The 224305-nt window shown below is 69.2% G+C and carries 220 protein-coding genes, 4 tRNA genes and 1 pseudogene (1 of these 225 cut by a window edge); 131 read left to right on the top strand and 94 right to left on the bottom strand.

Translation table 11 applies throughout. From position 1 onward, the window contains the following. The 6 genes in view from ACFOY2_RS14530 to ACFOY2_RS14505 are tightly spaced (at most 30 nt apart) and all read left to right on the top strand, a layout consistent with a single transcriptional unit that may run on beyond the window. Positions 1-459, top strand: the 3' portion of a protein-coding gene (locus ACFOY2_RS14530; protein WP_379528508.1) for a hypothetical protein. The gene continues 486 nt to the left of window position 1, outside the view; 459 of the gene's 945 nt are visible here — the last part of the coding sequence; its start codon lies off the left edge, out of view; its stop codon occupies positions 457-459. A gap of 30 nt (positions 460-489) precedes the next feature. Next, the gene (locus tag ACFOY2_RS14525) at positions 490-897 is read left to right on the top strand and encodes an RDD family protein (protein ID WP_379528507.1); all 408 of its coding nucleotides are present in this window, start codon (positions 490-492) and stop codon (positions 895-897) included. 13 nt (positions 898-910) lie between these two features. Next, positions 911-1735 (top strand): hypothetical protein, encoded by an 825-nt coding sequence (locus tag ACFOY2_RS14520; protein WP_379528506.1) that lies wholly within the window; start codon positions 911-913, stop codon positions 1733-1735. Next, complete coding sequence (locus ACFOY2_RS14515; RefSeq protein ID WP_379528505.1) at positions 1728-2000, top strand: hypothetical protein; 273 nt, start codon at positions 1728-1730, stop codon at positions 1998-2000. The genes ACFOY2_RS14520 and ACFOY2_RS14515 overlap by 8 nt, the downstream gene beginning before the upstream one ends. Positions 2001-2002: 2 nt before the next feature. Beyond that, the gene (locus ACFOY2_RS14510) at positions 2003-2218 is read left to right on the top strand and encodes a hypothetical protein (protein ID WP_379528504.1); all 216 of its coding nucleotides are present in this window, start codon (positions 2003-2005) and stop codon (positions 2216-2218) included. Continuing rightward, on the top strand, positions 2215-2682 hold the full coding sequence (locus tag ACFOY2_RS14505) for a tyrosine-type recombinase/integrase (RefSeq protein ID WP_379528503.1): 468 nt from the start codon (positions 2215-2217) through the stop codon (positions 2680-2682). The genes ACFOY2_RS14510 and ACFOY2_RS14505 overlap by 4 nt, the downstream gene beginning before the upstream one ends. A gap of 176 nt (positions 2683-2858) precedes the next feature. Here the strand turns inward: ACFOY2_RS14505 and ACFOY2_RS14500 are convergent, their stop codons facing one another. Continuing rightward, positions 2859-6374 carry an NACHT domain-containing protein gene (locus ACFOY2_RS14500; protein ID WP_379528502.1) on the bottom strand — a complete coding sequence of 1172 codons (3516 nt, stop codon included), beginning with the start codon at positions 6372-6374 and terminating at the stop codon, positions 2859-2861. Positions 6375-7002: 628 nt separating this feature from the next. Next, a tRNA-Arg gene (locus ACFOY2_RS14495) sits at positions 7003-7078 on the bottom strand. 800 nt (positions 7079-7878) lie between these two features. Here ACFOY2_RS14495 and ACFOY2_RS14490 point away from each other — a divergent pair. Then, on the top strand, positions 7879-8964 hold the full coding sequence (locus ACFOY2_RS14490) for a D-alanyl-D-alanine carboxypeptidase family protein (RefSeq protein ID WP_379528501.1): 1086 nt from the start codon (positions 7879-7881) through the stop codon (positions 8962-8964). On the opposite strand, the gene mscL is transcribed toward ACFOY2_RS14490, so the two are convergent. The 6 genes from mscL to ACFOY2_RS14460 all read right to left on the bottom strand — a co-directional run bounded on the left by mscL (position 8961) and on the right by ACFOY2_RS14460 (position 13499). Then, entirely contained in the window at positions 8961-9362 is a 402-nt protein-coding gene (gene mscL, locus ACFOY2_RS14485) for a large conductance mechanosensitive channel protein MscL (RefSeq protein WP_379528500.1), read from the bottom strand. The two genes, ACFOY2_RS14490 and mscL, sit on opposite strands and share 4 nt — an antisense overlap. Positions 9363-9385: 23 nt before the next feature. Continuing rightward, on the bottom strand, positions 9386-9988 hold the full coding sequence (locus ACFOY2_RS14480) for an RcpC/CpaB family pilus assembly protein (RefSeq protein ID WP_379528499.1): 603 nt from the start codon (positions 9986-9988) through the stop codon (positions 9386-9388). Further along, positions 9985-10785, bottom strand: coding sequence for an S-methyl-5'-thioadenosine phosphorylase (locus ACFOY2_RS14475; RefSeq protein ID WP_379528498.1), 801 nt, complete (start codon positions 10783-10785; stop codon positions 9985-9987). The genes ACFOY2_RS14480 and ACFOY2_RS14475 overlap by 4 nt, the downstream gene beginning before the upstream one ends. A gap of 241 nt (positions 10786-11026) precedes the next feature. Continuing rightward, positions 11027-11332 (bottom strand): FmdB family zinc ribbon protein, encoded by a 306-nt coding sequence (locus ACFOY2_RS14470; RefSeq protein WP_379528497.1) that lies wholly within the window; start codon positions 11330-11332, stop codon positions 11027-11029. 68 nt (positions 11333-11400) lie between these two features. Further along, positions 11401-12906: a potassium/proton antiporter gene (locus tag ACFOY2_RS14465; RefSeq protein ID WP_379528496.1), complete on the bottom strand. Its 1506-nt coding sequence runs from the start codon at positions 12904-12906 to the stop codon at positions 11401-11403. A gap of 23 nt (positions 12907-12929) precedes the next feature. Then, positions 12930-13499 carry a 5-formyltetrahydrofolate cyclo-ligase gene (locus ACFOY2_RS14460; RefSeq protein ID WP_357825620.1) on the bottom strand — a complete coding sequence of 190 codons (570 nt, stop codon included), beginning with the start codon at positions 13497-13499 and terminating at the stop codon, positions 12930-12932. Between the two features lie 24 nt (positions 13500-13523). Here ACFOY2_RS14460 and galU point away from each other — a divergent pair, with 24 nt between their 5' ends. The 7 genes from galU to ACFOY2_RS14425 all read left to right on the top strand — a co-directional run bounded on the left by galU (position 13524) and on the right by ACFOY2_RS14425 (position 18084). Then, positions 13524-14426: a UTP--glucose-1-phosphate uridylyltransferase GalU gene (gene galU / locus ACFOY2_RS14455; RefSeq protein WP_379528495.1), complete on the top strand. Its 903-nt coding sequence runs from the start codon at positions 13524-13526 to the stop codon at positions 14424-14426. Then, positions 14413-15600, top strand: a complete 1188-nt coding sequence (gene glp / locus ACFOY2_RS14450; RefSeq protein WP_379528494.1) for a molybdotransferase-like divisome protein Glp — start codon at positions 14413-14415, stop codon at positions 15598-15600. The genes galU and glp overlap by 14 nt, the downstream gene beginning before the upstream one ends. Continuing rightward, positions 15597-16073: a cyclic pyranopterin monophosphate synthase MoaC gene (gene moaC, locus ACFOY2_RS14445; RefSeq protein WP_379528493.1), complete on the top strand. Its 477-nt coding sequence runs from the start codon at positions 15597-15599 to the stop codon at positions 16071-16073. The genes glp and moaC overlap by 4 nt, the downstream gene beginning before the upstream one ends. After that, on the top strand, positions 16070-16552 hold the full coding sequence (locus tag ACFOY2_RS14440; RefSeq protein ID WP_379528492.1) for a MogA/MoaB family molybdenum cofactor biosynthesis protein: 483 nt from the start codon (positions 16070-16072) through the stop codon (positions 16550-16552). The genes moaC and ACFOY2_RS14440 overlap by 4 nt, the downstream gene beginning before the upstream one ends. Before the next feature lie 46 nt (positions 16553-16598). After that, positions 16599-17252, top strand: a complete 654-nt coding sequence (locus ACFOY2_RS14435; protein ID WP_379528686.1) for a GNAT family N-acetyltransferase — start codon at positions 16599-16601, stop codon at positions 17250-17252. A 124-nt stretch (positions 17253-17376) separates the two neighbouring features. Further along, on the top strand, positions 17377-17961 hold the full coding sequence (gene sepX, locus ACFOY2_RS14430) for a divisome protein SepX/GlpR (RefSeq protein ID WP_379528491.1): 585 nt from the start codon (positions 17377-17379) through the stop codon (positions 17959-17961). 49 nt (positions 17962-18010) lie between these two features. Then, positions 18011-18084, top strand: a tRNA-Ala gene (locus tag ACFOY2_RS14425). 898 nt (positions 18085-18982) lie between these two features. Here ACFOY2_RS14425 and ACFOY2_RS14420 read toward each other — a convergent pair. After that, positions 18983-19564 carry a MarR family winged helix-turn-helix transcriptional regulator gene (locus ACFOY2_RS14420; RefSeq protein WP_379528490.1) on the bottom strand — a complete coding sequence of 194 codons (582 nt, stop codon included), beginning with the start codon at positions 19562-19564 and terminating at the stop codon, positions 18983-18985. Here ACFOY2_RS14420 and ACFOY2_RS14415 point away from each other — a divergent pair. From ACFOY2_RS14415 to ACFOY2_RS14380, 8 genes are all read left to right on the top strand, one after another. Next, positions 19536-20408 carry an NmrA/HSCARG family protein gene (locus ACFOY2_RS14415; protein WP_379528489.1) on the top strand — a complete coding sequence of 291 codons (873 nt, stop codon included), beginning with the start codon at positions 19536-19538 and terminating at the stop codon, positions 20406-20408. The genes ACFOY2_RS14420 and ACFOY2_RS14415 overlap by 29 nt on opposite strands. Further along, positions 20384-21388 (top strand): aldo/keto reductase, encoded by a 1005-nt coding sequence (locus ACFOY2_RS14410; protein ID WP_379528488.1) that lies wholly within the window; start codon positions 20384-20386, stop codon positions 21386-21388. The genes ACFOY2_RS14415 and ACFOY2_RS14410 overlap by 25 nt, the downstream gene beginning before the upstream one ends. 321 nt (positions 21389-21709) lie before the next feature. Then, positions 21710-22753: a WD40 repeat domain-containing protein gene (locus ACFOY2_RS14405; protein ID WP_379528487.1), complete on the top strand. Its 1044-nt coding sequence runs from the start codon at positions 21710-21712 to the stop codon at positions 22751-22753. A gap of 593 nt (positions 22754-23346) precedes the next feature. Next, a complete protein-coding gene (locus tag ACFOY2_RS14400) occupies positions 23347-24123 on the top strand; it encodes a hypothetical protein (protein WP_379528486.1) in 777 nt (258 codons plus the stop codon). Between the two features lie 303 nt (positions 24124-24426). After that, positions 24427-24948, top strand: coding sequence for a hypothetical protein (locus ACFOY2_RS14395; protein WP_379528485.1), 522 nt, complete (start codon positions 24427-24429; stop codon positions 24946-24948). Between the two features lie 301 nt (positions 24949-25249). Further along, on the top strand, positions 25250-26197 hold the full coding sequence (locus tag ACFOY2_RS14390) for an oxidoreductase (RefSeq protein WP_379528484.1): 948 nt from the start codon (positions 25250-25252) through the stop codon (positions 26195-26197). Positions 26198-26328: 131 nt separating this feature from the next. Further along, a complete protein-coding gene (locus tag ACFOY2_RS14385) occupies positions 26329-26580 on the top strand; it encodes a hypothetical protein (RefSeq protein WP_379528483.1) in 252 nt (83 codons plus the stop codon). A gap of 100 nt (positions 26581-26680) precedes the next feature. After that, positions 26681-27607, top strand: coding sequence for a hypothetical protein (locus tag ACFOY2_RS14380; RefSeq protein WP_379528482.1), 927 nt, complete (start codon positions 26681-26683; stop codon positions 27605-27607). A 226-nt stretch (positions 27608-27833) separates the two neighbouring features. Here the strand turns inward: ACFOY2_RS14380 and ACFOY2_RS14375 are convergent, their stop codons facing one another. Beyond that, positions 27834-28361 carry an ROK family protein gene (locus tag ACFOY2_RS14375; RefSeq protein ID WP_379528481.1) on the bottom strand — a complete coding sequence of 176 codons (528 nt, stop codon included), beginning with the start codon at positions 28359-28361 and terminating at the stop codon, positions 27834-27836. 122 nt (positions 28362-28483) lie between these two features. Here ACFOY2_RS14375 and ACFOY2_RS14370 point away from each other — a divergent pair, with 122 nt between their 5' ends. The 3 genes from ACFOY2_RS14370 to ACFOY2_RS14360 all read left to right on the top strand — a co-directional run bounded on the left by ACFOY2_RS14370 (position 28484) and on the right by ACFOY2_RS14360 (position 31004). Beyond that, positions 28484-29161, top strand: a complete 678-nt coding sequence (locus tag ACFOY2_RS14370) for a DUF6461 domain-containing protein (RefSeq protein ID WP_379528480.1) — start codon at positions 28484-28486, stop codon at positions 29159-29161. A 188-nt stretch (positions 29162-29349) separates the two neighbouring features. Then, a complete protein-coding gene (locus tag ACFOY2_RS14365; RefSeq protein WP_379528479.1) occupies positions 29350-30444 on the top strand; it encodes a hypothetical protein in 1095 nt (364 codons plus the stop codon). A gap of 11 nt (positions 30445-30455) precedes the next feature. Continuing rightward, entirely contained in the window at positions 30456-31004 is a 549-nt protein-coding gene (locus ACFOY2_RS14360; protein WP_379528478.1) for a hypothetical protein, read from the top strand. Positions 31005-31077: 73 nt separating this feature from the next. Here ACFOY2_RS14360 and ACFOY2_RS14355 read toward each other — a convergent pair whose 3' ends face one another. Continuing rightward, positions 31078-31725 (bottom strand): TetR/AcrR family transcriptional regulator, encoded by a 648-nt coding sequence (locus tag ACFOY2_RS14355; RefSeq protein WP_379528477.1) that lies wholly within the window; start codon positions 31723-31725, stop codon positions 31078-31080. A gap of 117 nt (positions 31726-31842) precedes the next feature. Here ACFOY2_RS14355 and ACFOY2_RS14350 point away from each other — a divergent pair, with 117 nt between their 5' ends. Both ACFOY2_RS14350 and ACFOY2_RS14345 read left to right on the top strand, forming a co-directional pair. Then, positions 31843-32232, top strand: a complete 390-nt coding sequence (locus ACFOY2_RS14350; RefSeq protein ID WP_379528476.1) for a VOC family protein — start codon at positions 31843-31845, stop codon at positions 32230-32232. A 92-nt stretch (positions 32233-32324) separates the two neighbouring features. Beyond that, complete coding sequence (locus ACFOY2_RS14345) at positions 32325-33062, top strand: phosphotransferase family protein (protein WP_379528475.1); 738 nt, start codon at positions 32325-32327, stop codon at positions 33060-33062. Positions 33063-33184: 122 nt separating this feature from the next. On the opposite strand, the gene ACFOY2_RS14340 is transcribed toward ACFOY2_RS14345, so the two are convergent. From ACFOY2_RS14340 to ACFOY2_RS14320, 5 genes are all read right to left on the bottom strand, one after another. Next, the gene (locus tag ACFOY2_RS14340; protein WP_379528474.1) at positions 33185-33883 is read right to left on the bottom strand and encodes a hypothetical protein; all 699 of its coding nucleotides are present in this window, start codon (positions 33881-33883) and stop codon (positions 33185-33187) included. A 37-nt stretch (positions 33884-33920) separates the two neighbouring features. Beyond that, positions 33921-34346, bottom strand: coding sequence for a DUF6294 family protein (locus ACFOY2_RS14335; protein WP_379528473.1), 426 nt, complete (start codon positions 34344-34346; stop codon positions 33921-33923). Between the two features lie 61 nt (positions 34347-34407). Further along, positions 34408-34941: a hypothetical protein gene (locus tag ACFOY2_RS14330; protein ID WP_379528472.1), complete on the bottom strand. Its 534-nt coding sequence runs from the start codon at positions 34939-34941 to the stop codon at positions 34408-34410. 278 nt (positions 34942-35219) lie between these two features. Next, positions 35220-35669, bottom strand: coding sequence for a cupin domain-containing protein (locus ACFOY2_RS14325; RefSeq protein WP_379528471.1), 450 nt, complete (start codon positions 35667-35669; stop codon positions 35220-35222). Beyond that, positions 35666-36058, bottom strand: a complete 393-nt coding sequence (locus tag ACFOY2_RS14320; protein WP_379528470.1) for a VOC family protein — start codon at positions 36056-36058, stop codon at positions 35666-35668. The genes ACFOY2_RS14325 and ACFOY2_RS14320 overlap by 4 nt, the downstream gene beginning before the upstream one ends. A 163-nt stretch (positions 36059-36221) precedes the next feature. Between ACFOY2_RS14320 and ACFOY2_RS14315 the strand changes: the two genes are divergently transcribed. After that, positions 36222-36884 (top strand): hypothetical protein, encoded by a 663-nt coding sequence (locus ACFOY2_RS14315; RefSeq protein ID WP_379528469.1) that lies wholly within the window; start codon positions 36222-36224, stop codon positions 36882-36884. Positions 36885-36898: 14 nt separating this feature from the next. On the opposite strand, the gene ACFOY2_RS14310 is transcribed toward ACFOY2_RS14315, so the two are convergent. The 3 genes from ACFOY2_RS14310 to ACFOY2_RS14300 form a co-directional block, all read right to left on the bottom strand. Continuing rightward, positions 36899-38011 carry a hypothetical protein gene (locus ACFOY2_RS14310; RefSeq protein WP_379528468.1) on the bottom strand — a complete coding sequence of 371 codons (1113 nt, stop codon included), beginning with the start codon at positions 38009-38011 and terminating at the stop codon, positions 36899-36901. Next, positions 38008-38505: a SigE family RNA polymerase sigma factor gene (locus tag ACFOY2_RS14305; protein WP_379528467.1), complete on the bottom strand. Its 498-nt coding sequence runs from the start codon at positions 38503-38505 to the stop codon at positions 38008-38010. The genes ACFOY2_RS14310 and ACFOY2_RS14305 overlap by 4 nt, the downstream gene beginning before the upstream one ends. A 116-nt stretch (positions 38506-38621) precedes the next feature. Beyond that, on the bottom strand, positions 38622-39287 hold the full coding sequence (locus ACFOY2_RS14300) for a DsbA family oxidoreductase (RefSeq protein WP_379528466.1): 666 nt from the start codon (positions 39285-39287) through the stop codon (positions 38622-38624). 62 nt (positions 39288-39349) lie between these two features. Between ACFOY2_RS14300 and ACFOY2_RS14295 the strand changes: the two genes are divergently transcribed. Continuing rightward, the gene (locus tag ACFOY2_RS14295; RefSeq protein WP_379528465.1) at positions 39350-39736 is read left to right on the top strand and encodes a winged helix-turn-helix transcriptional regulator; all 387 of its coding nucleotides are present in this window, start codon (positions 39350-39352) and stop codon (positions 39734-39736) included. A gap of 20 nt (positions 39737-39756) precedes the next feature. On the opposite strand, the gene ACFOY2_RS14290 is transcribed toward ACFOY2_RS14295, so the two are convergent. Further along, complete coding sequence (locus ACFOY2_RS14290) at positions 39757-40449, bottom strand: helix-turn-helix transcriptional regulator (protein ID WP_379528464.1); 693 nt, start codon at positions 40447-40449, stop codon at positions 39757-39759. A gap of 97 nt (positions 40450-40546) precedes the next feature. Between ACFOY2_RS14290 and ACFOY2_RS14285 the strand changes: the two genes are divergently transcribed. The 4 genes from ACFOY2_RS14285 (at position 40547) to ACFOY2_RS14270 (ending at position 42785) form a co-directional block, all read left to right on the top strand. Then, positions 40547-41050 carry a DUF2231 domain-containing protein gene (locus tag ACFOY2_RS14285; protein ID WP_379528463.1) on the top strand — a complete coding sequence of 168 codons (504 nt, stop codon included), beginning with the start codon at positions 40547-40549 and terminating at the stop codon, positions 41048-41050. A 19-nt stretch (positions 41051-41069) separates the two neighbouring features. Then, the gene (locus ACFOY2_RS14280; RefSeq protein ID WP_379528462.1) at positions 41070-41468 is read left to right on the top strand and encodes a hypothetical protein; all 399 of its coding nucleotides are present in this window, start codon (positions 41070-41072) and stop codon (positions 41466-41468) included. Position 41469: 1 nt separating this feature from the next. After that, on the top strand, positions 41470-42048 hold the full coding sequence (gene folE / locus ACFOY2_RS14275; protein ID WP_379528461.1) for a GTP cyclohydrolase I FolE: 579 nt from the start codon (positions 41470-41472) through the stop codon (positions 42046-42048). A 272-nt stretch (positions 42049-42320) separates the two neighbouring features. Then, entirely contained in the window at positions 42321-42785 is a 465-nt protein-coding gene (locus tag ACFOY2_RS14270) for an NUDIX domain-containing protein (protein WP_379528460.1), read from the top strand. A gap of 5 nt (positions 42786-42790) precedes the next feature. Here the strand turns inward: ACFOY2_RS14270 and ACFOY2_RS14265 are convergent, their stop codons facing one another. Further along, on the bottom strand, positions 42791-43642 hold the full coding sequence (locus tag ACFOY2_RS14265; RefSeq protein WP_379528459.1) for a helix-turn-helix transcriptional regulator: 852 nt from the start codon (positions 43640-43642) through the stop codon (positions 42791-42793). Positions 43643-43767: 125 nt separating this feature from the next. Between ACFOY2_RS14265 and ACFOY2_RS14260 the strand changes: the two genes are divergently transcribed. Beyond that, on the top strand, positions 43768-44766 hold the full coding sequence (locus ACFOY2_RS14260; RefSeq protein ID WP_379528458.1) for an aldo/keto reductase: 999 nt from the start codon (positions 43768-43770) through the stop codon (positions 44764-44766). Positions 44767-44854: 88 nt separating this feature from the next. After that, positions 44855-45928, top strand: coding sequence for a hypothetical protein (locus ACFOY2_RS14255; protein WP_379528457.1), 1074 nt, complete (start codon positions 44855-44857; stop codon positions 45926-45928). A gap of 6 nt (positions 45929-45934) precedes the next feature. Here ACFOY2_RS14255 and ACFOY2_RS14250 read toward each other — a convergent pair whose 3' ends face one another. The 6 genes from ACFOY2_RS14250 to ACFOY2_RS14225 all read right to left on the bottom strand — a co-directional run bounded on the left by ACFOY2_RS14250 (position 45935) and on the right by ACFOY2_RS14225 (position 53548). Then, positions 45935-47296, bottom strand: coding sequence for a lanthionine synthetase C family protein (locus tag ACFOY2_RS14250; protein WP_379528456.1), 1362 nt, complete (start codon positions 47294-47296; stop codon positions 45935-45937). Continuing rightward, entirely contained in the window at positions 47268-48479 is a 1212-nt protein-coding gene (locus tag ACFOY2_RS14245; RefSeq protein ID WP_379528455.1) for a JmjC domain-containing protein, read from the bottom strand. Before ACFOY2_RS14245 ends, ACFOY2_RS14250 begins: the two co-directional genes overlap by 29 nt. After that, positions 48476-49732, bottom strand: a complete 1257-nt coding sequence (locus ACFOY2_RS14240) for a hypothetical protein (protein WP_379528454.1) — start codon at positions 49730-49732, stop codon at positions 48476-48478. The genes ACFOY2_RS14245 and ACFOY2_RS14240 overlap by 4 nt, the downstream gene beginning before the upstream one ends. Then, positions 49729-52170 carry a DUF4135 domain-containing protein gene (locus ACFOY2_RS14235; protein WP_379528453.1) on the bottom strand — a complete coding sequence of 814 codons (2442 nt, stop codon included), beginning with the start codon at positions 52168-52170 and terminating at the stop codon, positions 49729-49731. Before ACFOY2_RS14235 ends, ACFOY2_RS14240 begins: the two co-directional genes overlap by 4 nt. 69 nt (positions 52171-52239) lie before the next feature. Further along, positions 52240-52395: a hypothetical protein gene (locus ACFOY2_RS14230; protein WP_379528452.1), complete on the bottom strand. Its 156-nt coding sequence runs from the start codon at positions 52393-52395 to the stop codon at positions 52240-52242. A 211-nt stretch (positions 52396-52606) separates the two neighbouring features. After that, entirely contained in the window at positions 52607-53548 is a 942-nt protein-coding gene (locus ACFOY2_RS14225) for a ParB/RepB/Spo0J family partition protein (RefSeq protein ID WP_379528451.1), read from the bottom strand. Between the two features lie 180 nt (positions 53549-53728). Here ACFOY2_RS14225 and ACFOY2_RS14220 point away from each other — a divergent pair, with 180 nt between their 5' ends. From ACFOY2_RS14220 to ACFOY2_RS14205, 4 genes are all read left to right on the top strand, one after another. Continuing rightward, a complete protein-coding gene (locus tag ACFOY2_RS14220) occupies positions 53729-54277 on the top strand; it encodes an RNA polymerase sigma factor (RefSeq protein WP_379528450.1) in 549 nt (182 codons plus the stop codon). Continuing rightward, positions 54277-54870: a hypothetical protein gene (locus ACFOY2_RS14215; RefSeq protein ID WP_379528449.1), complete on the top strand. Its 594-nt coding sequence runs from the start codon at positions 54277-54279 to the stop codon at positions 54868-54870. Before ACFOY2_RS14220 ends, ACFOY2_RS14215 begins: the two co-directional genes overlap by 1 nt. Positions 54871-55037: 167 nt before the next feature. Then, the gene (locus ACFOY2_RS14210; RefSeq protein ID WP_379528448.1) at positions 55038-55562 is read left to right on the top strand and encodes a hypothetical protein; all 525 of its coding nucleotides are present in this window, start codon (positions 55038-55040) and stop codon (positions 55560-55562) included. A 131-nt stretch (positions 55563-55693) separates the two neighbouring features. Further along, positions 55694-56197, top strand: a complete 504-nt coding sequence (locus ACFOY2_RS14205) for an NUDIX hydrolase (RefSeq protein ID WP_379528447.1) — start codon at positions 55694-55696, stop codon at positions 56195-56197. A gap of 16 nt (positions 56198-56213) precedes the next feature. Here the strand turns inward: ACFOY2_RS14205 and ACFOY2_RS14200 are convergent, their stop codons facing one another. The 4 genes from ACFOY2_RS14200 to ACFOY2_RS14185 are packed head-to-tail and all read right to left on the bottom strand — an operon-like array spanning position 56214 to position 60983. Then, positions 56214-56954 (bottom strand): hypothetical protein, encoded by a 741-nt coding sequence (locus ACFOY2_RS14200; protein WP_379528446.1) that lies wholly within the window; start codon positions 56952-56954, stop codon positions 56214-56216. Next, positions 56951-58129: a vWA domain-containing protein gene (locus tag ACFOY2_RS14195; protein ID WP_379528445.1), complete on the bottom strand. Its 1179-nt coding sequence runs from the start codon at positions 58127-58129 to the stop codon at positions 56951-56953. Before ACFOY2_RS14195 ends, ACFOY2_RS14200 begins: the two co-directional genes overlap by 4 nt. An 8-nt stretch (positions 58130-58137) precedes the next feature. Further along, positions 58138-59334, bottom strand: coding sequence for an AAA family ATPase (locus ACFOY2_RS14190; protein WP_379528444.1), 1197 nt, complete (start codon positions 59332-59334; stop codon positions 58138-58140). Next, positions 59331-60983 carry a serine hydrolase domain-containing protein gene (locus ACFOY2_RS14185; RefSeq protein ID WP_379528443.1) on the bottom strand — a complete coding sequence of 551 codons (1653 nt, stop codon included), beginning with the start codon at positions 60981-60983 and terminating at the stop codon, positions 59331-59333. The genes ACFOY2_RS14190 and ACFOY2_RS14185 overlap by 4 nt, the downstream gene beginning before the upstream one ends. Positions 60984-61047: 64 nt before the next feature. Here ACFOY2_RS14185 and ACFOY2_RS14180 point away from each other — a divergent pair, with 64 nt between their 5' ends. Further along, positions 61048-61779: a Clp protease N-terminal domain-containing protein gene (locus ACFOY2_RS14180; RefSeq protein WP_379528442.1), complete on the top strand. Its 732-nt coding sequence runs from the start codon at positions 61048-61050 to the stop codon at positions 61777-61779. Between the two features lie 16 nt (positions 61780-61795). Here ACFOY2_RS14180 and ACFOY2_RS14175 read toward each other — a convergent pair whose 3' ends face one another. Continuing rightward, a complete protein-coding gene (locus ACFOY2_RS14175) occupies positions 61796-62095 on the bottom strand; it encodes a hypothetical protein (RefSeq protein WP_379528441.1) in 300 nt (99 codons plus the stop codon). 206 nt (positions 62096-62301) lie between these two features. Between ACFOY2_RS14175 and ACFOY2_RS14170 the strand changes: the two genes are divergently transcribed. The 6 genes from ACFOY2_RS14170 (at position 62302) to ACFOY2_RS14145 (ending at position 70167) form a co-directional block, all read left to right on the top strand. Beyond that, a complete protein-coding gene (locus tag ACFOY2_RS14170) occupies positions 62302-63648 on the top strand; it encodes an ABC transporter substrate-binding protein (RefSeq protein WP_379528440.1) in 1347 nt (448 codons plus the stop codon). Next, the gene (locus ACFOY2_RS14165; protein WP_379528439.1) at positions 63645-64562 is read left to right on the top strand and encodes a carbohydrate ABC transporter permease; all 918 of its coding nucleotides are present in this window, start codon (positions 63645-63647) and stop codon (positions 64560-64562) included. Before ACFOY2_RS14170 ends, ACFOY2_RS14165 begins: the two co-directional genes overlap by 4 nt. Positions 64563-64620: 58 nt before the next feature. After that, on the top strand, positions 64621-65433 hold the full coding sequence (locus tag ACFOY2_RS14160; protein ID WP_379528438.1) for a carbohydrate ABC transporter permease: 813 nt from the start codon (positions 64621-64623) through the stop codon (positions 65431-65433). Then, on the top strand, positions 65430-67169 hold the full coding sequence (locus ACFOY2_RS14155) for a glycoside hydrolase family 36 protein (protein WP_379528437.1): 1740 nt from the start codon (positions 65430-65432) through the stop codon (positions 67167-67169). Before ACFOY2_RS14160 ends, ACFOY2_RS14155 begins: the two co-directional genes overlap by 4 nt. After that, positions 67166-68155, top strand: coding sequence for a LacI family DNA-binding transcriptional regulator (locus ACFOY2_RS14150; RefSeq protein WP_379528436.1), 990 nt, complete (start codon positions 67166-67168; stop codon positions 68153-68155). The genes ACFOY2_RS14155 and ACFOY2_RS14150 overlap by 4 nt, the downstream gene beginning before the upstream one ends. Positions 68156-68223: 68 nt before the next feature. After that, positions 68224-70167: a hypothetical protein gene (locus ACFOY2_RS14145; protein WP_379528435.1), complete on the top strand. Its 1944-nt coding sequence runs from the start codon at positions 68224-68226 to the stop codon at positions 70165-70167. Positions 70168-70238: 71 nt separating this feature from the next. Here ACFOY2_RS14145 and ACFOY2_RS14140 read toward each other — a convergent pair whose 3' ends face one another. After that, positions 70239-70643, bottom strand: coding sequence for a hypothetical protein (locus ACFOY2_RS14140; protein WP_379528434.1), 405 nt, complete (start codon positions 70641-70643; stop codon positions 70239-70241). On the opposite strand from ACFOY2_RS14140, the gene ACFOY2_RS14135 reads away from it, so the two are divergent. The 4 genes from ACFOY2_RS14135 to ACFOY2_RS14120 all read left to right on the top strand — a co-directional run bounded on the left by ACFOY2_RS14135 (position 70635) and on the right by ACFOY2_RS14120 (position 74962). Beyond that, positions 70635-71099, top strand: a complete 465-nt coding sequence (locus tag ACFOY2_RS14135; RefSeq protein WP_379528433.1) for a hypothetical protein — start codon at positions 70635-70637, stop codon at positions 71097-71099. The genes ACFOY2_RS14140 and ACFOY2_RS14135 overlap by 9 nt on opposite strands. A 52-nt stretch (positions 71100-71151) precedes the next feature. Next, entirely contained in the window at positions 71152-72363 is a 1212-nt protein-coding gene (locus tag ACFOY2_RS14130; RefSeq protein ID WP_379528432.1) for an aminoglycoside phosphotransferase family protein, read from the top strand. A gap of 102 nt (positions 72364-72465) precedes the next feature. Further along, positions 72466-73584: a hypothetical protein gene (locus tag ACFOY2_RS14125; protein ID WP_379528431.1), complete on the top strand. Its 1119-nt coding sequence runs from the start codon at positions 72466-72468 to the stop codon at positions 73582-73584. A 148-nt stretch (positions 73585-73732) separates the two neighbouring features. Continuing rightward, positions 73733-74962, top strand: a complete 1230-nt coding sequence (locus ACFOY2_RS14120; protein ID WP_379528430.1) for a cytochrome P450 family protein — start codon at positions 73733-73735, stop codon at positions 74960-74962. Here ACFOY2_RS14120 and ACFOY2_RS14115 read toward each other — a convergent pair. Next, positions 74946-75620 carry a hypothetical protein gene (locus ACFOY2_RS14115; protein ID WP_379528429.1) on the bottom strand — a complete coding sequence of 225 codons (675 nt, stop codon included), beginning with the start codon at positions 75618-75620 and terminating at the stop codon, positions 74946-74948. The two genes, ACFOY2_RS14120 and ACFOY2_RS14115, sit on opposite strands and share 17 nt — an antisense overlap. A 134-nt stretch (positions 75621-75754) precedes the next feature. Between ACFOY2_RS14115 and ACFOY2_RS14110 the strand changes: the two genes are divergently transcribed. Both ACFOY2_RS14110 and pip read left to right on the top strand, forming a co-directional pair. After that, complete coding sequence (locus tag ACFOY2_RS14110; protein ID WP_379528428.1) at positions 75755-76543, top strand: neutral zinc metallopeptidase; 789 nt, start codon at positions 75755-75757, stop codon at positions 76541-76543. Between the two features lie 40 nt (positions 76544-76583). Next, a complete protein-coding gene (gene pip / locus ACFOY2_RS14105) occupies positions 76584-77534 on the top strand; it encodes a prolyl aminopeptidase (protein WP_379528427.1) in 951 nt (316 codons plus the stop codon). A gap of 173 nt (positions 77535-77707) precedes the next feature. On the opposite strand, the gene ACFOY2_RS14100 is transcribed toward pip, so the two are convergent. Then, positions 77708-78865, bottom strand: coding sequence for a Cmx/CmrA family chloramphenicol efflux MFS transporter (locus ACFOY2_RS14100; protein WP_379528426.1), 1158 nt, complete (start codon positions 78863-78865; stop codon positions 77708-77710). A gap of 425 nt (positions 78866-79290) precedes the next feature. On the opposite strand from ACFOY2_RS14100, the gene ACFOY2_RS14095 reads away from it, so the two are divergent. After that, positions 79291-80643, top strand: coding sequence for an MFS transporter (locus ACFOY2_RS14095; protein WP_379528685.1), 1353 nt, complete (start codon positions 79291-79293; stop codon positions 80641-80643). Between the two features lie 283 nt (positions 80644-80926). On the opposite strand, the gene ACFOY2_RS14090 is transcribed toward ACFOY2_RS14095, so the two are convergent. From ACFOY2_RS14090 to ACFOY2_RS14080, 3 genes are all read right to left on the bottom strand, one after another. Continuing rightward, entirely contained in the window at positions 80927-81859 is a 933-nt protein-coding gene (locus tag ACFOY2_RS14090; protein ID WP_379528425.1) for a DUF5996 family protein, read from the bottom strand. A gap of 80 nt (positions 81860-81939) precedes the next feature. Continuing rightward, positions 81940-83121 (bottom strand): hypothetical protein, encoded by a 1182-nt coding sequence (locus ACFOY2_RS14085; RefSeq protein ID WP_379528424.1) that lies wholly within the window; start codon positions 83119-83121, stop codon positions 81940-81942. Between the two features lie 113 nt (positions 83122-83234). Beyond that, a complete protein-coding gene (locus ACFOY2_RS14080; RefSeq protein ID WP_379528423.1) occupies positions 83235-84866 on the bottom strand; it encodes a dolichyl-phosphate-mannose--protein mannosyltransferase in 1632 nt (543 codons plus the stop codon). Between the two features lie 78 nt (positions 84867-84944). Between ACFOY2_RS14080 and rsmI the strand changes: the two genes are divergently transcribed. Together rsmI and ACFOY2_RS14070 are read left to right on the top strand one after the other, a co-directional pair. After that, positions 84945-85793: a 16S rRNA (cytidine(1402)-2'-O)-methyltransferase gene (rsmI, locus tag ACFOY2_RS14075; RefSeq protein WP_379528422.1), complete on the top strand. Its 849-nt coding sequence runs from the start codon at positions 84945-84947 to the stop codon at positions 85791-85793. A gap of 7 nt (positions 85794-85800) precedes the next feature. Then, complete coding sequence (locus tag ACFOY2_RS14070; protein ID WP_379528421.1) at positions 85801-87390, top strand: dolichyl-phosphate-mannose--protein mannosyltransferase; 1590 nt, start codon at positions 85801-85803, stop codon at positions 87388-87390. Here the strand turns inward: ACFOY2_RS14070 and ACFOY2_RS14065 are convergent. Beyond that, complete coding sequence (locus tag ACFOY2_RS14065) at positions 87284-88873, bottom strand: hypothetical protein (RefSeq protein WP_379528420.1); 1590 nt, start codon at positions 88871-88873, stop codon at positions 87284-87286. The genes ACFOY2_RS14070 and ACFOY2_RS14065 overlap by 107 nt on opposite strands. Positions 88874-88972: 99 nt before the next feature. On the opposite strand from ACFOY2_RS14065, the gene ACFOY2_RS14060 reads away from it, so the two are divergent. The 4 genes from ACFOY2_RS14060 (at position 88973) to ACFOY2_RS14045 (ending at position 94345) form a co-directional block, all read left to right on the top strand. Next, a complete protein-coding gene (locus tag ACFOY2_RS14060) occupies positions 88973-90193 on the top strand; it encodes a glycosyltransferase family 2 protein (protein WP_379528419.1) in 1221 nt (406 codons plus the stop codon). 438 nt (positions 90194-90631) lie between these two features. Next, positions 90632-92416 (top strand): methionine--tRNA ligase, encoded by a 1785-nt coding sequence (gene metG, locus ACFOY2_RS14055; protein ID WP_379528418.1) that lies wholly within the window; start codon positions 90632-90634, stop codon positions 92414-92416. 77 nt (positions 92417-92493) lie between these two features. Then, positions 92494-93348 carry a TatD family hydrolase gene (locus ACFOY2_RS14050; RefSeq protein WP_379528417.1) on the top strand — a complete coding sequence of 285 codons (855 nt, stop codon included), beginning with the start codon at positions 92494-92496 and terminating at the stop codon, positions 93346-93348. 82 nt (positions 93349-93430) lie between these two features. Further along, entirely contained in the window at positions 93431-94345 is a 915-nt protein-coding gene (locus ACFOY2_RS14045; RefSeq protein WP_379528416.1) for a ubiquitin-like domain-containing protein, read from the top strand. A 53-nt stretch (positions 94346-94398) separates the two neighbouring features. Here ACFOY2_RS14045 and ACFOY2_RS14040 read toward each other — a convergent pair whose 3' ends face one another. Both ACFOY2_RS14040 and ACFOY2_RS14035 read right to left on the bottom strand, forming a co-directional pair. Then, complete coding sequence (locus tag ACFOY2_RS14040) at positions 94399-95586, bottom strand: hypothetical protein (protein ID WP_379528684.1); 1188 nt, start codon at positions 95584-95586, stop codon at positions 94399-94401. Next, a complete protein-coding gene (locus tag ACFOY2_RS14035) occupies positions 95586-97514 on the bottom strand; it encodes a serine/threonine protein kinase (protein ID WP_379528415.1) in 1929 nt (642 codons plus the stop codon). Before ACFOY2_RS14035 ends, ACFOY2_RS14040 begins: the two co-directional genes overlap by 1 nt. Before the next feature lie 67 nt (positions 97515-97581). Between ACFOY2_RS14035 and rsmA the strand changes: the two genes are divergently transcribed. The 4 genes from rsmA to ACFOY2_RS14015 all read left to right on the top strand — a co-directional run bounded on the left by rsmA (position 97582) and on the right by ACFOY2_RS14015 (position 102636). Further along, positions 97582-98430: a 16S rRNA (adenine(1518)-N(6)/adenine(1519)-N(6))-dimethyltransferase RsmA gene (gene rsmA, locus ACFOY2_RS14030; RefSeq protein WP_379528683.1), complete on the top strand. Its 849-nt coding sequence runs from the start codon at positions 97582-97584 to the stop codon at positions 98428-98430. Positions 98431-98678: 248 nt separating this feature from the next. After that, complete coding sequence (locus ACFOY2_RS14025) at positions 98679-99437, top strand: NlpC/P60 family protein (RefSeq protein ID WP_379528414.1); 759 nt, start codon at positions 98679-98681, stop codon at positions 99435-99437. 253 nt (positions 99438-99690) lie between these two features. Beyond that, entirely contained in the window at positions 99691-100593 is a 903-nt protein-coding gene (locus ACFOY2_RS14020) for a 4-(cytidine 5'-diphospho)-2-C-methyl-D-erythritol kinase (protein WP_379528413.1), read from the top strand. A 168-nt stretch (positions 100594-100761) separates the two neighbouring features. After that, positions 100762-102636, top strand: a complete 1875-nt coding sequence (locus ACFOY2_RS14015; protein ID WP_379528412.1) for an ABC-F family ATP-binding cassette domain-containing protein — start codon at positions 100762-100764, stop codon at positions 102634-102636. 216 nt (positions 102637-102852) lie between these two features. On the opposite strand, the gene ACFOY2_RS14010 is transcribed toward ACFOY2_RS14015, so the two are convergent. Next, positions 102853-103359, bottom strand: a complete 507-nt coding sequence (locus tag ACFOY2_RS14010; RefSeq protein WP_379528411.1) for a MarR family winged helix-turn-helix transcriptional regulator — start codon at positions 103357-103359, stop codon at positions 102853-102855. Between the two features lie 57 nt (positions 103360-103416). Between ACFOY2_RS14010 and ACFOY2_RS14005 the strand changes: the two genes are divergently transcribed. From ACFOY2_RS14005 to ACFOY2_RS13990, 4 genes are all read left to right on the top strand, one after another. After that, the gene (locus tag ACFOY2_RS14005) at positions 103417-104187 is read left to right on the top strand and encodes a trans-aconitate 2-methyltransferase (RefSeq protein ID WP_379528410.1); all 771 of its coding nucleotides are present in this window, start codon (positions 103417-103419) and stop codon (positions 104185-104187) included. 143 nt (positions 104188-104330) lie between these two features. Next, positions 104331-104654, top strand: a complete 324-nt coding sequence (locus ACFOY2_RS14000; RefSeq protein ID WP_379528409.1) for a glyoxalase — start codon at positions 104331-104333, stop codon at positions 104652-104654. 51 nt (positions 104655-104705) lie between these two features. Continuing rightward, the gene (locus ACFOY2_RS13995; RefSeq protein ID WP_379528408.1) at positions 104706-106187 is read left to right on the top strand and encodes a CYTH and CHAD domain-containing protein; all 1482 of its coding nucleotides are present in this window, start codon (positions 104706-104708) and stop codon (positions 106185-106187) included. Continuing rightward, on the top strand, positions 106184-107359 hold the full coding sequence (locus ACFOY2_RS13990; RefSeq protein WP_379528407.1) for a cytochrome P450: 1176 nt from the start codon (positions 106184-106186) through the stop codon (positions 107357-107359). The genes ACFOY2_RS13995 and ACFOY2_RS13990 overlap by 4 nt, the downstream gene beginning before the upstream one ends. 15 nt (positions 107360-107374) lie before the next feature. On the opposite strand, the gene ACFOY2_RS13985 is transcribed toward ACFOY2_RS13990, so the two are convergent. The 4 genes from ACFOY2_RS13985 to ACFOY2_RS13970 all read right to left on the bottom strand — a co-directional run bounded on the left by ACFOY2_RS13985 (position 107375) and on the right by ACFOY2_RS13970 (position 112256). Then, a complete protein-coding gene (locus tag ACFOY2_RS13985; RefSeq protein WP_379528406.1) occupies positions 107375-108205 on the bottom strand; it encodes an NUDIX hydrolase in 831 nt (276 codons plus the stop codon). Next, positions 108198-110258, bottom strand: coding sequence for an RNA degradosome polyphosphate kinase (locus ACFOY2_RS13980; RefSeq protein ID WP_379528405.1), 2061 nt, complete (start codon positions 110256-110258; stop codon positions 108198-108200). Before ACFOY2_RS13980 ends, ACFOY2_RS13985 begins: the two co-directional genes overlap by 8 nt. Positions 110259-110377: 119 nt before the next feature. Next, positions 110378-111274, bottom strand: coding sequence for a TetR/AcrR family transcriptional regulator (locus ACFOY2_RS13975; protein ID WP_379528682.1), 897 nt, complete (start codon positions 111272-111274; stop codon positions 110378-110380). Between the two features lie 43 nt (positions 111275-111317). Then, positions 111318-112256 carry an acyl-CoA desaturase gene (locus ACFOY2_RS13970; protein WP_379528404.1) on the bottom strand — a complete coding sequence of 313 codons (939 nt, stop codon included), beginning with the start codon at positions 112254-112256 and terminating at the stop codon, positions 111318-111320. Between the two features lie 298 nt (positions 112257-112554). Here ACFOY2_RS13970 and ACFOY2_RS13965 point away from each other — a divergent pair. The 12 genes from ACFOY2_RS13965 (at position 112555) to ACFOY2_RS13910 (ending at position 124011) form a co-directional block, all read left to right on the top strand. Further along, positions 112555-112626, top strand: a tRNA-Gln gene (locus tag ACFOY2_RS13965). A 127-nt stretch (positions 112627-112753) separates the two neighbouring features. Then, a complete protein-coding gene (gene glmU, locus ACFOY2_RS13960) occupies positions 112754-114205 on the top strand; it encodes a bifunctional UDP-N-acetylglucosamine diphosphorylase/glucosamine-1-phosphate N-acetyltransferase GlmU (RefSeq protein WP_379528403.1) in 1452 nt (483 codons plus the stop codon). Then, complete coding sequence (locus ACFOY2_RS13955; RefSeq protein ID WP_379528402.1) at positions 114202-115179, top strand: ribose-phosphate diphosphokinase; 978 nt, start codon at positions 114202-114204, stop codon at positions 115177-115179. The genes glmU and ACFOY2_RS13955 overlap by 4 nt, the downstream gene beginning before the upstream one ends. 102 nt (positions 115180-115281) lie before the next feature. Further along, a complete protein-coding gene (locus ACFOY2_RS13950) occupies positions 115282-115893 on the top strand; it encodes a 50S ribosomal protein L25/general stress protein Ctc (RefSeq protein WP_379528401.1) in 612 nt (203 codons plus the stop codon). A 57-nt stretch (positions 115894-115950) separates the two neighbouring features. After that, positions 115951-116535: an aminoacyl-tRNA hydrolase gene (pth, locus tag ACFOY2_RS13945; protein WP_379528400.1), complete on the top strand. Its 585-nt coding sequence runs from the start codon at positions 115951-115953 to the stop codon at positions 116533-116535. Positions 116536-116656: 121 nt separating this feature from the next. Beyond that, positions 116657-118096, top strand: a complete 1440-nt coding sequence (locus ACFOY2_RS13940; protein ID WP_379528399.1) for a sugar transferase — start codon at positions 116657-116659, stop codon at positions 118094-118096. After that, positions 118096-118860, top strand: coding sequence for a 3'(2'),5'-bisphosphate nucleotidase CysQ (locus ACFOY2_RS13935; RefSeq protein ID WP_379528398.1), 765 nt, complete (start codon positions 118096-118098; stop codon positions 118858-118860). The genes ACFOY2_RS13940 and ACFOY2_RS13935 overlap by 1 nt, the downstream gene beginning before the upstream one ends. Positions 118861-118878: 18 nt before the next feature. Further along, the gene (gene cysD / locus ACFOY2_RS13930) at positions 118879-119793 is read left to right on the top strand and encodes a sulfate adenylyltransferase subunit CysD (protein ID WP_379528397.1); all 915 of its coding nucleotides are present in this window, start codon (positions 118879-118881) and stop codon (positions 119791-119793) included. A gap of 1 nt (position 119794) precedes the next feature. After that, positions 119795-121057, top strand: a complete 1263-nt coding sequence (gene cysN, locus ACFOY2_RS13925) for a sulfate adenylyltransferase subunit CysN (protein WP_379528396.1) — start codon at positions 119795-119797, stop codon at positions 121055-121057. Between the two features lie 229 nt (positions 121058-121286). After that, positions 121287-122048: a sulfotransferase gene (locus ACFOY2_RS13920; protein WP_379528395.1), complete on the top strand. Its 762-nt coding sequence runs from the start codon at positions 121287-121289 to the stop codon at positions 122046-122048. Continuing rightward, complete coding sequence (locus tag ACFOY2_RS13915; protein ID WP_379528394.1) at positions 122045-122932, top strand: glycosyltransferase family 2 protein; 888 nt, start codon at positions 122045-122047, stop codon at positions 122930-122932. The genes ACFOY2_RS13920 and ACFOY2_RS13915 overlap by 4 nt, the downstream gene beginning before the upstream one ends. 305 nt (positions 122933-123237) lie before the next feature. After that, positions 123238-124011, top strand: coding sequence for a WecB/TagA/CpsF family glycosyltransferase (locus ACFOY2_RS13910; protein WP_379528393.1), 774 nt, complete (start codon positions 123238-123240; stop codon positions 124009-124011). Here the strand turns inward: ACFOY2_RS13910 and ACFOY2_RS13905 are convergent. Genes ACFOY2_RS13905 through ACFOY2_RS13880 form a run of 6 tightly spaced genes read right to left on the bottom strand, consistent with a single transcriptional unit; the run spans position 123962 to position 130496 of the window. After that, positions 123962-124855 (bottom strand): sulfotransferase, encoded by an 894-nt coding sequence (locus tag ACFOY2_RS13905; RefSeq protein ID WP_379528392.1) that lies wholly within the window; start codon positions 124853-124855, stop codon positions 123962-123964. The genes ACFOY2_RS13910 and ACFOY2_RS13905 overlap by 50 nt on opposite strands. Then, the gene (locus ACFOY2_RS13900; protein ID WP_379528391.1) at positions 124852-126222 is read right to left on the bottom strand and encodes a lipopolysaccharide biosynthesis protein; all 1371 of its coding nucleotides are present in this window, start codon (positions 126220-126222) and stop codon (positions 124852-124854) included. The genes ACFOY2_RS13905 and ACFOY2_RS13900 overlap by 4 nt, the downstream gene beginning before the upstream one ends. Then, the gene (locus tag ACFOY2_RS13895; RefSeq protein ID WP_379528681.1) at positions 126210-127055 is read right to left on the bottom strand and encodes a sulfotransferase domain-containing protein; all 846 of its coding nucleotides are present in this window, start codon (positions 127053-127055) and stop codon (positions 126210-126212) included. The genes ACFOY2_RS13900 and ACFOY2_RS13895 overlap by 13 nt, the downstream gene beginning before the upstream one ends. 5 nt (positions 127056-127060) lie before the next feature. Further along, on the bottom strand, positions 127061-127957 hold the full coding sequence (locus ACFOY2_RS13890) for a hypothetical protein (RefSeq protein WP_379528390.1): 897 nt from the start codon (positions 127955-127957) through the stop codon (positions 127061-127063). After that, entirely contained in the window at positions 127954-129219 is a 1266-nt protein-coding gene (locus tag ACFOY2_RS13885) for a hypothetical protein (protein ID WP_379528389.1), read from the bottom strand. Before ACFOY2_RS13885 ends, ACFOY2_RS13890 begins: the two co-directional genes overlap by 4 nt. Next, positions 129216-130496, bottom strand: a complete 1281-nt coding sequence (locus tag ACFOY2_RS13880) for a Wzz/FepE/Etk N-terminal domain-containing protein (RefSeq protein WP_379528388.1) — start codon at positions 130494-130496, stop codon at positions 129216-129218. The genes ACFOY2_RS13885 and ACFOY2_RS13880 overlap by 4 nt, the downstream gene beginning before the upstream one ends. A 268-nt stretch (positions 130497-130764) precedes the next feature. Between ACFOY2_RS13880 and ACFOY2_RS13875 the strand changes: the two genes are divergently transcribed. Next, on the top strand, positions 130765-131802 hold the full coding sequence (locus ACFOY2_RS13875; protein WP_357824605.1) for a glycoside hydrolase family 26 protein: 1038 nt from the start codon (positions 130765-130767) through the stop codon (positions 131800-131802). Positions 131803-132014: 212 nt separating this feature from the next. Here the strand turns inward: ACFOY2_RS13875 and ACFOY2_RS13870 are convergent, their stop codons facing one another. The 3 genes from ACFOY2_RS13870 to ACFOY2_RS13860 all read right to left on the bottom strand — a co-directional run bounded on the left by ACFOY2_RS13870 (position 132015) and on the right by ACFOY2_RS13860 (position 134864). Next, positions 132015-132863 (bottom strand): sulfite exporter TauE/SafE family protein, encoded by an 849-nt coding sequence (locus tag ACFOY2_RS13870; RefSeq protein WP_379528387.1) that lies wholly within the window; start codon positions 132861-132863, stop codon positions 132015-132017. After that, entirely contained in the window at positions 132860-134074 is a 1215-nt protein-coding gene (cysC, locus tag ACFOY2_RS13865) for an adenylyl-sulfate kinase (protein ID WP_379528386.1), read from the bottom strand. Before cysC ends, ACFOY2_RS13870 begins: the two co-directional genes overlap by 4 nt. Positions 134075-134144: 70 nt before the next feature. Then, positions 134145-134864 (bottom strand): methyltransferase domain-containing protein, encoded by a 720-nt coding sequence (locus ACFOY2_RS13860; protein WP_379528385.1) that lies wholly within the window; start codon positions 134862-134864, stop codon positions 134145-134147. 62 nt (positions 134865-134926) lie between these two features. Between ACFOY2_RS13860 and ACFOY2_RS13855 the strand changes: the two genes are divergently transcribed. From ACFOY2_RS13855 to ACFOY2_RS13765, 19 genes are all read left to right on the top strand, one after another. Next, on the top strand, positions 134927-135289 hold the full coding sequence (locus ACFOY2_RS13855; protein WP_357824593.1) for a signal peptidase I: 363 nt from the start codon (positions 134927-134929) through the stop codon (positions 135287-135289). 93 nt (positions 135290-135382) lie between these two features. Then, on the top strand, positions 135383-138871 hold the full coding sequence (gene mfd / locus ACFOY2_RS13850) for a transcription-repair coupling factor (RefSeq protein WP_379528384.1): 3489 nt from the start codon (positions 135383-135385) through the stop codon (positions 138869-138871). Between the two features lie 29 nt (positions 138872-138900). Beyond that, a complete protein-coding gene (locus ACFOY2_RS13845; RefSeq protein ID WP_379528383.1) occupies positions 138901-139503 on the top strand; it encodes a hypothetical protein in 603 nt (200 codons plus the stop codon). A gap of 3 nt (positions 139504-139506) precedes the next feature. Then, entirely contained in the window at positions 139507-140445 is a 939-nt protein-coding gene (locus ACFOY2_RS13840; RefSeq protein WP_379528382.1) for a MazG family protein, read from the top strand. 125 nt (positions 140446-140570) lie between these two features. Then, the gene (gene eno, locus ACFOY2_RS13835) at positions 140571-141848 is read left to right on the top strand and encodes a phosphopyruvate hydratase (RefSeq protein ID WP_379528381.1); all 1278 of its coding nucleotides are present in this window, start codon (positions 140571-140573) and stop codon (positions 141846-141848) included. Between the two features lie 199 nt (positions 141849-142047). Next, positions 142048-142464 (top strand): FtsB family cell division protein, encoded by a 417-nt coding sequence (locus ACFOY2_RS13830; RefSeq protein WP_379528380.1) that lies wholly within the window; start codon positions 142048-142050, stop codon positions 142462-142464. Beyond that, positions 142454-142942 (top strand): DUF501 domain-containing protein, encoded by a 489-nt coding sequence (locus tag ACFOY2_RS13825; RefSeq protein WP_379528379.1) that lies wholly within the window; start codon positions 142454-142456, stop codon positions 142940-142942. Before ACFOY2_RS13830 ends, ACFOY2_RS13825 begins: the two co-directional genes overlap by 11 nt. Next, entirely contained in the window at positions 142933-143880 is a 948-nt protein-coding gene (locus tag ACFOY2_RS13820; RefSeq protein ID WP_379528378.1) for a Ppx/GppA phosphatase family protein, read from the top strand. The genes ACFOY2_RS13825 and ACFOY2_RS13820 overlap by 10 nt, the downstream gene beginning before the upstream one ends. A 171-nt stretch (positions 143881-144051) precedes the next feature. Continuing rightward, the gene (locus ACFOY2_RS13815; protein ID WP_379528377.1) at positions 144052-145206 is read left to right on the top strand and encodes a hypothetical protein; all 1155 of its coding nucleotides are present in this window, start codon (positions 144052-144054) and stop codon (positions 145204-145206) included. Between the two features lie 89 nt (positions 145207-145295). Then, on the top strand, positions 145296-145622 hold the full coding sequence (locus tag ACFOY2_RS13810; protein ID WP_379528376.1) for a PadR family transcriptional regulator: 327 nt from the start codon (positions 145296-145298) through the stop codon (positions 145620-145622). Positions 145623-145686: 64 nt separating this feature from the next. After that, positions 145687-146565 carry a hypothetical protein gene (locus ACFOY2_RS13805; protein ID WP_379528375.1) on the top strand — a complete coding sequence of 293 codons (879 nt, stop codon included), beginning with the start codon at positions 145687-145689 and terminating at the stop codon, positions 146563-146565. A 19-nt stretch (positions 146566-146584) separates the two neighbouring features. Then, a complete protein-coding gene (locus ACFOY2_RS13800; RefSeq protein ID WP_379528374.1) occupies positions 146585-147379 on the top strand; it encodes a uracil-DNA glycosylase in 795 nt (264 codons plus the stop codon). A gap of 95 nt (positions 147380-147474) precedes the next feature. After that, entirely contained in the window at positions 147475-148791 is a 1317-nt protein-coding gene (locus ACFOY2_RS13795; RefSeq protein WP_379528373.1) for an NAD(P)/FAD-dependent oxidoreductase, read from the top strand. Between the two features lie 78 nt (positions 148792-148869). Next, positions 148870-149382 carry a glycine cleavage system protein R gene (locus tag ACFOY2_RS13790; protein ID WP_379528372.1) on the top strand — a complete coding sequence of 171 codons (513 nt, stop codon included), beginning with the start codon at positions 148870-148872 and terminating at the stop codon, positions 149380-149382. Beyond that, complete coding sequence (locus tag ACFOY2_RS13785; protein ID WP_379528371.1) at positions 149379-149894, top strand: peptide deformylase; 516 nt, start codon at positions 149379-149381, stop codon at positions 149892-149894. Before ACFOY2_RS13790 ends, ACFOY2_RS13785 begins: the two co-directional genes overlap by 4 nt. A 49-nt stretch (positions 149895-149943) precedes the next feature. Beyond that, positions 149944-150016: transfer RNA gene (locus ACFOY2_RS13780), tRNA-Leu, on the top strand. A gap of 529 nt (positions 150017-150545) precedes the next feature. Further along, complete coding sequence (locus tag ACFOY2_RS13775) at positions 150546-151337, top strand: Bax inhibitor-1/YccA family protein (RefSeq protein WP_379528370.1); 792 nt, start codon at positions 150546-150548, stop codon at positions 151335-151337. Between the two features lie 169 nt (positions 151338-151506). Beyond that, positions 151507-151740, top strand: coding sequence for a DUF4287 domain-containing protein (locus tag ACFOY2_RS13770; RefSeq protein WP_043628756.1), 234 nt, complete (start codon positions 151507-151509; stop codon positions 151738-151740). Positions 151741-151797: 57 nt separating this feature from the next. Beyond that, a complete protein-coding gene (locus ACFOY2_RS13765) occupies positions 151798-152205 on the top strand; it encodes a PPOX class F420-dependent oxidoreductase (protein WP_379528369.1) in 408 nt (135 codons plus the stop codon). Between the two features lie 348 nt (positions 152206-152553). On the opposite strand, the gene ACFOY2_RS13760 is transcribed toward ACFOY2_RS13765, so the two are convergent. From ACFOY2_RS13760 to ACFOY2_RS13750, 3 genes are all read right to left on the bottom strand, one after another. Then, complete coding sequence (locus ACFOY2_RS13760) at positions 152554-153771, bottom strand: acetyl-CoA C-acetyltransferase (RefSeq protein WP_379528368.1); 1218 nt, start codon at positions 153769-153771, stop codon at positions 152554-152556. A gap of 72 nt (positions 153772-153843) precedes the next feature. Then, positions 153844-155187, bottom strand: a complete 1344-nt coding sequence (locus tag ACFOY2_RS13755; protein ID WP_379528367.1) for a hypothetical protein — start codon at positions 155185-155187, stop codon at positions 153844-153846. An 88-nt stretch (positions 155188-155275) separates the two neighbouring features. Further along, the gene (locus ACFOY2_RS13750; protein WP_379528366.1) at positions 155276-156259 is read right to left on the bottom strand and encodes an SGNH/GDSL hydrolase family protein; all 984 of its coding nucleotides are present in this window, start codon (positions 156257-156259) and stop codon (positions 155276-155278) included. A gap of 127 nt (positions 156260-156386) precedes the next feature. Here ACFOY2_RS13750 and ACFOY2_RS13745 point away from each other — a divergent pair, with 127 nt between their 5' ends. After that, positions 156387-157757 carry a cystathionine beta-synthase gene (locus tag ACFOY2_RS13745; protein ID WP_379528365.1) on the top strand — a complete coding sequence of 457 codons (1371 nt, stop codon included), beginning with the start codon at positions 156387-156389 and terminating at the stop codon, positions 157755-157757. Here ACFOY2_RS13745 and ACFOY2_RS13740 read toward each other — a convergent pair. Then, positions 157717-158922, bottom strand: coding sequence for a sensor histidine kinase (locus tag ACFOY2_RS13740; protein WP_379528364.1), 1206 nt, complete (start codon positions 158920-158922; stop codon positions 157717-157719). The genes ACFOY2_RS13745 and ACFOY2_RS13740 overlap by 41 nt on opposite strands. 136 nt (positions 158923-159058) lie before the next feature. Here ACFOY2_RS13740 and ACFOY2_RS13735 point away from each other — a divergent pair, with 136 nt between their 5' ends. Next, positions 159059-159253 (top strand): hypothetical protein, encoded by a 195-nt coding sequence (locus ACFOY2_RS13735; protein ID WP_379528363.1) that lies wholly within the window; start codon positions 159059-159061, stop codon positions 159251-159253. 136 nt (positions 159254-159389) lie between these two features. Continuing rightward, positions 159390-160529, top strand: a complete 1140-nt coding sequence (locus tag ACFOY2_RS13730; protein ID WP_379528362.1) for a cystathionine gamma-synthase — start codon at positions 159390-159392, stop codon at positions 160527-160529. Between the two features lie 224 nt (positions 160530-160753). Here ACFOY2_RS13730 and ACFOY2_RS13725 read toward each other — a convergent pair whose 3' ends face one another. Further along, positions 160754-161185: a hypothetical protein gene (locus ACFOY2_RS13725; RefSeq protein WP_379528361.1), complete on the bottom strand. Its 432-nt coding sequence runs from the start codon at positions 161183-161185 to the stop codon at positions 160754-160756. A 10-nt stretch (positions 161186-161195) separates the two neighbouring features. After that, positions 161196-161321 (bottom strand): hypothetical protein, encoded by a 126-nt coding sequence (locus ACFOY2_RS13720; protein WP_379528360.1) that lies wholly within the window; start codon positions 161319-161321, stop codon positions 161196-161198. A gap of 139 nt (positions 161322-161460) precedes the next feature. Between ACFOY2_RS13720 and ACFOY2_RS13715 the strand changes: the two genes are divergently transcribed. Further along, positions 161461-161883, top strand: a complete 423-nt coding sequence (locus ACFOY2_RS13715) for a DUF6292 family protein (RefSeq protein WP_379528359.1) — start codon at positions 161461-161463, stop codon at positions 161881-161883. A 102-nt stretch (positions 161884-161985) separates the two neighbouring features. Here the strand turns inward: ACFOY2_RS13715 and ACFOY2_RS13710 are convergent, their stop codons facing one another. From ACFOY2_RS13710 to ACFOY2_RS13695, 4 genes are all read right to left on the bottom strand, one after another. After that, entirely contained in the window at positions 161986-162447 is a 462-nt protein-coding gene (locus ACFOY2_RS13710) for a GNAT family N-acetyltransferase (protein ID WP_379528358.1), read from the bottom strand. Positions 162448-162483: 36 nt separating this feature from the next. Then, positions 162484-164451, bottom strand: a complete 1968-nt coding sequence (locus tag ACFOY2_RS13705; RefSeq protein ID WP_379528357.1) for a vWA domain-containing protein — start codon at positions 164449-164451, stop codon at positions 162484-162486. Positions 164452-164492: 41 nt separating this feature from the next. After that, positions 164493-165236: a hypothetical protein gene (locus tag ACFOY2_RS13700; RefSeq protein ID WP_379528356.1), complete on the bottom strand. Its 744-nt coding sequence runs from the start codon at positions 165234-165236 to the stop codon at positions 164493-164495. Positions 165237-165298: 62 nt separating this feature from the next. Beyond that, positions 165299-166690, bottom strand: a complete 1392-nt coding sequence (locus ACFOY2_RS13695) for a sigma 54-interacting transcriptional regulator (protein WP_379528355.1) — start codon at positions 166688-166690, stop codon at positions 165299-165301. A 172-nt stretch (positions 166691-166862) separates the two neighbouring features. On the opposite strand from ACFOY2_RS13695, the gene ACFOY2_RS13690 reads away from it, so the two are divergent. Next, positions 166863-168032 carry an FIST signal transduction protein gene (locus tag ACFOY2_RS13690; RefSeq protein ID WP_379528680.1) on the top strand — a complete coding sequence of 390 codons (1170 nt, stop codon included), beginning with the start codon at positions 166863-166865 and terminating at the stop codon, positions 168030-168032. A 154-nt stretch (positions 168033-168186) separates the two neighbouring features. Here the strand turns inward: ACFOY2_RS13690 and ACFOY2_RS13685 are convergent, their stop codons facing one another. The 5 genes from ACFOY2_RS13685 to hppD all read right to left on the bottom strand — a co-directional run bounded on the left by ACFOY2_RS13685 (position 168187) and on the right by hppD (position 172561). Continuing rightward, entirely contained in the window at positions 168187-168897 is a 711-nt protein-coding gene (locus tag ACFOY2_RS13685; RefSeq protein WP_379528354.1) for a hypothetical protein, read from the bottom strand. Continuing rightward, the gene (locus ACFOY2_RS13680; protein ID WP_379528353.1) at positions 168894-169439 is read right to left on the bottom strand and encodes an RNA polymerase sigma factor; all 546 of its coding nucleotides are present in this window, start codon (positions 169437-169439) and stop codon (positions 168894-168896) included. Before ACFOY2_RS13680 ends, ACFOY2_RS13685 begins: the two co-directional genes overlap by 4 nt. A gap of 71 nt (positions 169440-169510) precedes the next feature. After that, entirely contained in the window at positions 169511-170884 is a 1374-nt protein-coding gene (locus tag ACFOY2_RS13675) for a M1 family metallopeptidase (protein WP_379528352.1), read from the bottom strand. A 67-nt stretch (positions 170885-170951) separates the two neighbouring features. Beyond that, on the bottom strand, positions 170952-171395 hold the full coding sequence (locus ACFOY2_RS13670; RefSeq protein ID WP_379528351.1) for an RDD family protein: 444 nt from the start codon (positions 171393-171395) through the stop codon (positions 170952-170954). 56 nt (positions 171396-171451) lie between these two features. Then, complete coding sequence (hppD, locus tag ACFOY2_RS13665; RefSeq protein WP_379528350.1) at positions 171452-172561, bottom strand: 4-hydroxyphenylpyruvate dioxygenase; 1110 nt, start codon at positions 172559-172561, stop codon at positions 171452-171454. A 103-nt stretch (positions 172562-172664) separates the two neighbouring features. On the opposite strand from hppD, the gene ACFOY2_RS13660 reads away from it, so the two are divergent. Further along, entirely contained in the window at positions 172665-173150 is a 486-nt protein-coding gene (locus tag ACFOY2_RS13660; protein ID WP_357824501.1) for an Lrp/AsnC family transcriptional regulator, read from the top strand. Between the two features lie 176 nt (positions 173151-173326). Next, positions 173327-175402 carry a transglycosylase domain-containing protein gene (locus ACFOY2_RS13655; RefSeq protein WP_379528349.1) on the top strand — a complete coding sequence of 692 codons (2076 nt, stop codon included), beginning with the start codon at positions 173327-173329 and terminating at the stop codon, positions 175400-175402. A gap of 37 nt (positions 175403-175439) precedes the next feature. Here the strand turns inward: ACFOY2_RS13655 and ACFOY2_RS13650 are convergent, their stop codons facing one another. Beyond that, positions 175440-177395, bottom strand: coding sequence for a thioredoxin domain-containing protein (locus ACFOY2_RS13650; protein WP_379528348.1), 1956 nt, complete (start codon positions 177393-177395; stop codon positions 175440-175442). A 102-nt stretch (positions 177396-177497) separates the two neighbouring features. Here ACFOY2_RS13650 and ACFOY2_RS13645 point away from each other — a divergent pair, with 102 nt between their 5' ends. Then, a complete protein-coding gene (locus tag ACFOY2_RS13645) occupies positions 177498-178646 on the top strand; it encodes a hypothetical protein (protein WP_379528679.1) in 1149 nt (382 codons plus the stop codon). Positions 178647-178667: 21 nt separating this feature from the next. Here ACFOY2_RS13645 and ACFOY2_RS13640 read toward each other — a convergent pair whose 3' ends face one another. The 3 genes from ACFOY2_RS13640 to mca all read right to left on the bottom strand — a co-directional run bounded on the left by ACFOY2_RS13640 (position 178668) and on the right by mca (position 180101). Continuing rightward, on the bottom strand, positions 178668-178958 hold the full coding sequence (locus ACFOY2_RS13640; protein WP_357824490.1) for a GNAT family N-acetyltransferase: 291 nt from the start codon (positions 178956-178958) through the stop codon (positions 178668-178670). Continuing rightward, positions 178959-179126: a hypothetical protein gene (locus tag ACFOY2_RS13635; protein WP_379528347.1), complete on the bottom strand. Its 168-nt coding sequence runs from the start codon at positions 179124-179126 to the stop codon at positions 178959-178961. Positions 179127-179216: 90 nt separating this feature from the next. Beyond that, the gene (gene mca / locus ACFOY2_RS13630; protein ID WP_379528346.1) at positions 179217-180101 is read right to left on the bottom strand and encodes a mycothiol conjugate amidase Mca; all 885 of its coding nucleotides are present in this window, start codon (positions 180099-180101) and stop codon (positions 179217-179219) included. A gap of 149 nt (positions 180102-180250) precedes the next feature. On the opposite strand from mca, the gene ACFOY2_RS13625 reads away from it, so the two are divergent. The 11 genes from ACFOY2_RS13625 (at position 180251) to ACFOY2_RS13575 (ending at position 190668) form a co-directional block, all read left to right on the top strand. Further along, on the top strand, positions 180251-180670 hold the full coding sequence (locus ACFOY2_RS13625) for a DUF4307 domain-containing protein (RefSeq protein ID WP_357824482.1): 420 nt from the start codon (positions 180251-180253) through the stop codon (positions 180668-180670). Between the two features lie 108 nt (positions 180671-180778). Then, on the top strand, positions 180779-181279 hold the full coding sequence (gene greA / locus ACFOY2_RS13620; RefSeq protein WP_148437100.1) for a transcription elongation factor GreA: 501 nt from the start codon (positions 180779-180781) through the stop codon (positions 181277-181279). Between the two features lie 122 nt (positions 181280-181401). Further along, positions 181402-182574 carry a C40 family peptidase gene (locus ACFOY2_RS13615; protein WP_379528345.1) on the top strand — a complete coding sequence of 391 codons (1173 nt, stop codon included), beginning with the start codon at positions 181402-181404 and terminating at the stop codon, positions 182572-182574. A 70-nt stretch (positions 182575-182644) separates the two neighbouring features. Further along, positions 182645-183166 (top strand): hypothetical protein, encoded by a 522-nt coding sequence (locus ACFOY2_RS13610; protein WP_379528344.1) that lies wholly within the window; start codon positions 182645-182647, stop codon positions 183164-183166. Positions 183167-183415: 249 nt separating this feature from the next. After that, a complete protein-coding gene (locus tag ACFOY2_RS13605; RefSeq protein ID WP_379528343.1) occupies positions 183416-185353 on the top strand; it encodes a phosphoenolpyruvate carboxykinase (GTP) in 1938 nt (645 codons plus the stop codon). Between the two features lie 244 nt (positions 185354-185597). After that, positions 185598-186521 carry a TIGR04222 domain-containing membrane protein gene (locus ACFOY2_RS13600; RefSeq protein WP_379528342.1) on the top strand — a complete coding sequence of 308 codons (924 nt, stop codon included), beginning with the start codon at positions 185598-185600 and terminating at the stop codon, positions 186519-186521. A 1-nt stretch (position 186522) separates the two neighbouring features. After that, a complete protein-coding gene (locus tag ACFOY2_RS13595; protein WP_379528341.1) occupies positions 186523-187338 on the top strand; it encodes a DUF692 domain-containing protein in 816 nt (271 codons plus the stop codon). Beyond that, positions 187335-187745, top strand: a complete 411-nt coding sequence (locus ACFOY2_RS13590; protein ID WP_379528340.1) for a hypothetical protein — start codon at positions 187335-187337, stop codon at positions 187743-187745. The genes ACFOY2_RS13595 and ACFOY2_RS13590 overlap by 4 nt, the downstream gene beginning before the upstream one ends. Before the next feature lie 28 nt (positions 187746-187773). Further along, positions 187774-188322 carry a hypothetical protein gene (locus tag ACFOY2_RS13585; RefSeq protein WP_379528339.1) on the top strand — a complete coding sequence of 183 codons (549 nt, stop codon included), beginning with the start codon at positions 187774-187776 and terminating at the stop codon, positions 188320-188322. Positions 188323-188379: 57 nt separating this feature from the next. Then, positions 188380-189141, top strand: coding sequence for an isoprenyl transferase (locus ACFOY2_RS13580; RefSeq protein WP_379528338.1), 762 nt, complete (start codon positions 188380-188382; stop codon positions 189139-189141). Positions 189142-189399: 258 nt separating this feature from the next. After that, the gene (locus tag ACFOY2_RS13575) at positions 189400-190668 is read left to right on the top strand and encodes a PhoH family protein (RefSeq protein ID WP_379528678.1); all 1269 of its coding nucleotides are present in this window, start codon (positions 189400-189402) and stop codon (positions 190666-190668) included. On the opposite strand, the gene ACFOY2_RS13570 is transcribed toward ACFOY2_RS13575, so the two are convergent. From ACFOY2_RS13570 to ACFOY2_RS13560, 3 genes are read right to left on the bottom strand one after another with little or no spacing between them, the layout of a single operon-like run. Beyond that, on the bottom strand, positions 190669-191166 hold the full coding sequence (locus ACFOY2_RS13570) for a hypothetical protein (RefSeq protein WP_379528337.1): 498 nt from the start codon (positions 191164-191166) through the stop codon (positions 190669-190671). Continuing rightward, on the bottom strand, positions 191163-192575 hold the full coding sequence (locus ACFOY2_RS13565) for an ATP-binding protein (protein ID WP_379528336.1): 1413 nt from the start codon (positions 192573-192575) through the stop codon (positions 191163-191165). The genes ACFOY2_RS13570 and ACFOY2_RS13565 overlap by 4 nt, the downstream gene beginning before the upstream one ends. Continuing rightward, positions 192572-193246, bottom strand: a complete 675-nt coding sequence (locus ACFOY2_RS13560) for a response regulator transcription factor (protein ID WP_357824450.1) — start codon at positions 193244-193246, stop codon at positions 192572-192574. Before ACFOY2_RS13560 ends, ACFOY2_RS13565 begins: the two co-directional genes overlap by 4 nt. Before the next feature lie 282 nt (positions 193247-193528). On the opposite strand from ACFOY2_RS13560, the gene ACFOY2_RS13555 reads away from it, so the two are divergent. Continuing rightward, entirely contained in the window at positions 193529-194233 is a 705-nt protein-coding gene (locus tag ACFOY2_RS13555) for an aggregation-promoting factor C-terminal-like domain-containing protein (protein WP_379528335.1), read from the top strand. A 72-nt stretch (positions 194234-194305) separates the two neighbouring features. Beyond that, positions 194306-196303, top strand: coding sequence for a glycosyltransferase family 2 protein (locus tag ACFOY2_RS13550; RefSeq protein WP_379528334.1), 1998 nt, complete (start codon positions 194306-194308; stop codon positions 196301-196303). Here the strand turns inward: ACFOY2_RS13550 and ACFOY2_RS13545 are convergent. The 5 genes from ACFOY2_RS13545 to ACFOY2_RS13525 are packed head-to-tail and all read right to left on the bottom strand — an operon-like array spanning position 196293 to position 202354. Continuing rightward, positions 196293-197438 carry an alpha/beta hydrolase family protein gene (locus ACFOY2_RS13545; protein WP_379528333.1) on the bottom strand — a complete coding sequence of 382 codons (1146 nt, stop codon included), beginning with the start codon at positions 197436-197438 and terminating at the stop codon, positions 196293-196295. The two genes, ACFOY2_RS13550 and ACFOY2_RS13545, sit on opposite strands and share 11 nt — an antisense overlap. Then, the gene (locus tag ACFOY2_RS13540) at positions 197439-198434 is read right to left on the bottom strand and encodes an alpha/beta fold hydrolase (RefSeq protein WP_379528332.1); all 996 of its coding nucleotides are present in this window, start codon (positions 198432-198434) and stop codon (positions 197439-197441) included. Further along, on the bottom strand, positions 198431-199705 hold the full coding sequence (locus tag ACFOY2_RS13535) for an MFS transporter (protein ID WP_379528331.1): 1275 nt from the start codon (positions 199703-199705) through the stop codon (positions 198431-198433). Before ACFOY2_RS13535 ends, ACFOY2_RS13540 begins: the two co-directional genes overlap by 4 nt. A 31-nt stretch (positions 199706-199736) precedes the next feature. Then, positions 199737-201602: a helix-turn-helix domain-containing protein gene (locus ACFOY2_RS13530; RefSeq protein ID WP_379528330.1), complete on the bottom strand. Its 1866-nt coding sequence runs from the start codon at positions 201600-201602 to the stop codon at positions 199737-199739. Further along, entirely contained in the window at positions 201602-202354 is a 753-nt protein-coding gene (locus tag ACFOY2_RS13525; protein ID WP_379528329.1) for a 3-hydroxybutyrate dehydrogenase, read from the bottom strand. Before ACFOY2_RS13525 ends, ACFOY2_RS13530 begins: the two co-directional genes overlap by 1 nt. Positions 202355-202596: 242 nt before the next feature. On the opposite strand from ACFOY2_RS13525, the gene trpD reads away from it, so the two are divergent. After that, positions 202597-203643, top strand: a complete 1047-nt coding sequence (gene trpD, locus ACFOY2_RS13520; RefSeq protein WP_379528328.1) for an anthranilate phosphoribosyltransferase — start codon at positions 202597-202599, stop codon at positions 203641-203643. A gap of 3 nt (positions 203644-203646) precedes the next feature. On the opposite strand, the gene ACFOY2_RS13515 is transcribed toward trpD, so the two are convergent. The 4 genes from ACFOY2_RS13515 to ACFOY2_RS13500 all read right to left on the bottom strand — a co-directional run bounded on the left by ACFOY2_RS13515 (position 203647) and on the right by ACFOY2_RS13500 (position 208414). Beyond that, on the bottom strand, positions 203647-205032 hold the full coding sequence (locus ACFOY2_RS13515) for a class II fumarate hydratase (RefSeq protein ID WP_379528327.1): 1386 nt from the start codon (positions 205030-205032) through the stop codon (positions 203647-203649). Between the two features lie 43 nt (positions 205033-205075). Beyond that, entirely contained in the window at positions 205076-207106 is a 2031-nt protein-coding gene (locus ACFOY2_RS13510) for a serine/threonine-protein kinase (RefSeq protein ID WP_379528326.1), read from the bottom strand. Positions 207107-207141: 35 nt separating this feature from the next. Then, positions 207142-208251, bottom strand: coding sequence for a serine/threonine-protein kinase (locus ACFOY2_RS13505; RefSeq protein ID WP_379528325.1), 1110 nt, complete (start codon positions 208249-208251; stop codon positions 207142-207144). Between the two features lie 70 nt (positions 208252-208321). Further along, positions 208322-208414, bottom strand: a complete 93-nt coding sequence (locus ACFOY2_RS13500) for a hypothetical protein (protein WP_379528324.1) — start codon at positions 208412-208414, stop codon at positions 208322-208324. Between the two features lie 751 nt (positions 208415-209165). Here ACFOY2_RS13500 and ACFOY2_RS13495 point away from each other — a divergent pair. Together ACFOY2_RS13495 and ACFOY2_RS13490 are read left to right on the top strand one after the other, a co-directional pair. Beyond that, a complete protein-coding gene (locus ACFOY2_RS13495) occupies positions 209166-209354 on the top strand; it encodes a DUF5999 family protein (protein WP_357824418.1) in 189 nt (62 codons plus the stop codon). Beyond that, complete coding sequence (locus ACFOY2_RS13490; RefSeq protein WP_379528323.1) at positions 209351-209857, top strand: GNAT family N-acetyltransferase; 507 nt, start codon at positions 209351-209353, stop codon at positions 209855-209857. Before ACFOY2_RS13495 ends, ACFOY2_RS13490 begins: the two co-directional genes overlap by 4 nt. 13 nt (positions 209858-209870) lie before the next feature. On the opposite strand, the gene ACFOY2_RS13485 is transcribed toward ACFOY2_RS13490, so the two are convergent. Continuing rightward, complete coding sequence (locus ACFOY2_RS13485; RefSeq protein ID WP_379528322.1) at positions 209871-211523, bottom strand: fumarate hydratase; 1653 nt, start codon at positions 211521-211523, stop codon at positions 209871-209873. A 179-nt stretch (positions 211524-211702) separates the two neighbouring features. Beyond that, positions 211703-212575: a DMT family transporter gene (locus ACFOY2_RS13480; RefSeq protein WP_379528321.1), complete on the bottom strand. Its 873-nt coding sequence runs from the start codon at positions 212573-212575 to the stop codon at positions 211703-211705. A gap of 68 nt (positions 212576-212643) precedes the next feature. On the opposite strand from ACFOY2_RS13480, the gene pdxR reads away from it, so the two are divergent. Genes pdxR through ACFOY2_RS13465 form a run of 3 tightly spaced genes read left to right on the top strand, consistent with a single transcriptional unit; the run spans position 212644 to position 215832 of the window. Then, a complete protein-coding gene (pdxR, locus tag ACFOY2_RS13475; RefSeq protein ID WP_379528320.1) occupies positions 212644-214044 on the top strand; it encodes a MocR-like pyridoxine biosynthesis transcription factor PdxR in 1401 nt (466 codons plus the stop codon). A 52-nt stretch (positions 214045-214096) separates the two neighbouring features. Then, entirely contained in the window at positions 214097-215029 is a 933-nt protein-coding gene (locus tag ACFOY2_RS13470) for a Gfo/Idh/MocA family protein (RefSeq protein ID WP_379528319.1), read from the top strand. Then, complete coding sequence (locus ACFOY2_RS13465) at positions 215026-215832, top strand: TIM barrel protein (RefSeq protein WP_379528318.1); 807 nt, start codon at positions 215026-215028, stop codon at positions 215830-215832. The genes ACFOY2_RS13470 and ACFOY2_RS13465 overlap by 4 nt, the downstream gene beginning before the upstream one ends. Positions 215833-215839: 7 nt before the next feature. Here ACFOY2_RS13465 and ACFOY2_RS13460 read toward each other — a convergent pair whose 3' ends face one another. Beyond that, entirely contained in the window at positions 215840-217003 is a 1164-nt protein-coding gene (locus ACFOY2_RS13460) for an MFS transporter (RefSeq protein WP_379528317.1), read from the bottom strand. 40 nt (positions 217004-217043) lie between these two features. Continuing rightward, positions 217044-217715: a DUF998 domain-containing protein gene (locus ACFOY2_RS13455; RefSeq protein WP_379528316.1), complete on the bottom strand. Its 672-nt coding sequence runs from the start codon at positions 217713-217715 to the stop codon at positions 217044-217046. 213 nt (positions 217716-217928) lie between these two features. On the opposite strand from ACFOY2_RS13455, the gene ACFOY2_RS13450 reads away from it, so the two are divergent. After that, positions 217929-218579, top strand: a complete 651-nt coding sequence (locus tag ACFOY2_RS13450) for a DUF1707 SHOCT-like domain-containing protein (protein WP_379528315.1) — start codon at positions 217929-217931, stop codon at positions 218577-218579. A 22-nt stretch (positions 218580-218601) separates the two neighbouring features. Here the strand turns inward: ACFOY2_RS13450 and glpX are convergent, their stop codons facing one another. Beyond that, positions 218602-219633: a class II fructose-bisphosphatase gene (gene glpX / locus ACFOY2_RS13445; protein ID WP_357824392.1), complete on the bottom strand. Its 1032-nt coding sequence runs from the start codon at positions 219631-219633 to the stop codon at positions 218602-218604. A 231-nt stretch (positions 219634-219864) separates the two neighbouring features. Between glpX and ACFOY2_RS13440 the strand changes: the two genes are divergently transcribed. The 3 genes from ACFOY2_RS13440 to ACFOY2_RS13430 are packed head-to-tail and all read left to right on the top strand — an operon-like array spanning position 219865 to position 221301. Further along, the gene (locus ACFOY2_RS13440; RefSeq protein ID WP_379528314.1) at positions 219865-220473 is read left to right on the top strand and encodes a TetR/AcrR family transcriptional regulator; all 609 of its coding nucleotides are present in this window, start codon (positions 219865-219867) and stop codon (positions 220471-220473) included. Positions 220474-220484: 11 nt separating this feature from the next. Next, entirely contained in the window at positions 220485-221015 is a 531-nt protein-coding gene (locus tag ACFOY2_RS13435; RefSeq protein WP_379528313.1) for a DUF4245 domain-containing protein, read from the top strand. 16 nt (positions 221016-221031) lie between these two features. Beyond that, positions 221032-221301, top strand: coding sequence for an exodeoxyribonuclease VII small subunit (locus ACFOY2_RS13430; protein WP_379528312.1), 270 nt, complete (start codon positions 221032-221034; stop codon positions 221299-221301). A gap of 158 nt (positions 221302-221459) precedes the next feature. Here ACFOY2_RS13430 and ACFOY2_RS13425 read toward each other — a convergent pair whose 3' ends face one another. Further along, the gene (locus tag ACFOY2_RS13425) at positions 221460-221885 is read right to left on the bottom strand and encodes a nitroreductase family deazaflavin-dependent oxidoreductase (protein WP_379528311.1); all 426 of its coding nucleotides are present in this window, start codon (positions 221883-221885) and stop codon (positions 221460-221462) included. A gap of 80 nt (positions 221886-221965) precedes the next feature. On the opposite strand from ACFOY2_RS13425, the gene ACFOY2_RS13420 reads away from it, so the two are divergent. After that, complete coding sequence (locus tag ACFOY2_RS13420) at positions 221966-222568, top strand: TetR/AcrR family transcriptional regulator (RefSeq protein WP_379528310.1); 603 nt, start codon at positions 221966-221968, stop codon at positions 222566-222568. Positions 222569-222653: 85 nt separating this feature from the next. Here the strand turns inward: ACFOY2_RS13420 and xseA are convergent, their stop codons facing one another. Then, positions 222654-223865, bottom strand: coding sequence for an exodeoxyribonuclease VII large subunit (gene xseA / locus ACFOY2_RS13415; protein ID WP_379528309.1), 1212 nt, complete (start codon positions 223863-223865; stop codon positions 222654-222656). Between the two features lie 87 nt (positions 223866-223952). Next, positions 223953-224305: pseudogene (locus tag ACFOY2_RS13410) on the bottom strand (RNA-guided endonuclease IscB); the annotation flags it as partial.

Here is a 224305-nt window from a genome sequence, read left to right as displayed (position 1 = left end):
AAGATTCAGGACCTCTACAAGCAGCCCTGGAAGTGGCAGCAGACCCTTGCCGCAGCGATGAGGAACTGGCGTATCCCCGGAGCGGACCTCCTGAAGAATCCGCCAGGTGTCGGCTTCTTTGCTCGTGTCACACTCCCGTTGGCTGTCGTCGGTGGAGTTAAAGAAGCTGTTGTGCCTACGCATGAGGGCGCTCAGGGCTGGGTCGACCGCGGCGTGGGCGTGGTTCAAGCAGGCGGTGCCGTCGCTGTCATGGGCGGTGCGGGTATCGCCACGGCACTGGGCGCGTCGGCCGCGGTGGCTGCTGCGGTACCGGTGGCCGGATGGGTCGCACTCGGTGTTGCCGGCGCCTATTTCCTGGGAAGTTGGGCGTGGGACAACTGGGGGGATGAGATCAAGACTGGGGTGGGGAAGGCTTGGGAGAACACGAAAAGCTTCGTCGAGAAGTTCAAGTTCTGGTGAGGTGCCAGACTCGGCCGATTTGGAGGCGTCGTGGTGGTGTCTAAAGCTCCGTCTCTGGCGAGCAGTAACCGGCGCATCATACCCATCTATGCGGATGGCTTTCTTGCCATCTGTGCCGGAGCCGTTGGCGGCGAACCCTTCGGTCAGGAGCCCTTTTATTGGGTGGCTTTCGCGGGCGCCCTACTACTGATGTCTTTCTGTAACCACGTACTTCTCACGATCTCGACAGGTGCGAGTATCGGAAAGCTGATAGGTGGACTCCGAGTAATCCGTGTAGCCGACCTGGGGCGGCCTCGGCTCGGGCCGGCAGTTCGCCGTTGGCTGTGGGGTTTCTACTACATTCTGCTGGGCCCTGTGATGTTCCTGACCGGCACCGATATGGATCATATGGATGTCGCAGGCTTGCGAATAGTGCGCAGAGCTGACCTGCGCCGTTAGGAGGTGATCGGGTGTGGACGCGCGTCTGGACATGGAACTAGGCGAATTTCGTGCCCAGGTGAGCAGGGCGGTGGTGGAGGGCGGCCCACAATCTCTGGTGCGATTATCGGATGAGGAGTTGGCGGTCCTCGATCCAGACGAGACCTTCTTTCCCAAGCCGCATCTGTCCAGCATCGAGGCTCAACAGCGAGAATGGGTACTTGCTACGACCTTGCGTTGCTTGGTCGCGCGCGAAGCGGTAGAGATCCGCAATATCGAGCAAATGAACGCTGTTCTGCACGGAGCGCAGCAGGCACAGGTTGACATGCACATCAGAGTGGAGATAGATCTCGCTCTCACCCTTCGCCGTACCGCTGATCGTGTGCTCGCCGTCAAACAGCAGAGTGCCGCAGGCACGGCCTTCGGCTACGTGCACATCCATACCACGAACCTTCTGCTCGTGGAGCGCATCACCGCTGGTGGCATGCACTTGTTCACGCTGGCCGGCAAGGTGCGTGACGTGGTGGATCTCGTTCAACCTCTCCTGGATCCCTTCGGTGTGGCCGATCGGGACGGTGAAATTCGTTCGCTGGACCCATTGACTCTGGATCGGGAACACGTGGGTCCGCTCTCGGCCGTGATCGACAACACGCGCTATATCGGTGAACTTGTGCTGCTCAGTGATCCGCCTGGCCCCATGATGACGACGTACGCCACGGACCGGGCCGTCTGGGCGGTATTCGTGGACCGCCCTCAGGCACAGAGCGGGATGACCACCCGGCCCGTGAGCGCTGCGACGTTGTCGCGGCACATCATCGAGATGTTGTCCGCCGGCGCCTTAGAGGAACGCCATGGCTGACCGATTGAGTGAGTGCCAAGCGGACATGCGCGTCATCGCCCAGGCCGCCGACGACATTGAGCGCACGCTGCAAGCGGTGGACGCCACCTGCAACAGCAGCATTTGGGCGGGGCCTGCCGGAGACCGCTTCCGTGACGAGTGGGCCATGCACCGCTCCGCTATCCGAGCCGCTCTCGACGACGTCAGAGCCCAGATGCAGACCATCACAGCGGAGGTGAAACGCGAGGAGGAACTTAGACCGTCGGGAACGACGACCAGGAGGTGAGCATGCAGACGCGGTGGATGGGAGCGGTGCTGATCGTCGTTGCCGTAGGCGTCTCCATAGTGACTCTGAGCACGATGAGGGCTTCCTGGAGCGGTGCAGGGACCTTCCTGATCACCGCTGCCGCCTTACTGATCGGATTCGGCCTGGCGATGCTGGTAGCGCCCAAGCCGAGCCCAGCGAAACAACGGTACGACGAGTTCATGCGCAGCGCCGAGTGAAGGCCGCCCCATACTCCGGCCGAGACTGGACCGACACAGGGCAGGCGCGAGAGGAACGCGCCCTCAAACACCGAGCCGCCGGCCACACCCGAACCGTGCCCATACCGCCGCCCCTGGTGCGCATCCTGCGAGCCCACCTCGCTGATTTCAACAAAGGGCCTCAGGGCCGCCTCTTCTACGGCGTCAAGGCCGACGACCTCCCGTTCATCACCTACCGCCGCGCCTGGAAGGCAGCCCGCAAGAAGGCCCTTACGGAGAAGGAGTTCGCCTCGCCACTGGCGGCCCGGCCGTACGACCTCCGCCACGCCTGCGTCTCCACCTGGCTCAACGCTGGAGTTCCAGCGCCCCAGGTTGCTGAGTGGGCTGGACACAGCGTCGATGTGCTCCTGCGCATCTACGCGAGATGCATCATTGGCCAAGACGCGGACGCCAAGCGAAGGATCGTCGACGCGCTCGCCGAGTAGTGGTGTCGTCTTGGGGTGGGGAACTCGACAAGCGGATAGAACTCCTCAGAGAGAAGCTCAGGCAGGACAGGACACGTTGCTCGGCCGACCCACCCTGTTCCGGTTCAGGTCTTACGCTGCTCCATTGCATGCCCTGGAGAATCGATCACCTCTAGCCTTCATACCGCCCCGTAGTACTAAGCGCGTACGGGAGAGGTGGCGAGCCAGGCCAGCATGCGTTCCAGCCGCCGCCGCTGGTGAGGGGTCGGTTCGCCCGCCAACTGCTCCTCGACCAGTTGTTTCGCGACCGTGAACGTCAGAGCTTGGCCGATGTCTTCGAGTAGTTCGATGCCGAATCCGTCGGAGCCGCGGCCACGGACGCTGAGTACGTAGCGCCAAATGGTAGTGGCCATCTCCGCCTCTCCGATCGCCGCCAGCGCCTTGGCCAGCTCGCAAAGTTGCTCGCCGGTCAGTATGGGATAGTGGCAGACGTGTTCGACGACTGCGTCAAACCGGTCGCGCCCGCGGAGGATGAGAATCTCGATGAGCGCCCGCTGTACGTGCGAGCCCTCGGCGTCAGTGAGCCCTAGCACGTGGTCGGCGATACGGAGACGCAATTCGTCGAGGTCCGGCTGGCCGTCGGTGCGGAGGGCGTCAAGCACCCCCGCACCCCATGAACTCATGCCGGTCTTTGCGAACTGCGCCGTCAGTAGGCCGATGGTGCGCTTCCGGTCGATTTTGATCAAGACGTTCGCTGCAATCCGGTAGTCCTCGCTCCGCGCCGACGGCGATCGCAGCGCCAGCTCCGCCACTTGGAGCGCCTTGTCGGGGAACCCCGCCTGCAGCAGAATCTCGGCAGCGTCCGCACGCCCATAGCGATGGAGCCGAATGCCGTCGCCTATGAGCGACATGACTTCGTCCAGATCGACCGGTGCGTGGTTCTCGATCCATAGTTGGATTACCTCTTCGGCGATAAGTGGCAGCTCCTGTTCCCCGGACAGTTGCCTTCGAGCCCACTCCACCGTCGGGTACTCTGCTCCGGCTTCGATCATGACCTGTATCAGACGGCTGCGGCGCCACACCTCGACCCCAATGGACTCATACCAGTCGAGCAGCTGCCGCACCGGCTCGACCGCATGGGAACCATGGGTCCTCAACCACATCTCCGCGGCCAGCACTTGATCGTGCATCGTGTTATCGCGGGCGTCCAGAATTGTCCTTACCAGGGCCGAAGCCTCTCTTGTCGCGCCGACGTGCTCTAACGCCTGGGCGATGGTTAGGCGTCCTGCATGATCCGTGGGCGGTCGGGCCATGCCGAGCTCGGCCACGGCTATGCTTGCGGGGGAGGAGGCGAGCCAGGCGTCGGCCGCGCGGCGCAGGTTGTGCGGGCCAGACCAAGGACTTGCCAACACATCGCGAGCCCAACGTTCGACCTCGTCTGTCGCTTCTAGCGCGAGGTAAGCCTCGGCGGCTATGGCGCTTTCCCACGCGTCGGCGTCCGGTTCACAGACGAGGTCCTTGAGTCGTTGCCGCACTGCCCGCCTCGACTCGTCGTCCAGTTGTTGTGCGAGCAGCGCGGCCTTCGGCAACAGTGAGTACAGCGATTCCAGCAGCCCCGTCAGCAGTTGCCCGGCGACGGTGGGCGGGACAAACCGGCTGTACGCCCGCAGCACGTGAAACCGCGTGTCTGCGGGTAGTTCGCAAGCTTCGACGAGCTGCCTCAGAACCGGCGTGGTGTCGAATCCCACGTCTAGCGCGGACAACGCGTCAGCAGCCTTGGTAGACAGGTTGTTGTCGTCACCGCGGACGAGGGCCACGAGTCGCTGGATGACCTCGTTTGCCTGCTCGGTCCGAACCTCTAGCCCTTCTGTCAGCAGCGATCCGGCGAGCAGCGTCCGCGTGGGTGACGGATAGGCGAAAAGCCGGTCGATCAGCAAGTCCGATGCGGATTCTTCTCTCGCGGCCCATTGGCACAGCACGAAGAGCGCCAAGGTCCTCTGTGTGCCCTCGCACGCACGCCTGATCCAGAGCTCCAAGCCCGAGTCATCTACCGGAAGTTCTCTGGCGTATTCAGCCGCCGCGAGAAACTCGGCGAAGCTTTGGTGCAGGAAGCGGACTTGATCGCCGGCCACTACTAGCAGGCCCGTGCCGCCCAGCGCGGTGGGCAACTCCGCTTCCCACCCGGCCGGAAGCTGGTCCTGCGAGTGCTGCCGCAGCCAGGTCCGGCCCGACGCCACCAAGTCCTCCTCGCCCTCGGTGCGTTGCCGGGCCAGATGGCGGACCAGTCTGTCCACAACACTAGAGAGCCACGAGGGAAACAAGTCTGCGCTGCTGTGCGTCGCGCGGTTGCGCAATCGCTGCAAGAAGCTGTCATACAAGGCTAGCCGACTTGACGAAGGCGGCAACGACGGCTCCAGCGTGGCATTCGTCAAGGCCATGGTGGCCATGAGCGGGTTGTGTACCAGCTCTTGCAGGTCTCCCTCATCCACAACTTCGCGCAGGAAGCGATCCGCCGCCGCCGACGGGTTATGCACTCGCGTATGTTGCTGGTCGAACCACTTGCGCGTGTAGTCCTCCAACTCTGGCCGTTTGAAGGGGCGGATCTCGAACTCACCGACCCGGGCATCGAGAAGTGGTGCGAATTCCGCGCCCGGCAATGAGCGGCTCATGACCACGAGCCGGAAGTCGGACTCCCGGCGGCTGTGCCACGACAGCGTGCGGATGAGTTCGGCGCGTTGCCGCCGATCGGCTATCTCATCGATGCCATCCACGAAGATGAGCCAGCGGGCTCCCTGCGTCCGCCCGGCGAACAACGTACTTGGCGGATCGGCGACGAGCCCGCCGCCGAGGGCACTCAGGGTTGCGCGGCGCAACCTTTCACTCCACGATCCCTGCTCGACAACTAGTAGGGACGCGGAAAGGCGCAGGGGCAACACCGGTTCGGCGACCGGTGCGTCAAGGAACGAGGTCCGGCGGAGCCAGACGCCACACAACGATCGGACCATGTGGTTCGCCAAGGTCGACTTTCCAGCACCCGCCTCGCCGATGATCAACAGGTGGTCGAACCGTGCCAGGGCGTCCGACAACGAGAGGATCGTGTCCGCCGCAGGCAAGTCTAGAGCGGCGTTCTTGAGGGTGCGCGCCGGAACGTCAGCGACGTCCTCATGATGCGCGGCCGCGGGCCGAAGCCCACCTTCTTCCCGGGCTGCCGCCTCATCGCCAGCGGTGTCAGGACCGGCGGAAAGGTGGCGCCGAATGTGCTGCTGCACGTAAATGGCCGACAATGGCGGCTCCACCAGCCCGAGGAGTGAGTAGGGCAGGCAGTCGAACATGCCGTTCTGCGCCTCCAAGAGGTCGCGCAGCGCTGGCGTCGGCAGCGGAATGTCCTCCCAACTGGTCAGGCTCGGGTGGGTGCGCCGGCGCTCCGCCTCCTCGGCTCTGTCACGTTCCTGTTTGGCCTCGCCCCACAGCCGGGTGATCTCTTCCGGATCACGGCCAAGCCCTTCAGCCAGAGCTCGAACGAGGCGCAGGGGCAGCATTCGTTCGGCGTTGACCGCGTCGTACAAGGACCGCTGCGACAGACCGGTCATCTCGGCCGTGCGTCGGATAGACCCGTGCCCGAACTCGTCGATCGCCTGCACGAACCAGTCGGCGATCGGCTCGAGTTCGGGATACCGCTTGCGCTCGGCCGATGGAGGCCTTCCTGTTCGCATCCAGCATCCTTATAAACGGCGGTGACTTAAGACGGCAGTGAATTTATAGGCGTTTTCCCACGCTAGCGGGAAACCCTGCTGCGAGCACAGGCTGAGAACTGTTCGGTGAGGCTTCCGAGGTCCGTCAGGAGAGTGTCGTGGAGACGTTGTTCGCCGCTTATCCGGCGTTGTGGGTCGCGGGTTTGATCGTCGCTCCGGTCGCTGGGGTGGCCCGCTGCTGGTTCGCGTACCGGACGGCTGTGCGCCGGGAGGAAGAGCACACACGGAGGGTGGAGTTGGCGGTGGGGTGCACCGACGGGGCCCACAGGGCCGCAGTGGTGCGGGCCGCTCACCGGCTCGCGCCTGTGACCACCGGCCGCCGACGCGCTCCGTGAGCTGGCTCAGCGACGGGTGCGTAAGAGTGTGGGTCGCCCCCTGGGGGGAACCGATCACCCGCACGACCTCCAGTTTGATCTCCGACAGCAGCACGCACCCTAGGGGCCAGCGCTTCGACGATGCACGCCTGCACGGGAAGGCATTGGGAAGGATCAGCCGGAGATGATCAGAGACGGCCAGACACCACCGGACACATAGAAAGCCCTTAGCTCGCGTTTCCGCTGGTCAAGGGCGCTTTGCTGCTGGTCGGACCTGGTGCCCCCGGCAGGATTCGAACCTGCGGCACCCGCTTTAGGAGAGCGGTGCTCTATCCCCTGAGCTACGGAGGCGGACTCCTGTAAGCCTAGCGAAAGTCTGGCACTGCGTGGGACATGGGGCCGGGGTGAGTTTGGTGGGGTGGGTTATGGCTGCTCTGAGCTGCGGTAAAGCCATGACAAGTGATCAGATTTTTGCGCGTCGTACGTCGGTAGCGTCTGCGTGTGACCAGGAGGCGATGCAGGCAGGTGCGGCGGCGGCCCGTTGTGTTGTTCGGGGCGTTGTTGGCCCCGGCGATTCTTGCCGGGGGGTTGTTGGCCGGGGAGATGGGAGGGATTGGGGCGTTTGGGGGTGTTGCTCGGGTGACAGGTGGGGGTGTTGCTCGGGCGGCTTGGGGGTTTGAGCCGGTGTTGGTGCCGGCGCCGGCGCGGCCGGATCGGGTTTATGAGGGGAGTGTTCCTGCTCCGGTTCGGGAGGTGTCTCAGGCTCCTGTGGTGGATCTGAAGGAGGAGGGCACCGGGGGTGTTTCGGAGGTTGAGAAGCCCTTTACGCCGGCTCCTGTGCCCACTCGGGAGGCGTGTGCGGGGGAGTGGGAGGGGACCTGGTTGGGGGAGTTGTGCCGGGACCGGGAAGAGGCCACAGGGGAGGAGGGGCAGGGTGCTGGGGAGGGGTTGTTGCTTGGACTTTGAGCCGGGCTGATCTGGAGCTCCAGGTGGCGATGGGTGGGTGGGATTTGGCTGGTCGCGGGGGTGGTCGCGCAAAGTGGGTTTTATGTCTCATAACGGCTCTCTCGAGTTCGGTCCGGACACTCCGGAGGCTGTAGTAACGTGCGTGCCTGACCTGGGTAACGAGTTTGCATACGGAGGAGTCGAACGTGCCTGCCCCTCGATCAGCGGGTCTGATCGCGGTTGTTTTGGCGGTGGCTTCTTTTTTTGTGCCCCTCGCGCCGGTACAGGCCAAGGTGGCCACGCGGCTGCAGGTGCAGGAGCAGCGGGATCCGTCCAGTCTGAGTGAACTGCGGAAGGAAGCTGAGCGGTCGGCCAAGGAGCTGGAGGCGGCCTCCAACGCCCTTAAGAAGCGGCAGGAGACCATGGAGGCCTCCGAGAAAGAGCTCAAGACGAAGCTGGCGGCGCTGCAGGAGATGGAGCAGCGCCTCGCGGTCATTCGGCAGCCGGTGTCGCAGATGGTGGAGTTGTTGTACGCACAACCGCTCGGGTCGTCCGACAACATCATGCTGTTCCTGACTGAGGACGCGGACCAGGGGACGCTGCGGGCCATGTCTGATGCGACCCAGATGGTGGTCGTACGGCAGCAGGCTGTAGAGCAGACCTCCAAGCTCTACAAGGAGACCCAGCGGCTGGCCGCCGAGGCGCAGGAGCTTCGGGCTGGGAATCTGCTGGCCGAGGCGCAGCTCGCCGCCGAGGTCGATACGTTGCGGCAGCGGTCTGACAAGATCGTGAAGTCGTTGACGGCGGCGCTGGTGAAGCTGGGCATCAAGATTGACAAGGTCGGGCGGGCTGCGCTGGGGTGCAACCCGCTACGGGCGGCGACGGCCGACGACTATCCCAACGGGCTCATTCCGAAGAGCATGCTCTGTCCGTTGCAGCAGAAGGGCTTCAGCCTGAGGGCCGACGCCACGATCGCGTTCGTGAGTCTGAACGAGGCCTATCGCAAGCGGTTCGGGAAGTCGATGTGCGTTACCGATGCTTATCGCAATCTCGCCGCGCAGCAGTCGGTTTACTACCGGCGGCCGGGATTCGCGGCTGTGCCGGGGCGGAGCAATCACGGGCTCGGGCTGGCTGTGGACCTGTGTGGTGGGGTTGAGCGTTCGGGGTCGGCGGAGTTCGTGTGGATGGAGAAGAACTCCAAGAGGTATGGATGGTTCCATCCGTCCTGGGCCTACAGCAGCCCGTTCGAGCCGTGGCATTGGGAGTACGACCCCAAGATCGAAGTGCTCTAGGCTGCCACTCCCACCTCGGCGCTGCAGAAGGCGCAGCGGGAGGCGGCCTTGGGGATTTCCGACAGGCATTCAGGGCAGTCGCGGGTGGTCGACTCGACCTTGGCGGCGTTGCGTTCCCTGAAGTGTGTGTACGGCTTGACCACCAGGAAGTAGACCACCGCGGCGACCATCAGGAACGAGACGACCGCGTTGATGAAGTTGCCGTACATGAAGTTGGACTGGCCGATGGTGACCTTGAGCGAGGAGAAGTCGGGCAGGCCGCCGAACGCCGAGATGAGTGGAGTGAGCAGGTCGGCCACGAACGACTGCACGATCGCGTTGAAGGCCGCGCCGATGACGACCGCCACGGCCAGATCGATGACGTTTCCCTGCATGAGGAACTTCTTGAATCCGTTCATGGAGAGGCATCGTAGCTGAGCCTTTACTGTTGGTTAGTTTCTATGGTGATCGCCAGGTGGCCGTGGGCTTGGGCGGCAGCCAGGGCCGCGGCTTGGGCCGGGGTCGTTCCCAGGACGACCAGGGCACCGCGTTCGTTGCCGGTCGTGGACTGCCTGGTGGATGCGGGGATGGTGATGACCGTCACGCCCTCTGCGACGGGGTGGGCCGCCATGGGGTTGCCCTCGCTCATCGTGGCCAGGACGCTGATCGTGGAGCCGGGGGAGAGCAGAGCGGCGGCCGCCGGGTCGGATATGCGCACGGGTGTGGCGACCAGGCCCGGTGACAAGGGGAACGTGCGGAGCAGGCGGACGTCTGTCAACGGCTCTCCCTTGCGCATGGGGGTGGCCAGGATCTGGCCGGACGCGGTGGTGCGTACCGCTCCTGCCGGTGGGTGGTTGAGCGGGACGGCGCGCAGGTCTCCCGGGCGGAGAGGGCCGGGGGACAGGTCGCGGGTCGCCACCAGGGCCGTGGTGACGGGGGTGGCTGGGCGGATGGCGAAAAAGGTGGATATGACGGCCAGGGCGGCCAGGGCCGCCGCCAGGAGGCGGCGGCGACGGGCGTAGCGGCTCAACCAGGACTTGATCACGGTAGCTCTAGGGAGAATCCGTCGAGGGCCGAGACACAGGGGCAGGTGCGCTTGTCCGGAAGCGCCTGGACGGTGTCGGACACCAGAGTGCGCATGCGGGTGACGTTCTGGGCGAAGAACTCCAGGACCTCGTCGTGCGTGACGCCCTGGCCGGCCTCCACTCCGGCGTCGTGGTCGGTCACGAGGGAGAGCGAGGTGTAGCAGAGGGCCAGCTCTCTGGCCAGGATCGCCTCGGGGAAGCCGGTCATGCCGACGATCGACCAGCCGTTGCCCGCATACCACTGTGACTCCGCCCGCGTGGAGAAGCGCGGGCCCTCGATGACCACCAGGGTGCCGCCGTCGACGGTCTCCCAGCCGCCCTTTCTGGCGGTCTCCACGGCCGCGGATCGGCCTGACGGGCAGTAGGGGTCGGCGAAGGAGACGTGGATCGCGCGGTCGGCGTCATAGTAGGTCTGCACGCGGCCTGAGGTGCGGTCTACCAGTTGGTCGGGGATGACCATGGCGCCGGGGCCGTACTCGGCTCTGAGGGACCCTACGGCGCTCGGCGCGAGCACCTGGCGGACGCCGAGCTTGCGCAGCGCCCAGAGGTTGGCGCGGTAGGGGATGCGGTGGGGCGGGAAACGGTGGTCTCGCCCGTGTCTGGGGATGAATGCGACGGAACGCGAGCCGATGTGCCCGACCGTGACGACGTCGCTCGGGGGGCCGTAAGGGGTGTCGAGTTCGATCTCTTCCGCGTCGTCGAGCAGGGAGTAGAAGCCCGAGCCGCCGAGGACGCCGATGTCTGCGCGAGTGACCATGGCCGAGAGGGTAGCCGGATCGGCGGGGCGGCCAAGGGGGCAGAACGCGGTTCTGTGGATAAGTGTGGTGGGCCGAACGCGGTTCTGTGGATGACCAGGCGACTGGGTTCAGGGCGCGAACGGGGTGCTGAAGCGCCGCCCACGGCAGGCGCTCCGGGCAAGGAAGCGGCCGTGGCGCCGACGGGAGGCGGCACCGCGATCAGCGGTGCACGCCGCCGCCACGGTTCGAACGTGCGGAAAGTCAGTTGGGGGCGGCCGCGGGAGCTGGGGCCGCGGCCGGGGTGGTCGAACTGCCGGAGTCGGACGACTTGCCCTCGGCGGGCTTCGACGAAGCCGAAGCCGAAGGGGACGCGGCGGGAGCCGTCGAGGAGGACCGGTTGTCGGTCTTGTAGAACCCCGAGCCCTTGAACACGATGCCGACGGCGGAGAACACCTTGCGCAGGTTGCCCTGGCAGCCCGGGCAGACCGTCAGCGCATCGTCGGTGAACTTCTGGACGACTTCGAGCTGCTCACCGCAGTCGTTGCAGGCGTACTGGTAGGTCGGCACGCGCTCCTCCTTCTTGCTCTGGCACTCGAGCGATGCGACTGCTAATGGTAACCGATTAGGTCAAACGGCTATTCCAGTCCCCGCTCGCCGTACCATCCGGCCAGCTTGCCGCTGCGGCTCACGGCGCGGAGGCGGCGTTCGACCTGGTCGCGGCAGGCTGCGGTGGTGACCAGCAGGAGCTGGTCGTTCACCCTGATCCTGGTGGTGCTGCCGGGGACGAAGGATTTGCCGTCGCGTACGACGAGGGTCACCGCGGCCCCGGAGGGCAATCGGAGCTCGAAGACCTCCACGCCGTGCAGGAGCGAGCCGGGCGGGACCTTGACCTGAAGGAGGTCGGCTTTCAGCTCTTCGAGAGGCGCCGACTCCACGGAGAGGTCGTGGGCCTCGGCGGGCGCGCCCACACCGAGGACACGGGCCGCGAAGGGCAGCGTCGGCCCCTGGAGCAGGGTGAACACGACGACGATCACGAAGACCTGGTTGAAGATGTTCTCGGAGCCCTCGACCCCGGCCGCCCAGGGAATGGTCGCGAGCACGATGGGGATCGCTCCGCGCAGCCCGGCCCATGACAGGAACGCCTGCTCCCGCCAGCTCACCATGCCCAGCCGCATGGCCCAGGAGATCAGCGAACTGGCCAGCACCGACAGCGGCCGTGCCAGGAGCACCAGGACAGTTCCGGTGATCAGGCCGGGGACGATCGCCGACGGCATCGCCTCCTGGCTGGCCAGCATGCCCAGCATGACGAACAGTCCGATCTGCGCCAGCCACGCTGCGCCCTCCGCGAACCCCCTGGTCGCGGCCCGGTGCGGAAGGCGTGAATTGCCCAGGATCAACGCCGTGAGGTAGACGGCCAGGAAGCCGGATCCGTGCAGCAGCACGGCGCCGCCGTACGAGACGAAGGTGAGGGCCAGGACGGCGAGGGGGTAGAGGCCGGAGGCGGGCAGGGCGACGCGGCGCAGCGCGTACGCGCCGGCGGGGCCGACGGCGAGGCCCACGGCGGCGCCGATGATCAGTTCGACCGAGGTCTCCAGCAGGAACGTTCCCACGGTCGCCGGCGCCTGCGACGCGCCGCTGAGCAGCATCACGGCGATCACCGTGGGCGCGTCGTTGAAGCCCGACTCCGCCTCCAGAACGCCCGCCAGCCGCGGCGGCAGCGGCAACCGGCGCAGTACGGAGAACACGGCGGCGGCGTCGGTCGAGGCGAGCACCGCGCCGAGGATCAGCGCCGTGGACCAGCCGATTCCCAGGATCGCCTGGACGGCCAGGGCCAGCACGACGATGCTGATCGTCACGCCCACGGTTGCAAGGATCAGGGCGAGGGGGACGGAACGCCGCACATGCGACCAGTTCGTGGTGAGACCGCCCTCGGCCAGGATCATCGCCAGCGCCGTCAGTCCGATCTGCTGGGCCAGGTGAGGGTTCTCGAAGGGGATGCCGAACCCGAAATCCCCCAGAATCAGGCCGAAGCCCAGGAACAGGAGGAGGCTGGGCAGACCGCTGCGATGCGCGATGCGTACGGACACGATGGCCGCGATGACGATCACGGCACCAAGAAGGAGCCAGACATCAAGCGTCATCTGGCCCCCTCTTGTACGTGCGTTCACATAAGCCTAGTGAGTCCCTGAGGTGTCATCGCATAACGCACCTGACGGTCGTGCGGCTCCGTGGGGATGCCGTCGATCAACTCGCCGTCGTGCAGCAGGGCCACCGTGGGGACGTTCGGGCCGACTCTGGCCAAGGCACGATCGTACGAGCCGCCGCCGCGGCCGAGGCGCATACCGGTCCGCCTGTCCACCGCCAGCGCGGGCACGATCACCAGGGCGGCGGTGCGGACCGCGTCGACGCCTCGGCGGGTGTCGACGGGTTCCATGATGCCGAAACGGCCGGGGGCGAGCGTTCCTGGCCCGTCGTACACTGCCCAATCCAGGTCATTGTTCTCAAGCAGCACGGGCAAGATAACGGTGGCTCCATGTTTCCAGAGAGCGAACACGAGCCCGTGCGTGTCCGGCTCTGACCCCGTTGACCAGTAGCAGGCCACCAAACCGGCCATCTGAACCCACGGCTGGTCGAGCAGAGTTTCGCGGACCTTGATGGCGTTTGACCGGAGTTGTTCGGGGGAGAGGGAGGCGCGCGCCGCGCTCACCTCGCGACGCAGGTTCAGCTTGTCCACAGGTCCCTCCACTAGGGTCTACTCATGGCTGACTTCGACCCTGTGACGAAAGCCGTCGTGCCCGCCGCGGGTCTGGGCACCCGGTTTCTCCCGGCGACCAAGGCGACACCGAAGGAGATGTTGCCCATCGTCGACAAGCCCGCGATCCAGTATGTCGTCGAGGAGGCAGCCTTCGCTGGGCTCCTCGACGTGCTGATGGTCACCGGCAAGAACAAGCGGTCCATTGAAGACCATTTTGACCGCGCGTTCGAGCTGGAGGAGGCCCTTGAGGCCAAGGGCGACGAGCAGCGGTTGTCCCAGGTTCGCGAGCCGGCGTCGCTGGCGACGCTTCATTACGTACGGCAGGGCGAGCCCAAGGGGCTCGGCCACGCGGTGCTGTGCGCCAAGCATCATGTCGGCGACCACCCGTTCGCCTGCCTGCTCGGCGACGACCTGATCGACCACCGCGACCAACTGCTCAAACGCATGATCGAGGTGCGTGCGACGTTCGGCGGAAGCGTGATCGCGCTGATGGAGGTGCCCAGGGAGCAGGTCTCGCTGTACGGTGTGGCGACCATCGAGGCGACCTCCGAGGACGACGTCGTGCGGGTGACGGACCTGGTGGAGAAGCCGCCGGTCGACGAGGCGCCGTCCAATTGGGCGATCATCGGGCGTTATGTGATCGATCCCGCGGTGTTCGAGGTGCTGGAGAACACGCCGCCGGGGCGCGGCGGCGAGATCCAGCTCACCGACGCGCTGCGCACGCTCGCCGGGCGCGGCTCGGAGGAGGGCGGGCCGGTGCACGGGGTGCTGTTCAGGGGGCGGCGTTACGACACCGGTGACAAGCTTGACTATTTGCGGACGGTGGTGAAATTCGCCGCTGATCGGGAAGATCTGGCGCCGGATTTCGTGCCATGGCTGCGGGAGTTCCTCGATGAAATCGGTTGACGCGCACCTGGCCGACATCCTGGCCACTGTGCGTCCGCTGGCGCCGCTGGAGCTGGAGCTGGAGCAGGCGTTGGGGACGACGCTGGCCGAGGAGATCACCTCGCCGGTGCCGTTGCCACCGTTCGACAACTCGGCTATGGACGGCTACGCCGTTCGTTCTGCCGATATTTCGGATATTCCGGTTACGTTGCCGGTGATCGACGACATCGCGGCCGGGTCCGTGGAGCCGCTGGCCGTGGGGCCAGGGCATACCGTGCGGATCATGACCGGGGCGCCGATGCCCACGGGCGCCGACGCCGTGGTGCCGGTGGAGTGGACCGACGGTGGGACGGTCTCCGTGCGGATCGATCGTCCCGTCACGGCCGGGAACGCGATCCGCCGGGCCGGCGAGGACGTGCAGGCCGGCGATGTCGTGCTCGAAGCGGGCACGGTGATCGGGCCCGCGCAGCTCGGGATCATCGCCGGGGTGGGACGGCGGCGCGTGCTGGCCCGGCCCCGGCCCAGGGTCGTCGTCATCTCCACGGGCGCGGAACTGGTCGAACCGGGCCTGACGCTGGTTCCAGGGCAGATCTGGGATTCCAACAGCTTCACCCTGACGGCCGCCGTCCGCGAGGCGGGTGGCGACGGGTTCCGCGCGGGGTCGGTCGGGGATGATCCGAGCGTACTGCTCGATCGGCTCGACACCCATCTGGTACGTGCCGACGCGATCATCACCAGCGGCGGCGTGTCCATGGGGGCTTATGAGCCGGTCAAGGAGGCTCTGTCGCCGCTTGGCACGGTTCGTTTTGAGAAGGTGGCGATGCAGCCGGGGATGCCGCAGGGGTTCGGCGTCCTGGGGGACGATCGGGTGCCGATCTTCGCGCTTCCCGGGAATCCGGTGTCGTCCTTCGTGTCGTTCATGCTGTTCGTACGTCCGGCGCTCGACAAGATGCGCGGACTGCCCGAGAGCACGCAGGAAACGGTCACCGCACGCGTCACCAGGCATCTGCGCTCGCCCGAGGGGCGGCGGTCGTACCTGCGCGGGGTGCTGGCCCCCGACGGCACGATCGAGCCGGTGCACGGGCAGGGCTCTCATCAGCTCGCCGCTCTGGCCATGGCGAACGCGCTGATCGTGGTGCCGGAGGACGTCATCGAGGTGGCCGAGGGGGCTTCCGTGGAGGTGATCCGGCTTTGAGTGAGTTGACCCATATCGACGAGACCGGTGCTGCTCGCATGGTGGACGTCTCCGCCAAGGACGTCTCGGCCCGCTCCGCGACCGCCACCGGGCGGGTGCTGCTGTCGGCGGAGACGGTGGCGCTGCTGCGGTCCGGCGAGGTGCCCAAGGGCGACGCGCTGGGGGTGGCGCGGATCGCCGGGATCATGGGGGCGAAACGTACGCCCGATCTCATTCCGCTCTGCCATCCGATCGCGTTGCACGGGGTGAAGGTCACGCTGGACGTCGAGGACTGGGGCGTGGCGATCACGTGCCGGGTGAAGACGGCCGACCGTACGGGCGTGGAGATGGAGGCGCTCACGGCGGTCTCGGTGGCGGCGCTGGCCCTGATCGACATGGTCAAGGCGGTCGATCCCGGTGCGGTGATCACCGATGTGCGGGTGGAGGAGAAGCTGGGCGGGAAGACCGGGCGGTGGACGCGGGATTCAGCATGATCCGGGCACTGGTGATCACGGCCTCCAATCGCGCGGCAGCTGGGATATATGCGGATAAATCCGGGCCATTGCTGGCCGAGTTGCTGCGTGACGAGGCGGGTTGCGACGTCGTCGACGGACCCGTTGTGGTGCCCGACGGCGAGGCCGTCGAGGTGGCGCTGCGTGATGGGCTGGCGGGCGGTTACGACGTCATCGTGACGACCGGGGGGACCGGGTTGACGCCCACGGATCTGACGCCGGAGATGACATCGCGGGTAATTTCCCGGGAAATTCCGGGTATCGCCGAGGCTATTCGGCTGGCGAATCGGGAAAAGGTCCCCGCTTCCGTCCTGTCCCGTGGGCTTGCGGGACAAGCGGGCAAGACCTTGATCATTAATTTGCCTGGATCATCTGGCGGCGTACGAGATGGGGTCGCCGTACTCGCTCCGATTCTGCGGCACGCGGTCGACCAGATCCGAGGGGGAGATCACCCGCGCTGACCTCGATTCAATGACCCGTGGCGACATCGCGCCCGATAGGGGGATGATGAGAGGTGTGGATCGACTTCGCGGCTGGCCGGCGACCCTCAACGAAGGCCCGGTCGGCCTCCGGCCGCTGCGGCTGAGTGACGTACGTGTGTGGCGTGAGACCCGTTTGCGCAATGCCAACTGGCTGCGTCCCTGGGAGCCGAGCAATCCTGAAACGCCGCTGTTCAGGACCGGGCTCGGACCCTACATCTCCATGGTGGGCACGCTGCGGCGCGAGGCTCGGCAGGGGCTGGCGTTGCCGTGGGTGGTGACGTACGAGGGGCGGTTCGCGGGGCAGCTGACGATTGGGGCAATCGTGTGGGGATCTGCCCGTTCCGCGCAGGTCGGCTACTGGGTCGACGGGGCGCTCGCCGGGCGGGGCATCACCCCCACGGCTCTGGCCATGGCCGTCGACCACTGCTTTTTCACCACCGGATTGCATCGGCTGGAGGCGAACATCCGCCCCGAGAACCAAGCCAGCCGTAGAGTGGTTGAGAAGCTCGGATTCAGGGAAGAAGGCATTCGGCGTCGGCAACTCCACATCGACGGAGCCTGGCGCGACCACATTTGCTACGCGCTGACCGTTGAGGACGTTCCTGGCGGGCTGCTCGTGCAATGGCGTCGTGCACGTGAGTCAGCCGCTCACGGCGGGTCTCCTGTCGAAGAGGTTTGACGATCTCGCGACACACCGCACCGAATGCTCGTCAATTAGTGACACGCGGTCTTACGGTGCGTGACGTGAGCACATTGAAGACGCAACGAAGACACCTGCGTCTTCATGCTGCCCGGAGGTGGTCGTGAGCAGCGTCCTCCTCTATCTGGCCATCGTGGTGATGTGGCTGTGTGTCCTTATCCCGATGTGGCTGCGCAAGGACAAGACCAACCTCGCCGAGCTGGCCGAACTCGAAGAGTATTACACCGGCGAGCACCAACTGCCCGATCTCGACAATCTCGGCCCCTCCGACTCCGACGAGGACGACGGGGCGCCGCAGGCTGAGGCCGAGAAGGTCGACGTCCGCCAGTTCCGGCTCCGGCGCCGCGCCATCATCGTGGCCCGCCGACGCCGCCTGCTCTTCTTCACCGCCCTGCTGGTGATCGCCTCCGTGATCACGGCCGCGGTGAAGATGATCCCCTGGTGGGGGGTGGCGCCCTCTGTCGTCGTCACGCTGTCGTACATGGCGTTTCTCCGCATCGCCGTACAGGTGGACGGAGAACGCCGCGAACGGGTCCGTCAGGCGCGCGCTGAGCGACAGCGGCGGACACGCGAACAGCGCCGGGCCGCCGAGGCGGCGGAGGCCGAGATCATCGATTTCGCGCCGCTCCACGCGGACGTGCTCTTCGACCAGTACGCGGAGCCGCCCAGGCGGGCAGTGGGTGACTGAAACGGTGGCGCGAGGACCCTCAGGAGTTTGCTAATCTAGTCAAGTCCATGGGGATGTAGCGCAGTCCGGTAGCGCACTTCGTTCGCATCGAAGGGGTCAGGGGTTCGAATCCCCTCATCTCCACCCAGGGCCGTTCTTGAAACGGCTGGACTGAAGTTGACGGGATCCCGTCTGATCGTCACGATCAGGCGGGATCTTGTTGTTTCAGAGGTCTCCGAATCAGGTTCGTCCTGGTTTGGGAGCCGCGGAACAGGTGTCCGGGAAGGCCCGGGTGGTGTCAGGGCGCTGGTGGAGGTCGGAGTTCGCGTCGCTGGGCATGCCGACGCCGGCTCCGGGCTGGGTGGTGCGACACGGTGATCTTGATTGCGGGTTATGGGGCGGGTGGTGGCCTGCTTTGGACGTGAGCGGCGAGCGGTCGAGGCGCTCTGCTGGGATCTCGAAGATGTCGGCGGATGTGGCGGGCTCGTCTGGGGGCCGGCCGACGACGCCACCGCCGCTCAACTACGAGGGGTGATCGAGCGGCTGATCGCCGAGGGACAGCGGCTTCTTTTCAACTGTTGCACGGGGGTGGGCCCACGCCTCTCGTGCGGCACGCCTATGGACAGGCTCGACTCGCAAGGACCCGCGCCCTTGACGGACCGACCCGAACGTCGGGGGCGAGTCCCGCATGGGTTCAAAGATGGGGGAGAGCGGCCGTGGACCCGGCCGGAGGGCTCTCCGCACCCAGAACGCACATGGTCGCCCACGAACACGAGGCCGCTATCCGAACGCCCTGCCCCTTCACGGCGATCCGATATGCAGGTCAGCCAGGTGCGGAAGGAGAACCCTCAGATCATGATCTCTGCACTCGAAGCATGATCATCGGCGGGGCTCATCAGTGCCGACTTGTGATCGGCACGGACTTCGTGCCAGAACCAGCTTGTCATGGCCGCCGTCAGCCAATCGCCGTGATGATGGCGGCGGCGTCATCTGGAAACCAGCTCCAACCTCGCGGCCACCTTGAAGCGATGGCACGGTTGGGTCAGCGTTCGACTTCGTCATTGTCTGCTGCCATCAGTACGCGTCGCAGCAGGGAGGTGAGGGTCTGCTGCTCTGGGGCCGAAAGAGGCCGGAGAAACCGCCGTTGTGATTCCTCGGCGGCAGGCCGTAGCCGCTCTAGGAGCGTGCGCCCGGAGTCGGTGAGCTCAACTCTGTGTCGGCGCCGGTCACAGGGATCCTGGGCACGGGTGAGGTAGCCGCGCTTTTCCATGTGGTCGATGCGGCTCACCAGGTGGCTCTTGTCGAGATCAAGCGAGTCCGCCAATTGCTGCTGGGACAGCGTGCCGAAGTCGTCCAGCGCCGTGAGGACAGCGTGATCGAGAGAGGCAAGGCCTTGTTCCTTCAGCACATCCTCGAGGTGGCGGCGACCGATTTTGGATGCCTGCGCCGCCAAGTACGAGGGCAGGGCCAGCAGCGTTGGTGGTCTGGCATTGGAAGCCTTCATGACCACCATGGTAGCTAGGGATAACTGTTGCAATCTGCTACAGTTGCCAACACCATCAAATAATGCACCGTCCGCTGAAAGGAACAGATTCATGACGGCAGAAGGAACGATCTTCGTCATCGGCGCGACCGGCCGACAGGGCGGAGCCGTCGCGCGGGAACTACTGCGGCGAGGCAGGCCGGTCCGGGCACTCACACGCACGCCCGACTCGCCCGCTGCCAAGGACCTCGCCGCCCAGGGGGCAGCCGTCGTCCACGGAGACCTCGAGGACCCGGCCTCACTACGGGATGCCATGGCCGGTGCGCACGGCGTATTCAGTGTGCAGACCTTTCTGACCGACGCCGGCCTCGACGGTGAAGTTCGGCAGGGCAGGGTCGTCGCCGAGGCAGCCAAAGAGCTGAACGTGGCGCATGTGGTCTACACATCGGTGGACGGCGCGGAGCGAGACAGCGGCGTGCCGCACTTCGAGAGCAAGTGGACAATCGAGCGTCACCTCCAGGCGCTGAAGGTGCCTACAACGGTGTTGCGCCCTGTCTTCTTTATGGAGAACTTCGTATATCAACCTCCGCAGTCGATCGACGGGGTTCTGACGGTGCGCCTGGCACTGCCAGCGCGTCGACCGCTGCAAATGATCGCTACGGCCGACATCGGGGCGGTGGCAGCGGACGCGTTCGATCGACCCGAGGAGTACATCGGGCAGGCGGTGGCACTCGCCGGTGATGAGCTCACCGGGCCCGAGATCGCCGCGGCCTTCGAAGAGGCGACAACGATCCCGGCAAGCTACGAGGAACAGCCCTTGGCCGAGATCCGGGGGTTCAGCGAAGACCTGACGCTCATGTTTGAATGGTTCGACAGCTCCGGCTACCAGGCCGATATCGCTGAACTGCGCGAGCGGCATCCTGGGTTGAGGACGCTGCGGGACTGGCTTCGGGAGACCGCATGGCAACCGGCCACCGGCAACTGACGCAGGGGTTTCTCATGAAGCAGCGCAGACTCGGAACCCTCAGCGTGCCGGCCATCGGCCTCGGTTGCATGGGCATGTCGGCCTTCTACGGGGCTACAGACGAACGTGAGGCGGTCGCCACCATCCATCGAGCCCTTGACCTCGGCTGCACCTTTCTCGACACCGCCGAGATGTACGGGCCGTTCACCAACGAAGAGCTGATCGGCAAGGCGATCGAGGGCCGGCGCGATGACGTTCTCCTCGCTACGAAGTTCGGTGTCGGTACGCCGGACAACCCCGGGCTTGACGGCTCCCCGAAGAACGTACGGCGGGCGATCGAAGGATCGCTGCGGCGCCTCAGGACCGATCACGTCGATCTCTATTACCTGCACCGCGTGGACCCCCACACGCCGATCGAGGAGACCGTCGGCGCCATGGCCGAACTCATTCGAGAAGGCAAGGTCGAGGGTATCGGGCTTAGCGAAGCCTCGGCCCAGACTCTGCGCCGGGCACATTCGATACACCCGATCACGGCACTCCAAACCGAGTATTCGCTATGGACCCGCCACGTCGAGGACGAGATCCTGCCGACCTGCCGCAGCCTCGGCATCGGGTTCGTCGCCTACTCCCCGCTCGGACGCGGTTTCCTGGCTGATCGCTTCGCCTCAGCGGACGAGATCGCACCGGACGACGTACGAGCCCACAACCCACGCTTCCAGGGCGAGAACTTCGAGCTCAACAAGAGGCTCACTGCCAAGGTTCGCCTAATCGCGGAGCAGAAGGGTTGTTCACCGGCACAACTCGCTCTCGCATGGCTGCTCGCTCAAGGAAAGGACATCGTCCCGATCCCCGGTACCAAACGCCGGACCTACCTCCAGGAGAATCTCGCAGCGGCCGACGTCGAGTTGACCGTCGAAGACCTCACGAGTATCGATGCGCAGCTACCAGCGGCGGCCGGTGACCGTTACCCAGCGGCCGCGTTGGGCACGATCGATCACTGAATGCTTTCGTGCGCCCAGTAGAGCAGGAGGTGAAGCCGTGACGTAGCGGTCAGCTCGTCGTCGCTTGCCGGTGGAAGTCCGGTCCGGGTAGCTGCCAGGAGGCCCGGTAGCAGGCTGGCGGTTTCGTCTGGAAACGGGCGGGGGTCTAAGCACAGCGTCAAAACCCCTGCAATATAGGGGGAGCGACGGTGCGGTCCGTAGCATGAAGCGAAGCCTGCGGCGTCGTTACTCAGCCCGCCCTTTTGGGTGGGACAGGGGAGTGCCGAGCCTCTCGAAACCGGGGCGAAGGCCATGGACGCGGTTTCTACTACAGTCTTGATCATGGCTTCCTTCTCCGTCAGCCGGTCCAGCACGAATCCCTGGGAAAGGTCGATCTGGGACTTCGACATCGTCCAGGTGGGCGGGCGGCCGCTGATCGTCTGCGTCGACTCCAGCGACTCGGTGTACACGTGGGACCCGCTGGAGGACCGCTGGGACAGCTACCAGATGGACATGCCGTTCCGGCCAGAAGACAGATATGACTTCATCGATGTGTACGCGGTCGGGGCCGCCGTCCTGGACGGCCGGATCGTGGTCGGCGGGGGCTCGGACCACCAGCCGTTCGCACAGTGGGACCTGGAGACCGGCGCGGTGGAGATTTCCGCGGACACCACGCATGCCGCTCTCAACATGGTAATCGGGATTGAGATGGACGGACGGCCGATGCTCGTCGGCGCTGACCAGAGCACCAATCCCCGCGTACGTGTGTATGACGTCGAGCGGCGCGAGATGTACGCCGAACTGCTCGGCGCGCATTCCGACGGCATCGGCGGTCTGGCGTCGGGAACGCTTGGGGAGCGGCCGGTGCTCCTCTCCAGCAGCTGGGACGGAAGCCTCGAGGTATGGGACCTCCGGGAGAAACGCAGCCTCGTCCAGTCCGCAAAAACGGGTCCCAGCTTGATGGGAGCCACCCTGGTGCCGGTGAACGGACGACCGCGCATTGTCGGAGCGGAGGGTCACGCGGTCTGGCTCGTCGATCCCGAGACGGGCGAAGAGGATGAAGCGCTCGCCTGGCCAGCGGAGATCACCGAGCGGATCGAGGAGGGTGAGTTCGAAGACGACTTCACGTGCATAGATGCCGGGCTCGTCGGCGGGCGTCCATTGGCGGTGACGGGCTCGGAGGAGGGCCGGGTCTGCGCCTGGGATCTGGAGGAAGGCCGCATCATCGGCGAGCCGCTCATCGAGCACGAGGGCGAGGTCTCCGCCGTCCGCCTCACCGATCTGGATGGCCGGACTGTTGCGATCACGGCAGGACGAGACGGCCAGCTGAGCCTGTGGGACCTCCAAGTCCCACAGATCGCGGCAGCGCCAAGCCACAGCCGCTGACGCACAAGCTTGGCCTGCCGAGCATCTCCCGGGAAACGATCGCATCGAAGACGGGAAGCGATCTTTAATAGCGTCCCTTCCCTGCTGGCCAACGCCACTCGTGAACACCCCACGAGGAAGATGCAGGTGAGAAAGGTCTTCGGAGTGATCCGGGGGCCCTTTTCCCATGTCCGGAAGTCGATGGGAGCCAATCGGGGAGCCATCTCAGTCGGACTCTCTACCCGTGTCGGCTGTCGCCGAAGATGGTGTTCATCGTGTGGGCGCCCTTGGTGATTACCGGCCGGAGTTGGTGCCGGTAGGCCGCTTCTGTGATGCTGGTGCCCGCGTGCGCGACGAGATCGGTTCGGACACCCCAGGGCGGCTCATCGGGGAGAGGCCAGTGATCCTCCTTTCAGCGGCGGTGTAGATGAACCTGGCGCGTGGTTGAAGCCGCACTCAGCCGTTGGCCATCAGTGCATGACTCCTTGATCGGTTGCTGCTGTGATCGCAGCGAGACCGACACATGCGAAGATCGCCGCTTCGGCCTGTGTCGACGGAATTACCGGGCCCATCGCGAGGAGAAGCATCACTTTATGAGGCGATGGACGACGGTCGTGACGCTCACCGTGACCGGGTTAGCACTCTACGGTGCCCCCGCCGTCGGCGCGGCCAAGGCCGGCGACCCGGTCGCGGCGATCCAGCGACAACTGGTCAAAGGACATGGCGTGCGGATCACCGAATACAGCACGTTCAACTCGGGCCCGACCTCAGGCTGGGAGCGCTTCAAGCCGACGAAGGGTGTCGTCGGATTCGGTGACGGCGAAGTGGCGGCGACCGACCTGTGGGACCTTCAACTGGGAGTGGCAGGCGTTCGGGATATCTGTATCGGCGAACGCATTTGGGAGTACGACCCGAAAGCCAAGCGGCCGAACGGCAAGAAGTGGGTCACCTTCAAGCACCCCTGCGTACTGCGCCTGGAGACGGGATACCTGCGTTTGGACAAGCCGGACGTGCTCGCGGCCGTCCTGGCGACCACGACGACCACCAAGGCCTCGGATACCTACGACGGATCGCCCACGACCCTCCACGAAGGATCGATCTCGTTCCGTCAGCTGTGGAATGTCAGGCCGGATCTGCGCGGCGGCTCTTTGAAGGATGAACACGCCGACTGGGAAATCGATTGGCGGCTGTGGATCGGCAAGGACGGCCTCGTACGCCGTGCCTGGTCCAGGTGGCGGGAGCCGGCAGGAGATAAGTGGAAGGGCGTCACCGATGGCCAGGGCTGGTTCGGCTTCGCCAACGACGTCCGCTACTCGGACTGGGGAATGGAGCTCACCATCAAGCCTCCGCCCGCCGCTCAGACCATCGCCTTCAACAAGCTGAAGCACTGAGTGACGAACTAACACGGGCGCTGCATCCAGTGCGGGAAGCGATCTTCTGGGTACCTACCCCACCCCAGGCCGACCCTATTCGTGAACGCCCCCACCCAGGGCCGTTCTTGAAACGGCTGGACTGAAGTTGACGGGATCCCGCCTGATCATCGAGATCGGGCGGGATCTTGTCGTTTCAGGGGTTTCCGAATCGGGTTCGTCCTTTTGGGGTTCGAGAGTCGGCGAGACGAGTGGCTCGGGTGCTGTCACGCGGTCGTGTGCTTCGTTTGACGTGCTGACCGGGGAGCACGAAGATCGCCTGGCATGGGATGGAACACTTCCGCGCTGTTCGTACATGGGCGGTCGATTGACGAGGTCGTTGGCGCTCTGCCGGACGATGCCGATTTCGCGCCGAGCGGTGAGCGGTTGAGCGCCGATTACGCATGGAGTCACAGTCCTGGTCAACGCCTGTATCTGGCCGCAACGAATGGCTGGTGCCAGGTGTGGGACACGGACCAGCGAATCGCGCCCGACGTTGACCGGCGGCTCGAGTCCGGCGCGCTCGGGACGCTCAAGGGCACTCGAGCCTTGGCGGTCCTGTTCTCCAGCGTGTCGAGCATTTACGGGCTGTGGCTCTATGACGACGGCACGCTGGTCCGGGGCATCGTCTTTCACAATGGCGAGCCAGTGGTGGATGTGGGCGCGCCGCTGCCGGTGGAATCCCAGGTCGAAATCCCGTCGTGGGGTCCCGATGAGGACTTCCTGTGGGCAGCGATCAACGACGTGACCGGACTGACGGCCGATATCGATCAGCTCTTCGAGGTGTACGAGCTCGTGAGGCGTTGACGTTCGCCGGCCCGTCAATCGCCGGAGGCGTCCAAGCCTGCGACCCCTATATGTATGCCAGGGTTTCCCGACCTGATCAACGGCAGGCAGAACCATCCGTCGCGGTATCCGGTCCCCTCGCGCAGGCACGACACCGGCGACACCTTGTGGCGATATGCCCTCTCGAACGCCTTGCGGCGAAAATGCCCAAGCCTTCGACGACCGCGCCGATGACCGCTTCACGCCGGACATGGACGATGCCACCCCGAAAAGGGGGCATGCTCAATGGCACGTATCGACATCCCCCCGTGAGGTGGCAACCATGGGCACCCCTCTCCCTTGGACCTTGAGCGACATTCCCGACCAGTCCGGCCGAATCGCGATCGTGACCGGGGCCAACAGCGGCATCGGTTACGTCACGGCCGGTGAACTGGCCCGCCGCGGCGCCCACGTCGTACTGGCCTGCCGAGATCTGGAACGTGGCCGGGCCGCCCTCGCCCGCATGCGGGACGAAATGCCGCAGGCAAGCCTGGACCTGCGCCAGGTGGACCTGTCCCGCCTGGCCTCCATCCGCGAGTTCGCGGCGGCGTGGGACCACGACCGGCTGGACCTGCTGGTCAACAACGCCGGTATCGCGATGGTGCCGTACGCGCGGACCGCTGACGGGTTCGAGTCCCAGTTCGGCGTCAACCACCTGGGCCCCTTCGCCCTGACCGGCCTGCTCCTGCCGCACCTGCTCGCCGCACCGGACCCGCGCGTGATCGCCGTCAGCAGCATGGCGCACCGTTTCGCCCGCTTCGACCTGGACAATCTCAACGCCGAACGCTCCTATCGCCCGGCCTTCCACTACGGCCGCACCAAGCGGGCCACCCTCTACTTCGCCATGGAACTGCAGCGCAAGGCAGAGGCCGCCGGGCTGACGCTCCGCAGCATGGCCGTCGAGCCCGGGTTCACCCGTTCCAACGTGCTGACCGGCGGCCCCAACAGCGACCGCGGGCGGCTGTACCTGGCCGCCACCCGTTTGATCCTGCGCGTGGCCTTCCGCCCGACACCGGAGGGTGCGAAGACCTCCCTGTACGCGGCGACCGTCCCCGACCTGCCCGGAGGCGCCTACATCGTGCCTGACGGGCCGCTGCAGATCCACGGCGAGCCGACACGCCGCACCGGCGAGCCCGCCCTCCACGACACCGAAACGGCGCAACGCCTCTGGCAACTGTCGGAACGCCTGACCGGCGTCACGTACGATCTCCCGGCCATACGGAGCCATTGACCTTCCGAGCAGGGCTCGGGCACCGGACGAGACCTTCGCCCGAGCCCTGCTCGAAGCCGGCCGAGGACCGATGGCGCCCGGGTGCTTCGTGGTTTCCCGACGGTCGGCCGACAACCAGCCAGGAACCCATCATGACCACGCTCGAACGCACCCTCGCCAAAGCCCTCACCGAGATCGCTATCGGGCTTGATCTCAGTGAAGACGATGCCATCGCACCGGAGGCCACGATGAAGGTGCTCCAGCCGGTGATCACTCTCCGGCAGGACCTCCCCGAGCAGGACCGGCAAGCCCTCGCCGAACTGATCAACCAGTACGCGCAGGAGGAAACCGACCCCGAGTTGACGGTCTGGGAAGCGCCCGAAACCCTGGGTCTCCTGGTCTGAAAGTCTTGAGTGTCTGTTTTCAGTAGGTGGCCCGATGACCAGGACATCGAGTCGTAGCGTTCACCGGGAATCGCAACGACTCGATGGCAGAATTCGACCCATGCCCGCACAAGATCCGCACATTCACCTGCTGCAGGCTGCCCGGTCGCTCGCCGAATGCGAGTTCCTGCTTCGGCGGTTCAGCCAGGCGGCCCCTGACCTGATCGCCCAGGCTCGCCACCACTGCGACCAGGCCGAGCAGGGACCGCACGAAGACGCCGAGACTGCCGCCACTCTTGCGATCCTGCGTGCAGTGGCCTCGACCTTCGCCCTTCGGCATGTGGTGCTGGAGGACGTGTGCTGCGATTTCGACGATGACGACGGAACGCTGCTCAACGGGTTGGGAATGCATGACAGCAAAGGCGTGAGCCGTCCGCTCGCCGAGGAAGCCGTCCTCACCGCAGAGGCGGCCCTTGCCGCGGACCCCCACGACGCCCTCATGCCGCTCTACCTGGGCCATGCCCTCACCTGGACGGGCGACCAGAACGCCGCAATCGCCGCCTACCAGGAAGCCCTACACCGCGCACCCGACGACCATTGCGCCCGTTCCGCCCTCTCCTACCTTCATGCTCCGCCCGCTAAAGGGCCTCAGAGCGAGACGAGTCACCCCCGCCACGCCTTCGCGCTACTGCGCAGCGCCTACTGGATCAACAACAACGAATGGGAGGACGCCCTCGTCCTGTTCACCTCCGTCGCCGACGTTCGCAAGCACCTGGCCGCCGCCCTCGGCCCCGGCCCCAACGCCGGCTCCCGATCCCACTGCCTGACCGGTGAAGTCCTGGACGATGAGGGTGCGGAGCTGACCCTGCACATCCACCGCCCCGGCCACCCCACTGCCAAGTACGACCTGAACGCTCGTCTCCACGAGAACACCGAGACCACGTCCATCGACTGGACCGGCGTCCCAGTGGACGAGTTGCTGGAACCGCCTCTCCCACCCGGCCGCCCCCTTCGTCTCCACTCCAGAGTCTGCTTCCCCCACGACTGAACCGGGGAAGAAAACGGGCGGGCCGTCTTCCTGACCTCTCTTCACCAACCCGCCCCCGAACGGGCGCCCGCCGGCCGCTTTGGCCGCGGAGGGTCGCTGGCCGGCTCCTTCGAAGGGTTCGCCCAGCAGCTCGCCTCGGCCACCGACCTGGGGCTCATCCCCCGACCCGGACGCCGTCCGCACCGCCTGGGAAGACGCCGCCGCGCCCGACTGGGCGGGCCCGGCACTATGGCTTGCTCGGCATGCTGGCGTCGCGGTCGAGCCTCCGGGTGCTGCTACTTCTCACCGACATTACAAACCCGATCAGCCCCCGAGTGCTGCCCAAACTGACCGAAACGCTGCTGCTACTTACCAGCAAAATCATGTCGGCGACAGTCCGCTGAACACGACCGGCCAGTTCGTCACCTCTGGCAGAACCAACATGATTGTCCAGCACAACAAGCTCAGGATCGAGAACGGTGCAGATAGAAGCGACCCCCAAAGCGATCCGCCGCGCCAACTCATCAAGAAAGGCCGCCCCCTCCGTGCTCCCCGCAGCGGCCGCTACGCTCTGCGCGGCATCCTCGGCAGCGATCCGGTGCCTCTTGGCCAGCTCCTGCACCCCCCGCCAGCCCACCAGGGCCTGGAAGGCAGCACCCACCTCATGACGGCTGCGATCAAAGCCACCGTCGCTCGCGGCCGCGCCGGGGACAGGCATCCAACCGAGCTCACCAGCCGCTCCCGCAGTCCCCCGCAACAGTTGGTCGCCCACCATGACGTCCCGTCTGATCATTGAGGTCAGGCGGGAGCTTGTCGTTTCAGGGGATGGTCTGTCCGGTTCCGCCGCGCCTCTGGGATGATCTCGACGATCCGTTCCCGCCGAGTAAGGGGCCCTGCTTGAACACCGGACAGCCGCCGACCGCCGATCTGCGCGAGCACTACCGGCGACTGATGAGCAGCACGCGGTGGCTCCGCGTAGGCATGTGCTGGACGGCGGTGGTCCCCGACGACGGGCGAGCGTTCACTTTGGAGCAAGTCGCCGCCCGGCTTGCCGGGAACACGCGCTACGGGCTGCACGAGCCGGTGCCGCTCGACGCCGTCGGGCCGCCCGAACACGACGCCTACCCCGTGCTCGTCGACGGGTTCGGCTCGACCACCATTCTCTTCGAGTGGGACTACCTCGGGGCAAGCCCTGCTGTGCTCCGGCGGCTCAGTGAGGGAGCGCGCGTCTACAGCGCCTGGTGGAACGTCAACGCCGGCAATCTGTTGAGCTTCGCGGCCGGAGGCGACCTCATCTTGACGATCGACGCGCGCTTCCCCGGGCGGCAGGAACACCATGCCGGCCTGGCTCGATGGCCCGAGTTGCAGGCGATGACGGACTTCTTCGCCGAGCCCGCGTCCGAGGGCCTCGATGAGGATGAGGATGAGGACGACCTCGATGACCGCGCCGACTACGACTGGAGGGCCGCCTGTCTCGCAGTCATCGACCGCACCACCGGAGCGCGGCTGAGCGGCGAGTGGTTGGAGCAGCCGCATCCCTACGTGACGGTCCGCATGCCCGACGCGACCCGCTGACCCCTGAACGGTCAGGGCGACGGCCTCGCCCGGGGGCGTCGAAATTCCGGTCTGGGCGAGGGCGGAGCTCGTGTGGCGTTCGTGGCAAAGGGCGCTGGTGGCGGTGGGTCCATCACGGATGTGTGCGCTGGGCGACCAGGGCAGGGCATCCTGTGAACCTTGCGAAGGCCCGGTGCGTCGGAGATCACATGGAGGCCATCCCAGACAGGATCAGGAAAGCGACCGCCTTGATGCTTTCCCCGGCCCCGGCCGGAATCGCGCTGGTGCTGATCACGTTGCTCGCCCAGGCGCAGAGCTCACTGAGTTTGCCGGACCACGAGAATCCGCAGGAGATCTCGGCGGCGACGTGGCGTTCCGCGGCGAGCCAATCCGATACGGAGTTCAGCTACCAATTGATCAGCCTCGGCATATTCGCCGCGGTGGCCACCGTCGTGTTCGGGGTGCTGGTATGGGACGTACGGCGTGGCCCGCGCCGGCCGACATTGCTGTTCGCGGTCGCCACCGGGTCGACCGCTGTCTATGTGGCCATGCTCTGGCAGGCATTCGTCATGGAGCCGCCGGGAACCCTGCTGGTGTCCGACGGCGGAGAAATGGATCACAGCATTTATCTGGAGCTGCCCGGTTGGTATGCCCCACTCCGCGGGGTCCCGGTCCTGGCCGGTGTGGTCGCACAGATATGGGGTCTCATTCTGCTGACCGGTAGGCACGGAGTGGAATGGTGGACCGCCCACCAGAAGCCGCCCGCCGAGGCGGACTCCCTGCCCCTGTGGATGAACCCGCCCCGCCAGTCGGCCTTGCTGATGCTGCTCACCCCGGCGTTGTTGCTGGTCTACGCCATGGCGAACTATCCCGGCGCCGTGGTCGGTCTGGCCATCGAACGCGGCGAACCCGACTTCCTTCCCGCTTCCTTCCTCCTCGACATGGAGGTCCACGTCGTGTTTTTCGGGATCACCGCAAGCCCTGTCGTTGTGGCGGGCGTGATCCTTTGGCGGCACCAAGCCCGTGAACGGCTGGCGGCCGGTTTGCTCGCCGGTCTCATCGGATGTCCCTACGCGATGGGATTACTGGACTCTGCCTTGCATTACAGCGACACAAGCTATTTCCACAATTACGTGGGCACGGGAATCATCACACCCTGGTGGCACGTGCCCGCGGTATCGGCAACCGGCCTCACCATTCTCCTCCTCCACCTGGCCAGCCTGGCCCTCCTCTTCCGGGTTCCCCGCGCAAGAGCCAGCCGCCGGCGGAGTTGGCTGGGCCGTCTTGGCTTGGGGTCTGATTAGGATGGCGTCCGATGAATGAGCCTGATGCGGCGAGTCGACGGTTCCTGGAGGTTCTGCGGGCTGAACCGGATTCTTGGTCCGGGCTGGCTTTCGCCCTCGCCGAGGATGACGACATCTGGGATGCCAACGCCGAACGTCGTGCGGCGGTGCTGGCGGCGATTCTGTTCGATCCGCGGGCCGGTGATCGGGCTTTGCTGAGGTTCCTGCTGCAGCAGGACATTCGGCAGGCTGAAGAGTTCTGGGGCGTGTCGGAAGAGTTGAGGCTCGGCCTGCTTTTGCTGGCCGAGCATCGCTGCGTGGATGATGCCTGGCTGCAGTGGAGTGCGAAGATCGCTAATTTCGACACGGAGATGGGCCTGGATCTGTGGGCTGTTCTGGCCGGCGGCGTGGTTGCGGTGCGGTCGATGGTGGCGGCAAGTGATCATCCTGAGCGCGACGAACTTCTGGAGCGTCTGGCTGCGGAGCCGTATGCCGATGCCACGGATGAGGATGTCGAGCGTTGGTTGCTGGAACAGCGCACTCGGTATTTCCGGGCTCCCGAGCGTCGTCCGTTGAGCTGACGTAGGCCAGGGACGCCATGGTGAGGTCTTGAGGTTCGGTATCCAGGCGACGACGTGATCCCGGCGAGTCACATCAGGCGGAGGCGTAGTCGGCCAGGGCGGGCTCCAGCAAGTCGAAGGCTTGGGTGGCTTCGGTGGCGATGGTGAGGGCGATCTGGTCGTTGGGGTGTCCGGCGAGGGTGAGGGTCTGGATGCGGTGAAACAGCACGCGGTGGACGGTGCCCAGCAGGGCGGCGGCGGTCTGCACGGTGATGTCGTCGGGCTGGGCGGCGGTGACGTCGGCGAGCATCTGGGCGAGGTGGTGTTCACGCTGGTCGTGCAGGCCGCGCAGGCAGGTGGTCAGGGTGGGGCTGTCGGCGATCATGCGGCTGAACTCCTGGCCGGAGAATCCGGCGACCGGGTCCTGAGCGGCCACGGAGTCGGCGAACGCGCGGCGCAGCGCGGCCAGCGCTGATTCCCCTGGGCGTCGTGCGGTGACGGCACGGGCCAGGGAGGTGGCGAACTCCTCCTGATGGTCCAGGGCCAGGTCTTCCTTGTGAGGGAAATAGTTGGTGACGGTCTTCTTGGCGACGCGGGCGGCGGCGGCGATCTCGGCGATGGTCGTCTGCTCGAAGCCCTGGGCGATGAACAGCCTGGTCGCATGGTCAGAGATGAGTTGCCGGGTCTCGTGCTTCTTGGTCTCGCGCAGCCCGGCGGCCGGAGCGGGAGTCTGGGTAGCCATGACGCAATCTTACCCTCGTAGCATTTTTATGTTGACACCCTTGGGGACCTTGGGCTAAATTTGCCTCCGTTATAAATTTATGACGATGGAACGCTGTATCTGAACCAGAGGAGATCCGTGCAGTTCATCGCTTCCACCGTCTCGCTGACGGTCGACGACGTCGCCGCCTCCCAGGCGTTCTTCACCACCTACCTGGGTTACACCGTCCAGCAGGCCGCCGACGGCTTCGCCTCCCTGTCGCGCGACGACGCGGTCGACATCGTCCTGCTCGCCCGCGGCATCGAGGTGCTGCCGCCCGAGCAGCGCGACCAGCGTGCCGGCGGCCTGATCCTCGCCTTCACCCTCGCCGGCGGCCTGGCTGAGCAGGAAAAGCGGCTGCGTGATGCCGGGGCGCGGATCACCATGCCGCTGCGCCAGGAGCCCTGGGGCGAAGCCTTGTTCCAGGTCACCGACCCCAACGGCGTGATCGTCCAGTTCGTCGAATGGGCTGCCCCTGAACACCGCTGACCCGCCCCGCGACCCGTCAGCGGTCGGTGTCGCGCACTCGCACGCGATAAACCCGTGGCGACGTCGGTGATCATCCCGCGATAATGGCCGACATGGAGGAAGTCGAGGTCGTCGTCGCCCATAACGAGCGCGCGACTCTGCGCGTCGGCGACGTGTTCCTGAAGATCGACGTCGATCAGAGGCGGACCGACGTCGAGGTCGAGGCGATGGCAATGGCGCCGATCCCGACTCCGGAGGTCCTGTGGCGCAAGCCGCCCGTGCTCGCGCTCGCCGCCCTCCCAGGGACGGCGCTCGGCCGCCTCGGCGAGCCGTCGACCGCGTCGCCGGCCGCGTGGGCCGCGGCGGGTGCCGCCGTGCGGATGCTGCACGACGCGCCGCTGCCGCCATGGCCCGGTCAGAGCCTCGACGAGATCGCACCGCGCCTCGACGGCGAATGCGAGTGGCTCGTCACGAACGGCGTCCTTCCCGCCGACCTGGTCACGCGCAACCGCCGGGTTGCCGAGGCGGCGCTCCGGCCGTGGACACCGGTGTTCACGCACGGCGACCTGCAGATCACCCACGTGTTCGTCGACGGTGACGAGATCACCGGCGTGATCGACTGGTCCGAGGCGAGCCAGGGCGATGCCCTGTTCGACCTCGCCATCTTGACGCTCGGACACGAGGAGCACCTTGACGACGTCGTCGCCGGCTACGGCACCGACGTCGACCTCGACGTGATCCGCGGGTGGTGGTCGTTGCGAAGCCTGATGGCGATCCGCTGGCTGATCGAGCACGGCTTCGACCCGTCCTCGCCAGGCTGCGAGGTCGACGTGCTGAAATCCCGGATGTGAGGCTGCACGACCACTACCGGCTGAAGCCCTGAACGTTCGGCTGGGAAACGATCCTCGCCATGACGTCATCGTCGCTGCTCAACCACAAGCTGGCCGTACCGCGCGGGGCTGGTGCGGGAGGGTCAGTAGACGGAGCAGCCGACGCGGACCGGGACGCTGGCAGACCAGCGGCCGGACGTGACGTCCTGGGCGCGGGCGTAGGCATTGGCCGGTTTCCCCGGGGTCGAGCAGTCGAACTTGCCGGTCTGTTTGCCCCAGCTGCCGCCGGCGTGCGTCCCGTTCCGAGTGGCCGTGACCGTGCCGCTCCAGAAGAGCTTGCCGGTGTTGTAGTAGATGAACAGCTTCACCTGACCCAGGTTGAAGTGGCTGCCGTTCAGTTTCAGCCGGGGGATGTCGTCGGTGGAGGTGGTGCTGGCGGTGCCGTCGCCGTTGTCGGTGGGGCCCAGCCGGTACGTGGAGATCCACAGTTTGGCCGTGACCCGCCGGTCGGCGGCGGCGGCGTTGTCCCGCCGCGCTTCGTCGCGGCTTCGCGGGCTGGCGCAGACGTCGTCGCCGGCGAAGGCTTCCCGCCACACCATTCCCTTTATGCAGGTGTGCGGGCCGTATGCGCCCGGGACCCAGTTGGTGTACTTGAGCCGGTTCTCCACCTTGGTTCGGTCACGAACCTTGGGGGTCACACAGACGTGGTCGGTGGGTCGGGCCTCCCGCCAGACGAAGCCGACCAGGCAGGTGTCCGGTCCCGGCGCGGTGGACGCGGCGGCGGAGGCGGGCGAGATGGCGATGGTCAGGGCCGCCGCCGTTCCTATGGTGGCATATTTCATGATTCTTCCCCTTGGTGTGGACGCGGGCAGCGTTTGATCAGCAGTGCTTGCTCAGCGACACGTACTCGACCAGGTCGAACAGGTCCTGGTCGAACCGGCCGTTGGCGAGCCAGCGGTATCTCCGGAACTGAACAGGCAGGTTCTTGACGAACTTGGTGCCGTTGCTCCTGGACACCCGTATCTCACCGAGCACGGCGCGGTCCTCGTCCAGCAGCCGCGCCCACATCAACCAGGCGTCGTCGCCGTCCATGCTGAACACCGTGGCGTCAAGCCGCGCCGTGCCGTTCGGGTACAGCGTCCACGTCGCGCCGGCGGAAATCTGGCAGTCGCCCGCCGTCATGGGGCGCTTCCAGGTGAACGTCTTCTCGCCGAGGGCGGCGTTCGCCGTCCCGGTGGCCGGCAGCGCCAGGCCGATGACGAGGACGGCGACGGCCGCACTCATGGTCCTGCTTGACTTTCTCATGGAACGTTCCCTTCTCCTGGGGAATCGGACCCGGCCCGACGGCGGGTCCCGAGGTCAGGCGTTAATCAGCGACCGCCGCGAGGATCCGGTGGAAGACCGGGGTGAATCTGGTGGCCGTGGACGTGTCGGCGTTGACCCAGTAGACGTCGATCGCCCGGTCCCCGGCGCCGGCCAGCCCCTCCACGACAGAGCCGTTCCTGTCGCAGACCTTCGCTCCGGAGACGTCCCGCACCTCGCCCCCGTTCTCGGTGCAGGTGTCGGTGAAGTTCTTCCTGATGGTGGCGGAGTCCGCGCCCTCGACCAGGTCGACCCGCATCGTCAGCGGATCGGAGCCCTCCTGGGGGGCGTCGGCCGCCGTGTAGAGGCAGACCATCGCCTTGATCGACTCCGCTGTCTCCAGCGGGTGTTCATCGCGTCTCTCCTTCAGCTCCCACTGCAAGGCCGTGACCTCGGCCAGGGCCTGGGGCGTGAGCGGGCATTGCGGCCGGTCGTCGGCCGCCGCCGCGCCCGCCGTCTTGTCAGGCGGCGACCCGCAACCGGCGAGCAGGGCCGCTGCCAGGGCGAGGACGGGTACGAACGGTCCGGAACGCGCCATGTGGATTCCTTTTCTCGAACTCTGGACGGGTGCTCCGACGGATGCTCTGACCCATGAGGTGCAGGTTGTACCGCCGCCGGAAGGAGCGGGCCCAGGCCACGCGGCCGAAGATCGCGGCGTGATCAGCAAGGGCGGCCGGAGACGCCCGGCCCTTGCCGCAGGCTCTCCTTGCGCATGAGTGACGATGATCGGCTCCGCGCGAGCCGGAGACCGGAGGGAGCACGCGACCGTGGCGGCATCCCGGGCCGAGCGCGGAGCCGGTGCCGCACGTCAGGAGATCACGAGATGGTGTCCGGTGGTGGACCGATGATCTGGTAACCGTGGCGGGCGGCCACCTCGGCCAACAGGCCAGGATCGGCGTCACAGCCGGCGATGTCGGCCGCGAAGTGTTCGAAGCCGGCCGGCCAGGTCAGTTGGAGCAGGCGGAGCGGAGAGTCCTGGCGGTTGGCGAAGGCGTGGGGCAGGCGGCGAGGCAGCAGGACGAAGTCGCCGGTTCCGGCCTGCCAGGTCTGGTCGCCGCAGTACAGGTGAATGGTCCCCGACAGCACATAGAACGCCTCGTCGTCGTTCTGGTGCACATGCCAGGGGGTGGCGAAATTCGGCGGGCATTCCTGTTCGATCAGGGTCAGGGCCTTGCCGGTCTCTGTTTTCCCTGCCTTCACGGTCATCATGGTCCCGAGAAACCGATGGGTGGCACCGGCGCCGGCGGGCAGGTGGAGCGCGCTCATGGCCGCCTCTGCTGGGTGTAGAGCCGGATCTCGATGCCGTCGGGGTCGGTGATGCCGCCGATCAGCCATCCCACGCTGCCTTCGGCGATGCCGGAGTGTTCCACGCTGAGCGCGTCCAGGTGATCGGACCAGGCGTGGAGCGCTTGCAAGGTCGGCACGGCCAGCGCGACCGGGTCGAACCCGCTCCACCCTGCGGCCCGCTCGGGCTCCTCGCGCAGCGCGATCATGAGCGTCTGGCCCGCATCGGTCAGCGCCACGCCGCGCAGCACGCCGTCCTCGACGAACTCGATCGCCACCTCAAGGCCGAGCACCTGCCGGTACCACTCCAGGCTCTTGTGCACGTTGGAGATCGGCAGCTTGACGTGGTGGAACCCGCCTAAGAGCACCATGGTTCACCTCTTGTAGTGCCACTCTAAGGTCATACTTTAAAGTGATACTCTAAAGAGTGGGAGACGTCAAGAGCCCGAAGCGGCGCAAGCGGTGGCTATGACGCGGTTATGGCGCCCTTTCTGCACGCTGGCCGATGACACCAGAACGCAAAGGGGGACCATCATGGCCAATCTCAAGAGAGTGTCCCGGCAAGGGCGAGCCTGTTCGGTTCTCGGAGCCGCATTTGGCGCGCTCGCCCTGACGCTGATCACGACACACCCGGCCGGCGCACAGGCATCTGTCTTCAACGTGAGCCTGACCGCGTACAAGGATGGCGTTCGTGCGGGGGCCTTCACCGGAGGGGACAGCCGTAACGACGGCAAGGTCACATTCGTTTCCGCCACCCAGGCGGCAGTCACGGGCACCGTTTACGACACCGCCTACGACGGCTGGTGTGCGCTGGTGTCGATGACGGTCAACGACGGGTTCGCCGACGCGAGGACCATTCGCAGAGAGACGTGCGGCTACCAGTCCTCCGCGCCCGTCGGGGAAACGTTCACCAAGCGGATCAGGCTCTACAACATCAAAGTCGCGGTCGGTCATCGTGTCCGCGCACGTCACTCAGGAATGGGAATTCTCCGGGAAGCACCCGGATCTTGGCCACCGGCTGGGCCGGCGCCAGGTTGGCCACCTGGCGCCGGCGAACCCCTCGTATCGCAGGCTGGTGTATCCGGCTTGTTCGGCGACGTCAGCCAGGGTTTTGTCGTCCGGGCTGAAGGGCGGGCGGGGCAGCCAGTAGGAAGGAAGATTCACGACCTCAACCTACATACCGTGCTGTCTGTGTGAGTTATCCAACCGGGTCAGCCTTGCGGACGCTCGCCCAAGGCATTGACCCAGCCCATGTCCTCGTAGGTGACCTGCAGTGCCGGCGCCGATTGGCCTCGTGAGCGGAACTCGTAGGAGAGCAGCTCCGCCGCGTCGTCGTCCACGATCAGTCGAGACTCGCCGTCACCATCCCCGTTCCCGCTTGTGTCCAGCGCCAGCGCGACGCCGGTGCGGCCCAGCGAATCGGTGACCTCTCCCAGCGACTTGATCGCGGGTTGCTCGGCAAGCAGCCGGTAGAGGGCGGAGCGGGTCCCGGGGCTGATCGGACCGGCCAGCAGGTTCTGCGCCGTCGACCATACGTAGCCGGTGAACTCTGGCTTGGCGGGCCACCAGTCGCTCGGGGACTCTTCGTCGAACAGCCGCCGCAACTGCTTCTCCAGGCTGTCCTTCCTGGTCGGCAGCTTGATCAGTTGCTGGACTGTGAAGCGGTGTGTGCCGATCAGGAAATGGAGTTCCATGTTGTAGTCGTTGGTCTTCTCTTGGGCCAGGGCGGGCGAGCCCAGTTGCTTCCACTTCGCCTCGTCCTCCGGGGAAGCGAAGGTGACCTTCGGGTTCTGGCCGGTCACGGTTCGGCTGGGCAGTCCTTTGTCGCTCGCGTGCCAGCTGTCCTGGGTACTCGCCACAGTCGCCGAGAACGGTATCTTCTCCCGTTTCGGCTTTTCGGCCTTCTTTCCGATTCTTGGTAGGTAATGCACCGGCTGATAGGTGCGTTCACGGGTGTACCAGTAGGAGCCCGATGTGGCCGGCTCACGGGCGGCGGTCTCGGCCGCGGCCAGCAGGACGGAGCGGGCGTCCAGAGATCGTGGACGGGGGGAGTGCGAGGGCCGCGAACCGTCTCCGGAGTGTGGCGCACTCGCGATCGGAGTCGTACGCGATGGCGTGCCGGCCGGGTCGACTCCGCCAGTGCCAAGAACCACGACGACGGCTGCCGAGGCAAGGGCCGTTCCGGCGATGGCGCCCATCACAGCGCGGGTCCGCTTGGCCCGGCGTCCCCGGCGCAGCAGATCCGACACCGGCGCGGGCGTGGCCGATTCGCGACGAGCGAGGGTCCGCAATGCGTGGACGAGCTGTTCCTGATCGTCGTTCATCGTGCTGCCTCCTGGTTGTCCCGCAGAGCCGTGCGCAGCCGTGCCATCGCTCTGGAGTGCTGATTCTTGACCGTGCCGACTGTGCAGCCGAGGGCCGCCGCGACCGCCTTCTCCGTCAGGTCCTCGTAGTGCCGGAGCACGACAACGGCGCGCTGCCTGCGCGGCAGGGAGAGCAGCGCGCGCCGTAAATCCTCGTGCGGTTCGTAGGGTCCGGACCGAGGATCTGCGTGATCAGGGAGGCCGGCAGTAGGCAGTTCCCGTTGACGCCGCCGCCACCAGCTGACGTTCCCGTTGACCAGCATTCGTCGCAGGTAGGCATGCGGGTCGGTGGAACCTACGCGTCGCCACCGCACGTACAGCCGCACCAGGCAGTCCTGGAGCAGTTCCTCGCCCCGGTGGCGGTCGCCGGTGAGCAGGATGGCGACGCCCATGTGCCTGTTCCAGGCCACCTCGACGAAGGCGGCGTACGCCGCATCTTCCGTTGGATCACTCACACGGCCTCAACGCCGCAGGTGCCGGAAAAGGTTGGCAGAAGGGCGGGATTGTTTCCGCCACCCCGGGGATGCGCGGCCATGACGGGTCCCGCCATCGAGGGCCGCGCTGGGGCGGATTACTGGGTGGAGATCGCGGTCAGCTCGTCCCAGGCACGGGTCAGGACGTCGCCGAGCGTGCCGGCCGGTTGCGCCCCGGCCAGAAGATAGCGTCCGCCCACCAGGAAGGACGGCACGCTGTTGATCCCGATCGCCAGCGCCTGCCGCCGGTCCGCCGCCACAGCGTCGGCGAAGGCGTCGCCCTCCAGGACCGCCCGCGCGGCCTGCTGGTCCAGGCCGGCTTCGCCGGTGAGCGCGAGGAGCGTGTCGTGGTCGGAGATCAGGACGCCCTCCGCGGTGTAGGCGAGTGACAGCCGCTCCTGTAGCGCCTCACCGCGGCCCTGTCCGGCGGCGAAGTGCAGGAGCCGGTGGGCGTCATGGGAGTTCACCGGGCGGGCTCTGTCGAGCCGGTACTCCAGGCCCTCGGCCGCCGCCAGTGCCGTCACCTGCGCGTGCAGTCCCTTGGCCTCCTCCACGGTGGCCAGGCCCAGATCGCGCTGTGTCCGCTCTGGGAGCGTCTCGGTGCTCTCGCGCGGGGCGTTCGGGTCGAGCTGGAAGCTGCGGAAGCGGACGGTGACGGCGTCGCGATGCTCGAACGCGGCGAGCGCCGTGTCCAGCCGGCGCTTGCCGATGAAGCACCAGGGACAGACGACGTCGCTCCACACATCGATGGTCAGTTCAGGCACGGGCTAACCATAGGTAAGCCGCTATCCATTCACAAGAACGTACCTTTGGGTAAGCTCCTTCCATGCCTCCAGGCTCGACCGGCCCCGCCACCACCGTCAGCGACCTGCTCGCGGGTGACTGTCCGGGGCGCACCCTGCTGTCTCACATCGCCAGCCGCTGGGGTGTGCTCGTGCTCACCGCTCTCCACCAGGGCCCGCTGCGCTTCCACCAACTCCGTGACGGCATCGGCGGCATCAGCGAGAAGATGTTGTCCCAGACCCTGCGCGTGCTCTGCCGCGACGGCCTCATCCGCCGCGAGGTCGAGCCGACGACGCCACCCAGGGTGTCGTACGGCCTGACCCCTCTCGGCGAGGAGCTCATGAGCGAACTCCAGGGCTTCATCGCCTGGATCGCGCTCCGCACGGAGGAGATCACGGCCGCGTGGGATCGGCACGACTCCACAGCCTGAGCGCCTGGCGAGGCGGTACGTCACGCATCCGTGGCGTGCAGTTCGACGCAGCAGGCTCCGGGGCGGGGCGCCAGGGTGGCCGTGATGGTGGTGGCGCCGAGTCCTGCGCAGTAGGCGGTCATGAAGGCGTGGTTGATGCCGCACACCAGGTCGGGATCCTTGGCCGCGAGCGGATGAAAGGGGCAGTTGGCCAGTTGGATGCGTGTTGGCGCGACGCGGACGGGCTCGAAGCCGTGGTGTTCCAGCATCTGGCCGACGTAGGTGAGGGCGCGTTCGGTGCCGAGGCGGCCAGGCTTGAGCCGCTCACGTTCGACCTGGCCCATGGCTTGTCCTCGGTGGGAGGCCACGCGCAGGGCGGCGTCAGGCCCGCGCTCCTGTGGTTGCTGCAGGCGCACCGCGTCCAGCAGGATGCCGGCGAGCAGACCGTGCTCGCGTTGCGGGATGCTGACCTGCACCTGCAGGTCGGAGGGTTGGTAGAGCTTGGGAGCGCGGCCCACCCTGCGGATGCCGCCCGGCTGGGCGTAGGTGGCGGTCAGTAGCCCGACCTCGACCAGCTTGTCCAGGTGGAAAGCCGCAAGCTTGCGGGAGATGCCTACGCTTTGCGCGGCCTCGTCGCGTGTCACCGGCGACGGTGACTGCCGGATGAACCCATACATGCGACGCCTCAACTCGTCGTCGAGTGCCGCGACAGCCCGCACCCCGTCATCCGTCACCTGTCCACGATAACACCTATTGACTCGGGCTAAACCTTCTGTATCTTGGCCTCGATCCGATAAAACCAAGGGTTGTTGGTGAAATAGGAGGTGGGTCATGTCAGCGCAGCCGCATCAGGCCAAGCGCCCTGTCACGGCACTCGCCGGGCCGTACGGACATCCACTGCACCCGATCCTGGTCACCGTGCCGATCGGCGCGTGGGTGACGAGCATGGTGTTCGACCTGGCCTCGCACGCGGTGCCCGATCCCGACTTCTTGGCTCGCGGATCACTGTGGCTGATCGCCATCGGAGTGATCGGCGCGCTCGTCGCAGCCCTCTTCGGCTTCCTGGACTTCCTGGTCGTCCCACCGCGAACCGCGGCGTTCCGCACGGCACTCGTCCATCTGTCGCTGAACCTGATCGTCACTGCCGTGTACGGCGCCGCCTGGGCATGGCGGGCCGGCGCGGGGACCGGGCCGGTGGAGGCGGGTCAGATCGCGCTGTCGGCGGTTGCGCTGATCGCGCTGGCGATCTCCGGATACCTCGGCGGCAAGCTCACCTACCGGTACGGCGTCCGGGTCGCCGATGAGACCACCCAAGCAGAAGGCTTCCGTTCCTGAACGCAGGAGATAGATCATCATGGCTGTTGCCGCACTTGTCACCTGGCTACTCACCGCGCTCGGCGGGTTCTTCATGCTCGGCGTGTGGATCTCCCGCGGCGGGCACCGCAAGGAGGAATCACGCTTGCCCGCCCCTGTGGCCTTCGGCCACCTGCTGCTCGCCGCGACCGGGCTGATCCTGTGGATCCTCTACCTGGCCTTCGGCAACAACGTCCTGGCATGGATCGCCCTGGTCCTGCTCGTGCTGGTCGCGCTGCTCGGCTTCGCGATGTTGGCCCGATGGATCCCCGTCTACCGCGCCCGGGCCACCAGCGTGGCCCCCGAGCGGGCCATCCCCGTTGTCGTGGTCGCCGGGCACGGCCTGTTCGCCGTCGCCACTCTCGTCCTGGTCGTGATCGCCACCCTGGCAGGGAGCTGAAGTGGTCAACGCATCGGTTGTTCGCGGGGCCGGCATCGACCTCGACGCCGCCGAAGAGGCGGCGCGGCGGTTTCTCGATGCTTTGGGCGTCTCAATGGACAGTGAGAGTCTGCGCGGGACACCCGGGCGGATGGCCCGGGCCTATGCCGAGTTGTTCACGCCACGGCCCTTCGAGCTGACCACCTTCCCCAACGACGAGGGATACGACGAGCTCGTCCTGGTCCGCGACATCCCGCTTCGGTCGGTCTGTGAGCACCACCTGCTGCCGTTCACCGGCACCGCCCATGTCGGATACCTGCCAGGACCGCGCATCGTCGGCCTGTCCAAGCTCGCCCGTGTGGTCGAACACTTCGCCTGCCGGCCGCAGGTCCAGGAACGCCTCACCAAACAAGTCGCCGACTGGTTGCAGGAGCAATTGCAGCCACGGGGCGTCGGTGTGGTCATCCAGGCCGACCACACCTGCATGACGCTGCGGGGGGCACAATCGCCCGGGGCGCACACCATCACCTCTACCCTGCTCGGCACCCTACGCGAGGACGCCCGCTCACGCGCCGAATTCCTCTCGCTCGCCAAGCCCTGAGCGCACCCGTGCCCGTTCGGGATCGACATCGGGCGCGGCCCGGCCACGCTCGCCGTGCGTCAGCGGAGAGGGGCGGATATCACGGCCGGCCATCGTCGGCTGGTTTGCGGGCCAGCAGGAATGCCTGCTGGCCAGGGATCATATCCACAGCGTCCGCACATACTGATCTCTCTCACGGAGGCGCGAGCGCTCGCCGCTGCGGCAGGGTAGTTCGGTGCGATGTTCTTTCGCCCGGCCTACGGAGAAATCGCCTCTGAGAATGGACGTGCCATATGCGCCAGCCCCTCACCGTGCTCGTTTTTCTTTTCCGGACCACGGCAGGGCTGCCGGAATACGCAATCTTCCAGAGAGCGGATGATTCCCATTGGCAGAGCGTGAGCGGCGGTGTGGAGGAAGGTGAGGATCTGGAGACCGCAGCCCGTCGCGAGGCCGCCGAGGAGGCCGGCCTGCCTGCGGTAGGGCCGCTGTTCAAGCTCGACATGGTAAGCGGAGTAGAGAAGAGTTGCTTCGCGGCCGCCAAGTTCTGGCCCGATGACCTCTACATCGTGCCCAAGCACTTCTTCGCCCTGGATGTCACCCGAGAACAGGGCAAGATAGTGCTCTCCTCTGAGCATCACGACGTGCGGTGGTTGAAATACGAAGCCGCATACGAGTTGCTGCGTTACGACGATGACAAGTCGGCGCTTTGGGAACTCGACCAGCGCATTCACCGCGCGGATCTGCCAAGGACGCCATAGCGGGCTCACCGAGTCGGTGCCCCCGTGGGGAACTCTTCGATGCCGAGTACTCGCAGCAGTTCCAGCCGCTCGCGGGTCTCGGCGTCCGCCGGGGTGTGCACCAGTAGTTGCTGACCCTGATCGGGGGTGACCAGGGTCTCGCAGTCCATCACCAGGCGGCCGACCCGAGGGTGCAGAAAGGTTTTGCGGTCGGCGCGCCGGACCGCCACCTCGTGCTCGGCCCAGAGCCGGCGGAAGTCGGCGCTCGCGGCCTGCAAACGGTCGACGAGCCCGGCGACCTCGGGATCGCCGGACCGGCGGCCGACGGCCGCGCGCAGGTCGGCCACGAGCTGACGGGCCCTATGCTCCTGATCCTCGGGCGGGCAAAGGGCGCGCGCGGCGGGCTCGGTGAACCAGCGGTAGACGACGTAGCGCCGGTCGCCGGACAGGCCGGTGTCGTAGCCCGTCAGCAGGATGGCCGCCCGGTTCTTGGCCAGGACCTCGCCCAGGTCGGACAGCACCAGAGCCGGGGTGTCGCCGAGCAGGTCGAGCAGGCGCATCAGGCCGGCGCGGGCCAGGCGGGCCACCCCGTCGGCGGGCGGCGGGCGGTGGCCGGCCAGGTGGAACAGGTGGTCGCGCTCGTCGTCGGACAGGCGCAACGCCCGGGCCAGCGCGCCGAGCAACTGCGTCGAGGGCTGACTGCTGCGGCCCTGCTCAAGGCGTACGACGTAGTCCACCGACATGCCGGCGAGCATCGCCACCTCTTCCCTGCGCAGGCCGATGGCGCGGCGGCGAGGGCCGTCGGCGAGGCCCACCTCGGCCGGGCGGATCGCCTCGCGGCGGCGGCGCAGGAAGTCGGCGAGTTGGTCGCGTTGCATGGTTTCATCCTGCCTCGCGGCCGGCGAGCCGAGCCAGGGAGCGGCTCTCCCATGATGAACGCTCCGCTCCCGCCCGTCCGGGCCCGGGCGCAGGATGGGGGACGGCATCGAGAACGAGGGAGAACATGATGCAGATGCGAACCCTGGGCCGCACAGGACCGGCCGTTTCCGCGCTGGGCCTGGGTGCGATGGGCATGTCGGGCGCTTACGGCGCGGCCGACCGGGCGGAGAGCATCGCCACCGTGCACGCCGCGCTGGAGAGCGGCGTCACGCTGATCGACACCGGCGACTTCTACGCCATGGGCCACAACGAGTTGCTGCTGGCCGAGGCGCTGCGCGGCCGGGACCGCGACAGCTACAAGCTGAGCGTCAAGTTCGGCATGCTGCGGGGGCCGGGCCCTGAGTTCGGCGGGCACGACAGCCGTCCCGAGGCGGTGAAGAACTTTCTGGGCTACTCGCTGACCCGGCTGGGCACCGACCACATCGACATCTACCGTCCCGCCCGGCTGGACCCGGCGGTGCCGATCGAGGAGACGGTGGGCGCGATCAAGGAGATGATCGACGCCGGATATGTGCGGCACATCGGCCTGTCGGAGGTCGACGCGGCGACGATCCGGCGGGCGCACGCCGTGCACCCGATCGCCGACCTGCAGATCGAGTACTCGCTGATCTCCCGCGCGGTGGAGGCGGACGTCCTGCCCACGCTGCGGGAGCTCGGCATCGGCCTGACCGCCTACGGCGTCCTCGGCCGCGGCCTCATCTCCGGACACTGGACCGCCGGCCACACCGCCGGCCCCGGCGACAGCCGAGGCTTCGGCCCGCGCTTCTCCGGCGGCAACGTGGAACACAACCTCGCCCTGGTGGAGGCGCTGCGCCGGGTCGCCGAGGCGAAGGGCCGCACCGTCGCCCAGTTGGCCATCGCCTGGGTTGCCGCGCAGGGTGAGGACATCGTGCCGCTGGTCGGCGCTCGCACCCGAGGGCGGCTGGCCGAGGCGCTGCCCGCGATGGAGCTGAACCTCACCGCGGACGACCTCGCCGAGATCGAGAAGGCGGTGCCGCCGGGCGCGGCCCGCGGCGACCGATACCCGTCCGCGTTCATGTCCAACCTCGGCGTGGGCAACTGAGCGCGCGACCAAACGATCGCAGGCAAGGGGAATTGTCGGTGCCGGGCCATACTGTCATCGCATCGACGTGACGGTCACTGGTGGGGGGATGATGGCGGACTTCGAGGAGTTCGAGACCATGATCGGGCGGGTGTCCTCGGCCTGGTCCCCGGCCGAACTCGCCGATGACCTGCTGAGGTGGGCCACCGGTGTCCTGGACATCTGGATACGGCCCTGGCGGGAGGCCTTCGACTTTCTGCGGAAACTGCCGGCCGACGATCGGCAGCGTCTGACGAAAGCCCTGGCCGACCGGTACCACTCCGCCGCCGGGGACTCTCCCGACCGTCTGAACGCGCTGACCTTGCTGAGCGTTGCCTCCCATGGCCTGCCCGACGACGGGCTCTCAAGCGAACGCCTCAGCAGGCTCGACGCCCTGAGCGGGCAGTACTCCTTCGTGTACGGCATGCGGTTCGTGAGCTTCGCCGAGGCCGAACTCGCCGCCGGGCGGCAACTGCCTCCGGCGGTCGCCGCCGCATTCCGGCGGACAGCCCTGGACAGCTTCGGGGACACCGACGTCCGTGCCGTGGCGAAGCAGCTCACCGAGCCAGTCCTCAACGTGGGTGAGGAGTGGGCGGAGCGGGCACTCGTCGAACTGCCGGGGCTCGCTGCCTCCTGGCGGCCACTGCTGACGCATGCGACGACTGCCACCGCCGCCCAGCCCTCCGCCAGGTGGGAGAAGGCGGGCAGGAGACTGCTCGACGAGACGGGGGCCGACGCGGTGCGCGTGACCGTGCTGCCGTGGCTCACCCTGGTCGGCCGTCCCCGAACTCTGCTCTTGGAGATTGACGGGAGCGGGCCTGACTACAACTACGCCTACGACCCCTTCAACGCCAACGCTCTGCGGGGGATCGCCTGGCTGCTGTCGTTCCTGCCCCCGCACCCGGACATCTCCACGGCCCTTGGTGCGCTCGTCGAGACCTCGCTGCGCAATGTCCCCACGCTCGGGCCGCGCAACCCCAAGGTCGCCAACGCCGGCGTTCTCGCCCTTTCCCGGATCGATCACCACACGGCCGTCGACGAACTGACGCGGCTGGCTGCCCACGTCACCCACAGAGGCATCCTCAAGTTGATCAACACCGCGTTGGAAACCCGAACCAAGGCGGTCACACGCGGCCGCGTATGACCGTTGTCAGTTCACCAGCAGGGCGCTGTCCCATGACGTCGCCGGTACGTCCCCCGTGGCGTAGGTGTGGAGGGCGAGGGCGATGCCCGCGGCTCCTTCCAGGAAGCCGGGACGGTCGAGGGCGCGCGCCGCGAGCGAGTGGCGGTAGCGGTAACCGAACGGCGCCTCGGGGTCGAACCCGTCCACCACCCGCGCCGCCAGCGTGTCGGCGATGGCGTGGTAGCCGGGGTCGGCGCTGTCGTGTGCCATGCGCAGCACGATCTGCAGCAGCCCCGCCCAGCCGTGACACAGCGCGGAGTCGCAGATCAGCTCGTCGCTCGCCACGGTCAGCGCGCCACGAAGGGCGGCATGCGCGTCGGCGCGCCAGTCCGGACGGTCCAGCGCGGCCCCGGCCAGGTACACGGCCCGTGCCGCGCCCGCGGCGCCGTAGCACCACGAGTCACGTGCGCGTTCCGGCGGTTGCCCGCTTTCGAGGTGTGCCGGCGTGATCAGGTGCGGCCAGCGCGGACCGGCCTCGTCGGTCGTGCGCCAGCGGGACAACAACGCCATGATCCGCTCGATGGCCTCGTCCTGGCGCTCCACCCGGAACCCCGCCCGCCAGGCGACGGACAGGAGCGCGAGCGGCCCGCAGACACCGTGGGCGAGACCGAAGTTGACGTGCTCGACCAGCCCGTGCTCCAGCCCGTCGGTGACCCACCACACGGGCACCCGGGTGCCGTGGCGCGCGATGTCGTCCGCGGTCGCCGCGGCCACCAGCGACTCCAGCACCTCGATCAGCGCGAGCTCCGCCGCCTGCCCGGCCGTCGACTCGTGGCGGGCCAGCAGGTAGCGGCCGATCCCGGCGGTGCCGCCCAGGACGTCGTAGCGGTCCCACGCGCCGACCGGCTCGCCGGCACGCACCCGCTCCCGGTCGGCCCGCGCGCGTTGCCGGACGTGGTCGATGATGTGCCGGTCCAGTCCGTCCAGCATCGTGGCGTAGCCGCCGAATCCGGTGGCCGCGGCGTGCCCGGCGAACGCGAGCGCCACCATGCCGCCGAACAACGACTGCGGCAGCAGCCGGATACCGCTGCCGAGCGCCGCGGACAGGTGCGCGTGCGCCCGGCCACGCAGTTCCGGCGCCCCCGCGGCCAGCTCCGCGAACAGCAGGCCGACTCCGGGGTGACCGTCGGAGAGCAGCAGCGGATCCCACACCGGTTGCGGCTTGCCCGGGTAACGCATGAGGTTGTCGGGCACGCCCGCGATCTCGGCCACCCGGTGCGGCTCCGCCAGCCGGTCCGCGATCTCGGCGACGATCCTCGCGGCCGCCTGCCGGTGGGCCGGCGCGGCCGAGCCGGAGCGGTCAGTCGGTGTCGGCGCGGGTGACGGCACGGAAGCTCTCCAATTCCTGCAGCAGGTGGCGGACCTCCGCGCGCTGGGGCGCGGGCAGTTCAGCGACGCGCACCACCTCGCCGGCGTTCAGCCGGTCCAGCACCGCGAGGGTTTCGGCGGTGATCGTGCCGGACGTGACGTTGCCGTTCGCGGCGCACCTGCGGGCACCGTCGCCGGGCGCGGCCAGCAGGGGAGCGCACGCGCGGACGGGGGTGTCGTCGTCAAGCGGGCGAAGCCCGGCGGGAGCCTGGGTCGGCCAGAACCCACCCGCCGTTCTCACCTGCAGGGCCAGGCCGGCGGCCCGTTCGGCGAACCGGTCGCGGCTCAGACGTTCCGCGAAGGCGTCCACGGCGTCGGCCAGGGCCGTGGGCAACTCACCGGCCAGGCGCCCGTCAGGTCCGGCATCGGGGGTGAACAGCGGGGCGGACGCCTCCGGCCGGGTGCCACGGAACAGGTCCTTGATCTCGTAGTACGGCCGGTGCTCGCGGCGCGGGATGCCCACGTTGACACTTGTCGCAGGCGCGTCGCCGGCGCTCTCCCCGACGTGGTAATACCGCGACGGCCAGTACAGCAGGTCGCCCGGCTCGACCTCGGCGACGAACGAGGACGCCAGGTACGGCTGGTAGTCCAGCACCGTGTGCACCGGTTCCGACCAGGGGCGTTCGGCCCAGAACCGCATCCGCTTGCTGCCGCGCACGCAGAACATGAAGGTGGCGAAACGATCCTGGTGCACGCCGACCGGGCTGTGCTCGTAGGAGCCGTGGAACATCGTGGAGCCCGCGGTGTGCGTCGGCTGACCGACCCGCTCCCAGAGGCCGGCGTAGAACCGATGCGCGCGTGTCCACAGTGGGTGGGAGAATGCGTGGAACCGGTGCACCACGAGGGCGTAACGCTGCCCGTGCAGCCGCTCGGCCATGCGCCGCTCGTAGCCGTCGAACGTACGGTCCGACAGCTCCGGCAGGTAGTCGCGTGGCCGCGTCTGCTGCCGCCGCCGCACGAGGAACTGCACATTCCCCGGGACGGCGAGCGGATGCGGCGGCCGGCTGCCGAGCACGGCGGTCTCGAACACCTCCGCCTCGGCGAACGCCACGCTGTCGATGTTCTTGTACAACACGGGTCTTTGGTCCCAGAACCGGTCGACGAAGGTGTCCCAGTCGAAGGACTTCTCGATCGTCAGCGTCATCGCGCGGGCACCTCGATCACGTCGATGCCGCGCAGCCGGTACAGCTTGTCCAGCAACGCGAGCACACTCTTCTCCTCACCGCCGATGGCACGGCACACCTCGGCGACATCGGTCTCCTCGCCGTCGCCGAGTGCGGCGAACACCCGCTCGCCCGCGGCTCTCGGCAGGGTGAAGACGTTCCCGTTGACCGCCCACACCTCGTGATCGGGCCCGTCGGGCATCCGGACGATCTCGCTCGACCGGCGGACGCGGGTCTGCCCGGTCATCGGGACGCCCTCGCGCGGCACCGGAATCGGTTCGAGACCGCCCGCGGAACGCAACGCCGCCCAGCGCACGCGCAGCATCCTGCGTAGTGGCTCGCCGTCCACGACCGCGCGCAGCTCGTCGCCGAGCCCGGTCAGGTGGGGCAGCACGCCGCCCTGCTCGTCGACGCGGGACCCGGGACCGAACGGGAAGTACGGCACGGTCTCGTCGTTGCCCTGCCGGCCGTGCACCAGATCGGCGAGCAGATCCCGCAAGGCCGTGAACGGCAGCCGCCGTTCGGTCGGAATCCGCAGGCGCAGCGCCACACACCGTTCGCGGTAGGTGTCCACGTGCCGCTGGTCGCCCGGCCAGTACAGCAGCTCTCCGGCGTCGGCGCTCATGGTCCGCACACCGTCCAGGTCGTGGTCCGGGTCGGCGATCGCGGAGGGTGGGGGACCGTGGCGCTCGTCCCACAGCCGCACGTCCATCCGCCCGCGCAGCACCCAGGTCAGCGCCGCGTGGGTCGGCGCCTCGGCCGCGCCGACGTGCTGGGTGAACCGGTCGCCGATCAGCACCTCGGCGAGCACCGGGAGGTTCGGCCAGCCGACCGCCCGCCACAGCCCGCGGATCGCCTCACGCACCGCGGACCACATCGCGAAGTCCAGGAGCAACGGCTGCCGCACGGTGAGCAGGTAGCCCCGCCCGGACGTGTCGGCGTCCAGCCGGTCGAGGTAGTCGTCCAGGGTCAGGTCGGTGGTGTCGGGAAGCCGCGTGCCGGGCGCGCGCAGCCAGCCGTCGCCGACCAGGAGCCGCACGTCGGGCATCACCCAGAACCGGGTGCCGGCGCGGAACGGGGCGCACGACTGGACGGTCAGGGCGTGGACCTGGTCGAGGCCGACCGGTGGCCGGGCGCGTAGCCGGGTGGGCTGGTCGTCCCAGTAGCGCTGCGCGAACAGCGCCCAGTCGACGTCGCCTGGCGCCTGCCGCGCCTGGTGGATCAGTGTCGTCATGATGCTTCCCTCCCCGTCAGGGGATACCGCTGCCGAATCCGGTCCGTGTAGTCCGCGAGTGGCTCCATGCCCATCGCGGCGCGGCGGTGGTTCACCTCGTCCGGGTCCTCGATCGGGCATGGCACCAGCTTTCCCGCCACGGGCTCGAACTTCGTCCCGTACACCTGGGGGAGCCCGTCGGCGAGGCGGAGTTCGTCGGTCAGGTACGCGACCTCACGCCACGGGAGGTCGCCGCCCGCCGCCGCCTGCCGCATCAGTTCGAGGCAGTGGCGGCGAAAGTCCAGGTGCTCTCGCGCGTGCTGCACGAGGCGGCTGGCCGCGGCGGCGGCCGCCGCGCCGACCATCCTGTGGCCCGGCCACCCATGGTCGGCCACGACCTCGGACAGCCAGGCGATGCCGGCGTCGGTCAGGGTGCGCAGGCGGCGTTCTGCGGCGTCGTCGGCCATGCCGCCAGCCGCCCACGGCATCCGGATGGCACCGTCGAGCCGGTCCAGCCGCAGCAGCCGGCGCCGGATCTCCCCGGCGGGCGCCGGCTCGACCGGGACCTCCGGCGCGTCCAGCGCGTCGATGCGCAGCCGTACCCTCTCCTGGGTCCAGAGGTAGGTGATGCGCCTGCCCACCTCCGGCCAGTCGAAGCCGACCTGGCCCTCGGCGGGACTCTGCAGGTGCAGCCGCACGCCCAGCGACTCGTCCGTGACGACGTGCTCCGTCACCTCGTCGAACACGTGCTCCACCGCGTCCCGAAGCGCCACTCCGAGACCGGCGAGTTCGAGGTTGGCGCCGTCGAGCAGTTCCCGCAGCGGGGGCCAGCCGCCCTCCGGCTCCGGCCGGGCCGCGACCCGGGCCGTCTCGAACGGCCGCGGCGGCGGCTCGACCCGCAGCACCGGCCCGCCGTCCAGCGAACGGACGAAGTAGGGCACGTCCATGCGTCGAAGCTGGTCGAGTTCCGCCCGGTCGAAGCGCACGTCCGGCTCGGCGGGAACCGGCGCGGCGCCGCCGCCGGACAGCCAGCGTGGCACCAGTGCGTCGAAGTACCGGAACGTGGGCTGCCGCAACACCCGGACGTAGTGGCCGGCGGCGGCCGTCGACAGGAACCGCCGGATCGCCGGCCGCTGCCGGCACATCAGGGTCCAGGCGTCGAACATGCCACGCAGCATCGCCGGCAGGTAGGGACCGTACCCGGACCGTCCTTCTGTGTCCGCGACGACGGTCCTGGTCTCGTCCCTGGCGTAGGACCGGCGGCGGCGGTAAAGACGCAGCGCCCCTGTCGGCTCCGCGCGCCAGCACACCGGCGGGCCCTCGGCGCTGCACCACCGCGGGGTGCTCTCCAGGCCGACGTGGTGCTGCTCGACCTCGGCGGTCGGGTCGTACAGCAGGCCCGTGTCATAGAGGCGGGGAACCCGGCAGAAGTAGATCTCCAGATCGATCGGATACAGCAGCGGCTCACTCTCGCCGGGCCTGCTCCCGGTCACCACGTTGCCGCCGATCATGTCGGTGATCCCGAAGGCGAACATCGCGGCGGCCAGCGAGCCGGTTCTGTGCCAGAACCGCGCCGCCTCCCGAGGGGCGAGCCGGGTGCCGGTCAGGCGCCACTCCCCGGACGTGCGGATGGGCCCCCACTGCGCGGGCGGCTCGATCCATTCCTGCCACAGGTAACCCTGTTCCGCGCCGGACCAGCACGAAAGCACCGGCAGCCGGACCTCGCCTGACGCCGCGGGCGCGTTGTTGAGCAGGTCGAACACCGATGCGGGCGTTCCTTCGCCTCCGCACGCGGTGAACAGCAACTCGCCGGAGGCCGGACGCGGCTTGTAGGCGACCCGGCCACCGCCGGCGCAGTCCAGCCGCAACACCCGTTGCCGGCCGTTGTGGGTTTCCTCGCCGTGTGTCCACAACCCGACGACCGGGCCGTGGAAGGCCGGGTTCTCGGGCCAGCAGGTGTTCATGTCGCGCAGCAACCGGTCAAGGAAAAGCGTCAGGAACGCCTCGCAGCGCGCCGCCCACTCCGCCACTCGGTCGCGGGCGTAGTGCGCTCGTCCGGTGGCGCAGGCCACGAACGCCTCGGACACCACAGGACCGAAGACCTCGGCGTTGGTGACGTCCAGCACGCCATCGGCGAGGACCGTCGAATATCGCCGGGTGGCGGAAACACACCAGGCGTCCAACCGCTCCAATAACGCCAGCAGCGGCGTGAACCGCCGGTCTTCGAGGGCGTGCGCGAGCATCCGCGCGTCCGCCGCGCCACCGAGCAGCCGGTCGACCTTGACCGTCCCCTCCGGGCCGGCCGTGACGACAGGGGGGAACAGCCCGCCCGCCGTGCCCTCGCGGACCGCGGCGACCATGCGCCGTGCTACCGGCGGTAGGACGGCGTCCTGATCGGCGTCGCCGGTTGGGGGACGCAGTTCCCAGAGCGGCTCGACGTCCGCCGGCGTATCCGACAAAGCTTCCTCCCAACTCGTCGCGAGGCCCATCCGGGTGGCGCCGCCGTCAGCGGCACCACCCGGAACGCATCAGCAGCAGTAGACGCCTGCGCACGTACCGCAGGCGGTGCCGCTGCCCGAGTTCGTCGGTGACGCGAGCGGCGGAATCTCCTTCTCCAGATCGCCGATCACCAGATCGAAGATTTCGTCGACGCTCTGGTCCGACCTGACCTGACCCTTCTCCATGACCATCCCTTTCCGCACGGAGTGACAAATCCGACATTCAGTACAACTAGGGGAAATGACCTTGTCAAGGGACTGCGATTCTCGGCAAAGAAGTGGCGATTGTGTGCATCCTTGACTGACGTAGGTATTTCGGGTCTCATGCTCTGAGTGACGCGCCACGGGTGTTCGGGCGCGGAATCTCCGCACCTGAACGGCGACATGCCCGGACGCCCTACGGAGCCAGTTCGGATTCGTGCACCATCGCCTCGATGTCGTGCGCCAGAGCAAGCCATGACTGCGCCGCCTGCTGCGCCAGTTGAGCCACGGCTGCCAGACAGTGCGGCGGGAGAGCGCTGAGATCCGGTGCCTCGTCGGCATCGGGAACATGGCGGGAAAGCCATCGAAGTAACTGGCGCCCTGCCTCTTTGTCGCGCAGCGCGGGATCGCGGCGCAGCTTCTCCATCACCGTCACCGGGTCCGGTGACTCGGCGCCCCGTCTGACGAGGAAGGCCGGCTCCCGCACGGGCACGGTCTCGAGCTGCTTGCGGACCTTGCTGACGGTTCCCGGGGAAACGCCGGCGGCGGCGGCGATGACGCGAAGGGACGCGCTGGGACGCTCGGAGATGATCTGCGCGACCCGGTCCCGGCGCTGGGCGGCGGCCACGGGGTAGCGGTGCCCGTCCTGGCCGACGCGGGTGTCATGCCGCGAGGGATCCCCGATGCTGCGGCGAATCGCGGCCACGGTCTTGTCCGACAGGCCGGCCTTCTTGGCTATCCCCCTGTCAGACGACGCAGGGAACGCCCCAAGAATCCTGAGCGCCGCCGACTTACGATCGGCGAGCGACAGATGGAGACCGTGCTTGACGTTGAGTTCGACCGCATGGGCGAAGGCTTCCTCCTCGTCGCCGTCGAAGAAGCGCGCCGCGATCGTGGCGCACCTCGCGCGGGTCGCGGCGTGCAGGCGGTGCATGCCGTCGATGACCCGCATCGTCGGCCGGTGCACCCATATCGGCGGCAATTCGGTCAGGCATTCCATCAGCCTGCCGACATGCTCCTCGTCGATTCCGTCCGACCGAGGCGAGTCCGCGGGCAGCAGCGCCTCTATGGAGACTTCATGTACTCCTCCATAGGGGACGACGTCCGCCGCGGCGGCGTTGCTCACACCCTCACGCATGCACGTCCCTAACGTTTGCGTCGATGTGAGCGGACGATAGTGGCCGACGTTGAAATATCGCTGAAACGGCGCTGATCGCCTGCTCTGGGCGGCGCGAGGCGCGTGGGTAGCTGTCCGTCTGTAAGGCTTTCGTCGCTTCGTACCAAGTATGGGTGTAGAACGACGAAGGGAGCATGGCCGGTGCGTCGCAAACAGGCGGAGTTCGCCACGGACTCCGTGGCGTTCGAGGCCTTCTACCGGCGGAACGTCGAGGGCATCACGCGATTCCTCGCCCGCCGGATCGATGACCCCCATGCGGTCGCGGACCTTGTGGCGGATGTGTTCCTCGCGGTGATGGAGTCCGCGCACACCTACCGGCCGGGACGGGGCAGCGAGGTCGCGTGGCTGTACGGAGTGGCACGCAACACGCTCTCGGCCGAACGGCGCAGGACGTTGAGGGAATCCCAGCTGACCGACCGCGTGAGCAGACGGCGGCCGCTCGACAGTGATGACATCGCCCGGCTGGAGGAGCGCATCGACGCGGAGCGGCCTGCCCGGCGGGCCTTTCAGGCCATGGCCGATTTACCTGAGGGGGAACGCGCCGTACTGGAGCTGGTCGCCCTCGACCAGTTGACGGTCACGGAAGCCGCGAGCACCCTGGGCATTCGGTCGGGGACCGCCATGGTCAGGCTGCACCGCGCTCGCCGAACGCTCAAGGAACTGCCCCTCGTCATGGAAGGAACCGGCTAATGAGTTTCGAGGAGCAGTTGCTGATGGATCTGAAAGTCGAATTCGCCGCGCGGGCGGAGCGCCGGCGCCGCGCTGTCCGCCGCATGTCCGTGGGGGCGGCGGTGGTGGGGCTCGCCGCCGCGGCGGCGATCGCGGTACCGCTGCTGACCGGTACGGAGAGACCGGCGTACGCGGTGACCAAGAACACCGATGGCACGGTCAGCGTGCTGATCAAGGAGTTCAGGGACGCCGACAAGCTGCAGCAGGACCTCGGCAAGCTGGGCATTCCCGCCGACATCACCTATCGCAGGCCGGGAAAGACCTGCGGGCCTGACAGGGGCCGGCTCGTCGAGGGCAAGATGGGCATGGGGCCCGAGGCGTGGGCGAAGTCCGTTCACCGCAAGGTGGCCGAGCTGGTCAACGATGACGAGGTCGCCATCCACCCCCAGTACATCGGCGACGACCAGACCCTGGTGATGGAGATCACCGAAAAGAATGGCTTGGGGCCCAAGTTTCCACGAGTAGACCTGGCGTTCCGTGGGCTGCTGATCGCGGGCAAGGTCAAGCCATGCGGCGTCGTCGATGCTGACTATGAGCTGCGCGGCGGAGGCTGATCCGGCAAGGAATCCACTCCGACAGGCGAACGCCGCAGTGGACGGATGGTCAAAATCCTGTGCACCGCCGGCTAACGACATCGCGCGCATCAATTGGCACGCTTGGGCGCGGGGATCCGGCGCTCTCCGCCGTCGCCCCGCTCCCAACCAGCCAGAGGAGAACGTGCGTGGGATTCAGGCGATACAGAACGAAGGTGCTGGCCGCTTTTGCCGCCGCTGCGACCGTGGCGATCATGGGTACGGGCCCCGCCGCGGCTGCCACCTCGGCTGACGACGAGGTGGACGCGTCCGCGATCCTCTACTGGGCGTTCGTGAACGAAGAAACTGGTGAATGCCTGGCCACCTACCAAAGCGGCGCGATCCGCTCGGTGTCCTGCGATGACAAAGGTCAGGCCGGGCAGTGGCACTGGATAAGAAGCGAGTGGAACAGTGATTACCGGCTGCTCAAGAACAGGTGGACCGGGAAATGTCTGATCGGGACGAACCCGGTGACGTCGGGGAACTGCGAGGACTGGACGAGCAGGCATTGGGACAACAGGGCCTGGCGTGACAGTTATTATCTCTTCAACGCGGAGAAGAGCAAGTTTCTGAGGGACGCTTACTGGGGCGAGAACGAGCTCGATCTGGCCGGCTGGTCCAGTGACTCGAATATCCTCTGGAAAATGCAGCAGGTAGTCGAAGTCCGCCCCTAGCGGCGGCGGGACGATCGTAGCTGAGAGGGGTTCCGGGGCCCCTTCTCTCGTGGAGGGCTTCAGCGGGTGTCATGAGGGCGTTCTCAAGGTGATACTCCTCCTTGGAACTCATACGAGGAAGGAGCGCACGCGTGCGAACCCGACAAGGTGCTCGAATCGTGCTGCTGGACCGCGATGAGCGGGTTCTCATGATCCAGGTCAGGAACGACGGCGCCATCGTCGTGCCCGGGCAGCCTACGCCCGAGTTGTGCTGGATCATGCCGGGTGGCGGTCTCGAACCGGGTGAGAGCTTTCTCGATGCCGCCCGCCGTGAGCTGTTCGAAGAGACCGGTCTCAGCGGCGTGGACTGGGGGCCCTGCCTGTGGACCCGCGACAGGAACGTGCACTGGTCGGGCGAGCCCGTGCACATGCACGAGCGGTACTTCCTGGCACGGGTCCGCGACGACGCAGCCGTCAGCCGCGATCATCTGCAACCCGGGGAAGGCGACGCGATCATCGAGCACCGCTGGTGGTCGCAGGCCGAGCTGGCGGCGACCGAGGCCACCCTGCGGCCGCCCGGGCTGCCCGGCCTGCTCGCCGACGTGGTGAACGCGAACGGGCGGCTGCCGTCCGAGCCGCTCGCCCTGGACGTGTGAGGCGCTTCAGCGCAGGTCAGGAGTCGAAGCGCAGGGCGCGCAGAGCCTCCGCCTGTTCGGCGGTGACGCCTCTGGCGCGTTCGCCGGCCGCCTCGGCGGGGGTGAGGCCGGCGCCGGCCCATGACGCCGTCTCTTCGAATGGGATGCCCGCCTGCCACCATGCCCGTGCCACCGCCATCGGGCCGAGGCCGCGCCGCACGTGCCGCGCCGCCTCGGAGGGCCGCAGGCCGAGCTCCTTCCACATGCGCGCGGTGGCGGCGTCGATGTTGTGCCCGGCCCACGCGCCGGCCTCGTCGTCGGTCCAGCTCTCCTTGATGTAGCCGTACACGACCAGGGCGTCGGCGCGGCCGGCTCGGGCGAGGAAGCGCTGCGTCGGGTCCTGGGGCTCGCCGCCGCCGGTGAAGGCCATCAGGCTGCCGAACGGGTCGTCGCGCGAGCCGGGTTCGCGGCCGTGGACGAGGTCGAAAGCCTGGTCGGGAGTAAGGCTCTGTTTGCGGTACGTGAGTGCGTCGTCGAGCTCGAACTCGTACTCGTGCCACAGAAGAGCCTCGGCCGCCGAGAGCCCCGCCACGTGGCAGGCGCCGACCGTCTCGGGGGTGATGCCGGCGGTCGCCCACTGCACGGCCAGGGCCGGGTCCGTCACCCCCGCGCGGCGCCAGGCACGTGCCTGTTCGGCGCTCAGGCGCCAGCGCCACCAGCGGCGGGCCTCGTCCTGCGGTATCCCCGCGGCCAGGTACGGGTTCGGGTCGAACGTCATGATGCGGCTCCAATGAGTACGGTGTCCGCCCACGGAGGCGTCTGGGCGGCGGCGAGCAGGGCGATGATCACCCGGGTCCTGGGCGGGCGGTCCGGCCAAGGGGTGAGGCCGTCGGTGAGGACGATGATCAGGTCGGGCGGTGGACGCAGCGCCAGGGCCGCGGCGAACCCCGTACGCAGGTCCGTGCCCCCGCCCCCGCCCAGCCGCAGGTCCGAGATCCGGGCGAGGGACTGGGCGCGGTAGGCCCGGGCGTCGCACGAGATGACCTTGACCAGCCCTCGGCCGACGCCGACGGCCCGCAGCACCCCGGCGGTCTCGGCCACCGCCTGGGCCAGCATGGCGTCGCTCACCGAACCTGAGGTGTCGATCAGCAGCGCCACCGAGGGCAGCGGACGGCGCAGGCTGGGCAGGACGAGGTGCGGCAGGGCGGCGGACCGGCGCGAGGGACGCCGGTAGGTGAAGTCGACGCGTCCCGCGACGTCCGCGACGCCGCGGCGGATGCTCGCCGACAGGCGCCTTCGCCAGTTCACGGTCGGTTCGAGAACGTGGTCGGCCCAGCGGAGCCAGCCTGCCGGGAGGTCGTCGCGCAGGCGATGGTGTTCGCGGATGCGTCTGGCGGTGTCGAGCGCGGTGAGCCGGGCGCCGGTACGGGACAGGCCGGGGCCGGCGTGGTCCCAGACGCGGGGCAGACCGTCGCACGCGCTGCCGCAGTCGCCGTCGAGAAGTTCGGTGTGGTCGAGGTTCGGCAGTGCGGCCCAGTACTGCTCGGCGGTGCCGCCGTCCGGCAGCCCCAGCCGTTTGGGGGTGGCCGCTTGCGGGGGAAGTGCGCCGAAGGCGAGGTCGTCGTTGATCTCCGCGTCGGCGGCCAGGTTCCAGCGCCGCCGGTCGTCGTTCCAGTGGGTGGCCGGGCAGCGGCGGGCGTGTTCACGCAGCAGATGGGTCAGTTGGTGGACCAGCCAGAACCCCACCTCCCGCACGCTTTGGCGGTCGAGCTCATGAGGGCTCACGTGGACGTGCCAGCGGGTGTCGGCGGGGAAGCGGCTCAGCCCGTCGCGGTCGACGGCGACGGGGTGCAGGGCGAGCAGCGCGTGGGCCAGGTAGGGGGCCTGGTGGGCGGCCCAGACGCGGGCCGCCGCCCACTTCCCGCGCAGGTCGGGAGGGAACGTGTCCAGCATGCCGGCCCCTACGCGATGAGCCCGGCGGCACGCAGGATCGGGGCCAGCTCCAGCAGCGCCTCGGGGATGCGGGCGCCGGCGGGCCGGTGGGCGGCCAGCGTTCTGGCGGCCAGAGTGGCGACGTCGGGCGCGGTACGGGCGGCCTTGGCGATCACCCGCCACGCGGCCTGCCACAGGTCCGCGTCGCCCGCCGCGACGGTGACGCTCACGACCGAGGTGAGCACGGCGAACGCCCGGTCGCCTCGGCCCGGAAGTTCGAACGCGTCCGGGTTCTGGAGCACGGTCATGGGGTCGGGCAGGTCCAGATGCTCCCGCCACGACAGGAACTCCAGGGCCGCGCCCTCGCCGACGGCACCGGCCACCAGCACGGCCAGGACGTCAGGTGAAGCCTCGACGGCCGAGCAGGCGGCGATCAACCTGGCCGCCGCCTCCCACGAACGCGGACTGGGCCACCCCAGTCCGGCCGCCGCCCCGTCCAGCCTGACCGCCGTCCCGCCTACCCTTGGCACACTCTGATCCGCCGTCGCGTCATCCGGTCCGTGCGAACCTTGGCCGTTCGGGCCGGGTGCTGCGCCGTTCGGGACGTGCAGGGCCAGCGCCGGTCTGACTTCCAGGAACGCCGCCACGGACGCTCGGGCCGCGGCGGCGTGCTCCGGCGTCGGGGGACGCTCGAACGCCGACAGCGGTGGGAGGGGAAAGCCCATGGTCAGGCCGCGGGCGATCTGCCTGCCGTCGACCGGCCAGGTGAGATGGACGAGCCGGTTGGCCAGCGGCGGCGCCAGCTCCCAGCCGTCGGCCGCCTCCTGCGGAGGGTTGGCGGCGGCGACCACGTGCACCTTGTCGGGCAGCCGTACGTCGCCGACCACGCGTTCGAGCACCACGCGCAGCATCGCCGCCTGGACCGCCGGGGGAGCGGTGGTCAGCTCGTCCAGGAACAGCAGGCCGTGGCCTGCGGAGACGAGCCGCTGGGCCCACGCCGGCGGGGCCAGCCGTACGGCGCCGTCGGAGATCACCGGCAGGCCGGCGAAGTCGCTCGGCTCCCTGATCGAGCCGATCACCACCTCGATCGGCCAGTTCAGCGACTCGGCCAGGGCGACCACGGCGGAGGTCTTGCCGGTGCCAGGGCTGCCCCACAGCAGCGTCGGCACGCCCGCCGACACCGCGATCGACAGCGCTTCGAGCACCACCTGACTGTCCATGCTCATCCGTCCACGCCTGCCATGGCACCGAAGCCGGGTACGCCGAGTTGCCGCCGTACCAGGGCCAGCTGGTGTGCGGGCAGTTCACGCAGCACGGCGGCGACGCCCTCGCCCAGGACGGCGGCGGCCTTGTCCCGCAGGGCGGCGGTGTCACGGGGCGAGACGGCCGTGGCGGCCCTGCCGGATGCGGTGGCCGGGCTCTCGTTCAGACCCGTGGCGGTGTCGCCGGGAGGGGCAGCGGTGCCGGAAAGGGCCGTGGCGGTGTTGCGGGGAGTGGCGGCGGTGCCGGAAAAGGCTGTCGCGGCGGTGTCGTCGCGAGCGGCAGGGAGCCGGACCTGGGGGACCGCTTGCCGGAACACTTCGGCCTCCCATGGGACGTCCACGATCGCGGTGCGGGCGATGTGCGCGATCTCCTCGGCCGAGGGTGGGGTGGGGATGCCGAGCCGGGTGGTGAGCCGGTCGCCGATCAGCATTCCGGCCAGGTAGCCTCGGGCGGCCGCCGGGGTGTGGCGTGGGCGGGGGTCGAGGCCGCGCACCCAGGCGGTGACGGTTTCGGCGACCAAGCGGGCGGCGAGATGGCTGGGGCGTTCGGACAGCCCGAAGTCGCCGAGGTCGTACTGGTTCGCGGAGATCACCAGCGACACGCCGTGCCCTGGCCAGCCGCGGGTGAAGTGGCTCCAGCCCCACAGGTACTCGCCGCCGTGGCCGATGTGCTCGTCGAACACGTTGAACACCAGCCCGACCGACGTCTTCGCGCGCTGCCCCAGACGGTCGCCGCCGGCGGCCTGCGGTGTGATCATCTGCTGGGCCGTGTCCGGGCGGAGGATGGCGCCGGAGTCGAGGTGGCCCCCGTTGAGCAGCGCGAGGATGAACCGGGCGTGGTCGCCGGGCGTGGTCAGCGCGGATCCGGCCGGGTAGTCGCCGGGGTACAGCGCCGGCAGCGGGAACCGGAACCCGGGCAGCGTCGCGTACCCGACCGACCGGCGCTGCAGCAGCTCGGCGGGGACGAAGTCGGGGTGCTGCGCCGGGGGAAAGCAGGTCGAGTCCATCGCCAAGGGGGCGAAGACGTGCCGTCGCACCCACTCGGAGAACGGCACCCGGTCGGGGTTGAGCTGTTCGACGAGAAGGCCCACCACGGCGATCCCGAGGTTGCTGTACTGGTAGCCCGCGCCCACGGGCCCGGCCCAGAACGGCAGGACGGCCCCGCCGTAGGCGTCGGAACGTCCGGCCGCGAACACCCGTCGCAGGTGTTCGCCCAGGGGCGCGGGCGGCACCCGGTCCCAGTTGCCCATGCTGGTGCCCAGGCCGCTGTGATGGGTCAGCAGGTCGCGCAGTGTGATCGGGCGCGGGCCGTGCGGGTTGTCGATGCGCAGCCCGTCCAGGTGGTCGTTGACCGGAACGTCCAGCCCGATCAGGCCGCGTTCGACGAGCTGCATGGCGGCCACGCCGGTGTAGGGCTTGGCGTCCGAGCCGGTCGGGCCGACCGTGTCGGTCGTCATCGGGCGGCCGGTGGCGAGGTCGGCGAGTCCGTACGCCCGGGTCAGCGCCACCTCCCTGCCGACGCCCACCGCGATGGACAATCCCGGCGTCCCGCAGTGATCCATGATCTCCGGCACGAGCCCGTCGAGTGCCTCTGCCAGCGAGTCGATGTTCATGCGTCAAGGCTGGCATTGACAATCTGAAAGTGTCAAGGCATTCGTTGACAGGCATAATGGTGGGGTGCCTGAGCTTCCCGATCTCGCCGAGCTGCTGCTGATCGTCGACGCGCGCGGTCCTGGCGCCGACCCGCTGACCAGGCTCACCGAGGCCGAAGGCGTGCTCGCCGACCTGCAGGGCGTCGGCGACCGGCTGCTGGGCTACCTCGTCGAGCTGGCCAGGGCGGAGGGCTGCTCATGGTCCGACATCGGCGACCGGCTCGGCATCAGCCGCCAGGCGGCCCAGCAGCGTTACGGGCGACGGTGGTCCAGCCTCACCGTCGGCGACCTCGCCACAGCGGGGGCGTTCGAGCGCTACACCGGCCGCGCCAAGACCGCGCTCGAACGGGCCGAGGAACACGCCCGGCGGTTGCGCCAGCCCGCCATCGGGGCCGGCCACATACTCCTCGCCATTCTCGACGACCCTGACACGCTCGCCGTGAAGGCGATCAGCGCCCAGGGCGTCGATCCGGCCAGGCTCCGGGCCAGCCTCGAGGAACGGTTGCCCGCCGGGTCCGAGGCGCCGGCGGCCGTCGCGGTCGGGACCGACGCCCGGCGCGGGTTGTCGGCGGCGCTGGCCGAGACCGCCGAGCTCAGGCACAACTACATCGGCACCGAGCACATGCTCCTCGGCCTCCTGCGCGACCGGTCGGGCGTGGTCGGGGACGTTCTGCGCGATCACGGGCTGACCCTCGAACCGACCAGGGACGCCGTCCGCGCGGCCATCGACGCCTTCCTCCGCGCCCGCGAGGCATAGCGGCCTCCGCTGCGGATCAGGGGGTGGCGCACGACGATCTCGCGGTGCTCGCGCCGCCCTCGACGTTTCGGCTGGTCACGCCGCCGGAGAAGGTCACGGCCCCGCCGGAGTCGGACGCGCCGGTCAGATCGGCCGGGGTGCCGTCGGCATTCCTGCCCTCCACCTTCAGCGAGGTGGTGCCGTCGAGCGGCAGCGTGGTGGTCTCCGCCGAGAGCGTGACGCCGACGGGCGCCGAGTCGGCGGCGGCGGGCAGGCCGGTCAGGGGCACGGCAAGCAGGGCGACGGCCGGGAGGCCACGAGTTCGAACACGTCCCACCACCGCTCCTCTGGGGAGATGAGGGATTTTGAGGATACATGTTGGATTTGCTCACATTTCAGCCATCTAGCACTCGTGCGTCAATGGTTTGCAGCCAACTTTCGGTGAAGAGCTGAAAGTTTTCGTTGAGATATTGCAAGTCGAGGGAACGCGGAGGTAATGTCTCGCGGCATCAGGCCGCCTCCGCATCCCCCGGGAGTTCGATCATGGCCAACCTCGACCGACGCCGATTCCTCCAGCTCAGCGCGCTGGCAGTTGGTGGATCCGCGCTTTCCGCCTGCGGAGGGGGAGGCACTGCCGCGGCCCCGGCTCCGTCAGGCCCGACCGGCACCGCCGCGACCGGCAACGTCACCGTGTGGAGCTGGCAGGGTCCGGCCGCGATGATGAAGGAGCTCGTGCCCGGCTTCCAGCAGGCGTACCCCGGCATCAAGGTCGATGTCCAGGACATCGGCAACCCGGCCATCTGGGACAAGATCACCACTGGGATGGCCGCGGGCGGCCAAGGGCTCGGCGACGTCCTGCACATCGGCGTCGACTACCTGCCCTCCTACATCGAGAAGTTCCCCGGCGGGCTGGCCGACCTGGTACCGCTCGGCGCCGACCAGCACAAGGCCAAGTTCGCCCAGGGCATGTGGGAGACCGTCAGCAGGGACGGCAAGGTCTACGCGCTGCCCTGGGAGGCGAACTCGGCCGGCTTCTACTACCGGGCCGACCTGTTCGAGCAGGCGGGAGTGGACGTCGAGGCGCTGCAGACCTGGGACGAGGTCATCGAAGCCGGGATCAAGCTCAAGGAGAAGACCGGCGTCCAGCTGCTCGCCATCGACAAGCCCGCCTCGCAGGCCGACTCCGCGAACTTCTTCCAGATGCTGATCCAGCTCCAGGACAGCTTCTACTTCGACATGCAGGGCAACGTCACGCTCGACACGCCGCAGGCGATCACCGCCATGACGATCATCAAGAAGCTCAACGACGCCGGCCTGGTAGCCGACATGTCGGGCGGCTGGAACACCATGATCAGCACGATCAAGAAGGGCTCGGTGGCGGTCCAGTCCATGCCCACCTGGTTCGGAGGCATCGTCGAGGAGAACGCGCCCGACCAGAAGGGCAAATGGAAGGTCCGGCTCCCGCCCGCCGTCACCGCGGGCGGCAAGGTATCCGCCACCGTCAACTCCACGCACCTGGCCGTGGCGGGCACCAGCAAGGTCAGGGAGGCCGCCTACGCCTTCGCCGAGTACGTGCTCACCCGGCCGGAGAGCCAAGTCGCCATCTACAAGGGCAAGGGCATCGCGCCCGCCCTCATGTCGGCGTACGACGACCCGATCTTCCACGAGGAGTCCGCCTTCTTCAGCGGGCAGAAGAAGGGCGAGGTCTTCTTCGACGCGCTCAAGAGCCCCTCCTACGTGACCAACTACTCCGCCGACTACCCCCGAGCGCTCAAGGCCGTCACCGACGCCCAGACCAAGGTGCTGCTCAAGGGCGCCGACCCGGCCGCCGTGCTCAAGGAGGCCGCCGACCTCATCGCCCAGCAGACGGGCCGTAAGGTCCTGCGATGACCGCCGTCACCGAGCGGGCCGCCGCCACGGTGCCCCGGCGCCCGCCCTCCCGCCGGTGGACGGGCAAGAAGCTCGCCCCCTACCTGTTCGTACTCCCCGCAATAGCCCTGTTCGCCATCTTCAAGCTCTATCCGATCGCCTGGTCGTTCTGGCTGAGCCTGTTCAGAACCGACGGCGCGCTGCAGACCTTCGCCGGGGCGGCGAACTACCAGCGCCTGGCCGGCGACCCGCTGTTCTGGACCGCGCTGGGCAACACCACGGTCATCCTGCTGGTCCAGGTGCCGGTCATGCTGGCGCTGGCGATCGGGTTGGCGGTCGCGCTCAACTCCTCGCTGCTCAGGTTCAAGGGCTTCATCAGGCTCGGCTTCTTCATGCCCATGATCACCGGCCTGGTCGCGTACGGACTGCTCTTCGCGGTGCTGCTCAACCCGCAGTTCGGCCTGGTCAACTGGGTGCTCGGGCTGGCCGGCGTGGCCCCGATCCCGTGGCTGACCGACACGCTGTGGGCTCGGGTCGCCATCGGCCTCGCCCTGACCTGGCACTACACGGGCTACAACGCGGTGATCTACCTGTCGCGGCTGCAGGCGCTGCCCCAGGACCACTACGACGCCGCCGCCGTGGACGGGGCCGGCGCCTGGGGCCGCTTCAGGCACGTCACGCTGCCAGGGCTGCGCCCCGTCATCCTGCTCACGCTGGTCATGTCCACGATCGGCACGCTGCAACTCTTCGACGAGCCGTACATCATGACCAACGGCGGCCCCGATAACAGCACGTTGACCCTCGGCCTGTACCTGTACAACAACGGTTTCAAGTTCTTCGACTTCGGATACGCCTCGGCCATCGGCTACGCACTCGCCGTGATCATCGGGATTCTCGGCATCGTTCAGTTCCGCTTCCTGGGGGACCGCACATGACCGAGCTTGTCGAGGTCATCAGTGAGCAGGGAAACATGGGCCCGACGAAGGAGGGTTCATGATGCGCAAAACGATGCTGACCTCGTCGCTGCTGATCATGGTCACCGTGGTTCTGGCGCCGTTCTACTGGCTGGTCGTCGCGAGCACACACAGCACGGCCGAGGTGTTCGGCAGCCCGCCGCCGCTGTTGCCCGGCGGGAACCTGATGGACAACCTGGCTTCGCTGGAGTCGGCCGTCGGCTTCGGCAGGGTCGTGGCCAACTCCACGCTGATCGCCACGATCTACACGCTGCTCGCCGGGCTGGTCTGCACGATGGCCGGGTACGGCTTCGCGAAGTACACCTTCCGCGGCAAGGAGCTGATGTTCGGGCTGCTGATGCTGGGCCTGGTCATCCCCAGCCAGGTGACGCTGGTGCCGCTGTTCAAGATGATGCTGGCGCTGGACTGGCTCAACACCTACCAGGCGATCGTCCTGCCCAACCTGGCGTTGCCGTTCGGGATCTTCCTGATGCGGCAGTCGATGTCCGCGCTGCCCGACGAATTGCTCTCCGCCGGGCGCGTCGACGGTTGCGGCGAGTTGCGGCTGTTCTGGCGCGTGGTGCTGCCGCCGATGCGGCCCGCGCTCGCGGCGCTCGGCATCTACCTCTTCCTCTACCAGTGGAACGACTTCGTCTGGCCGCTCATCGCGCTGCGCACGCGTGACGCCTACACGATCCCGCTGGCCATAGCCTCCATGCAGGGCGCCAACGACACCGACTACGGCGCGATCCTCGCGGGTACGGCCGTCGCCGCCATCCCGATGGCGATCCTGTTCCTTGCGCTGCAACGACATTTCGTCTCCGGACTTCTCGCGGGAGCTGTGAAAGAGTGAGCGTCACGACCGCCGGGCTCGCGCCCGCGCCCACTGAGCATCTGCTCGACGATGTACGGCTGGCCGTCCTGACGCACACCCCCGGCGCCACCGCGGGCTGGGAGCTGACCGTCCAGCCCGGTGGCACCGAGCTGCTGGAGATCCACTCCACCGGCGAGCTGGAGATCAGGTTGTCGGTCCCGCTCGGCGACGCGGTCGGCTTCTGGCACCCGGACGCCCAGTGGACGCGCACCCTCGTCGCCGACTGGGCGGGGCTGGCGAGCGTCTCACTGGTGAGCGGCGCGGTGGCCGCCTGCCTGTACGACAGCCGCGGCGCCTCCATGCTGGCCTTCGCCGCGCTGGACCCGGTGCCCGAGACCACCATGCGGTACGGCGTCTCCGAGGAGAACAAGACGTTCGTGGTGCACCTGCGGGTGCCCGCGGGCGGCTCGCCGTACCGGATGGTCTTCGCCCGCACCTCGCCGACCGTCGCGACCGCGATGCGCGCGCTGCGCGGCGCGCTGGCGGAAGGGCCGAGCGCGCCGGAGGGCGCGCGGACCCCGGTCTACTCGACCTGGTACGGCTTCAGCCAGGCGGTCGAGGCGACCGCCGTGGAGGCTGAGGCGGCGCTGGCGGCCGGGCTCGGCTGCGGGACGATCATCCTGGACGACGGCTGGCAGGAACTGGGCAACGGCCGCGGTTACCGGGGCGTGGGGGACTGGCGACCCGATACATCGAAATTTCCGGATTTCGCCGGGCATGTTGCCCGAGTACGGGACATGGGGCTGGAGTACGTCGTCTGGGTCGCCCCGCTGCTGCTCGGCCCGGAGGCCGAGTGTTTCCCCGCCCTGTCCGCGTACGCGTCGAAGGAGTGGGCCGTGCCCGGCGCGCACGCGCTCGATCCGCGAATCCCGCAGGTGCGGGCGCACGTGGTGGAGACCTGCGCCAGGCTCGTCAGGAACTACGGGCTCGACGGGCTGAAGATCGACTTCCTGGACCAGGCGATGGTCCACGCCGGCACGCCCTCGCCCGGGGACATCGCCGACGTGGGCACGGCCATGCGGGCGCTGCTGGCCGAGCTGGTCGCGGAGATCGAGGCGATCCGGCCAGGCGCGCTGATCGAGTTCCGCCAGCCGTACGTGGGGCCGGGCATGACGCCCTTCTGCAACATGTTGCGGGCCACCGACTGCCCGGCCGACGCGGTCGCCAACCGGGTGCGGACCATCGACATCGCCTTCCTGGCCGGGGCCGGGGCCGTACACGCCGACATGCTCATGTGGGACCCGGCGGCGCCGGCGCACACGGCCGCCCGCCAGCTGATCGGAGCGCTGCACTCCGTGCCGCAGATTTCGGCCAGGCTGGGCGAGTTGTCCGGCGAGCACCGGCGCATGGTGGCGTTCTGGCTGGCACGCTGGCGCGAGTTGCGGCCAGTGCTGCTGGACGGCGAGGTGGAGCCCGGCCGCCCGGACGAGCTCTACCCCGTCGTGAGCGCCGCGCTCGGCGAGGAGTGCGTGATCAGTGTGACCGCCGACCGCGTGGTCTCGATCGACGCCGCGCGGTTCCGGAAGGTCACCGTCGTCAACGGCACCGCCTCGGACCGGCTGGTGCTGGAGGTCGGCGGCGCGACCCTCAGCGTGGCACGGGCCTTCCGCGCGGACGGCTCTAGGATCGAGGCGTCGGAGCGGCGGCTGGGGCCGGGTCTGTGCGTGCTGGACGTTCCGCCGTCCGGGCTGGCCGAGCTGGAGGTTGCGCAGTGAAGATCGGCATCACCGAGGTGGCGGCCAGGGCCGAGGTGAGCGAGGCCACGGTCAGCCGGGTCGTCAACCGGCGCGCCGGGGTGTCGGCCAAGACCCGCGAGGTCGTGGAGCGTGCCATGGCCGAGCTCGGCTACGAGCGCTCGACCCGCGGCCAGCTCGTCGCGGTGATCACGCCGGGGCTGTCCAGCCCGTTCTTCACCGACGTGGCCGAGCTCATCGAGGCCGCGCTGGCGCCCCACGGGCTCAAGGGCGTGCTCTGCCCGGCGCTGCCGGGCGGCATCCAAGAGCGTGAGTTCGTGACCGCGCTGGCCGAGCATGGCGTGGCCGCGGTGGTGTTCCTCTCGGCCAGCAACACCCTCGAAGACGCCGATCCCGAGACCTACGACATGCTGGCCGCGCGGCGCATCCCGTTCGTGGGGGTCAACGGCGGTTTCGAGCGACACGACATGCCGGTGCTGTCGACCGACGACCACCTGTCGGCCGAACTGGCCGTCGATCACCTCTGGGCGCTGGGCCACCGCAGGATTGGCCTGGCCTCGGGCCCCACAGGAAACCGGCCGGCGGATCGGCGGGCCGAGGGGTTCAGGGCCGCGATGGCGCGCAGGGGCGTGACCGACACAGGTTCGCTGGTGGTCAGGCAGCACTACACGATCGAGGGCGGCCAATCGGCAACCGCCGAGTTGCTCCGGCACGATGCGACCGCGGTGGTGGCGGCCAGCGACTTCATGGCGCTCGGCGCGATCAGGGCGGTCCGCAGGGCCGGGCTCACCGTGCCCGGCGACGTCTCCATCGTGGGGCACGACGGGTCGATGATCATGGAGTTCGTGGACCCGCCGTTGACCACCGTGCGCCAGCCGCTCGACCGGCTGGCCAAGGAGGTGGCGCGGAGCGTCATCGCGCTGGTGGGCAATCGCGAGGTGCCGAAGGGCGAGCTGCTGTTCAGCCCGGAGCTGGTGGTACGCGGGTCCACGGCGCCGCCGCGCTGAGCCCGCCTAAGTCCCGATATTTCGTCTCTTTGTGCTCAGAAATTTCATCCTATCATCGGGAGAATTCCATGAAGTGGAAGGCGTTTCCCGTCCTCGTCGGCTCCTCGCTGCTGGCCGCCACGGCCCTGACCCCCGCGCGAGCCGCCGCTGGCCCGCTCGTCATCGTCAACCCCGGGTTCGAGAAGGACGCCGAGGGCTGGACGTTCACCCAGGGCACCGGCGTCGCCACCAACAAGCCCCACGGCGGCGCCAAACTCATCTACCTCGACTCCGGCGCGGGCAAGAGCGTGAGTCAGGCGATCACGGCCCCTGCCGCGGGCCGCTATACGATCTCGGCCTGGATCGCCACCGGCGGCGCGGGCGGCACGTTCACCGTCCTGCGCGACGGCGCCGACGTGGGCACGATCACCCTGCCGTCGCGCGCCACGTACAGCAGGTACACCCACCCGAACGTGGAACTGGCGGAGGGCGACCGCCTCGAGATCGTCTTCGGCTCCGGCTCCGGCTGGGTCAACGCCGACGACGTGATGGTCTCGCCGGGAGCCACCGCCGACCCGCGGGTCACCTCGTCCAACACCCAGATCGTCGAGCTGTTCGACTGGGCCAAGGCCAAGGCGGGCGGCTGGGCGCACCAGGACGGCGTCCCCGGCCCGCTCAACGTGGACGAGCGGAACCCGGCGGGCACCGGCGAGGGCGTCTACACCTCCTCCTACTGGGCCGGATACGCCCACCGCACCGGCTATTACTCGCGCGACTTCGCCCACCAGCTCGCCGGGGCGCACATCCTGGGCCTGGACCGGGAGAACAAGAACATGCTGCGCTCCTTTGCCGCCTCGGCGACCGAGGAGCACAAGTTCTACCCGGTCTGGGCGCTGAACTTCGACGCCAGGACCTACCTGGCCATCGACTACCGCTCGCCGACCGACTTCGTCCGCGAGGTGCCCGCCACGTTCGAGCTCGTGGAGAAGGCCAACCAGGCGTTCAGGTGGACCGGCGACCGCGCCTACCTCGACGATCCGGTGTTGTGGAACTACTACCAGCGCGCCACGAGCGACTTCGTCACACTGCACGACGGCCAGATTCCCAACGGCACTGTCAAGGTCGCCGAGGGCACGGGCAAGGGCATATTCCAGGGCGCGGCCAGCTACAACGAGGTCAGCGGCGAGCCGCTGGCCGAGGCGGGCGACGCCATCGGCGCCCAGTACCAGGCATACCGAGCCCTGGCCGATCTCGCTCGCGACAAGCACGACATCAAGACGTCGCAGCGGGCCGCCAAGCAGGCCCGCGACCTGAAGAGCTACTTCAACCAGACCTGGAGCGTGAAGCCCGGCTCAGACGAGTTCGTCCGCGCCTACACCGTCGACGGCACCCCGCTGACCGGCTTCGGCAAGGAGAACAGCTGGTTCATGCCGATGAAGGGCATCATCGACGCCGGGCCGCGCAACGACGCCTACCTCGACTTCATCGACACCGCGGCGACAGGGGCCGAAGGGCCGCGCAATATTGAGGCGATCACGTACCTGCCGGACACGTTCTTCCGGCACAACCACAACGAGACCGCGTGGAAGTGGATGCGCTACGTCTACAACCAGCGCGAGACCAATCACGTCAGCAGCCGCCAAGGGCTCAACGGCGACTACCCTGAGGTGCCGTTCACGCTGGTCAGCCAGACCGTCGAGGGGCTCATGGGCATCCAGCCCGACGCGCCGAGGCGGACTGTCGCCACCCAGTCGCGGTTGCCCGCCGACATCGGCTGGCTGCAGGTGGCCGACGTGCCGGTCGGCGACGGCACTGTGACCGTGCGGCATGACGGGCAGGTGTCCTCGGCCTTCACCAACGCCTCCAACGGGCTTCGCCTCTGGGAGGCGAGGTTCGCGGGCGAGCACCGGTGGCTGGAGGTCGACGGCCACCGCGCGCCCGGCTTGCGCAAGGTGATCGACGGCGTGACCTACACCGTCGCCGTGGTGCCGGTGCGGGCCGGCCAGACCGCCACTGTCAAGGTCGCCGGCTGACCGGGCCGGCAGAGAAGTCGCACGGGGCGCGCTCCCCAGGCCGCGGGAGGAACTGGGGCGCGTCGTCCGGCTCAGAGCTCGATGCCGTTGATGATCTTCGTGAGCTCCGGCACGAGGGGCTGGCTGGCCATCACGGTGACGACGACGCCCTCGCGCTCGATCCAGCCCGCGTACCGGCCATGGCCCAGCGCGCCGTCACCTGACTGGGTAAGCACCTGACGGCCGCCGATCTTCTCGGTCTTCGTATCTCCCGAGAACTTCTCGAAAGCCAAGTACTTCTGGAGCTCGATCGGCGGGTTTTTGAGCTGCGCCAGCCGGCTCGCCCTCGGCCGGCACACCACCCTGACAAACAGCGACCGATGCTTGCGGTCCACATCGTCGCGGTCATCACTCCACCCGTAACCGTATGCGGTGATGCCATCGTGCGTGTTCGCGTTGACCTGGCCGTAGATGAAGCCCTTGGGGATGTGGGTCACGCGGACCCCCTTGACGGCGTCGGCGCTCCTGGGGGGCTTGTCGGCCGCCGCTACCTGGGGTGGACCTTCAGCCCCTACAACCACACCAAGACCATGACGATGGCCATGACGCTCCGGCTCGCCCGCGAGCTCGAAGGCTCGGCAGTGACGGCGAACGTGATCTATCCAGGACACGGCCACACGCCCATGAACAAGGCCACCTCGATCGGGGCGTTCCCGCTGCTCTACCGGCCGATCGCGCCGCTGCTCCTGAAGGTCGTCGCGCCGCTTCTGCTGTCAAACATCAGCAAACCCGCCCGATCCAGCATTTACGCCGCGTCGAGTGCCGAACTGAAGGGGGTGACCGGGGTGTACGTCGACGACAAGTGCCGCCGCAGGCCGCTGCCTGGCAGCGCGCTGGACCCGGCCAACCAGCAGGCCGTCTGGGACCTGTGCGTCAGGCTCAGTCGAGGATGAGCAGGTGGAAATTGCGTGGCGGCCGTCGTGGGGCGGCACCCAGACTGGTCGGGTGAGCAGAACGGTCAGCGTGTGGGTGACGTCGGGGGCGGACCGCCTCGGCGTCGTCGGCCCGTTCCCCGTGGACGTGCCGTGGTGGGCGGAGGTGGAGCCGGTCGTCGCGCACATACGCCGGACGCTCGGCGTCGACGTGCTGGTGCTGCGCCTGCTCCGGGTGGAGGGAGGGGAGGGCGGCCGCGACGGCCACGCGACCTACCACGCCGAAGCGCTCCGGCACTCAGGTTCGCCGGCCCCGCTGCCCGCCGACCAGACGCCGCTTGACGACGAGCAGGAGTTGCGCGCTCCCTGGGCCACGATCGACGGGCTGCGCGAGGCGCTGAGCTGGGCCTCCGACGCGCTGACCGCCGCGGGCCGCCCGATGAGCGGCCCGGTCGAGCAGCGCAGGACCTGGAACCTGGCGGGCCTGTTCCGCCTGCCCACCGATCGGGGACCGGTCTGGCTGAAGACCACGCCGCGGTTCGCCACCGACGAGGCCGCCGTCATCGGCGCGTTCGCGGGCCAGAGCCAGGACCTGGTGCCCGCCGTCATCGCCGCGGCGACGGGGCGCGTCCTGCTGGAGCACGTGCCCGGTGAGGACTGCTGGGATGCCCCCGACGAGATCATCGCCGGCGCCGTGACCCGGCTGGTCGCCGCGCAGGCCGCGCTGGCGGGAGAGGTTCCTGCAGGGGTGCCGGACCGGCGCGGGCCCGTCCTCGCGGCCCGGGTACACGATCTGCTCGACGGCGACGTGGGCCGCGCGCTGACGTCCGAGGAGTTGGCGGACGCGTACGAGCTGGTCGAACGCTGGCCCCTGCTGGACGGATGCGGCCTGCCCGACACCCTCGTGCACGGCGACTTCCACCCCGGCAACTGCCGCAGCGACGGCGGCCCGCCGGTCCTGGTGGACTTCGCCGACGCCCACCTCGGCAACCCGGTGCTGGACGGCGTCCGTATCTGCGACTTCCTGCCCGAGGCCCGGCGGCCCGCCGCCGCCCGCGCCTGGATCGGAGCCTGGACGGCGCACGCGCCCGGCAGCGACCCCGCCAGGGCGCTGACGATCGCCGAACCGCTGGCGCATCTGGCCTACGCCGTGCGCTACCAGGAGTTCCTGGACGGCATCGAGCCGTCGGAACACGTCTACCACCTGGACGACCCCGTCAGCAGCGTCCGAGCCGCGCTGCGGGCCTGCTCGTCCCCCGAGCAGAAGCTGGCGGTGAGGGGCTGAAGCCGGAGTTCCGCCCGCGCGAGCGGGCCGGGCACGAGGCCGGTGGCGGCCCTGCGACCAGCTCGTTTGGCGGTGGAGGGAGATACGTAAGACGATCTCCTCATGACCTCTCGCGCAGTGCTCGCCGCAGTGGGCTCAGCCGTGATCCTCCTGACAGGGGCCTGCGCCGACCCGGCCATGGAGCGGGTGTCGCTCAACACCCCGACGGTCTTCACGACGCCTGCCCTCCCGACGGTCGGCACGACGTCTTCCGCCCCGACGACGTCTGCCGCCCCGCCGGCGACCTCTCTGGACGCGCCGATGGCGACCGGGCCGGCCAGACCCGTGACCGGCGCGCCGAGGTTCTTCATCGTCGCGCGGACCCCGATCGCCCACTTCGCCGACCGCTCCAAGACGGCGACCTTCACTCCGGTACGCCCGGCCGTGCACGACGCCGAAACCGGGGAGTTGGTCGCGGAGGTCCCGCTACCGCCCGGCGTGCGCTCCTCCTGGCACCTCGTGGCCGCCGCCCCCGACAACCGCACCTTCGCGCTGACCGGCTGGACCGGGCCGGATTCGCCCATCCGGTTCTTCACGCTCACCCTCGACGAGAACGGGCGGCCGGGCGAGCCGGTGCCCGTCCCCCGGCCTGAGCAGGACGACCCCGACCAGGCAGAAACCATGGCGCTGAGCGCGGACGCCACCAGGCTCGCCTACGCCACCAGGCTCATCAGGGGCGGAGCCAGGATCTCCGTGCTGGACCTGGCCACCGGGCGGCGCAGGGACTGGAGCACGCGCGAGCAGTCCCTGATCACCGGCCTGGCCTGGGCGCCGGACGGCCGTACGCTCGCCTGGGTCGCCGGCGGCAAGGCCATCGGCCTGCTCGACCTCGCACGGCGTGACACCGACCTGATGGCCGCGACCCAGTTCGCCGCCCAGGGCAAGTGGCTGTTGCAGTCGGTGGCCTACACGCCCGACGGCGGCGCCCTGGTCTACTCGACCGGCCAGACGATCGAACGCCTCACCCTGGACGGCCAGGGCGAGACGCGGGTCCTCGCCCGCCCCGAGCTGCCCCGCAGCGCGTCGCTCGGTCTGCGGTTCAGTATCGACGGGACCGGCCGCCACCTGATGTTCACGCACGAGTGGCAGCGCTTCGTGGTCGATCTCACCGACGGCTCGACGACGTCGGCCCCCATCACGGCGAAGGGGCGTGCGGGAAACCCGCCCAGCGCCACCTGGTGACGCGGCACCTCGCTCCTGCCGGGTGACCTGCGGGGTGTGGCGGGTCCGGCACTGTTGAGGGCCGTGTGGTGACAATGAAGCGTCCTTGGCCCGGTCGGGTGCGGCGCGGAAAGTGTGTGGGTGACACCCCGACTTTTGGAGGCTGCCGATGGCCTGTCCCTTCAAGCTGCCGATTCCCGGTGAGCGGGCATTCCACACGATCAGCCGGTTCCGCTCCGAGGGCGGACCTGTCGTGCGCGTCGAACTCCCCGGACAGGTGCCCGTCTGGGCCGTGGTCGCCTACGAATCGGTCGACGAGGTGCTCTCCAACGACGGCATCCTGTTCAGCAAGAACCCGCGTAACTACACCGCGCTGAACGACGGCACGATCCCCGCCGACTGGCCCCTGCGCCAGGTCGTCGACGGCGACCACCTGCTGACCAAGGACGGCGCCGACCACCGGCGCTTACGCGGCCTCGTCAACCGCGCCTTCACCCCCGCGCGCGTGCAGGCCCTGGCCCCGCGCATCCAGGAGATGACCGACGAGCTGCTCGACCGGATGGCGGAGCAGGGCGACCGGGTCGACCTCGTGCGCCTGTTCAGCGAACCGCTGCCCGTCGCCGTGATCTGCGAGCTGTTCGGCATTCCCCATGACGAGCGCAAACAGATCCGCGACTGGAGCCTCATCCTGCTGTCCCACGAGACCACCCCGGACGAGGCCGTCAAGACCGGGGGCGATCTGCTGGCGTACCTGGCCGCCTTCATCGAGCGCAAACGCGGCGCGCCGGGCGACGACCTGACCACCGCGCTCATCCGGGCGCAGGAGGACGACGGCGACAGCCTGTCCGACAGCGAGATGGTCGGGATCCTGTGGCTGGTGCTCATCGCCGGGCACGAGACCACCGTGCACCTGATCGCCAACGCGGTGGTCGCGCTCTGCTCGGACCCCGCGCAACTGGCCATGGCGCGTGCGGAGAACGCCTGGGACCGAGCGGTCGAAGAGACGCTCCGCGGCCGCAACTCCGTGATCAACGTCATGTTCCGCTACCCGATGCGCGAGGTGCGGGTCTCCGGGGTGACGATCAAAGAAGGCGAGCCGATCATGGTGGGCATCAGCGCCGCGGGGACGGACCCGGCCAGGTTCGGGGAGCACGCCGAGCGCTTCGACCTCTCGCGTGACCAGGAACCCCACCTGGGGTTCGGCCGGGGGCCACACTTCTGTCTGGGCGCGCCACTGGCCAGGCTGGAAGCCCGCATCGCGCTGTCGTCGCTCTTCAGTCGCTTCCCCGACCTGCGCCTGGACGTCGGAGCGGACGACATCGCCTACGTTTCTTCGATCATCACGGAGGGGCCGGTGTCGTTGCCGGTGCTGCTCGGCCCCGTCAAGGACGGCCGATAATTTGGTTGAGCAGGCCCGTGACCCCGATGGCGTCCAGGAGCGAACGCGAGGAGGAGGCGGGCGCGGCGCAGACCGCAGGGTCGGCGGTGACGACCTGCTGGAAGAGTCGCGTGACGCTGGCGGTCTGAATCGCCTCCGACGTCGTGCTCGTCACCGCGGCGGGGCCGCCGCAGGCCGGTGTGATGGCCAGGGCTTCGACCAGTTCCTCGGTGTCCATGGTGTCGATCTCGGGGCTGGACGGGATGTCCCAGTCCGTGGTGAGGTCGGCGTCTTCGATGAAGGAGCAGGTCTCGGCCCTGGTGATCAGGCTTTCGAGCAGGGTGCGAACCGGGGAGAGCAGCGAGGGCTCGGTCTGGGCGGAGGAGGCCGTCCACGGCGCGGAGAGGAAGAACGGCGAGTCGTCCTGCACCGAGCTCAGCGCGCTCGAAGACGCCGACGGGACGAAGATCGAGGCCTCGGCGGTGAACAGCCCTCCTACGTAGGCGCGGACGTCGGTGAGGCTCGTCTCCATCGTGTGCCACGGGGCTGAGCCGCTGACGATGTTGCCGGTGCCGCATATCTGTGGAAGAGGTGCCGCTTCTTCGGCGGCCGCCGCCCCGGCGGTGAGGACGAAGGCGGTGGAAGTTGTGACGAATGCGACAATCGCGTGCTTGTACATGGTGCTCCTTGCTGCGGAATTTCGGTTACCGCAGCGATCAGTACCCTTCGTGTTGGTTCAGTTACTTCATAGTTGGATCTAACATTCTTTAACCGCGTTGCTCCTGAGCCCTTTGGGCCCTATTGTCACGCATCGTGAAACGTCTTTCTCTGACGACTGCGGCTTTGGCCTTCGCTCTGGCGGCGCCATTAGCTGGTACGGCCTCCGCCGATTCGGCGGCATACCCAGTCAAACACCCCAAACTCATTGCCAACCCGCTCTATGAGGCGGGAGCGCTCCCCACGACGACCTGTGAGGAGCCGAAGGCCAAGAAGAACGACCGCAAACTGGCCCGCGCCTACTTCGACGCGGTCGTCGCGTGCTTGGAAACCACCTGGCAGAAGCACCTCACCGACGCCGGATTGCCCTACCGAAAGGTCAGGGTCCAGCACGTCGACAAGTTCCCGAAGAAGTACTGCGGCTACACGACGGGTCGCGCTGATTCCCAGTCCTGGTATTGTGACAAAAATGGGACAATAGCCGTCCAGATCGGTAAGACGTGGCTCAGGGACCCGTCCGACCTCTGGCTCTTCTATACCGCCGCCTCCCTGTACGCCTATCACGTGCAGAACCTCGCAGGAATCTCGGACGCCTACGACGCGGTGCCGTATGGCAAGAAGGCCGAGCTCCACGAGCAGTCCCGGCGCTACAGCCTCCAGTCCGACTGCTTCGCCGGTGCTTTCGCCAAGAGCGTCTGGCCGCTGAAGGGGCGAACCACGAAGGACTGGAACTACCTCGTGTCCCTCGTCGATGGTGACGGCCCCGATGAGGAGCGCACGCTCGGCAGTGCGTCGAGCGCCCGTGCCTGGCTCAAGCGCGGCTTCGCCACCGGCGACCCCGGCTCGTGCAACACCTGGACCGCCCCGTCCTCCAAGGTCGCGTAATATAAAAGCGCTGTTATAGCCCTTGGAGAGGAGCCCGGCCTTGTATCCCCCGATCGAGCCCTACGAGCACGGCATGCTCGACACCGGTGACGGCAACCTCGTCTACTGGGAGGTCTGCGGAAACCCGCACGGCAAGCCGGCGCTCGTCGTTCACGGCGGGCCGGGCTCCGGCTGCTCCACAGGCGCGCGCCGCTGGTTCGACCCGGAGCGCTACCGCATTGTCCTGTTCGACCAGCGGAACTGCGGCAGGAGCCGTCCCCACGCCAGTGACCCGGCCACCGACCTGAGCACCAACACCACCCATCACCTGGTCGCCGACATGGAACTCCTGCGTGAGCACCTCGGCATCGGCAAGTGGCTGCTGTATGGCGGGTCATGGGGGTCGACGCTGATGCTGGCCTACGCCGAGGCCCATCCTGAGCGGGTGTCGGAGATGGTCTTCACCGGGGTCACGATGACGCGGCGCTCCGAGATCGACTGGCTCTACCGAGGCGTGGGGCGGTTCTTCCCCGAGGAGTGGGAGCGGTTCAGGCAGGGTGTGCCCGAGGCCGACAGGGACGGCGACCTGCTGGCGGCGTACGCGCGGCTGACGTCCGACCCCGACCAGAAGGTCAGGGAGAAGGCCACCGCCGACTGGCTGGAGTGGGAGGACGCGGTCATCTCGCTGGAGAGCAACGGCAAGCCGGGCGCCTACAGCGATCGGCCCGATGAGGCCAGGCTGGCGATGGTCCGCATCTGCTCCCACTACTTCTCCAACGCCGCTTGGCTGGAGGAGGGCGTGCTGCTGCGCGAGGCCGGGCGGCTGGCCGGGATCCCCGGCGTGCTGATCCACGGCCGCATGGACCTCAGCGGGCCGCTCCACACCGCCTGGCAGCTCGCCCAGGCCTGGCCCGAGGCGAAACTGGTCGTCGTCGAGGACTCCGGTCACACCGGCAGCACGACGTTCGGGCAGGAGATCCGCGCGGCCCTGGACGGCTTCGCGGATCGGTGAGCGCGGGACCCGCGGCTCGCGACCGTCTGGGCTTTTGGACGGTGCCCGGTGACCATCGCCTCGCCGTCGGTTGACACCGCACGGGTGAGCCGCGGGTTCGCGCGTCGCTCAGCGGGACCGAGCCGCTGACCTGGTCTTTACCGTAGTCTGGCGGACTCTCGGCCACCACCTGTTTAACTGCGCGTCACACCGGCGCCACCAGATCCGAGACGGACCAGATACGCGAGCGCCGCCGTGACCAGCGCGGCCCCGACCAGCAGCGCGCTCACCCACAACGGCGAGCGGAACCCGAGCCCGGCCCCGATGGCGACCCCGCCGAGCCAGGGCCCGACGGTCGCGCCGACGTTGAAGGCCGCCGTGGCGAAGGCGCCGCCCAAGGTGGGCGCCCCGTCGGCCGCATACAGGACCTGCGAGATCAGCGTGGAGCCGACCGCGAACGACAACGTCCCCTGCACGAAGACGAGCACGATCGCGAGCCCCGTCGTCACGGCGAAGGCGACCCAGCCGCCGAGCAGCAGCACCCCGCCGACGACCAGCAGCCGCACGGGCCGCACGTCGGCGACCCGTCCGCTGATCGTCACCCCGGCGAACGACCCCAGCCCGAACAGCGCCAGCATCGCGGGCATCCAGGCGGAGTCGAGACCGGTGGTCCCGATGAGCAGCGGCGCGAGGTAGGTGAAGGTGCAGAACGTGGCCCCGTTCACCAGGGCGCCCAGCGCGAGCAGCACCAGCAGCCTGGGCCGGCGCAGCGCGCGCAGCTCTCCCAGGGGGCTGGGCGCGCAGGCGCCGCCGCCGGGCACGGACACGACGACCGCGACGATCGCCGGGATCAGCGCGACGGACACCGCCCAGAACGCCGAGCGCCACCCCCAGACCTCGCCGAGCGCGGCCCCGCCGGGCATGCCCGCGACGCAGGCGATGGTGACGCCGCCGAGCAGGACGGAGGTGGCACGGCCCTTGGCGTCGGACGGCGCCATGGCGACGGCGGTCGCCATGGCCACCGCCAGGAATCCGGCGTTGGCCAGCGCCGCGACGACGCGCGTGCCGAGCAGCACCTCGTAGCTGGTGGTGAGCGCCCCGACCACGTGGACGACCAGGAAGACGATCAGGAAGGCCAGCAGCGTGCTCCGCCGCGACCAGCGCAGGCTGAGCGCCGCCGTCAGCGGCGCGCCGACGACCATGCCCACGGCGAACGCCGAGGTCAGCAGCCCTGCGGCGGGGATGGACACGTTCAGGTCCTGCGCGATGCCGGGCACGAGCCCGGCCAGCATGAACTCGGACGTCCCCTGGGCGAAGACCGCCAATCCGAGCAGGTAAACAGCAAATGGCATGAAAGAACTCCGCGACCACATCGTGGATCGACAAGGAAGGCGGGCATGGCAGGAAGGACGGCATGCCGCCGGGGTCAGACGAAGGAAAGAGCCCGTGTCACGGTGATCCGAGTGGCGCGCGGGGTCGCGGAGGAAAGCCTCGACGGCGACAGCGCGAAATAAGCCACCGGACGACCGGTGGCTAGCGTCTTGACGCCTCGGGGCTGGACATACGCGGCAACGTAGCAAACCCGATCGTTCCGTGTCCAACCCGTTGTGGCTGGGGGTCTTCCATCCTGTACGCGCTGCCATGGCCCGCCACCCGCCGTACTCCGGCTGATGGCCCTCCAGGAAACGGCCTCTGACCCTTCACCGCCACCTCGCCGTTACGCGAGCCCAAGTTGCCCGGCTTCCATGGTTTCACCTGACCACGGCACACGCCCCGCATCGTCGAGCAGGTCGGCGGGTCCGGCTCGTGGTATGTCTGGCTGGTCACCGCGTACCTGCTCACGTCCTCGGTCAGCGTCCCGATCTACGGGCGCTTCTCCGACCTCTACGGCCGCCGCCGTCTCCTCCTCGCCGGCTTAGCGATCTTCCTGGCAGGCTCTCTGGCTTGCGGGCTGGCAGGTTCGATGCCGTTCCTGATCGTCAGCCGCGCGTTACAGGGTGTGGGCGCGGGTGCGCTGCTCACCCTGGGCATGGCGGTGATCCGCGACCTCCATCCGCCCCACCGAGCCCAGGGCATGATCCGCATGCAGAGCCTGATGGCCGGGATGATGATCGTCGGCATGATCGGCGGGCCGCTGCTCGGCGGCGTACTGACCGATCACGCGAGTTGGCGCTGGGCGTTCCTGATGAATCTCCCCATCGGAGCCGTCGCGGCGGCCCTGGTCACGGTGCTGCTGCCCGAGCGCCGCGTCCAGGCAAGTGCGCCCGGCAAGCTGGACGCGGCCGGGATCGCCCTGCTCGCCACCGGCCTCTCGCTGATCCTGACCGGCCTCAGCGTCAAGGGCAACACCAGCCGCGCCTGGAACGATCCAGCCGTGCTCGGCGCCCTGCTGGCAGGTCTGGCCGTGCTGGCCGCGCTCGTCCCCGTCGAGAGGCGGGCCGTCGCCCCGCTGCTCCCGCCCCACCTCCTGCGACTGCGCTCCTACGCCGCCCTGCTCAGCGGCGGCTTCTTCTTCCAGCTCGCCGTCCTGCCCGTGGGCATCTTCTTGCCGCTCTACCTCCAGCACGTACGCGGCCACTCGGCCACCACCTCGGGCCTTCTCCTGCTTCCGCTGCTGGTCGGGATGACCGTGGGCAACCGGCTGACGGCCGTTCACATCCTGCGCTCCGGGCGCACCAAGCCGGTGCTGGTGGTCGGGGCGGTGCTGGTCACGGTCGGTGCGGCGGCGTTCTTCGCCCTGGCCCCCGACACGTCCCCCGTCCTGGCCGGTACGTGGCTGCTGCTGATCGGCCTGGGCGCGGGGCCGTCCATGGGCGGCATCACCATCGCCACCCAGAACAGCGTCCCCCACGCCGACATGGGGGCCGCCACGGCGGGTTCGATGCTGACCAAGCAGCTCGGCGGCTCCTTCGGCCTGGCCTGCGCGCAGTCGCTGATCGGCGGCCACGGCGAGCTGATCACGGCCGCGGGGGTGGGCGGGATGGTCGGCTGGCTCGGTGTCGGGGCGGGCCTGCTGGCGCTCGCCTCCATCCTCCTCATGCGCGACGTCCTCGTCTCCACCCGTATGCCAGGGCCGGGCGACACCACGGAGTCGGACAACTTGGGCTCGCGTAACGGCGAGTACCGGTGAAGGGTCAGGGGCCGTTTCCTGGAGGGCCGTCGGCCGGAGTGCGGTGGGTGGCCGGCCATGGCAGCGCGTACAAGATGGAAAAAGTATCCGCGCGGCGGGGAATGATCGGGGGCGGAGTGTGGTTACATAACTCGTGGCCGGTGTGTCCAGTGTCCCCGGGCCTCACCTATTGCCTTCACGGAATACCGTTCGGCTGGAGCCGTGTTGTGCCTTTCGCCGAGAGGCGACCTGCACACCGGTACGCACTCGTGGGCGCCCGCCCTCCGATCAGGAGGGCGGGCGCTCAGTTTTTGGCGTAGTAGGGGTCGGTGACGCCGCCGGGGCTGTTGAGCGCCTCGGCGTCGACGTCGGTCAGTTTAGCCCCGGCCTGGTAAGCGCTCTCCAGGAAGGTCAGCACGGTCCCCACGGGATCTCCGAGCGCCCGGACGTCGTCGTAGCGCAGGATTGCCAGATGGCTGCCCCGTGCGGGTATCCATTCGGCCTGCTCGGGGCGTAGCGGCTCGCGCTCGATGCCGTCCGGCTCCGGCGCGGTGTAGGAGTAGAAGGCCGGCCACGGCCGTTCCTTGTCGCCGAACCAGAACCCCGAGCTGATGACCTCTCTGCTGTAGGCCTCCCGGGTCACCGGGTCGGTGTCCGGCGAGACCCGGACCACGCGCCCCGTGAAGCGGGTGACGGCGATGTCGAAGGTGTGCCAGAAGTGGTGCACCGGGCTGATCTTGCCGGAGAAATCGGCGGCGAAGCGATCGAGGAGCTGCACCACCTGCGACAGGATCCGCCAGTAGCGGTTGATGAGCATCGGATCGTAACGTGCGTGCACGGTGTCCTCGGCGAACGGCGTGTCGTCGCCCAGGTCGAACGGCACCGCCCAGATCTCGGGCCGGATGCCCAGCCCGGCCAGGGTCTCGAACAACCGGTCGTGAAAGGACGCGACCGACCTGCCGATCAGGCTGAACTCGGCGCTGCGTCCGTCGAGCACGTCGATCACCAGCCGATGGCGGACGAGGTCGAAGTCGATCGAGAACAGCGGCTGCTCGCCCAGCCCGCCCATCGGCCGGCTCGTGATGCCGCGTCCGGTCGGATGGAACGGCACCTGCCACCAGTGGTTGCGTCGGTTGCTCGAGGTCAGGCGGATCTTGCCCACGATCTGGGCGAAGCGGTGAAAGGTCTCCTTGGCTTCTGTCCACTCAGCGAGCGGCATGGCAGGGAACAGCTCCATGACGGCCCCCTCCGGCGTAGAGCTTTCCCTGCCATGGTAACTACCGCATGTGTTCGGCCGACTCCCAGGGGTGCGTGCTGTCAGCCGGAGCTGACGTACTTTCTGGGCTGCAGGGCGTGGGTCCGCAGCGCCGCCAGGGCAGCGAGCTGGCCGGGACGGTCCATCCGCACCGCCAGCTCGTCGCTGAACGCCAGTTCCAGGGCCGTGAGCTGGGCGACCAGGTCGGCCACCGGAGGGGCGACGTCCTCCAGCGTCGTGGTCGGGTGCCAGCCCTCGCCGCCGACCACCCCCGCCACCCGCTCGCGCAGCTCGGAGGGGGACATCAGGGTGCCGTCGGCCAGCAGCATGAGCGCGGCCTCCCTGGCCGACACCTCGAAGTCGTGCTCGCCCCTGGCCAGCAGCAGCCGCGTCACCGCCGCCCACATGGCCTTGGGCGACCTGAGCAGCCGCTTGCCGTAGTCGGTGATGGCCAGCTTCGCGCCGTCGCGGCTGATCGCGCCCAGCTCCCGCTCGGCCAGCTCGCGCAGCCGCAGCGCCTCGGGCGAGGGAGCCAGGCGCAGCGGCAGGCCCTCGGATGCGGCCAGGGAGAGAAGCCGGTGGAGCGCGGGCAGCGGCTGCGGGGTGACCGGCGCGTGCAGGCGCACCTCGAACGGCTGCGCCAGCTCCCGCCTGGCCGGGCCTCGGCCGAGCACCCAGCGGTTGAGCCGTTCGCCGTGCACCCGGTTGAGCCAGCTGTCGCCGCCCAGGTCGGCCCGTGGCTCGGTGAGCCAGCGGCGGGTCAGGGCGCTGCGGTCGACATCTTCGCCGGAGACGATCGCCAGCTCCAGCGCCGCGGCGCAGGCGATGTGGGCGCCCAGCTCCTCGGGCCCCATGATCATGCTCCATTGCAGTTCCGGCACGTCGGGCGGGAGCACGCCCGTGGCCTCAAGCGCCTGTTGGTAGGCGCTGGTGCCCGCGTCCTCGCCCTCGCGGGCGTAGGTGCGCAGGATCTGCAGAGTCGTGGGCGACACGCACAGCGCCGCGTATCGTTCCAAGCCTCCGATGTGCAGCAGCCGCCCGAGGGAGTGGGCCAGGCTTTCGTGGTCGCCGCCGACCTTGAGCGGCAACGTGTACCAGAGGAACTCGCAGACGTCGAGCTGGGTCACCGTCTCCAACGGCTCCCCACCCGTCAACCATTCGACGGCGGTCCTGGCGTCCTCGGCCAGGTCCGGCTGAGATCGCTCCAACTCGGCGAGAAGGGCGGTGACATCCGGTGCACTCATGCCTCGAAGTTTGCCGTATCGAACCCGGGCCTGACGATGACCGAATCCGGTGCGTATTGGGTCTTGCACGGTGACTACCCTATGCAACCACTATTGGGCCAACTGTAAGTGGATCATATCCACCGTTTCTCGAAGAGCATGCGGGCCCTCCACTCGGTGTAGGGGATGAGCTCAGCGGACAGGATCGGGTGCAGCCACCAGAAGTTGATCACTACGAGGAGCGCGAAGGCACCGACGACTGCGGCTCCGATGGTACGCCGTATCGGCATGGCTCCGGAGGCCGTCGGGGCAGACGATCCGATCAGCAGCCCGGCGCAGAGCGTGATGGCCAGCACCATGAACGGCACCATCGGGATGGCGTAGAACAGGAACATCGTCCTGTTGTCGGAGATGGCGAAGTAGAACCACGGCAGCCAGCCCATGACGTAGGACAGGAGCACGGCCCCGGCCCGCCAGTCGCGCGAGGAGAAGTACCACGCGACGAGCGCCACCAGCGCGGCCACCGCGGCGAACCAGATCACCGGGGTGCCCACGCCGAGCACCGCCTCCGAGCAGTCCTTGACGCCGCAGTTGTTCTGCTTGCCCTCGTAGAAGAAGGCGACGGGACGCAGCAGCAGCGGCCACTGCCACGGCTCCGACATGTAGTCGTGGGGGGTCTGCAGGCCGCTGTGGAAGGTGAAGACCTGCCACTGGTACTTGACCCAGGACCGCACCGAGTCGAAGACGAAGTAGAACGGCCCGGACGAGGTGGCCTGGTCCCAGTTGCGGCCGTAGCCGGTGGCGGTGGCGAACCAGCCGGCCCAGGTCGCCATGTATGTGAGGAACGGCACAACCGTGAACGCCAGCGCGGCCTGCGGCACGTCCTTGCTGATCGCGCTGAGATAGGGCGAGCGCAGCCCCACGGCCCGGCGGGCGCCGAAGTCCCACAGAACCGACATGATCGCGAACGCCACCGCGAACGCCAGCCCCGACCACTTGACCGACATCGCCAGGGCCAGGCAGACCCCGGCCCCGATCCGCCACCACCTGATGCCCAGCGACGGGCCGTCCTTGGCTATCGGCCCGCTCTCGTACCAGGCGACGAGCCGCTCTCTGGCCTGGTCGCGGTCCACCACCAGGCACGCGAACGCGGCCAGCACCCAGAACATCAGGAAGATGTCGAGGATCGCGGTGCGCGAGAGCACGAAGTGCAGGCCGTCAAGGGCCAGCAGCAGTCCCGCGAAGCAGCCGAGCAGCGTCGAGCGGGTCATCCTGCGTGCCAGCCTGGCCAGGACGAGGATCGACAGCGTGCCCACGACGGCCGCCGCGAAGCGCCAGCCGAACGGGTTGAGCCCGAACAGCCACTCGCCCACCCCGATCATCCATTTGCCGAACGGCGGATGCACGACGTAGGAGGCGCACTTGTCGAGTTGTTCGGGGGTGCACGACTGCCAGATGTCGGTGTTGCCGGCCAGGATGGCCTTGTCGGCGTCCTTGACCGTGACGCGCTCGACACCCCAGGTGATCAGCGAGAACGCGTCCTTCATGTAGTACGTCTCGTCGAACACCACGGCCTTGGGGTGGCCGAGCCCGATGAAGCGCAGGATCCCGCCGAAGAGGGTGACCAGTAGCGGCCCGATCCATCCCCACATCACGCTGCCGCGCATGGGCGGGATGACCCGATCGCGTACGGATCGCGTCTGAGGAAGGCTCTTGCCGACCTCCGAGCTCTCGTAGGCCTGGTACGGGGAATCGGTCACCGCCATTCGGACATCGTACGGGCCCCAGAGCGGTGGTTACCAAGGAAACACGGTCTAATTGGGATGCCCTGCCACAATGGTCAGGTGATTGCAGAGGGCAGGTTGGTGCTGGCAGGGGCCCCCATAGGCCAGGCAGGCGACGTCTCGCCGCGGCTGCGCGAGGTGCTCGGGAGCGCCGACATCGTGGCCGCCGAGGACACCAGGCGGCTGCGCAGGCTCGCGCAGGACCTGGGCGTGGAGATCGCGGGCAGGGTGGTGTCCTACTACGACCAGAACGAGGCCGGCCGCGCCCAGGAGCTTCTCGAAAGCCTCAAAGAGGGCCGCACGGTCGTGGTCATCACCGATGCCGGCATGCCGGGCGTATCCGACCCCGGCTACCGCCTGACGTCCCTGGCGGTCGAGGCGGGCATCACGGTCACCGCGCTGCCGGGGCCGAGCGCCGTCACCACCGCCCTGGCCGTGTCGGGGCTGCCCAGCGACCGGTTCTGCTTCGAGGGCTTCCCGCCGCGCAAGCCCGGCGACCGGGCCCGCCGCCTGTCCGGCCTGGCGGCAGAGGAGCGCACGATGGTCTTCTTCGAGGCGCCGCACCGGCTGGCCGCGTCCCTGGAGGCGATGGCGGAGGCGTTCGGCGCGGGCCGGCCGGCCGCCGTGTGCAGGGAGTTGACCAAGACCTACGAGGAGGTGCGCCGCGGCGGCCTCGGCGAGCTGGCCGAGTGGGCGGCCGGGGGCGTCAAGGGCGAGATCACGGTCGTCGTCGCGGGCCACGTGGCCGAGGCGGGCGAGGTGGACTTCGACGCGCTCGTGGCCGAGGTGGACCGCAGGGTCGCCGAGGGCGAGCAGCGCAAGCTCGCCGTCGCCGACGTGGCCAAGGAGGCGGGGATCCCCAAACGCGAGCTGTATGACCTGGTTCACAGACGATCTCCCACAACATAGGGTGCGCATGGTGAAGAACTGGGGGGATTCGGTTCGTCGGCTGGTCCCGCCCTTCCAGGGGACCGCCCTGGTGGGCTGGCTGGCGCCGCTGGCGGTCGCGATCTTCGGCGGGATCCTGCGTTTCGTCCGGCTCGGCGAGCCCAAGGCGGTCGTCTTCGACGAGACCTACTACGCCAAAGACGCCTATTCGCTGCTCAAGTACGGCGTCGAGCGGTCGATGCTCGGCGACAGCAAGAACCCCATCGCCGACAAACGGCTGATCACCGGCAACCTCGACATCTTCAAGCAGTGCCCGCAGCCCGACGACTGCGCCTCCTTCGTGGCCCATCCGCCGCTCGGCAAGTGGATGATCGGGGTGGGCGAGTGGCTGTTCGGGATGACCCCGTTCGGCTGGCGCTTCATGGCCGCCCTGGTCGGCACGCTGTCGATCCTCATCCTGGCCAGGGTGGCGCGCAGGATGACCCGCTCGACGCTGCTCGGCTGCCTGGGCGGGCTGCTGCTGGCCCTCGACGGCCTGCACCTGGTGTTGTCGCGCACGGCCCTGCTGGACATCTTCCTGATGTTCTGGGTGCTGGCCGGGTTCGCCTGCCTGGTGACCGACCGGGACTGGGCGCGGGGCAGGCTCGTCGACCGGTACGAACGCGCGGCGATCACCGAGCGGGGGCCGAAACTGGGATGGCGGCCGTGGCGGATCGCCGCCGGGGTCTGCCTCGGGGCCGCGTGCGCCGTGAAATGGTCGGGGATCTTCTTCCTGATCGCCTTCGCGCTGATGAGCGTGATGTGGGACATGGGGGCCAGACGGGCGCTGGGACTGCGGGAGCCCTACCGTGGGGGGCTGGCCCACGACGTGCCCGGCGCCTTCGCGGCGCTGGCCATCGCGCCCGCCGTGACGTTCGTGGCCTCGTGGTCGGGCTGGTTCGCCGGCGCCAACGGCTGGGGGCGCAACTGGGACCAGGCCACCTCGTCGGGCCCGGCGTTCTTCGTGGTCGACTCGGTGCGCTCGTGGGTGCAGTACCAGTTGCAGGTGCTGGGCTACCACAGCGGCCTGCACGAGTACCACCCGTACATGTCGGAGCCCTGGCAGTGGCCGCTGTTGTTACGGCCCGTCTCCTTCCACTACCCGACGGGCCTGCCGCCGTCGGCCTGCGGGGCGAACGAGTGCTCGCAGGCCGTGCTCGGGGTCGGCACCCCCGCGCTCTGGTACGCCGCCGCGCTCGCCCTCATCGGCCTCATCGTCTGGTACGTGTCGAACCGCGACTGGCGGGCCGGGGCCGTTCTGCTGGCCTTCGCGGCGGGCTGGCTGCCCTGGTTCTACTACGCCATCGCCGACAACCGCACGATGTACCTGTTCTACATGATCCCCGTGGTGCCGTTCATGGTGCTGGCCCTCGTGCTGGTCGCGGGACAGGCGCTGGGCAAACAGAACGCCCCGGCCGGTCGGCGGGCGGTCGGGGCGGCCGCGGTCGGGGCGTTCGCGCTCATCGTGCTGATCAACTTTTGGTGGATTTCCCCGGTGCTGACCGCCGAGACGATTTCGCACGCCGAGTGGTGGGCCCGGATGCTGATGCGCTCCTGGGTGACAGTCGCCCCCAAGTGACGCCGCGGCGCAGCGTGATCGCCGCCGCGATGCACGCCAGCGGGACGGCGGGAAGCACGTAGCGGTAGTCGAACTCGGCCGTCGCCGCCGGGGCCAGCAGCAGCCCCACCGCGCCCAGCCAGGGCAGCGCCACAGGCCCGCCGAACTTCCGCCAGCGCACGGCCACGCCGTACAGGCCGATCAGCAGGATGCCGGCGAGCATGATGCCGCGCAGGTAGAACACCTTCTGGTAGCCGCTCATGATGTCGGCCCACGGGTGCACGATCCTCGTCTCCGGCGGGCCCTGCTCGTAGCTGAAGGCGTCGGTGTCGGTCCGGCCGCCCGCGTAGGACGACCACTTCGGCAGCCGTTTGGGCTGGCCGTTCTCGTCGTTCTCGACGTACGGCTTGAACTGGTACATGTTGTACGTCGACTCGTCCGGGAAACGCGGGCGCGCCCAGTGGAACGAACGGAAGAAGTCGCGCGCCACCACCTTCAGGTAGTCGCCCGGCTGCGACAGGATCGCGCGCGTGGCGAACTTGCTGGCGGCGTCGTTGGTGATCTCGCTCCACTTCTTGTTGATGCCCCAGCGGTGCAGCACCTCACCGGTGCCCGTGCCGTCGCCGTTGCCCTGGCCCCACAGGTACCACTGTGCGTAGTCCTTGCGCTGGCTCACCGGATCGTTGATGCACAGCAGCAGAAGCTGGACCTCTTTGTACTTGTCGATGTCCATCTTGTTGCAGTCGGCGAAGATGGCCGTGCGCATGTACAGGATGAGGCCGTCGCTGTTGGTCATGGCGAATTTGCCGTACGCGGAGGCGAACCAGCCCATGTACGCCATCACCGGGATCGCGCACGCCGTGAGCAGCGCGACGATCGGGCGCCAGCCGGTCCGCTTGACCAGCAGGTAGAGCACCACCAGCGCCAGGATCGGCAGGCCGATCGAACGCGTCAGCCACGTCAGCGCCAGCAGCAGGCCCACTACGGCCCCCGCCTGCCACGTCAGGCGCCGCTTCCACAGCACCAGCGTGATCACGCCCACCACGAGCAGCAGGAACAGGGTGTCGGACATCACCATCTGCTCAAGCTGGATCTGGTAGGCGTCGAACAGCACCGGCGCCGCCGCCAGCGTGGCGCCCCACTTCGGCAGCCTGAACTTGATGCGCAGCAGCGCGTAGATCAGCGCGGCCGTGGCCAGCCCCATCAGATGCTGGGTGAACATCACCAGCGTAAAACTGTGGAAAGGCTTGAGCAGCATCAGCCAGGCGCTGTAGCCGTCGGGCCTGATCGGGTGGGGCCTTGGGTGCAGAGCCACCGAAACGTACTCGTAGGAGTCGTTGAACCACATGGCCGGGCCGTAGCCGAGCATGGTGATGAGCCGCAGCACGGCACCAACGCCGAAAGCCGCGGCGAACACCCGATGCCGGCGCAACATGGACAGCGCACGAGCTGCCCGGCCAGGGGCGGAGTGGTCCACAGGGGTAATCTCCGCGACGCTCACCATGCTCTAAAGAATGCCAGTCGTTTCCACGTCTGTGCCCGAGCACGTCCGTGTTCAGGGCATCATGGTCTACTGGAAGAGTCTTAACTGAAGGGTAGACACGTGGAACTGACGGTGGTCATGCCCTGCCTCAATGAGGCGGAGACCGTGGAAGTCTGTGTACGCAAGGCGTTGGCGTGCATGGAGGAGCACGGCATCGAGGGCGAGGTCCTGATCGCCGACAACGGCAGCACGGACGGCTCGCAACAGCTTGCCCGCGACGCCGGAGCCCGCGTGGTCCACGTCGACGAGAAGGGCTATGGAAACGCCCTTATGGGCGGGATCAGGGCGGCGCGCGGCAAATACGTCATCATGGGCGATGCCGACGACTCCTACGATTTCACCGCGCTGCTGCCGTTCGTCGAGCAGCTACGCGACGGCGCCGACCTGGTCATGGGCAACCGATTCAAGGGTGGCATCGCCCCAGGCGCCATGCCGCCCCTCCACCGCTACCTGGGCAACCCGGTGTTGTCGTTCGTCGGCCGGTTGTTCTTCCCGTCGGCCATCGGCGACTTCCACTGCGGCCTGCGCGGCTTCAGGCGCGAGTCGATCCTGCGGCTCCAGCTGCAGACGGGCGGCATGGAGTTCGCCTCGGAGATGGTCGTCCGCTCCACGCTGTCGGGCCTCGACGTGCGCGAAGTGCCCACGACGCTCTCACCCGACGGCCGCTCCCGCCCGCCGCACCTGCGCTCCTGGCGCGACGGCTGGCGCCACCTGCGCTTCCTGCTGCTCTACAGCCCCAAGTGGCTGTTCTTCTACCCCGGCCTGCTCATGATGGTCATCGGCGCGATCGTCGGCACGGCCCTGACATTCGGCCCGGTGAAGATCGGCGAACTCGCCTTCGACGTCGACACCCTCGTGGGCGCGTCGGCCATGGTGGTGATCGGCTTCCAGGCGGCGCTGTTCGCGGTGTTCACGAAGGTGTACGCGGCAGAAGAGGGCTTCCTGCCGGAATCGCCACGCATCCGCAAACTCATCGACATCATCACCCTGGAGAAGGGCCTCGTGGTGGGCGGGCTGCTCGCCCTGGCCGGCCTCGTCGGCCTGGTGATGTCGCTGGTCCACTGGCAGGTGCGCAGCTTCGGCGAGCTCAACCCGCGCGAGTCGCTGCGCATCGTGGTGCCGTCGGCGACAGCGCTCATCATGAGCTTCCAGACCATCTTCGCGGCCCTGTTCATCAGCATCCTCGGCATCCGCCGCACCCGCGAATCCTCCCTCGACGCGGCCGCCAAGGTCGCCGAAGAGGCGGCAGCAGCAGTCTCCCTGGAAAACTCGAAGAAGTAACTTTTTCTCCCCGTAGCTACCAGCCAACTCTCGTTCTGACGGCCCGCCCGTGGTGCTGTTGTCATCTGGTACGCGCTGCCGTGGTCAGCCACCCGCCGCAGCTGGCTGGCCTCCATCCAGGAAACGCCCGCTGACCGTTCAGTGGCGCACCGCCGCTACGAAGCGCCTCCTGGGCCGGCTCCGTGGTCAAGCGGGCACCCTGGAGGCGGCCGGGCAACGCCGGCCCACGGAAGCCGGGCAACTTGGGCTCGCGTAACGGCGAGTACCGGTGAAGGGTCAGAGGCCGTTTCCTGGAGGGCCATGAGCCGGAGTACGGTGGGTGGCTGGCCACGGCAGCGCGTACTGGATGGAAGAACATCAGCCATTGCGGTGCGGGATGGGAACGGTCGGGGCTGGTGAGCGACAAAATGATCATTAATTCCCCGTAGGCTAGGAATCATGTCCCAGCACATCTTGACCGCTGTCGCGTGGCCGTACGCTAACGGTCCTCGGCATATCGGGCACGTATCAGGATTCGGCGTGCCGTCCGACGTTTTCAGCCGCTACCAGCGGATGGCGGGCAACAAGGTGCTGATGGTGTCCGGCACCGACGAGCACGGCACGCCCATCCAGGTGCAGGCCGACAAGGAGGGCGTCACCGCCAGGGAGCTGGCCGACCGCTACAACCGGGTGATCGCGGAAGACCTCACCGGCCTGGGCCTGTCCTACGACCTGTTCACCAGGACGACGACGAAGAATCACTACGCCGTCACGCAGGCGATCTTCAAGGGTCTCTACGACAACGGCTATATCTTCCCCAAGACCACGATGGGCGCGATCTCCCCCTCCACCGGGCGCACGCTCCCCGACCGCTACATCGAGGGCACCTGCCCCATCTGCGGCTACGACGGCGCCCGTGGCGACCAGTGCGACAACTGCGGCAACCAACTCGATCCGATCCAGCTGATCAACCCCAAGAGCCGCATCAACGGCGAGACCCCCACGTTCGTCGAGACCGAGCACTTCATGCTCGACCTGCCGGCCTTCGCCGAGGTGCTGGGCTCCTACCTGCAGTCCAAGCAGGGCGACTGGCGGCCCAACGTGCTGAAGTTCGCCCTCAACCTGCTCGGCGACCTGCAGCCGAGGGCGATCAGCCGCGACCTCGACTGGGGTGTGCCGATCCCGCTCGACGGCTGGCGCGACCAGTCCAACAAGCGGCTGTACGTGTGGTTCGACGCGGTCATCGGCTACCTGTCGGCCTCCATCGAGTGGGCCAGGCGCTCGGGCGACCCCGACGCGTGGCGGCAGTGGTGGCAGAACCCCGACGCGCGCGGCTACTACTTCATGGGCAAGGACAACATCGTCTTCCACGCCGAGATCTGGCCGGCGATGTTGTTCGGTTACAGCGGCATCGGCGCGCGCGACGGCTCGCCGGGCTCTCTGGGTGCGCTGAGCGTGCCGTCCGAGGTGGTCTCCAGCGAGTTCCTGACGATGGAGGGCAAGAAGTTCTCCTCTTCGCGCCAGATCGTCATCTACGTGCGTGACTTCCTGGCCCGCTACGACGCCGACGCGCTGCGCTACTACATCGCGGTGGCCGGCCCCGAGAACCAGGACACCGACTTCACCTGGCAGGAGTTCGTCAACCGCAACAACGGCGAGCTGGTCGCGGCCTGGGGCAACCTGGTCAACCGGTCGATCTCGATGGCGGCCAAGAACTTCGGGGCCGTGCCGGAGCCCGGCGACCTGACCGACGCCGACCGGGCCCTGCTGGAGCGTTCGCGTAACGCGTTCGCGCCGGTGGGGGCGGAGCTGGGCAGGTCGAGGTTCAAGAACGCGATCACCGAGGCGTTCGACGTCGTCCGCGAGGCCAACAAGTACCTGGCCGAGCAGGAGCCGTGGAAGCTCAAGGGCGACCCGGAGCGGCAGAAGTCGATCCTGCACGTCGCGCTCCAGGTGGTCGACGACGCCAAGACGATGCTGACGCCGTTCCTGCCCAGTTCGTCCAACAAGGTCTTCGGCATGCTGGGCGGCGAGGGCGTGTGGTCGGGCATGCCGGAGATCCGCGAGGTCGACGAGGACGGCGGCACCCCCTACCCGGTGATCACCGGCGAGTACGACGGAGCGGCGGCCCGCTGGGAGCACCGGCCGATCAAGCCGGGCACGCCGCTCGCGCCGCCCGTGCCGCTGTTCAAGAAGCTCGACCCGAAGGTCGTGGAGGAAGAGCTGGCCCGGCTGGGCGAGTGAGGTCGCGAGGGCTGGTGGCGCGTCGCCGCCGGCCCTGCGGCAACGCTCCCGTGGCGTGGGGGGCTACTTTAGAGGGCGTGACCAAGATTCCCGCCGCTCCAGAGCCGCTTTCCGCCCCTGTGTTCGACAGTCACTGTCACCTCGACATCATGGTCGGCAACAGGCAGGCGTCGTCGGGCGACCCGGTGGCGCAGGCCGCGCAGGCGGCGGCGGCCAGCGTACGGAGCATCCTGGAGGACGCGCGGGCCGTCGGCGTGACCAGGTTGGTCACCATCGGCTACGACCTGAAGTCCTCGCGCTGGAACGCGGACACGGCGGCGGCGCAGGAGGGCGTGTATGCCGGGGTGGCCATCCATCCCAACGAGGCCCACGAGGCCACGCCCGAGGTGCTGGCCGAGATCGAGGCGCTGGCGGGCCGTCCCGAGGTGCGGGCCGTGGGGGAGACCGGGCTCGACTACTACCGCGACTGGGCCGGCAAGGACGACCAGCACGCGAGTTTCCGCGCCCACATCGAGATCGCCAAGCGCACCGGAAAGGCCCTGGTCATCCACGATCGGGAGGCGCACGACGACGTGCTGAAGGTGCTGGCCGCCGAGGGGGCGCCGGACGTCGTGGTGTTCCACAGCTTCTCGGGCGACGCCGAGATGGCAAAGAAGTGTGTCGAGGCCGGATATTTCATGTCTTTCTCCGGTCCTGTCACATACAAGAACGCCGCCTACCTCCGCGAGGCCGCCGAGATCGCCCCCAAAGAGCTCATGCTGGTCGAGACCGACGCCCCCTACCTGCCGCCCGTCCCGCACCGAGGCAAGCCCAACGCCCCATACCTCATCCCGCTTATCCTGCGCTGCCTCGCCGAGGTCAAAAACGTCCATCAGGACGAGCTGTGTGAGGCGATCACTGCCAACGGAAGCACAGTCTTCGGCGAGTGGTGACCATCTTTTGGTGAACCCGGCGGCTGCCGTGCCACCGCCACCGTTAGCGTTCGGGCCGTCTGGCCGCTAACGGAGGTGGTTCGTGCGAGGCAAGAGGCGTGCGCCGCGTCCGCCGATCCCGTGGCGCTCCCCGTGGACGCCGGTCGTGTGCCTGGTCGGCACGGTGGCACTCGGCGGCATCATCGCGGTGTCGATCCTGGTCAAAGATGTGGTCGTGGTCGTGGACGGCGAGTCGATAGCCGTGCGCGGGTTCGCGGGGACCGTGCACGAGGTGCTCGACGAGGCCGGCGTCGCAGTCGGCCACGCCGACGTCGTCCGGCCATCGGAGCAGGAGGCGGTCGCCGACGGCACCACCATCGAGGTGCGCCGCGCGCGCCCCTTCACCCTGACCCTCGACGGCCGCACGACGGAACACCTGGTCACCGCCACGAACGTGGGCGACGCCCTGGCCGAACTCGCCCTCACCCCCGCGGCGGGCAAGCTCTCCGCCCCGCCCAGCCACGTGGTGCCGCTGTCGGGGATGTCGATCACCTTTTACACCAGGCGCAAGGTGTATGTGGTCGCGGGCGCCAACCGGGTGACCTCGCGCACCACCGCGCGGACGGTGCGGGAGGTGCTCAGGCGCGAACGCGTCACGCTCGGCCGCGGCTACCAGGTGACCCCGCCGCTGAGCAGCTTCCCCAAGGACGGAACGGTCATCACAGTCATCCCACCGCGCACCATCCCCATCGAACCGGACGTCCTGGCCCTCAACTGGCAGGCTCTGGCGGAGTGCGAGGCGCACGGCGACCTGGAGGCGTACAACCCCAGCGGGCCCTACTACGGCATGTACCAGTTCAGCCTGCCCATGTGGCGGGTCGTGGGCGGCATGGGGCTGCCGAGCTCCTGGCCGGAGGAGGAGCAGACCTATCGGGCCCAGCTCCTCTACCAGCGGGTGAGCGGCAGGTGGCAGGGCCAGTGGCCGAACTGCGGCGCCCACCTGTTCCAGGACACATAGGCACCACGCCTCGAAGGCACCTCTCGCCAGGCGCATTGAGCGGGGTTTCGGCCTCAGCCGGACACCGACACCCCGAAGTCCGCGCCGTCGGCGGGCTGGAGCGACTCCGGCGTCCCGGCGTTCCGCCCGGCCACCGCGACCTTCCCGTACGGCTGCGCGTCCGGCTGCCCCACGAACAGCTTGTTGCCGCTGAACGCCACCGACCACCCGAACAGCCCGTCGCCGTTCTCCAGCCGCCGGTCCTCGGCCGCGTCCTCCCACGAGACGATCCAGACACCGCCCCCGTAGGGTGCGCCGATGGCCAGCCTGCCGTCCGCCGAGGCCGCCAGCGAGAACCCGAACGCCTGCCCGCCCGCCTGCGTCACCGTCCTCGTCGGCTTCCTGTCGGGGCCGATGAGCTGGACGTAGCCGGAACCGGGTGCGCTCACCGCGTAACCCGAGCCCTCGGAGTAGGCGACCGCGTAGCCGTACTTGTCGCCGGAGACGTCGGTCGGCGAGTCGAGCTTCACCGACGTGATCCGGGGCGCCAGCACGTCGTCGATGAAGACGACCGCGCCCGAGTCGATCTTGCCGCTCTCGATCTGCCGTCCCGCGCCGTCGTCGTTCTCGTACGGGACGCCGACGACCAGCGTGTTCTTCGGCCCGAACGCCATCGACCAGCCGAACTGGTCGCCGACCTCGCTGTTGCCGCGCACGTCCACGGTCTCCTGACTGATCCTCCTGAGCTGGCCGGCGCCCTTGCGCACGTAGAGGGCGCCCACGTCCAGGAGATCGGCTTCGTCCTCGTACGGCGCGGAGATCGCCACCAGATCGTCGCGGGCCGCCACCGACCACCCGAAGTGGGCGAACCGCTGCGGCCGGACCGCCGTCAACCGCTGCGGCGGCGCGACACCCCCGCCATAGACGACGTACGCGGCCCCGGCGTCCTCGATGCTGTCCACGTCCGTGTACGGGGCGCCGATCACAAGGTCGGCGCAGGCGTCGGCGTTGACCTTCGCCAGCCGTACGGACCAGCCGAAAGCGTCGCCGGCGGCCAGGTCCGGGACGGTGACGGGGACGACCTTGCCGGCCGACACCACGTGCACCGATCCCTTCTGGCCGTCGGCGAACGGGTCGCCCACGGCCACGTCGTCCAGGCCGTCGCCGTCGAAGTCGGCGGCTCCGGCGCAGGCGGCCGTGGCGGTGGACACGAGCGGGGTTCCCGTCGCCAGCATGAGCGCGATGAGCGCCGATCGGATCATCACAGCCCGGCCTCGATCTGCTTGCCGTTCTCGAGCATGGTCGCCGTCATCTTCATGGGTTTGCGGTACATGGGCAGGTCGAACACGAACGCGCTGTCCACCCGCGCGCCCGGGAGGATGGCGGGAGGCAGGATGACCGGAGCCGGATCGTGCTCGCCGCCCCTGTCGTCGAGCAGGGTGACCACGGGCTGGATGAGCAGCTTGCGTTCGCCGCCCGGGTTGAGCATCGTCCAGCGGATCACGCAGAGCTGGCCCTGGGTGGCCGTCTTGCCCTCGTACTCCTTCAGCCCGCACTCCGGCGCCCCCGCGATGATCGCCACGGGGTCGTCGAAGTTCGCGCCCAGCGCGAATCTGCGGCCGACGTCGTTCGGGCGGGTCGTGGCGGCGGCCTGGGACGGGTTGCCTGCGGCGGTGGTGGGCGTGTTACGGCCCGAGGTGACGATCAGGACGGCCACCGTCACGACGATGGCCAGCACGGCCGCGGCGCCCGCGATGAGCCAGCGGGTGCCCGGGGTACGCGACCCGCGGAGGGTTTCGGGCTCTTCACCTGGGAGGACTTCCTGGCGGATGGTGCCGGGCTGGGTCTCGGAGGCGAGGGCGCCGGGCTGCGACCGCTCCTGCTCGCCACCAGGCTGCGGTAACCGCTCCTGTCCGCGTAACCGTTCCTGCCCACCGCCGGGCACCGGCGCACCGGCCTGCGCGGTCCCTTGGACGTCCAGCCGAGTCTTCTCCTTCTGCTCAGCCAGGGCCTGAGCCTGCTCCTGCTCCCGCTGCCTGGCCTGAGCCTCCCACCGCGCGAACTCCTCCCTGGCCGCCTGCTCCTCCCTGCGCGCCAACTCCTCGACGGACGCCTGACCGGGCTGCGACGGCACCGACGGGACCGACGGGCCAGCGCCACCGCTCGACTGGTTGGGCCCCGGCCGGCTGGGTGACCTGTTGGCCGTGGTGTCGCTGGGCGGCGGTGTCGTGAACGTCGCCGTGATGTCGGGCTCGTCCACCACGTTCTGGGGCGGCCGCCACTCGCTCAGCATCTCGGTCGCGACAAGCGTCGGCGGATCGGCGGCCGAGGTCTGCGCGGGCACGCTCCCGCCCACCAGGGCGATCAGCAGCTCCTGCGCCGTGGGCCGGGCCGCGGCCTCCATGGAGGTGGCGCGGCGTACGAGGGCGTCCAGCGGCGCGGGCAGCGCTCCCAGCTCGGGCGGGTTGTTCAGTACGCGATTGGCCAGCGTGATGGGGTCGCCGCGGCCGAACGGGTGCCGTCCGCTGCCCGCGTAGGCGACCAAGCAGCCCCAGGCGAAGATGTCGGCCGCCGGGCTGACGGCCTCACCGCGTACCTGCTCGGGCGCCCACCACCCCGGGCTGCCCAGCAACTCGCCGGAAAGCGTGAATCCGGTCTCCCTGTCGAGCGCGCGGGCGATCCCGAAGTCGATCACCCGGGGTCCGGACAGCGACAGGATCACGTTCGCCGGCTTCAAATCCCTGTGCACCAGCCCGGCCACATGGATCGCCGCCAACGCCGCCGCGACCCCCAACGCCACACCATGCAACGGCCCCGGCTCCAAGGCCCCATATTTCGCGATCTGCTCGGACAAAGGGGTGCCCGCGATGTACTCGGTGACCATGTAAGGCCGCCCGTCCCCGGTGTTGCCGTTGTCCAGCACCTGGGCCGTGCAGAACGACGCCACCCTGCGGGCGTTCTCCACCTCCACGTGGAACCTGGCCGCGAACCCCTCCTGATTGGCGAATTCCACCTTCACGACCTTGAGCGCGACGAACCGCCCCGTCGGGGCGCGCGCGAGGAAGACGGTCCCCATGCCGCCTTCGCCGAGCCGTCCGAGCAGCCGGTACGGCCCGATCTCCCGCAAATCCGTCGGGCGGAGCGGAGCGGCGCCCGTTGGCTCCATGAGGGACGTTCCTTCCTGTTCCACGCCATCCTCTCCTTTGGTCTCCCCATCCGCCATCGCAGGTTCTTCGATGCGGGAGACTGGTTGGATGATGAGGCTGTTGGGCCCTGCAGAAATACGTATTTTGGCGGACAAGCTAGATCTTCGTCCGACAAAAAAATTGGGCCAGAACTTCGTGATCGACGCGGGCACCGTCCGGCGCATCGTCCGCGTCGCCGACCTGTCCCCGGAAGACGTGGTCATCGAGGTCGGCCCGGGGCTCGGCTCGCTCACGCTGGCCCTCCTGCCCGCGGCCTCCCACGTGGTCGCCGTCGAGATCGACCCGGTGCTCGCCGCCCAACTCCCCGTCACGGTCGCCGAACGCGACCTGTCCGACAAGCTCACGGTCGTGAACGCGGACGCCATGAAGATCACCCCCGACGACCTCGCGGGCTTCACCCCCACGGCGCTGGTCGCCAACCTGCCCTACAACGTGGCCGTCCCGGTCGTCCTCCACCTCCTGGAGGCGCTCCCGTCCCTGCGCAAGGGGCTGGTCATGGTCCAGTCGGAGGTCGCCGACCGCCTCGCCGCCGGTCCCGGCTCGAAGGTGTACGGGATTCCTTCCGTCAAGGCCGCCTGGTACGCCGACGTCCGCCGAGCCGGCCCTGTCGGCCGTACCGTCTTCTGGCCCGTCCCCAACGTCGACTCCGGCCTCGTCTCCCTGACCCGCCGCGAACCCCCGGTCACCACGGTGCGGCGGGAGGAGGTCTTCCAGGTCGTGGACGCCGCCTTCGCCCAACGCCGCAAGACCCTGCGCGCGGCCCTGGCCTCCTGGGCCGGCTCCCCAGCCCAGGCGGAGACGGCACTACGAGCGGCCGGCGTGGACCCGTCATCAAGAGGCGAACAACTGGACGTCACAGCCTTCGCCCGCATCGCCGAACACCGCCCCAAGAAGAACTGACGAGCAGAGGCCCGCGAACCCCGCAGGCCCACCACCCCCTCCTCCACGGTCAATACCACCCCCAGCCACCACCCCACCCCGCCTCGGAGCCCCCCACAGCCCCCGTTCTCCCCAGACCGTGGTTCTGCACGGGCGGTGGTCTTCCACCGACCGCGGTTCTCCACAGCCCTCACCCACCACCCCTCTCTTTTCCACAGAACCACGTTCGGCCGCCTGCCACCCCACCCCGCCGAACGATCCTTGCCCGCATGAACTCCCACTCCACCCCGCAACATTGGGGTCTCACCGCACGACAACCCGGGCGGCACACCCCACCACGGCGAGCCCTCGGGGGAGGCCTGCTCATTACCCTGCTCACCCTCACCCAAGCCGCCTTCACCACTCCCGCGCAGGCCGCCCCCAAAACCCAAGCCATCACCCAAAGAGACTTCGCGACCGGAGGGTTGGCTACCAGGGGGATCACCACCAGGGGGATCACCCCCGGGAGGCTTGTCCACGGGAGGCTTATCCACGGAGGGTTCTCTACCAGGGCGACCACTAAAGAGACCAGGAGGAGCAGCAACGGGACCAGGGGGACCAGCAAAGGGAAGATCATCACCAAGGGCCAGATCGCGGCCGCAGCAGCCCTGACCCAACTGGGCGTCTCGTTCTCCTGGGGCGGCGGCTCCGTCAAAGGCCCCACCCTGGGGATAGGCAGAGGCGCCACGACCAGAGGCTTCGACTGCAGCGGCCTGACCCTCTACGCCTGGTCCAAAGCAGGCGTAACCCTGGCCCACTACACGGGCACCCAGTTCCGCCAGGGCCGCAGAATCCCCTTGGCGGCCCGACGCACAGGCGACCTGCTCTTCTTCGGCGGCGGCGCAGGCGACCCCACCCACGTTGGCCTGTTCTTAGGAGGAGGAGTCATGATCCACGCCCCCAAGACAGGCGACATAGTGAGGAAGACCGACTTCCTCCGCTCCGCGTATTTCCGGTCCGGCTTCCGTGGCGCCGTCCGCCCCGGCTGACCAGCGAAGGTCTCGCCTTGCCCAGCCACCCGCATCCCCGCGCGAACGCCCCAGCGGCGTTGGGATAACGTCACGATCGGATCACTCTTGGTTGCCGATCGGGATCAGGGCAAATAACCATCAACTTGACTCTGTGTGTCGAGGGAACCTCCATCCTGGAGGTCATCTTTCAAGAACCGCATGTCAGGGCGGCGGCCCCGGATAACATCGAGTGTCCTTGACCCCGGCAAGTGATGAGAGTGGCAGAAGATCGATGAGTTCGGTGACCGTACGTGTGCCCGCGAAGGTCAACGTGCAGCTTTCTGTCGGCCCGCTCAGGGAAGATGGCTACCACGACCTGGTCAACGTCTTCCATGCAGTATCGATCTTCGATGAGGTGATGGCGAAGGAGTCCGAGTCGATCACCGTGGCGGTGAACGGCAAGTGGTCCGACCAGGTGCCCATCGACGACAGCAACCTGGCGATCCGAGCCGCTCGCGCGCTGGCCAAACACGCGGGCCGCACCTACGGCGCCGACCTGATCATCCAGAAGAGCATCCCGGTGGCGGGCGGAATGGCGGGCGGCAGCGCCGACGCCGCCGGTGCGCTGGTGGCCTGCAACGAGCTCTGGGGCCTGGGCCTGCCTTTCGAGGACCTCATGGAGATCGCCGGCGACCTCGGCAGCGACGTCCCGTTCTCCCTGCTCGGGGGCACGGCGGTCGGCACAGGGCGAGGTGAGCAGCTCAGCGAACTGCCCACAGGGGGCACGTTCCACTGGGTCTTCGCGCTGGCGAACGGCGGCCTTTCGACGGCCAGCGTGTACGCAGAATGCGACCGCCTCAGAGAGGTTTCGGCCGCCCACGTTCCCTGGCCGCAGTTGGACGATTCGCTGATGGAGGCCCTGGGCACCGGCGACGCCTACTCCCTGGGCGCCCACCTGAGCAACGACCTCCAGGAGGCCGCACTCAACCTCCGCCCCGAACTCGCCCCCACCCTCGACTCGGGCCGCCAGCACGGAGCCCTGGGCGCGATCGTCTCCGGCTCGGGCCCCACCTGCGCCTTCCTGGCCATCGACGCCCTTCACGCCCGTGATCTGGCCCAGAGCCTCACCGCCACAGGCGCCGCCCACACCGCCGTCGCCGCCCACGGCCCCGTCCAGGGCGCCACCCTGATCTGACCCCTCGTCACCGACTCTCCCGCCCTTCCCGACCCGGGAAGGGCGGGGCCGTCCCTCGGCTCCAGCGGCCCTATGACCACCGGAGCTGAGATGCCTGGCAGATTCCGGACCGGTGGGAGTGCGCGACCGGGCAGGAGGTAGGTGAGGAGCCGATACCCTGAGAAGGCCATGAATCTGGTCAATCTTGAGTCGGTCTCCCATGCCTACGGGCCCAAGCCACTCCTCAGCGACGTCTCCCTGGGCGTGGAGGCCGGGGAGCGCATCGGCGTTGTCGGACGCAACGGGGGCGGCAAGACGACCCTGATGTCCGTCATCGCGGGCACCGTACGACCCGACAGCGGCCGGGTCACCCACAACCGGAGCCTGCGCGTCGGGTTCCTGTCGCAGCACGACCCCTTGAGTCCGGACGACTCTGTACGAGAGATCGTCCTCGGCGAGCTCGCCGAGCACGAGTGGGCGGGGGACCAGCAGGTACGCGAGATCCTCTCGAACCTCATCGGCGACCTCGACCTGGACGCCAAGGTCGGCGACCTCTCCGGCGGGGAACGCAGGCGTACGGCGCTGGCCCAGTTGCTGATCGACGACCACGACCTGATCATGCTGGACGAGCCCACCAACCACCTCGACATCGAGGCCATCGCCTGGCTGGCAGGGCACCTGTCCGGCAGGAAGAGCGCGTTGGTGGTCGTGACGCACGACCGGTGGTTCCTGGACGCCGTGTCCACCCGAACATGGGAGGTCGTGGACGGACGGGTCGAACGGTACGAGGGCGGATATGCCGCTTACGTACTGGCCAAGGCGGAACGGGCACGCATCGCCCAGGCCGCCGAAGAACGTCGCCAGAACCTCATGCGCAAAGAGATCGCCTGGCTCCGCCGTGGCCCGCCCGCCCGCACGTCCAAGCCGAAGTTCCGCATCGAGGCCGCCCAGGCCCTGATCGCGAACGAGCCGCCGGCGCGCGAAAGCGTCGAGCTGGTGCGGTTCGCCACGGCCAGGCTTGGCAAGACCGTTTACGACCTCGAAAACGTCACCCTCCACGCCGGAGGCCCCGACAGCGGCCCGCTGGTGCTCGATCGCCTCACGTGGCAGTTCGGACCGGGGGATCGGATCGGGTTGATCGGGGTGAACGGCTCCGGTAAGTCCTCGGTGCTGCGCCTGCTCGCCGACACGGTCACGCCCGATGTGGGACGCGTCGTCAGGGGCAAGACGGTACGCCTCGCGCACCTGTCCCAGGAACTGGCCGAGCTCGACCCGGCGCGGCGGGTGCTGGAGACGGTCGAGGAAGTACGCAAGTACCTCCAGGTCGGCAAGAAAGAGTGGTCCGCTTCCCAGCTTCTCGAACGCCTCGGCTTCAAGGGCGAGGCGCAGTGGAAGGTCGTCGGCGACCTGTCCGGCGGTGAGCGGCGGCGGCTGCAGTTGCTCAGGCTCCTCATGGACGACCCGAACGTGCTGCTGCTCGACGAGCCCACCAACGACCTCGACATCGAGACCCTCAACGAGCTCGAAGACCTGCTGGACGGCTGGCCCGGCACGCTGATCCTGGTGAGCCACGACCGCTACTTCCTGGAGCGGGTGACCGACCGCTGCGTGGCGCTCCTGGGCGACGGCAAGCTCTCGCTGCTGCCGGGCGGGGTGGACGAATACCTCGAACGACGCGCCGAGGGCACCGCCGTGACCGCCCGCGTCGGCACGCCGACCACCGCGTCCACGACTACCGGGGCGACCGCACCCGCCACCTCCGGCGGCCGTTCCGCATCGGACGTCTCCGGTACGTCCTCCGGCTCGGCCGCTGTCGCGACCGACCAGGCGAAGGCCGGGCTCTCGGCCAAGGAGGAACGCGAGCTCCGCAAGGAACTCAACCGCCTGGAACGTCAGCTCGACAAGCTGACCGACCAGGAGGCCCGCCTCCACGCCGCCATGGCGGAAGCGGCCAGCGACTATGCCAAGCTGGGCTCGCTCGACGCCGAACTCCGCGAGGTCGCTGCCCAAAAGGACACGATCGAGGCCGAATGGCTGGAAGTAGCCGACCGCCTGGGCGACTGAGCACGTACGGCGTCCACTGACCATCCCGCAGCGGGCCGGCCGGTCGGGCGCTGGTCAGCTGGCGTTATCGACCAGCCCAGAGGCGGGCGGCTCCGCCTGGCCACCCTTGCCCGCTCTGGGACGGTCGGCCGCTCCGAGGGCGTCGGCTGGTCTGGGGACGGGCGGCTGGTCTGGCGACGGTCGATCCGTCAGCAGTTTGGGTGGTCGGGGCGGGGGTTAGGTGGGCGAATCGAAGGGGGTCAGGAGGGTGCGGAGGAGGGATGCGAGGGCGCGTTGATCGGCCGGTCCCAGCCCGGAGAGCAGCTCTCGCTCCCGCCGCAACAAGTCGGCGAACGCCGCATCGACCCGGGCCAGCCCCGTCTCGGTGAGGGAGACCAGCACGCCCCGCCGGTCCTCGGGATCGGGCCGGCGGCGTACGAGCCCGGCCTGGGCCAGGCGATCGATGCGGTTGGTCATCGTTCCCGAGGTGACCAGGGTGGCCCGTAGCAGGGCGCCAGGGCTGAGTTCGTACGGTTTGCCGGCCCGCCGCAGTGCCGTGAGCACGTCGAACTCCCACGGCTCCAGATCGTGCTCGGCGAACGCGGCCCGCCGGGCGCGGTCGAGATGCTTGGCCAGTCGTGACACCCTAGAGAGCACCTGGAGCGGTTCGACGTCGAGGTCGGGGCGCTCCGTTCGCCAAGCCGCGACGAGGCGATCGACCTCGTCTCTAGCATCCTCGGTCATGACACAAGAGTGTACTGTCTTGACATCGAGATATCTCTCTCGATATCAATTATCTTCATGTCGAGAGATATCTGGGACCCGGTGACCTACGCCGTATACGCAGACGAGCGGTCGCGGCCGTTCATCGAGCTGATCTCCAGGGTGGGGGCGGTGAATCCCGATTATGTCGTGGACGCCGGCTGCGGAAGCGGTGAACTCACTGCTCAACTGGCTGTCCGCTGGCCCAACGCGACCATCGAGGGGTTCGACTCCTCGCCTGCGATGATCACCAAGGCTCGTCAGCTGGAGGCGCCGGTCAGGTACGCGGTCGCGGACGTGGCCACGTGGCGGCCGGACCGGCCGATGGACGTGATCGTCTCCAACGCCGTCCTGCAGTGGGTGCCGCAGCATCAGGACGTGCTGGAGCACTGGATCGAGGGGTTGGCCCCCGGCGGCTGGCTGGCCTTCCAGGTGCCGGGCAACTTCGAGGCCCCGAGCCACGTCGCGATCCGCGAGTTGTGCGCCTCCCGCGCCTGGTCCGACAAGCTCGGCGACTTCACCAGGGGCAATCCGGTGGGCGACCCCAGCGAGTACGTCGACCTGCTCAACCACGGCGGCGCCCAGGTCGACGCATGGGAGACGACGTACGTGCACGTGCTCCACGGTGACAACCCCGTGCTCGACTGGGTCTCCGGCACCGCCCTGCGGCCGATCCTGGACCGGCTAGACCCCGATGAGCAGCGCCGGTTCAAGCAGGAACTCGGAAAGTCGCTCGCGCAGGCGTACCCGGCCCAGAGCTACGGCACCCTGTTCCCGTTCAGGCGGATCTTCGTGGTGGTGCAGAAGTGACTCCCGCAAAGGGTGAGGGCGGCTCACGGTAGTGCCGGGCGCCAGATCGGTGATGGCCGTACACGGGAGTAAAAGCGGTGCAAAAGTGAAGGGCGTACGAAAAAAGCCAAGGTGATTGGGGAGGCACGATGACGATCAGAGGGATGCATCACGTTCAACTGGCCGCGCCCAAGGGCAGCGAGCCGCTGCTGAGGGAGTTCTATGAGGGCGTGCTGGGCCTGGAAGAGGTCCCCAAGCCGCCCGAGCTGGCCAAACGCGGCGGCGTCTGGTTCCGGGGCGAGGGGGTGGAGGTGCATCTCGGCATCGAGGACGATTTCCGGCCCGCGCGCAAGGCGCACCCCGCGTTCCTGGTCGACGATCTCGATCTGTACGCCGCTCAGACGCCCGATGAATTTCTCCCGGGATATCGGCGGATCTACCTCTCTGACCCGGTCGGCAACAGAATCGAGCTCCTGCAACCCGTGTGATGTTTACTGGGTGATGACAGATTTGTCCGAATCGGACTCTTGTGAGGTGCAGTGGGCATCGAGATCGAGGACAAGTTCGACGTCCCCTCCGAGTACGCGATCCCGGACCTGAGCGGCCTGGGTGACGTCGTCGGCCCGAGGAGCTATCAGCTTGTGGCTCTTTACTATGACACGCCCGATCTGAGGCTGGCCGCCAGAGGAGTCACGCTCAGACGAAGGCGTGGCGGCGCGGATCCCGGCTGGCACCTGAAGCTGCCCAAAGCCAAGGGAGTGCGACAGGAGATCGTGCTCCCGCTCACCCGCAGCACCAAGGTCGTCCCCGGCGAACTGGCCGAACTCGTGCGCGCCTACACCCGCGGCGCCGACCTCGAGGTGGTCGCCGAGCTGGAGACCAAGAGGAGCATCACCGTCCTGAGGGACGGCGACAGCGAGCTGGTCGAGATCGCCGACGACCGCGTCAAGGGCACCGTGTACGGGGACGATCGGCCCACGATCGTGCGCTGGCGCGAGGTCGAGGCCGAGCTGCTCGAAGGCGGCGGGGAGAAGACGCTGGCCAAGGTCGGCAAGCGGCTCAGGAAGGCCGGGGCCACCCCGTCGGAGGCCGCCAGCAAGCTCGCCAAGCTCCTCGAACCCGCCCCGCTCCCCACAGCCCCCACCGAAGCGGGCACTGCCGGTGAGATCGTCGTCGCCTATCTGGCCGGCCAGGTCTCCGCCCTGCTCTCCCAGGACCCGCGCGTTCGCAGGGCGGAGGACGACGCCGTGCACCAGATGCGCGTGGCCGCCCGCCGGATGCGCAGCGCGCTGAAGGCGTTCAAGACCGTCGTGGTCGACACCGAACACGTGCAGGACGAGCTGCGCTGGCTCGGCGCCGTGCTCGGAGAGGCGCGCGACCTCGAAGTGATCAGGGCCAGGTTCGCCAAGCTGCTGGCCAAGCTGCCGCCCGAGCTGGTGAGCGGGCCCGTCCAGGCGCGGCTCGGCGCGGATCTGCACGAACGCGAGCAGGAGGCGTACGAGCGGATCAAGGACGCGCTCAGCGGCGAACGCTACTACGCCCTGCTCAACGCGCTCGACGAGCTCATTTCCAGCCCGAACCTGGGCAAGGCGGCGGCCAAACCCGCACAGGAGAGGCTCACCGCCATCGCCGCCACCAACTGGGACCGGGTGACCAAGGCGTACGACACCGCCCAGGCCATCGACGATCCGGAACGTCGTGAGATCGCCATGCACGACGTTCGCAAGGCCGCCAAGCGCGCTCGATACACCGCGGAAGCGCTCGAACCCGCCATCGGCGGAAACATGGGCAGGCTGGCCAAGCTCTCCGAGGACATCCAGGAGATACTGGGAACGCACCAGGACGGCGTGGTCGCGCAGGAAACCCTGGCGAAGGAGGCGGAGAGTGCCAGGCAGGCGGGTGAGGACACCTTCACCTACGGCGTGCTCGTCGGGATCGAGCGCAGCACGGCCGAGCGGGCCCACGCCGAGTTCCCCAACGTCTGGGAGAAAACCCTAACGGCAGTGAGGAAGGTTCTATGAGCAATCTTCCGGTCATCCCCTTCGAACGCGGCAACCTGCTCGACGTGCCCGCGGCCTACCGGGACCTGCGGGCCAAGGAGGGCATCGCGAGGGTACGCACCCGCATGGGCGACGAGGTCTGGCTCGTCAGCGGGTACGAAGACACCCGCAAGCTGTTCAACGACCCCCGGCTTGGACGTTCCACCCCAGAGCCCGACAAGGCCGCACGACTGTCCGGTTCGGCCCTGCTGGGCGGCCCCCGGGGCGAGAGCGCCACGGAGAAGGCCGAGCACGACCACATGCGCAAGCTGTTCATGCCGTCCTTCTCGGCCCGCAGGATGAAGGCGCTCACCGACCACGTCGGCTCCCTGGTCGACGATCGGCTCGACCACCTGGTCAAGCTCGGGCCGCCGGCGGACCTGCACGCCGAGCTCTCGTTCCCGCTGCCCGTGCTGGTCATCTGCCAGCTCCTGGGCGTGCCCTTCGAGGACAGGGACTACTTCGGCGGCCTGTCGGCCCGCATGGGCGACGCGCTCGACGAGGCGAAGGGGCAGGCCGCGCGCGAGGAGATGAGCGCGTACATGATTGACCTGATCGGGCGCAAGCGGTACGAGCCGGCCGAGGACGTGCTGTCCGACCTGGTGGACGAACTGGACGACGACGGGAAGATCGGCGAGCTTGCCGGGACGCTGCTGTTCGCCGGCCACGAGACCACGGTCAACCGCATCGACTTCGGCGTGCTGTTCCTGCTCGCCAACCCCGGCCAGCTCGCACTGCTCAAAGCCGACCCTGGGCTGGCGCCGGGCGCGGTGGAGGAGATCCTGCGCATGGCCGCGCCGAGCCTGCACGGTCTGCCCAGGTACGCCCACGAGGACATCGAGATCGGCGACCGCGTGATCCGCAGGGGCGAGGCCGTCGTGATCAATCCGGGCGTGGCCAACCGGGATGAGCGGGTCTATCCGGATCCAGATGTGTTCGACATCCGGCGTCCGGATCCGGAGCCGCATGTGGGCTTCGGGTACGGGCCGCGCTTCTGCATCGGCGCCAGCCTGGCGCGGGTGGAGCTGGTGGCCGTGTTCAGCAGGCTGTTCCGTCGCTTGCCCGGGCTGCGGCAGGCGGTCCCGATCGAGGAGCTGCCCCGCAGCGAGGGGAGGATCGCCGAAGGATTCGCCAAGCTCCCCGTCACCTGGTGACCCGAGGCGGCGGGGTCAGGCCGCGTAGCGCTCGACGCTGACGGTCTGCCCGTCCGTACGATGCAGCACGGCGAAGGCGCCCTTGCGCAGGTGCACCGTCTTGCCGCTCAACGCCTCGATCACCCCGGGCAGGACCTTCCCGTGGCTGCACACCACGGCGGCCACGGTCAGGTCCTTGACCAGGGCGGGCGTCTTGCGCGGATCCTGGCCCTCCTCGCTCAGCAGCGGCTCGACCTTGGTCTCGCCGCCGTAGGGCTCCAGCGTCTGGACGCACCGCAGGTCGGGCGAGCTCAGCAGCGCCTCGGGCCGGTACGCGGGCAGCGCCGTGGCCAGGGCGGCGGCCTGGGAGCGGCCGTCGGTGTCGAGCGGCCGGGTCGCGTCGTCGTCCGGCCACTCGTTCCTGGACCCGGCCGAGCCGTGCCGGACGAGGACGAGCGGCACGGTCACGAGCGGCGCGACCGCGAGCGCCCGCAGCAGCCCCACGTCCCACTCGTACGTCAGCAGCCGCCGCGCGTCCTCCAGCGGCAGCCAGCGCAGCTCGTCCACCTCCTCATTGGGGACGAACCCGGCATCTTCGGCTGTACGGGCCACCCAGTAGTCGACCCGCTTGAGCCGGGCCCTGCTCATGTAGTGGACGGGCGGCAGGGCGCGGCCGAGCAGGACGGTCAGGCCGGTCTCCTCGTGCACCTCGCGCAGGGCGGCGGCGATCACGTGCTCGCCGGACTTCAGCTTGCCCTTGGGGAAGGTCCAGTCGTCATAGTTGGGGCGGTGGATGACGGCCACCTCGGGGCGGGTCTCCTCGCCCCTCCAGACCACGGCTCCTGCGGCGCGGAGCAGGTCAGTCATCAACGGTCCTCCAGCGGCGGGTACCGATGAGATGGCTCTGCAGGTCCTCGCCCGGATGGCGGGCCCACGTGCCATCGGAGTTCAGCCACCACGCGTTCGTGGTGTCGGCCATGGCCAGGTCCATCAGCTCGATGAGATAGGCCTTGTGCTGTTGCGAGGTGACCTTGACCAGCGCTTCGACCCGCCGTTCGAGGTTCCTGCGCATCAGGTCGGCGCTGCCGATCCACACCTCGGGCCGCCGGCCCAGGCCGAACTCGTACACCCGGGAGTGCTCAAGGAACCGCCCCAGGACCGACCTTACGCGGATATTTTCGGACAACTCGGGAATGCCGGGGCGCAGGCCGCAGATGCCCCGCACCCACAGGTCCACGGGAACGCCCGCCCTGGACGCCTGGTAGAGCGCGTCGATGATCGGCTCGTCCACCAGCGAGTTCGTCTTGATCCTGATTCTGGCGGGCCGTCCCGCCTGCTGGTGCGCGATCTCCCGCTCGATCCTGGCCACCAGCCCGCTGCGCATGGAGTGCGGAGCGACCAGCAGCCGCCGGTAGGCGGAGTGGTTGGAGTAGCCGGTCAGGTGGATGAACAGGTCGGTGACGTCCTCGCCGACCAGCGGGTCGGCCGTCAGCAGGCCGAAGTCCTCGTACTGCCGGGCGGTCTTGGGGTTGTAGTTGCCGGTGCCGATGTGGCAGTAGCGGCGCAGCTCGCCCGAGGGCTCCTGGCGTACCACGAGCGCGAGCTTGCAGTGGGTCTTCAGCCCGACCATGCCGTAGACGACGTGGCAGCCGGCCCGCTCCAGCTTGCGGGCCCAGGAGATGTTCGCGTGCTCGTCGAAGCGGGCCTTGATCTCCACCACGACCACGACCTGCTTGCCCGCCTCGGCCGCGTCGATCAGCGCGTTGACGATGGGGGACTCGCCGCTGGTGCGGTAGAGGGTCTGCTTGATCGCCAGGACTCTGGGGTCGGCCGCGGCCGCCTCGATGAAGCGCTGGACGCTGGTGGCGAAGGAGTCGTACGGGTGGTGCAGCAGCACGTCGCGCTCGCGCAGGACCGAGAAGATGTCGTCCTCGGCGTTGATCACCTCGGCGGGCACGAACGGCCGGTAGTTGAGCTCGCCCCGGTCCAGGTCGGCGATGGCGTGCAGGCCCGACAGGTCGAGCGGCCCGGGAAGGCGGTTGATCTCGTGGGGCGCCAGCTCCAGCTCCTCCACCAGCGGCGCCAGCACCTCGGGCGTGATCGTGTCCTCGACCTCCAGCCGAACCGGCGGGCCGAAGCGCCGCTTGAGCAGCTCCTGCTCCAGGGCCTGCATGAGGTTCTCGGTGACGTCCTCGTCGACGTCGAGGTCCTCGTTCCTGGTGACGCGGAAGACGTGGTGCTGGACGATCTCCATGCCCTTGAAGAGCTGCCCCAGGTGGGCCGCGATGACATCCTCAAGGGGGACGAACCGATCCTTGGACGCCTGTACGAACCTGGGCAACTGCGAAGGAACCTTGACCCGGGCGAAAACCGTGTGATCGGTCACGGGGTTGCGCACCAGTATTGCCAGATTCAGGCTGAGCCCGGAAATGTACGGGAACGGGTGGGAGGGGTCGACGGCCAGCGGCGTCAGCACCGGCCTGATCCGCTCCCTGAACAGCTTGCGCAGCTCCGTGCGCTCCTCGCGGCCCAGGTCGTCCCACCTGACGATCTCGATGCCCTCGACCGCCAGCTCGGGCAGGATCTTCTCGTGGAAGGCCGCCGCGTGCCGCTTGGCCAGCTCGTTCGCGATCGTCGCGATCCTGGCCAGCTCTTCGCGCGGCTTCAGCCCGCTCTTGGTCCGCAGCAGCAGGCCGGTCGCCATGCGGCGTTTGAGCCCCGCCACCCGTACGCGGAAGAACTCATCCAGATTGCTCGCGAAGATCGCCAGAAAGCGCACCCGTTCGAGAAGGGGGAGCGTGGAGTCCTCGGCGAGTTCGAGCACCCGCTCGTTGAATTGGAGCCAACTTTCCTCGCGGTTGAGGAACCGCTCCTGTGGCAGGGGTAGGTCGTTGGCGGGGTGCAACGGTTCCGCGGACATATGACCTATATTGCCCCGATTGGTTGAACAGAACGTTAACGTAGCAGCAACGGCTCACCCCTAATGGTCAAGCCGGCTACACGCCATCGTCACCCAGGGTGGCCCTGGGGTTCAAGGTGTCATTCCTGGTCAACCTGTTCGAGGCGGGCGGCGCGCTCGGCCAGCCTGGCCTCCCGCTGACGGAGTTTCTCCTCGCGCTCGTGGGCCTTCTCCGCCTCCTTCAGCAGCCGCTCGCGCTCTTTCAACTCCCGTACGCGAGCCTTTTCGGCCTCCTTCAGCTCGCGCGCCCTGGCCTTCTCCGCCTCCTTGAACTCCTTCTCGCGGGCCTTCTCCAGCTCGCGCAGCTCCCTCTCGGTGGTGCGCGTCTTGGCAGTCGCCTGCTCGCGGGTGGCCGCGGTGATCGCCGGGCTGGGGTTCAGCCCGGTCAGGCCGTTCCAGGACAGGTTGACCAGGTGGGCGGCGACCTCCTCGCGGCCCGGCTTGCGCACGTCGAGCCACCACTGGCCGGTCAGCGCGACCATGCCGACCAGCATCTGGGCGTACATCGGCGCGAGCTTGGGGTCGTAGCCGCGGGCGGAGAACTCGTCGGCCAGCACGTCCTCGACCTGGCTGGCGATCTCGCTGATCAGGCTCGCGAACGTGCCCGTGCCCGAGGCGGCGTGCGAGTCGCGCACCAGGATGCGAAAGCCCTCGCTGCTCTCCTCGATGTACTGCAGCAGGGCCAGCGCCGCCCGTTCCAGCTTGACCAGGGAATGGCTGGCGGAGAGCGCTTCGGTGATCATGCCGAGCAGCTTCTGCATCTCGCGGTCGACCACGACCGCGTAGATGCCCTCCTTGCCGCCGAAGTGTTCGTACACCACGGGCTTCGACACCTGCGCGGTAGCTGCGATCTCCTCGACAGAGGTCCCGTCGAACCCCTTCTCCGCGAAGAGCGTGCGGCTGATGTGGACCAGCTGCTCTCGTCGCTCTCTACCGGACATGCGCCTGCGAGATTGGGGTTCGGTCACGGTCTCCATAATGACGGCCACGGACGCGCGGCCGCTCACCGGATCATGGACGTCAGGCAATGCGCTTCGCCGCCAGGCGCTCGGGCGTCGGCCAGCGTACGTCGTAGACCCAGCCGAGCTTCTCGAAGATGCGGATGAGGCCGGCGCTCAGGTCGATCTGGCCCTTGAGCACGCCGTGCCTGGCGCAGGTCGGGTCGGAGTGGTGCAGGTTGTGCCACGACTCGCCGAAGGAGGGGATGGCCAGCCACCACACGTTGCGCGACTTGTCGCGCACCTGGAAGTCCTCCTCGCCGAAGACGTGGCAGATGGAGTTGATGGACCAGGTCACGTGGTGCAGCAGGCCGATGCGGACGAGCGAGCCCCAGAACAGCGCGGTCAGCGCGCCCTGCCAGGACCAGGTGAGCAGCAGGCCGAGCACGCCGGGCAGCGCGATCGAGGTCAGGGCGAGCGGGGCGAACCACTTGTGCAGCTTCATGACGTCCGGGTCTTTGCACAGGTCGGGGGCGTACTTCTCCCTGTTGGTCCGCTCGCTCTCGAACAGCCAGCCCATGTGGGCGTAGAGCAGGCCCTTGGACATCGACTTGAAGCCGGGGCCGAAGCGCCACGGCGAGTGCGGGTCGCCCTCCTTGTCGGAGAACTTGTGGTGCTTGCGGTGCGTGGCCACCCAGTCCAGCACGGACATCTCCAGCGACAGGGAGCCGGCGATGCCCAGCGCGATCTTCAGCGGCCGCTTGGCCTTGAACGAGCCGTGCGTGAAGTAGCGGTGCAGGCCGACGGTGACGCCCAGGCCGGAGACCACGTAGAAGACGAAGAAGATCGCGACGTCCGTCCAGCCGAGGCCCCATCCCCAGGCGAGCGGCACCGCGGCCGCGAACGCGATCAGGGGCAGCCCCACGACCAGTCCGAAGGTGATCAGTTCTGTCCTGGTTTTGGGCTCGGGTTCGAACTCGGGCTTCGGGGCAGAGGCTGATCGCTCGGTGAGAACGGTCATGGACTACCTCCAAGGGTGTGTATGGGATGTATGTCCTGGCTACGCAACCGTAACCTACGCTAGCGTAAGTAAGGAAGACCTAAGCCGTGAATGTGGGGAAGGTGACGCATCGCCCGGCAACACGGGTGGGATTCGTGGCTTGCGCCTTTTTGAGTGCTCTGTTATGGAGCGACGCGCCGAGCAACCCCCCGTAACCTGGGGGGTTCGTGGGATACGCGAGGGTGCGGTGTTATTTGGGCGCGCGGTGAGGCGCGGGCTCGGTATCGTAAGCTGTGTCGGACACCGCGTGTCCGATCTATCCCGGATCGTCTAATCGGCAGGACAAGTGGTTTTGGTCCACTTTATAGGGGTTCGAATCCTCTTCCGGGAGCTCTGAGGCGCTCCCCGGGCGGAACGTCCGGATGAGGGCCAGGTATCCTCACGGTGTCGGGGGGGTAGCGGTGCGGTAGAGACGTACCAATAGCCCTGATCCGTCCAGTCACAGGGAGCCTCAGTCCGTGAGTGTGCCACGCCCGGCAGCCGTCATCGTCCTCGCCGCCGGCGAGGGCACCCGGATGAAGAGCCAGACCCCCAAAGTCCTGCATGAGCTGTGCGGGCGCGCCCTGGTCGACCATATGCTGGCGGCCGCCCGCGACCTCGGTCCCGAGCGGCTGATCGTCGTCATCGGCCACGCTCTGGAGCGGGTCGGCGGCCACCTGGCCGCCACCAGCCCCGACGCGCGCGCCGTCGTCCAGCGGGAGCAGCGCGGCACCGGTCACGCCGTGCGCATCGCGCTCGAAGAGGTCGGCACGATCTCCGGCACGGTCCTGGTCACCTACGGTGACACGCCGCTCATGCGCCCCCAGACCCTCGCCGAGCTGCTCGAACGCCATCAGGCCGACGGCAACGCGGTCACCGTGCTGACGGCCGAGGTGCCCGACCCGACCGGGTACGGGCGCATCATCCGCGACGAGGCCGGCGCCGTCCTGGAGATCGTCGAGGAGAAGGACGCCAGCCCCGAGCAGCGCGCCATCAGAGAGATGAACTCCGGGATCTACGCCTTCGACGGCGAACTGCTCGCCGACGCCGTCAAGCGCGTGTCCACCGACAACGCCCAGGGTGAGGAGTACCTCACCGACGTGCTCGGCATCCTGCGTGGCGACGGCCACCGGGTCGGCGCCTGCGTGGCCGACGACTTCGTCGAGGTCGAGGGCGTCAACAACCGCGTCCAGCTCGCCGCCGCCCGCAAGGTGCTCAACCAGCGCCTGCTTGAGGCCCACATGCGCGCCGGCGTCACGGTCGTCGACCCCGACAGCACGTGGGTCGACGTCAGCGTGCGCATCGCCCCCGACACGGTCATCCACCCCGGCACGCAACTCCACGGCGAGACGGTCATCGAGGCCGGCGCCGAGATCGGCCCCGCCTCCACGCTCACCGACACCCGCGTCGGCGAGGGCGCGATCGTGCGCAACGCCGTCTGCGACAGCGCCGAGATCGGCCCCGAGGCCAACGTCGGCCCCTACGCCTACCTCCGCCCCGGCACCGTGCTGGGGCGCAAGTCCAAGGCCGGCACATTCGTCGAGATGAAGAACACCAAGGTCGGCGAGCGTTCCAAGGTGCCGCACCTGTCCTACGCGGGGGACGCCACGATCGGCGACGACGTCAACATCGGGGCCTCCACCGTCTTCGTCAACTACGACGGGATCAACAAGCACCACACCACCGTGCGTGACGGCGCCTTCGTCGGCTGCGACACCATGCTCGTCGCCCCGGTGACGGTCAACGACGGGGCCTACACGGCGGCGGGCTCGACGATCATCGAGGACGTTCCCCCAGGCGCGATCGGTGTGGCGCGGGCGCGGCAGCGCAACATCGAGAAATGGGTCGTGCGCAGGCGCGCAGGGACCAAGTCGGCCGCCGCCGCAGAGCGGGCGCTGGCCGAGCGAGCACAGCAGGAGAGAGAGCAGTGACCAGCATCAAACAGCCCGGTGAGAAGAACCTCATGCTCTTCTCCGGCCGGGCCTATCCAGAGCTGGCCGAAGAGGTCGCCGAGCACGTCGGCGTCTCGCTGACCCCCACCAAACTCATCGACTTCGCCAACGGCGAGATCTACGCCCGCTACCTGGAGTCCGTACGCGGCTGCGACGCCTTCGTCATCCAGAGCCACACCGGACCCATCAACAAGTGGATCATGGAACAGCTCATCATGGTCGACGCGCTGAAGCGGGCCTCCGCCAAGCGCATCACCGTGGTCATGCCGTTCTTCGGCTACGCCCGCCAGGACAAGAAGGGCCGAGGTCGCGAGCCCATCACGGCCAGGCTCATGGCCGACCTGTTCAAGACCGCCGGCGCCGACCGGCTCATGTCGATCGACCTGCACACCTCCCAGATCCAGGGCTTCTTCGACGGCCCCGTCGACCATCTGTTCGCCATGCCGGTCCTGGAGAACTACCTCAAGAACAAGCTCGACCTGGAGAGCACCACCGTCGTCTCGCCAGACACCGGCCGCGTGCGGCTGTCGGAGCGCTGGGCCGACACGCTCGGCACGCCGCTGGCCTTCATCCACAAGCGCCGCGACCTCGACGTGGCCAACACCGTGAAGGTCAGCGAGGTCGTCGGAACGGTCCGCGGTCGTACCTGTGTGCTGATCGACGACATGATCGACACCGCGGGCACGATCTGCAAGGCCTCCGACGCCCTCTACGAGCAGGGCGCGACCAACGTGATCGTCGCCGCCACCCACGCGGTCTTCTCCGACCCCGCCGTCGACCGGCTGAAGAACTCCCGCATCTCCGAGGTCATCGTCACCAACACGCTGCCGTTGTCGGCGGCCAACAGGTTCGACAAACTCACCGTGTTGTCGATCGCGCCGCTGATCGGTCGCGCGATCACCGAGATCTTCCAGGACGGCTCGGTCACGAGCTTGTTCGAGGGTGACACCTGACACCTATAAACTTGTTTGTGTCGGGCTCGTAATGCCTTCCGCTAGGGCGGGTGAGGGAGAGCGTCCGACGATCAGTAACCCCGAGCATCCCTAGGAGATGTCGTGTCCGAAGTTCGCATTGCCGCAGAGTCGCGCACCACGTTCGGCAAGGGCGCCGCCCGCAAGATCCGTCGCGCCGACAAGGTGCCCGCCGTCCTCTACGGGCACGGCATCGACCCCAAGCACCTGACCCTGCCGGGCCACGAGGTGCTGCTGGCGCTCCGCACGCCCAACGTGCTGATCCACCTCAAGGGTGAGGGCGTCGACGAGCTCGCACTGCCCAAGGGCGTGCAGCGCGACCCGATCAAGGGCTTCGTCGAGCACGTCGACCTGCTCCTGGTCAAGCGCGGCGAGAAGGTCACCGTCGAGATCCCGGTCACCACGGTCGGCGACGTCCACTCCGACGGCCTGCTCGACCAGCAGCTCGTCTCCATCGCCGTCGAGGCCGAGGCCACCCACATCCCGACCGGCGTCGAGGTCGACGTCGACGGTCTGGAGATCGGCACCGTGATCACCGCCGGTCAGCTCCGGCTCCCGCAGGGCGCCACGCTGGCCGCCGACGCCGAGGCCGTCATCCTCCAGGTCACCGCCAAGCCGGTCGAGGCTCCGGAGGCGGAGGAGGGCGTGGAGGCTCCGTCCGTCGTGGGCGAGGCCGCCGAGGCTTCCGCCGAGTAGTCAGGGACGAACGGGGCGGCGAGGGCCGCCCCGTTCCGCTGTTCGCGAGGGGAGCACATGGACCGCTGGCTGATCGCCGGACTGGGCAATCCGGGGCCCGAATACGCCGGCAACCGGCACAACGCCGGCTTCATGGTGCTCGACGAGCTCGCCGCCAGGGCGAGCGGGCGCTTCAAGGCCCACAAGAGCAGGGCCGAGATCTGCGAGACGCGCCCGGCCATCCTGGCCAAGCCTCTGACGTACATGAACCTGTCCGGAGGGCCCGTCAAGGCGCTCTGCGACTTCTACAAGGTCGGCCCCGAGCGGCTGATCGTCGTCCACGACGAGCTCGACGTGCCCTACGGCGCGCTGCGGGCCAAGCTCGGCGGCGGCGACAACGGCCACAACGGACTCAAGTCGATCACCAAGGTCCTCGGCACCCGCGACTACCTGCGGGTCCGCTTCGGCATCGGTCGGCCGCCGGGGCGTATGGACCCCGCGACCTTCGTGCTCAAAGACTTCGCCACGGCCGAGCGCAAGGATCTGCCCTTCCTCGTCGACCGGGCGGCCGACATCGTGGAGTCGCTGATGGAGCGCGGTCTCGAAGCCACCCAGAACGACTTCCACCGGGCCGATCTGAACATTTCGGGCCCTCCACGCTGATCACCGCATAGGTTCGTTCGCCCTTTCCTCTGCTTTTCGCGCGGCTACAGTCGGTGACTATTCGTTCGGGAATGGTCACCTGGAGGCGTGCGTGCGCGGCCAAGCTCGCGGTGAGGGGCTCATGACCGTCGTCAGATCCGGCCATGCGCCCTCCTGGCGTGTGAGCCCGCACACGCCCCCCTGGGTGCGGACCTACCGCCGGTGCGCCGTGCTGGCCGACCTGTGCGGGGCGGGGCTGGGGGCGGCGACGGCGTTCCTGGTCAGGTTCGGGGCCTTCACGCCGTACGTGCTGCCGTACCTGCTGGTCAGCCTGGCCCTCCCGCTCGTGTGGAGCTGCGCCGTGGCGCTGAGCAGGGCCTATGAGCCGCGCATGCTCGGAGAGGGCTCCGAGGAGTTCCGCAGGGTCATGCAGTCGGGCGTCGCCCTGACCGCGGGCACCGCCATCGGCTCCTACCTCACCAAGGCCGACGTCGCCCGCGGCTACGTGGTGCTCGCGCTGCCGCTCGTCACGCTCGTCACCCTGCTCTTCCGCTACGCCCTGCGCCGGGGGCTGCACCGCCGCAGGGCATCGGGCCGGTGCATGCGCAAGGTCGTCGCGGTCGGGCACGCGGCCTCGGTCGCCGAGCTGGTCGAACTGCTGCGCGAGGAGCGCCACCACGGCATGGACGTCGTGGCCGCCTGCCTGCCCGGCGGCGCCTGCGACGAGCACGTGAACGGGGTGCCCGTGGCGGGAGACCTCAGCGACGTGCCGCTCGTGGTCGACCAGCGGGGCGCCGACACCGTGGCCGTGCTGGCCTGCCCCGAGATGGACGGCCAGGCCCTGCGGCGGCTGGCCTGGCGGCTGGAGCGCACCCACACCGAACTGGTCGTCGCCCCCGCGCTGATGGACGTGGCGGGCCCGCGCACCACGATCAGGCCCGTCGCCGGGCTGCCGCTGCTGCACGTGGAGCACCCCGAACTGGCCGGCGCCAGGCAACTGGTCAAGAACGTCTTCGACCGGCTCGTGGCCGTCTGGCTGCTCGTGCTGCTGACGCCCGTGCTGGGGGCGCTGGCGGTCGCCGTACGCGTGACGAGCCCGGGGCCGGCGCTGTTCAGGCAGACCAGGGTGGGCAGGGACGGCAGGGTGTTCACGATCCTGAAGTTCCGCACCATGCGGCGCGGTTCGGAGAAGCAGAAGATCACGCTCGTGAGCGACCGCGACGGGCTGCTCTTCAAGATCAGGAACGATCCGCGCGTCACGCCGCTCGGCACGCTGATGCGCCGCCACTCGCTCGACGAGTTGCCTCAGCTCATCAACGTCGTCCTCGGCCACATGTCGCTCGTCGGCCCGCGTCCGCCGCTGCCGGAGGAGGTGGCGCGTTACGGCGACGACGTGCGCAGACGTCTCCTCGTACGCCCCGGGCTGACCGGGCTGTGGCAGGTCAGTGGGAGATCTGACCTATCTTGGGAGGAATCCGTACGTCTCGACCTGCGTTACGTGGAGAACTGGTCCCTCACGCTGGACCTCCAGATCCTGTGGAAGACTTGGTCGGCTGTCGCCCGCGGGCAAGGAGCTTATTGATGACGATTCGCGATGATCACGCCCTCGCCGCCGACCTGGCGAGCGAGGCAGGCGAGAGGCTGCTGCGGATTCGCGAGGACACGGGGTTCGGCGACTCGTCCGCGCTGCGGGCCGAGGGCGACCGGGCCTCGCACCTCTTCCTGATGGAGGCGCTGGCGCGGCTGCGGCCCTCCGACAGCGTGCTGTCGGAGGAGGCCACCCGCGAGGAACGCCTCGATCCGCGCAGGCTGAGCGCCGAAAGGGTGTGGATCGTCGATCCCCTGGACGGCACCCGGGAGTTCGCAGAAGAAGGCAGGTCCGACTGGGCCGTGCACGTGGCGTTGTGGGAGCGCGGCAAGCTGGTCGCCGGGGCCGTGGCGCTGCCCGCCCAGGGGCGCACGCTGACCACCGCCGAGCCGCCCAAGCTGCCCGCCTACGACAAAGGCCGCTTCAGGATCGCGGTGAGCCGCACCAGGCCGCCCGAGTTCGTGCAGAAGCTGGCCTACCTCGCCGGCGCCGACCTGGTGCCGATCGGCTCGGCGGGAGCCAAGATCTCGGCGGTGCTCACCGGTGAGGTCGAGGCGTACGTACACGCCGGTGGCCAGTACGAATGGGATTCCGCCGCGCCGGTCGCCGTCGCCCTGGCCGCGGGGGCCCACGTGAGCCGGATCGACGGCTCCGAGCCCGTCTACAACCAAGCCGACCCGTCACTACCAGATATTCTGGTTTCCCTACCGGAGCTGGCGACATCCCTGCTCGCCGGGATTCGGGACCTGCATCGCTAACCGCCGGAGGAAGCTCCCATGCTCCAGCGCGACTACACAACGTCGCAGCTCGACGTCCTCGAAGCCGAAGCCGTCCACATCATGCGCGAGGTGGCCGCGGAGTTCGAGCGTCCCTGTTTGCTCTTCTCCGGGGGCAAGGACTCGATCGTCATGCTCCGGATCGCGGAGAAGGCGTTCTGGCCCGCGCCGATCCCGTTCCCGCTGATGCACGTCGACACCGGCCACAACTTCGACGAAGTCATCGACTTCCGTGACCGGCGCTCGGCCGAGCTCGGCGCGCGGCTGATCGTGGCCAGCGTCCAGGACTCCATCGACCAGGGCCGCGTCGTGGAGGAGACCGGGCGGCGCGCCTCCCGCAACCGCCTGCAGACCACCACGCTGCTCGACGGGATCGAGGAGCACGAGTTCGACGCGGTCTTCGGCGGCGCGCGGCGCGACGAGGAGAAGGCCAGGGCCAAGGAGCGGGTGTTCTCCTTCCGCGACGACTTCGGCCAGTGGGACCCGAAGAACCAGCGTCCCGAGCTGTGGAACCTCTACAACTCGCGCATCCGCAAGGGCGAGCACATCCGCGTCTTCCCGCTGTCCAACTGGACCGAGCTCGACGTCTGGGACTACATCAGGCGCGAGGGCATCGAGATCCCCTCCATCTACTTCGCCCACACCCGCAAGGTGTTCGAGCGCGACGGCATGCTGCTGCCCGACTCCGACGTCGTCTCACGCGGCGAGGACGAGCCCTTGTTCGAGGCCGTGGTGCGCTACCGCACCGTGGGCGACATGACCTGCACGGGCGCCGTGCAGTCCACGGCCGCCACGGTCGAAGAGATCATCGAGGAGATCGCGGCCACCCGGATCACCGAGCGGGGGGCCACCAGGGCCGACGACCGCTCGTCGGAAGCCGCCATGGAAGACCGGAAGCGAGAGGGCTACTTCTAATATGGACATCCTGCGCTTTGCCACTGCGGGAAGCGTCGACGACGGCAAGTCCACCCTCATCGGACGGTTGCTCTTCGACTCCAAGGCGATCTTCGAGGACCAGCTTGAGGCCGTCGAGCGCACCTCGCGCGACCGGGGCACCGAGTACACCGACCTGTCGCTGCTGACCGACGGGTTGCGGGCCGAGCGGGAGCAGGGCATCACGATCGACGTGGCCTACCGCTATTTCGCCACGCCCAAGCGCAAGTTCATCATCGCCGACACGCCCGGCCACATCCAGTACACCCGCAACATGGTCACCGGCGCGTCCACGGCCGACCTGGCGATCATCCTCATCGACGCGCGCAAGGGCGTGCTGGAGCAGTCGCGCAGGCACGCGTTCCTGACCACGCTGCTGCGCGTGCCGCACCTGGTGCTGGCCGTCAACAAGATGGACCTGGTCGACTACTCGCAGGAGCGGTTCGAGGAGATCAGGGAGGAGTTCACGGCGTTCGCGTCGAAGCTGAACGTCTCCGACCTGACCTTCATTCCTATTTCGGCGCTCAACGGCGACAACGTGGTCTCGCGGTCGGAGAACATGCCGTGGTACCTCGGCTCGTCGCTGCTGCACCACCTGGAGAACGTGCACATCGCCTCCGACCGCAACCTGGTCGACGTGCGCTTCCCCGTCCAGTACGTGATCCGTCCCCAGCGGGCCAACGACCACGCCTTCCACGACTACCGAGGCTACGCCGGGCAGGTGGCGGGCGGCGTGCTGAAGCCGGGCGACGAGGTCGTGCACATGCCGTCCGGGCTGACCACCCGCATCGCCTCGATCGACACCTTCGACGGGCCGGTGGAGGAGGCGTTCCCGCCGATGTCGGTGACGCTGCGCTTCGAGGACGACCTCGACATCTCACGCGGCGACATGATCGCCCGCCCCAACAACCAGCCGAGCGTGTCGCAGGACCTGGAGGCGATGGTCTGCTGGATGGCCGACGGGCTCAAGCTGACGCCGCGCTCCAAGCTGACGATCAAGCACACCACCCGTACGGCCCGCGCCCTCGTCCGCGACCTGCACTACCGGCTCGACGTCAACACCCTGCACCGCGACGAGGAGGCGACCGCGCTGTCACTCAACGAGATCGGGCGGGTGTCCCTGCGCGTCACGCAGCCGCTGTTCGTGGACGACTACGCGCGCAACCGGCTCACGGGCGGCTTCATCCTGGTGGACGAGGCCACGAACGGCACGGTCGGCGCCGGTATGGTCATCGACGCGCGCTGAAGGTAGATCTTTAGAGGTTCCGTTACCGTCTGATTACTCAGGGCGATAGAGTCATCGCGTTCCGTACACGACGCGAAGGCTCTCCTCCGTGACCTACCGAGCGAACCCAATCCGGGTGGTCTACTTGGGCGGATTGGGGCGAAGCGGCACCACACTCCTGGAGAGGCTCTTGGGGGAGGTCCCAGGAGTGACCGCTCTCGGTGAGGTTGTGCACCTTTGGGAGAGAGGGGTGCTCGCGGAGGAGCTCTGCGGGTGCGGTACGGCCTTTCCGGCCTGCGCCTTCTGGCGGCAGGTGGGGGAGCGTGCTTTCGGTGGATGGTCGCGTGGGCACGCGCGACGTATCCTTGCTCTCCGGCATAAGGTCGACCGCACCCGCAGAATCACCCACATCGCGCATCGTGACCTGGCCGAGTACACGCAGGCGTACAAGCTCGTGTACGAGGCCGCCGACACGCCCGTCGTGATCGACTCCAGCAAGCACGCGTCCCTGGCCTGCTGCCTGCTGGCCGGCGGGGTCGACCTGCGGATCGTGCACGTCGTCAGAGACCCCAGGGCCGTCGCCCACTCGTGGGGCAAGACCGTGCCCCGCCCCGAGGACGGGCGGCCGATGACCCGCTGGGGGCCCGCCCGCACCGCGATCCACTGGGCGGCCCAGAACGCGGCCATGGAACTGCTCCCCGGGCGCGGGGGCCGCGTGATCAGGGTCCGCTACGAAGACCTGCTCGACGCGCCGGTGGACACCTTCGCCGCGCTGCTCGGGCAGCTCGGCCTGGCCGCCGGGCCCGATTTCCCGTTCCTTGAGGGGCACACCGCGTGGCTCGGGCCCTCGCACACCGTCTCCGGCAACCCGATGCGCTTCCACGTGGGGCGTGTGGAGCTGCGCAGGGACGATTCGTGGGTGCCGGGGCTGCCCGAGGGGCATCGGCGGCTGGTCAACGCGCTCACGCTGCCGCTCAGAGCCAGGTACGGCTACTGCGGGGCGACGGCGTGAGCCGTTCCGTGGGCGTGGTGATCCCCACCCGCGGCGACCGGCCCGCCCAGCTCCGCGAGGCCGTCACCGGCGTGCTCGCCCAGGACTACCCAGGGAGGTTGTCCCTGGCCGTGGTGGCCGACGGGGCCGATCCCGAGGAGGTCGCCGAGCAGATCGCCGACGTTCCCGTCCGCGTCCTGGACAATCGGCTCACGCCCGGGCTGCCGGGGGCGCGCAACACCGGCATCGCCGCCTGCGACACCGACCTGATCGCCTTCTGTGACGACGACGACGTGTGGCTGCCGGGCAAACTCGCCGCCCAGGAACGGGCGTTGCGCGGCCGGGGCACGTTCGCCAGTTGCGCGATCGAGGTCGAGCACGGCCGACGGCGGGTGGCCCGCCTGGCAGGGGCCTCCGTCGTGACCGCCGCCGATCTGACGCGGTCGCGGATGGTGATGGTGCATTCGTCGACGTTCCTGTTCGAACGCGGCGGGCTCTGGGTCGACGAAAGCGCGCCCGCCGGGCAGAACGAGGACTGGGACCTCGCCCTGCGTGCCGCCAAACAGCAGCCGATCGTCCACGTCGACCGGCCGCTCGTACGGGTGCGGTGGGGCGGATCCCACTATGTCGCCCGCTGGGCGGACCGGATCGCCGGGCTCCAATGGATGCTCGCCCGGCACCCCGAACTGGCGGCCGATTCGCGCGGGGCGGCCCGCGTCTACGGTCAGCTCGCCTTCGGCCACGCGGCCCTGGGCCACCGGCGCGAGGCCGTCCGCTGGGCGGGCCGCACATTCGCGGCCCGGCCCGGCGAACCCCGGGCGCCGCTCGCACTCGCGGTGGCGGCAGGGCTGATCTCCGCGCCGGCCATGCTGTCCCTGCTGCACAACCGTGGACACGGCATTTGACCCGCCCCGACGGACGGCCCACCCCGGCCCCCACCACCTCCGACCCCCCGCCGTCTCCGCCCGCCGCCGCCTCCGGCTGCCCCCAGGTTTCGATTGCTGTCGGTGCCTCCGGCCGTCCGCCGGGTACGGTCGCCGCCGCCGTCTCCGATCGCCTTCAGGCTCCGGTCTCTGCTGCTGTCTCTGAGCGGCTGTCAGGTGTGGGGCGGGTGCGGGAGGACGCGGTCGTTGCCGCCTCTGGTTGCCCGCAGGACCCGGGTCCCGTCTCCGAGTGTTTGCCGGGGCGGGTGTGGGTGGGTGGGGTGGGGGTGGACGCGGTCACCGAGCGGGAGGCGGTCCGGTGGGTGGAGCGTGAGCTGGAACGCGGCAGGGGCGGTCGCATCGTGACCCCCAACGTCGACATCTGCCGCGCCGTCGCCGCCGATCCCGCCCTCAGAGAGCTCGTGTGCTCGGCCGACCTGGTCGTGGCCGACGGGATGCCGCTGGTGTGGGCGGCCAGGCTGCTGGGCAGGCCGCTGCCGGAACGCGTCACCGGAGCCGACCTCATCTGGTCGCTGAGCCGCCTGGCCGCCCGCCGCGCTCACCCCGTCTACCTGCTCGGCGGCCCGCCGGGCGTGGCGGGCAGGGCCGCGGACACGCTCACGAGCCGCCACCCCGGGCTGAAGGTGTGCGGCGTGCACGCCCCGCCCTACGGCTTCGACCAGACTCCGGCCGGGATCGAGCTGGTGCGGCGGAAGGTGGTCGCCGCCCGCCCCCGGCTCGTCTTCGTCGGGCTCGGCTTCCCCAAGCAGGACCGGCTCATCGCCGACCTGCGGCGACACCTGCCGCACACGTGGTTCCTGGGGTGCGGGGCGGCGATCGCCTTCGCGGCGGGCACGCTTCCCAGGGCCCCGGAGTGGATGCGCGGAGCCGGGCTGGAGTGGGTGTTCCGTCTCAGCCGCGAGCCGGGACGGCTGGCACGCCGGTACCTGGTCGATGACCTGCCGTTCGCGGCACGGCTGCTGACCGGCTGCCTGGCCGCCCGTCTCAGGTTCACCCCTGGCCGGTCAGGGCGCGGACGCGGCTCACCTCGGCGGGGGTGAGGCCGCGGGCGGCGTGGTCGAGGGCGCGGCGCGAGTCCATGCGCCGGTACGCCGTCCGCGACAGCCCGGACCAGGTGAACGCGGCCCCGCCAGAGGGGCCCGTGCAGGCCCGGGTGATGCGGCGTTCGGCGGCGGCCGTCCAGGGGAGGCCCGCGTAGGTGTACAGGGAACGGAAGCCGGGCAGCGGGTCGGCGGCCAGCGACTCGTACGAGGTGAGGAGGATCCCCGGCGTGCGGGCCAGGACCGCGCGGGTGACCCGCCACAGGGTGGCCGCCGTGGCGAGCGGGTCCGCGGAGCCGGTGAGGGCCCTCAGCTCCAGCACTTCGGGATGGTCGCGGACGAGCAGCGGCTGGTCGAGCAGTTCGCGCGGGTCGACCGTCCACCCGAGCCGCTGCCAGCTCGCCACGAACGACACCGGATCCCGAACCAGCGCGATCACCCGGCATCCCAGCCGCGCCGCGAACCAGCCCGCGCTCAGCACCGCGAACGGATCGTCCAGCAGCGCCCGCCGTCCGGTGAGCCGACCGTAGGCGAAGGCGGTGCCGTAGCGCAGCAGGCGGGCCAGGTCGTAGGGGGAGTGGTTGGCGCGCAGTTCGGCGAGCCAGCGGTAACGCAGGGCTGCGGTGTCGCGGAAGGCGGGCAGCCAGTCGGCGGTGTTGTCGTCGCAGATGTACTGGAATCGATGGGTCACGGCGGCCTTGAGCACCCCTGGGCAGCGGCCTGGCGGGTGTTGCGGGTTGAGCGGCTCGTTGACGTAGATCAGTCCGCCGGCCGTGAGCATCCTGCCGGTCCAGCTCGTGCCGCTCCTGGGCAGCCCCGTCACCAGGACGGGCGGGCCGTTCACGCCGCCGCCCACGCACGGGGCCGCAGCGCCGCCAGGGTGTGCCGCCCGAACGGGTGCAGCCCGTATCGCCGATGGAGCTGCCACAAGGGCAGCAGGTTCTTCACGAGCACGCCCGCCGACCAGCCGACGACCGCCCCGAACGCCCCTTGCGAAGGGACCAGCGCCACGTCCAGCGCCACGGTGCAGCAGATCGCGGCCACCAGGTTGACCAGGCTCGTGCTGGTATGTCCGGCGGCCGTCAGCACCACGTCGACCATCCCGCAGGCCGTGGCCACCATCATCGTCCCGGCCAGCACCAGCGCCACCGGGACCGCCGCCCCGTACGAGGGCCCGAACACCGTCAGCAGCCACGGTGCGAGCGCCGCGTAGGCCACCCACACCGGCCACGTGAGCAGCACCAGCCAGGCGGTGGTCGTCTGGTACAGCTCACAGGCCCGCTCCGGCTCGCCGTCGGCCAGCGCCCTGACCAGCCGGGGTTGCACGGCCTGCGCCAGCCCCTGGTTGGCGAGCTGCCCCACGACCTTGAACCGGGTGGCGGCCGTGTAGACGGCGGCCTGCGCGGGCCCGGCGAGCAGGGCGACGATCACGACGTCCAGCCGCTGGAACACCGCCTGGATCGCCCCCGCGACCGCGCGCGGCGCGGTGTGACGCCACAGGTCCCGCGCCGCCCCGGGCAGGTACGAGCGTCGCAGCGCCAGGGACGACCGCTGCGCTGCCACGTCAGGCGGGTGCGACCGTGGCACCCCTTGCCCCCGCGCCAGGCACGACCGCTGCGGCGCCATGCCAGGCGAGCGCGGCAGCCCTTGCCCCCGCGGCGTCCGGGACGAGTGTCGTAGCGCCGCGCCCGCCAGGATGGGCAGCAGCAGGTACGGCGCCCCCCATGCCGGCGGCAGCCACCCGGCGGCCCCGGTCAGCGCCGCCCAGGTGACGAGGCAGAGCTGGCAGGCGGGCAGGAGCAACCCGTCCAGCAGCACGGTGGGTCGCATGGTCCCGAAGCCCCGCGTGGCGGCCAGCAGCACGTCGCCCGCCACCATGACCGGCAGCAGCACGGCCAGCACGCCGAGCCGTGGGTACAGCAGCACCCCGGCGGCCGACGCGGCCACCAGGCAGGGCACGAGCGCCGCCCGGATATATCCGGAAATGCCGTGATGACCAGAAGTCCGCGCGATGACGTACACGAGCCCGTTCCCCGCATCCAGCTTCGCCACCCCGGCCGCCATCAGCGCCAGCGCGGTCGCCGTGAAGAACGCCCCGGCCTCCGATGCGGGAAACGCCCTGGTCACCACCACGACCAGGACGAACTGGGCGAGCGCGGAGAAAACCGCCCCCATGACCCCCGCGACCGAGCCCCTGGTCACCGCCGCCACGAGGGCGCACCGCCCAGCCACCGCACCAGCCGCGCGTCGTACGGCTCGAATTGCTCTCGCAGCGCCTCCTCCAGCACGCGGGGCACCCGCCGGGGCAGCGGCCTGCCGTTGTGCCGCTCGAACTCCGGATAGCCCATGTGCGGCACCCCGAGGAAGTCCAGCACCCGGTCATAGGCCGTCTCCGGCTCGGCGAAGAACTCGTGGCTGTCCAATACCAGGATCCGCTCGCGCCCGATCAGCGGCTCCAGCCGTTCGAGCTGGTCGGCGTAGCGCCCACGCGCCAGGTAGGCGTGGTGACGATGCGAGCGGTGCGTGGAGAAGGGGTCCTCCCGCAGCAGGTCCTCGGCCCCTGCCAGCCGCCGCGCCTCCAGCTCGATGGCGTACTCGAAGTGGGACTCGGTCTCGAACCCCCTGGCCAGCTCGTGGGCGTGCGCCGAGCAGGCCCGCTCGACCGGGTCGCGCACCAGCACGATCAGCTTCACGCCGGGCAGGTCGGCCGCGATCCGCTCCCCGGCCAGCGGATGGAACAGGTAATAGGGGGACGACTCAAACGCCTGCGGACGCATGCCGTACCGATGTGCGAGCAGCGCCGCGCCCACCCGCAACGGGAAGTGCGCCTGATACCAGGACAATCCCCGCGAGTAGTCGACGTCGAAGTAGTGCACGCCCTTGTGCAGCACCGGCTTGAGCAGCAGCGGATGCTCCGCCAGCGCCCGGTACATCGAGGTCGTGCCGCACCGCTGCGCCCCGACGATCAGGAACGTCGGCAGCACCCGCGCCGCCGACGTGAACCGGCCCGTGGCCCGCGACAGCGACAACACCGACCGCTTCATGGTCCTCACGTGATCAGCTCCTCGTGGTCGACGACCGGGTTCAGCCAGGACTCCGGCGGCCCGAGCGGCGTGTGGCCGTCGGCGGCGTGCCTGTCGGCCAGCGCGATGAGGTACCGCAGGGCGGTCTGCCTGGCGGCCGTCCCCGACACGCCCAGAGGGGCGAGCTCGCGCACGGCCCGCGCCACGCACGCCCGCGCCGCCACCGGCGGGGACATCCTGCGCAGCGCCCGCTGGAAGAAGTGGTGCACCGCGTCGAAGCCGTAGGGCACGCCGACCTCGTACCGCTCCCAGTCCCACACGAGCACCCGTCCGTCTGAGGACAGGCACATGTTCCACGGCGCGAAGTCCCCGTGCCAGGCGGCCCGCGCCCCGCCCGTGCCCGCGATCTCCTTGATCGCCTCGCGCAGCAGCGGCGGCGGCACCCGGCCGCGCCGCACGGGCAGCGGCGACAGCGCCAGCACCGACAGCCCGCGCCAGTCGCCGTGGTGCAGCACGGAGGGCGCGCAGACCGTGCCGAGCGACAGCCCGGCCAGCCGGCGTAGCGCCGCCGACTCGGCGTTGATCAGCGCGCGCGTCCGCGCGCTGTCGCCGATCTTCACGAACGCCAGCCGCCGCCCTTGCGACCTGACCTCCAGCACGGGCTTGCGGTTGGCCCGCAACGCGGGACGGACGTGCAGCACGGTCTCGACCGGCCGCCGGAAGACCTCGCTCAGATGCGCCGCGATGGACCCCTCGTCGGGCACCACGACCGGCGACCCCACATGCCACCAGCGCCGCGGCGCCAGCCGGCGGGGCACGACGGGGTGGGGCAGCACGGTGTAGGCCCGTGGCGAGCCGGGGCCCGGATACAGCAGCCGCACGGTCTCCGCCAGGTAGCCGAGCCGGACGGAGGCGTCGTTCATGAGTTTCTCCACAGGAGGGCGTACGAGATGAGGTAGAGACTGAGCGGCGTGACCAGGCCGTCGTAGACGAACATGTAGAGCAGCACGAGCCCCATCACGAGCACCCCGGCCAGCCCGATCGGGCTGCGGTCGCGCCAGTGGCGGCGGATCGCCCCGGCGAAGAAGGCCACGTAGAGCGCCGCCCCGGTGAACCCCTGCGTGATGATCAGCAGCCAGAGTTGCCCGTCGCTGCCCAGCGGCGGATGGCCGCACCCCTGGCACCACTGGGTCTTGCCCGTGGTGATCGTGCGGTGGTTGCCCATCGCGTTGCGGGTGTTGCCGTACCCGATGACCGGCGAGTGCCCCGCGGCGGCGATCGTGGCGCTCACGGTGAAGGCCCTGATGTCGTTGGAGTGTGGTTTGTCCAGGCGCTGGGCGACCAGCGGCGCGAGCGGGCTGATCGCGAACGCCAGCGCCGCCACCGCCGTCACGCCGCACAGCACGGCCCTCGTGCGCCCGCCCACCCGCACGATCAGGTACGCGAGCGCCAGCCCCAGGCCGATCCACAGCCCCCGGTTGAGCGAGTACACGATGGGGACCGCCGCCAGCGCGACCATGACGGCCACGAACACCTTGTGCCGCCTCCCGCCGTACACCCACCAGCCGACCACGAACCACACCAGCAGCACGGAAACGTTGTTGCCCCAGGCGTTGGCCCACTCGAACGGCGCTTCCGGCCGGGGCATGGGGTAGCCGAGCACCTTCTGCGTCTGGGCGGCGGTGGGGTGGATGAGGTTCTGGACGAAGGAGTTGCCGCTGATCCAGTCGGGCAGCACCAGCTCCAGCGGCGAGGTGAAGGCGAAGGCGGGGAAGAACACGCCGAGCAGCCCGCCGGCGACCGTGGTGACGAACAGCACGCCGAGCATCCGCACCAGACGCAGTTGCGGCAGCTCCTGTTCTGTCAGGTTGCCCAGGTAGAGCACCATGACCAGGACGGCCGCGTAGAGCGCCAGCCGCATCACGTAGCCGACGATCCGGCCGGGCCCGAGCTCGCCGTACGTGCCGGGCGGCGACTCCGCCAGCATCAGCGCGCTGACCAGGTAGCCCGCCAGCAGCAGCACCCACAGGCCGAACCCGCGCGGCACCCTGATCGGCCTGCGCCGCCACAGCAGCACCCCCATCGGAACCGCGAGCACGATCACCGCCAGGCCGCCGAACCCGAGCGCCCACCAGACCGGATAGCCCACGAGCAGCGCCCCGATGGGCCAGGCGGGCCCTCTCACGTCGGCTTGCCCGGCCGGGGGTGGTGGAGCGCCTGCATCGGCGTGGTCTCGCGCGTCTCCAGCTCGCCGGTCGCGACGAGCTTGCCGAGCGGGTGGTGTGCGCGGGGCTCCAGCAGCGGCACGAACGACGGCACCGCGTCGGTGGCCGTCACCACGCCGATGATCGGCACCTCGTGCCGGCCCAGATGGCGGACGGTGGCCGCGACCTGCTGCGCGGTGACCTTGCCGAGCCCCACCAGCAGCAGCGCCGCGTCGGCTCTGGCCAGATCGCGCACCTCGGAGCCGTCGAGCACCGTCAGCGGCGCGCTGACCGCGAGCGGCTCCGCCGGCGACGAGGAGTAGAGGTCGGCGGGCAGCGACTTGACCAGCAGCCGCTTGCCCGGACACGCGGCGACCACGGAGGAGGCCAGGTCGTGCAGCACGCCGGGCTCGCGCGGGCTCGACAGGTCGGTCAGGACGGACAGGCCCGTCAGCCGTTCGACGTCGGCGGCCGTCCGCAGGCGCGTGTCGAACCTGTCACGGGCGTAGGCGGCGGCAGAACCGGCGAGCAGCCCGGCCATCAGCCCGGTGCCCAGGTGGAGCGGCAGGCTCGGTGAGCTGGGCGCGGACGGAGGCGTGGCCTGGCTGATGATCGTGCCGGGGGTCACCGCGACCGTGCGCAGCGCGTCGTACTTGAGGGTGAGGCTGGCGGCCTGCCGGTTGAGCACGCTCTGCCGCTGGGTGGCGATCGCGTGCTCGGGGCCGCCCCTGGGCAGCGTGGCGAGCTGCTTGATCAGGGCGTCGAGGCTCGCGTTGACCTGCCTGAGTTTGCCCAGCACCGCCTGCTGCTGGTCAGTCAGCGCGGACAGGGCGCTCTCGCGGCGGTTGCGCAGATAGGCGTCGGCGTACGCGCGGGAGCGGGCGGCCGCGGTGGCGGGATCGGGGGCCGTCGCCGAGATCCACAACACCGCCGAGTTGGGCGGCACGGACACCTCGGAGGGACCGGGGACGGCCGCGCCCAGGGCTCTGGCCGCCCGCGCCGCGACCACGTCGGACTGCGCGATCTGGGCCTCGGTGTCGAGGTTGAGCGGCTCGCGCTGGCGGGCGGTCACCTGGTTGCCCGGCTCCTGCGGGCCGACCGGCAGGACGAGCACCTGGGTGGTCGCGGTGTAGGTGGGCGGCGTGAGGCGCATCAACGCCAGCCCCGCCGTGCCGCCGAACACGACGCAGCCCACGAGGAGCAGCCAGCGCCGGCGCAGCAGGGAGAGATGCTCGTCCAGGTCGGTGCCGGAGCTCATGAGCGCCCACTATAGGACGGACGGTCAACACCCAGGCTGAATAACCAAGATTTTCTCCCAGAAAGGCAGACGGGAAGCCCCTTAATAAAAGGAAATATCCGGAAAATTCACTGAGCTGCTTGCCTACTGTGAAGTGCGGAGACTCGCACTCTGGCTGAACTTCCGGCAATGGCATGGCAAGGTTCAGGGTGAAGATGCGGGGGTCGTTCTCCGAGGGGGTTGAAAGGCTTTGCAGCTACGGGGAATTTCGCAAACCGCGACGAATGGCGTGCTCATTCTGATCGCGGTCGCGGCGCTTGTCGCCTGCGGCAGCGCCGAGGGCTCCCGGGGCCGGGTGACGGCGGCCCAGGCGCCGGTTCCTGCGGGCTCGCCGGCCTGCACGGCCACCTCCAGGCTCATCCCGTCGTGCGGCGCTTGGTGGGGCATCGCCCCCGAGGTCTTCACCGGCGTCCCGGTGGACCACGCGCTGCGCGGGGCGGAGTCGCGCATGGGCGCCGCCGCCGACGTGGTGCACGTGTACCACCGGGGCAGCGAACTCTTCCCCACCGACGCGGAGATCGCGCTGGCCCGCGACCCGGCCAGGCCGCGGCTGCTCATGATCAACTGGAAGCCGTCGTTCGACCACACCTGGGCCGAGATCGCCCGCGGGGCCCTCGACGCCAGGATCCACCGGCTGGCCGGCTATCTCAGGAGCACCTTCCCCGAACGGTTCTTCCTCACCATCCACCACGAGCCGGAGAACGACGTGGACGCCTCGTCGGGGTCGGGCATGGAAGCCTCCGACTACGCGGCCATGTTCCGGCACATCGTGCTCAAGCTGCGGGGGGAGGGGGTGAAGAACGCCGTCATGGTCATGACGTACATGGGGGCGCCGAACTGGGCGGCCAAGCCGTGGTTCGAGGACCTCTACCCCGGCGACGACGTGGTCGACTGGGTGGGCATGGATCCCTACGCCGACGGGCGGGTCGACGACTTCGACGGGCTGGTGAACAAGACCCGCAAGGAGTATCCGGACTGGCCCGGGTTCTACCGGTGGATGCAGGGGCGCTTTCCTGGCAAACCGGTCATGGTGGCGGAGTGGGGGGTGTTCGGGCGGTCGGGCGACCGGTCGTTCAGACGGGCGTTCTTCGAATCGGTGCGGCGGCAGATCAAGAGCTATCCGCAGATCAAGGCCCTGATCTACTTCGACTCGCCGCGGGCGCCACGCGGCGACACCAGCTTCGACAACGGCCTCGGCGCCGACCGCGCCTTCACCGACCTCGCCCGCGACCCGTACTTTCGCGCTACCCGTGTTCCCCGGCCCTGATGGTGTTCTTCCATCCTGCGCGCGGTTGTGGCTGAGGGTTCTTCCATCCTGTACGCGCTGCCGTGGTCGGCCACCCACCGTACTCCGGCTGATGGCCCTCCAGGAAACGGCCTCTGACCCTTCACCGCCACCTCGCCGTAACGCGAGCCCAAGTTGCCCGGCTTCCGTGGGCCTGCCTTCCCAGAGGACGGCACTACTGCCTTAAAGGGGGTTTACGCCGTTACTTCCTCGCGGCGGCGGAGGCGCCAGCCGATGAGGGTGGTCAGGGTGGCGGCGGCTAGGGCGCAGATGGTGAGGGTGTTGTTCACGTCGAGCAGTTTGAGGGCGGAGGCGAGCAGGACGATGGCCAGCAGGGCGCGGATGAGTCCGCCAGGGGCCCGCGACGAGATTCTGGCCCCCAGGTAGACGCCGGGGATTGAGCCGATGAGGAGCGACAGCGTGAGGTCGAGTTGGAAGTCGCCGAACAGCAGGTGTCCGAGGGCGGCCGCGGCGACCAGGGGTACGGCTTGCACCAGGTCGGTGCCTACGAGCTGGTTGGCCTTGAGTGCCGGGTAGAGGACGAGTAGGGCCACGATGATCAGGGATCCTGATCCGACCGACGAGACGCCGACGACCAAGCCGCCTATCGTACCGACCAGTAGGGTCGGAATTGGGCGTACGACGATCTCGTGCGCGCTCGACGTCCCGCCCCTGCCGCCGAGCCAGCTCTTCAGCGCCATCCCCGCCACGGCCAGCAGGAGCGCCACGCCCAAGGCGTACTTGACGGCGTCGGTGACCGCGAACGCCCGCGCCAGGAACACCCCGCAGAACGCCGACGGCACCGAGCCCGCGCACAGCCAGGCGACCAGGCGCAGGTTGACCGTGCCGTGCCGCAGGTGCACCGCGCTGCCGACCGGCTTCATCACCGCCGAGGCGACCAGGTCGCTGGAGACCGCCGCCAGCGGCGGGACGTTGAAGAACAGCATCATCATCGGTGTCATGAGCGCGCCGCCGCCCATGCCGGTCAGCCCGACGATGATCGCGACCAGGAACGACCCGCCGATCAGGGGAAGGTCGATCAACGGACCCAGCCTCCGCTCCGCAGCGTCCCCAGGACCTGGGAGACGGCCGCCTCGATCGAGATGTGCGTGGTGTCGATGACGAGGTCGGCGTCGTCCGGCTCCTCGTAGGGGTCGGAGATGCCGGTGAACTCGGGGATGAGGCCCGCGCGGGCCTTGGCGTACAGGCCCTTGCGGTCGCGCCGCTCGCACTCCTCCAGCGGCGTGGCGACGTGCACGAGCAGGAAGTCGGCGCCGACCGATTCGACCATCTCGCGCACCTCCTCGCGCGTGGCCGCGTAGGGGGCGATGGGCGCGCAGATGGCCAGGCCGCCGTGGCGGGCGGTCTCGGCGGCGACGAAGCCGATGCGGCGGATGTTCAGGTCGCGGTCGGTCTTGGAGAACGTCAGTCCCTTGGACAGCAGGTGGCGTACCACGTCGCCGTCGAGGTAGGTCACGGTGCGGGTGCCGAGCTCCAGCAGCGTGTCGCGCAGGCCGCGGGCGATCGTGGACTTGCCCGAGCCGGACAGGCCGGTGAAGAAGACCACCAGGCCGCGCCGGTGCGGCGGGCCCGGGATGCGCACGGGGTCGGGGCCGGCCAGGTGCTCGGTGGCGCCGTAGGCGGCCGCGACGTGCTCGCGCAGCTCCAGGTCGATCTCGGACTCCTCGCGCGGGGCCAGCGGCACGGGGACGACGAGCGTGTCGCCGGGGAGTTGTTCCTTGGCGCGCAGCGCGGCGCGGACGACCGCGGGGCCCGCCTCGCCGTGCGAGAGGGGGAGCAGCACGATCACCGCGCCGAGCTCCTTGGCAGTGGCGGTGATCTCGGACAGGTCGTCGAGCGGCCCCCGCATGGTGACGGCGAGCGAGGGCCGGTCGCCGAGTTCGGCCTTCACCTGCGACGGGGTACGCCGCAGGCGCGCGAACGGCCCGTGCTCCGGCGCGGCCAGCCCCTTGATCGGCCCCCCGGTCAGCCCGTCGGGCTCGTGGGCGCTCACCGTGAGCACGGCCAGCGGCAGGCCCTCGGGGTCGAGCAGCCGCACCTCGTCGCCTGGGGAGACGTCGGCGGGCAGGTGGAGCGTGACGGGCGCGGGCCACGGGGTGCCGTCGGCGAGGGCGCCGCGCTCGTGCACGCTGTGCAGGTCGTCGTGGCCGAGGAACCCGGTCAGCGGCTCGAACGCGCCGGAGAGCAGCAGCTCGAGGTCGGCCAGTTCGCGCGGTCCGGGGGTCCACTCCACGTTTCCTACATCCCAACTATTCCGATTGAATTGGTAGGAAAGGAGTCTACCGGCAGATGACAGTGTGCCACTAGAGGATCCGGGCGAAGTGGTGCTGGGGCTTCCTGATCACCATGGTGATCTCGTCGTGGGAGGAGGGGTAACGGCCGCGGGTCAGCCTGGCCATCGCCGCGACCGCCGCGGCTCCGAGCCCGCGGGCTCGGGCGGGGCCGCTGGTGTTGCGCGCGTCGTCGGTGATCATGAGGCCGCGGCTGAGACAGAACGCGTGCATGCCGTCGCTGGAGGCCAGGGGCTCGTACACGGCGGGCAGCGGGCCGGGCGTGCCCGCGGTGACCAGCCAGCGCCACAGCGGGCGGCGCAGCCAGGACGGAGTGATCCGGTCGAGCAGCCCGTACGCCGACCTGCGGTCGCGCATGCGCAGCAGCACCAGGCCACCCGGGCGCAGCGACTGCAGCAGCCGGTCGAAGACCAGCTCCGCGTGCCTGACCCGCTCCAGCAGGAACGAGAGCTGGATCACGTCATAGGCCCTGGGCGGCAGCGGCACGCAGCGCAGGTCGCCGAGCGACCACGAGACCAGGTCGGCCCGCTCCTCCAGCACTCTCCTGATCGCGGGATGGTCTTCGTCGGCCCCGCTGAGCCTGGTCTCGACGTGCTCAAGGACCAGCGGCTCGTCGTGCGCGCAGCCGGCGACCAGCACGTCGAGACGGCCGCCCAACTGCACCGCGCAGTGCTCGCGGATCCGTTGACCGAAGAGGTCGCCTCGCTGGGCGACCGATCGCACCTCAGACATGTGACCTACAGTAATCAGCTGAGCCGTTTCAGTAAGGGATTTCCCTGCTAGCGTCCTGGCACGTGAGCGATCAGGTGTATGTCGGCAACGCGCACGCCGACGGTGCTCTCGACAGCGGCTGGCTCCTCGGTCATTTCAAACCTCCCGGCGATCCGCGGCACAGCGAGGACGTCGAGATCAAGTGGGGCGTGCACGCGCCGGGCGACGAGCGGGCGCGATGGGCCACGGGCGAGGTGCGTACGGCCCTGCTCGTGCTGATCAGCGGCCGGTTCCGGGTCGAGCTGCCCGGCCGCAGCGTGTTGCTGTCCGAGCCGGGCGACTACGTCGTCTGGGGCCGGGGGGTCGACCATTCGTGGCGGGCGGAGGAGGCGTCGACGGTGCTCACCGTCCGCTGGCCCTCGGTGCCTGGTTACCGAGTTGGTTGAGCCCGCGCGGCGAGTAGGCTGGACCCCAGACCCCCGCGACCTGAAACGGCCGGGGGTAATCGTGTTGCCGTCGTGGGGCTATGGGCGTATCTGATGAGTCTTTCCGGGCTACTTGACCTTGTTCGCGCCGACCCGAAGCTGACCGCCGCTCTCGAAGAGGGCGGCGACGTGTCGCTGATCGCGCCGTCCGCGCTGCGGCCGTTCGGCGTGGCCGCCCTGGCCGGTCACGACCAGCGCACCGTGCTCGCCGTGACCGCGACGGGGCGCGAGGCGGAAGACCTGGCCGCCGCGCTGACCAGCCTCATGGAGCCGAACGCCGTGGCGGTGTTCCCCGCGTGGGAGACGCTGCCGCACGAGCGGCTCTCGCCCCGCAGTGACACCGTGGGCCAGCGGCTGGCCGTGCTGCGCAGGCTGGCGCACCCGGTCAAGGGCGACGCCGCGGCCGGGCCGATCGGCGTGATCGTGGCCCCGGTCAGGGCGCTGCTGCAGCCGATCGTGAAGGGCCTGGGCGACCTGGAGCCCATCCGGCTGCGGGCCGGCGACGACGCCGACCTCGACGCGGTCGTCGATCTGCTGGTCACCAACGGTTACCACCGGGTCGACATGGTGGAGAAGCGCGGCGAGGTGGCCGTGCGGGGCGGGCTGCTCGATGTGTTCCCGCCGACCGAGGAGCATCCGCTGCGGCTGGAGTTCTGGGGCGACACGGTCGAGGAGATCCGCTGGTTCAAGGTGGCCGACCAGCGTTCGCTGGAGGCGGCCGAGGACGGGCTGTTCGCGCCGCCGTGCCGAGAGCTGCTGCTGACCGACGAGGTCAGGGCCAGGGCGCGCGAGCTGGCCGAGGAGCATCCGGCGCTGGCCGAGGTGCTCGACCAGCTCGCCGAGGGCACGTCCGTCGAGGGCATGGAGGCGTTCGCCCCCGTGCTGGCCGGGGAGATGGACCTGCTGCTGGACCACCTGCCGATCAGGTCGGCGGTGTTCGTGTGCGACCCCGAGCGGATCCGCGGGCGGGCCGAGGAACTCGTCCGCACCTCGCAGGAGTTCCTGGAGGCCTCCTGGATCAACGCGGCGGCCGGCGGCGAGGCGCCCATCGACCTCGGCGCGGCCGCCTTCCGCACGCTGGAGGAGATCCGCGGGCACGCCGACGTGCTGGGGCAGCCCTGGTGGACGATGGCGCCGTTCGGCGGCGGGGTGGAGCTCGCCGCCCACGACAGCGAGGCCTACCGGGGCGACACGGCCAAGGCGCTGGCCGACATCAAGGGCTGGCTGGCGGAGGACAAGGCGGTCGTGCTGCTCAGCGAGGGGCACGGGCCCGCCGAGCGCATGGTGGAGCTGCTGAAGGGCGTGGACGTGCCCGCCCGTCTCCAGAAATTTCTGGACAAAGCGCCTGAGGCGAAGGTCGTCCACGTCAGCACCGGCCTGATCGAGCACGGCTTCATCACCCCCGGCCTCGCCGTCCTCACCCACCTCGACCTGGTGGGCCAGAAGGCCTCCACCAAAGACATGCGCCGCCTGCCCTCGCGCCGGCGCAACATGGTCGACCCGCTCCAGCTCAAGGTCGGCGACCACGTGGTGCACGAGCAGCACGGCGTGGGCCGCTACGTCGAGATGGTCCAGCGCACGGTGCAGGGCGCCACCCGCGAATACCTGGTCATCGAGTACGCCAAGGGCGACCGCCTCTACGTCCCCACCGACCAGCTCGACGAGGTCACCCGCTACGTCGGCGGCGAGGCGCCCACGCTCAACCGCATGGGCGGCGCCGACTGGGCCAAGGCCAAGTCCAAGGCGAAGAAGGCGGTCAAGGAGATCGCCGGAGAGCTGATCAGGCTCTACTCCGCCCGCATGGCCTCGCCGGGGCACCCGTTCGGGGCCGACACGCCGTGGCAGCGGGAGATGGAGGACGCCTTCCCGTACGCCGAGACCGGCGACCAGCTCGAAGCCATCGACGAGGTCAAGCGCGACATGGAACGCGGCGTCCCGATGGACCGGCTGATCTGCGGCGACGTCGGCTACGGCAAGACCGAGATCGCGGTGCGGGCGGCGTTCAAGGCGGTCCAGGACGGCAAGCAGGTGGCCGTGCTGGTGCCGACGACGCTGCTGGTGCAGCAGCACATGTCGACGTTCACCGAGCGATTCTCCAGCTTCCCCGTCACGCTCAAGCCGATCTCCCGCTTCCAGAGCGACGGCGAGGTCAAGGGCACCCTCGACGGGCTCAGGACGGGCGCGGTCGACCTGGTCATCGGCACCCACCGGCTGCTCAGCCCCGAGGTCAGGTTCAAAGACCTCGGGCTGATCATCATCGACGAGGAGCAGCGTTTCGGCGTCGAGCACAAGGAGGCCATGAAACACCTGCGCACGCAGGTCGACGTGCTGGCGATGTCGGCCACGCCGATCCCGCGCACGCTGGAGATGGGCCTGACGGGCATCAGGGAGATGTCCACGATCCTCACGCCGCCCGAGGAGCGGCACCCGATCCTCACGTTCGTGGGGCCGTACGAGGAGAAGCAGATCGGCGCCGCGATCAGGCGCGAGCTCATGCGCGACGGCCAGATCTTCTTCGTCCACAACCGGGTGGCCTCGATCAACCGGGTGGCCGCGCGGCTGCGTGAGATGGTCCCCGAGGCGCGCGTCGCGGTCGCGCATGGCCAGATGAACGAGCACCAGCTCGAAAAGATCATGGTGGGCTTCTGGGAACGCGAGTACGACCTGCTCGTCTCCACCACGATCGTCGAGTCCGGGCTCGACGTGCCCAACGCCAACACCCTGATCGTGGACCGGGCGGACAACTACGGCCTGTCCCAGCTCCACCAGCTCAGAGGGCGCGTCGGACGAGGCAGGGAACGCGGTTACGCCTACTTCCTCTACCCGCCGGAGAAGCCGCTGACCGAGACCGCCCACGAGCGGCTGGCCACGATCTCGCAGCACACCGAGATGGGCGCGGGCATGTACGTCGCCATGAAGGACCTGGAGATCCGCGGCGCGGGCAACGTGCTCGGGGCAGAACAGTCGGGATTCATCGCAGGCGTCGGGTTCGACCTGTACGTGCGGCTCATGGCTGACGCCGTCAAGGAGCAGAAGGCCAAGCTGTCGGGCGCCGAGGTCGAGGAGGAGCAGCTGGACGTCAAGGTCGAGCTGCCGATCAACGCCCACATCCCGCACGACTACGTCACCTCCGAGCGGCTGCGGCTGGAGGCGTACAAGCGCATCGCCGCCATCGCCACCCCGGACCACATCGCGGAGGTGCGTGACGAGCTGACCGACCGCTACGGCAAGCCGCCCGCGGAGGTCGACAACCTGCTCGAGGTCGCCAGGTTCCGGATCAGGGCGCGCGCGGCCGGGCTCACCGACGTCACGCTGCAGGGACAGAACATCAAGTTCGGGCCGGCCAGGCTGAAGGAGTCGCAGCAGGTGCGGCTCGACCGGCTCTACAAGAAGGCGATCTACAAGCAGGCGGCCGAGACGCTGCTGGTGCCGGTGCCCAAGACCAAACCGCTGGGCGGGCAGCCGCTACGCGACCTCGACCTGCTCAAATGGTGCGGTGACCTGGTCGAGGCGATGTTCCTTGAGCCCGCACGGGTAAGCTAACGGCGGTTTACTGGTCGAAAGGGACGCATGTGAAGTCGATACAAGTGGCTGTGGCCGCCGCCGCGGCGGCCATCGCGCTGACCGCCTGCTCTTCTCCCATGCAAGCGGGGGCCGCGGCCGTAGTGGGGAATGAGCGCATCTCGTCGAGTCAACTCACCGCGGAGACTGCGGCTTACGTGGCCGCGCTGAAGCGGGCCAATCTGGACGAATCACAGCTCGGAGGCATCCCGGCCAGCCACTTCGTGCTGCAGCGGATGACCGACGTGAGCGCCTTCAAGCAGATCCTGACGCGCCACAACGTCCAGGTGAGCCAGACGGAGATCGACGCCGCGATCAAGGACCCTGGACAGGCCCCGTCGGCCGAGATCAACCTGCTGTCCAGGGGCGTCCTGCCGACGGACGCGCGCGAGTTCGGCCGCGTGCTCGTCGGCCTGGGCAAGCTGCAGCAGCAGTTCGGCGGCCAGAACGGCGGGCAGGAGCGGCTGATCCAGGAGCGCGCCGCGATCAAGACGATCTACAACCCCCGCTTCGGCATGCTCAACCCGCAGCCGACGCAGGAGAACCCCGGAATGTTCATCGACTCCGGCAGGTTCGGCAAGTCCACCACGCAGCAGGCGCCCCAGCAGGGCTGACCCGTGCCGCTGATCGTCGTCACCACCTCACCCAGAGTCGCGCCGGGCCTGCTGAGTCACCAGGCCTGGCAGGCGCTGCGCTCGGGGCCCGTCCTCACGGCCTCCGGCGCCCACTCGCAGCTTCCCTACCTGACCGAGGCCGGCGTCCCGGTCGAGGTCGTCGAGCCCGACCCGGCGGCGCTGGCGGCGCGGGCGGCCACCGAGACCGTCGTGTGGCTGGCCTCGGCCTCCGAGGGCGAGGACGCCGACTTCCTGCGGGCCGTCGGGCACGCCGCCATGGCGCTCGACGAGCCGCCCGTGATCGAGGTCCTGCCCGGCTCCTACGACCTGCCGGGCGCGCGGGTGCTCGACCTGGTGGCGACGATGGACCGGCTGCGCGTCGAATGCCCGTGGGATCGTAAGCAGACGCACGAGACGCTGGTCCCGTACCTGCTCGAAGAGGCCTACGAGGTGCTGGAGACCATCGAGGAGGGCGACTACCCCGCGCTCCGCGAGGAACTGGGCGACCTGCTGCTGCAGGTGGTCTTCCACGCGCGGGTGGCCGACGACTTCGACATGGACGACGTCGCCGCCGGGATCGTCGAGAAGCTGGTGCGCCGCCATCCCCACGTGTTCGGCTTGGTGCGGGCGGAGAGCGCCGACGAGGTGAGCGACAACTGGGAGGCCATCAAGGCGGCCGAGCGGGCGTCCAAGGGGCGCGAGTCGGTGCTCGAAGGCGTGCCCATGGGGCAGCCGGCGTTGTCGCTGGCGGCCCAGCTCATGCGCAGGGCCGAACGGGCGGGGGCGCCCGAGTCGCTGTCGGCCGCGATCGGGCAGGGGGTGGCGCGGGAGCTGTTCGACCTGGTCCGCCGGGCCGCCGAGGCCGGTCTCGACGCCGAAGCCGAGCTGCGCGCGGCCACCCGCACGTACCGCGACCGGGTGCGGGCCTGGGAAACGAGCTGACAATCGGCCGCGCGGTCGGGTACGGGCCGGGGAATTGAGCTGACACCCCCGGCACTCGGGTCCGGCGTCCTGCCGTACCGATAGGCTCTGATGGCATATTGCCTTTCGATTTAGGAGCTCATCCCGTGGCTACCATCGAGGTCGTATACGCCCGCGAGATCCTCGACTCCCGGGGCAACCCCACGGTTGAGGTCGAGGTCGTGCTCGACGACGGCAGCACAGGGCGTGCCGCCGTGCCGAGCGGGGCGTCCACCGGCCAGTTCGAGGCGGTAGAGCTGCGCGACGGCGGCAAGCGTTACGGCGGCAAGGGCGTGGAGAGGGCCGTCCTGGCCGTGACCGACGAGATCTTCGAGGAGATCAACGGGGTCGAGGCCGAGGACCAGCGCATCATTGACCAGATCATGATCGATCTGGACCGCACGCCCAACAAGTCCAAGCTCGGCGCCAACGCCATCCTGGGCGTCTCGCTGGCCGTCGCGAAGGCCGCCGCCGACGCCGCCGACCTGCCGCTCTTCCGCTACGTCGGCGGCCCCAACGCCCACGTGCTGCCCGTCCCGATGATGAACATCCTCAACGGCGGCGCCCACGCCGACACCAACGTCGACATCCAGGAGTTCATGATCGCGCCGATCGGGGCGGAGACGTTCCGCGAGGCCGTGCGTATGGGCACCGAGGTCTACCACGCGCTCAAGAGCGTGCTCAAGGAGAAGGGCTACGCCACGGGCCTGGGCGACGAGGGTGGTTTCGCGCCCAACCTGCCGTCCAACCGCGACGCCCTCGACCTGATCCTGGTCGCCATCGAGCGGGCCGGCTACGTGCCGGGCCAGGACGTCGCGCTGGCGCTCGACGTGGCCGCCACCGAGTTCCACAAGGACGGCGTCTACACGATCGACGGCAAGGGCCTGTCGGCGCAGGAGCTGATCGCCTTCTACGCGGACCTGGTCGCCAACTACCCGCTCGTCTCCATCGAGGACCCGCTCGACGAGGAGGACTGGCAGGGCTGGAAGGCCATCACCGAAGCGCTCGGCGACAAGGTGCAGCTCGTCGGCGACGACCTGTTCGTCACCAACCCCGAGCGGCTCGAACGCGGCATCAAGGACGGCACCGCCAACGCCCTGCTGGTCAAGGTCAACCAGATCGGCACCCTGTCGGAGACCCTCGACGCCGTCGACCTGGCTCACCGCAACGGCTACAAGTGCATGATGAGCCACCGTTCCGGAGAGACCGAGGACACGACGATCGCCGACCTGGCGGTGGCGGTCAACTGCGGCCAGATCAAGACCGGCGCCCCGGCCCGTTCCGACCGGGTGGCCAAGTACAACCAGTTGCTGCGCATCGAGGAACTCCTCGACGACGCCGCCCGCTACGCGGGTCGCGCGGCATTCCCCCGCTTCCGCCGCTAGTTTCGACTACGTCCCCACGGTGCTGCGGCGAGAAAACCGCAGTGCCGTTGGGGAGGCCGGCTTTTGACTTTGCGAGGGAGTGCCGTCGTCTGGGAGGAGCGGAGGGAGCGAAGCGACCGGAGCGGGAGGAAGACGGCGGCGTGAGGCGACCGAGCACGCCTCCACGGAGTGGAGGCCATTAAACAGGGAGGTGCAGTAGGTGGCGAAGAGGCCGCAGTTGACCGGGCGGGCCGCCATTCTGGCCGTCGTGGTGTGCGCGATCGCGATGAGCCTGGCCTACCCTGTGCGCGAGTACATCAGCCTGCGTCGCAGCATCTCGGAGAACCGGGCCGAGATGGCCAGGGTCGAGGCGGAGAGGCAGGCGCTGCTGGCACGCGACCGGCAGAGCAACGACCCCAACTGGATCAAGAAGACCGCCAAGGAGCGGCTGCATTATTGCGGCCCTGGCGAGAAGTGTTATGTGGTGATGGAGCCCCTGCAGGGCAAGGAGCAGACGGCTGTGAAGCAGCAGCCGGCGGTTCCGCCGTGGTATCAGACGCTCTGGGAGTCCGTGGAGGCCGCCGACAAGGGCACCGGGCGCAGGGCGGTCACCGGGAAGGAGACCGTTGGACAGTAAAGACGTGGAAGTCGTGGGCAGGCAGCTCGGGCGAGCGCCCAGAGGGCTGCGCGCGGTGGCCCACCGCTGCCCGTGCGGCAACCCCGACGTGGTGGAGACCGCGCCGCGGCTGCCCGACGGCTCGCCCTTCCCGACTCTCTACTATCTGACCTGTCCCAAGGCGGCCTCGGCCATCGGCACGCTGGAGGGTTCTGGCCTGATGCGTGAGATGCAGGCCAGGCTGGCCACCGAGCCCGAGCTGGCCGCCGCCTACCAGGCCGCTCACGAGGACTACGTGGCCAGGCGCGACGAGGCCGCGAAGGAGCAGGGCGTGGAGCCGCTCCCGTCCGACATGCAGAGCGCCGGCGGCATGCCGCTTCGGGTCAAGTGCCTGCACGCGCTCGTCGGGCACGAGCTGGCGGCGCCCGGCGCCAATCCGTTCGGCAGGGAGGCGCTGGACGCGCTCCCCGACTGGTGGAGTGACGGACCATGCGTGTAGCCGCCGTCGACTGCGGCACCAATTCCGTACGCCTGCTCATCGCCGACGTACGCGACGACCTGATCGACGACGTCGACCGGCGGATGGAGATCGTCCGCCTGGGCCAGGGCGTCGACAGGACCGGCAGGCTGGCCCCCGACGCGCTGGAGCGCACGTTCAAGGCGATGCGCGCCTACCGGGAGCTGATCGAGCGTCACGGCGCGGTCGCGACCCGCGTGGTGGCGACGAGCGCGACGAGGGACGCGGCCAACCGGCAGGAGTTCGTGGACGGGGTCCGCGAGATCTTCGGTGTGGAGCCGGAGGTCGTGTCGGGGGCGGAGGAGGCCGAGTTGTCGTTCGTCGGGGCGACCAAGGGCCTGTTGCGGCTGTCTCCCGAGACGGAGGTCCCGCAGGGGCCGCTGCCGCCTTATCTGGTGGTGGACATCGGCGGCGGGTCCACGGAGTTCGTGGTGGGCACCGAGCACGCCGAGACGGCGCTGTCGGTGGACATCGGCTGCGTGCGGCTGAGCGAGCGGCACCTGCGTGAGGCGGGCGACCCGCCGTCGGCGCCCGCCCTGGAGGCCGTGGTGGCCGACATCGACGCGGCGCTCGACCGGGTCACGGACGAGGTGCCCGTCGAGCGGGCGCACACGCTCGTGGGCCTGGCGGGCTCGGTCACGACGGTCGCGGGCATCGCGCTCGGCCTGCCGGCCTACGACTCGGCGCGGATTCACCACTCCAGGATTTCGGCCGGCCAGGTGCACGAGGTGACGCGGCGGCTGCTTTCGATGACCCATGGTGAGCGTGCCGAGGTCCCGGTGATGCACCCGGGAAGGGTCGACGTGATTGGCGCCGGAGCCCTAATTCTTGACCGGATTGTCCGCCGTTTCGCATTTTCGCAGGTCATTGTCAGTGAACACGACATCCTCGATGGTATTGCGTGGTCTCTGGCTCGATAGCTGAAGAAATCCGGACATTTCCGATTGTCCAACGTGTTGAGCGTCCATTCAGTATTGTGATTAGGTGAAGGGGCAAAACGGGGGCTTTGCCATATCGCTGTGCACGGAAGGTGCTGGCGTGGCGACCGTTCCCGAGCGCGTCTCTTCCCTCACGGAATGGAGCACTCTCACATGATGTCTGTTGGTTTAGCACGTAAGGCGGCGGCGGCCGGAGCGTCCGCCGCGGTGCTGGCCGCTCTGGCCGCAGGCTTGGTCGCCAGCCCGGCGCAGGCGGCCACTGCGACCAAGAGCACCTCGAAGGGGAAGGTCTCGGTCTACACGCCCAAGGCTTCCGATCGTGATTTCGAGGGAGCCTGTCCGGTCAAGGTCAACTTCTCGTCCAAGATCAAGGTTGCGGTCAAGGGCAAGACGGAGCTGGCCTACCGGTGGCTGCACGGTGACGGGTCCAAGGGCAAGGTCAACGTGATCAGGCTCAAGGGCAACGGCACCAAGACGGTGACGGTCAAGCAGACCCTCACCTTCGACGAGGACGTCAAGGGCTGGGAGGCCGTTCAGGTCCTCGGTCCGAAGAAGGCCACGTCGAAGAAGGGCTACTTCTCCGTCTCCTGCGTCAAGCCGCAGGAGGTCGAGCGCACGCACCTGGACAAGCGGATCTCGGCCCGCGCATGGGCGAGCCCGTCCTCGTACGTGGGCTCCTGCGCGACGCCCGGTGACAAGGTCGACTTCGTCGGCCTGATCAAGACCAACCGCCCGTCGTGGGTCCGTTACCGCTGGGTTCTCAACGGCGAGGCGGTCGACTACGGCAAGGTCAAGGTCCACGACGCGCGCAAGGTCAGCTTCGGCATCTCGCCGCGTAGCAGCCAGCGCGGCTGGGCGCAGCTGCAGGTCCTCGGTTCCGACGGCGCCTCCTCCAACCGGGCCTACTACAAGGTCTGGTGCAAGGACGGCGGCTGGGACCGGCCTGAGACGAACACCAGGGTGTCCGCCTCCGCTTCCGTCTCCACCGCGGGCTCCTGCCGGGTGAGCGGGATCGGCAGCATCCGTTCGACCGGCGCCGGCAAGGTTCGCTGGAGCTGGCTGCTGAACGGCCGCACGGTCTCCAGCGGCGAGGTCCTTTTCGGCCGCGGCGGTGGCCTGAGGAACGTCGACTCCCTGTCGGAGGACCTGGATCGTGCCGACGCGAAGGGCGGCAGGGTCATGCTGTCCATCTCGGGGCCGAACAACAGCGACTCGGTCACGCAGTCGTACGCTCCGTGCAAGAAGCCCGAGGTTCCTGAGCCGGGCACCAGCACCGGCCCGGTGTTGCCCCCCAAGCACATTGGGTGAGTGATTGATCCATGAACCGGGTGGCACCTCCGGGTGCCGCCCGGTTTCCTTGTTGTCACTACTACGCTTTGCGCAGTAGTGTTCATCGCGTGGATGGCAGTCAGCTCCTCAAGGGCGTGCTCGACCTGGCCGTGCTGGCCGTGCTCAACGAGCGCGACGGCTACGGCTACGACGTGGTGCGCAGACTCAGGGAAGCGGGCCTGGATGAGGTCGGCGACGCCTCGGTATACGGCACGCTGCGCCGCCTGTTCAAGGCCGGCGCGCTGACCTCGTACGTGGTGGCCTCCGACGAGGGGCCGCACCGCAAGTACTACGGGCTCAACGAGGTCGGCAGGGACATGTACGCGACGTCGACCAAGACGTGGACCGCTTTCTCGGACACTATGGCTTCCCTGCTCAAGGAGGGACAATCATGACCGAGCTTGTCGAGGTCATCAATAGGCAAGGAAACATGGGCCCGACGAAGGAGGGGGAGGGTTCATGACTCCCGACCAGTACGCGCAGGTCGTTCGGGATGCCCTGGCCGACCATCCCGACCGGGAGGAGCTGCTGGAGGACCTCGACGACCACCTGATCGAGATCGCGGCGGAATCCGATCTGCCGCTCGAAATCCGTCTGGGCCCGCCGGAGCTCTACGCGGAGGAGCTGGCGGCCGCCTACGGAGATCGTCCCAGAAGCCGCGGGGAACGCCGCTGGGGCCCGCGTGAGTGGCCGCGCAGGGCGCACGCCCGGCTGATGGGGGAGGAGTCCTACAGGAGCTTCGTGGGCTTCCTGCCGGAGCTGCGGCCCGGCTGGTGGGTGCTGCGCGGCTACGTGCTGGCCATGCTGCTGCTGGCGATGTCGGGCAACGGCGGGCTCGTCCCCGGCAACGTCGGGGAGTGGGCGGCGGTCGCGTTCGGCGTGTGGGCGTCGGTCTGGTTCGGCAGGCGCGCGGGCAGACGGTGGAGTGCCCTGCTGGCGGTGGGGGTCAACCTGGTCGCCCTGCTGGCGCTGCTGGCGGGCATGGCGACGGCCGAGTCGCGTGAATGGGACGGCCGGACGGTCGCCATGGCGGCGGCGCCGCAGCCGCAGGTTTGGCCGGACAGGGCGTCGGCGAGCGATGACGTCTACAACATCAAGCCCTATGCCAAGGACGGCACCCCGCTGCGCGAGGTCTACCTCTACGACCAGGACGGCAACCCGCTGACCACCCAACCGGGGATGTATGGCTACCGAGTCGACGAGTCGTGCGGTGAATCGGTGCTCAACCGCTACCCGCTGCCGCTGGTCAAGGACGGCTTCACGGGAGACGGGCAGACCATGCCGGAGCCGACGCCCGCCTGCCCGAGCGCCACGCCCAGCCCGACGCCGACCCGCTGATCGGGCACCATACGGTGTCATGAGCTTCGTACCTCCCGGCACCGGCTGGCCCGGCGACCCGGCCACCGCCGACACCCCGGTCGCCCACGACCCCGCCGACGTGCGCCGCCTGGCCGCCGCCAGTGGCACCCTCGCGGAACTGACGGCCCGGCAGTCCGTCTGCCGTGCCTGCCCCCGCCTGGTGGAGTGGCGCGAGGAGGTCGCGCGGGTGAAGCGGCGCGCGTTCGCGGACGAGACGTACTGGGGCCGTCCCGTTCCCGGATGGGGCGCCGAGCACCCGAGGGTCCTGCTGGTCGGCCTGGCGCCGGCCGCGCACGGCGGCAACAGGACCGGGCGGATCTTCACCGGCGACCGCAGCGGCGACTGGCTGTTCGCCTCGCTGTACCGCAGCGGCCTGGCCAGGCGCGAGACCAGCACGCACGCCGGCGACGGCCAGGAGCTGATCGACGCGCGTGTGCTCGCCTCGGTGCGCTGCGCGCCGCCCGCGAACAAGCCGACGCCGTCGGAGAAGAGCGCGTGCCTGCCGTGGATGGCCCGCGAGATCGAGCTGGTCGCGCCGGACGTGCGGGTGATCGTGGCGCTCGGAGGCTACGCCTGGCAGGCCATGTGGCCCGCGCTCAAGGAGGCGGGCTACGACCTGCCGCGCGCCAGGCCGGCGTTCGGGCACGGGGTCGAGTTCGAGATCCGTCACGGCGCGGCGCCCGTGACCCTGATCGGCTGCTACCACCCCAGCCAGCAGAACACCTTCACCGGTCGCGTCACCGCCCAAATGCTGGACGACGTCTTCACCAGGGCCAGGTCACTGGCTGTGTGACGCGTTGCACCACGTCCGGATTGGATTCGTCCAGAGGGCTTGACGTAAGCTTGTGAATGCTTTCACAAGCACTCCACGAAGGATGGGGCCGCAGGATGAACAAGCACATATTGATCGTCGGCGGTGGATACGTCGGCCTGTACACGGCGCTCCGGCTGCAGCGCAAGCTCCATCGGGAGCTGCGTGGTGGCGAGGTACGCATCACGATCATCGACCCCCAGTCCTACATGACCTACCAGCCCTTCTTGCCTGAGGCGGCGGCGGGTAACCTCTCGCCCCGGCATGTGGTCGCCCCGCTGCGGCGCATCCTGCCCAAGGTTCGCGTCCTCAACGGCACGGTCACCAAGGTCGACCACGCGGAGCGCACCGTCACCTTCCAGCCGGCCGAGGGCGAGGCGCGCCAGGTGGCCTACGACGTGATCGTGATGGCCGCGGGATCGATCTCCCGCACGCTGCCCATCCCCGGGCTGACCGACATCGGCATCGGGTTCAAGGCCGTGGGCGAGGCCATCGCGCTGCGCAACCGCGTGCTGCACCTGCTCGACGTCGCCGAGTCCACCGACGACCCGGACGTGCGGCGCAGGGCGCTGACGTTCGTCGTGGTCGGGGCCGGCTTCGCCGGTGTGGAGGCGCTGGCCGAGCTGGAGGACATGGCCAAGCACTCCACCCGCTACTACCGCAACATCGGGCCCGCCGACATCCGCTGGGTGCTCGTGGAGGCCACCGGCCGGGTGCTGCCCGAGGTCGGCCCCGAGATGGGCAAGTGGACGCTGGAGCAACTGCGCGAGCGCGGCATCGAGGTCAAGCTGGAGACCAGGCTGGAGTCCTGCGCGGACGGGCACGTCGTGCTGTCGGACGGCACGGAGTTCGACGCCGAGACCCTCGTGTGGACCGCCGGCGTCAAGCCCAGCCCCGTGGTGAACGACAGCGACCTGCCGCTCGACGAGCGCGGGCGGATCAAGGCCACCGCCAAGCTGACCGTCGCGGGCACGCCCGACGCCTTCTCGGCCGGCGACGCCGCAGGGGTGCCCGACGTGACCAACCCCGGCCAGTACTGCGCCCCGAACGCCCAGCACGCCGTCCGCCAGGCCAAGGTGCTGGCCGACAACATCGTCCGGCATCTGCATGGTCAGGAACTTGCCGAATACCGCCACAAGTATGTCGGATCGGTGGCCGGTTTGGGACTTCACCAGGGCGTCGCCAATGTCTATGGCGTCAAGCTTCGCGGATTCCCTGCGTGGTTCATGCACCGCACCTACCATCTGTCGCGGGTGCCGACGCTGAACCGCAAGGTCCGTGTCGTCGTCGATTGGACCCTGGCCCTGTTCTTCAAGCGAGAGACGATCTCACTGGGTGAGATGGAGCACCCGCGCGAGGGCTTCAGGGCCGCGGTCGCGACGACCCGCCGCTAGCCCGGGTACGGCAGCGCCCCGGTGATCATCGCCGGGGCGTTTCGGCGCCCCAGGTCGCAAGCGGAAGGGGTACCACGGGTGGGGCTCTCAGCGGTGACCGTGCTCGGCGTCGACCGGCCCGGCGTGATCGCCGCGGTCACCGGTTCGCTCGCCGAATGCGGGGCGAACATCCAGGACTCGACCATGACGTTGCTCGGCGGTCATGTGGCGATGATGCTGCTGGTGTCGGGTGATCTGGATTCCGCCGAGCTGATGAGACGCCTGTGCGCGCCCGATCTCGTGGTGACCGCCTCGGCCATAGCGGCCAGCCGCCACTTCTGCGACGAGGGCTGGGGCCTGGGCTACGTGCTGACCGTGCACGGCCCCGACCGTCCCGGCATCATCTCCGCCATCAGCGCCGTGCTCGCGGCGGACGGCGGCAACATCACCGGGATGAGCACCCGGCTGACCGGGCGCCTCTACGTGCTGATCGCCGACGTCGAGCTGCCGAAGGAGGTGGACGTGGCGGCGCTCATGCGCAGGCTGGCCACCGTCGGCGCCGGCCTCGACTCCGAGATCACCTTCCGCCCCGTCGAACCGGACCTGTTGTGAGGGGAACCCCGCGTGAGGTGATCAGCGCCCCGCACCCCCTGCTGTCCGCCGAGGCGGCCGCGGTGGACCCGGCCGACCCCGGCGTGACGGCCGCGGCCGCCGATCTGCTGGCGACCCTGCGCCGAACGCCGTCCGCGACCGGGCTGGCCGCCCCCCAGATCGGCCTGAGCTTGCGGCTGATCGCCTTTGACGCCCGGCTCCACCCTCGGAGTCGATCGTGGGCCGGAGAGCTCGTCGTGGCCAATCCACGGCTCGTGAAGGCCTCCCACTGGGATCACGGGCGCGAGGGGTGCACCTCCATCAGGGGGTTGACGGCAGATGTCCTGCGGGCGACGCGTATCACCGTACATGGGCATTTGCCAGGCAGCGGCGAGCCCGTCACCATCGAAGCGGACGCGTTCGAAGCTCGCTGCATTCAGCACCAACTGGACCATCTGGACGGTCTACTCTTCTTGGGCAGAGTGTCGGGAGCACTATCACTTCACCGCAGACTTCACAGTTGTGACGCCTGATATGAAGTTGTGCTACTCGGAAGCATGGTCTGTTTCGTATGATTGCGGCGCCCCCGTAGCCCAATGGCAGAGGCAAACCCCTTAAAAGGGTTGACGTGCGGGTTCGAATCCCGCCGGGGGCACCTGCCATCTTCTTCGCCTTTAGGTCGTTGACCTGGAGGTTTACCGCGATCGTCCGGTAGGCCCCGCTCTGCTGTTCACGGCCGATATCGAGTTGTTACGCACCTGCGCTCTCCTCGGCTACTCAGAGGTGCTCAGACGGTGACAGAGAGCCCGGTCGAGGGCTCCGCCGAGAGGGCGAGTATGCTCTCCCGTGCAGGTTGCCGACTCGTTTGAGTTTCGGCTTCCCGCCATATTGACAAGCGGCGGGGTTTCTGCCGTCTTCGCCGTTCTCGGAATGTTTCTTTCCGTGAATGCTTGACTACGCTTTACTACCGGCCTTTTCGCATGGGAAAACATGTGGAGGACGACTCGGGCGGCGAGCGGCGGCGCGTCCCGGCATCCGGCCAGGACACTCCCGGTGACCTTGGGAACTTCCGGTGCCGCACGTTCGTTGGCGATGGAGCCGAAGTCCCGAATAAACATCGATCTGAGCGTCGGTTGACCAAGGTGGCGGTGCGCCCCGTAGGCTCGTCGTCACAGGAGGCAGCGATGGAGAGCAAGAACCCCGTATTCAGCCGGTCGCGGCAGCAAGCCGGGGGGTGGGCAGGACCCACCCCGTCGCCCGACCAGTTGCAGAACATGTACGACTCGCCGTCGTACGCACCCCCGTCCCGGCCCGCGCAACGGACCATGACCCTCGACGACGTCGTGGTGCGGGGCTTCCTCACCCTTGGCGCGCTCGTCGTGGCCGCGGCCGCCGCGTGGATACTCAACGTCCCGCCCATGATCGCCATCGGCGCCGCCATCGTCGCGTTGGTCCTGGGACTGATCGCCTCGTTCACGCAGAGCACCAACCCGGCGCTCATCCTGGCGTACGCGGTCTTCCAGGGCGTCTTCCTCGGCAAGATCAGCTCCGTCTTCGAGGGCATGATCAGCGGCATCGTGCTGCAGGCGGTCCTGGGCACGGCATTCGCGTTCGGCGCGGTGCTGACCGTCTATTCCCTGCGCATCATCCGTGTCACACCGAAGCTGGTGAAGTTCGGCCTCGCCGCCGGCATCGCGGCCATCGGGCTGCTGCTCGTGAACATGATCGTCGGCCTCTTCAACGACGGCGGCCTCGGTCTGCGCACCGACAGCCCCATCGGCTGGGCCTTCAGCATCGTCATGATCCTGATCGGCTGCTTCTTCCTCCTGCTCGACTTCGACTCGATCGAGCAGGGCGTCAAGCAGGGCGCTCCGGAGAAGTTCGCCTGGCAGTGCGCCTTCGGTCTCACGCTGAGCCTGGTCTGGATCTACCTCGAGGTGCTGCGGTTCGTCAGCTATTTCAGTAGTAGCGACTGATCGTTCACACCCGCGTAACCATCGAGGGCCTCGCCGTTCCGGCGGGGCCCTCTCCCTGTGCGACCGAAAATCTACGTGCCGTCACGAAATCCTGCCTGCTTGAGGGGTTGCCATCTGGGCGATGGTGTTGCAGGGTCGAGCAAAGGACCCTGTATTCGCGGAGGTGCCCATGTCCTTGAACCACTCACCGGAGACGCAGACGAAGCTGATCGCAAGAGTCCCAACTATAACGGGACGCGAACTCCCAGAGTGGTTTCAAGCCATCGACAACGGCCCGGCTTTCCTCAGGTGTGACGAGCGGGCCAACTGGCTCGCCGACGAGCACGGGCTGACCCACGGCTACGCTGCTGCGATCGTGCACGAGCACGAGCGGCACCGCCGTAACCGTATGGGCTTCATCTAGGCCCATCCCGCCCACGCGCCCGCGCTGCTTCAAGCGCGGGCGCGTCATCATGGGGGAATGGACCTCGACAAGGCACTCGGCTTCCTCCGCACCCACCACCGCGCCATCCTCCTGACCAGACATCGCGACGGGCGCCCGCAGATGTCCCCCGTACTGGCCGGCGTCGAAGGCAGCGCCGCCATCGTCAGCACCAGGGAGACGGCTGCCAAGGTCCGCAACATCCGCCGCGATCCGCACGTCTCCCTCTGCGTCTTCACGGACGCCTTCTTCGGCGACTGGCTCCAACTGGACGGCACCGCCGAGATCATCCCCCTCCCCGACGCGATGGATCATCTGGTCGCCTACTACCGGGACATCTCGGGGGAGCATCCCGACTGGGACGACTACCGTGCCGCCATGCTCCGCGAGCATCGCGTGATCCTCCGCATCACACCAACCCACGCCGGCCCCGACCGTCACGGCTAGCCCCCGCCCCGCCTCTAGTTGCCGGGGCCTTCCTTTCTTCCGTTACGGCAAGCCACCTCCCCCCAGTCGCCGCACGTGGCAGAGGGCCTCCAGGGGAACGGCCGCTGACCGGATGACGGTGGCTCGCCGCTACGCGAGCCCACGTTGCCCGAGTTCCGTGGCCCGCCCTGGGGTCCGCCCGTCCCATAGCGCCGATCCCCGCCGTCCCACATCCCGCCGTCTCGGCGCGGGGAAGGCCACCCGCCCACCGCACTTGGGCGCCGACGCCCAAGTGCCCCCAGTGGCGGCTGGGGGGACTTGGGGCTTGCTGTGACGAAGAAGGCGGGCCCGCCATGTGCGGGGCACGATTCAGGAGAGGCGTTCGAGGATCATTGCCATGCCCTGGCCGCCGCCTACGCACATCGTCTCAAGGCCGATGGACTTGTCGTGGTGGTGGAGGCTGCTGATCAGGGTGGAGGTGATGCGCGCGCCCGTCATTCCGAACGGGTGCCCCACGGCGATCGCGCCTCCGTTCACGTTGAGCCGTTCCAGGGGAATGCCCAGATCCCGGTAAGAGGGGATCACCTGTGCCGCGAACGCCTCGTTGATTTCGACGAGGTCCACGTCGTCGATGGCCATCCCGGCTCGCGCGAGCGCCTGCTTGCTGGCCTCCACCGGGCCCAGGCCCATGATCTCCGGGGACAGCCCGGTGACGCCCGTGGACACGATCCGCGCCAGCGGTGTGATTCCGAGTTCGGCGGCCTTGACGTCGCTCATCACGATCACGGCGGCGGCCCCGTCGTTCAGCGGGCAGCAGTTGCCGGCGGTGACGGTTCCGTCGGGGCGGAAGGCCGGGGCCAGGGTGGCGACCTTCTCGTACGTCGTGCCCGCTCTGGGCCCGTCGTCCTTGCTCACCACGCTGCCGTCGGGCATGGTCACCGGCGTGATGTCCTTCTGCCAGAACCCGTCGGCCAGCGCCTTCTCGGCCAGGTTCTGCGACCGGACCCCGAATTCGTCCTGGTCTTTGCGCGTGATGCCCTTGAGTTGGGCGAGGTTCTCGGCGGTCTGCCCCATGGCGATGTAGATGTCGGGGACGTCGCCGTCCTCGCGGGGGTCGTGCCAGGTCTGTCCGCCTTCGGTGAACTTCTGGGTGCGTGCCAGCGCGTCCAGGAAGACCGGGTTGTGCGTCTCGGGGAGCGAGTCGGAGCTCCCTTTGACGAAGCGGGAGACGGTCTCGACCCCGGCCGAGACGAACACGTCGCCTTCGCCGGCCTTGATCGCGTGGAAGGCCATCCGGGTCGTCTGCAGCGAGGAGGAGCAGTAGCGCGTCACGGTGGTGCCGGGCACGTTGTCGAGCCCGAGCATCACCGACACCACCCGGGCCATGTTGAACCCCTGCTCGCCGCCGGGCAGCCCGCACCCCAGCATGATGTCGTCGATGGTCGACGGGTCGAGCTGGGGCACTTTGGCCAGCGCCGCCTGGATCATCTGCACGGTCAGGTCGTCGGGGCGGATGTCCTTGAGCGAGCCCTTGAAGGCCCGTCCGATCGGGGAACGCGCGGTCGCGACGATGACTGCCTCGGGCATGGCTCCTCCTTGGTCGGCGCTAATAGTAGAACTATATTCCAGTCCTTCCCGCAAGCGCTCAATGGGGCAGACTCACCCGTACATACCCGGAACGGTGGCGACATGGTCGTTGAGGGCGTGGATGCCGCCCTTCTCGTCCCGCCACAGCCGCCACCCCTCCTGGCTCCCGGTGAACCACGGCGGCGGCGTCGTGGCCCCCGCGACCCGCTTGCCGGTGCCGAGGTCGTACTCGCAGATGGCGGCCGTGGAGTAGAAGCCGGGCGCCTGCCCGCGCAGCGGCAGCGGCTTGGGGTCGGTGACGCAGAAGGACCAGCCGCGCTCCTCCTTGGCGGGCACGGGTTTGCCGGAGACGATGTCGAACGCGGTGCCGGTGGCGTTGTGCTTGAGGAAGCCGAGCTTGTCCATCCGGTCGGGGAAGGCCAGCCACCAGCCGGACCCCGGCACGTCGGAGGCGGTGACCTGGCCGATCACCCGCCCGGTCACCGCGTCGAGCCGGGCGAACCCGCCGTAGGCGCCCTGACGGTCGACCGGACGGACGACCGGGGCGAAGCCGGGGCTGCCGCTGGGGTAGACGCGGACGACCGAGGGCCGCATCCAGTTGATCGTCCCGTCGCCGATCTTGACGGAGAAGAGGCCGAAGGTGGAGATCTTCTTCGTCTGGGGGTTGGTGTAGGGGGCGACGTAGCCGACGAGGTTCTCGCCCGCCACGCCGAACGCCCACCCGCCCGACATGTCGATGCCCGGCCCCAGAGCCTGCTCGATCGGCTGCTGCCACTGGAGTTTGCCGGTCTTGAGCTCGTACGACTCGACCATGGGGTTGGCGGCCAGCCTGAGCAGCAGGACCCGGCCCTGGCCGGCCCACTCGACCTCGGAGATGCCCGGCAGCTTCCACAGGAGCTTGCCCGTGGCCGGCTCCAGCACCACCATGCGGGCCTTGGACAGGGCGGTGTGCTCCGACATGCAGACGTAGGGGCCGCAGCGCTGGGGGCCGAACGTCGAATGCACCGGCCTCGTCCACTTCTGCACGCCCGTGTGGGCGTCGCGGGCGACGAGGGTGGCCTTCCACTGGCCCTTCTTGGCCGGGTCGAGCGCGACGACCACCCCCTCGCCCCGCGACGTCTCGACGACCGCGGGCGCGGAGACGCCCATGCCGGGCAGGCGGCCAGCCATCGTGGCCGGGTGGGCCCACAGTCGTTTGCCGTCGGCCAGGCCGGCGGCGACCGTCTCCAGCGTGCCGTCGGGCTTCATCGAGGTGACCGCGACGATCCCGGCTGCGGCCGCCATCCGGCTGACCGCGTTGACCTGGGAGTTGTGCCAGGCGGGGAAGGCCGAGGTGGCCGCGTCGCTGCCGGAGCAGGAGGCTACGGCGAGGGTTCCGGCGAGGGCGACGGATGTGGTCCAGAGGGGCCGGAGCACAGGCAATCCACTCCAAAGAGTACGGGGAGTGGCGGCTTCGGCTCGGAGGGTGACCGGCGGGGAGCGTGATCGGACGCACGCCGAGCCGTCAGGCGTCGTCGAGCGTCTCGCCGAGCCGTCGTCGGAGCAACGTCACCCACTTCCCGTGCAGGCCCGTCGTCCGCCCGTCGACCCGGGTCGCGGTGACCTCGGTGCCGGGCTCCTCCGCGGCCGTGGCCGCCGCGAGGTAAATCGGTTGCAGTGCTTCGCCGCGTGCGGACTGCGGCTCAGGCCACAGCCCCAACGCAGCGCACACTGACGGTAGCACCGCGTAAGCGGCCTGCGCGTAACCTCGGTCAGATGGATGGAAACGATCGGGTCCGAACATTTCTGTCGGGTTTGTATCGAATGCGGGCCCCAGGACGTCGGCGAACGCCACCGTCCGCCCGCCCGCGTCCACGACCGCGACCGTCTGCGCGGCGGCGAGCTGGCGGCTCCAGCGCCGCGTCACCCAGCGCAGCGGCTGCGCGATCGGCCGCACGGTGCCGAGGTCGGGGCAGGTGCCCACGACCACCTCGACGCCCGCGTCCCGCAGCCGCCGCACGGCCTTGGTCAGATGTCGTACGGCGACCGCCGGCGGCGTCTGCGTGATGATGTCGTTGGCCCCCACGAAGATCACCGCCACGTCGGGCTCCATCGCCAGCGCCAGGTCCACCTGCTCGCCCAGCTCGGCCGAGGGCGCGCCCGACTTGCCCGCCACGAGCAGGCGGACCGGGCGCTCGGCGACCGCGGCCAGGCCGTTTGCGAGGATGACGCCAGGCGTGTGACGGGGGTCGGTCATGCCGAGGCCGACGGACGTGGAGTCGCCGAGCATCGCCATCCTGATCGGCTCACCGGAGAAGTCGCCGTAGGCGCCGTCGGACGGCGGGCCGTCCAGCCCGTGCGGCTGGCCGATGGCCTTGCGCGCGAGCAGGCCCTCCGCGATCAGCAGGCCGTATGCCGTGGCTCCGAGAGCCGTGAGCCCGCCCCCTCCGAGCGCGGCCGCGGTCGCGATCTTCCGCGCCGCGCGCGCCATACCCGCTGGCCAGACCACGCAATACCCTCCCTGGTCGAAGTCGGCGGTAGCGTTTGCTTGAAAAGTAGCCGAGGGCCTGCCACCCCCACTGGATCTCGGCCATGGGCAAGCTGATCAAGCTTCGGCAAAGAAGGTGAACACCTCGGTGCGCGTTTACGATTCCCTGGTCGAATTGATGGGCAACACGCCGCTCGTCAGGCTCCACAATGTCAGCGCGGGGGTGCCCGCTCAGGTGCTCGCCAAGGTCGAGTACTTCAACCCGGGCGGGTCGGTGAAAGACCGCATCGCCGCACGCATGATCGAGGCCGCGGAGGCGTCCGGCGAGCTGCGGCCCGGCGGCGTGATCGTCGAGCCGACCTCCGGCAACACCGGCGTCGGCCTGGCCATCGTGGCCCAGAAGAAGGGCTACCGGTGCCTGTTCGTGGTGCCCGACAAGGTGGCTCAGGACAAGATCGCGGTGCTGCGCGCGTACGGGGCGGAGGTCGTCGTCTGCCCGACCGCCGTCTCGCCTGAGCACCCCGACTCCTACTACTCGGTCTCCGACCGGCTGGCCCGCGAGGTTGCGGGCGCTTGGAAGCCCGATCAGTACTCCAATGTCAACAATCCCGACTCCCACTACCATTCCACCGGCCCGGAGGTGTGGGAGCAGACCGAGGGCAGGGTCACCCACTTCGTCGCGGGCATCGGCACGGGCGGCACGATCAGCGGCACCGGGCGTTACCTCAAAGAGGTGTCCGACGGGCGGGTCAAGATCATCGGGGCTGACCCCGAGGGCTCGGTGTATTCCGGCGGCTCCGGGCGTCCCTACCTGGTGGAGGGCGTCGGCGAGGACATCTGGCCGGCCACGTATGACACCAAGATCTGCGACGAGATCATCGCGGTGTCCGACAAGGACTCCTTCACCATGACCCGCAGGCTCGCCCGCGAGGAGGGGCTGCTGGTCGGCGGCTCCTGCGGCATGGCCGTCGTGGCGGCGCTGCGGGTGGCGGCCAAGGGCACGCCCGACGACGTGATCGTCGTGCTGCTGCCCGACGGCGGCCGAGGCTACCTGTCCAAGATCTTCAACGACGACTGGATGGCCGACTACGGCTTCCTGACCACCACCTCCGACGAGGGGCTGGTCGGTGACGTGCTGTCGCGCAAGAGGCCGGGGCTGCCGGAGTTCGTGCACGCGCATCCGCACGAGTCGGTCGGCACGGCCATCTCGATCATGCGCGAGTACTCGGTGTCGCAGCTCCCGGTCATGAAGGAGGAGCCGCCCGTCATGGCGGCCGAGGTGATCGGCTCGATCGTCGAGCGCGACCTCCTGGAGGGCCTCTACCACAGGCGACTGTCCGCTGATGACCCGATCTCTGAGCACATGTCCGCGCCGCTACCCACGATCGGCAGTGGTGAACCTGTGGCGCGTGCGGTCGAAGCGCTGGAAAAGGCGGATGCGGCCGTGGTGCTGGAAGACGGCAAACCCTCCGGGCTGATCACCCGCCAGGACCTGCTCGCCTTCCTGGCGAACCACTGACGCCCTGGGAGGAGCCGCCGGCGTCCGGCAGCGGGAACTCGGCGACGACCTCCCAGGCACCCTCGCGCGACGGGCCCGCGTACAGCCTGCCGCCCAGCGCCTCGACCCGCTCGGCCATCCCGACCAGCCCGAACCCGCCGCCGAGGCGGGAGACCCGAGGATCCGACGAGGCGCCGAAATTGCGCACCCGCAGCACCACCACCTTCTCGTGGCGCCGCAGGTCCGCCTCCACCCAGGCGGTGCGGGAGGCGTGCTTGCGGATGTTCGTCAGCGACTCCTGGAGCACCCGGTGCAGGGTGGTCATGACCTCGGGCGCCAGCGTGCGATCGTCGAGGCCCTGCCCGATCTCGAACGCCACCTTCGGCCCGTCGGCGGAGAAACGTTCGGTCAGCAGCCGCAGGTCGGTCAGGGTGACGCCGGGCTTGCGGGCCGCGTCGTCCTCGGTGCGCAGCACGGTGACCATGCGCCGCATCGAGGTCAGGGCCTCCGACCCGGCCGTGGCGATCGCCTCGAGCGCCGGCGCGACGGCCTCCGGCCTGGTCTCCGCGACCGTGCGGGCCGCCTGGGCCTGGACCACGATGCCGGTGATGTGGTGGGCGACCAGGTCGTGCAGCTCCCGGGCCAGCTCAAGCCGTTCAGAACGCCGTACGGAATGGACGGCCTCCGTGCGGCGCTCCTGCTGGAAGCGCAGGTAGCCGCCGACCCCCGCGGCCATCGACCACCCCGCGAACAGCAGGAACGCGAACGCCAGTCCGGTGTCGTTGTAGTCGCGGCTGAAGGCCTCCGTCATCAGGACGACGAGGGTCACGCACGCGAGCGCCGCCGCCTTGCGTACCGGCTCGATGTGGCGCAGCACCCCGATGAGCAGCACGAGCAGCGCGCCCGTCTCCGCCATGCCGGGCGCGCCCTTGAGCCCGGAGCCCCCGGTCAGCGTGGAGACCACGAACGACAGGGCCAGCAGGAAGGTGAACCACTCCAGCCGGCGCCTGCGCCTGAACAGCACGGCGGCGATGCCGACCACGCCGCAGATCGGCACGAGCCACTGCACGCCCCCGGTGACGCCGGCGAGCACGAGGTCGAGCATCAGCATCATGCCCAGCCAGCCGACCATCGCGATCTCGCTCAGCCGCCGGATCCAGTAGACGACGCGTTGGGAATCCGCCACGCCACGAGCCTAGGCCGGAAGTCGGACAAGTCGTATCCACCGTTCGGCCGAGGGGGATCGCCGCAGACCAGCCCTTCAGCGGAGGCGGCGCCGGGGGCCTGTCGCCGATGCTGGGATGTGTCGGAAGGGGAGAGAAATGTTGGCCATCGGGTTCGCGTTGCTGGGTGTCGGGCTGATCGTCGGGGTGCTGCTCGCGGTGGCCGACCCCGTGCTGCTTTCCCGCATCAACGGGGAAGACGCGCAGGGCGGCAGCGGACGCTTCGTCAGGGCGGACGTGGTACGCCTCCCGCCCAGGACGGGAGACGACCGCCGCCGACCCAAGGCGGCCTGACGGGCTCTTGAGGACCTGGCTCGCGCGGGCATGGCGCGCGGGCCACTACGGGCGGCCGTTGGGGGACGGCGTCCGTGAGCGGCCCGCGATCCGGAGGGGACCGGATCGCGGGCCGACTTCCGTTAACGTGGCCTTTATGAGCAACGGTTTTGAAACCCTGGCCATTCACGCAGGTCAGGAGCCCGACCCGCTGACTGGCGCGGTCGTGCCACCCATCTACGCCACCTCCACATACAAGCAGGACGGCGTGGGCGGGCTGCGTTCCGGATATGAGTACAGCCGCTCGGCCAACCCCACCAGGACCGCGCTCGAAGAGGCGCTGGCGGCGGTGGAGGGCGGGACGCGCGGGCTCGCGTTCGCATCGGGGCTGGCCGCCGAGGACGCGCTGCTGCGTGCCGTGTGCCGCCCGCAGGACCACGTGATCATCCCGAACGACGCCTACGGCGGGACCTACCGGCTGTTCGCCAAGGTCTACGAGCACTGGGGCCTGCACTACGACCCGGTGCCGCTGCACGACCTCGACGCCGTCGCCGCCGCCATGACGCAGAAGACCAAGGTCATCTGGGTCGAGACGCCCACCAACCCGCTGCTCGGCATCGCCGACATCGCCGCGCTGGCCCGGATGGCCCACGACAACGAGGCGCTGCTGGTCGTGGACAACACCTTCGCCTCGCCGTACCTGCAGCAGCCCCTGTCCCTGGGGGCCGACGTCGTCGTGCACTCCACCACCAAGTACGTCGGCGGGCACTCCGACGTGGTCGGCGGGGCGCTGGTCGTCGCCGACAGGGGGCTGGGGGAGGAGCTCGCCTACCACCAGAACGCGATGGGGGCGGTGGCGGGGCCGTTCGACTCCTGGCTGACGCTGCGCGGCCTCAAGACCCTCGGCATCCGCATGGACCGCCACTGTGACAACGCCGAACGCGTCGTCGACCTCCTCCTCGCGCACCCGCGCGTCACTCAGGTGCTCTACCCGGGGCTGCCCGAGCACGCGGGGCACGAGGTGGCGGCCAAGCAGATGAGGCGGTTCGGGGGGATGGTGTCGTTCCGGGTCGCGGGCGGCGAGGCCGAGGCCGTGGAGGTCTGCAACCGGGCCAAGCTCTTCACGCTCGGGGAGTCGCTCGGCGGGGTGGAGTCGCTGATCGAGCACCCCGGCCGGATGACGCACGCCTCGGCGGCAGGGTCGCCGCTGGAGGTGCCTGAAGACCTGGTGCGGCTCTCGGTCGGCATCGAGACCATCGACGACCTGCTCGCCGACCTCACCCAGGCCTTGGCCTAGCGCAGGGCCACGATCGGCCCGGCACGCCGCGACCCGGTGCGACCGAAACCGGCGGCGATGCGGCCGGGACCGGCCTGGTTCGGGGACGGCTGTGGCGCGGCCCCGAACCAGGCGCGGGAACCAGGACCGGAAAGGGACCGGAACCAGGGCCGGAACCGGCTCGATCAGGGATCGATCCGGGCGACTCAGCGCCCAGGCCATCGGGGATCAGGGGCCGGTTCTGGTCAGCGTGGGACGACCATCAGGAAGAGGATCACCAGCCAGATCACCGACAGCAGCCCGCTGATCGCGGCGATCCGCCCGATCTGCGCCTTCACGTCGTCCTCGGCGTTCTCGGTCGAGAGCACCCGGACGGCCGTGCGCAGGTCGCGGTCGATGAGGACGAGCAGTACGGCGGCCACGATGAACAACGTCATCGAGGCCGTCATGTACCACTTGCCGAGCACCCCGTTGCCCAAGGTCGCGCCGAGCGCCACCCCGAACACGAACACTCCGATGGAGCCCAGACTGTAGATCCTCGTCATGCGCTGGATGATCTGCAGTGCGGGCACGTTCTTGTTGCGGATGACACGCGGCGCGGTCATGGTCGCGGCGGTCACTGGTCCGATCGTGAAGATCGCGAAGCCGATGTGCAGCCAGAGAAGCAGGGACGACATGCCGCCGAGACTAGTCCCCGGCGATCTCGATAGATGACTCGACACTCTCTTTGCTCTTCTCAGAGCAGCGCATGATCAGCTCGGTGGCCACCACGGCGACGACCATCAGCACGATGAGGAGAACCGCGGCAATCATAGGAACCCCTCCTTCCCCGTCTCGGACGTAAATATCGTCCGTAATGACTAGACGGTCGTGCAACGGAATAAGTTCGCCGCCGGTAAGGTTGTTAACCGTTCCTTTTTCCTTACCGTTAGGGCACAAGGGGGTGCCGTCCGTGGCCATCAGGCACGTCGAGCCGTACACCGACGAGTGGCTGCAGCAACCGATCAGCTACGTGCGCCAAGTCGTGGGCCTGCTCGGAGTCGAAGTGTCGGAATGGTGGGAGGGCCCCTGCGATCCGCGCGACGCCACACTCCGGCTGACCGACGGAAACGCCCTCGTGTGGGACGAGGAGAGCGGCTGGCGTCTCGGCGGCTTCGTCTCGGGCGCCCGGGGCCGGCACACCGAGCTGACCGGCGTCCGCTACCTCGGCCACGGCCTCCTGCCCAAACCGGAGCGCGTCCCCCCGGCCCTCCACGACGCCAGGGCCGGGGTCGGAGCCAGTTCGGCCTGGCGCCCCTGCTACCGCTCCCACCGCAACTGCCGCGACGGCTTCGACGTCGCCCTCGACTTCTACTCCCGCTTCATCGACGTCTGACCCCGACAGCCCGGGCTTCTGGCCGAACGTCCGCGAAAGAGGATCTTGGACGGTACGCTGCCCGGTGCCCTCTTCGTGAGCGCGGGAGCTCCAAACCCTGGTCTACGGGGTGTCGCGGAGCACCAGCATGATGTGTTCGTCGTCGCCGTGCTGGACGACGCCTTCCCGCCGGAACCCGTGCCGCTCCAGCAGCCGCACAGAAGCCGTGTTGCCGCCGAACGGATCGGCGTACAGGGGCCGTGTCTTCTCCGCGGCCAGGAAGAGCCTCAGGGCCTCGGTGCCGATGCCGCGGCCCCAGAAGGCGCGGCCGAACACGTAGCCGATGAAGCGCCGATCGTGCTCCCACCAGGCCACGACGTTGCCGGCCAGCTCGTCGCCGACCATGACCGCCTGGACGAAGACGGTCGGGTCGTCGAGGATCTGCCTCTCCCAGTGGCGCATGAAGCGCTCGCGCTCCCGTGGCGGGAACTTCGACCTTCTGGCGACCTCCGGGTCGTGCTCGTGCTCCAGGAACGCCTCCAGGTCGGCCTCTACCACGTCCCTCAGCCGCACGGTTTCGCTCATGCCCGGAGTCTGCCAGGTAGCACCGACAAAACCCGCTCAGCGGGCGCGACGCAGGCGGAGGAAGTCGCTGACCACGTACTCGCCGAGCCGTTCCGCGCTGGGCGAGAACACCCGGCCGCCGTTGCGCCGGGCCACCTCGTCCACGAACTCCTTCAGCCGTTCGTCGCCCGCCAGCATGAAGATGTTGATCGTGGCCCGCCGCCGCGTCATCTTGTCGACCTCCGACAGCGTGAGCTCCAGCGTCTCGTGCGAGGGCGGCCACTCGAACGCCGACCTGCCGTTGCGCATGAGGTGGGCGGTCGGCTCCCCGTCGGTGACGCACAGGACGACCGGCTCGAAGTCGGGGTGGCGGTCGAGGTGGCGGCCGGCGATGAGGAGGGCGTGGTGCAGGTTGGTGCCCTGGACCATGTCCCAGTCGAGGCCGGCCAGTTCGTCGGGTTGCAGCACCCTGGCGTAGTTGGAGAAGCCGATGATCTGGACGGCGTCCTGCGGGAACTTGGAGGCCACGAGGGCCTGCAGGGCCAGGGCCGTCTGCTTGGCCGACGCCCAGGTGCCGCGCAGGGCCATCGAGTACGACAGGTCCACCAGGAGGCAGACGGCGGCGGCGCTGCGGCGTTCGGTCTCGGCCACCTCGAAGTCGTCCACGGACAGGCGCACGGCCGTGCCTGCGCCGCCGCCTCCGGGCACGATGCCGCCGCTGCGGACGCCGTTGACCAGGGTGCGCACCACGTCGATCGGCTGTTCGTCCCCGAAGCGCCACGGCCGGGACGAGCCCGTGAGCTCGCCGGCGGCGCCCGCGTCGTGCTGGTCGTGGTCGCCGCGCCGTCCGGCGTCGAGCGAGGAGAACACCCGGCGCAGCGCCGTCTCGCCGAGCCTGCGGACGGCCTTGGGCGTGAGCTCCAGCTTGCCTCGGCGGCGCAGCAGGTAGCCCTGCTCCTCCAGTTCGCGTTCGATGCGCTTGAGCGCCTCCAGGTCGTCGACCGCGGAACGGCCGAGCGCGCGGCGTACGGCGGCCTCGTCGATGTCGTCGAGCCTGGCGCCGGGGTAGTCCTGGCGCAGCGCGGTTTCGAGCTGGGTGAGGTCGGCCAGCTCCTCCAGGGCGGTGACGGCGTCGCCCATGCCCAGGGGCTCCTCGCCGGTGAGGCGTTCTGGGGCGTTCCAGGCCAGGTCGGGGCGGCGGGCGTAGAGGGACTCGCCGAGCCGGCGCATCTGGTCGGCCAGACCGGCCTGTTCGAGGGTCTGGTTCATGAGGCCCGCGAGCTCTTCGCGCTGGCGCGGGGTCATCGAGGCCAGCATGCGCTGGGTGGCGGCGGCGCGGCGGGCCAGGATGTCGACGAGCTCGTCGAGGGTGCGCGGCTTTTCAGGGAAAAGATCACTATATTTCGCCATGAAGGCGTCGAAGTCGTCCTGCGTGTGCTCGCCCCGGGAGTCCCTGTCCAGCATGTCGTTCAGGTCCGCCATCATCTGGCGGACGCGCTCCATGGCCTCGGGATCGGGATTGGCCAGCGCGTCCCGCAGACCCCTGAACTGGCTGTCCAGGACCTCGCGCCGCAGCAGGTCGCGCAGCTCCTGGAAGGTCTGCCGCGCCGCCGACGAGCGCCACTCGTACGTGCTCAGCTCCTGGATGGCGCCGGCCGTGTCCTCGGGCAGCGCGTCGAGCTCGGACTCCCGCAGCCGCGCGTCGTCGGACGGATCGGGGAACAACTCGGCCCGCTCCTGCCCGATGGCCTTGTCGAGCAGCGCCCGAGCCTTCTCCAGCGTGCCGTCAAGCCGCCCGCGTTCGCGCAGGTCACGGCGGCGCCTGCGGACCTCCTTGAGCATGTCGTCGAGGCCCCGGCGGTCGGCGGCGCCGGGCAGGCCGCGCTTGAGCAGGTCGCGCAGCGCGTGGACGGGCGTCGAGCCGGAAAGGATCGCATCGCCCATCTCGTCGAGAGCCGCCCGCACGTCGTAGGGGGGCGCGAGGGGGTCGGGGCCGTCGTGGTACTCGCCATAGCGAAAGGCCATCACGAAACCACGCTAACGCGAGAACCCCGTCCACGCGCCCCCTACGCGTCGCCGAAGACCTCCTGCACCTGGTCGAGGGAGTCGACTCCCGGCGTGTAGTCGACCTTCACCAGCACGGGGTGCTTGACCGTCTTGAGCGCCTTGGTGAGATCGGTCCAGGAGCACTGTTTGCCGCCCAGGCCGTTCCTGTCGGCGTTGACCGGCCTGCCGGCCAGCCAGCCGTCCGAGCAGCGGGCCGTGGTGCGCAGGAAGGCGGTGGTGTACGCGTACCCGAGCTTGATCGTCTTTCCGCCCGTCGCGAACAGGACCGTGGTGTCGTTGATCCGCTTGATCGTGCCGCGCGCGGAACGCGAGTCGGGACGGTCGGTGACCAGGAACTCGTTGATCTTCACGGCCTGGCCGCCGCGGTGCTCGATCCGCAGGGGAGTGGCGCCGCGCGCCAGTTCCGCGGTCAGGTGGGAGGGCGCGCAGGACGTACGCCCCAGGCCCTTGGCGTCTAGCGCGACCCGGCCCTCGGTCTCCTTCAGGTCGCAAGCCACCGTGACCCGGCGGAAGGCCGCCGCGGCGTAGCCGAGCCGCAGTTCCTTGGCCCCCGAGAGCGTCTTCAGCCGGTAACCGGGCTTGGCGAACGTGGCCGATCTGGGCACGACGCGCAGACGGCCGTCGCCGTCGCTCCAGGCGTAGCCGTAGGCGACCTGGGTTGCCGCGGCCTCGGCGGGTACGGCGACGACGGCGCCGCCGCACACGGCGGCGGTCATGGCGGTGGCACAGGCAAACAGGCGCATGAGCGGTCTCCCCCGACGGCGTGATCAGCTACAAGGTATGACGCCGGAGACCGCCCCGATGTTCACGTGCGGTAAACGGAAACCCCATCAAGGTCTTCCTTGGACAGCCGTCGCATCAGGTAGAGCCCCTCCAACGCGAACTCCAGCGCCGCCGCCGCGTGCCCGGGCGACTCCTCGCCCGCGCCCATGCCCAGCCTGGACATGACCTTCGCCAGCCCCGTCACGGGCCCGATCCGGTGCAGCAGATCTCCCGCGGAGACCAGCTCGCCGGACTCGACCTGGTTGCCCTCGGCGAACTTGTCGGTGATCGCCGACAGGTCCATGCCGCCCAGCCGGGTCCTGAACGTCTCGGCCGTCGCCCTGCGCAGCAGGTGGGCGAGGATCTCGGTCTCCCTGCCCTCCTCGCTGACCTCGAACTCGACCTTGCCCCGCAGGCTGTGGACCACGCCGGCCAGGTCGACCACGCGGGTGACGGCCTGGTCCTCGTCCTTCAGCGCCGCCCGGCGCACGGCCGAGGCCGCGGCGGTCTCGGCGGCCGCGATCGAGAAGCGGGCGGAGACGCCGGAACGGGCGTCCACGGCGGTCGACTCGCGGACCAGCCTGGTGAAGCGGGCGATCACCTCGACGAGGTGCTCGGGGACGTCGGCCCCGATGTCCGGCACGGACTCCTGGCGGATGAGCGTGAGCTCGTCCTCCACCGTCAGCGGGTAGTGGGTGCGGACCTCCGCGCCGAAGCGGTCCTTCAGCGGCGTGATGATCCGGCCCCTGTTGGTGTAGTCCTCGGGGTTGGCGCTGGCGATCAGCAGGATGTCGAGCGGCAGCCGCAGGTTGTAGCCGCGTACCTGGATGTCGCGCTCCTCCAGCACGTTGAGCAGCGACACCTGGATGCGCTCTGCCAGGTCCGGCAGCTCGTTGACGGAGAAGACGCCCCGGTTGGTGCGCGGGACCAGGCCGTAGTGGACCGTTTCCGGGTCGCCGAGCCGGCGCCCCTCCGCGATCTTGATCGGGTCGACGTCCCCGATCAGGTCACCCACGGAGGTGTCGGGCGTGGCGAGCTTCTCGCCGTAGCGCTCGTCGCGGTGCTTCCAGGCGACCGGCAGCTCGTCGCCCAGCTCCCGCGCCAGCGCCTGGCAGCGCGTGCAGACCGGCGCGTACGGGTGGTCGTTGATCTCGCACCCCTCGACGACCGGGGTCCACTCGTCGAGCAGGCCGGTGACGGTGCGGATGAGCCGGGTCTTGCCCTGGCCGCGCTCACCGAGGAGGACCAGGTCGTGCCCGGCTAGCAGGGCCCGCTCGAGATGCGGCAGGACAGAGTCGTCGAAGCCGACGATGCCGGGGAAGCGGGGTTCGCCGGCCCGGAGCTTGGCCAGCAGATTTTCCCTGACCTCGGCTTTGACGGTGCGATGAACGTGGCCGCTCTCTCGCAACTCGCGGAGAATACGTGGCTGATGCACGGGAACGAGACTACGTCCCCTTGGGGGAATGCGGCAGAGAGTTTCGCATCTGGCGGAGATTTCGGATCTTGACTATTGGGTGGCGGTAAGTGGGCGTGCTTGTCCCTTTAGTGGGGAGAATCGGGCCTAGGGAACGTAGGACATGTCGAGGGAGGCGAGACCCATGGCAGTGATGACGAGCCGCTTCGCCGACGGCCTCGCCGTGGGTTCCGACCTGGTGGAGGCCGCGGAGACCGCCGTCAGGCGGGCACTGTCGAGGCTCAGCGGCCAGGCCGACCTGGTCTGCTTCTTCATCTGCGGAGACGACCCCGATGACGTCGCCAGGGCCGGAGCGGCCGCGATGAAACTCGCACCCGAGGCGCACGTGATCGGATGCAGCGCCACGGGGGTGATCGGAGACGGGCAGGGGGTGGAGCTGACCCCCGCCGTCAGCGCCTGGGCCGCCACGCTGGACGGGGCCAGGCTCACGACGTTCGCGTTGGAGACCCTGACGGCAGAAGATCGGTTCGTGGTGGTCGGCCTGCCGGAACGGAGCCGGGACGATCATGTGGCGATCCTGCTGACCGACCCGTACAGCTTTCCGACCGACGCCTTCGTCGAACGCTCGGTCGACGTGCTCGGCGACCTGCCGCTGATCGGCGGGCTCGCCAACGGGTTGCAGGGACGGGGCTCGGTACGGTTGTTCGCCGACGGCGAGGTCTACACCGAGGGCGCGATCGGCGTGCTGCTCAGCGGACCCATCAAGATCAGCACCGTCGTCAGCCAGGGCTGCCGCCCGATCGGGCCCAGCATGGTGGTGACGGCCTCGGAGGAGAACCTGCTGCTCGAACTGGCCGGACAACCCGCGCTGGCCCGGCTCGAAGACATCGTCAGCGAGCTGGACGAGGACGACCGCGAACTGGTCGCCTCCGGGCTGCAGATCGGCCTGGCCATGGACGAATACGCCGAACGCCACGAACGCGGCGACTTCCTGATCAGGGGGGTCATCGGCATCGACCCGGAACGCGAGGCCGTGGCCATCGGCGACATCGTCGAGGTGGGCCGTACCGTCCGCTTCCAGGTCCGTGACGCGGCCACGGCCGACGAGGACCTCTACGACCTGCTGGACGCTCACCGGGAGGAGCACGGCAGGGTGGACGGGGCGCTGCTGTTCTCCTGCAACGGGCGCGGCTCGGCGATGTTCGGGACGGCCGACCACGACCCGGTCGCGCTGCGCGACACGCTCGGGCCCATCGGGGTGGCGGGGTTCTTCGCGGCGGGGGAGGTGGGGCCCGTGGCGGGGCACAACCACGTGCACGGCTTCACGGCCTCCGTCCTGGTGTTCTCCACGGGCAGCTCCTGACCCGACCGGCGCTTGACGCTCGGACGGCCGCCCCATCGTCCCCTCCCACCCCTTCGGTTCGTCGCAGGGGCTCTTCAAGACGCCGTCCGGCGGCCTTGTTGGCCGGGCCGAGGGCTGCTGGGCGGAGGGCCCTCGGTCCGGGGTGGTGGGGGCGTCAGCCGGATCGGGAGGTTACGGTGGGTGCCGGTTCCTGGCCGTTGGTGCCGGTGTGCGGGGTGGGGTCGCTTCCCTCGGTTCTGGAATGGAGGACGGGGCCGTCTTCGCCGGTCCCCGACTGCACGCCGCCCCCGTCCCGCGTGCCCGGGGAGCCCGGAGCCGGCATCGGGATCGCCTCGCAGTCCGAGACCGTGCCCTTGACGATCTCCAGGGAGGTCGCGAACGGCGCCTGATCGTCGCCGCCGCTGCTCTTGGAGACGGCCAGGACGAGCGTCTCGCCCGCCGGCACCTGCCCCTTCTCGATCTTGAACCAGATCCCGCCGCCGTCCTTCCCCATACTCGACTGGAACTGCCCGGTGGCGCTGCCCCGCTCGCCCCGCGGCCCCTTGCAGGTCTGCCCCTCGGGCAGGTAGTCGACCACGGCCTTGACCCCGGCGCGGCCCAGCTCGGCCTCCAGCCCCTCGGGGTCCCTGAACTCGCTGATCCGCACGCTGACCGTCCCGTCGGCACTCGTGGTGACCGCGAACGCCGGGCTGCCGGAGGTGAGCAGCACCACGGCGGTGGTGGCCGCCGCGGCCCCCGCCACCGCGGCGGACAGCCCCGCGTAGCGCCGCCGGGCCGATGTCGTCGTGGTCATCTCGTTCCCCGCCGTCCTGGTCGTGATCTCGTCCTTGAGTGCAGCGAGAAGGCGCTCTTCGAAGTTGCTCATGCCTGTCCTTCCACGTACACGGTCGTTGGCGAAGCGACGGATCCGAGGGCACGCCTTGCCCGGTGGAGTCTGACTCGGGCGGTCACCTGCCTGATGCCCAGGGCCTTGGCAGCTTCTGTGACGGTGAGCTGGTCGATCGCGACGAGTTCCAGCACGGCGCGTTCGCCCTCCGGCAGGCCACGCATGGCCTCCAGGGCGCCGCGCATCCGGCGCTCGGCGTCGATCCGCTCCTCCATCCGGACGAGATCGTCGTCGTCCATCAGCCGGCGGCCCGCGACGCGGCTGGACGCCCGCGCCTCCCGAGCCGTCTTGCGCTGCTGGGCCGACACGACGTTGCGCGCGACGCCGTACAGCCATCCGATCTCGCTGCCCCTGCCTGGCGCGTAGGTGTGCGCCGAGTCCACGGCCGCCAGGAAGATGTCCGCCGTCAGGTCGGCGGCGAGGTGGGGGTCGCTCACCCGCCGGACCACGAATCTCATGACGGCATCGACGTGGCGGCGATAGAAGGCCTCAAAGGCCGCGGGGTCTTCGTTGAGGCGCACGGCCTCGCTCCCTTCGTCGTTCGCCTTACACGGGTACTTGGGCCGAGCGACGAAAAGCGTTTCTCAGGGAGTCAGGCCGGGCGGTGGGGCTGGAAGAGCCAGGCGTCGAAGAGCGGGTCGAGGTTCTTGCCTGACAACTGCTCGGAGAGGTCGACGAAGTCCTTGGTCGTGACGTTGCCGTAGCGGTGCCGGGCGGTCCACGTCTTGAGCAGTTTGAAGAACGTCGGGTCGCCGATCGCCTTGCGCAGGGCGTGCAGGGCCATGGCGCCGCGCGTGTAGACGGACTCGTTGAACAGGTCGCCCGGCTTGGCCTGGCCGGGCGGGTAGCTCCAGATCGGATCGCCCGCCGGGCGGGCGTGGACGGTCTTGAAGATCTCGTCCGCGGTGCGCTTGCCCATGTGCTCCGACCACAGCCACTCGGAGTAGGTGGCGAAGCCCTCGTTGAGCCAGAGGTCCTTCCAGCGCTTGATGGACAGGCTGTCGCCGAACCACTGGTGGGCCAGCTCGTGAGCCATGATCATCTCGTCTGGGTCGAAGCCGCCGTAGAGCGGTTTGGTCTGGTTCTCCAGCGCGTAGCCCGCGGAGTAGTCGTCGACCACGCCGCCGGTCGAGGAGAACGGGTAGGGGCCGAAGACCGTGGACCAGTAGTCGGTGATCCTGCCGGATTCGGTGTAGAGCTTGTCGAGCACGCTCGCGAACTTGGGGTCGACGGCGGCCACGGTGGGGATGCCGCCGGGGCTGGCGCCCTGGCGGAGCTGGAACTTGCCGACCGTGGCGGTGGCCAGGTAGGTCGCCATCGGGTGGCGTTCGCTCCAGTTGAAGGTGGTCTTGCCGTCCGTGGTCGTGGGCCGGCCGGTCAGCTCGCCGTTGGCCAGGGCCGTCACCCCCGCGGGCACGGTGATGGCGAAGTCGAAGGTGGCCTTGTCGGCCGGGTGGTCGTTGCTGGGGAACCAGGTCTTGGAGCCGTTGGGCTCGGAGGCCACGAAGGCGCCGTCGGCCGTGGGGATGAATCCGTACGTGCCCAGGTTCGCGCTGTCCTTGGCGGGCTGCGGCGTGCCGTCGTAGACGACCTTGACCGTGAACCGGTCCTGCTTGTCGATCGGCGCGGCCGGCGTGACGGTCAGTTCGTTGCCCTTGTGGGTGAACGTCGCTGACGAGCCGTCGACGCTGACCTCGCGCACCCGCAGCCCCGCCAGGTCGAGGTTGAAGCTGGACAGGCCCTCGGTGGCCGAGGCCTGGACGGTGGTCACGCCCTGGAGGTGCTTGGTCGCGGGCGTGTAGTCGATGGCCAGGCCGTAGTGGGAGACGTCGTAGCCGCCGTTGCCGTCGGTGGGGAAGTCGGCGTCGCCGATGCCGGGCGCGCCCGCCTGGTAGGCGTTCGACTGATGCGGCTCGCTGACGGGCGAGCAGGCCAGCACGCTGATGAGCGCGGCAAACAGTGCCACGCCACGCCTGTTGGAACGCATAGGCGAACGAGCCCCCTTCGTTTCGTGACCAGGATATTACGCTGGGTCAGGCGTTGACGACGACCGTCCTTGCCGCCTTGTCGTGGAGAGCCTGCTTGCGTGGATCGAAGAGGATCCAGCCGAGGTCCAGCAGGAGCCCGACGCAGCAGAGCCATTCGAGCACGGTCGCCAGGCCCTGTCGTACCGCCGCCTGGCCCACACCCAGCTTTGCGCCGTTTTCCTGGACCACTCTAATGCCGAACAATCTTTTGCCGAGCGTCTGACCATTCCAGAAGGCATGAAACAGCCAGAAGTAAAGAAAGGCCAAAAGGCCGACCACGAAGGTGTGCTCCACCGGAAACCGGTCCCAGGCGCCCCCCTGGGCGTTCCACACGTAGTCCCAACTTGTCCAGTTGAAGGCGGCGGAGACGACGTTCACGATGATCCAGTCGAGGACGCCGGCGAACAGGCGCCGCCAGCGTCCCGCCAGTCCCGGCGATGGCGATCCCATGAATGCGTGATGGCCGTCGCCAACCTTTAACAAACCATTCGCAAAGCATGGATTACCTAAAGATTGCCTCTGCGCTCCTGCTCCCGCTCGATCGCCTCGAACAGCGCCTTGAAGTTGCCCTTGCCGAACCCGAGCGAGCCGTGCCGCTCGATCAGCTCGAAGAAGACCGTGGGCCGGTCCTGCACCGGCTGGGTGAAGATCTGCAGCAGGTAGCCGTCCTCGTCGCGGTCCACGAGGATCCCGCGCTTCTTCAGCTCCTCGATCGGCGCCCGCACCTGCCCGATGCGCGCCCGCAGTTCGGGGTCGTCGTAGTAGGAGCCGGGCGTGTCAAGGAAGCGCACGCCGGCGGCCCGCATGTGATCGACCGTGGTCAGGATGTCGTTGGTGGCCAGCGCGATGTGCTGCACGCCCGGACCGCCGTAGAACTCCAGGTACTCGTCGATCTGCGACTTCTTGCGGCTGACGGCCGGCTCGTTGAGCGGGAACTTGACCTTGCGCGTGCCGTCGGCGACGACCTTGGACATGAGCGCGGAGTACTCGGTGGCGATGTCGTCGCCGACGAACTCCGCCATGTTCGTGAAGCCCATGACGTCGCGGTAGAACTGCACCCACTCGTCCATCTTGCCCAGCTCGACGTTGCCGACGCAGTGGTCGATCGCCTGGAACAGCCGTCCGCCCTTCGTCGGGGGCGGCGCCACCAGCGGCTCGGCGGGCGCGTATCCGGGCAGGTAGGGGCCCGCGTAGTTGGCCCTGTCGACCAGCGTGTGCCGCGTCTGGCCATAGGTCGCGATCGCCGCGAGCACGACCTTGCCGTGCTCGTCCTCCACGGTGTGCGGCTCCGCCAGCCCCGTCGCCCCGTGCGCGACGGCGTAGGCGTACCCCGCCTCCACGTCGGGCACCTGGATGGCCAGGTCGATCACCCCGTCGCCGTGCTCGGCGACGTGCCGGGCCAGCTCCGTGCCGGGGCGGATGGAGGCCCTGAACTCGAACGTGGCGCCACCCGAGGTCAGGACGTACGCGGCCGTGTCCCGGCTGCCGGTCTCCGGCCCCCGGTAGGCCACGAGCTTCATGCCGAACGCGGTCGAGTAGTAGTGGGCCGCCTGCCTGGCGTTGCCCACGGCGAACACCACGGCGTCCATGCCGTGAACGGGAAAGACATCACTCATACCGTCAACTCTCGAATTTCCTGGACGAGTTGCGCAACAGTTACTTCAATGAGTGGGCAATCTGCCTAGCCGGATCCTGAGAAGTCCGGTAAATCTGTACAGCATGACGATCGACGAACTGGACGCCAGAATCATCGCCCTCCTGACCGACGAGCCCCGGCTGGGCATCCTGGAGTCCTCGCGCCGGCTCGGCGTGGCCCGCGGCACGGTCCAGGCCAGGCTCGACCGGCTGATCGCCAGAGGCGTGATCAAGGGGTTCGGGCCCGACGTGTCGCCGGAGGCGCTCGGCTATGACGTGACCGCGTTCGTCAGCATGGAGATCAGGCAGGTGGCCGGGCATGACCCGGTGGCCGACCGGCTGGCCCGCATCCCCGAGGTGCTGGAGGTGCACACGATCACCGGCGACAGCGATCTGCTCTGCCGGGTCGTCGCACGCACGAACGCCGATTTGCAGCGGGTAATCGATGAAATCGTGGATGTTCAGGGTGTGCTGAGGACTAATTCGATCATCGTCCTGGACACCCCGGTTCCGTACCGAGTGGTGCCGTTGGTCGCCGATGTTCCACGTCGCGGCGTGCGTTCGCCGTAGTATCGCTTAGGGACGAGGCAGCATTATCGATCATTTACCCTTGACATTCGCCCAGCTTGCGGGGGTTGGGTGAAGCTTGCCTAGGGGGGTCGAGGGTGCGGATCGGCGGTGGAAAAGGAATGCGAAAGCGGCGGGTTCTCCGGGTTGTCCTGATTAGTTTTGGCGCGGGAATCCTCGTGTTCGTCGGGCTTTTCGCGGTGGCATGGGCGCTGACGCCCATTCCCGACACCACGCAGAAGCAGGCCACCGCGCAGGGCTCGGTGATCTACTTTCGCGACGGCAAGACCGTGCTGGCGCGGCGCGGAATCGACCGCAAGAACGTCGAACTGGCCAAGGTGCCCAAGCACGTGCGCGACGCGGTCATCGCCGCGGAGAACCGCTCCTTCTACCAGGACGGCGGCGTGTCGATCAAGGGCACCGCGCGGGCCGTCTGGTCCACCATCAGCGGCCAGCAGCTCCAGGGCGGCTCCACCATCACCCAGCAGCTCGTCCGCAACTACTACAGCGGGCTCAGCCAGGAACGTTCCGTCATCAGGAAGTTCAAAGAGATCCTCATCTCGATGAAGGTCGACCAGTCCAAGTCGAAGGACTGGGTGCTGGAGCAGTACCTCAACACGATCTACTTCGGCCGGGGCGCCAACGGCGTCCAGTCGGCCGCGCGCGCCTACTTCGGCAAGGACGTCGACAAGCTCAGCGTGGCCGAGGGCGCCTACCTGGCGGCCGTGATCCAGCAGCCCAGCCGTTTCGCCGACCCCAAGGGCTCCGACCGCGAGATGGTCCAGGCCCGCTGGCAGTCCGTGATCGACGCCATGCGGCAGACGCGCGCGCTCACCCCCGAACAGGCCGCCGCCCAGACGTTCCCCGAGCTGCGGCCGCCGAAGAAGCCGTTCGAGCTCAAGGGCCAGGCCCAGTACATGGTCGAACAGGTCACCGCCGAGCTCAACCGGCGCGGCTACACCGACGAGGACATCAACGGCGGCGGGCTCAAGGTCGTCACCACGTTCGACAAGAAGCTCATGGCGGCGGCCGAGCGGGCCGTCAGAGAGACGCTGCCCGACGCGACGCCCTCGAAGGTCCGCACGGGGCTGGCGGCCGTCGATCCCTCCTCAGGCGAGGTCGTGGCCTTCTACGGCGGCCGTCCCACGCAGTCCACCTACTACGACAGCGCGTTCTCCGCCAAGGTCATGGCCGGCTCGACCTTCAAGCCGTACACGCTGGCGGCGGCGCTGGAGAACGGCTTCGACCTGTCCACCAGGGTCAACGGCAACTCGCCGATGCGCGTGGCCTCGGCCTCCAAGCCGATCCCGAACGACAGCGGGCGCTCCTACGGCCAGATCGACCTGGTCAGCGCCACCCAGAACTCCGTCAACACCGCGTTCGTCGACCTCGGCCAGAAGGTCGGCCTGGACAAGGTCGCCAAGGTCGCCGAGGCCGCCGGCATCCCCGCCGGCCAGCTGGAGCAGCACCAGAACGCCGCCTCCTTCCCGCTCGGCGTCGCCTCCGTCAGCGCCGTCCAGAACGCCTCCGGCTTCTCCACCTTCGCCAACAAGGGCGTCCACATGGAGGCCCACGTGGTCAGGTCGGTCACCAACGCCGAGGGGATCAAAAAGGACGTCAAACCGGCCTCGACGCGGGTGGTCGGCGAGCAGGCCGCCGCCGACGCCGCGTACGCGATGCAGCAGGTCGTCCAGTACGGCACCGGCACCGCCGCCCGCCTCTACGACCGCCCGGTGGCCGGCAAGACGGGCACCACGGACGAGTCGAAGTCGGTCTGGTTCAACGGCTTCACCCCGCAGCTCGCGACGGCGGTCGACATGTTCCGCGACGACAACGCCACCGTCACGATCCCCGGGTACGGCACGCAGTTCGGCGGCCAGCTCCCCGCGCAGATCTGGCGGGCGTTCATGACCGAGGCCATGGCGGGCAAGCCGGTCGAGGAGTTCCCAGAGCCGTCCGACTACGGGTACGGCTACGCCCCCGACTACTCACAACCTGATCCGAACCAGGACATGCCCCAGCGGGAGCCGGCGCCGACCATGCCCCCGGACGGCTGGTACACGCCGGAGCCCGACTTCACCGATGCGCCGCGGACGGCCCCGCCCACCTCGGACGGGCCCCCCGACCTCGGACGGCAGAGCGAGCAGCCGCAGCAGAGCGACGTGCCGCCCACGCAGCTCAACGACCCGCCGACGACCCAGGACGACGGCGGCGTCGGCAACATCGGCCGCAACCCGCCCACGACGGGCGGCTGACCGGCTCGTCATCGGCGACCCGCCGATGACGAGCCGACTAGCTCGACAGCTCGGCCCGTAGCGCCTCGACGGTGGTCACGGGCATCCGGCATGTGAACCCCTTGCACACGTATGCCGCGGGCGCCCCGTCCACCGGCCCGCGCCCTTCGAGGAGCGCGGGGAACGCGCCGTCGCCGTGCCCGAGCGCCACGACCAGCCCGGGAACGTCGGCCAGCAGGGCCTCCCGGTGCAGCGCCCCCGTGCGGGGATCGTCGGCGGGGCCGACGACGGCCACCTCGAACGGGCCGTCCAGCGCCGCCCGCGCCACCGCCAGCCCCCACCCCGCGAACCTGGCGTGCCCGGTCGCCAGCACCGACACCGTGCCGAGCGCGGCGTGGGCGGCCTCCCGGTGGCGGGCCGAGCCGGTCAGCGCCGCGTACGACAGCAGCGCGCCGGCGGCCGCGTACTGGCCCGAGGGGGTGGCGTTGTCGGTGGGGTCCTGTGGGCGCTGGAACAGCCGTTGGGCGTCGTCGGCGGTGTCGTAGAAGCCGCCCGCGCCGTCGGCGAACCTGTCGAGCACGGTCTCCAGCAGCGAACCCGCAAGCCGGAGCCACCTGACCTCGCCGGTCACGCCGTACAGGGAGATCAGCCCTTCGGCGAGGTTGGCGTAGTCGTCGAGCACACCGGCGTTCGCGCCCGCCCTGCCGTCGCGCGAGGTGCGCAGCAGCCTGCCGTCGTCCACCACGTGGGTGCCGGCGAGCAGCTCGGCCGCCGCCGTGGCCGCCGCGACGAGGTCCGGCCGCTCGAACACCGCCCCCGTCTCGGCCAGCGCGGCGATCGCCAGGCCGTTCCACGAGGCCACGATCTTGTCGTCGCGTCCGGGCCTGACCCGCCGCTCCCTGGCCGCGAGCAGCCGCGCCCGCACCTCCGCCCAGCGCGCGGGGTCGTCGGGGTCGGTGAGGAGCTGCAGCACGGACGTGCCGTGCTCGAACGTGCCGGTCACCTCGAACAGCCCGGCCGCCCAGCGCCCGTCGTCGTCGCCGAGCGCCTCACGCAGCTCCTCGGGCGTCCAGACGTAGAACCTGCCCTCGACGCCCTCGCTGTCGGCGTCCAGCGCCGAGGCGAAGCCGCCCTCGGGGGTGCGCAGCTCGCGCAGCATCCACTCGGCGCTCTCCAGCGCCACCCGCCGCGCCAGGTCGCCGCCGCCCGCCTTCCACCAATGGGTGTAGACCCGCAGCAGCAGGGCGTTGTCGTAGAGCATCTTCTCGAAGTGCGGCACGACCCACTCCGCGTCCACGCTGTAGCGCGCGAACCCGCCGCCGAGCTGGTCGTACATGCCGCCGCGGGCCATCGCCTCCAGCGTCCCGCCGCTCATCTCCCGCTCCCCTGACCGCAGCAGGAACTCCAGCACCATGGACGGCGGGAACTTGGGCGCCCCGCCGAACCCGCCGTTGGCCGCGTCGAACGAGGCCCGCAGGTTGTCCAGGGCACGCGCCAGCGCCGCCTCGTCCGGCAGGGGCCCGCTGGGGAGCGTGGTGCTCTGGTTGAGCGCCTCCACCACCTTCGCGCCCTGCCGCAGCACGGTCTCCCTGTCGCCCGTCCACACGTTGTGGACCTCGGTGAGCAGACGCCGGAAGTGGGGGCGCGGGAAGTAGGTTCCGCAGTAGAACGGGTGGCCTTCCGGCGTGGCGAACACCGTCATCGGCCAGCCGCCCTGGCGGGTCATGGCCTGCGTGGCGCCCATGTAGACAGCGTCCACGTCGGGCCGCTCCTCGCGGTCGACCTTGATGTTGACGAAGTGCTCGTTCATGAGCCGCGCGGTCTCGGCGTCCTCGAAGCTCTCATGGGCCATGACATGGCACCAGTGGCAGGCCGAGTAGCCCACGCTGATGAGCAGCGGCACGTCGCGGTCGCGGGCCTCCGCGAACGCCTCCTCGCCCCACGGATGCCAGTCGACGGGGTTGGCCGCGTGCTGCAGCAGGTAGGGGCTCGTGGCGTCTTTCAAGCGGTTCATCAGGACCTCCCCTGATCAGCCTAGTCCGCTCCCCAAGCTCGCTCTCGCGGGGACTGCGGCTGACTGGAGAGGGTGGGACGGCGTAGGTTACGGGGCGTGGATATGGAGTTCGTGTGTGCCCATGCCGGCCGTCCGGCGACCGATCTCACGCGCAGGGACGTGGCCCGCGCGCTGCTCGCCGTCCCGTCAGGGGTGGCGCTGGTGGCGCTGCCCGACCTGCGGCGTGCGATGTTTTCGACGGGAAACCCGCTCTCCCTCCGTTTCTGGGACTCCGCCAAGGCCACGCTCGGCTCCATCGAGGCCGGGGTGGCCACGGTGGGGGACGTTCAGCGCTGGGTCGAGTCCACCGGCACCGAGCCGATTCTCATGACGCCCAGCTACTTCGTCTGGCCTGAGGAGGACGAGCGCGGGCCCGTGGCGGACGAGATGTTCACCCGGCTGGTCTCCTACCTGGAGGAGCGGGTGGCGGCGGGGGAGATCGATCCCGACGCGCTGGCCGCCGGCGAGCAGGAGGCGCGCGGCGCCTACGAGGAGCTCCAGGAGCGGTGGCTGAGCACGCCGCTGGCCGACGGCAGGGTGCCCGGGTTCGCGGTCAGCGACGAGCAGGACGAGGAGCTGTTCGCGGCCTGGGACGAGGAGGAGGCCTTCGCGCTGTCGGAGCTGCGGCGCATCGTCGAAGGGCTGGCCAAGCAGCCCGCGCTGCCCGCTGGGGAGCTGGAGGCGGCGGGGGCGCGTCTGCGGGCGCTGCTGGCCCTGCCCGGCTACCCCGCGAACGTGCTGCGGGCCTGCGCGGGCTTCGACGAGCGTCCGCTGCCCGACGACGACGGGGAATTGTGGCTGGCGGTGGCGGCGGGCATCGCCGGGCCCGTCTCGGACCTGTCGGACAGCGGCGACGTGCTGGAGGAGTTCGCCGATCTGGACGGGGAGCTCAGCTTGGAGGACACGGCGCTGGCCAACCTGTGCGCGATCCAGCACGCCGACTGGCTGGCCGGGGTGGCGGCGCTGGCCAGGATGGGCCCGGGGGTGCTGGCCTCGCCCGAGCGGATGGCGCGGCTGATCGCCGAGTCGGAGGACATCGACGCCGACGCCCACGACGACGACGATCTCGACGCCACCGAGGGGATGTTCGCGTCGGTGGTGAGCCTGTGGGCCTACCTCGGCATCGTGGACGAGGGCGACGTGCTCACCCCGCTGGGCTGGTGGGGGCTGCCGAAGGCGTTGGAGCGTGCTTGGTCGCCCGCTGCCGACTGATCGACGACGCGAAGGACCTGGTCACCTGGTCGGAGCGTCGACCAGGTCCTTGAACTCGGGGTGGCGCTCGATGTACTTGGCCACGTAGGGGCAGACGGGGACGACCCGCAGGCCGGTGTCGGCGCTCGCCTGGAGCGCGAACCCGACCAGCTTGCCCGCCAGCCCCTGCCCTTCGTAAGCGGGCAGCACCTCGGTGTGCGTGAAAACGATCTTTGTGGGCAGCAGCCGATAGTCGGCGAACCCGGCGACCTTGCCGTCCAAGAGAAGCTCGAAACGGCTCTCCGTCGAGTTGTCGACTATTTCCATGGGCATCTAATCGGCCTTCTTGTCGGGGTCGCCCTCGTGCGCGTGCGGTACCTGGATCTTCGAGATCTGCTTGTTCATCGACTTGATCAGCAAGTACAGGGCCACGCCGAGGAGCGCCACGACGATGAAGCCGAGTACGCCCGGGCTCACATCGCCGGCTGCCAGAACTGTCACACTTCCAGTCTGCCACCCTGGGGCGGCGGTCCGTTCAGCGGCAGGCGAGCCCGGAGCGCACGGCAGGGCCGAGCCCCCCGGCGTCCCCGCTCAGTGGCAGGCGGGCTCGACGTCGTCGGCGTGGATGCCGGTGAACAGGTCGTCCTCGGGGAGTTCGGTGTCGACCAGCGAGCGCGCCAGGTGGTAGTCCTCGGTCGGCCAGATCTCCTGCTGCAGCTCGCGCGGGCAGACGAACCAGAACCCGTCCGGGTCGACCTGGGTGGCGTGGGCCAGCAGCGCCTCGTCGCGGATCTGGAAGTACTCGCCGCACGGCACCCGCGTGGTCACCGGCCACTTGGCCGGGCGGTCCTCCCAGCGGGAGATCCAGTCGGCGTACGGGGAGCCGAGCCCGCGCTCGTTCATGACCTCGTGCAGCGCCTCGAAGCGCTCCTTGGTGAAGCCCATGTGGTAGTAGAGCTTCAGCGGCTGCCACGGGTCGCCGGTGCCGGGGTAGCGGTCGGGGTCGCCGGCCGCCTCGAACGCCTCGACGGAGACCCGGTTGGTCATGATGTGGTCGGGGTGCGGGTAGCCGCCGTCGTCGTCGTAGGTGATGATGACGTGCGGCCTGAACTCGCGTACGGCCGCCACCAGCGGCCTGGAGGCGTCCTCCAGCTTCTGCAGGCCGAAGCAGCCTTCGGGCAGCTCCTCCTCCTCGCTCTCCGGCAGGCCGGAGTCGACGAAGCCCATGAACTGCTGCCGCACGCCGAGGATCTCGCGGGCCCGGTTCATCTCGGCCCTGCGCACCTCCCCGATGTTGGCAACGATCTCCGGCCGGTCCATCTTGGGGTTGAGCACGGACCCCCGCTCGCCGCCCGTGAGGGTACAAACCAGCACTTCCACGCCTTCGCGCACGTAGCGCGCCATCGTGGCGGCGCCCTTGCTCGACTCGTCGTCGGGGTGGGCGTGGACGGCCATCAGCCTCATCGGTGCACTCACTGGCGAGCTCTCCTCATAGCGTGTTCCTCAGTCGGAGGACCAGTCACTGGCCCAGAGAGGTTAGTTTCTGCTGGGCGGTCGCGAGGGCACACCCCCCGCGGGCGACAATTGTCTCGGATAACGCCGAGGGAGTGCAGGGAGATTCCGCCATGGTCACCAGAGATGTCGAGAACGGGCCTGTTCTCGGCACACCCGACGACTACCCCGACCGTCCCAAGCGAGGCGGCCGGCTGGTCGTCCACGTGGTGATCGGCGTGCTGGTGGCCATCATCGCAGGTGGATGGGGCTACGTGATGTGGTCGATGACGGCGGGCGGTTCGGAGGCGCCGGCTCAGGTGGTGACGTTCAACGTCGACAGGCCGGACCGCGCCGAGATCACCTTTGAGGTGTACAAGCCAGACGATAGGGTGGCCGTCTGCCGGATCAGGGCTCTGGACGTGGGCCACGGGGAAGTTGGGAGCAAGGAAGTAAGAATCCCGGCTGGTGGGGGTAGTAAGCAGCTCAAGGAAAGTCTTGACACGAGTGGTCAGGCGACTTCCGTCCACATCCAGTACTGCAATCTCGTATAGTGAGACATTTGGGGAAGCGTTCGAGCGGTTAAGTTGTTAGCCTTTCGCAATTCAACCGTTCGCAACCTCAAGTGATCTTAGGGCCCCCTAGGCAAGCAAGGAGAACCCGTGGCCGACTCTCGCGATGAGAACGTCACATGGCTGACGCAGGAGGCGTACGACCGCCTGAAGGCGGAGTACGAATATCTCTCTGGCCCCGGGCGCGTCGACATCGCCAAGAAGATCGAAGCCGCCCGCGAAGAGGGCGACCTGCGGGAGAACGGCGGATACCACGCCGCCAAGGACGAGCAGGGCAAGATGGAGGCCCGCATCTTCCATCTCCGGCAGATCCTCGACAATGCCCAGGTGGGAGAGGCCCCCAAGGCCGAGGGTGTGGTGGGCCCCGGCATGACCGTGACCATCCGGTTCGTCGGTGACGACGACGAGGTCACCTTCCTGCTCGCCTCTCGCGAAGAGAGCGGAGCGCCGATCGACGTCTACTCGCCCAAGTCCCCGCTCGGCGCGGCGATCAACGGCAAGAAGATCGGGGAGAAGGCGACCTACTCCATGCCCAACGGCCGCCAGAACACCGTCGAGATCCTCGAGGCTGTGCCGTACATCGGCAACTGACACCCCTGGACCACGACCGCCGGGCCCACGCCGGCCCGGCGGAATTCACGCATTCCTCAGGTATCCGTCAGGACCTGAGCTTCCTGGTCAAGTCTCGCAAGCGGCGCAACCCCTTCAAACTCGTGCCGTTCATCGTGGTGACACTGGTCGCGGTGCTGACCGCCGACATCCTGCTGCTGGTCCAGCCGCCGGAGCGGGTCGAAGAGGCCGCCGCCACCCCCAATCAGACGCTCCTGCTGCAGCAGCGGCGGGAGCAGCTCCAACAGCAACAACAACCGCAGCAGCAACAACCGCAGCGGCAGGAGCCGGCCGTCATGCCGGTCAAGCCGCTGGGCAATCTGCACAAGCCCAACCTGTTCGTCCTGACCCGCAAGCCCTTCACCAATGAGCTGTTACAGAAGGTGGCCAAGCTGCGCGGCGTGCGGGCCCTGGAGTTGGCCGACGCCGCTTCCGTCATGCTCGACGACAAGCGGGTGCAGACACTCGCGGTGAACCCGTCCACGTTTCGCGCCTACACACCCAAGGTGACCGCTTCGTCCGACGCGCTGTGGCAGAACGTCGCGGCCGGTGACGTGGCGGTCTCGTTCGTGCTGGGCAACGACGGCGGGCTGCCGCTGCACAGCCGGGTGGCGGCCCCGTCGGGGCAGTTGCGGATCGGCGCGTACGCCACCACCGGCTTCGGCGCCGTGGACGCCGTCGTCTCCAAGGACGTCGGCCGCGCGCTCGGGTTGCCGCGCGACAACGCCCTCATCGTCAGCGCCCCCAAGGCCGACTCCGACGCACTGCGCAAGGCGATACTCAAGGCGCTGCCCAAGGGCACGCAGGTGGCCATGGTCAACCCGGTGCTGCCCAAGCCCCAGGCCAAGCCGGAGCGGAACTGGCCGTCCGGCTCGTTCATGACCGGCGAGCAGCTCACCGTGGCGCTGAAGGCCGCCGGGTCCAAGCTCGGCAGGCCGTACGTGTGGGGCGCGGAGGGCCCTGACACCTTCGACTGCTCAGGACTGGTCCAGTGGGCCTTCGCGCAGGCGGGGGTGCGGGTGCCCCGGGTGACGCACCAGCAGTGGCTGGCGGGGCCGCAGGTGCCGTTCAAGCAGATGCAGCCGGGCGACCTCATCTTCTGGCGCCTCGACCCGACGAATCCCGACTACATCTCCCACGTGGCGATCTATTGGGGTGACGGGAAGATGATCCAGGCTCCGCGTACCGGCGACGTGGTCAAGATCTCCCCGGTGCACACCCGCAATCTCGCGGGGGTCGTCAGGGTGAGCCCGGCCGCGGCGTCCAAGGTTCGCTGACCCGCCTTCCGTCCAATCTGGCGCGATCCGAGTGCGTGCATTTCTCGTGCAACTGTGTAATCGTCATTACATGGCTACAGAGGACGAGACCGCACAGATCCGCGGCTGGTTCACCGGGCGGATGCCCGAAGGCTGGTTCACCGGCGCACCCGAGATCGTCAGGGACCGCGAGGAGATCGCGGTGCTCGGCACGCTGCCCGACCTCCCGCCTGACGTGCCCGAGGCCGAACGCGCCGCCCTCATCGAGGGGCTGGCCAGGAGGTTCAGGGAGGAGACACGCGAACGGCGCATCGAGATCGCCGCGGAAGCCGAGCGCAAATTCCGGCAAAAGGTGTCATGGGGGGTGGTCTGCGGTGGAGAGACCGTGATGTTCACCACACTCTCGGTGCCGGTGATGACCCGGCTCCGCCAGTCGGAGCGCCAGGTTCTCGACACGCTCGTGGCCGCCGGCGTGGCCAGGAGCAGGAGCGACGCGCTCGCCTGGTGCGTGCGCCTGGTCGGCAGACACACCGACACATGGCTCGCCGATCTGCGCGACGCGCTCCAGCACGTCGACAGAGTTCGCTCGGAGGGGCCGGACCTCAATTCCTGAGACCACCCAGGGGAAACGGCTCCGCGAATGGACTAAACCACTGCGATAATTGGTTTAGACCAGCGCCATTGGTGTGGACCAATGGCGGAAATTCGTTCTTTTAAATCCCCTCCTCTTGGGTAGGCTCCCCCAATCGCCAGGGCCTCTGCCTGCGGCGACGGTCGCGCCAACAGGTCTATGCCAATTGGCCTCCGAGCCGCTTCGTCGTTAATGATGACTGGGCCCTGAGAGAGTGGAGGAGTCACAGTCGTGTCCGTTTCCGTGGAAGTTCCCGCGCCCACCGCCAATCGCGAATTGGTCGCGTGGGTGAGCGAGATCGCAGCCCTGACCCAGCCAGACCGGATCGAGTGGTGCGACGGCTCGGAGGAGGAGTGGACCCGTCTGACCAACCTTCTCGTCGAGCAGGGCACGCTCACGCGCCTGGCCGCCCGGCCCAACAGTTTCTACGCCAAATCCGACCCGACCGACGTCGCCAGGGTCGAGGACCGCACGTTCATCTGCTCGGAACGTGAGCAGGACGCCGGGCCCACCAACAACTGGATCGCACCCGACGAGATGCGCCAGACGTTCGGCAAGCTGTTCAAAGGCTGTATGCGCGGCCGCACCATGTACGTCGTGCCATTCTGCATGGGCCCGCTCGGCGGCGAGATCTCCCAGCTCGGCGTGGAGATCACCGACTCCCCGTACGTCGCGGTGTCCATGCGGATCATGACCCGCATGGGCGACAGGGCGCTGCGGCTCATCGAGGAGCGCGGAGCGGCGCGAAAGGCCGGAGAGAGCGAGGAACAAGCCAACGGAGGCCGCAGCAAGCGCGACCATCAGCACGGAGCGGCGCGAAAGGCCGGAGAGAGCGAGGAACGAGCCAACGGAGGCCGCAGCAAGCGCGACCATCAGCACAGCGACTTCGTCAAGGCCGTCCACTCCGTCGGGGCCCCGCTCGGGCCGGACGAGGAGGACGTGCCCTGGCCGTGCAGCTCCACCAAGTACATCAGCCACTTCCCCGAGACCCGCGAGATCTGGTCCTACGGCTCCGGGTACGGCGGCAACGCCCTGCTCGGCAAGAAGTGCTACGCCCTGCGCATCGCCAGCGCCATGGCCCGCGACGAGGGCTGGATGGCCGAGCACATGCTCATCCTCAAGCTCACACCGCCCTCCGGCGAGACCCGTTACATCGCCGCGGCCTTCCCCAGCGCCTGCGGGAAGACCAACCTCGCCATGCTCCAGCCCACGATCCCGGGCTGGAAGGTCGAGACGATCGGCGACGACATCGCCTGGATGCGCTTCGGCGACGACGGCCGCCTCCGCGCGATCAACCCGGAGGCGGGCTTCTTCGGCGTCGCGCCCGGCACCGGCGAGGTGACCAACGCCAACGCGGTCAGGACGCTCTGGGGCAACAGCATCTTCACCAACGTCGCCCTCACCGACGACGGCGACGTGTGGTGGGAGGGCCTCACCGACGAGCCGCCGGCGCACCTGACCGACTGGAAGGGCCGCTCCTGGACGCCTGACAGCGACGAGCCGGCCGCCCACCCGAACGCCCGCTTCACCACCCCGGCCGCCCAGTGCCCGACCATCGCACCGGAATGGCAGGACCCCGAGGGCGTGCCCATCTCAGCGATCTTGTTCGGCGGTCGCCGCGCCACCGCCGTGCCTCTGGTGACAGAGTCGCTGAGCTGGGAGCACGGCGTCTTTCTCGGAGCCAACGTCGCCTCCGAGAAGACCGCCGCCGCCGAGGGCAAGGTCGGCGAGCTGCGCCACGACCCGTTCGCCATGCTGCCGTTCTGCGGTTACAACATGGGCGACTACTTCGCCCACTGGCTGGACATCGGCCGCCGCGAGGGCGCCAGGCTGCCGCGGATCTACTACGTCAACTGGTTCCGCAAGAACGCCGACGGCGCGTTCATCTGGCCGGGCTTCGGCGAGAACAGCCGCGTGCTCAAGTGGATCGTGGACCGGCTCAACGGCGAGGCCAAGGCCGTGCCCACGCCGATCGGCCTGCTGCCCGCCGACCTCGACACCGAGGGCCTGGAGTTGTCGGAAGAGGACCTGCGCACGCTGCTGTCGGTCGACCGCGACGTGTGGCGCGAGGAGGCGTCGCTGATCCCCGCCCACTTCGAGAAGTTCGGCAAGCAGCTGCCCAAGGAGCTCTGGGACGAGTACAACGCCCTGGTCGACCGCCTGGGCTGACTCGCGCGGCCCGTCCGACTCGGCCGGGCCGCCACACCACGAGACCGGGCCGCCGCGGACCTCTCCGGCGGCCCACCCACACGGCGCCGGCGTCCTCACGACGACCGGCGCCGTCTCGCGCTCCCTGGTGTTGATTGAGGGTAATGAAATTCGAATAATCTAAATGAGCAGAACGAAACCTTTACCACTGCCTTACGCGTCCTTCCGGTAACCAGCCAAATACGGCTGACGGAGGGAGGCCTAAATGGACCTGTTCCTGCTGATCCTTTCGGTGGCCCTGGCGGCAGTCGCCGTCGTCACCGCCTCCACGCTCAGACGCGCCCACGCCGCCATCCGGGGGACGGAAACCGGCTCGCGCGCTCGCGACCTCGACCACACCGACCTCGCCTACCTGGCGGGAGGGCCGCAGAGGGTGGCGGACACGGTCATCGCGCTGCTGGCCGGGGCCAAGGCCATCCGGCTGTCACGCGGGGGACACGTGCACCACGTCGCCACGGATGTCATGCCGCGGACTCCCCTGGAGGAGTTCGCGCTGGGCGTCGTCGCAGCCGGGTCGGGCCTGGGTGTGTGGGTGCTCAAGGAGGAAATCATCCGGAGCCTGGCCATGGAGTCGCTCAGGCAGCGCCTGACGGGGCTGGGACTGCTCGCGCCCGACGAGGCTCGCGTCCGGGTCGGCAGGCTCGCCAGGTGGCTGCGGGAGATCAAGCTCATCGCGTTCGCCGGCGCCGTGTTCATGCTGGTGCTGGTCGGGGTCGGAAGCACGGGCGGAGCGGTCCTGGTGCTTGCGATGCTGCTCCTGGCGGTCACGGGAGCGGCCGCGGCGGTCGTCCTCGCCATCCACCGGCGCCGCACGCCGGCCATGCTGACCGCGTCGGGCCGGGACACGCTCGCGGCGGCCCGGCAGGAGCACCTCCGAGGCGGTGCCGGGACCGATTCTCTCGCGCTGCACGGGCTGAGCGAGCTCGACGACCGCGACCTGCGACTCCACCTCGTGCGCCGCCCGGCACGTCGCAGCCGCCGGAGCTCGGTGGCGTACGGTGGCGGTGCCGGTGCCGGTTACAGCGGTGGCGGAGGCTGTGGCTCGGCGTCCAGCGGTTGCGGCGGTGGCACGTCGGGCTGCGGCGGCGGAAGCGGCTGCGGTGGCGGCGGCTGCGGGGGAGGAAGCTGACATGGCCGGTCTCGGGGTGGGCATCGGCTGGCGGGCCGAGCTGGACCTGTCGATCGAGCGGATGAGCGGCGTCGACTTCGTCGAGGTGGTCGCCGAGAACATCAAGCCCGCCCGCCTGCCCGAGTCGTTACGCCTCCTGCGCGCCAGGGGCTTGCCGGTGATCCCGCATGGGGTGTCGCTCGGGGTCGGCGGGGCCGAGCCGCCCTCGGAGGCGAGGCTGGCTCACCTGGCCGCCTGCGCTCAGGCGCTGGGCTCGCCGCTGGTCAGCGAGCATCTCGCGTTCGTGCGGGGCGGCGGGATCGAGGCCGGTCACCTGCTGCCCGTGCCCCGCACGTACGAGTCCCTGCGGGTCGTCACCGAGAACGTGCGCCGGGCTCAGGACGCGCTGCCGGTGCCGCTGGCTCTGGAGAACGTCGCGGCGATCTTCGGCTGGCCGGACGACGAGCTGACCGAGGCCCAGTTCCTCGCCGAACTGGTCGAGCGCACCGGGGTCGGGCTGCTGATCGACGTGGCCAACCTCTACACCAACCAGTTCAACCTGGGCCTGTCGGCCGTGGCCGCGCTCGACGCGCTGCCGCTGGAGCACCTCGCGTACGTGCACGTGGCCGGCGGGTACGAGCACCACGGGATCTGGCACGACACGCACACCACCGCCGCGCCGCAGCCCGTGCTCGACCTGCTCACCGAGTTGTGCGCCCGCGCCGGCCCGCCGGGCGTGCTGCTGGAGTGGGATGACGAGTACCCGAGCGACGCCGCCCTGGAGAACGAGCTGGCGAAGATCCGCACGGCGATGTCCCTCGCCCGGGAGCCCGGATGACGGACCCACGCGTCGGGGCGCCCGAGCCGACCGCCGGCCCCTCGGACGTCGAGGGACCGGCGGGGGCCAGGGAGCGGCTGGCCGAGGCGCAGGCGCGGGTCGTGGCGGCTCGCGTGGCCCTGGCGGAGGTGCCCCGGGGCTTCGACCCGGGGCGGATGCGGGCGCAGGCGGCGAGCCTGGTCTCCAAGCGGCGTGCCATCGTGGCCAGGATCAGGCCGGACACCGCCGTGGCGGCCGGTCCCGACCTGGCCGCGGAGTTCGCCGCCTACGCCCGCTCCCGCGGCGAGCCGCCGCCGAACTACCGCACCGACGCCGACGACTTCGCCGCCTGGCTGCGCGAGCGGGGACGGATGCCGGACCCGCCGCGCAGGTCACGGTGGTGGTCGCGCCTCCTGCGTGGCGTTTAGGTGACTTTCCGCCGGAAACGGGAGGGGCGTGGGGGGACTTCGCTGTGTCGATGGCAGCTATCTGACGGTTACGCCGGTCGCGTGCACCGACAGCGTCGGCATGCCGTACGAGGTCACGCTGGAGCTGCATCGGGACGGCACCCCGTACGGCAGCGTGGGCGAGCGGTGCGGCTGGCTGCTGGCCCGCCTGGCGCGCGGCGTCGACGAGGCCCGCCAGGGCAGGGGAGCGGCCAGGCAGTGGGCCGATCCCGACGACAGGTTCCCCGATCAGGAGCCCGACAGCGAGCTGTTCTCTTTCCGCTATCGCACCAGGTCGGGCCTGGTCGGCGGTGGGGAGCTGCGCTGCCAGCTGCGGACCATCCCGTTGTGGCAGCCGGGGCGGCGCGAGTGGCGGGTGACCAGGCGGGCGTATGTGGAGGCGTGGGGCGCCACGGGCGTGGGCATGCGGGCGGTGCTGACGTCGGCGGAGTTGTCGGCGTTCGTGGGAGGTCTCGTGAAGGAAGCCGCAGAATGTCTGGAAGGCAGAGACTTGGCCACGAATCCAGTGAAGGGAGCAGGCACGCCTGAATCGCGGTGATAATTGCCTGTTGGGTCATTCGACCGAAGGCAGAGCACCCCTCCCGGGAGGAACTCCGTGGGCCTGCGCGATCTGGTCTACCGGCTCTATGAGCGCCGGCTGGAGGCGAAGCTGTCCAAGGACAGCGTCCCCCGGCACGTCGGGGTGATCATCGACGGCAACCGCCGCTGGGCGCGCGCCATGGGCATGCGTGACGTGGCCACGGGCCACCGCAAGGGCGCGGACAAGATCTCCGAGCTGCTCAACTGGTCCCGCGAGACCGGTGTCGAGGTCGTCACGGTCTGGATGCTGTCCAACGACAACCTCAACCGGCCGAGGGAAGAGCTGGAGCCCCTGCTGCGCATCATCGAGGACGTGACGCGGGAGCTCGTGGCGGAGGGCTGGCGGATCAGCCCGGTGGGAGCGCTCGATCTTCTGCCCGACCGAACGGCGAATGTCCTGAAAAGTGCAAAAGAAGAGTCATCTCACCGTCCAGGCCTGATTGTGAACGTTGCAGTTGGGTATGGAGGAAGACGTGAGATTGCCGATGCGGTGCGCTCACTGCTCCAGGAGCATGCGAGCAAGGGGGCGAGCATCGAGGACCTCGTCGAGGTACTCGATGTCGAGCACATCGCGGAGCATCTCTACACTCGCGGCCAGCCCGACCCGGATCTCCTCATCCGGACCTCGGGCGAGCAGCGTTTGTCCGGCTTCATGCTCTGGCAGAGCGCTCACTCAGAGTTCTACTTCCACGAGGCGTACTGGCCGGACTTCCGCAGGGTCGACTTCCTGCGGGCGCTGCGTGACTACGCTGCGAGACACCGGCGTTACGGTTCCTGACGCGACATGTGGGTATCCAGGACGTAACGTTGGAAGTGTCCGGTCACAGGCCGGACACTCCGGAGAGGGCCCGCCTTTGCACCAACATTTGCCGAGGGGGCCGGAACCCGGCTCTGACGGCAGTTCGCGGTCGGGGATGCGGGTCCGGTCCGATTTCCCGCCTCGTCTGCAGGGCGCCCGCACGTATGGGCGCCCGGGGGAGAACGTGTGGCAGTGTCCTCGAGCAACCCTACTCACCAGTCGGCCAAGCGCACGTACGTGCTGGACACTTCGGTCCTGCTAGCCGACCCGGCGGCAATGACCCGCTTCGCAGAGCACGACGTCGTCCTTCCCATAGTGGTCATCACGGAGCTGGAGGGAAAGCGGCATCACCCCGAGCTCGGCTACTTCGCGCGGAAGGCCCTGCGCTACCTCGACGACCTGCGCGTTCAGTACGGCAGGCTCGACGAGGCCATGCCCACGGGTGACGGCACGATCAGGGTTGAGCTCAACCACAGTGATCCATCCATCTTGCCTGTCGGGTTCCGTCTGGGCGACAACGACACGCGCATCCTGACCGTGGCGCGCCATCTGGCCGCCGAGGGCTGCGACGTCGTCCTGGTGTCCAAGGACCTGCCCATGCGGGTCAAGGCGGCCTCGATCGGCCTGGCGGCCGAGGAGTACCGCGCCGAACTCGTCCACGAGTCGGGCTGGACCGGGATGTCCGAGATCCAGGTGACCGCTGAGGACGTGGACACGCTCTTCGATCAGGGCACCGCCGACCTGGAGGAGACCAGGGACCTGCCGGCGCACACCGGGCTGCGGCTGCTGTCGGCCAAGGGCTCGGCGCTGGGGCGCGTGCAGCCCGACAAGTCGGTGCGGCTCGTGCGCGGCGACCGCGAGGTGTTCGGCCTGCACGGCCGCTCCGCCGAGCAGCGCATCGCGCTCGACCTGCTGATGGACCCGGAGATCGGCATCGTCTCGCTCGGCGGCCGGGCCGGCACGGGCAAGTCGGCGCTGGCGCTCTGCGCGGGCCTGGAGGCCGTCCTGGAGCGCCGCCAGCACCGCAAGGTGGTCGTCTTCCGCCCCCTGTACGCCGTCGGCGGCCAGGAGCTCGGCTACCTGCCGGGGACCGAGGGCGAGAAGATGGGTCCGTGGGCGCAGGCCGTCTACGACACGCTGGGGGCGATCACGTCTCCTGAGGTGATCGACGAGGTGCTCGACCGGGGCATGCTGGAGGTGCTCCCGCTGACGCACATCCGCGGCCGGTCGCTGCACGACGCGTTCGTGATCGTCGATGAGGCCCAGTCGCTCGAACGCGGGGTGCTGCTGACGGTGCTGAGCCGGATCGGCGCCAACTCGCGGGTCGTGCTCACCCACGACGTCGCCCAGCGCGACAACCTGCGGGTCGGCCGGCACGACGGCGTGGTGGCGGTGGTCGAGAAGCTGAAGGGCCACCCGCTCTTCGCCCACGTCACGCTGACCCGCTCCGAGCGCTCCCCGATCGCCGCCCTGGTCACGGAGATGCTCGAAGACGTGACTTTGTAGTCACTTCAACTCGCCGCAGGTGAACTGCCCCTCCGATCTGGAGGGGCGGTTCTGTTCGACGCGGACGATCTTGACCTCCTCGTAGGCCGCGTCCTGCTGGGCCGTGCAGACGATCTGCGCCTTGCCGAGCGGGGTCAGCGTGCCCTCGCCGCGAATGATGACGGTCAGCGTCGAGGTGCGCGGCAGCTTGATCTCGTCGCGCCGCACGGGGTTCAGCGAGTCCTTGATCCCCTGGTACGTGAACCCGCGCAGCGCCGTGTCCCGGTCGCCGAGCGGCTGCGTGGAGGCCTGGAAGAGCGCCCCGAGCAGGCTGTCCACGGTGTCGTCCTCGACGTCGGCGGGTTCCAGGCTGAGGTCGCCGTCCTTGATCAGGTAGATGGTCTTGGACGGCGGCGGGATCCTGATGGTGGGGGCGTTGCCCCTGTCCTGGACGTCGGTGGGCGCGATGCCGCAGGCCGTCACGGCCAGCAGGGCGAGCAGGGGGAGCAGGGCTTTCATGTGTGTGGCAGCCAGACCGTGAAGAGTGTGCCGGGTTGCTGGGCGCGCACGGAGATCGTCCCCCCGTGCAGGTGGACGTTGGCCCTGGCGATGGACAGGCCCAGCCCGCTGCCCTGGCTGCGGGCCCGGCCCGTGCCCGCCTTGAAGAAACGGTCGAAGACGTGGGGCAGCGCCTCCCGGGGGATGCCCTTGCCGTGGTCGCGCACCTTGACCTCCAGGCCGTTCTCGGTGCTCCTGGCGTTGACCTGCACCGGCGGCGCGCCGTGCTTGAGCGCGTTGCCGACGAGGTTGGCCACGATGACGTCGAACCTCCTCGGGTCGAGGTTCGCGGTCAAACCCTGGGAGGCGTTCACCTTGACCTGGTCGCTCCAGCCGCGGACCACCAGGCAGTCCACGATGGCGTCGGCCACGTTCACCGGTTCGAGGTTGAGCGTGGCGGTGCCCGCGTCGAATCGGCTGATCTCGATGAGGTGCTCGACCAGTTCGCGCAGGCGCTCGATCTCCCTGAGCACCAGCCGTACGGCCTCCGCGGGCGCCTCTGGCAGCCGGCCGGCCTCCTCGGAGAGCACGTCGGCCACGGCCGTCATGGCGGTCAGCGGCGTGCGCAGCTCGTGGGAGACGTCCGCGACGAACCGGCGCGACATGGCCTCAAGCGAGCGCAGCTCGGCCACGCTCAGCTCCAGCGCGGCCGCCGCGTCGTTGAACCTGGCGGTGAGCTCGGCCAGCTCGTCCTGCCCGTGGACGGGCAGCCGGGTGTCCAGCCGGCCCTGGCCGAGTGCCTGGGCCGCCGCGCTCAGCCGCCTGACGGGCAGCAGCACCTGCCTGGCCGACAGCAGCGCCACGACCAGCGCGATCAGCACGATCGCCGCGCCGGCCTGGGCGAGCGTGGCTCTGAGCGTGGCGAGCTGGCTCTCGTCGTCCTGCATCGGGAAGAAGACGAACGCCCGAAGCCCGGTGGCCTCGGCCTTGCCCGCCGCGTCGCGGTAGACCTCGGCGCCGACGATGAGCCAGAGCTGGTTGCGGATGACCTTGCGCTGGGTGACCAGGCTCTGTTTGGCCCGGCCGTACAGCTCGTTCGGCACGTCGCTCATGGCCATGGGGCCCTCTGAGGCGATCAGGGTGCCGTACTCGACCAGCACGCCCCTGCCGGGCCCGTTCAGCGCGTTGGCCACGATCCCGAGCTCTTTGTCGGTCGGCGCGGCCTCGCCCGGCCTGAGCCTGCCGATGGGGAAGCTGATGTCGGCCAGCTCCCTGGTCACCAGGTCGAGCGAGGTGTTCTCCGCGCGGGTGATGAGCGCGGCCTTGGCCAGCTCGTAGCCGATGGTGGCGACCAGCACCGAGGCGGTGACGGCGACGAGCGTGAAGGTGATGACGAGGCGGGCACGCAACCCGGTGGGCAGCGGGATCACGGGGGGCTGAACCGGTAGCCGAATCCGCGCACCGTGTGGATGAAGACCGGTTCGGCGGGTTTCGGCTCGATCTTCGCCCTGATCCGCTGCACGCAGGCGTCCACCAGCCGGGAGTCCGCGATGTGCGTGTGGTCCCAGACCACGCGCAGCAGGTAGCGCCGGTTGAGCACCTGGCCGGGGTGGCGGACGAGCTCCAGCAGCAGCCGCAGCTCGGTCGGTGTCAGGTGGATCTCCTTGCCGGCCAGCATGACCTTGAGCGCGCCGCGGTCGATGACGAGGTCGCCGAAGGTGATGCGGTCGGAGGTGGCGGACTCGGCCCTGCGCAGGACGGCGCGGATGCGGGCGTCCAGGACTCTGGGCTCGACCGGTTTGACCACGTAGTCGTCGGCGCCGGCCTCCAGACCGACCACCACGTCGAGGTCGTCGCCGCGGGCCGTGAGCAGGATGACGGGGAGCTGGTCGAGTTTGCGTACGCGGCGGCAGACCTCGACGCCGTCGATGCCCGGGAGCATGACGTCGAGGATCGCGATCTCCGGGCGGCGGGACCTGATGTGGTCGAGCGCCTCCTCGCCAGTCGCGTAGGACGTGACGGAGTGCCCCTGACGGGTCAGCGCCAGCTCGAGAGCCGTGCGGACCGAGGGGTCGTCTTCAACAAGGAGGATGCCAGCCACGCGCACATTATTATTCCATGTCCCGAATACCCGGCTTGTGTCACCAAACTGTGACATTACGTAGATGGGATCCCGAAGTCTGGGCGAAAGGCTCTAAGGGGCTTCCCTTCGGATACGGGCGCCTGAGGGGGAGCCACCACGTGTGAGGAATATCACACTATTTCGGAAAGGCCGTGCTTACCTGCTGGTTAGCCAAGCCAACGCCAAGCGATTCTCGCGTTTCGGTTGCGGAGTACCCCCCAGGACAGGGCAAGCTCATGGATCGTGAGCCACGGTCCGCAGTTGAGTGAGCGCCGACGCCGCCCCCCGGAGGAAGACTTCCCCCCGGCGCGTCGGCCGTCGCGCTTCACCCCGAAGCGCATCGTCATCACCGTCGTCAGCCTGGCGGTCGTCTTCGGCGGTGGCGGCTACGTCGTCAACCGCGCCATGGAGAACGCCAGCAAGCCGCCCGCCGAGGCATTCTCCGTCAAGGAGCTCGGTGCTCTGGCCAACGGCCAGCTCGGTGCGCCCGACCCCGAGAACGACGCGCGCAAGAACGCCGCGGTGCAGGCTTTCAAGGCCGACCAGCTCAAGAAGGGCCGCTCGGACACCGACCCCGACGACGTCGACTGGGTGGTCCCGAAGCAGGCCCCGTCCGGCGACGGGTTCCCTCCGGTCAACTTCCCGCCGGGCAGTAACCCCTCGCCCGGCAGCAACAAGGCCACCGCCAAGGCCATGCTCGCCTCGGCGGGGTTCGGCGGCGACCAGTGGGGCTGCCTGGAGCGGCTCTGGCAGAAGGAGAGCGGCTGGAACGAGCGGGCGATGAACCGCTACTCCGGCGCGTACGGCATCCCGCAGTCCCTGCCGGGCACCAAGATGGCCAGCGCGGGCAGCGACTGGCAGACCAACGCGGCCACCCAGATCAAGTGGGGCCTGGGCTACATCAAGGGTCGTTACGGCTCGCCGTGCGCCGCGTGGGGCCATTCTCAGTCGGTGGGTTGGTACTAACAGGTCAACTTTCCTCCTCCAATCGGCAAGCCGCCGCGCCCGAATCGTGTAGACGGGCTCAGGCTTGGCCGCATGGGTGTGAAGGTCAGTGTGATCGTCAATGTCCACAATCCGGGCAACACCGCCGATGCGTGCATCCGCTCCGCGCTGGATCAGACGCTGCCCGCGCACGACTACGAAGTGATCTTCGTGGACGACGGATCCACGGACGGGATCGGCGAACGCCTCGACACCATCGCCGCGGTCCGTGACAACGCCCGCACGCTGCACCTGCCGCACACGGGCTCGCCGATGCGCGGCCGCAACGTGGGCCTGGCGGCGGCCGCCGGCGAATACGTCTTCTTCCTCGACCCGGGCGACCGCCTGGAGAAGGACGCGCTCGCCCGCATGTACGAGCGCGCCGTGGAGACCGACGCCGACGTGCTCGTCGGCCGCCTGGTACGCGACCAGGGCACCCCGACGACGGCCTTCCAGCGCAGCACCGCCCGCGCCGACATCCTGCGCGACCGCCTGCTCACGCTGCTCGTCCCCGAGCAGCTCTACCGCCGCGCGTTCCTGGAGGAGCACGAGCTGGGCTACTCGGTGCCCGGCGGCCGGCTGGCCGAGCAGGCGTTCGCGCTGCGGGCCTTCCTGCAGGCCAAGGTCATCACCGTGCTGGCCGAGCACGTCTGCTGCCACCTCGGCGAGCGGCCGGCGACCGAGGAGGACCCGCGGGCGATCGTCAAGGAGCTGCGCGCGCTGCTGGACGACGTCGACCGCTTCATGGACGCCGGCCGCCAGCGCGACCGCATGTACGCCCACTGGCTCCGCTACGCCCTGCTGCGCCCCCTGATGACCGCCAAGTTCGCCGACTCCTCCGTCGACCGGGGCATGCACTTCCGCGCGGTGCAGGAACTCGTCGCCGAGCGTTTCCCCGAGAGCCTCGACAGCTACCTGCCCGTCCAGCTCCGGGCCGTGGCCGCCTACGTCCGCACGGGACGCCTGGACCAGATCGTGCTCATGGCCAGCTCCTCCAGGCGCGCCGGCCTGCGCTCCGACCTCACCGAGGTGCGCTGGGACGCCCACGTCCTGGTGCTCGGGATGACCGTGGAGGTGATGTCGGGCGACGGCACACCCGACAGGTACCGGGTGGACGGCGACCGGCTGCACTGGATCCCGCCGCGTTCCCTGGGCGCCAGGTCGCTGACCGATGATGTCACCGACATCACCGAGGCGGTCGACCGGGCCAAGGTGGAGCTCTACATCCGCCACACGGACACGGGCGTGGTGCACTTCCTGCCGCTGACCCAGCACGTGGAGCAGATCAAGGAGGGGCGCCGCCGCGTACGGATCCAGATCAAGGCCGAGACCAGGATCGACGTGACCAGCGTCGCGTTCGGCCGGCCGCTGCGGCCGGGGCAGTGGGAGCTGCACATCCGCATGTTCAGCGGGGCCAACCAGGCCAAGAGCCGCGTCAGCCGCCCCGAGGGGCCGCTCAACTGCCTGGGCGTGCTGGCCCAGCGGCCCAGGACACGGCTGGTGGTGCCGTGCTGGAGCGACAACGGGGAGCTGGGCCTGGCCGTCGAGCCGCGCTCGTTCACCGAGTCGATCGCGCTGGTGTCACCGGGCGTGGAGGTCAAGCAGGTCGACGGGCACGCCTACGTCGTGCTGCCGGTGCCGTACGTGCCGCCGAGCGGCGGGCCGCCGCTGGAGCTGGTGCTGCGCAGCACCGGCAGGCGCGTCCGCGAGATCAGCGCGCCCGCGCTGGTCGAAGCCGGGGTGCCGGGCGTGCTGGCCGGGCAGCTCGTGGCCAAGGTACCGGTCAAGCGCATGCTCCCCGGCCCCGACCGGCTCGGCCCCGGCGGCTGGTTGTCATCGCTGCGCTCCTCCGACGAGGAGATCGGGCTGCGGTTCGCGCTGGAGATGCGCAGAGGCAGGATCGCGACCCGCCCCACCACCGCGGTCAATCCGGGACGGCGCTCGCCCCTGGGCAGGGACACCGTGCTGCACAGGATCGGCCGGCGGCTGCCCGGCGCGCGGCACCTGGTGCGCCTGGCGCGCGCGGGCAAGCACCGCTACCTCAAGGACTGACCCACCCCTCCAACTCCTCGAAGGCGTTCCTGAACGCCGGGAGCATGGGGGTGAGCTGCCCCGGATAAGCGTCCACGAGACTGTCCAGGTGGTTGCCGCCCTCGACCCGGTGGTAGCGGAAGGGCCGGTGCGGGCCGACCATCTCCGCGTAGACGTCGGAGTCGCGGGAGATGGGCAGCAGCGTGTCGAGCGTCCCGTGGATCGTGATCAGCGGCTTGGTGATCCGGCCGGTGAGTGCGATCTTCGCGACCGCCGCGTACGGCCTGCGCTTGTCGTAGTCGTAGTCGGCCGGCGCGCCCTGGTAGGAGGGGTCGAGCTCCTTCTGGTAGAGCTGCTGGGTGAGCTCCCAGTAGTACTGCCGGTGGAAGGGCCACAGGAACTCCGAGCCCGCCGCGAAGCCGGCCGCGCGCACGCCCGCCTCGTCCGGGTACGCCTTGAGCGCCGGCGGCAGGAAGTTCAGCAGGTTGTCGCCCTTGACCCGCCAGAGCGTGCCCTCCCAGTCGACGCCTCCGTCGTAGAGCCACCCCCGGTTCTCCAACTGCCACCTGACCAGGTAGCCGCCGTTGGAGATGCCCGCCACGAACGTGCGCCGGGGCTTGGTCCCGTACCGCTGCCTGACGACCGTCTTGGCGGCCACGGTGAGCTGGGTCAGGCGCTCGTTCCACTCGGCGATGGCGTCGCCGGGGCGGCGGCCGTCCTCGTGGAAGGCGGCGCCGACGTTGCCCTTGTCGGTCGCGGCGAAGGCGTACCCCTTGGCCAGGACCCAGTCGGAGATCGTGTAGTCGTTGGCGTACTGCTCCCTGTTGCCGGGGGTGCCGCCGACGACCAGGCCGCCGTTCCACTTGTCGGGCAGCCTGATCACGAACTGGGAGTCGTGGTTCCAGCCGTGCGTGGCGTTGGTGGTGGAGGTGTCGGGGAAGTAGCCGTCGATCTGGACGCCGGGCACGCCCGTCGGGTTGACCGTGGCGGCCGAGTGCAGCCCGGCCCAGTCGGACGGGTCGGTGTGGCCGCTCTTGACGGTGCCGGCCGTGGTCAGGTCGTCCAGCGCCGCGATGACCTGCCGCTCCGCGCCCGGCACCGTGAGGTGCTGCACGGGCGTGAGCAGGCTCGCCACCAGGGTGAGCGCCAGTAACATCTACGCCTCCCTCAGGTGGGCCGCCAGCAGCCGCAGGAACGTCTGCGGGTGCTCGATGTGCGGGCTGTGGCCGCAGTCGTCGATCACGGCCTCGCGGTAGCGGCCGTAGCGTTCCAGCACCGCCCTGGTCTGGGAGACCATCGGCTGGGCCGGGGTGCCGGGGGAGCCGGGCACGGCGCCGAGCGTGCCGAGGTGGGCCAGGTCGAACAGGGAGGTGTCGGAGACGATCACGTCGTCGGCGCCCCTGATCCACAGGATGGGCGGTTTGGGGGTGATCTCGTGGAGGTCGTCCAGGCGGAAGTGGGTGGGGGCGATGGCGTTGAGCACGCCGAGCTTGCCGGGGGCCACGTGCGGCCAGGCGTCGGAGGTCGCGGGGTCGCCTGGGTAGTGGGCCTCGCCCACCCTCGTGGTGAGCATGGCGCGCAGGTAGAAGTCCTCGTCGGGGACGGCGGGGTTCTTGACGTAGGAGGAGCGGAGGACGTTCCGTGGGGACGTAGGCGACTCATCCGACATGTCGCCCGCCTTGAGACGGGCCACGAAGTCCTGGTTCGCGGCCCCCGCCCCGGAGCCCGCGCCGTCCGGATGCGTCAGATGGCCGTCGTGGCCCTCCGTGCCGCCGAACCCGTACGGGGAGATGGGGTTGACCAGAGTGAGGCTCCTGACGGCCGCCGGGCGGTCGCGCAGGGCCTGCAGCACGACGCCGCCGCCCAGGCTCCAGCCGACCAGGTGCACCCCGTCCAGGTCCAGCGCCTCGATCAGCTCCAGCACGTCGTCGGAGTAGTCGCGCAGGCCGCGCGTGGCGTCCACGGGCTCGGGGTCGGTCTCGCCGAAGCCGCGCAGGTCCACCGCGAGCGGGCGGTACCCCTCCGGCAGCGCGGCCAGGCTGTCGCGCCAGAAGGCGCTGGAGGAGACGTTCCCGTGCACGAAGAGCACGGGCTCGCCGGTGGTCCTGCCAGTCAGGACGTGCTGCGTCAGCCGGGGGGTGGTGACCTTCATCGCGCGGGCGTCCTGTCCGCCAGGTCGCTGCCCCGGGTCTCGCGGGCGGCGTAGACCGCGACGAGGGTGAGCACCGCCGCCAGAGCGAGGTAGAGCGAGATGGGCAGGCTGCTGCCGTATGCCTGAAGCAGCGCGACCGCGATGATCGGGGCCAGCGCGCCCGCCACGATCGCCGAGAGCTGCGCGCCGATCGAGACGCCGGTGTAGCGCATCCGGGTGCCGAACAGCTCGGAGAAGAAGGCGGCCTGCGGGCCGTACATCATGCCGTGGAAGAGCAGGCCGACGGTGACCGCGAGGGTGATGGTGAAGAAGTTCCCCGTGTCCACGAGCGGGAAGAACGCGAAGATCCACACGCCGATTCCGGCGGCCCCCGCCAGGTAGATCGGGCGGCGGCCGAAGCGGTCGGACAGCGCGCCCCACATCGGGATCGTGATGAAGTGGATGGCCGAGGCGATCAGCACCGCGCTCAGCACGGTGGAGTTGGCGATCCCGTTCGTCTTCGCGTATGTGATGACGAAGACGGTCAGCAGGTAGAAGGAGATGTTCTCGGCCAGGCGGGCGCCGATCGCCACGATCACGTCCTTGGAGTGGTGGCGCAGCACGCCGACGATCGGCGCCCTCGGCTCCGGCTCGGCCTGCTGGAACACCGGCGACTCGCTGATCGACATCCGGATCCAGAGCCCGATCAGCACCAGCACGCCCGACAGCAGGAACGGCACCCGCCACCCCCACGACAGGAACGCCTCCTCCGACTGGAAGGCGGCCAGCGCCGCCAGCACGCCGGTGGCCAGCAGGTTCCCGCCGGGCGCGCCGGCCTGCGGCCAGGAGGCCCAGAAGCCGCGCCGGGCCGTGTCGCCGTGCTCGGAGACGATCAGCACCGCGCCGCCCCACTCGCCGCCGAGCGCGAAGCCCTGCACCAGCCGCAGCGCGGTCAGCAGCAGCGCCGCGGCAGGGCCGAGGCTCTCGTACGTCGGCAGACAGCCGATCAGGAACGTCGCCGCGCCCATCATCAGCAGGCTGACGACCAGCAGGGTCTTGCGGCCCAGCCGGTCACCGAAATGGCCGAAGACCAGGCCGCCGAGCGGGCGGGCGACGAATCCGACGGCGTAGGTGAGGAACGACAACAACGTGCCGGTCAGCGGGTCGGACTCGGGGAAGAAGAGCTTGTTGAACACGAGCGCGGCTGCCGAGCCGTACAGGAAGAAGTCGTACCACTCGATGGTGGTGCCGATCAGGCTGGCGGCGACGATCTTCTTGATGGAAGTGGCCATGCCGGTCACCGTAGGTTGTGACCGGTGTCACTCATATGGGGCCGGGGCCCACAGTCTGCCGGGTGGATGTGTGGCTGAGCCGGTTCAGGCGCAGGGCAAGCTGGATCTCCAGCGCGCGCTCCGGCTCCTGCCAGCCGTCGCCGAGCAGCCTGCCGATGCGGTCCAGCCGCTGGGTGACGGTGTTGACGTGGATGTGCATGGCCTCGGCCGTACGCGAGGGGGAGCCGCCCGTGCCGAAGTAGGCGGCCAGCGTGCCGGCCAGGGCGGTGCCCCTGCGGGCGTCGTAGTCGAGCACGGGGCCGAGCACCCTGGTGACGAAGCCGCGCACGTCGCGGCCGTCGCCGACGAGCAGGCCGACGAAGCCCAGCTCGGCCGCGCCCGCGCCCTCGCCCGCCCGGCCCAGCGCGATCAGCGCCTCCGCGCACCGCCGCGCCTCCTGGTAGGCGCCGGGGACGTCCCCCGTCAGGCTCGTCCTGGACGCGCCCGCGGTCGCCGGGCTGTGGAGCGAGGCGGTCAGCTCGGCCGCCACGCGCTGCGCGACGGCACCGGCGTTCTCGCCCGGCAGCAGCAGCACCACCTCGCCGGCCCGTCCCGCGGCCAGGCCGTGCCCCAGCGCGGCCTGCGAGGAGGCCCAGAACGCCGCCCGTTCCCGCTGCCCCTCGTGCCGCGCCACCACCAGGACGTGCGGCGCCGACAGATCGACCCCCAGCCGCCGCGCCCGGTCGGCCAGCCCGGGGGAGTCGGGGCGCGAGATCAGGTCGTCGAGCAGCTCGCCCCTGACCCGCCCCTCGGCCTCGGCCACACTCCGCCTGAACAGCAACATCAACGCGCACACCAGGGCCGCGCGCTCCAGGATCCGCCCGTCGGCGTCGTCGCTGCGCAGGATGAGCGTGCACAGCGGCTCGCCGCCCACGTCCACGGAGGCGATCAGCAGGTCGCCCCGGCGCACGGTGCGCCCCAGCGCCCTGGACGCCTGCGCCGCCTCGAACACCCCGGCGTCAAGCTCTCCCACCTCGCCGGTGATCGCCCGGCCCAGGTCGTCGAGCACGGCCAGCGAACCGCCGAGCACGTCCGTCACCACGGACGCCACGTCCTCGATCCCGCCGCCCCGCAGCACCAGCGAGGTCATCCTGTCGTGGGCCAGCGCCGCCCGTTCCACGGCCGCGCCGTGCTCCCTGAGCGTCCTGTGGGCCTGCGAGAGCTCCTCCAGCGCGTTCCTGGTCTCCTGCAGCAGGCGGGCGTTGTCGATCGCGACGGCGGCGTGCGCGGCCAGGCTGGCCAGCAGCGACACCTCCTCCTGGTGGAAGGGCCTGGCGCTGCGGTTGGCGGCCATCAGCACGCCGATCACCCGCTGCCCGAGCCGCAGCGGCACCCCCAGGATCGCGACCAGGCCCTCCTCCTTGACGGCCTCGTCGATGTCGTCCTTGTGCCTGAACCTGGCGTCGGCGAAGTAGTCGGCGGTCGCGTACGGCGTGGCCGTCTGCGCGACCAGGCCGCCCAGCCCCGCCCCCATGGCCAGCCGCAACGCCTGGAACTTCGCCGAGATCGACCCGTCGGTGACCCGCATGTAGGTGTCGCCCCGCTCGGGGTCGTGCAAGGTCATGTACGCGATGTCGGTGGCGAGGAGCTGCTTGGCCCGGTGCACGATGGCCTCCAGCACGGCGTTCAGGTCGCGCAGCGCGGCCAGGTCGCCGGCCGTGTCGTACAGCGCCGACAGCTCGGCCTCCCGCCTGGCGCGGCGCTTGAGCAGCGCGCGGACCTTGAGCGCCTCGACCTTGGCCTGCTCCAGCGCCTCGATCGTGGCAGGATCGGCGCCCGCCGCCCTGGCCTCGATGATCGGCCCCTCGAACTCGACCGCCGACGCCTCCCTGGCCAGCAACTCAAGGTAAGGGGTCACTACCGGGCCGTCCAACCGCCGTCCAGGGGGAGGGAGACGCCGGTGATGAAGGCGCCGCTCGGGCCGCAGAGGTAGGCGACGAGCTCGGCGACCTCCTCGGGCTCGATCAGCCGTTTGATCGCGGCGGGCCGCAGCATGATGTCCTCGACGACCTCGTCCGGCTCGATGCCGTGCACCTTGGCCTGGTCGGCGATCTGCGCCTCGACCAGCCCGGTGCGCACGTACGCCGGGCACACGCACGTCGAGGTCACCCCGTGGGCCGCCCCTTCGAGCGCCATGACCTTGGAGAACCCCTCCAGCGCGTGCTTGGCCGTCGTGTACGCCGACTTGTACGGCGAGGCCCGCAGCCCGTGCACGGACGAGATGTTCACGAACCTCCCCCAACCCCTGGAATACATGCCGGGCAACACCCTGCGCGCGATCAGGAACGGCGCCTCGACCATCACCCTGAGCATCGTGGAGAACACCTCGGGCGGGAACTCCTCGATCGGCGCCACGTGCTGGAACCCGGCGTTGTTCACCACGATATCGATGGGTTCGTCCGGAAGGGACGCGCCGAACTCGGGGTCGCTCAGATCGGCGACCACGGCCGCGCCGCCGACCTCGGCGGCGACCTTCTCGGCGGACTCGGCCCGCATGTCGACGACCAGCACTCTCGCCCCGGCCGAGGCCAGTCGCCGGGAGCAGGCCGCCCCGATGCCACCCCCGGCCCCCGTCACCAGCGCGGTCCGCCCCGTCAGCTCCTTCGCCATAACCCGAACCCTAGGCGCTCCCCGCGCCACGACGCATGGGTGCGGGCGACATAGATGAGTCGCACGCTATGTGGATCACCGAGATCTGTTATGTTGTCCGCATGATCGCGTATTCGCTCCAGTGGTGGCCCGCCTCCTAGGCGGACCTTCCCAGCGCATACGCACCGGCCGCCTCGACGAGGCCGCCGGCGGCATCCGCATCCGCGCCCCCGTCGAGCGAACAGACGAAAGGGGCGCCTGCCATGAACACCTGGCCGACACTGCTCACGACCCTGCTCAACGGCGACTCGCTCACCTCACGCCAGGCCGCCTGGGCCATGAACCAGATCATCTCCGACCTGGCGACGGACGCCCAGATCGCCGCGTTCGCCATCGCGCTGCGCGCCAAGGGCGAGAGCGTGGCCGAGGTGTCCGGCCTGGCCGACGGCCTGCTCTCCCGATCGACGGCCATCAGGGTCTCCGGCGACCCCGTGGACCTCGTCGGCACCGGCGGCGACCGGGCCGGCACCGTCAACATCTCGACGATGGCCGCCATCGTGGCCGCCGCCGCGGGCGTGAAGGTGGTCAAACACGGCAGCCGGGCGGCCTCGTCCAAGGCGGGCTCGGCCGACGTGCTCGAAGAGCTCGGCGTGGTCATCGAACTGCCACCCGCCGCGGTGGTCAAGATCGCGGACGAGGTCGGCATCACGTTCTGCTTCGCGGCGGCGTTCAATCCAGGATTGAGACGCACGGCGGGGCCGCGGCGCGAACTGGGCGTCCCCACGGTCTTCAACTTCCTCGGCCCGCTCGCCAACCCTGCGCTGCCACCGGCTCAGGCGGTCGGGGTGTTCCACCCGGACCTGGCCCCGGTCATCGCCGGTGTGCTGGCCGAGCGCGGCTGCTCCTCGCTGGTCTTCCGCGGCGACGACGGACTCGACGAGCTCACCACCTCGGGCCCCTCCACGGTCTGGGTCGTGCGCAGGGGCGTCGTGACCCGCACCTCGTTCGACCCCGCCGACCTGTCCATCCCGCGCGCCCGCCCCGCCGACCTGCGCGGCGGCGACGCGCGGCACAACGCGGACGTGGCCAGGGCCGTGCTCGCGGGCGAGCCGGGCCCGGTGCGGGACATCGTCCTGCTGAACGCGGCCGCCGCCGTCGTGGCCGCCGACGGGACGCCGCGCGCGCCAGAACTCACCACCGCCCTGGCGGCGGCCCGCAAGCGGGCGGCGGACGCCGTGGACTCCGGCGCCGCCCTGGCGCTGCTCAACCGCTGGTCGGAGGCCACGCGGGCGCACGCATCACGGGGCTGACCGTCACGGCCTGGTCATCGACAACACATCGAGCGCGGCGTCGAGCTGGTCCTCGGTCAGGGTGCCGTCGGCCACGTGGCCGCGCTCGATGACGACCTCGCGGATGGTCTTGCGCTCGGCCAGCGCCTGCTTGGCGATCCTGGCGGCCTCCTCGTAGCCGACGTACCGGTTCAGCGGCGTGACGATCGACGGGGACGACTCGGCATACTCGCGCAGGCGCTCCACGTTCGCGGTGACGCCGGAGACGCAGCGGTCGGCTAGCAGCCGCGACACGTTCGCCAGCAGCCTGATCGACTCCAGGATGTTGCGGGCGATGATCGGCAGCTGCACGTTCAGCTCGAAGGTGCCGGACGCGCCCGCGAACGTGATCGCCGCGTCGTTCCCGATGACCTGCGCCGCGACCATGGCCGTGGCCTCCGGGATCACCGGGTTCACCTTGCCCGGCATGATGGACGAGCCGGGCTGCAGGTCGGGCAGGTTGATCTCGCCCAGCCCCGCCCTCGGGCCGGAGCCCATCCAGCGAAGGTCGTTGGCGATCTTGTTGAGCGAGACCGCCACGACCTTGAGCTGCCCCGACAACTCGACGATGGAGTCCTGGGCCCCCTGGGCCTCGAAGTGGTCGCCGGCCTCGACGAACGGGATGCTCGTCGCCTCCCGCAACCTGGTGATCGCCTCCTGGGCGAACCCCGGCGGGGTGTTGATGCCCGTCCCCACCGCGGTGCCGCCCAGAGGCAGCTCCAGCACGTGCTCAAGGGCCGAAGAGACGCGTACGACACCGTGCTCGATCTGGGTGGCGTACCCGCCGAACTCCTGCCCCAGCGTCACCGGCGTCGCGTCCATCAAGTGCGTGCGCCCCGACTTCACCACGCCGTCGAACTCGATCGCCTTCTCCCGCAGCGCCGCCGCCAGATGCTGGAGCGAAGGCAGCAGATGGTAGGTCACCTCGGTCGCCGCCGCCACGTGGATCGAGGTCGGGAAGACGTCGTTGGACGACTGGGAGGCGTTCACATGATCATTGGGGTGCACCGGCCGGCCCAGCCGCTCCTCGGCCAGCGTCGCGATCACCTCGTTGGCGTTCATGTTGGACGAGGTGCCCGAACCCGTCTGGAAGACGTCGATCGGGAAATGGGCGTCGTGCTCGTTCTCCGCCACGTCCGCCGCGGCCTGCGCGATCGCCTCAGCCAGGTCCTTGTCGATCACGCCCAGCTCGCCGTTGACCTCGGCCGCCACCGCCTTGATCAGGGCGAGCGCGGCTATATGGGACGACTCCAGCGGGCGTCCGGAAATCGGGAAGTTCTCCACAGCCCGCTGGGTCTGCGCCCGCCACTTGGCGCCAACAGGCACACGGACCTCGCCCATCGAGTCATGTTCGATCCGAAACTCACTCATGACTCCCAGTCTGCGCTACGGCCGCGTGCTCGGCCCGGAGACCCTAGCTGGACAGGAGCGCCACGATGAGAATGGCGATCACCACGGCCGCGGCCGCCGCCACCGCCATCAGGATCAGCATGCCGTTACGGTTGCCCGCGGGCTTCTTCTCCGGCTGGCCCGCGATGGCGAACAGGTCCGTCCCCAAACCGCCGCTCTGCCCCGGCATCTGCGGCACCTGCGGCAGCGGCCGCTGCGGTGCCGGCTGCTGCGGGCCGCCCTGCGGCTGGGCCGCCGGGGGGTACACCTGCTGGCCCGGCGATCCGCTCACCGGCGTCTGGATGCGGGTGGTGACGATGGCGGCCTCGTCGGTGGGGCGCTGGGGTGGCTGGGTCGGCTCGGGGACGGCGGGGAACGGCCCCTTGGGCCGCGCGATGCTGATCGTCTGCTCGGGATCGTAATCCCCCGCCCCGGCCGCAGCCCAGGCCCCTGCCCCGGCCCCCGCACCGGCTCCTGCCCCGGCCGGTCTGGGGCCTGGGCCTGTCGGCGCGGTGCCCGGTCCTGTCGGGGGCATCCCGGGTCGTTGCGGACCCGCGCCCGGCTGTGTCGGGCCTGGCTGGGTCGGGCGTGCTCCCTGCCCCGGTCTCGCCCCTGGTCTCATTCCCTGTCCCGCGCCCGGTCCTGCGGGGCCGGGTGAACCGGCTCCAGGGACGTACGGTTGCGCCTGCGGCGGGCGTCCGGGGGCGGTGTTCTGCGGCACGGTGGGCGAGCTCGACCCGCGCATCTGCCCTTGGGGTCCTTGCGCTCCAGGAGGACCGAAGGGGCGCTGGGGAGGCCCTTGCGTCCCCGGCCCACGAGGCCCCTGACCAGCGGCCCCGCCCGGCGCTCCAGGCCCGCCTGGCAACCCAGGCCCGCCGTGGGGCCCAGCCGCACCAGGTCCGGCCGGTCCGCCAGGTCCGCCAGGTCCGTTTGGTCCCCCTGGTCCGCCCGGACCTCCGGCCATTGGGCCGCCTGGTGCTCCGGGACGTCCGCCGGGGCCGCCCGGTCCTGCGGCCATCGGGCTACCGGGTGCGACGCCGCCTGGACCGCCGCCGGGGTCCCTTGGGCCGTTGCCCGGCATGGGGCCGCCGGGGCGGTTGTTTCCTGGCCGTGGTCCGCCGCCCGGACCTCCGGCTCCTTGCCCGGCCGGGGTCTGCGGCGCGGCGAACGAGTCGGGCAATGCGGCCTCCTGCGCCATGAGAGCTTCGGCGGTGAGCACCGGCATCTCGCTCGTCGGGGTGTCGGCGACCATACGCAGCATGGTCTCCGCCTTGGCAGCCTTGAGCCGCTGCCGATAGTCCTTGTTCAGCAGCCCGTTCAGCACCGGACGCAGCTGCGCCGCCTGCATGGGCGGGTCGGCGCTCTCGGTGAGCAGCGCCGCCAGCGTTTCGGCGATCGTGGACCGCTCGTACGCAGGCCGCCCCTCGACGGCGAAGTAGAGGGTGGCGCCGAGCGACCAGATGTCGGACTCGGGGCCGGTGTACTCGCCCCTGGCACGTTCCGGAGCGGTGTAGCCGGGGGAGCCGATCACCATGCCCGTCTTCGTCAGCCGCGAGTCGCCCTCTGCCTTGGCGATGCCGAAGTCCGTCAGCACCACGCGGCCGCTCTCGGTGATGAGCACGTTGCCGGGTTTGACGTCACGGTGGGTGATGCCCTGGGCGTGCGCGGCGCGCAGCGCCCCGAGCAGGTCCACGCCGATCTCCGCCACGAGCCGGGGCGGCAGCGGCCCTTCCTCCTCGATCACGCGCTCAAGCGAGCGGGCCTCGATGAGCTCCATGATGATCCACGGGCTGTCGTCCTGGATCAGCACGTCGTGGATGGAGGCCACGGAGGGGTGGTTGATGCGTGCGGCGATGCGGCCCTCGCGTACCATGCGTTCGCGCAGCTCGGCCCGCTGTTCCTCGGTGAGCCCGGGGTCCTGGCGGATTTCCTTGCACGCCACCTCGCGCCCGAGCGCGCGGTCGCGAGCGCGCCACACGGTGCCCATGGTGCCCCGGCCGAGGGGGGCTATGAGCTCGTAGCGCTTCGCGAGCAGGCGTGTCTGCTGTTCCGGCATGAGAAGAAGATATCGATTCTCGCTTAGGAAGTGCTTTACCCTCGCTTGCGGAGTTCTCTTGGCCAGAACCGCCGAGGAAGGCACAACTTTATCACCGTCGCTTTGAAACGGGCATAAGCCGACGGCGTCGGCCGCTGCTCAACGCGCTTCCTATGCACGCCTTCGCCCGGTTTGCGTTCCAGTCTCGGCGGGGGCACGGAAACGGTGGCGGCGGGGGGCTCGGCCCGGTGCAGCCCGCGGTGCGCGGGCCTGCGTGAGAAAGAGGGCGGCGTCAACATCTGCGCGGGACGTACGGACCTGCGCGGGGTCAGCGGCTCCTCGGCCGAGCCGCCCGCGGCCACTCGCGTGAGCATCAGCGAGGCGCGGACGGAGTCGAGCCTGGTCGCCGGGTCGATTCTGAGCAGCGCGTCAAGCACGGGACCCAGCGGGCCCGCCTTGGCCATCGGGATCGGCTCGCCGCTGGTCAGGGCCGCGAGGGCGGCGGCGGCCGTACGGCGTCCATGAAGGCCGCGGCCTTCGACGGCGGTGTAGAGGGTCGCGCCGAGCGACCACAGATCGCCCGCGGGACTGGCTTTGGAACCCAGAACCCGCTCGGGAGCGATGTATCCCGCGGACCCCAGAACGATGCCCGCCTGGGTGATGGAAACGTCACCTTCGAGTGCGGCCAGCCCGAAGTCGGTGAGCACCGCGCGATCCTCGGTCACCAGCACGTTGCTCGGCTTGACGTCGCGGTGCAGGATGCCCTTGGCGTGCACCGCGCGCAGCGCCCCGAGGATCTGCCGGCCGATCTCGGCGGCCTTTCGCGGGTGGAGCGGTCCCTCCTCCTGGATGAGCTCCTCCAGGGACTTGGCCCTGAGCAGCTCCATCACGATCCAGGGACGGTCGTCCTCGGTGACCACGTCGAAGACGGTGATAACGGACGGGTGCGCGACCATCGCGGTCGCCCTGCCCTCGCGTTCGGTGCGGGCGCACAGCTCGGCCCGCAGTTCCTCGTCGAGAACGGTGGGCAGCCGCACTTCCTTGACCGCCACGTCGCGGTCGAGCAGCTCGTCATGCGCCCGCCAAACGGTGCCCATGCCGCCGCGACCAACCGGCTCCATGAGCCGGTAGCGCGCGGCGAGGAGGTAACCGGATGGCGCACGCATGCCTGGCAGCTTACCTATTTGTGTAAACCGACCAGTAGAGGCGGGGCCGATAATTTGTTGCGAATCTAAGTCAAGCCGCGTGACTCGTAGCGTCAGCGTACCTCCGGGCCACATCGGCCCAGTTGACGAGCCCCCACAGTTTCTCGACGTAGTCGGGGCGCACGTTGCGATAGCCAGCTTCTCGGCCGGAAACGACCGAGCTTGCAGCTCCTCGCCGTCGATGGCGTCGACGGTCCGGTCCGCGTCAGGCAGCGTGACTCACTGCCCAGCCTGCCACACCCTCCCTGTCGCCGCGGTGGGGAACCGAACCCCGATATCCGGAGAGGGGCGGACCGTCGTCTGCGGCCTTGTCGCCCACTTGGTCTTCACACGGGGTTCCACGCCAGATCGCGCACGTGGCCCGACGAGGCTCCTAGGTCTTCCCTTGGCAATGTGACAACGGTCAGATTGGTCCCGCCGCGCGGGCGGCCTTACCGCCGCCCGCGCCGCGTCTCCCGCACGGCTTTCCGAAGCGCGTTCGCGCAGCTCGCGGGCCAGGTGTGTCATGCGGCACACCCATGTCTCCGATAAATGTGCATGATGCCCAGGAGGGGACTGTCAGGCGTACGGCAGGCTTGCGTCAGGAACCACGAGACCCCGTCAGCGAGTTGTAAGGGTGTCGAAAGGGGACGGGGGCATGATCTGGCCATAAGGGCGGATCGGAAACTGTCGGTCCCGGTTCGCACAATGAAGAGGTAGGCCACGGTCCCTCCCACTGATGACAGACCACGAAGGACGTGATGAAGATGCGCCAGACCCGGGTTCGTCGCCGGCTGAAGCGGCCGACCAGAGCCACGCTGGACCTTCGCACTCCCTCGGGGCGATCCCTGCCCTTTTGAAACCCGTAATCAGGAGCGCAATCTGAGAGGTGCGCGATGTGCAGTCACCACCCCGCTTGCCCTAGTGCCGACTCGCCCGACCGAGAGGCGTCGGTCGTGATCGCGGCCCACCCCGACCAGGGGTGGAGCCTGCTCTGCAACGGCGTCGTGCTGTTCGAGGACACCGGTCTGCTGCTGCCCGACGGCTCCGTCGTGGCGCCGCACCGGTCCGCGGTCGCCGCGTGACGATCTCCTGGGTCGCCAGGCCGGAGGAGGAGCGAGACGTTGCGGCGGTGCGCGAGGTCAACCTCGCCGCCTTCCCCACCTCGCTCGAGGCCGACCTGGTCGACGCCCTCCGCAAGGACCCGGCCTGGATGCCGGGCCTGTCTGTCGTGGCCGAGCACGACGGGGTCGTCGCCGGCTACGCCCTCCTCACCCGCTGCCACGTCGACGGCGTTCCCGCCCTGGCTCTCGCGCCCTGCGCCGTCCTGCCCTCTTACCAGCGCAGGGGCGCCGGCTCGGCCGCCATCGCCGCCGGGCTGGTCAGGGCCCGTGAGCAGGGGGAGCATCTGGTGCTCGTGGTCGGGCACCCCAGCTACTACCCGCGCTTCGGCTTCGTCCGCGCCTCCGCGTACGGGATCAGGGCGCCCTTCGACGTGCCCGACGAGGCGATGATGGCGCTGGTGCTCGACAAGACCTGGGTGGTGCCGGGCGGCACGATCGCCTACCCGGCCCCCTTCACCGCCTGACGGTTCGGCCCGGTCAGCGACGGCCGATCGTCAGGACGGGGCCCGTACGATCGGTGAAGAAGTCATCTCCCTTGTCGTCGACCACGATGAACGCGGGGAAGTCCACCACTTCGATCTTCCACACCGCCTCCATGCCGAGCTCCGGATACTCCAGCACCTCCACCTTCTTGATGCAGTCCTGGGCCAGCCGAGCCGCGGGTCCGCCGATGGAGCCGAGGTAGAAGCCCCCGTGCTTCTGGCAGGCGTCCGTGACCTGCTTGGACCTGTTGCCCTTGGCCAGCATCACCATCGACCCGCCCTCGGCCTGGAAGCGTTCCACGTACGAGTCCATCCGCCCGGCCGTCGTGGGCCCGAAGGAGCCGGACGCGTATCCCTCGGGGGTCTTGGCGGGCCCGGCGTAGTAGACGGCGTGGTCCTTCAGGTACTGCGGCATCTCGCCGCCGTTGTCGAGGAGTTCGGCGATCTTGGCGTGGGCGATGTCGCGGGCGACCACGAGGGGTCCGGTGAGGGAGAGCCTGGTCTTGACCGGATATTTCGTCAATTGGGCGAGGATTTCCGGCATGGGCTTGTTGAGGTCCACCTGGACGACGTCCTCCGACAGGTGCTCGTCGGTCGTCTCCGGCAGGAAGCGGGCCGGGTCGGTCTCCAGCTTCTCCAGGAACACGCCCTCCGGCGTGATCTTCGCCAGCGCCTGCCGGTCGGCGGAGCAGGACACCGCGATGGCCACCGGGCAGGAGGCCCCGTGGCGGGGCAGGCGGATGACGCGTACGTCGTGGCAGAAGTACTTGCCGCCGAACTGGGCCCCGATGCCCAGCTTCTGCGTCAGCTCGAAGACCTTGGCCTCCATCTCCAGGTCACGGAACCCGTGCCCCGACGCCGAGCCCTCGGTCGGGATCGAGTCGAGGTAGCGCGCGCTGGCGTACTTGGCGGTCTTCAGCGCGAACTCGGCGGAGGTGCCGCCGACGACGACCGCCAGGTGGTACGGCGGGCACGCCGCGGTGCCCAGCGACCGGATCTTCTCCTCCAGGAAGGCCAGCATGCGCTTCTCGTTGAGCACGGCCTTGGTCTCCTGGTACAGGAACGACTTGTTGGCCGAGCCGCCGCCCTTGGCCATGAACAGCAGCTTGTACTCGTCGGCGTGGCCGTGGGGGTCTTCCGCGTACAGCTCGACCTGGGCGGGCAGGTTGTCGCCCGTGTTCTTCTCCTCCCACATGGTCAGCGGCGCCATCTGGGAGTAACGCAGGTTGAGCCGGGTGTAGGCGTCGTACACGCCGCGCGAGACGTGCTCGGCGTCGAGCCCGTCGGTCAGCACGTGGCGGCCGCGCTTGCCCATGACGATCGCGGTGCCGGTGTCCTGGCACATGGGCAGGACGCCGCCGGCCGAGATGGAGGCGTTCTTGAGCAGGTCGAGCGCGACGAAGCGGTCGTTGCCGCTGGACTCGGGGTCGTCGACGATCTTTCTGAGCTGGGCGAGGTGGGAGGTGCGCAGGAAGTGGGAGATGTCGTGGACGGCCGTCTCGGTCAGCAGCCGCAACGCCTCCGGCGCGACCTCGAGAAACGTGCGTCCTGCCGCCTCGACCCGCCGCACCCCCTCCGTCGTGATCAGCCGGTACTCGGTCTCGTCGGCTCCCAGCGGCAGCAGATCGGTGTAGTCGAACTCGCCCATGAGGTTTACGCGGAGCGCTCCGGGGTTCGTGCCGGAGGCGGAGGTTCCGCGCTTCCTCCTTTCGTGTGTCGTCGCTGACGGATCAGGGGATGGTGCGGGGTGCGCGAAAGGGACGCGTCAGTCCCCTAGAGATTACGCGCCCGCCCTCGCCCGCCGTCCTGGCCGCCCGCCCGAGGACGTCACGCTTCGTTGGGTGCCACGACGGGGGCCTGTGAGCGCCTGGCGGTGAGGCCGAGCACGATCCCCGCGATCACCAGCCCGGCCCCCAGCAGGTCGTAGGCCGTGGGCGTGGCGATCCCGAGCACCACCCCCGTGACGATCGCCGCCACCGGGATGAGCCCCGCGAACAGCCCGGCGTGGCCCGGCCCCAGCTTGGGCAGCGAGGTGTACCAGAGGAAGAACGCCACCACGGTGACCACGATCGCCAGGTAGGCGAACCCGAGGGCCTCGGCGAGCGTCGGCACGCGGAACATGCCCGTGCCCTCGTCCACGAACCCGACCACCATCAGCAGGGGGACGGCCAGCGCCGTCGAGTACGCCGACACCCTGATCGCCCCCAGCCTCGGCAGCAGGGGGATGGCCAGCAGGGAGAAGCTCACCTCGCCGACGAGAGCCCCCAGCGCCCACAGCAGCCCCGGCAGGTTGCCGCTGCCGAGCCCGGTGGCCAGCGTGGCGCCGGCCACGACGACGGTCGCGGCGACGAGCAGCCGGGGCGCGGGACGGCCGCCGGCCAGCGCGAGCGCCAGCGGCACGGTGCCGAGAACGGTTCCGACCAGGCCGGGGCCCGCGGCGTGGGCCGACTCGATCACGCAGACGTTGAAGGCGACCAGGCCGAGCAGGGTGAGCCCGGCCAGGCAGACGGCCTCGCGCCTGGTCAGCTTGATGAAGCGCAGGCCGAGCACCCTGGTGATGATGAGCAGGGTGACCGCCCCCACGAAATACCGGACGGCCTGCCCGCCGTAGATGGGGTAGCCGGCCACCAGCCCCGAGACTCCGGCCAGCGTTCCGACGAGGAACATGGCGGTGGCCGCACCGATGACGCCCTTGTTCATGCGGAGGATGCTAGAGAGACAATGGTTCCCGCAATCAGTCCAATGCCCGGCGGGAAGACAGGACCAATATGGCTGATCTCCATATCCAGATAAATCGAGATAAGGGGGGAATCGCCGGGCAGATCGCGTCCGAGCTGCGCGATTCCATCCGCCACGGCCGGCTGACGCCGGGCACCCGCCTGCCCGCCACCCGCGACCTCGCCATCGACCTGCAGGTCTCCAGAGGCGTCGTGGTCGAGGCCTACGAGCAGCTCGTCGCCGAGGGCTTCCTCGCGTCGAGGGTCGGAGTGGGCACCCAGGTCACCCCCGCGCCCGCCGCACGCTCCCGGCAGAAGGCGCCTCGCCCCGCCACACCTGTGCGCCGGAGACAGAGCGCCTCCGTGCGCGCGCCGTACTACGGCCATCGCCCCACCTCTCCAGACCTCGGCCACTTCCCCCGTGAACGCTGGCTCGCGGCCGTCAGGCACGTCCTGGCCACCGTACCTTCGGACGCGTTCGATTACGGGGACCCCGGCGGCGTGCCTGACCTGCGAGAAGAGCTGGCCGGCTACCTCAGGAGGGTCAGGGCGGCCGACGTGCGCCCGGAGAACCTCGTGATCGTCGGCGGTGTGGCCCAGGGGCTGAGCCTGGTGCTGCACGTGCTGAGCCGGCAGCGCACGATCCGGCTGGCCGTGGAGGACCCGGCCAGCCACCGCCAGCTCCCGCTGCTCAGACGCGCGGGCGCGCACCTGGTGCCGGTCCCCGTGGACGAGGAGGGCCTGGACGTGCGGCGGCTGAGCGGCGACGCCGTGCTGGTCACGCCCGCGCACCAGTACCCGACGGGCGTGGTGCTCTCCCCGCCGCGCAGGGCCGCCCTGATGGAGTGGGCGTACGCGGGCGACCGGGTGGTCCTGGAGGACGACTACGACGCCGAGTTCCGCTTCGACCGCGACCCCGTCGGCTGCCTCCAGGGCCTGGCCCCCGACCGGGTGATCCTGGCGGGCAGCGTCAGCAAGGCGCTCGCGCCCGGCCTGCGGCTGGGCTGGGTGGCCGCGCCCGCGGACGTGGCCGAGGCCGTGCGCAGGGCCAGGGGCGAGCTGGACCTGGGCTCGCCGGTCATCGAGCAGTACGCGCTCGCGCACTTCCTGCGGACCGGCGGCTATGACAAGCACCTGCGCCGCATGCGCAGGGAGTACCGCCGCCGCAGGGACGCCCTGGTCACGGCGCTGGCCGAGGAACTGCCTGAGGTCAGGGTCAGGGGCATCGACGCGGGGCTGCACGTGTACCTGGAGCTGCCCGGCGGCTGGAACGAGGCCCGCGTGGCGCGGCACGGGCTGGAGCTGGGGCTGTCGGCCGAGCCTGTGGGGCCGATGCGCGAGTCTCAGGGGCCGCCGGCGGTGGTGGTGGGGTTCGCGCGGCTGCCCCCGCACAAGGCCCCCGAGGCCGTGCGAGGCTTAAAAGTCAGAATGTCAGGACAAGATGTTGACTGAGGGAGTCGATCTCACCTAAGAAGGAAAAGACCACACCCCGATTGGAGATGCCATGCGTGTGGGACTGCTGGGACTCGGCAGGATCGGAGCCTTCCACGCCGCCACCTTGGCCGCGCATCCGCTGGTGGACGAGCTGATCGTGGCCGACCCCGTGCGGACGTCGCCCTACGGCGGACCGGGCGACCCGTTCGAGTCGGACGCCGTGGTGATCGCCACCCCGACCGGCACCCACGCCGAACTGATCATCAGAGCCTGCGAGCGGGGCATCCCCGCCTTCTGCGAGAAACCGGTCGCCGCCACGGTGGCCGAGACCGTCAAGGTGCTGGAGGCCAGCGCGGGCAACCGGGTGCAGATCGGGTTCCAGCGCAGATTCGACCCGGGATACGTGGCCGCGGCCACCGCGCTGCGCGAGGGCGAGCTGGGCGAGCTGCACCGCGTCCACATGGTCACCGCCGACCCCGCGCCGCCGCCCGCCGAGTACATCGCGACCTCCGGCGGCATTTTCCGCGACTGCCACATCCACGACTTCGACATCCTGCGCTGGGTGACGGGCCGCGAGGTCGTCTCGGTCTACGCGACGGGGGCCAACAGGGGCGCGGCCTTCTTCGAGGAGGCGGGTGACGTGGACAACAGCGCCGCGCTGCTCACCCTGGACGACGGCACGCTGGCCACCCTGCAGGGCTCCCGTTACAACGGCGGCGGCTACGACGTGCGCATGGAGCTGGCGGGCAGCAGGCGCACCATGGTGGCGGGCCTGGACGGGCGCGCCCCCCTCCACACCGAGGAGCACACGCCGGAGGAGCCCTGGCCGGACTTCGTCACCCGTTTCGAGGCCGCCTACCGCAGCGAGATCGACGGCTTCCTGACCGGCGGCGAGAGCCCGTGCACGATCGGGGACGCGCTGGAGGCGCTCTACGTGGCCGAGGCCGCCGATCTGTCGCTGCGCGAACGCCGTCCGGTCGAGGTCGCGGAGGTGCGGCGATGAAGCTGGCGGGGGCGCCCATCTCGTGGGGCGTGTGCGAGGTCCCCGGCTGGGGGTTCCAGCTCGAACCTGAGCGGGTGCTGTCCGAGATGCGCGAACTCGGCCTCACCGCGACCGAGCTCGGCCCGCAGGGCTTCCTGACGCGGGAGCTCATCGAGTCGTACGGGCTGAGCCTGGCGGGCGCGTTCGTGCCCGTGGTGCTGCACGACCCCGGCCACGACCCGCTGCGGGACCTGCCGGAGGAGGGCACGCTGGTCCTGGCGGCCGCCACGGGGACGGACGGCTACGACGCGCGCCCCGCCCTCGACGCCGCCGGCTGGGCCACGCTGCTGGCCAACCTTGACAGGATCGCCGCCGCGCTCGGCTCGAGGGCCAGCCTGCACCCGCACGTCGGCACCATGATCGAGACTCGCGACGAGGTTGAAAGGGTGCTCGCGGACAGCTCCATCCCGCTCTGCCTGGACACCGGGCACCTGCTCATCGGCGGCACCGACCCGGCCGCCCTGGTCACGTCCGTCCCGTCGCGGATCGCGCACGTGCACCTCAAGGACGTGGACGCCCGCATCGCGGGCCAGGTCTCCGGCGGCGGGCTGAGCTACACGCAGGCGGTGCGCGCGGGCGTCTACCGTCCGCTCGGCCAGGGCGACGTCGACGTCGCGGGCATCGTCGCGGGGCTCGACGGCGGCGGATACGAGGGCTGGTTCGTCATGGAGCAGGACGTCATCCTCTCCGGCCCCGAGGATCGGCCCATGGAGGACGTCCGGCGCAGCCTGGCCTTCCTGGACGGGGTGCTGGGGACCGGCTGAGGGGCGATCACGTCGTCGAGACGGCCTTCTTCGGCTGGAAGCCCGGCGCCAGGGCGATGATCACGGCGGACAGCACCAGCGGCGCCACGAAGGCCATGCGCATGTCCGCCGCGTCCGCGATCACGCCCACCAGGGCCGCGCCCACGATGAAGCCGACGTAGTTGAAGAGGTTCACCCGGGCGATGGCCACCCCGGTGCCCGCCGGGTCCAGCCGGCCCGCCGCCGAGAACGACTGCGGCGCCACCACGGACAATCCCACCCCGGTCAGCCCGAACGCGACGATGGCCAGCGGCTGGCTCGGGGCGGTGACCACGCCCAGGAAGCCCAGCGTGGCGATCAGGCCGCCGATCCTGACGATGGCGGCGGGGCCGTAGCGCCTGACGGCGAGGTCGCCGCCGAGCCTGACGGCCAGCGTGGTGGCCTGGTAGGCGACGTAGGCCAGCGGGATCACCTTGGGGCCCGCGTCCAGGATCTCCTTCATGAAGACGGTGTTGAAGTTGGAGACGGCGGCGTCGCCGACGTACAGGAAGCCCATGGCCAGGCAGAGCGGGATGATCGGCCGCCAAGGGAAGCGCGCGGCGGGGGCGCTCGTGGCGGCGGGCGCCACTTTCTCCTCCTCGCGCGTGCACAGGTCGCGGCCCGCGTAGAGCGAGCCGGCGACGGCGAGGACCATCGGGGCCGCCATGACCAGCGGGAGCGGCAGGTCGGCGGCCACCGACGCCCACAGCGCCCCGAGCATGCTGAACGCGCTCCACACGCAGTGGAAGCCGTTCAGCACCTGGACGCCGTACCTGCGTTCGACGGCCACGCCCTGCATGTTCATGCCCGCGTCCACCGCGCCGACGGCCACCCCGAACACCAGCAGCACCGGCACCAGCAGCGGCACGTTGGGCGCCAGCCCGGCCAGCACCACGGCGACGGCGACCACCGGCTGGGCGAGGCGCAGCAGCGGCTTGCTGCCCCGCCTGGCCGCGAACTCGCCGGCCGCCACGCTTCCGAGGCCGGCGAACACCGGCACGATCAGCAGCAGCGCCGTCAGCGAGCCCTCGTCGAGCCCGTGTTTGGCCTGCAGGTTGGCGACCTGGATGAGCAGCGAGGCGAACGACAGGCCCTGCACGGCGTAGACGGCGTACGTGGCGAGGCGGGCCTGGCGATCACGCGAGGACGGCACGACGGCCTCCTGATCGGGGGGTATCAAACGTGAGGCGCGGTCAGGTTAGCGGCTGGTGTGCCTCCTCCGCCAGCGGTTCGTCCGCCGCCCCGAGCCGCTTGGCCGCCGCCCACACCCCCAGGGCGAGCAGCGCCGCCACCTCCGTGACCGCCAGACCTCGCTCGACCAGCCCGAGCGGCATCACCTGCCACCACGGCAGCCCGTCGCGGGCCGCGATCGCGATCATCGTGCCGATGCCCACCACCCACAACACCGAGCAGATCCCGAACCCGAACGCGAGCAGCGTCGCCCGCGACCGCTCACGGTGCCGCCACGGCCTGGCGATGATCACGGCGGCCAGCGGCAGGCTGATGAAGGCCACGATGCTGCCCGCCCGGTGGATGCTCCCGCTCATGGAGGGCCCCACCGACCAGTCGTGCTTCTCGAACCAGGCCGTCACGAACAGCCCCGCGCTCCAGCTCATGAGCGCGATGGTGCCGAAGATCCCGGCCAGCCTCTTGCGCGCCAGCGACACCCCGATGGCCGCGGAACCGGCCGCCAGCAGTCCCACCCCGAGCGCGAAGATCCAGCCGTCGGGGCCGAGGCCGTGCTCGCTGATGGTCCGCCTGATCGGGTTGATCTCGTCGAGGCTGGCCAGCTCCAGACCGGCGATCACCGCCACGCCCGTCCCTGCCGCGCCCAGACCCCACCGCGCCGGTTGATGCACGCGCACGCACCTCCCCTTTGCGGGGATCAACGGCTCGGAACCCGCGGAGATTCCGGGGGGTTCATACCGTTTCATGCGATTGCTGACGGGCCGGCGGAACCGCCACGCCGAGGTGAACGCGTACCTGGCGGAGGGGAACACCGACCTACGCGTGCGTATCCGCTGAAGCGGGTCAATTGGCACGAGCGAATCAGACGAGCGCCAGATATCGTCAGAAGTGTGAACGAACGCGCGGGATCGTGGTTGCCGAAGCTGCAAGAGGTCGGGGAGCGGCTGGCCGAGGAGTTCGTGTCGGCGCGCCGCCCGGCCGCGTCGCCCGACACGCCGCAGCCCCACGAGCTCCGCGCCTCCGACGCCGACCGCGAACGCATCGCCCAGGTGCTCCAGGACGCCCACGCCGACGGCCGGCTCACCCTTGAGGAGCTGGAGGAGCGGCTGGGCGTGCTCTACGCCGCCCGCACGCTCGGCGAGCTGGCCGCGCTCACCGCCGACCTGCTGCCCGCCGAGCAGCAGCCGCTCAACCTCGACGGCCGGCCCGTGTCGGCCATCTTCAAGAAGGAACAGCGCGGCGGACGCTGGGTCGTGCCCGCCGAACTGGGCGTGACGGCCATGTTCGGGACGACCAAGCTGGACTTCCGCGACGCCATCCTGCAGAACCGGCGGATCATCATCAACGCCACCCTCGTCTTCGGCGGCCTGGAGATCCAGGTGCCGGAGGGGCTGGAGGTGATCAGGGTCACCAAGGACAAGACCGTCCGGTTGACCAAGCAGCCGACCGAGCCGGGCGCGCCCGTCGTCGAGGTCCACACCACCAACTTCGCCGGCGAGGTCAAGGTCAAGGAGCCGCCGCGGCGCAAGCGCCGTCGTTAGCCGTCCCGCGTACCCGCGCTCCTCAGCCCGCGGACTCGAAGTTGATCGCGCTGTAGGCCTTCAGCTTCCAGAGCTGGTGCTCGCTGTCGATCTTGCGGATGGTGCCGGAACGGCCGCGCATCACCAGCGACTGGGTCACCGCGGAGCCGGCGCGGAAGTGCACGCCCTGCATGAGCTCCCCGTGCGTGATGCCCGTCGCGGCGAAGAACACGTCGTCGGAGTCGACCAGATCGTTGGTCGTGAGCACCTGGTCGAGGTCGTGGCCGGCGTTGACGGCCTTGCGGCGCTCGGCGTCGTCGCGCGGCCAGAGACGGCCCTGGATCACGCCGCCCAGGCACTTGAGCGCGCACGCGGCCACGATGCCCTCGGGCGTGCCGCCGATGCCCAGCATCAGGTCGATCCCGGTGCCCGCGCGGGCCGCCATGATCGCGCCGGCCACGTCGCCGTCCGTGATGAACTTGATGCGCGCGCCCGCCTCCCTGATCTCCTTGACCAGTCGCTCGTGCCTGGGCCGGTCGAGCACGACCACCGTCACGTCGTAAGGGGAGCAGCCCTTCGCCCTGGCCACCGCGTTGATGTTGACCGCGACGGGGGCCTCGATGTCCACCACGTCGGCGGCCTCGGGGCCCGTGACCAGCTTCTCCATGTAGAACACGGCCGACGGGTCGTACATGGAGCCGCGCTCGCTCACCGCGATCACCGAGACCGCGTCGGGCATGCCCAACGCCGTCAATCTGGTGCCGTCAATGGGGTCCACGGCCACGTCGCAGTCGGGGCCGCTGCCGTCGCCGACGCGTTCTCCGTTGAACAGCATCGGCGCATGGTCCTTCTCTCCCTCGCCGATCACCACCACGCCGTTCATGGAGACCGTGTTGATCAACTGGCGCATGGCGTTCACCGCCGCGCCGTCGGCGCCGTTCTTGTCGCCGCGGCCGACCCATCGGGCCGCCGCCATGGCCGCCGCCTCGGTGACGCGGACGAGTTCCATGGCCAGGTTTCGATCGGGGGCGTGCTCGCCCGTGGCGAGCGCCGCCGGGACCGATGTGTCGGACATGATGGTGGCCTCCTCGTAGAACAACTCTCTCGATCGTAGTTGTCCCCCTATTCCCGGTCAGAGGGGGATAATCTGCCCAGCCTGGCTTACTCCTCGGTCCGCGGGCCGTCTGTAAGCTTCGACATGGTCGCCCTGTGAAACGGAGAGCGGGATTTTGCGCCGTACGGTGTGCGCACCAAGGATCTTGCCCTCACCATGGAGCATGGCTGCCCCGCCGTGGAGGAGAACCCGATGAGCGATGTGGAACAGGTGGCGACCCAGCCGCGTACGTCCGAGCGTGGCGCGGCCACCCGCAGCTCCCTTCTCGCCGCCGCCAGGGAGATCTTCGTCTCCAAAGGGTTCGCGGAGGCGGGCGTGACGGACGTGGTGGCCAGGGCCGAAGCCAGCGTGGGCAGCCTCTACCACCACTTCTCCGGCAAAGCCGACCTCTACCTCACCCTGTTCGAGGACTTCCAGGCCGGGCAGATGCGCAGAACCAAGCAGGCCGCCCGCCAGGCCCGCGCCGCCGGCGAGAGCGACCCGATGCGCGTTTTCCTCGCCGCCGCCCGCGCCTACCTCGACGGCTGCCTGGAGGAGCGGGAACTGGCCGAGCTGTTCCTGCGCGGCGACGGGCCGCCCGGGTTCGAGGTGGTCATGCGCGAGCGGCTGCGCACGTGGGCGGAGCTCAACGCGGCGCTGTTCGAGAACGAGGCGGCGCTCGTCGTCGTGATCACCGGGGCTCTGGCGGCGGCGCAGTCGGAGGTCGTGCGCACGGGCGACCGCGCCCTGGCCGAGCAGGTGCTCGCCATCATCGGGCAGATCCGCCCGGCCGCTTCCGCGACCGCCTCCTCCAGCCGGTAACCTCGCCAAGTGTGCAACGGTTCACCCAAGGACTCTACGGCTACGCGGTCGCCCTCTTCGTCTGCCTCGCGGGCGCGGGGCTGTTCCTGCTGATCACCCCGCAGAGCAGGGAAGAGCACATCCCGAAGCGCGAATACTCCATCACCGTCGCCAACTTCGGCCACTCCGTCCCCTACGGTGTGTGGGCGCCCCGGAAAGACCCGGCCAACTGGGTGCCCAACAGCAACAGGATCGCCAAGGGCGAGAACGGCGCCGAGGTCCTCTACCTCGGCTACGCCACGGGCAAGCGCGAGCACGCGATGTTCGTCCAGAGTGACGAGCGGCCCGCCGCCGCCTTCGCCAGCCGCATGGCCAACACCGACAAGCCCGTCGGCACGCAGCAGGTCGGCGGGGTCACCTGGGAGCAGCGCTTCCGCGAGGACAAGAAGCAGCGCTCGCTGGTGCGGACGTTGCCGGAGGTGACGCTGGTGATCACCGGCACGGCCGACTGGGCCGAGCTCGCGGAGCTGGCCGCCGTCCTTCAGCAGCGCCCCAAGGGCTGAGCCTGTCGAGGCGCGGATGTCGGTGCGCACCTCTAGGGTGGTGAACGTGGCAGCAGACGACAGGACGCCCTCGTACGAGCAGGCCCGCGAGGAGCTGACCGAGGTGGTGCGCCGCCTCGAGACCGGCGGGCTGACGCTGGAGCAGTCGATCGAGCTCTGGGAGCGGGGCGAGAAGCTGGCGGCCGTCTGTGAAGAGTGGCTGCAGGGGGCCAGGGTCAAGCTGGCCGCCGCCATGGCCCGCCGGTCCGAACCGGGCGCGGGCCACGGCGACGACGCCCCCTTCTGACCCTCTCCCGGTACGGACGCTCTTGGGCGAGCGCTCCTTCCGGCCCCGGCCCGGTTGGGTGAGTGCCCTTCCCGGCCGTCAATGGCCCCTTACGGGCCCGACTCCGTTGACCCGGGTATCGGGTGCGTCGGCGGCGTTCCGGGCGTCGAGCGTGGCGCTCAGGGCTTCCCCGCCGCCGACGTGCGGCGCAGGACGACCACCGGGATGCGGCGGCTGGTCTTGGCCTGATACTCGGCGAACGTGGGCTGCACCGCCACCATCCGCGCGTAGAGCCGATCGCGCTCCTCGCCCTCGGCGATCTCGGCCCGCACCGTGAACGTCTCCCTTCCGATCTCGGCCGTGGCCGCAGGGGTGGCGCGCAGGTTGTGGTACCACGCGGGGTGGGCGTCGCCGCCGGCGTTGGAGGCGACGACGACGTAGCGGTCGTCGTCCTTCAGGTACATCACCGGCGAGGTCGTCGACCTGCCGCTCTTGGCGCCCGTGGTCGTGAGCAGCACCAGCGGCGCGCCCTCGAACATGCCGCCGACCCGGCCCTCGTTGGCCCGGAACTCATCTATGACCTGCTGGTTGAAGTCGTTGGGCATCGTCAGCTCCTTGAATCGGAGGAATCTCCGGTTAGAGTTTAACCGGAGATTCCTCCGGTTTCCATCGGTATGCTGCAGCCATGCGCGGACAACGTCTGCTGCCCGTCATCGGGCAGCCCCAGCAGGAGCGGGCCGACGCCGCGCGGAACCGGCAGAAGATCATTGAGACCGCGGCGATGATGATCGCCGAGTGCGGCGCCGACAACCTCTCGCTCGACGAGGTGGCCCGTGTGGCGGGCGTCGGCGTGGGCACCGTCTACCGGCGCTTCGGCGACCGGGCGGGCCTCCTCTACGCGCTGATCGACGAGAGCGAACGGCGTTTTCAGGCCGCGTTCCTGTCCGGGCTGCCGCCGCTCGGTCCAGGAGCGCCGCCCGCCGAGCGGATCACGGCGTTCCTGCGCGCGCTGGTCGACCGCATCGTGGCCGATCAGGGGCTGTTCCTGCTGCTGGAGCGGGGCGGCAAGACCGACAGCTTCAGCGGCCCCTACCGGGTGCACCACATCCACCTGGCCACCCTGATCGCCCAGGCCTGCCCGCGGGCCGACGCCGCGTTCCTGGCCGACGCCCTCCTCGCACCCGTCAACGCCCGCCTGATCGCCTTGCAGCGGGAGCAGCGCGGCATGACCGTCGAGGAGATCAAATCAGGGCTGGCCACCATGGCGGCAGCCATCACACAGGGCTAGAGGCCCGGTTTCCGCACGTCACTCCAACAGTTCGGCGGCGGTGTCCTTGGGCGGCTGACCCACAAGCTTGTGGGTCGATCGGCCGTTACGCGTCCCCTGATTCGGTGCGCACGCTCAGGCGGTCGTCGCTGAGGCGGATCGTCAGCGGGGAGCCGGGGGCGACGTCCTTGGCCAGGCGGACGACCTCGCCCGACGGGCGCTGCACGATGGCGTAACCGCGTTCGAGGGTGGCCGCGGGCGACAGGGTGACGAGCCTGGCCCGCAGGTGTGTGAGGCCGTCGCCCGCCCGGTCGAGCGAGCCCGACAGCGAGCGCCTGGTCCGGTCGCGCAGCGCGTCGACCTGCTCGGCCCGGCGTTCGAGCTCGCGTACGGGATCGGCCAGCGACGGGCGGGAACGGGCCGACGTCAGCCAGGACATCTCCCTGTCGAGCCAGCCGCTCAGCACCCTGCGGCCCCGGTCGCGGAGCTGGCGCACGAGCGTGAGCTGCTCGCCGACGTCGGGCACGACCTTCTTGGCGGCGTCGGTGGGGGTGGAGGCGCGCAGGTCGGCCACCAGGTCGAGCAGCGGGCTGTCCTGCTCGTGGCCGATCGCGCTCACCACCGGGGTGCGGCAGGCGGCCACCGAGCGGACGAGCGTCTCGTCGGAGAAGGGCAGGAGGTCCTCCAAAGAGCCGCCGCCACGGGCGATGACGATGACGTCGACCTCGGAGTCGGCGTCGAGCTTGCGCAGCGCCTCGGTCACCTCGCCCACGGCGTAGGGCCCCTGGACGGCCACCTCCTCGACCTTGAACCGCACGGCCGGCCAGCGCCTGCGGGAGTTCTCCAGCACGTCGCGCTCGGCCGCGGAGTCGCGGCCGCAGATGAGCCCGACCGTGCCGGGCAGGAACGGAAGCCGCCGCTTCCTGTCAGCGTTGAACAGCCCCTCGGCGGCCAGGAGCTGCCTGAGCCGCTCCAGCCTGGCCAGCAGCTCGCCCACGCCCACCGGGCGGATCTCCAGCGCGGTGAAGGCGAACGAACCCTTGTTGACCCAGAAGTCCGGCTTGACCTGCATCACGACCCTGGCGCCGTCGGCCGGTCGGGGCACGGCCGCCTCGTAGACGCCGCGTGGCGCGGTGACCCGGGCCGACACGTTGGCGACCGGGTCGCGCAGGGTCAGGAACACCGTGCCGCCGCGGGCGCTCAGATCGGTGATCTGGCCCTCGACCCAGACCGTGCCGAGCCTGCCGATCCAGCCGCCCACCATCTGAAGGACCGTGCGGATCGGCAGCGGAGACTCGGGTGTGGTCTTCTCGGTCATCAGAAGCTCCCGTGGATACCCCGGCGTTCAGACCGGGGAGGAAACGGGAACGGGAAGGCACTCAAGGGCCTGAGCGTGCCCTGACGTTCACCGTTCAATGATGCTCTCCTGACGTGTGGTGTAGCCGTAGCCGTCGGCTCTTTGGAGCAGGCGGATGTGCTTGTGGCTGATGCCCTGGCGGGTGCCGGCCACGGTGGTGACGTTGAAAGAACCCGTGGCGCGGACGGCGACACGTCCGGTGTGGACTCCGGTGTTCTTGCCTTTGACGACGGTGGCGCGGACGAGGTCTCCGGTGGCGAACCCGTTGACGTGCTTGATCCGGGGTAGGCGCAGGCGGGGAAATCCGTACCGGTTGGTGCGGGTTCGGCTGTAGCTGCCGCGTCCGGTGGCTTTGACGACCAGGATGCGGGCCGGCCGCCCGGTCACCTGCGCGAGTTCGC

Source organism: Nonomuraea purpurea, from assembly GCF_042650645.1.
GTDB lineage: Bacteria > Actinomycetota > Actinomycetes > Streptosporangiales > Streptosporangiaceae > Nonomuraea > Nonomuraea purpurea.
Note: the sequence above shows the minus strand (reverse complement) of the source record. Positions and strands in the feature narration are given on the sequence as shown.

What these genes read in the sequence shown, in the direction of transcription:
- ACFOY2_RS14515 (WP_379528505.1), top strand. Translation starts at nt 1,728, where the DNA reads ATGGCTGACCGATTGAGTGAGTGCCAAGCGGACATGCGCGTCATCGCC.
- ACFOY2_RS14510 (WP_379528504.1), top strand. Translation starts at nt 2,003, where the DNA reads ATGCAGACGCGGTGGATGGGAGCGGTGCTGATCGTCGTTGCCGTAGGC.
- ACFOY2_RS14500 (WP_379528502.1), bottom strand. Translation starts at nt 6,374, where the DNA reads ATGCGAACAGGAAGGCCTCCATCGGCCGAGCGCAAGCGGTATCCCGAA.
- mscL (WP_379528500.1), bottom strand. Translation starts at nt 9,362, where the DNA reads ATGAACGGATTCAAGAAGTTCCTCATGCAGGGAAACGTCATCGATCTG.
- ACFOY2_RS14475 (WP_379528498.1), bottom strand. Translation starts at nt 10,785, where the DNA reads ATGGTCACTCGCGCAGACATCGGCGTCCTCGGCGGCTCGGGCTTCTAC.
- ACFOY2_RS14465 (WP_379528496.1), bottom strand. Translation starts at nt 12,906, where the DNA reads ATGACGCTTGATGTCTGGCTCCTTCTTGGTGCCGTGATCGTCATCGCG.
- galU (WP_379528495.1), top strand. Translation starts at nt 13,524, where the DNA reads ATGGCTGACTTCGACCCTGTGACGAAAGCCGTCGTGCCCGCCGCGGGT.
- glp (WP_379528494.1), top strand. Translation starts at nt 14,413, where the DNA reads ATGAAATCGGTTGACGCGCACCTGGCCGACATCCTGGCCACTGTGCGT.
- ACFOY2_RS14440 (WP_379528492.1), top strand. Translation starts at nt 16,070, where the DNA reads ATGATCCGGGCACTGGTGATCACGGCCTCCAATCGCGCGGCAGCTGGG.
- ACFOY2_RS14435 (WP_379528686.1), top strand. Translation starts at nt 16,599, where the DNA reads ATGAGAGGTGTGGATCGACTTCGCGGCTGGCCGGCGACCCTCAACGAA.
- ACFOY2_RS14415 (WP_379528489.1), top strand. Translation starts at nt 19,536, where the DNA reads ATGACGGCAGAAGGAACGATCTTCGTCATCGGCGCGACCGGCCGACAG.
- ACFOY2_RS14420 (WP_379528490.1), bottom strand. Translation starts at nt 19,564, where the DNA reads ATGACGAAGATCGTTCCTTCTGCCGTCATGAATCTGTTCCTTTCAGCG.
- ACFOY2_RS14410 (WP_379528488.1), top strand. Translation starts at nt 20,384, where the DNA reads ATGGCAACCGGCCACCGGCAACTGACGCAGGGGTTTCTCATGAAGCAG.
- ACFOY2_RS14405 (WP_379528487.1), top strand. Translation starts at nt 21,710, where the DNA reads ATGGCTTCCTTCTCCGTCAGCCGGTCCAGCACGAATCCCTGGGAAAGG.
- ACFOY2_RS14395 (WP_379528485.1), top strand. Translation starts at nt 24,427, where the DNA reads ATGGGATGGAACACTTCCGCGCTGTTCGTACATGGGCGGTCGATTGAC.
- ACFOY2_RS14390 (WP_379528484.1), top strand. Translation starts at nt 25,250, where the DNA reads ATGGGCACCCCTCTCCCTTGGACCTTGAGCGACATTCCCGACCAGTCC.
- ACFOY2_RS14385 (WP_379528483.1), top strand. Translation starts at nt 26,329, where the DNA reads ATGACCACGCTCGAACGCACCCTCGCCAAAGCCCTCACCGAGATCGCT.
- ACFOY2_RS14380 (WP_379528482.1), top strand. Translation starts at nt 26,681, where the DNA reads ATGCCCGCACAAGATCCGCACATTCACCTGCTGCAGGCTGCCCGGTCG.
- ACFOY2_RS14375 (WP_379528481.1), bottom strand. Translation starts at nt 28,361, where the DNA reads ATGGTGGGCGACCAACTGTTGCGGGGGACTGCGGGAGCGGCTGGTGAG.
- ACFOY2_RS14365 (WP_379528479.1), top strand. Translation starts at nt 29,350, where the DNA reads ATGGAGGCCATCCCAGACAGGATCAGGAAAGCGACCGCCTTGATGCTT.
- ACFOY2_RS14360 (WP_379528478.1), top strand. Translation starts at nt 30,456, where the DNA reads ATGAATGAGCCTGATGCGGCGAGTCGACGGTTCCTGGAGGTTCTGCGG.
- ACFOY2_RS14355 (WP_379528477.1), bottom strand. Translation starts at nt 31,725, where the DNA reads ATGGCTACCCAGACTCCCGCTCCGGCCGCCGGGCTGCGCGAGACCAAG.
- ACFOY2_RS14345 (WP_379528475.1), top strand. Translation starts at nt 32,325, where the DNA reads ATGGAGGAAGTCGAGGTCGTCGTCGCCCATAACGAGCGCGCGACTCTG.
- ACFOY2_RS14340 (WP_379528474.1), bottom strand. Translation starts at nt 33,883, where the DNA reads ATGAAATATGCCACCATAGGAACGGCGGCGGCCCTGACCATCGCCATC.
- ACFOY2_RS14335 (WP_379528473.1), bottom strand. Translation starts at nt 34,346, where the DNA reads ATGAGAAAGTCAAGCAGGACCATGAGTGCGGCCGTCGCCGTCCTCGTC.
- ACFOY2_RS14330 (WP_379528472.1), bottom strand. Translation starts at nt 34,941, where the DNA reads ATGGCGCGTTCCGGACCGTTCGTACCCGTCCTCGCCCTGGCAGCGGCC.
- ACFOY2_RS14325 (WP_379528471.1), bottom strand. Translation starts at nt 35,669, where the DNA reads ATGAGCGCGCTCCACCTGCCCGCCGGCGCCGGTGCCACCCATCGGTTT.
- ACFOY2_RS14320 (WP_379528470.1), bottom strand. Translation starts at nt 36,058, where the DNA reads ATGGTGCTCTTAGGCGGGTTCCACCACGTCAAGCTGCCGATCTCCAAC.
- ACFOY2_RS14315 (WP_379528469.1), top strand. Translation starts at nt 36,222, where the DNA reads ATGGCCAATCTCAAGAGAGTGTCCCGGCAAGGGCGAGCCTGTTCGGTT.
- ACFOY2_RS14310 (WP_379528468.1), bottom strand. Translation starts at nt 38,011, where the DNA reads ATGAACGACGATCAGGAACAGCTCGTCCACGCATTGCGGACCCTCGCT.
- ACFOY2_RS14295 (WP_379528465.1), top strand. Translation starts at nt 39,350, where the DNA reads ATGCCTCCAGGCTCGACCGGCCCCGCCACCACCGTCAGCGACCTGCTC.
- ACFOY2_RS14285 (WP_379528463.1), top strand. Translation starts at nt 40,547, where the DNA reads ATGTCAGCGCAGCCGCATCAGGCCAAGCGCCCTGTCACGGCACTCGCC.
- ACFOY2_RS14280 (WP_379528462.1), top strand. Translation starts at nt 41,070, where the DNA reads ATGGCTGTTGCCGCACTTGTCACCTGGCTACTCACCGCGCTCGGCGGG.
- ACFOY2_RS14270 (WP_379528460.1), top strand. Translation starts at nt 42,321, where the DNA reads ATGCGCCAGCCCCTCACCGTGCTCGTTTTTCTTTTCCGGACCACGGCA.
- ACFOY2_RS14265 (WP_379528459.1), bottom strand. Translation starts at nt 43,642, where the DNA reads ATGCAACGCGACCAACTCGCCGACTTCCTGCGCCGCCGCCGCGAGGCG.
- ACFOY2_RS14260 (WP_379528458.1), top strand. Translation starts at nt 43,768, where the DNA reads ATGATGCAGATGCGAACCCTGGGCCGCACAGGACCGGCCGTTTCCGCG.
- ACFOY2_RS14255 (WP_379528457.1), top strand. Translation starts at nt 44,855, where the DNA reads ATGATGGCGGACTTCGAGGAGTTCGAGACCATGATCGGGCGGGTGTCC.
- ACFOY2_RS14245 (WP_379528455.1), bottom strand. Translation starts at nt 48,479, where the DNA reads ATGACGCTGACGATCGAGAAGTCCTTCGACTGGGACACCTTCGTCGAC.
- ACFOY2_RS14240 (WP_379528454.1), bottom strand. Translation starts at nt 49,732, where the DNA reads ATGACGACACTGATCCACCAGGCGCGGCAGGCGCCAGGCGACGTCGAC.
- ACFOY2_RS14230 (WP_379528452.1), bottom strand. Translation starts at nt 52,395, where the DNA reads ATGGAGAAGGGTCAGGTCAGGTCGGACCAGAGCGTCGACGAAATCTTC.
- ACFOY2_RS14225 (WP_379528451.1), bottom strand. Translation starts at nt 53,548, where the DNA reads ATGCGTGAGGGTGTGAGCAACGCCGCCGCGGCGGACGTCGTCCCCTAT.
- ACFOY2_RS14215 (WP_379528449.1), top strand. Translation starts at nt 54,277, where the DNA reads ATGAGTTTCGAGGAGCAGTTGCTGATGGATCTGAAAGTCGAATTCGCC.
- ACFOY2_RS14200 (WP_379528446.1), bottom strand. Translation starts at nt 56,954, where the DNA reads ATGACGTTCGACCCGAACCCGTACCTGGCCGCGGGGATACCGCAGGAC.
- ACFOY2_RS14195 (WP_379528445.1), bottom strand. Translation starts at nt 58,129, where the DNA reads ATGCTGGACACGTTCCCTCCCGACCTGCGCGGGAAGTGGGCGGCGGCC.
- ACFOY2_RS14190 (WP_379528444.1), bottom strand. Translation starts at nt 59,334, where the DNA reads ATGAGCATGGACAGTCAGGTGGTGCTCGAAGCGCTGTCGATCGCGGTG.
- ACFOY2_RS14185 (WP_379528443.1), bottom strand. Translation starts at nt 60,983, where the DNA reads ATGAACATCGACTCGCTGGCAGAGGCACTCGACGGGCTCGTGCCGGAG.
- ACFOY2_RS14170 (WP_379528440.1), top strand. Translation starts at nt 62,302, where the DNA reads ATGGCCAACCTCGACCGACGCCGATTCCTCCAGCTCAGCGCGCTGGCA.
- ACFOY2_RS14165 (WP_379528439.1), top strand. Translation starts at nt 63,645, where the DNA reads ATGACCGCCGTCACCGAGCGGGCCGCCGCCACGGTGCCCCGGCGCCCG.
- ACFOY2_RS14160 (WP_379528438.1), top strand. Translation starts at nt 64,621, where the DNA reads ATGATGCGCAAAACGATGCTGACCTCGTCGCTGCTGATCATGGTCACC.
- ACFOY2_RS14145 (WP_379528435.1), top strand. Translation starts at nt 68,224, where the DNA reads ATGAAGTGGAAGGCGTTTCCCGTCCTCGTCGGCTCCTCGCTGCTGGCC.
- ACFOY2_RS14125 (WP_379528431.1), top strand. Translation starts at nt 72,466, where the DNA reads ATGACCTCTCGCGCAGTGCTCGCCGCAGTGGGCTCAGCCGTGATCCTC.
- ACFOY2_RS14120 (WP_379528430.1), top strand. Translation starts at nt 73,733, where the DNA reads ATGGCCTGTCCCTTCAAGCTGCCGATTCCCGGTGAGCGGGCATTCCAC.
- ACFOY2_RS14115 (WP_379528429.1), bottom strand. Translation starts at nt 75,620, where the DNA reads ATGTACAAGCACGCGATTGTCGCATTCGTCACAACTTCCACCGCCTTC.
- ACFOY2_RS14100 (WP_379528426.1), bottom strand. Translation starts at nt 78,865, where the DNA reads ATGCCATTTGCTGTTTACCTGCTCGGATTGGCGGTCTTCGCCCAGGGG.
- ACFOY2_RS14090 (WP_379528425.1), bottom strand. Translation starts at nt 81,859, where the DNA reads ATGGAGCTGTTCCCTGCCATGCCGCTCGCTGAGTGGACAGAAGCCAAG.
- ACFOY2_RS14085 (WP_379528424.1), bottom strand. Translation starts at nt 83,121, where the DNA reads ATGAGTGCACCGGATGTCACCGCCCTTCTCGCCGAGTTGGAGCGATCT.
- ACFOY2_RS14080 (WP_379528423.1), bottom strand. Translation starts at nt 84,866, where the DNA reads ATGGCGGTGACCGATTCCCCGTACCAGGCCTACGAGAGCTCGGAGGTC.
- ACFOY2_RS14070 (WP_379528421.1), top strand. Translation starts at nt 85,801, where the DNA reads ATGGTGAAGAACTGGGGGGATTCGGTTCGTCGGCTGGTCCCGCCCTTC.
- ACFOY2_RS14065 (WP_379528420.1), bottom strand. Translation starts at nt 88,873, where the DNA reads ATGGTGAGCGTCGCGGAGATTACCCCTGTGGACCACTCCGCCCCTGGC.
- metG (WP_379528418.1), top strand. Translation starts at nt 90,632, where the DNA reads ATGTCCCAGCACATCTTGACCGCTGTCGCGTGGCCGTACGCTAACGGT.
- ACFOY2_RS14040 (WP_379528684.1), bottom strand. Translation starts at nt 95,586, where the DNA reads ATGATCCGATCGGCGCTCATCGCGCTCATGCTGGCGACGGGAACCCCG.
- rsmA (WP_379528683.1), top strand. Translation starts at nt 97,582, where the DNA reads ATGAGGCTGTTGGGCCCTGCAGAAATACGTATTTTGGCGGACAAGCTA.
- ACFOY2_RS14025 (WP_379528414.1), top strand. Translation starts at nt 98,679, where the DNA reads ATGAACTCCCACTCCACCCCGCAACATTGGGGTCTCACCGCACGACAA.
- ACFOY2_RS14020 (WP_379528413.1), top strand. Translation starts at nt 99,691, where the DNA reads ATGAGTTCGGTGACCGTACGTGTGCCCGCGAAGGTCAACGTGCAGCTT.
- ACFOY2_RS14015 (WP_379528412.1), top strand. Translation starts at nt 100,762, where the DNA reads ATGAATCTGGTCAATCTTGAGTCGGTCTCCCATGCCTACGGGCCCAAG.
- ACFOY2_RS14010 (WP_379528411.1), bottom strand. Translation starts at nt 103,359, where the DNA reads ATGACCGAGGATGCTAGAGACGAGGTCGATCGCCTCGTCGCGGCTTGG.
- ACFOY2_RS14005 (WP_379528410.1), top strand. Translation starts at nt 103,417, where the DNA reads ATGTCGAGAGATATCTGGGACCCGGTGACCTACGCCGTATACGCAGAC.
- ACFOY2_RS14000 (WP_379528409.1), top strand. Translation starts at nt 104,331, where the DNA reads ATGCATCACGTTCAACTGGCCGCGCCCAAGGGCAGCGAGCCGCTGCTG.
- ACFOY2_RS13990 (WP_379528407.1), top strand. Translation starts at nt 106,184, where the DNA reads ATGAGCAATCTTCCGGTCATCCCCTTCGAACGCGGCAACCTGCTCGAC.
- ACFOY2_RS13985 (WP_379528406.1), bottom strand. Translation starts at nt 108,205, where the DNA reads ATGACTGACCTGCTCCGCGCCGCAGGAGCCGTGGTCTGGAGGGGCGAG.
- ACFOY2_RS13980 (WP_379528405.1), bottom strand. Translation starts at nt 110,258, where the DNA reads ATGTCCGCGGAACCGTTGCACCCCGCCAACGACCTACCCCTGCCACAG.
- ACFOY2_RS13975 (WP_379528682.1), bottom strand. Translation starts at nt 111,274, where the DNA reads ATGGAGACCGTGACCGAACCCCAATCTCGCAGGCGCATGTCCGGTAGA.
- ACFOY2_RS13970 (WP_379528404.1), bottom strand. Translation starts at nt 112,256, where the DNA reads ATGACCGTTCTCACCGAGCGATCAGCCTCTGCCCCGAAGCCCGAGTTC.
- pth (WP_379528400.1), top strand. Translation starts at nt 115,951, where the DNA reads ATGGACCGCTGGCTGATCGCCGGACTGGGCAATCCGGGGCCCGAATAC.
- ACFOY2_RS13940 (WP_379528399.1), top strand. Translation starts at nt 116,657, where the DNA reads ATGACCGTCGTCAGATCCGGCCATGCGCCCTCCTGGCGTGTGAGCCCG.
- ACFOY2_RS13935 (WP_379528398.1), top strand. Translation starts at nt 118,096, where the DNA reads ATGACGATTCGCGATGATCACGCCCTCGCCGCCGACCTGGCGAGCGAG.
- cysD (WP_379528397.1), top strand. Translation starts at nt 118,879, where the DNA reads ATGCTCCAGCGCGACTACACAACGTCGCAGCTCGACGTCCTCGAAGCC.
- cysN (WP_379528396.1), top strand. Translation starts at nt 119,795, where the DNA reads ATGGACATCCTGCGCTTTGCCACTGCGGGAAGCGTCGACGACGGCAAG.
- ACFOY2_RS13895 (WP_379528681.1), bottom strand. Translation starts at nt 127,055, where the DNA reads ATGAAGCGGTCGGTGTTGTCGCTGTCGCGGGCCACGGGCCGGTTCACG.
- ACFOY2_RS13890 (WP_379528390.1), bottom strand. Translation starts at nt 127,957, where the DNA reads ATGAACGACGCCTCCGTCCGGCTCGGCTACCTGGCGGAGACCGTGCGG.
- ACFOY2_RS13880 (WP_379528388.1), bottom strand. Translation starts at nt 130,496, where the DNA reads ATGAGCTCCGGCACCGACCTGGACGAGCATCTCTCCCTGCTGCGCCGG.
- ACFOY2_RS13860 (WP_379528385.1), bottom strand. Translation starts at nt 134,864, where the DNA reads ATGTCTGAGGTGCGATCGGTCGCCCAGCGAGGCGACCTCTTCGGTCAA.
- mfd (WP_379528384.1), top strand. Translation starts at nt 135,383, where the DNA reads ATGAGTCTTTCCGGGCTACTTGACCTTGTTCGCGCCGACCCGAAGCTG.
- ACFOY2_RS13820 (WP_379528378.1), top strand. Translation starts at nt 142,933, where the DNA reads ATGCGTGTAGCCGCCGTCGACTGCGGCACCAATTCCGTACGCCTGCTC.
- ACFOY2_RS13815 (WP_379528377.1), top strand. Translation starts at nt 144,052, where the DNA reads ATGATGTCTGTTGGTTTAGCACGTAAGGCGGCGGCGGCCGGAGCGTCC.
- ACFOY2_RS13805 (WP_379528375.1), top strand. Translation starts at nt 145,687, where the DNA reads ATGACTCCCGACCAGTACGCGCAGGTCGTTCGGGATGCCCTGGCCGAC.
- ACFOY2_RS13800 (WP_379528374.1), top strand. Translation starts at nt 146,585, where the DNA reads ATGAGCTTCGTACCTCCCGGCACCGGCTGGCCCGGCGACCCGGCCACC.
- ACFOY2_RS13795 (WP_379528373.1), top strand. Translation starts at nt 147,475, where the DNA reads ATGAACAAGCACATATTGATCGTCGGCGGTGGATACGTCGGCCTGTAC.
- ACFOY2_RS13775 (WP_379528370.1), top strand. Translation starts at nt 150,546, where the DNA reads ATGGAGAGCAAGAACCCCGTATTCAGCCGGTCGCGGCAGCAAGCCGGG.
- ACFOY2_RS13770 (WP_043628756.1), top strand. Translation starts at nt 151,507, where the DNA reads ATGTCCTTGAACCACTCACCGGAGACGCAGACGAAGCTGATCGCAAGA.
- ACFOY2_RS13765 (WP_379528369.1), top strand. Translation starts at nt 151,798, where the DNA reads ATGGACCTCGACAAGGCACTCGGCTTCCTCCGCACCCACCACCGCGCC.
- ACFOY2_RS13760 (WP_379528368.1), bottom strand. Translation starts at nt 153,771, where the DNA reads ATGCCCGAGGCAGTCATCGTCGCGACCGCGCGTTCCCCGATCGGACGG.
- ACFOY2_RS13735 (WP_379528363.1), top strand. Translation starts at nt 159,059, where the DNA reads ATGTTGGCCATCGGGTTCGCGTTGCTGGGTGTCGGGCTGATCGTCGGG.
- ACFOY2_RS13730 (WP_379528362.1), top strand. Translation starts at nt 159,390, where the DNA reads ATGAGCAACGGTTTTGAAACCCTGGCCATTCACGCAGGTCAGGAGCCC.
- ACFOY2_RS13725 (WP_379528361.1), bottom strand. Translation starts at nt 161,185, where the DNA reads ATGTCGTCCCTGCTTCTCTGGCTGCACATCGGCTTCGCGATCTTCACG.
- ACFOY2_RS13720 (WP_379528360.1), bottom strand. Translation starts at nt 161,321, where the DNA reads ATGATTGCCGCGGTTCTCCTCATCGTGCTGATGGTCGTCGCCGTGGTG.
- ACFOY2_RS13710 (WP_379528358.1), bottom strand. Translation starts at nt 162,447, where the DNA reads ATGAGCGAAACCGTGCGGCTGAGGGACGTGGTAGAGGCCGACCTGGAG.
- ACFOY2_RS13705 (WP_379528357.1), bottom strand. Translation starts at nt 164,451, where the DNA reads ATGGCCTTTCGCTATGGCGAGTACCACGACGGCCCCGACCCCCTCGCG.
- ACFOY2_RS13700 (WP_379528356.1), bottom strand. Translation starts at nt 165,236, where the DNA reads ATGCGCCTGTTTGCCTGTGCCACCGCCATGACCGCCGCCGTGTGCGGC.
- ACFOY2_RS13690 (WP_379528680.1), top strand. Translation starts at nt 166,863, where the DNA reads ATGACGAGCCGCTTCGCCGACGGCCTCGCCGTGGGTTCCGACCTGGTG.
- ACFOY2_RS13685 (WP_379528354.1), bottom strand. Translation starts at nt 168,897, where the DNA reads ATGAGCAACTTCGAAGAGCGCCTTCTCGCTGCACTCAAGGACGAGATC.
- ACFOY2_RS13670 (WP_379528351.1), bottom strand. Translation starts at nt 171,395, where the DNA reads ATGGGATCGCCATCGCCGGGACTGGCGGGACGCTGGCGGCGCCTGTTC.
- hppD (WP_379528350.1), bottom strand. Translation starts at nt 172,561, where the DNA reads ATGAGTGATGTCTTTCCCGTTCACGGCATGGACGCCGTGGTGTTCGCC.
- ACFOY2_RS13660 (WP_357824501.1), top strand. Translation starts at nt 172,665, where the DNA reads ATGACGATCGACGAACTGGACGCCAGAATCATCGCCCTCCTGACCGAC.
- ACFOY2_RS13650 (WP_379528348.1), bottom strand. Translation starts at nt 177,395, where the DNA reads ATGAACCGCTTGAAAGACGCCACGAGCCCCTACCTGCTGCAGCACGCG.
- ACFOY2_RS13645 (WP_379528679.1), top strand. Translation starts at nt 177,498, where the DNA reads ATGGAGTTCGTGTGTGCCCATGCCGGCCGTCCGGCGACCGATCTCACG.
- ACFOY2_RS13640 (WP_357824490.1), bottom strand. Translation starts at nt 178,958, where the DNA reads ATGCCCATGGAAATAGTCGACAACTCGACGGAGAGCCGTTTCGAGCTT.
- ACFOY2_RS13625 (WP_357824482.1), top strand. Translation starts at nt 180,251, where the DNA reads ATGGTCACCAGAGATGTCGAGAACGGGCCTGTTCTCGGCACACCCGAC.
- ACFOY2_RS13610 (WP_379528344.1), top strand. Translation starts at nt 182,645, where the DNA reads ATGGCTACAGAGGACGAGACCGCACAGATCCGCGGCTGGTTCACCGGG.
- ACFOY2_RS13600 (WP_379528342.1), top strand. Translation starts at nt 185,598, where the DNA reads ATGGACCTGTTCCTGCTGATCCTTTCGGTGGCCCTGGCGGCAGTCGCC.
- ACFOY2_RS13595 (WP_379528341.1), top strand. Translation starts at nt 186,523, where the DNA reads ATGGCCGGTCTCGGGGTGGGCATCGGCTGGCGGGCCGAGCTGGACCTG.
- ACFOY2_RS13590 (WP_379528340.1), top strand. Translation starts at nt 187,335, where the DNA reads ATGACGGACCCACGCGTCGGGGCGCCCGAGCCGACCGCCGGCCCCTCG.
- ACFOY2_RS13570 (WP_379528337.1), bottom strand. Translation starts at nt 191,166, where the DNA reads ATGAAAGCCCTGCTCCCCCTGCTCGCCCTGCTGGCCGTGACGGCCTGC.
- ACFOY2_RS13550 (WP_379528334.1), top strand. Translation starts at nt 194,306, where the DNA reads ATGGGTGTGAAGGTCAGTGTGATCGTCAATGTCCACAATCCGGGCAAC.
- ACFOY2_RS13545 (WP_379528333.1), bottom strand. Translation starts at nt 197,438, where the DNA reads ATGTTACTGGCGCTCACCCTGGTGGCGAGCCTGCTCACGCCCGTGCAG.
- ACFOY2_RS13540 (WP_379528332.1), bottom strand. Translation starts at nt 198,434, where the DNA reads ATGAAGGTCACCACCCCCCGGCTGACGCAGCACGTCCTGACTGGCAGG.
- ACFOY2_RS13535 (WP_379528331.1), bottom strand. Translation starts at nt 199,705, where the DNA reads ATGGCCACTTCCATCAAGAAGATCGTCGCCGCCAGCCTGATCGGCACC.
- ACFOY2_RS13525 (WP_379528329.1), bottom strand. Translation starts at nt 202,354, where the DNA reads ATGGCGAAGGAGCTGACGGGGCGGACCGCGCTGGTGACGGGGGCCGGG.
- trpD (WP_379528328.1), top strand. Translation starts at nt 202,597, where the DNA reads ATGAACACCTGGCCGACACTGCTCACGACCCTGCTCAACGGCGACTCG.
- ACFOY2_RS13515 (WP_379528327.1), bottom strand. Translation starts at nt 205,032, where the DNA reads ATGAGTGAGTTTCGGATCGAACATGACTCGATGGGCGAGGTCCGTGTG.
- ACFOY2_RS13510 (WP_379528326.1), bottom strand. Translation starts at nt 207,106, where the DNA reads ATGCCGGAACAGCAGACACGCCTGCTCGCGAAGCGCTACGAGCTCATA.
- ACFOY2_RS13505 (WP_379528325.1), bottom strand. Translation starts at nt 208,251, where the DNA reads ATGCGTGCGCCATCCGGTTACCTCCTCGCCGCGCGCTACCGGCTCATG.
- ACFOY2_RS13495 (WP_357824418.1), top strand. Translation starts at nt 209,166, where the DNA reads ATGTGCAGTCACCACCCCGCTTGCCCTAGTGCCGACTCGCCCGACCGA.
- ACFOY2_RS13485 (WP_379528322.1), bottom strand. Translation starts at nt 211,523, where the DNA reads ATGGGCGAGTTCGACTACACCGATCTGCTGCCGCTGGGAGCCGACGAG.
- ACFOY2_RS13480 (WP_379528321.1), bottom strand. Translation starts at nt 212,575, where the DNA reads ATGAACAAGGGCGTCATCGGTGCGGCCACCGCCATGTTCCTCGTCGGA.
- pdxR (WP_379528320.1), top strand. Translation starts at nt 212,644, where the DNA reads ATGGCTGATCTCCATATCCAGATAAATCGAGATAAGGGGGGAATCGCC.
- ACFOY2_RS13470 (WP_379528319.1), top strand. Translation starts at nt 214,097, where the DNA reads ATGCGTGTGGGACTGCTGGGACTCGGCAGGATCGGAGCCTTCCACGCC.
- ACFOY2_RS13465 (WP_379528318.1), top strand. Translation starts at nt 215,026, where the DNA reads ATGAAGCTGGCGGGGGCGCCCATCTCGTGGGGCGTGTGCGAGGTCCCC.
- glpX (WP_357824392.1), bottom strand. Translation starts at nt 219,633, where the DNA reads ATGTCCGACACATCGGTCCCGGCGGCGCTCGCCACGGGCGAGCACGCC.
- ACFOY2_RS13440 (WP_379528314.1), top strand. Translation starts at nt 219,865, where the DNA reads ATGAGCGATGTGGAACAGGTGGCGACCCAGCCGCGTACGTCCGAGCGT.
- ACFOY2_RS13430 (WP_379528312.1), top strand. Translation starts at nt 221,032, where the DNA reads ATGTCGGTGCGCACCTCTAGGGTGGTGAACGTGGCAGCAGACGACAGG.
- ACFOY2_RS13425 (WP_379528311.1), bottom strand. Translation starts at nt 221,885, where the DNA reads ATGCCCAACGACTTCAACCAGCAGGTCATAGATGAGTTCCGGGCCAAC.
- ACFOY2_RS13420 (WP_379528310.1), top strand. Translation starts at nt 221,966, where the DNA reads ATGCGCGGACAACGTCTGCTGCCCGTCATCGGGCAGCCCCAGCAGGAG.
- xseA (WP_379528309.1), bottom strand. Translation starts at nt 223,865, where the DNA reads ATGACCGAGAAGACCACACCCGAGTCTCCGCTGCCGATCCGCACGGTC.